This is a genomic window from Nocardioides daphniae, from assembly GCF_004777465.1.
Lineage (GTDB): Bacteria > Actinomycetota > Actinomycetes > Propionibacteriales > Nocardioidaceae > Nocardioides > Nocardioides daphniae.
On record NZ_CP038462.1, the window covers coordinates 1,794,665 to 2,021,651 of the forward strand.

212 protein-coding genes, 1 tRNA gene, 25 pseudogenes and 5 riboswitches (2 of these 243 cut by a window edge) are annotated in these 226,987 nt (G+C 70.3%); of the genes and pseudogenes, 134 read left to right on the plus strand and 104 right to left on the minus strand.

The features are described 5' to 3' along the window. A protein-coding gene (gene moaA, locus E2C04_RS08820; RefSeq protein WP_135832317.1) for a GTP 3',8-cyclase MoaA crosses the window boundary here: on the plus strand, nt 1-949 show its 3' portion. It extends 38 nt beyond the left edge of the window; 949 of the gene's 987 nt are visible here — the last part of the coding sequence; its start codon lies beyond the left edge, outside the window; it ends in the stop codon at nt 947-949. An 18-nt stretch (nt 950-967) separates the two neighbouring features. Here the strand turns inward: moaA and E2C04_RS08825 are convergent, their stop codons facing one another. Together E2C04_RS08825 and E2C04_RS08830 are read right to left on the minus strand one after the other, a co-directional pair. Then, a complete protein-coding gene (locus tag E2C04_RS08825) occupies nt 968-1,180 on the minus strand; it encodes an acetone carboxylase (protein ID WP_135832318.1) in 213 nt (70 codons plus the stop codon). Beyond that, the gene (locus E2C04_RS08830; protein WP_135832319.1) at nt 1,177-1,521 is read right to left on the minus strand and encodes a DUF3099 domain-containing protein; all 345 of its coding nucleotides are present in this window, start codon (nt 1,519-1,521) and stop codon (nt 1,177-1,179) included. Before E2C04_RS08830 ends, E2C04_RS08825 begins: the two co-directional genes overlap by 4 nt. A 72-nt stretch (nt 1,522-1,593) precedes the next feature. Between E2C04_RS08830 and fabG the strand changes: the two are divergent. From fabG to E2C04_RS08845, 3 genes and pseudogenes are all read left to right on the plus strand, one after another. Then, nucleotides 1,594-2,321, plus strand: a pseudogene (fabG, locus tag E2C04_RS08835) (3-oxoacyl-ACP reductase FabG). Between the two features lie 17 nt (nt 2,322-2,338). Beyond that, nucleotides 2,339-3,107 (plus strand): annotated as a pseudogene (gene fabI / locus E2C04_RS08840) (enoyl-ACP reductase FabI). 53 nt (nt 3,108-3,160) lie between these two features. Beyond that, entirely contained in the window at nt 3,161-3,676 is a 516-nt protein-coding gene (locus tag E2C04_RS08845; protein WP_229721614.1) for a SixA phosphatase family protein, read from the plus strand. A gap of 34 nt (nt 3,677-3,710) precedes the next feature. Here the strand turns inward: E2C04_RS08845 and serB are convergent, their stop codons facing one another. Then, nucleotides 3,711-5,717 carry a phosphoserine phosphatase SerB gene (serB, locus tag E2C04_RS22305; RefSeq protein ID WP_338088734.1) on the minus strand — a complete coding sequence of 669 codons (2,007 nt, stop codon included), beginning with the start codon at nt 5,715-5,717 and terminating at the stop codon, nt 3,711-3,713. Nucleotides 5,718-5,768: 51 nt separating this feature from the next. Here serB and E2C04_RS08855 point away from each other — a divergent pair, with 51 nt between their 5' ends. From E2C04_RS08855 to E2C04_RS08870, 4 genes and pseudogenes are all read left to right on the plus strand, one after another. Then, entirely contained in the window at nt 5,769-6,572 is an 804-nt protein-coding gene (locus tag E2C04_RS08855; protein WP_135832320.1) for an ABC transporter ATP-binding protein, read from the plus strand. Between the two features lie 63 nt (nt 6,573-6,635). Further along, nucleotides 6,636-7,097, plus strand: a complete 462-nt coding sequence (locus E2C04_RS08860; protein WP_135832321.1) for an NfeD family protein — start codon at nt 6,636-6,638, stop codon at nt 7,095-7,097. Nucleotides 7,098-7,139: 42 nt separating this feature from the next. Beyond that, nucleotides 7,140-8,272 (plus strand): annotated as a pseudogene (locus E2C04_RS08865) (SPFH domain-containing protein). Next, nucleotides 8,269-9,033, plus strand: coding sequence for a sulfite exporter TauE/SafE family protein (locus E2C04_RS08870; RefSeq protein ID WP_135832322.1), 765 nt, complete (start codon nt 8,269-8,271; stop codon nt 9,031-9,033). The pseudogene E2C04_RS08865 and the gene E2C04_RS08870 overlap by 4 nt, the downstream one beginning before the upstream one ends. A gap of 47 nt (nt 9,034-9,080) precedes the next feature. Here E2C04_RS08870 and E2C04_RS21955 read toward each other — a convergent pair whose 3' ends face one another. Further along, entirely contained in the window at nt 9,081-10,205 is a 1,125-nt protein-coding gene (locus E2C04_RS21955; protein WP_420873074.1) for an alpha/beta hydrolase, read from the minus strand. Nucleotides 10,206-10,251: 46 nt separating this feature from the next. Here E2C04_RS21955 and E2C04_RS08880 point away from each other — a divergent pair, with 46 nt between their 5' ends. From E2C04_RS08880 to E2C04_RS08895, 4 genes and pseudogenes are all read left to right on the plus strand, one after another. After that, a complete protein-coding gene (locus E2C04_RS08880) occupies nt 10,252-11,418 on the plus strand; it encodes an LLM class flavin-dependent oxidoreductase (RefSeq protein ID WP_135832323.1) in 1,167 nt (388 codons plus the stop codon). Further along, nucleotides 11,415-12,026: an FMN reductase gene (locus tag E2C04_RS08885; protein WP_135832324.1), complete on the plus strand. Its 612-nt coding sequence runs from the start codon at nt 11,415-11,417 to the stop codon at nt 12,024-12,026. Before E2C04_RS08880 ends, E2C04_RS08885 begins: the two co-directional genes overlap by 4 nt. Before the next feature lie 76 nt (nt 12,027-12,102). Beyond that, nucleotides 12,103-13,334, plus strand: a pseudogene (cobA, locus tag E2C04_RS08890) (uroporphyrinogen-III C-methyltransferase). 4 nt (nt 13,335-13,338) lie between these two features. Then, the gene (locus tag E2C04_RS08895; RefSeq protein ID WP_135832325.1) at nt 13,339-14,142 is read left to right on the plus strand and encodes a TrmH family RNA methyltransferase; all 804 of its coding nucleotides are present in this window, start codon (nt 13,339-13,341) and stop codon (nt 14,140-14,142) included. 18 nt (nt 14,143-14,160) lie between these two features. On the opposite strand, the pseudogene def reads toward E2C04_RS08895, so the two are convergent. Further along, a pseudogene (def, locus tag E2C04_RS08900) lies at nt 14,161-14,683 on the minus strand (peptide deformylase). A gap of 438 nt (nt 14,684-15,121) precedes the next feature. Between def and E2C04_RS08905 the strand changes: the two are divergent. From E2C04_RS08905 to E2C04_RS20855, 3 genes and pseudogenes are all read left to right on the plus strand, one after another. Continuing rightward, nucleotides 15,122-16,170, plus strand: a pseudogene (locus tag E2C04_RS08905) (acyl-CoA dehydrogenase family protein). A gap of 13 nt (nt 16,171-16,183) precedes the next feature. Next, nucleotides 16,184-16,804 carry an acyl-CoA dehydrogenase family protein gene (locus tag E2C04_RS19675; protein ID WP_238694211.1) on the plus strand — a complete coding sequence of 207 codons (621 nt, stop codon included), beginning with the start codon at nt 16,184-16,186 and terminating at the stop codon, nt 16,802-16,804. Between the two features lie 352 nt (nt 16,805-17,156). Next, entirely contained in the window at nt 17,157-17,411 is a 255-nt protein-coding gene (locus tag E2C04_RS20855; RefSeq protein ID WP_275106580.1) for an acyl-CoA dehydrogenase family protein, read from the plus strand. On the opposite strand, the gene E2C04_RS08915 is transcribed toward E2C04_RS20855, so the two are convergent. Then, complete coding sequence (locus E2C04_RS08915; RefSeq protein ID WP_202977720.1) at nt 17,396-18,547, minus strand: galactokinase; 1,152 nt, start codon at nt 18,545-18,547, stop codon at nt 17,396-17,398. The two genes, E2C04_RS20855 and E2C04_RS08915, sit on opposite strands and share 16 nt — an antisense overlap. 48 nt (nt 18,548-18,595) lie before the next feature. Between E2C04_RS08915 and E2C04_RS08920 the strand changes: the two genes are divergently transcribed. Further along, entirely contained in the window at nt 18,596-19,156 is a 561-nt protein-coding gene (locus E2C04_RS08920; RefSeq protein ID WP_135832326.1) for a nucleosidase, read from the plus strand. Between the two features lie 4 nt (nt 19,157-19,160). Here the strand turns inward: E2C04_RS08920 and E2C04_RS08925 are convergent, their stop codons facing one another. Further along, nucleotides 19,161-19,733 (minus strand): LysR substrate-binding domain-containing protein, encoded by a 573-nt coding sequence (locus E2C04_RS08925; RefSeq protein WP_135832327.1) that lies wholly within the window; start codon nt 19,731-19,733, stop codon nt 19,161-19,163. Nucleotides 19,734-19,826: 93 nt separating this feature from the next. Between E2C04_RS08925 and E2C04_RS08930 the strand changes: the two genes are divergently transcribed. Beyond that, nucleotides 19,827-20,162, plus strand: a complete 336-nt coding sequence (locus E2C04_RS08930) for a hypothetical protein (protein ID WP_135832328.1) — start codon at nt 19,827-19,829, stop codon at nt 20,160-20,162. Between the two features lie 22 nt (nt 20,163-20,184). On the opposite strand, the gene E2C04_RS08935 is transcribed toward E2C04_RS08930, so the two are convergent. The 3 genes from E2C04_RS08935 to E2C04_RS08945 all read right to left on the minus strand — a co-directional run bounded on the left by E2C04_RS08935 (nt 20,185) and on the right by E2C04_RS08945 (nt 21,401). Next, nucleotides 20,185-20,409, minus strand: a complete 225-nt coding sequence (locus E2C04_RS08935; RefSeq protein ID WP_135832329.1) for a PLD nuclease N-terminal domain-containing protein — start codon at nt 20,407-20,409, stop codon at nt 20,185-20,187. A gap of 217 nt (nt 20,410-20,626) precedes the next feature. Then, nucleotides 20,627-21,259: a M24 family metallopeptidase gene (locus E2C04_RS08940; protein ID WP_338088736.1), complete on the minus strand. Its 633-nt coding sequence runs from the start codon at nt 21,257-21,259 to the stop codon at nt 20,627-20,629. A 56-nt stretch (nt 21,260-21,315) separates the two neighbouring features. Further along, a tRNA-Leu gene (locus E2C04_RS08945) sits at nt 21,316-21,401 on the minus strand. A 95-nt stretch (nt 21,402-21,496) separates the two neighbouring features. On the opposite strand from E2C04_RS08945, the gene E2C04_RS08950 reads away from it, so the two are divergent. Continuing rightward, the gene (locus E2C04_RS08950) at nt 21,497-22,831 is read left to right on the plus strand and encodes a M20/M25/M40 family metallo-hydrolase (protein WP_135832330.1); all 1,335 of its coding nucleotides are present in this window, start codon (nt 21,497-21,499) and stop codon (nt 22,829-22,831) included. An 18-nt stretch (nt 22,832-22,849) separates the two neighbouring features. Here the strand turns inward: E2C04_RS08950 and E2C04_RS20860 are convergent, their stop codons facing one another. Beyond that, the gene (locus tag E2C04_RS20860; protein WP_135832331.1) at nt 22,850-23,071 is read right to left on the minus strand and encodes a DUF5703 family protein; all 222 of its coding nucleotides are present in this window, start codon (nt 23,069-23,071) and stop codon (nt 22,850-22,852) included. 2 nt (nt 23,072-23,073) lie between these two features. Beyond that, nucleotides 23,074-24,020, minus strand: a pseudogene (locus tag E2C04_RS08960) (aldo/keto reductase). A gap of 107 nt (nt 24,021-24,127) precedes the next feature. On the opposite strand from E2C04_RS08960, the gene uppP reads away from it, so the two are divergent. Beyond that, the gene (uppP, locus tag E2C04_RS08965; RefSeq protein ID WP_275106480.1) at nt 24,128-24,886 is read left to right on the plus strand and encodes an undecaprenyl-diphosphatase UppP; all 759 of its coding nucleotides are present in this window, start codon (nt 24,128-24,130) and stop codon (nt 24,884-24,886) included. An 80-nt stretch (nt 24,887-24,966) separates the two neighbouring features. Here the strand turns inward: uppP and E2C04_RS08970 are convergent, their stop codons facing one another. Together E2C04_RS08970 and E2C04_RS08975 are read right to left on the minus strand one after the other, a co-directional pair. Beyond that, complete coding sequence (locus E2C04_RS08970) at nt 24,967-25,458, minus strand: CorA family divalent cation transporter (RefSeq protein WP_238694212.1); 492 nt, start codon at nt 25,456-25,458, stop codon at nt 24,967-24,969. Further along, a complete protein-coding gene (locus E2C04_RS08975) occupies nt 25,455-25,796 on the minus strand; it encodes a hypothetical protein (RefSeq protein WP_135832333.1) in 342 nt (113 codons plus the stop codon). The genes E2C04_RS08970 and E2C04_RS08975 overlap by 4 nt, the downstream gene beginning before the upstream one ends. A 136-nt stretch (nt 25,797-25,932) precedes the next feature. On the opposite strand from E2C04_RS08975, the gene E2C04_RS08980 reads away from it, so the two are divergent. The 4 genes from E2C04_RS08980 to mshC all read left to right on the plus strand — a co-directional run bounded on the left by E2C04_RS08980 (nt 25,933) and on the right by mshC (nt 29,241). Further along, complete coding sequence (locus tag E2C04_RS08980; RefSeq protein WP_135832334.1) at nt 25,933-26,646, plus strand: MSMEG_4193 family putative phosphomutase; 714 nt, start codon at nt 25,933-25,935, stop codon at nt 26,644-26,646. A 9-nt stretch (nt 26,647-26,655) separates the two neighbouring features. Beyond that, nucleotides 26,656-27,210: a DUF3090 family protein gene (locus E2C04_RS08985; protein ID WP_135832335.1), complete on the plus strand. Its 555-nt coding sequence runs from the start codon at nt 26,656-26,658 to the stop codon at nt 27,208-27,210. A gap of 283 nt (nt 27,211-27,493) precedes the next feature. Next, the gene (locus tag E2C04_RS08990) at nt 27,494-27,991 is read left to right on the plus strand and encodes an SCO1664 family protein (protein WP_338088737.1); all 498 of its coding nucleotides are present in this window, start codon (nt 27,494-27,496) and stop codon (nt 27,989-27,991) included. Between the two features lie 14 nt (nt 27,992-28,005). After that, complete coding sequence (gene mshC / locus E2C04_RS08995) at nt 28,006-29,241, plus strand: cysteine--1-D-myo-inosityl 2-amino-2-deoxy-alpha-D-glucopyranoside ligase (RefSeq protein ID WP_135832336.1); 1,236 nt, start codon at nt 28,006-28,008, stop codon at nt 29,239-29,241. A 33-nt stretch (nt 29,242-29,274) separates the two neighbouring features. Here mshC and E2C04_RS21960 read toward each other — a convergent pair. After that, a pseudogene (locus E2C04_RS21960) lies at nt 29,275-30,119 on the minus strand (PAC2 family protein). 211 nt (nt 30,120-30,330) lie between these two features. On the opposite strand from E2C04_RS21960, the gene metH reads away from it, so the two are divergent. After that, on the plus strand, nt 30,331-33,999 hold the full coding sequence (metH, locus tag E2C04_RS09005; RefSeq protein WP_202977975.1) for a methionine synthase: 3,669 nt from the start codon (nt 30,331-30,333) through the stop codon (nt 33,997-33,999). Nucleotides 34,000-34,011: 12 nt separating this feature from the next. On the opposite strand, the gene E2C04_RS09010 is transcribed toward metH, so the two are convergent. Further along, on the minus strand, nt 34,012-36,945 hold the full coding sequence (locus tag E2C04_RS09010; protein WP_135832338.1) for a DUF11 domain-containing protein: 2,934 nt from the start codon (nt 36,943-36,945) through the stop codon (nt 34,012-34,014). A gap of 135 nt (nt 36,946-37,080) precedes the next feature. On the opposite strand from E2C04_RS09010, the gene E2C04_RS09015 reads away from it, so the two are divergent. The 30 genes and pseudogenes from E2C04_RS09015 to E2C04_RS09155 all read left to right on the plus strand — a co-directional run bounded on the left by E2C04_RS09015 (nt 37,081) and on the right by E2C04_RS09155 (nt 65,818). Next, a complete protein-coding gene (locus E2C04_RS09015; RefSeq protein WP_135832339.1) occupies nt 37,081-37,644 on the plus strand; it encodes a hypothetical protein in 564 nt (187 codons plus the stop codon). Further along, complete coding sequence (locus tag E2C04_RS09020) at nt 37,644-38,090, plus strand: DUF421 domain-containing protein (protein WP_135832340.1); 447 nt, start codon at nt 37,644-37,646, stop codon at nt 38,088-38,090. Before E2C04_RS09015 ends, E2C04_RS09020 begins: the two co-directional genes overlap by 1 nt. 104 nt (nt 38,091-38,194) lie before the next feature. Continuing rightward, complete coding sequence (locus E2C04_RS09025; protein WP_229721611.1) at nt 38,195-38,890, plus strand: HAD family hydrolase; 696 nt, start codon at nt 38,195-38,197, stop codon at nt 38,888-38,890. A gap of 74 nt (nt 38,891-38,964) precedes the next feature. Then, entirely contained in the window at nt 38,965-39,288 is a 324-nt protein-coding gene (locus E2C04_RS19690) for a zinc metalloprotease (protein ID WP_238694213.1), read from the plus strand. Then, entirely contained in the window at nt 39,285-40,124 is an 840-nt protein-coding gene (locus E2C04_RS09030) for a site-2 protease family protein (protein WP_238694214.1), read from the plus strand. The genes E2C04_RS19690 and E2C04_RS09030 overlap by 4 nt, the downstream gene beginning before the upstream one ends. 10 nt (nt 40,125-40,134) lie before the next feature. Beyond that, entirely contained in the window at nt 40,135-41,097 is a 963-nt protein-coding gene (locus E2C04_RS09035) for a tRNA (adenine-N1)-methyltransferase (protein WP_135832341.1), read from the plus strand. A 115-nt stretch (nt 41,098-41,212) separates the two neighbouring features. After that, a complete protein-coding gene (arc, locus tag E2C04_RS09040; protein ID WP_188422050.1) occupies nt 41,213-42,961 on the plus strand; it encodes a proteasome ATPase in 1,749 nt (582 codons plus the stop codon). 64 nt (nt 42,962-43,025) lie between these two features. Further along, nucleotides 43,026-44,535, plus strand: a pseudogene (gene dop / locus E2C04_RS09045) (depupylase/deamidase Dop). A gap of 19 nt (nt 44,536-44,554) precedes the next feature. Beyond that, nucleotides 44,555-44,752 (plus strand): ubiquitin-like protein Pup, encoded by a 198-nt coding sequence (locus tag E2C04_RS09050; protein ID WP_135832343.1) that lies wholly within the window; start codon nt 44,555-44,557, stop codon nt 44,750-44,752. A gap of 42 nt (nt 44,753-44,794) precedes the next feature. Then, nucleotides 44,795-45,595: a proteasome subunit beta gene (gene prcB, locus E2C04_RS09055; RefSeq protein WP_135833739.1), complete on the plus strand. Its 801-nt coding sequence runs from the start codon at nt 44,795-44,797 to the stop codon at nt 45,593-45,595. A 31-nt stretch (nt 45,596-45,626) separates the two neighbouring features. Continuing rightward, entirely contained in the window at nt 45,627-46,367 is a 741-nt protein-coding gene (gene prcA, locus E2C04_RS09060; protein WP_135832344.1) for a proteasome subunit alpha, read from the plus strand. Between the two features lie 99 nt (nt 46,368-46,466). Then, the gene (pafA, locus tag E2C04_RS09065; RefSeq protein WP_135832345.1) at nt 46,467-47,828 is read left to right on the plus strand and encodes a Pup--protein ligase; all 1,362 of its coding nucleotides are present in this window, start codon (nt 46,467-46,469) and stop codon (nt 47,826-47,828) included. Between the two features lie 76 nt (nt 47,829-47,904). Beyond that, nucleotides 47,905-48,969, plus strand: a complete 1,065-nt coding sequence (locus E2C04_RS18080; RefSeq protein WP_170213501.1) for an FKBP-type peptidyl-prolyl cis-trans isomerase — start codon at nt 47,905-47,907, stop codon at nt 48,967-48,969. Nucleotides 48,970-49,348: 379 nt separating this feature from the next. Beyond that, nucleotides 49,349-49,885: pseudogene (locus E2C04_RS19695) on the plus strand (helix-turn-helix transcriptional regulator); the annotation flags it as partial. A gap of 82 nt (nt 49,886-49,967) precedes the next feature. Continuing rightward, nucleotides 49,968-50,945 (plus strand): helix-turn-helix transcriptional regulator, encoded by a 978-nt coding sequence (locus E2C04_RS09080; protein WP_135832346.1) that lies wholly within the window; start codon nt 49,968-49,970, stop codon nt 50,943-50,945. A gap of 48 nt (nt 50,946-50,993) precedes the next feature. Next, on the plus strand, nt 50,994-51,242 hold the full coding sequence (locus E2C04_RS09085) for a Sec-independent protein translocase subunit TatA (protein WP_229721609.1): 249 nt from the start codon (nt 50,994-50,996) through the stop codon (nt 51,240-51,242). Between the two features lie 8 nt (nt 51,243-51,250). After that, the gene (gene tatC, locus E2C04_RS09090) at nt 51,251-52,090 is read left to right on the plus strand and encodes a twin-arginine translocase subunit TatC (RefSeq protein WP_229721608.1); all 840 of its coding nucleotides are present in this window, start codon (nt 51,251-51,253) and stop codon (nt 52,088-52,090) included. Continuing rightward, entirely contained in the window at nt 52,087-52,527 is a 441-nt protein-coding gene (locus E2C04_RS09095; RefSeq protein ID WP_135832347.1) for a hypothetical protein, read from the plus strand. Before tatC ends, E2C04_RS09095 begins: the two co-directional genes overlap by 4 nt. A 10-nt stretch (nt 52,528-52,537) precedes the next feature. Continuing rightward, nucleotides 52,538-53,419 (plus strand): diacylglycerol kinase, encoded by an 882-nt coding sequence (locus E2C04_RS09100; protein WP_229721607.1) that lies wholly within the window; start codon nt 52,538-52,540, stop codon nt 53,417-53,419. Next, entirely contained in the window at nt 53,416-56,184 is a 2,769-nt protein-coding gene (locus tag E2C04_RS09105; protein ID WP_135832348.1) for a DEAD/DEAH box helicase, read from the plus strand. The genes E2C04_RS09100 and E2C04_RS09105 overlap by 4 nt, the downstream gene beginning before the upstream one ends. A 43-nt stretch (nt 56,185-56,227) precedes the next feature. After that, a complete protein-coding gene (locus E2C04_RS09110) occupies nt 56,228-57,151 on the plus strand; it encodes a 5'-3' exonuclease (protein ID WP_135832349.1) in 924 nt (307 codons plus the stop codon). Nucleotides 57,152-57,234: 83 nt separating this feature from the next. After that, nucleotides 57,235-57,321, plus strand: coding sequence for an AsnC family transcriptional regulator (locus E2C04_RS22310; RefSeq protein ID WP_275106581.1), 87 nt, complete (start codon nt 57,235-57,237; stop codon nt 57,319-57,321). A 59-nt stretch (nt 57,322-57,380) separates the two neighbouring features. Then, a complete protein-coding gene (locus tag E2C04_RS22315) occupies nt 57,381-57,620 on the plus strand; it encodes an Lrp/AsnC ligand binding domain-containing protein (protein WP_275106582.1) in 240 nt (79 codons plus the stop codon). A gap of 1,553 nt (nt 57,621-59,173) precedes the next feature. After that, nucleotides 59,174-60,226, plus strand: a complete 1,053-nt coding sequence (kdd, locus tag E2C04_RS09125) for an L-erythro-3,5-diaminohexanoate dehydrogenase (RefSeq protein ID WP_135832350.1) — start codon at nt 59,174-59,176, stop codon at nt 60,224-60,226. 16 nt (nt 60,227-60,242) lie between these two features. Further along, nucleotides 60,243-61,829: pseudogene (gene kamD, locus E2C04_RS09130) on the plus strand (lysine 5,6-aminomutase subunit alpha); the annotation flags it as partial. After that, nucleotides 61,826-62,563 (plus strand): lysine 5,6-aminomutase subunit beta, encoded by a 738-nt coding sequence (gene kamE / locus E2C04_RS09135; protein WP_135832352.1) that lies wholly within the window; start codon nt 61,826-61,828, stop codon nt 62,561-62,563. The pseudogene kamD and the gene kamE, both read left to right, overlap by 4 nt. Next, nucleotides 62,560-62,958, plus strand: coding sequence for a 3-aminobutyryl-CoA ammonia lyase (gene kal, locus E2C04_RS09140; protein WP_135832353.1), 399 nt, complete (start codon nt 62,560-62,562; stop codon nt 62,956-62,958). Before kamE ends, kal begins: the two co-directional genes overlap by 4 nt. Nucleotides 62,959-63,001: 43 nt before the next feature. Continuing rightward, nucleotides 63,002-64,528, plus strand: coding sequence for an apolipoprotein N-acyltransferase (gene lnt, locus E2C04_RS09145; protein ID WP_135832354.1), 1,527 nt, complete (start codon nt 63,002-63,004; stop codon nt 64,526-64,528). Further along, complete coding sequence (locus E2C04_RS09150; RefSeq protein ID WP_229721606.1) at nt 64,525-65,286, plus strand: polyprenol monophosphomannose synthase; 762 nt, start codon at nt 64,525-64,527, stop codon at nt 65,284-65,286. Before lnt ends, E2C04_RS09150 begins: the two co-directional genes overlap by 4 nt. A gap of 7 nt (nt 65,287-65,293) precedes the next feature. After that, a complete protein-coding gene (locus E2C04_RS09155) occupies nt 65,294-65,818 on the plus strand; it encodes an FxsA family protein (protein WP_135832355.1) in 525 nt (174 codons plus the stop codon). Between the two features lies 1 nt (nt 65,819). On the opposite strand, the gene E2C04_RS09160 is transcribed toward E2C04_RS09155, so the two are convergent. From E2C04_RS09160 to E2C04_RS09175, 5 genes and pseudogenes are all read right to left on the minus strand, one after another. Continuing rightward, the gene (locus tag E2C04_RS09160; RefSeq protein WP_135832356.1) at nt 65,820-66,209 is read right to left on the minus strand and encodes an RNA polymerase-binding protein RbpA; all 390 of its coding nucleotides are present in this window, start codon (nt 66,207-66,209) and stop codon (nt 65,820-65,822) included. A 184-nt stretch (nt 66,210-66,393) separates the two neighbouring features. Further along, nucleotides 66,394-67,251: an MFS transporter gene (locus tag E2C04_RS19700; protein ID WP_238694216.1), complete on the minus strand. Its 858-nt coding sequence runs from the start codon at nt 67,249-67,251 to the stop codon at nt 66,394-66,396. Beyond that, nucleotides 67,191-67,742 carry an MFS transporter gene (locus E2C04_RS19705; protein ID WP_238694217.1) on the minus strand — a complete coding sequence of 184 codons (552 nt, stop codon included), beginning with the start codon at nt 67,740-67,742 and terminating at the stop codon, nt 67,191-67,193. The genes E2C04_RS19700 and E2C04_RS19705 overlap by 61 nt, the downstream gene beginning before the upstream one ends. Next, the gene (locus E2C04_RS09170; RefSeq protein WP_229721605.1) at nt 67,739-68,539 is read right to left on the minus strand and encodes a glycerophosphodiester phosphodiesterase family protein; all 801 of its coding nucleotides are present in this window, start codon (nt 68,537-68,539) and stop codon (nt 67,739-67,741) included. Before E2C04_RS09170 ends, E2C04_RS19705 begins: the two co-directional genes overlap by 4 nt. A gap of 223 nt (nt 68,540-68,762) precedes the next feature. Further along, a pseudogene (locus tag E2C04_RS09175) lies at nt 68,763-70,288 on the minus strand (helix-turn-helix domain-containing protein). A 106-nt stretch (nt 70,289-70,394) separates the two neighbouring features. Here E2C04_RS09175 and E2C04_RS09180 point away from each other — a divergent pair. Next, nucleotides 70,395-71,411, plus strand: a complete 1,017-nt coding sequence (locus E2C04_RS09180) for a zinc-dependent alcohol dehydrogenase family protein (protein WP_135832358.1) — start codon at nt 70,395-70,397, stop codon at nt 71,409-71,411. A 96-nt stretch (nt 71,412-71,507) separates the two neighbouring features. Continuing rightward, nucleotides 71,508-73,865: an ATP-binding cassette domain-containing protein gene (locus E2C04_RS09185; RefSeq protein ID WP_135832359.1), complete on the plus strand. Its 2,358-nt coding sequence runs from the start codon at nt 71,508-71,510 to the stop codon at nt 73,863-73,865. A 32-nt stretch (nt 73,866-73,897) separates the two neighbouring features. Here E2C04_RS09185 and E2C04_RS09190 read toward each other — a convergent pair. The 3 genes and pseudogenes from E2C04_RS09190 to E2C04_RS09195 form a co-directional block, all read right to left on the minus strand. Further along, nucleotides 73,898-74,362, minus strand: a pseudogene (locus tag E2C04_RS09190) (NAD(P)-binding oxidoreductase); the annotation flags it as partial. Between the two features lie 13 nt (nt 74,363-74,375). After that, a complete protein-coding gene (locus E2C04_RS19710; protein WP_229721657.1) occupies nt 74,376-74,519 on the minus strand; it encodes an NAD(P)H-binding protein in 144 nt (47 codons plus the stop codon). Beyond that, the gene (locus E2C04_RS09195; protein WP_135832360.1) at nt 74,516-75,445 is read right to left on the minus strand and encodes an aldo/keto reductase; all 930 of its coding nucleotides are present in this window, start codon (nt 75,443-75,445) and stop codon (nt 74,516-74,518) included. The genes E2C04_RS19710 and E2C04_RS09195 overlap by 4 nt, the downstream gene beginning before the upstream one ends. A gap of 235 nt (nt 75,446-75,680) precedes the next feature. Between E2C04_RS09195 and E2C04_RS09200 the strand changes: the two genes are divergently transcribed. Together E2C04_RS09200 and E2C04_RS09205 are read left to right on the plus strand one after the other, a co-directional pair. Continuing rightward, nucleotides 75,681-77,201 (plus strand): M28 family peptidase, encoded by a 1,521-nt coding sequence (locus tag E2C04_RS09200; RefSeq protein ID WP_202977722.1) that lies wholly within the window; start codon nt 75,681-75,683, stop codon nt 77,199-77,201. A gap of 132 nt (nt 77,202-77,333) precedes the next feature. Beyond that, complete coding sequence (locus E2C04_RS09205) at nt 77,334-77,576, plus strand: hypothetical protein (protein WP_135832361.1); 243 nt, start codon at nt 77,334-77,336, stop codon at nt 77,574-77,576. On the opposite strand, the gene E2C04_RS09210 is transcribed toward E2C04_RS09205, so the two are convergent. The 4 genes from E2C04_RS09210 to E2C04_RS19720 all read right to left on the minus strand — a co-directional run bounded on the left by E2C04_RS09210 (nt 77,486) and on the right by E2C04_RS19720 (nt 80,245). Continuing rightward, nucleotides 77,486-78,400: a hypothetical protein gene (locus tag E2C04_RS09210; RefSeq protein ID WP_135832362.1), complete on the minus strand. Its 915-nt coding sequence runs from the start codon at nt 78,398-78,400 to the stop codon at nt 77,486-77,488. The two genes, E2C04_RS09205 and E2C04_RS09210, sit on opposite strands and share 91 nt — an antisense overlap. Nucleotides 78,401-78,496: 96 nt before the next feature. Then, on the minus strand, nt 78,497-78,961 hold the full coding sequence (locus E2C04_RS09215; RefSeq protein ID WP_135832363.1) for a hypothetical protein: 465 nt from the start codon (nt 78,959-78,961) through the stop codon (nt 78,497-78,499). A 695-nt stretch (nt 78,962-79,656) separates the two neighbouring features. Beyond that, nucleotides 79,657-79,899 carry a helix-turn-helix domain-containing protein gene (locus E2C04_RS19715; RefSeq protein ID WP_238694505.1) on the minus strand — a complete coding sequence of 81 codons (243 nt, stop codon included), beginning with the start codon at nt 79,897-79,899 and terminating at the stop codon, nt 79,657-79,659. Beyond that, nucleotides 79,883-80,245, minus strand: coding sequence for a recombinase family protein (locus tag E2C04_RS19720; RefSeq protein WP_275106481.1), 363 nt, complete (start codon nt 80,243-80,245; stop codon nt 79,883-79,885). Before E2C04_RS19720 ends, E2C04_RS19715 begins: the two co-directional genes overlap by 17 nt. A gap of 191 nt (nt 80,246-80,436) precedes the next feature. Here E2C04_RS19720 and cmtR point away from each other — a divergent pair, with 191 nt between their 5' ends. Together cmtR and E2C04_RS09230 are read left to right on the plus strand one after the other, a co-directional pair. Beyond that, a complete protein-coding gene (gene cmtR, locus E2C04_RS09225) occupies nt 80,437-80,796 on the plus strand; it encodes a Cd(II)/Pb(II)-sensing metalloregulatory transcriptional regulator CmtR (protein ID WP_006590980.1) in 360 nt (119 codons plus the stop codon). Beyond that, nucleotides 80,793-81,393 (plus strand): annotated as a pseudogene (locus E2C04_RS09230) (cadmium resistance transporter). The gene cmtR and the pseudogene E2C04_RS09230 overlap by 4 nt, the downstream one beginning before the upstream one ends. 219 nt (nt 81,394-81,612) lie before the next feature. Here E2C04_RS09230 and E2C04_RS21965 read toward each other — a convergent pair. Together E2C04_RS21965 and merA are read right to left on the minus strand one after the other, a co-directional pair. Next, nucleotides 81,613-81,891, minus strand: a pseudogene (locus E2C04_RS21965) (DUF4913 domain-containing protein); the annotation flags it as partial. A 133-nt stretch (nt 81,892-82,024) separates the two neighbouring features. After that, on the minus strand, nt 82,025-83,449 hold the full coding sequence (gene merA / locus E2C04_RS09240) for a mercury(II) reductase (RefSeq protein WP_135832364.1): 1,425 nt from the start codon (nt 83,447-83,449) through the stop codon (nt 82,025-82,027). Between the two features lie 106 nt (nt 83,450-83,555). Here merA and E2C04_RS09245 point away from each other — a divergent pair, with 106 nt between their 5' ends. The 3 genes from E2C04_RS09245 to E2C04_RS20875 all read left to right on the plus strand — a co-directional run bounded on the left by E2C04_RS09245 (nt 83,556) and on the right by E2C04_RS20875 (nt 84,735). Beyond that, complete coding sequence (locus E2C04_RS09245) at nt 83,556-83,882, plus strand: heavy metal-responsive transcriptional regulator (RefSeq protein WP_477529285.1); 327 nt, start codon at nt 83,556-83,558, stop codon at nt 83,880-83,882. A 278-nt stretch (nt 83,883-84,160) separates the two neighbouring features. Next, nucleotides 84,161-84,406 carry a maltose acetyltransferase domain-containing protein gene (locus tag E2C04_RS21970; RefSeq protein ID WP_135832365.1) on the plus strand — a complete coding sequence of 82 codons (246 nt, stop codon included), beginning with the start codon at nt 84,161-84,163 and terminating at the stop codon, nt 84,404-84,406. Continuing rightward, nucleotides 84,403-84,735 (plus strand): DapH/DapD/GlmU-related protein, encoded by a 333-nt coding sequence (locus E2C04_RS20875; protein WP_275106482.1) that lies wholly within the window; start codon nt 84,403-84,405, stop codon nt 84,733-84,735. The genes E2C04_RS21970 and E2C04_RS20875 overlap by 4 nt, the downstream gene beginning before the upstream one ends. 743 nt (nt 84,736-85,478) lie before the next feature. Here the strand turns inward: E2C04_RS20875 and E2C04_RS18650 are convergent. The 4 genes from E2C04_RS18650 to E2C04_RS09275 form a co-directional block, all read right to left on the minus strand. Continuing rightward, nucleotides 85,479-85,949 (minus strand): hypothetical protein, encoded by a 471-nt coding sequence (locus tag E2C04_RS18650; RefSeq protein WP_202977723.1) that lies wholly within the window; start codon nt 85,947-85,949, stop codon nt 85,479-85,481. A 284-nt stretch (nt 85,950-86,233) separates the two neighbouring features. Then, the gene (locus E2C04_RS09265) at nt 86,234-86,587 is read right to left on the minus strand and encodes a helix-turn-helix domain-containing protein (protein ID WP_135832366.1); all 354 of its coding nucleotides are present in this window, start codon (nt 86,585-86,587) and stop codon (nt 86,234-86,236) included. Further along, nucleotides 86,580-87,710 carry a tyrosine-type recombinase/integrase gene (locus E2C04_RS09270; RefSeq protein WP_202977724.1) on the minus strand — a complete coding sequence of 377 codons (1,131 nt, stop codon included), beginning with the start codon at nt 87,708-87,710 and terminating at the stop codon, nt 86,580-86,582. Before E2C04_RS09270 ends, E2C04_RS09265 begins: the two co-directional genes overlap by 8 nt. Before the next feature lie 234 nt (nt 87,711-87,944). Then, entirely contained in the window at nt 87,945-88,691 is a 747-nt protein-coding gene (locus E2C04_RS09275; RefSeq protein WP_238694218.1) for a GrpB family protein, read from the minus strand. 646 nt (nt 88,692-89,337) lie between these two features. Here E2C04_RS09275 and E2C04_RS09280 point away from each other — a divergent pair. Then, nucleotides 89,338-90,228, plus strand: a complete 891-nt coding sequence (locus E2C04_RS09280) for a phenylalanine 4-monooxygenase (RefSeq protein ID WP_135832367.1) — start codon at nt 89,338-89,340, stop codon at nt 90,226-90,228. A gap of 12 nt (nt 90,229-90,240) precedes the next feature. Here E2C04_RS09280 and leuE read toward each other — a convergent pair whose 3' ends face one another. Further along, nucleotides 90,241-90,918, minus strand: coding sequence for a leucine efflux protein LeuE (leuE, locus tag E2C04_RS09285; protein ID WP_135832368.1), 678 nt, complete (start codon nt 90,916-90,918; stop codon nt 90,241-90,243). Between the two features lie 37 nt (nt 90,919-90,955). On the opposite strand from leuE, the gene E2C04_RS09290 reads away from it, so the two are divergent. Continuing rightward, nucleotides 90,956-91,600, plus strand: coding sequence for a peptidylprolyl isomerase (locus E2C04_RS09290; protein ID WP_229721602.1), 645 nt, complete (start codon nt 90,956-90,958; stop codon nt 91,598-91,600). A gap of 14 nt (nt 91,601-91,614) precedes the next feature. Here E2C04_RS09290 and E2C04_RS09295 read toward each other — a convergent pair whose 3' ends face one another. The 4 genes from E2C04_RS09295 to E2C04_RS09305 are packed head-to-tail and all read right to left on the minus strand — an operon-like array spanning nt 91,615 to nt 95,583. Then, entirely contained in the window at nt 91,615-92,079 is a 465-nt protein-coding gene (locus E2C04_RS09295; RefSeq protein ID WP_135832370.1) for an OsmC family protein, read from the minus strand. A gap of 33 nt (nt 92,080-92,112) precedes the next feature. Beyond that, on the minus strand, nt 92,113-93,423 hold the full coding sequence (locus tag E2C04_RS09300; protein ID WP_238694506.1) for an aminotransferase class V-fold PLP-dependent enzyme: 1,311 nt from the start codon (nt 93,421-93,423) through the stop codon (nt 92,113-92,115). Then, entirely contained in the window at nt 93,330-93,854 is a 525-nt protein-coding gene (locus tag E2C04_RS19735) for an aminotransferase class V-fold PLP-dependent enzyme (RefSeq protein WP_238694219.1), read from the minus strand. Before E2C04_RS19735 ends, E2C04_RS09300 begins: the two co-directional genes overlap by 94 nt. A 10-nt stretch (nt 93,855-93,864) precedes the next feature. Further along, nucleotides 93,865-95,583: a hypothetical protein gene (locus tag E2C04_RS09305; protein WP_135832371.1), complete on the minus strand. Its 1,719-nt coding sequence runs from the start codon at nt 95,581-95,583 to the stop codon at nt 93,865-93,867. Nucleotides 95,584-95,702: 119 nt separating this feature from the next. Between E2C04_RS09305 and pepN the strand changes: the two genes are divergently transcribed. Both pepN and E2C04_RS09315 read left to right on the plus strand, forming a co-directional pair. Beyond that, nucleotides 95,703-98,153, plus strand: coding sequence for an aminopeptidase N (gene pepN / locus E2C04_RS09310; protein ID WP_135832372.1), 2,451 nt, complete (start codon nt 95,703-95,705; stop codon nt 98,151-98,153). After that, nucleotides 98,150-98,986 (plus strand): formate dehydrogenase accessory sulfurtransferase FdhD, encoded by an 837-nt coding sequence (locus tag E2C04_RS09315; protein ID WP_135832373.1) that lies wholly within the window; start codon nt 98,150-98,152, stop codon nt 98,984-98,986. The genes pepN and E2C04_RS09315 overlap by 4 nt, the downstream gene beginning before the upstream one ends. Before the next feature lie 37 nt (nt 98,987-99,023). On the opposite strand, the gene E2C04_RS21975 is transcribed toward E2C04_RS09315, so the two are convergent. The 20 genes from E2C04_RS21975 to E2C04_RS18085 all read right to left on the minus strand — a co-directional run bounded on the left by E2C04_RS21975 (nt 99,024) and on the right by E2C04_RS18085 (nt 115,158). Then, nucleotides 99,024-99,611 (minus strand): hypothetical protein, encoded by a 588-nt coding sequence (locus E2C04_RS21975; RefSeq protein ID WP_420873075.1) that lies wholly within the window; start codon nt 99,609-99,611, stop codon nt 99,024-99,026. Next, entirely contained in the window at nt 99,611-101,965 is a 2,355-nt protein-coding gene (gene gcvP, locus E2C04_RS09320) for an aminomethyl-transferring glycine dehydrogenase (protein ID WP_420873076.1), read from the minus strand. Before gcvP ends, E2C04_RS21975 begins: the two co-directional genes overlap by 1 nt. Before the next feature lie 77 nt (nt 101,966-102,042). After that, nucleotides 102,043-102,138, minus strand: a riboswitch (glycine riboswitch). Nucleotides 102,139-102,201: 63 nt separating this feature from the next. Then, on the minus strand, nt 102,202-102,777 hold the full coding sequence (locus tag E2C04_RS09325) for a MerR family transcriptional regulator (RefSeq protein ID WP_202977977.1): 576 nt from the start codon (nt 102,775-102,777) through the stop codon (nt 102,202-102,204). Nucleotides 102,778-102,975: 198 nt separating this feature from the next. After that, nucleotides 102,976-103,461: a bifunctional nuclease family protein gene (locus E2C04_RS09330; RefSeq protein WP_135832375.1), complete on the minus strand. Its 486-nt coding sequence runs from the start codon at nt 103,459-103,461 to the stop codon at nt 102,976-102,978. Between the two features lie 44 nt (nt 103,462-103,505). Further along, entirely contained in the window at nt 103,506-104,204 is a 699-nt protein-coding gene (gene ftsR / locus E2C04_RS09335; protein ID WP_135832376.1) for a transcriptional regulator FtsR, read from the minus strand. 54 nt (nt 104,205-104,258) lie between these two features. Next, on the minus strand, nt 104,259-104,771 hold the full coding sequence (locus E2C04_RS09340) for an FHA domain-containing protein (RefSeq protein ID WP_135832377.1): 513 nt from the start codon (nt 104,769-104,771) through the stop codon (nt 104,259-104,261). Nucleotides 104,772-104,882: 111 nt separating this feature from the next. Further along, nucleotides 104,883-105,266 (minus strand): glycine cleavage system protein GcvH, encoded by a 384-nt coding sequence (gene gcvH, locus E2C04_RS09345; protein ID WP_135832378.1) that lies wholly within the window; start codon nt 105,264-105,266, stop codon nt 104,883-104,885. Nucleotides 105,267-105,310: 44 nt separating this feature from the next. After that, complete coding sequence (locus tag E2C04_RS09350) at nt 105,311-106,339, minus strand: DUF881 domain-containing protein (RefSeq protein WP_135832379.1); 1,029 nt, start codon at nt 106,337-106,339, stop codon at nt 105,311-105,313. Further along, nucleotides 106,323-106,655 carry a small basic family protein gene (locus E2C04_RS09355; protein ID WP_135832380.1) on the minus strand — a complete coding sequence of 111 codons (333 nt, stop codon included), beginning with the start codon at nt 106,653-106,655 and terminating at the stop codon, nt 106,323-106,325. The genes E2C04_RS09350 and E2C04_RS09355 overlap by 17 nt, the downstream gene beginning before the upstream one ends. A gap of 2 nt (nt 106,656-106,657) precedes the next feature. Continuing rightward, entirely contained in the window at nt 106,658-107,578 is a 921-nt protein-coding gene (locus E2C04_RS09360) for a DUF881 domain-containing protein (protein WP_135832381.1), read from the minus strand. Continuing rightward, nucleotides 107,571-108,185: a cardiolipin synthase ClsA gene (clsA, locus tag E2C04_RS09365; protein ID WP_135832382.1), complete on the minus strand. Its 615-nt coding sequence runs from the start codon at nt 108,183-108,185 to the stop codon at nt 107,571-107,573. The genes E2C04_RS09360 and clsA overlap by 8 nt, the downstream gene beginning before the upstream one ends. Nucleotides 108,186-108,260: 75 nt before the next feature. Continuing rightward, nucleotides 108,261-109,316, minus strand: a complete 1,056-nt coding sequence (locus E2C04_RS09370) for a hemolysin family protein (protein ID WP_135832383.1) — start codon at nt 109,314-109,316, stop codon at nt 108,261-108,263. Between the two features lie 30 nt (nt 109,317-109,346). Further along, the gene (locus tag E2C04_RS09375) at nt 109,347-110,480 is read right to left on the minus strand and encodes a hemolysin family protein (RefSeq protein WP_238694221.1); all 1,134 of its coding nucleotides are present in this window, start codon (nt 110,478-110,480) and stop codon (nt 109,347-109,349) included. 316 nt (nt 110,481-110,796) lie between these two features. Then, complete coding sequence (locus tag E2C04_RS20880) at nt 110,797-111,534, minus strand: acyltransferase (protein WP_275106483.1); 738 nt, start codon at nt 111,532-111,534, stop codon at nt 110,797-110,799. 50 nt (nt 111,535-111,584) lie between these two features. After that, on the minus strand, nt 111,585-112,415 hold the full coding sequence (locus tag E2C04_RS09385) for an oxygenase MpaB family protein (protein WP_202977725.1): 831 nt from the start codon (nt 112,413-112,415) through the stop codon (nt 111,585-111,587). A gap of 244 nt (nt 112,416-112,659) precedes the next feature. Beyond that, on the minus strand, nt 112,660-113,016 hold the full coding sequence (locus E2C04_RS09390; protein ID WP_135832385.1) for a VOC family protein: 357 nt from the start codon (nt 113,014-113,016) through the stop codon (nt 112,660-112,662). Between the two features lie 11 nt (nt 113,017-113,027). Beyond that, the gene (locus tag E2C04_RS09395) at nt 113,028-113,267 is read right to left on the minus strand and encodes a hypothetical protein (RefSeq protein WP_135832386.1); all 240 of its coding nucleotides are present in this window, start codon (nt 113,265-113,267) and stop codon (nt 113,028-113,030) included. A 58-nt stretch (nt 113,268-113,325) separates the two neighbouring features. Continuing rightward, nucleotides 113,326-114,060, minus strand: a complete 735-nt coding sequence (locus E2C04_RS09400; RefSeq protein ID WP_135832387.1) for a FadR/GntR family transcriptional regulator — start codon at nt 114,058-114,060, stop codon at nt 113,326-113,328. Nucleotides 114,061-114,559: 499 nt separating this feature from the next. Next, entirely contained in the window at nt 114,560-115,027 is a 468-nt protein-coding gene (locus tag E2C04_RS09405; RefSeq protein ID WP_158630647.1) for a neocarzinostatin apoprotein domain-containing protein, read from the minus strand. Then, nucleotides 115,024-115,158 (minus strand): flavin reductase family protein, encoded by a 135-nt coding sequence (locus E2C04_RS18085; protein ID WP_170213502.1) that lies wholly within the window; start codon nt 115,156-115,158, stop codon nt 115,024-115,026. Before E2C04_RS18085 ends, E2C04_RS09405 begins: the two co-directional genes overlap by 4 nt. A 181-nt stretch (nt 115,159-115,339) precedes the next feature. Between E2C04_RS18085 and E2C04_RS09410 the strand changes: the two genes are divergently transcribed. After that, the gene (locus E2C04_RS09410) at nt 115,340-115,978 is read left to right on the plus strand and encodes a GntR family transcriptional regulator (protein ID WP_158630648.1); all 639 of its coding nucleotides are present in this window, start codon (nt 115,340-115,342) and stop codon (nt 115,976-115,978) included. 82 nt (nt 115,979-116,060) lie between these two features. Here E2C04_RS09410 and E2C04_RS09415 read toward each other — a convergent pair whose 3' ends face one another. Then, on the minus strand, nt 116,061-116,291 hold the full coding sequence (locus tag E2C04_RS09415) for a hypothetical protein (protein ID WP_135832390.1): 231 nt from the start codon (nt 116,289-116,291) through the stop codon (nt 116,061-116,063). Nucleotides 116,292-116,383: 92 nt separating this feature from the next. After that, complete coding sequence (locus tag E2C04_RS09420; protein WP_135832391.1) at nt 116,384-116,764, minus strand: hypothetical protein; 381 nt, start codon at nt 116,762-116,764, stop codon at nt 116,384-116,386. 20 nt (nt 116,765-116,784) lie between these two features. Between E2C04_RS09420 and E2C04_RS09425 the strand changes: the two genes are divergently transcribed. After that, a complete protein-coding gene (locus tag E2C04_RS09425) occupies nt 116,785-117,072 on the plus strand; it encodes a hypothetical protein (protein ID WP_135832392.1) in 288 nt (95 codons plus the stop codon). A 78-nt stretch (nt 117,073-117,150) separates the two neighbouring features. On the opposite strand, the gene E2C04_RS09430 is transcribed toward E2C04_RS09425, so the two are convergent. From E2C04_RS09430 to E2C04_RS09440, 3 genes are all read right to left on the minus strand, one after another. Then, a complete protein-coding gene (locus E2C04_RS09430; protein ID WP_135832393.1) occupies nt 117,151-117,729 on the minus strand; it encodes a hypothetical protein in 579 nt (192 codons plus the stop codon). A gap of 71 nt (nt 117,730-117,800) precedes the next feature. Further along, complete coding sequence (locus E2C04_RS09435) at nt 117,801-118,379, minus strand: hypothetical protein (protein ID WP_135832394.1); 579 nt, start codon at nt 118,377-118,379, stop codon at nt 117,801-117,803. After that, complete coding sequence (locus tag E2C04_RS09440) at nt 118,379-118,951, minus strand: isochorismatase family protein (RefSeq protein WP_275106583.1); 573 nt, start codon at nt 118,949-118,951, stop codon at nt 118,379-118,381. The genes E2C04_RS09435 and E2C04_RS09440 overlap by 1 nt, the downstream gene beginning before the upstream one ends. Between E2C04_RS09440 and E2C04_RS17725 the strand changes: the two are divergent. From E2C04_RS17725 to E2C04_RS09455, 3 genes and pseudogenes are all read left to right on the plus strand, one after another. Then, a pseudogene (locus E2C04_RS17725) lies at nt 118,928-119,080 on the plus strand (zinc-binding dehydrogenase); the annotation flags it as partial. The gene E2C04_RS09440 and the pseudogene E2C04_RS17725 overlap by 24 nt on opposite strands. An 89-nt stretch (nt 119,081-119,169) precedes the next feature. Further along, nucleotides 119,170-119,913 (plus strand): hypothetical protein, encoded by a 744-nt coding sequence (locus E2C04_RS09450; protein WP_135832396.1) that lies wholly within the window; start codon nt 119,170-119,172, stop codon nt 119,911-119,913. Between the two features lie 21 nt (nt 119,914-119,934). Then, nucleotides 119,935-120,585, plus strand: a complete 651-nt coding sequence (locus E2C04_RS09455; protein WP_135832397.1) for a LysE family transporter — start codon at nt 119,935-119,937, stop codon at nt 120,583-120,585. A 10-nt stretch (nt 120,586-120,595) separates the two neighbouring features. Here E2C04_RS09455 and E2C04_RS09460 read toward each other — a convergent pair whose 3' ends face one another. The 3 genes from E2C04_RS09460 to E2C04_RS19755 are packed head-to-tail and all read right to left on the minus strand — an operon-like array spanning nt 120,596 to nt 122,897. Beyond that, nucleotides 120,596-120,850: a TraR/DksA family transcriptional regulator gene (locus E2C04_RS09460; protein WP_238694222.1), complete on the minus strand. Its 255-nt coding sequence runs from the start codon at nt 120,848-120,850 to the stop codon at nt 120,596-120,598. Nucleotides 120,851-120,870: 20 nt separating this feature from the next. Continuing rightward, on the minus strand, nt 120,871-122,601 hold the full coding sequence (locus tag E2C04_RS09465; protein WP_238694507.1) for an ABC transporter substrate-binding protein: 1,731 nt from the start codon (nt 122,599-122,601) through the stop codon (nt 120,871-120,873). Continuing rightward, on the minus strand, nt 122,490-122,897 hold the full coding sequence (locus E2C04_RS19755) for a hypothetical protein (protein ID WP_238694554.1): 408 nt from the start codon (nt 122,895-122,897) through the stop codon (nt 122,490-122,492). The genes E2C04_RS09465 and E2C04_RS19755 overlap by 112 nt, the downstream gene beginning before the upstream one ends. Before the next feature lie 385 nt (nt 122,898-123,282). On the opposite strand from E2C04_RS19755, the gene E2C04_RS09470 reads away from it, so the two are divergent. After that, on the plus strand, nt 123,283-125,028 hold the full coding sequence (locus tag E2C04_RS09470) for a sensor histidine kinase (protein WP_135832399.1): 1,746 nt from the start codon (nt 123,283-123,285) through the stop codon (nt 125,026-125,028). A gap of 84 nt (nt 125,029-125,112) precedes the next feature. Here the strand turns inward: E2C04_RS09470 and E2C04_RS18655 are convergent, their stop codons facing one another. Continuing rightward, on the minus strand, nt 125,113-125,382 hold the full coding sequence (locus tag E2C04_RS18655; RefSeq protein ID WP_202977728.1) for a ZIP family metal transporter: 270 nt from the start codon (nt 125,380-125,382) through the stop codon (nt 125,113-125,115). 38 nt (nt 125,383-125,420) lie between these two features. Between E2C04_RS18655 and E2C04_RS18660 the strand changes: the two genes are divergently transcribed. From E2C04_RS18660 to E2C04_RS19760, 3 genes and pseudogenes are all read left to right on the plus strand, one after another. Continuing rightward, complete coding sequence (locus E2C04_RS18660; protein WP_202977729.1) at nt 125,421-125,633, plus strand: hypothetical protein; 213 nt, start codon at nt 125,421-125,423, stop codon at nt 125,631-125,633. A gap of 301 nt (nt 125,634-125,934) precedes the next feature. Continuing rightward, nucleotides 125,935-126,311 (plus strand): annotated as a pseudogene (locus E2C04_RS21980) (Gfo/Idh/MocA family protein); the annotation flags it as partial. A 205-nt stretch (nt 126,312-126,516) separates the two neighbouring features. After that, on the plus strand, nt 126,517-126,945 hold the full coding sequence (locus E2C04_RS19760) for a hypothetical protein (protein ID WP_238694223.1): 429 nt from the start codon (nt 126,517-126,519) through the stop codon (nt 126,943-126,945). Here E2C04_RS19760 and E2C04_RS09485 read toward each other — a convergent pair. Further along, complete coding sequence (locus E2C04_RS09485) at nt 126,869-127,531, minus strand: Rid family hydrolase (RefSeq protein WP_135832401.1); 663 nt, start codon at nt 127,529-127,531, stop codon at nt 126,869-126,871. The two genes, E2C04_RS19760 and E2C04_RS09485, sit on opposite strands and share 77 nt — an antisense overlap. A gap of 363 nt (nt 127,532-127,894) precedes the next feature. Between E2C04_RS09485 and E2C04_RS18665 the strand changes: the two genes are divergently transcribed. Then, nucleotides 127,895-128,209: an FAD-dependent oxidoreductase gene (locus E2C04_RS18665; RefSeq protein ID WP_202977730.1), complete on the plus strand. Its 315-nt coding sequence runs from the start codon at nt 127,895-127,897 to the stop codon at nt 128,207-128,209. Between the two features lie 74 nt (nt 128,210-128,283). Continuing rightward, nucleotides 128,284-129,507, plus strand: a complete 1,224-nt coding sequence (locus E2C04_RS09490; RefSeq protein WP_202977731.1) for a flavin monoamine oxidase family protein — start codon at nt 128,284-128,286, stop codon at nt 129,505-129,507. 69 nt (nt 129,508-129,576) lie between these two features. Here E2C04_RS09490 and E2C04_RS09495 read toward each other — a convergent pair whose 3' ends face one another. Both E2C04_RS09495 and E2C04_RS09500 read right to left on the minus strand, forming a co-directional pair. Beyond that, complete coding sequence (locus E2C04_RS09495) at nt 129,577-130,029, minus strand: acyl-CoA thioesterase (protein WP_135832402.1); 453 nt, start codon at nt 130,027-130,029, stop codon at nt 129,577-129,579. After that, on the minus strand, nt 130,026-131,141 hold the full coding sequence (locus E2C04_RS09500; protein ID WP_238694224.1) for an alcohol dehydrogenase catalytic domain-containing protein: 1,116 nt from the start codon (nt 131,139-131,141) through the stop codon (nt 130,026-130,028). The genes E2C04_RS09495 and E2C04_RS09500 overlap by 4 nt, the downstream gene beginning before the upstream one ends. 176 nt (nt 131,142-131,317) lie before the next feature. On the opposite strand from E2C04_RS09500, the gene E2C04_RS21435 reads away from it, so the two are divergent. The 3 genes from E2C04_RS21435 (at nt 131,318) to E2C04_RS09510 (ending at nt 133,603) form a co-directional block, all read left to right on the plus strand. Then, nucleotides 131,318-131,599, plus strand: coding sequence for a hypothetical protein (locus tag E2C04_RS21435; RefSeq protein ID WP_338088738.1), 282 nt, complete (start codon nt 131,318-131,320; stop codon nt 131,597-131,599). Further along, nucleotides 131,506-132,465 carry an acyl-CoA dehydrogenase family protein gene (locus tag E2C04_RS21440; protein ID WP_338088739.1) on the plus strand — a complete coding sequence of 320 codons (960 nt, stop codon included), beginning with the start codon at nt 131,506-131,508 and terminating at the stop codon, nt 132,463-132,465. Before E2C04_RS21435 ends, E2C04_RS21440 begins: the two co-directional genes overlap by 94 nt. A gap of 151 nt (nt 132,466-132,616) precedes the next feature. Continuing rightward, nucleotides 132,617-133,603 carry an acyl-CoA dehydrogenase family protein gene (locus E2C04_RS09510; protein ID WP_202977732.1) on the plus strand — a complete coding sequence of 329 codons (987 nt, stop codon included), beginning with the start codon at nt 132,617-132,619 and terminating at the stop codon, nt 133,601-133,603. Between the two features lie 6 nt (nt 133,604-133,609). On the opposite strand, the gene E2C04_RS09515 is transcribed toward E2C04_RS09510, so the two are convergent. Continuing rightward, nucleotides 133,610-134,371: a PucR family transcriptional regulator gene (locus tag E2C04_RS09515; RefSeq protein ID WP_135832403.1), complete on the minus strand. Its 762-nt coding sequence runs from the start codon at nt 134,369-134,371 to the stop codon at nt 133,610-133,612. Continuing rightward, entirely contained in the window at nt 134,368-134,826 is a 459-nt protein-coding gene (locus E2C04_RS09520) for an RsbRD N-terminal domain-containing protein (protein WP_135832404.1), read from the minus strand. Before E2C04_RS09520 ends, E2C04_RS09515 begins: the two co-directional genes overlap by 4 nt. A gap of 151 nt (nt 134,827-134,977) precedes the next feature. On the opposite strand from E2C04_RS09520, the gene E2C04_RS18670 reads away from it, so the two are divergent. From E2C04_RS18670 to E2C04_RS09530, 3 genes are all read left to right on the plus strand, one after another. Beyond that, nucleotides 134,978-135,295, plus strand: coding sequence for an ATP-binding cassette domain-containing protein (locus tag E2C04_RS18670; RefSeq protein WP_202977733.1), 318 nt, complete (start codon nt 134,978-134,980; stop codon nt 135,293-135,295). Nucleotides 135,296-135,353: 58 nt separating this feature from the next. Beyond that, complete coding sequence (locus E2C04_RS18675) at nt 135,354-135,494, plus strand: hypothetical protein (protein WP_202977734.1); 141 nt, start codon at nt 135,354-135,356, stop codon at nt 135,492-135,494. A gap of 111 nt (nt 135,495-135,605) precedes the next feature. Then, nucleotides 135,606-138,203 carry a SpoIIE family protein phosphatase gene (locus E2C04_RS09530; protein ID WP_135832405.1) on the plus strand — a complete coding sequence of 866 codons (2,598 nt, stop codon included), beginning with the start codon at nt 135,606-135,608 and terminating at the stop codon, nt 138,201-138,203. A gap of 99 nt (nt 138,204-138,302) precedes the next feature. Here E2C04_RS09530 and E2C04_RS09535 read toward each other — a convergent pair whose 3' ends face one another. Beyond that, nucleotides 138,303-138,515 carry a hypothetical protein gene (locus tag E2C04_RS09535; protein WP_135832406.1) on the minus strand — a complete coding sequence of 71 codons (213 nt, stop codon included), beginning with the start codon at nt 138,513-138,515 and terminating at the stop codon, nt 138,303-138,305. A gap of 360 nt (nt 138,516-138,875) precedes the next feature. Next, entirely contained in the window at nt 138,876-139,487 is a 612-nt protein-coding gene (locus E2C04_RS09540) for a histidine phosphatase family protein (RefSeq protein WP_158630650.1), read from the minus strand. 56 nt (nt 139,488-139,543) lie between these two features. Beyond that, nucleotides 139,544-139,654, plus strand: a riboswitch (cobalamin riboswitch). Between the two features lie 301 nt (nt 139,655-139,955). Here E2C04_RS09540 and E2C04_RS20885 point away from each other — a divergent pair. The 7 genes and pseudogenes from E2C04_RS20885 to E2C04_RS09560 all read left to right on the plus strand — a co-directional run. Continuing rightward, nucleotides 139,956-141,722, plus strand: a pseudogene (locus tag E2C04_RS20885) (cobaltochelatase subunit CobN); the annotation flags it as partial. A gap of 134 nt (nt 141,723-141,856) precedes the next feature. Continuing rightward, nucleotides 141,857-142,054, plus strand: a pseudogene (locus tag E2C04_RS20890) (cobaltochelatase subunit CobN); the annotation flags it as partial. A 104-nt stretch (nt 142,055-142,158) separates the two neighbouring features. Beyond that, on the plus strand, nt 142,159-143,298 hold the full coding sequence (locus E2C04_RS20895; protein WP_275106584.1) for a cobaltochelatase subunit CobN: 1,140 nt from the start codon (nt 142,159-142,161) through the stop codon (nt 143,296-143,298). Continuing rightward, nucleotides 143,295-143,774: an SAM-dependent methyltransferase gene (locus tag E2C04_RS20900; protein WP_275106484.1), complete on the plus strand. Its 480-nt coding sequence runs from the start codon at nt 143,295-143,297 to the stop codon at nt 143,772-143,774. Before E2C04_RS20895 ends, E2C04_RS20900 begins: the two co-directional genes overlap by 4 nt. Then, on the plus strand, nt 143,690-144,046 hold the full coding sequence (locus E2C04_RS20905) for an SAM-dependent methyltransferase (protein ID WP_275106485.1): 357 nt from the start codon (nt 143,690-143,692) through the stop codon (nt 144,044-144,046). Before E2C04_RS20900 ends, E2C04_RS20905 begins: the two co-directional genes overlap by 85 nt. Further along, nucleotides 144,043-145,542 carry a cobyric acid synthase gene (locus E2C04_RS09555; protein ID WP_135832408.1) on the plus strand — a complete coding sequence of 500 codons (1,500 nt, stop codon included), beginning with the start codon at nt 144,043-144,045 and terminating at the stop codon, nt 145,540-145,542. Before E2C04_RS20905 ends, E2C04_RS09555 begins: the two co-directional genes overlap by 4 nt. Next, a pseudogene (locus E2C04_RS09560) lies at nt 145,539-146,263 on the plus strand (cobalt-precorrin-6A reductase). The gene E2C04_RS09555 and the pseudogene E2C04_RS09560 overlap by 4 nt, the downstream one beginning before the upstream one ends. 1 nt (nt 146,264) lies before the next feature. Here the strand turns inward: E2C04_RS09560 and E2C04_RS09565 are convergent. Both E2C04_RS09565 and E2C04_RS09570 read right to left on the minus strand, forming a co-directional pair. Next, complete coding sequence (locus E2C04_RS09565; RefSeq protein WP_238694225.1) at nt 146,265-146,984, minus strand: CbtA family protein; 720 nt, start codon at nt 146,982-146,984, stop codon at nt 146,265-146,267. 64 nt (nt 146,985-147,048) lie between these two features. Then, nucleotides 147,049-147,417, minus strand: coding sequence for a CbtB domain-containing protein (locus E2C04_RS09570; protein WP_135832409.1), 369 nt, complete (start codon nt 147,415-147,417; stop codon nt 147,049-147,051). A 184-nt stretch (nt 147,418-147,601) separates the two neighbouring features. Then, nucleotides 147,602-147,789: riboswitch (cobalamin riboswitch) on the plus strand. Nucleotides 147,790-147,813: 24 nt separating this feature from the next. On the opposite strand from E2C04_RS09570, the gene E2C04_RS09575 reads away from it, so the two are divergent. From E2C04_RS09575 to E2C04_RS09595, 5 genes are all read left to right on the plus strand, one after another. Continuing rightward, entirely contained in the window at nt 147,814-148,809 is a 996-nt protein-coding gene (locus E2C04_RS09575) for an ABC transporter substrate-binding protein (protein WP_135832410.1), read from the plus strand. After that, complete coding sequence (locus E2C04_RS09580) at nt 148,806-149,846, plus strand: FecCD family ABC transporter permease (protein WP_135832411.1); 1,041 nt, start codon at nt 148,806-148,808, stop codon at nt 149,844-149,846. Before E2C04_RS09575 ends, E2C04_RS09580 begins: the two co-directional genes overlap by 4 nt. Then, complete coding sequence (locus E2C04_RS09585; RefSeq protein ID WP_135832412.1) at nt 149,843-150,661, plus strand: ABC transporter ATP-binding protein; 819 nt, start codon at nt 149,843-149,845, stop codon at nt 150,659-150,661. The genes E2C04_RS09580 and E2C04_RS09585 overlap by 4 nt, the downstream gene beginning before the upstream one ends. After that, nucleotides 150,658-151,347 (plus strand): (2Fe-2S) ferredoxin domain-containing protein, encoded by a 690-nt coding sequence (locus E2C04_RS09590; RefSeq protein WP_135832413.1) that lies wholly within the window; start codon nt 150,658-150,660, stop codon nt 151,345-151,347. Before E2C04_RS09585 ends, E2C04_RS09590 begins: the two co-directional genes overlap by 4 nt. Nucleotides 151,348-151,506: 159 nt before the next feature. Continuing rightward, nucleotides 151,507-151,809 (plus strand): hypothetical protein, encoded by a 303-nt coding sequence (locus tag E2C04_RS09595; protein WP_135832414.1) that lies wholly within the window; start codon nt 151,507-151,509, stop codon nt 151,807-151,809. Here E2C04_RS09595 and E2C04_RS09600 read toward each other — a convergent pair. From E2C04_RS09600 to E2C04_RS09620, 5 genes and pseudogenes are all read right to left on the minus strand, one after another. Continuing rightward, nucleotides 151,797-152,747: a cobalamin biosynthesis protein gene (locus E2C04_RS09600; protein WP_135832415.1), complete on the minus strand. Its 951-nt coding sequence runs from the start codon at nt 152,745-152,747 to the stop codon at nt 151,797-151,799. The genes E2C04_RS09595 and E2C04_RS09600 overlap by 13 nt on opposite strands. Next, nucleotides 152,744-155,196, minus strand: a pseudogene (locus tag E2C04_RS09605) (cobyrinate a,c-diamide synthase). The gene E2C04_RS09600 and the pseudogene E2C04_RS09605 overlap by 4 nt, the downstream one beginning before the upstream one ends. After that, complete coding sequence (gene cobO / locus E2C04_RS09610; protein WP_135832416.1) at nt 155,190-155,804, minus strand: cob(I)yrinic acid a,c-diamide adenosyltransferase; 615 nt, start codon at nt 155,802-155,804, stop codon at nt 155,190-155,192. Before cobO ends, E2C04_RS09605 begins: the two are co-directional and overlap by 7 nt. Next, entirely contained in the window at nt 155,804-156,604 is an 801-nt protein-coding gene (cobA, locus tag E2C04_RS09615) for a uroporphyrinogen-III C-methyltransferase (RefSeq protein WP_135832417.1), read from the minus strand. The genes cobO and cobA (E2C04_RS09615) overlap by 1 nt, the downstream gene beginning before the upstream one ends. Beyond that, nucleotides 156,604-158,730, minus strand: coding sequence for a VWA domain-containing protein (locus E2C04_RS09620; RefSeq protein WP_229721599.1), 2,127 nt, complete (start codon nt 158,728-158,730; stop codon nt 156,604-156,606). Before E2C04_RS09620 ends, cobA (E2C04_RS09615) begins: the two co-directional genes overlap by 1 nt. Before the next feature lie 36 nt (nt 158,731-158,766). Then, a riboswitch (cobalamin riboswitch) is annotated at nt 158,767-158,918 on the minus strand. Nucleotides 158,919-158,955: 37 nt separating this feature from the next. Here E2C04_RS09620 and cbiE point away from each other — a divergent pair. The 3 genes and pseudogenes from cbiE to E2C04_RS21985 all read left to right on the plus strand — a co-directional run bounded on the left by cbiE (nt 158,956) and on the right by E2C04_RS21985 (nt 161,916). Continuing rightward, complete coding sequence (gene cbiE / locus E2C04_RS09625) at nt 158,956-159,882, plus strand: precorrin-6y C5,15-methyltransferase (decarboxylating) subunit CbiE (protein ID WP_238694226.1); 927 nt, start codon at nt 158,956-158,958, stop codon at nt 159,880-159,882. An 835-nt stretch (nt 159,883-160,717) separates the two neighbouring features. After that, nucleotides 160,718-161,344 (plus strand): annotated as a pseudogene (locus tag E2C04_RS09630) (DUF222 domain-containing protein); the annotation flags it as partial. Nucleotides 161,345-161,424: 80 nt separating this feature from the next. After that, complete coding sequence (locus E2C04_RS21985; RefSeq protein ID WP_371870096.1) at nt 161,425-161,916, plus strand: HNH endonuclease signature motif containing protein; 492 nt, start codon at nt 161,425-161,427, stop codon at nt 161,914-161,916. On the opposite strand, the gene E2C04_RS09640 is transcribed toward E2C04_RS21985, so the two are convergent. The 8 genes and pseudogenes from E2C04_RS09640 to E2C04_RS17735 all read right to left on the minus strand — a co-directional run bounded on the left by E2C04_RS09640 (nt 161,892) and on the right by E2C04_RS17735 (nt 168,334). Next, nucleotides 161,892-162,698, minus strand: coding sequence for a cobalt-precorrin-4/precorrin-4 C(11)-methyltransferase (locus E2C04_RS09640; protein ID WP_135832419.1), 807 nt, complete (start codon nt 162,696-162,698; stop codon nt 161,892-161,894). The two genes, E2C04_RS21985 and E2C04_RS09640, sit on opposite strands and share 25 nt — an antisense overlap. Beyond that, nucleotides 162,695-164,227 carry a precorrin-2 C(20)-methyltransferase gene (locus tag E2C04_RS09645; RefSeq protein ID WP_135832420.1) on the minus strand — a complete coding sequence of 511 codons (1,533 nt, stop codon included), beginning with the start codon at nt 164,225-164,227 and terminating at the stop codon, nt 162,695-162,697. The genes E2C04_RS09640 and E2C04_RS09645 overlap by 4 nt, the downstream gene beginning before the upstream one ends. Continuing rightward, nucleotides 164,224-164,901: a precorrin-8X methylmutase gene (locus E2C04_RS09650; RefSeq protein ID WP_135832421.1), complete on the minus strand. Its 678-nt coding sequence runs from the start codon at nt 164,899-164,901 to the stop codon at nt 164,224-164,226. Before E2C04_RS09650 ends, E2C04_RS09645 begins: the two co-directional genes overlap by 4 nt. Further along, complete coding sequence (locus tag E2C04_RS19775; RefSeq protein ID WP_238694555.1) at nt 164,898-165,293, minus strand: hypothetical protein; 396 nt, start codon at nt 165,291-165,293, stop codon at nt 164,898-164,900. The genes E2C04_RS09650 and E2C04_RS19775 overlap by 4 nt, the downstream gene beginning before the upstream one ends. A gap of 302 nt (nt 165,294-165,595) precedes the next feature. Further along, nucleotides 165,596-165,742, minus strand: a pseudogene (locus tag E2C04_RS21445) (nitrite reductase); the annotation flags it as partial. A 60-nt stretch (nt 165,743-165,802) separates the two neighbouring features. Further along, a riboswitch (cobalamin riboswitch) is annotated at nt 165,803-165,996 on the minus strand. Between the two features lie 722 nt (nt 165,997-166,718). Next, nucleotides 166,719-167,343: pseudogene (locus E2C04_RS09660) on the minus strand (response regulator transcription factor). Next, nucleotides 167,340-167,732, minus strand: a complete 393-nt coding sequence (locus E2C04_RS17730) for a sensor histidine kinase (protein WP_158630651.1) — start codon at nt 167,730-167,732, stop codon at nt 167,340-167,342. Before E2C04_RS17730 ends, E2C04_RS09660 begins: the two are co-directional and overlap by 4 nt. An 80-nt stretch (nt 167,733-167,812) precedes the next feature. Continuing rightward, nucleotides 167,813-168,334: a histidine kinase gene (locus E2C04_RS17735; RefSeq protein ID WP_158630652.1), complete on the minus strand. Its 522-nt coding sequence runs from the start codon at nt 168,332-168,334 to the stop codon at nt 167,813-167,815. A gap of 509 nt (nt 168,335-168,843) precedes the next feature. Here E2C04_RS17735 and E2C04_RS09670 point away from each other — a divergent pair. The 5 genes from E2C04_RS09670 to E2C04_RS09690 all read left to right on the plus strand — a co-directional run bounded on the left by E2C04_RS09670 (nt 168,844) and on the right by E2C04_RS09690 (nt 173,640). Beyond that, entirely contained in the window at nt 168,844-169,914 is a 1,071-nt protein-coding gene (locus tag E2C04_RS09670; protein ID WP_135832422.1) for an FtsX-like permease family protein, read from the plus strand. Then, nucleotides 169,911-170,621, plus strand: coding sequence for an ABC transporter ATP-binding protein (locus E2C04_RS09675; protein WP_135832423.1), 711 nt, complete (start codon nt 169,911-169,913; stop codon nt 170,619-170,621). Before E2C04_RS09670 ends, E2C04_RS09675 begins: the two co-directional genes overlap by 4 nt. Before the next feature lie 352 nt (nt 170,622-170,973). Continuing rightward, on the plus strand, nt 170,974-171,834 hold the full coding sequence (locus E2C04_RS09680; protein WP_135832424.1) for a DUF4192 family protein: 861 nt from the start codon (nt 170,974-170,976) through the stop codon (nt 171,832-171,834). Nucleotides 171,835-171,946: 112 nt separating this feature from the next. Further along, on the plus strand, nt 171,947-172,144 hold the full coding sequence (locus tag E2C04_RS09685; RefSeq protein WP_135832425.1) for a helix-turn-helix domain-containing protein: 198 nt from the start codon (nt 171,947-171,949) through the stop codon (nt 172,142-172,144). Nucleotides 172,145-172,413: 269 nt separating this feature from the next. Beyond that, entirely contained in the window at nt 172,414-173,640 is a 1,227-nt protein-coding gene (locus tag E2C04_RS09690) for a tyrosine-type recombinase/integrase (RefSeq protein ID WP_135832426.1), read from the plus strand. A 131-nt stretch (nt 173,641-173,771) separates the two neighbouring features. Here E2C04_RS09690 and E2C04_RS09695 read toward each other — a convergent pair whose 3' ends face one another. Then, nucleotides 173,772-175,274 (minus strand): hypothetical protein, encoded by a 1,503-nt coding sequence (locus tag E2C04_RS09695; protein ID WP_135832427.1) that lies wholly within the window; start codon nt 175,272-175,274, stop codon nt 173,772-173,774. 709 nt (nt 175,275-175,983) lie between these two features. Between E2C04_RS09695 and E2C04_RS09700 the strand changes: the two genes are divergently transcribed. From E2C04_RS09700 to E2C04_RS09710, 3 genes are all read left to right on the plus strand, one after another. Next, a complete protein-coding gene (locus E2C04_RS09700; RefSeq protein ID WP_135832428.1) occupies nt 175,984-179,328 on the plus strand; it encodes a DEAD/DEAH box helicase in 3,345 nt (1,114 codons plus the stop codon). Beyond that, on the plus strand, nt 179,325-181,331 hold the full coding sequence (locus E2C04_RS09705) for a UvrD-helicase domain-containing protein (RefSeq protein WP_135832429.1): 2,007 nt from the start codon (nt 179,325-179,327) through the stop codon (nt 181,329-181,331). Before E2C04_RS09700 ends, E2C04_RS09705 begins: the two co-directional genes overlap by 4 nt. Before the next feature lie 350 nt (nt 181,332-181,681). Continuing rightward, nucleotides 181,682-181,948: a hypothetical protein gene (locus E2C04_RS09710; protein ID WP_135832430.1), complete on the plus strand. Its 267-nt coding sequence runs from the start codon at nt 181,682-181,684 to the stop codon at nt 181,946-181,948. Between the two features lie 166 nt (nt 181,949-182,114). Here E2C04_RS09710 and E2C04_RS09715 read toward each other — a convergent pair whose 3' ends face one another. Then, complete coding sequence (locus tag E2C04_RS09715) at nt 182,115-183,179, minus strand: tetratricopeptide repeat protein (protein ID WP_158630653.1); 1,065 nt, start codon at nt 183,177-183,179, stop codon at nt 182,115-182,117. A gap of 519 nt (nt 183,180-183,698) precedes the next feature. Further along, a complete protein-coding gene (locus tag E2C04_RS09720) occupies nt 183,699-185,909 on the minus strand; it encodes an NB-ARC domain-containing protein (protein WP_135832432.1) in 2,211 nt (736 codons plus the stop codon). A gap of 421 nt (nt 185,910-186,330) precedes the next feature. On the opposite strand from E2C04_RS09720, the gene E2C04_RS09725 reads away from it, so the two are divergent. From E2C04_RS09725 to E2C04_RS09780, 14 genes and pseudogenes are all read left to right on the plus strand, one after another. Then, on the plus strand, nt 186,331-186,519 hold the full coding sequence (locus E2C04_RS09725; protein ID WP_135832433.1) for a hypothetical protein: 189 nt from the start codon (nt 186,331-186,333) through the stop codon (nt 186,517-186,519). Next, on the plus strand, nt 186,516-187,073 hold the full coding sequence (locus E2C04_RS09730) for a KH domain-containing protein (protein ID WP_135832434.1): 558 nt from the start codon (nt 186,516-186,518) through the stop codon (nt 187,071-187,073). The genes E2C04_RS09725 and E2C04_RS09730 overlap by 4 nt, the downstream gene beginning before the upstream one ends. Nucleotides 187,074-187,107: 34 nt before the next feature. Continuing rightward, nucleotides 187,108-187,422, plus strand: coding sequence for a hypothetical protein (locus E2C04_RS09735; RefSeq protein ID WP_135832435.1), 315 nt, complete (start codon nt 187,108-187,110; stop codon nt 187,420-187,422). Between the two features lie 118 nt (nt 187,423-187,540). After that, nucleotides 187,541-187,864, plus strand: a pseudogene (locus E2C04_RS22320) (nuclease-related domain-containing protein); the annotation flags it as partial. A gap of 1,283 nt (nt 187,865-189,147) precedes the next feature. Beyond that, nucleotides 189,148-189,486 (plus strand): protein kinase domain-containing protein, encoded by a 339-nt coding sequence (locus E2C04_RS21995; RefSeq protein ID WP_420873106.1) that lies wholly within the window; start codon nt 189,148-189,150, stop codon nt 189,484-189,486. 17 nt (nt 189,487-189,503) lie between these two features. Next, the gene (locus E2C04_RS09745; protein WP_135832437.1) at nt 189,504-191,360 is read left to right on the plus strand and encodes a serine/threonine-protein kinase; all 1,857 of its coding nucleotides are present in this window, start codon (nt 189,504-189,506) and stop codon (nt 191,358-191,360) included. A 61-nt stretch (nt 191,361-191,421) separates the two neighbouring features. Beyond that, the gene (locus E2C04_RS09750; RefSeq protein WP_135832438.1) at nt 191,422-191,652 is read left to right on the plus strand and encodes a hypothetical protein; all 231 of its coding nucleotides are present in this window, start codon (nt 191,422-191,424) and stop codon (nt 191,650-191,652) included. Then, nucleotides 191,649-192,125, plus strand: coding sequence for a hypothetical protein (locus tag E2C04_RS18680; protein WP_202977735.1), 477 nt, complete (start codon nt 191,649-191,651; stop codon nt 192,123-192,125). The genes E2C04_RS09750 and E2C04_RS18680 overlap by 4 nt, the downstream gene beginning before the upstream one ends. A gap of 310 nt (nt 192,126-192,435) precedes the next feature. Beyond that, on the plus strand, nt 192,436-195,255 hold the full coding sequence (pglX, locus tag E2C04_RS09755; RefSeq protein WP_202977736.1) for a BREX-2 system adenine-specific DNA-methyltransferase PglX: 2,820 nt from the start codon (nt 192,436-192,438) through the stop codon (nt 195,253-195,255). Between the two features lie 233 nt (nt 195,256-195,488). Next, the gene (locus E2C04_RS09760) at nt 195,489-198,983 is read left to right on the plus strand and encodes a BREX-2 system ATPase PglY family protein (RefSeq protein ID WP_135832439.1); all 3,495 of its coding nucleotides are present in this window, start codon (nt 195,489-195,491) and stop codon (nt 198,981-198,983) included. 34 nt (nt 198,984-199,017) lie between these two features. Next, nucleotides 199,018-201,012, plus strand: coding sequence for a BREX-2 system phosphatase PglZ (pglZ, locus tag E2C04_RS09765; protein WP_135832440.1), 1,995 nt, complete (start codon nt 199,018-199,020; stop codon nt 201,010-201,012). Further along, nucleotides 200,939-201,709 carry a BREX-2 system phosphatase PglZ gene (pglZ, locus tag E2C04_RS20910; RefSeq protein ID WP_158630654.1) on the plus strand — a complete coding sequence of 257 codons (771 nt, stop codon included), beginning with the start codon at nt 200,939-200,941 and terminating at the stop codon, nt 201,707-201,709. Before pglZ (E2C04_RS09765) ends, pglZ (E2C04_RS20910) begins: the two co-directional genes overlap by 74 nt. A gap of 15 nt (nt 201,710-201,724) precedes the next feature. Continuing rightward, nucleotides 201,725-203,041: a BREX system ATP-binding protein BrxD gene (gene brxD, locus E2C04_RS09775; RefSeq protein WP_202977737.1), complete on the plus strand. Its 1,317-nt coding sequence runs from the start codon at nt 201,725-201,727 to the stop codon at nt 203,039-203,041. After that, nucleotides 203,041-205,134: a DEAD/DEAH box helicase gene (locus E2C04_RS09780; protein WP_135832443.1), complete on the plus strand. Its 2,094-nt coding sequence runs from the start codon at nt 203,041-203,043 to the stop codon at nt 205,132-205,134. Before brxD ends, E2C04_RS09780 begins: the two co-directional genes overlap by 1 nt. A 227-nt stretch (nt 205,135-205,361) precedes the next feature. On the opposite strand, the gene E2C04_RS09785 is transcribed toward E2C04_RS09780, so the two are convergent. From E2C04_RS09785 to E2C04_RS09815, 7 genes are all read right to left on the minus strand, one after another. Continuing rightward, complete coding sequence (locus tag E2C04_RS09785) at nt 205,362-205,847, minus strand: hypothetical protein (protein ID WP_135832444.1); 486 nt, start codon at nt 205,845-205,847, stop codon at nt 205,362-205,364. Further along, entirely contained in the window at nt 205,847-206,122 is a 276-nt protein-coding gene (locus E2C04_RS09790; RefSeq protein WP_135832445.1) for a hypothetical protein, read from the minus strand. The genes E2C04_RS09785 and E2C04_RS09790 overlap by 1 nt, the downstream gene beginning before the upstream one ends. Then, nucleotides 206,122-206,865, minus strand: coding sequence for a VWA domain-containing protein (locus tag E2C04_RS09795; RefSeq protein ID WP_158630655.1), 744 nt, complete (start codon nt 206,863-206,865; stop codon nt 206,122-206,124). The genes E2C04_RS09790 and E2C04_RS09795 overlap by 1 nt, the downstream gene beginning before the upstream one ends. Continuing rightward, nucleotides 206,862-207,887: an OmpA family protein gene (locus E2C04_RS09800; protein WP_238694509.1), complete on the minus strand. Its 1,026-nt coding sequence runs from the start codon at nt 207,885-207,887 to the stop codon at nt 206,862-206,864. The genes E2C04_RS09795 and E2C04_RS09800 overlap by 4 nt, the downstream gene beginning before the upstream one ends. A gap of 327 nt (nt 207,888-208,214) precedes the next feature. Then, entirely contained in the window at nt 208,215-208,466 is a 252-nt protein-coding gene (locus E2C04_RS09805; protein ID WP_135832448.1) for a hypothetical protein, read from the minus strand. Continuing rightward, nucleotides 208,463-208,756: a hypothetical protein gene (locus E2C04_RS09810; protein ID WP_135832449.1), complete on the minus strand. Its 294-nt coding sequence runs from the start codon at nt 208,754-208,756 to the stop codon at nt 208,463-208,465. The genes E2C04_RS09805 and E2C04_RS09810 overlap by 4 nt, the downstream gene beginning before the upstream one ends. A 55-nt stretch (nt 208,757-208,811) precedes the next feature. After that, nucleotides 208,812-208,994 (minus strand): hypothetical protein, encoded by a 183-nt coding sequence (locus E2C04_RS09815; RefSeq protein WP_135832450.1) that lies wholly within the window; start codon nt 208,992-208,994, stop codon nt 208,812-208,814. Nucleotides 208,995-210,103: 1,109 nt separating this feature from the next. On the opposite strand from E2C04_RS09815, the gene E2C04_RS09820 reads away from it, so the two are divergent. Continuing rightward, nucleotides 210,104-210,751: a hypothetical protein gene (locus E2C04_RS09820; RefSeq protein ID WP_135832451.1), complete on the plus strand. Its 648-nt coding sequence runs from the start codon at nt 210,104-210,106 to the stop codon at nt 210,749-210,751. Between the two features lie 136 nt (nt 210,752-210,887). Here the strand turns inward: E2C04_RS09820 and E2C04_RS09825 are convergent, their stop codons facing one another. From E2C04_RS09825 to E2C04_RS09840, 4 genes are all read right to left on the minus strand, one after another. Next, on the minus strand, nt 210,888-211,115 hold the full coding sequence (locus E2C04_RS09825) for a hypothetical protein (RefSeq protein WP_135832452.1): 228 nt from the start codon (nt 211,113-211,115) through the stop codon (nt 210,888-210,890). 203 nt (nt 211,116-211,318) lie between these two features. Further along, on the minus strand, nt 211,319-214,912 hold the full coding sequence (gene mobF, locus E2C04_RS09830) for a MobF family relaxase (RefSeq protein WP_135832453.1): 3,594 nt from the start codon (nt 214,910-214,912) through the stop codon (nt 211,319-211,321). Nucleotides 214,913-214,939: 27 nt separating this feature from the next. Beyond that, the gene (locus E2C04_RS09835; RefSeq protein ID WP_135832454.1) at nt 214,940-215,572 is read right to left on the minus strand and encodes a hypothetical protein; all 633 of its coding nucleotides are present in this window, start codon (nt 215,570-215,572) and stop codon (nt 214,940-214,942) included. Beyond that, complete coding sequence (locus E2C04_RS09840; protein WP_158630656.1) at nt 215,569-216,333, minus strand: DnaB-like helicase C-terminal domain-containing protein; 765 nt, start codon at nt 216,331-216,333, stop codon at nt 215,569-215,571. Before E2C04_RS09840 ends, E2C04_RS09835 begins: the two co-directional genes overlap by 4 nt. 562 nt (nt 216,334-216,895) lie before the next feature. Here E2C04_RS09840 and E2C04_RS09845 point away from each other — a divergent pair. From E2C04_RS09845 to E2C04_RS09900, 12 genes are all read left to right on the plus strand, one after another. Beyond that, entirely contained in the window at nt 216,896-217,456 is a 561-nt protein-coding gene (locus E2C04_RS09845; protein ID WP_135832456.1) for a hypothetical protein, read from the plus strand. Further along, entirely contained in the window at nt 217,441-218,277 is an 837-nt protein-coding gene (locus tag E2C04_RS09850) for a hypothetical protein (protein ID WP_238694228.1), read from the plus strand. The genes E2C04_RS09845 and E2C04_RS09850 overlap by 16 nt, the downstream gene beginning before the upstream one ends. Further along, nucleotides 218,274-218,399, plus strand: a complete 126-nt coding sequence (locus E2C04_RS20915) for a hypothetical protein (RefSeq protein WP_275106486.1) — start codon at nt 218,274-218,276, stop codon at nt 218,397-218,399. Before E2C04_RS09850 ends, E2C04_RS20915 begins: the two co-directional genes overlap by 4 nt. Nucleotides 218,400-218,426: 27 nt before the next feature. Beyond that, nucleotides 218,427-219,098 carry an SAF domain-containing protein gene (locus tag E2C04_RS09855; RefSeq protein WP_135832457.1) on the plus strand — a complete coding sequence of 224 codons (672 nt, stop codon included), beginning with the start codon at nt 218,427-218,429 and terminating at the stop codon, nt 219,096-219,098. Next, a complete protein-coding gene (locus E2C04_RS09860; RefSeq protein ID WP_135832458.1) occupies nt 219,098-219,865 on the plus strand; it encodes a CpaE/TadZ family protein in 768 nt (255 codons plus the stop codon). Before E2C04_RS09855 ends, E2C04_RS09860 begins: the two co-directional genes overlap by 1 nt. Before the next feature lie 137 nt (nt 219,866-220,002). Then, nucleotides 220,003-221,337, plus strand: coding sequence for a TadA family conjugal transfer-associated ATPase (locus E2C04_RS09865; RefSeq protein WP_229721596.1), 1,335 nt, complete (start codon nt 220,003-220,005; stop codon nt 221,335-221,337). A gap of 328 nt (nt 221,338-221,665) precedes the next feature. Next, a complete protein-coding gene (locus E2C04_RS19785; RefSeq protein WP_238694510.1) occupies nt 221,666-222,184 on the plus strand; it encodes a type II secretion system F family protein in 519 nt (172 codons plus the stop codon). Beyond that, the gene (locus E2C04_RS09875; protein ID WP_238694229.1) at nt 222,181-223,350 is read left to right on the plus strand and encodes a hypothetical protein; all 1,170 of its coding nucleotides are present in this window, start codon (nt 222,181-222,183) and stop codon (nt 223,348-223,350) included. Before E2C04_RS19785 ends, E2C04_RS09875 begins: the two co-directional genes overlap by 4 nt. Then, nucleotides 223,347-223,685: a TadE family protein gene (locus tag E2C04_RS09885; protein WP_238694230.1), complete on the plus strand. Its 339-nt coding sequence runs from the start codon at nt 223,347-223,349 to the stop codon at nt 223,683-223,685. Before E2C04_RS09875 ends, E2C04_RS09885 begins: the two co-directional genes overlap by 4 nt. After that, a complete protein-coding gene (locus E2C04_RS09890) occupies nt 223,682-224,110 on the plus strand; it encodes a TadE/TadG family type IV pilus assembly protein (protein WP_135832461.1) in 429 nt (142 codons plus the stop codon). Before E2C04_RS09885 ends, E2C04_RS09890 begins: the two co-directional genes overlap by 4 nt. Continuing rightward, on the plus strand, nt 224,107-224,532 hold the full coding sequence (locus E2C04_RS09895; RefSeq protein ID WP_170213503.1) for a TadE/TadG family type IV pilus assembly protein: 426 nt from the start codon (nt 224,107-224,109) through the stop codon (nt 224,530-224,532). Before E2C04_RS09890 ends, E2C04_RS09895 begins: the two co-directional genes overlap by 4 nt. A 38-nt stretch (nt 224,533-224,570) precedes the next feature. Continuing rightward, a protein-coding gene (locus E2C04_RS09900; RefSeq protein ID WP_135832462.1) for a LysM peptidoglycan-binding domain-containing protein crosses the window boundary here: on the plus strand, nt 224,571-226,987 show its 5' portion. It continues 181 nt past the right edge of the window; the window shows 2,417 of its 2,598 coding nt (coding positions 1-2,417); the start codon lies at nt 224,571-224,573; its stop codon lies beyond the right edge, outside the window.

The following is a 226,987-nucleotide window of genomic DNA, read 5'->3' on the forward strand; positions in this document are numbered from 1 at the left end:
CGACCTTCGGGTCTCCCTGACCGACCGCTGCAACCTGCGGTGCACCTACTGCATGCCCGCCGAGGGCCTGGACTGGTTGCCGCCCGAGGAGCAGCTCACCGACGACGAGGTCGTGCGCCTGGTCCGTCTCGGGATCGAACGTCTCGGCATCCGTGAGGTGCGGTTCACAGGCGGCGAGCCGCTGCTGCGCCGCGGCCTGGTCGACATCGTGCAACGGTGCTCTAGGCTGGGCGCCGAGCTGTCGTTGACCACCAATGGACTGGGGCTGCACCGCTCGGCGGACGCGCTGGCCCGGGCCGGCCTCGACCGGGTCAACGTCAGCCTCGACACCGCGGACCCCGAGACCTTCGCACGGATGACGTTGCGTGCCCGTCTCGACGACGTCGTCGCCGGTCTGGCGGCCGCCCACGCCGCCGGGATCCGTCCGGTGAAGGTCAACGCCGTGCTCATGCGCGGCGTCAACGACCACCAGGCGCCTGACCTGCTGGAGTGGTGCCTCGAGCGCGACTACGAGCTGCGCTTCATCGAGCAGATGCCCCTCGACGCCCAGCAGGGCTGGCGACGCAACGAGATGGTGACCGCCGACGAGATCCGGGCGCTCCTCGGTGAGCACCACGTTCTCGCGCCGGCCGTGGAGCCGCGGGGGAGTGCGCCGGCGGAGCTCTACACCGTGGACGGCGGACCGGGCACCGTCGGCGTGATCGCCTCGGTCACCGAGTCGTTCTGCGGCGCGTGCGACCGCGTACGCCTGACCGCCGACGGGCAAGTGCGCAACTGCCTCTTCAGCACCGAGGAGTCGGACCTGCGCAGCGCCATGCGGGCCGGGGCCGACGACGACGACCTGGTGGCGCGCTGGCAGGCGGCCGTGGCCGTCAAGCTGCCGGGCCACGGCATCGACGACCCGACGTTCCTGCAGCCGCCGCGCCCGATGTCCGCCATCGGCGGCTGAGGCGTCGGCCCACGCGGGTCAGGCGCCGGCCTGCTGGTGCGGGGTCACGTCCTTCAGGAAGTTGCGCGCCGCGAGGAACTCGCTCAACGAGCCCCGGTGCTCCTCGCACGCCAGCCAAATCTTGCGGCGGTCGGGCGTGTGGACCTTCGGGTTGTTCCAGGCCAGCGCGTGCTGGGCGGGTGCCGTGCATCCCTTGGCCGAGCAGATGTCCTGGGGGCTGTCGTCACTCACTCGTGGTCCTCGGGTCGTTCGGTGGGGCCCCCGAGGCCGGGAGCCGGCGGCGGCCCCTCGAGCTCGGGGTCGGTGATGACGGGGCGCAGGTCGTGCGCGTCGGAGCGCTGGTCGGTGGCGTTGGCCATCACCACGGCGATGTAGGGGAGCAGCACCGCGCCGGCCATGAAGACCCACCGCAGGACGCCCGGACCGACCAGCACGGCGGCGGCGAAGCAGGCGACGCGGATCGACATCGAGACGAGGTAGCCGCGGACCCGGCCGTCGATCTCCTCGCTGCGGTTCTTCCCGGCGGTGGTGATGCGGATCGCCTCACCGTCCCGGGGCCTTTCGCGCACCATGCAGCCAGCATACGTCGACGCCCGGAGCGCCTCTTTTCGTGTACTCCGGGGTAATGGTTACGGTCAGGACGCGTGACGACTCCCACCCCTTCCCAGAGTGCGCGTTCGGTCCTCGTGACCGGCGGAAACCGTGGCATCGGACGCGCGATTGCCGAGGCGTTCCTCGCCCAGGGCGACCTGGTGGCCGTGACCACCCGTAGCGGAGGCCCCCCGAGGGCGCCCTCGACCTGCGGTGCGACGTGACCGACGCCGCGGCCGTCGACGCGGCGTTCGCCGAGGCCGAGGCCGCCCACGGACCGGTCGAGGTGCTGGTGGCCAACGCCGGCATCACCGCCGACACCCTCCTGCTCCGGATGAGCGAGGACGACTGGAGCTCGGTCATCGACACCAACCTGACCGGCACCTTCCACCTGGCCAAGCGCGCCGCGAAGGGCATGCTCCGTCTGCGCCGAGGACGCATCATCCTGATCTCGTCGGTGGTGGGCCTGCTGGGCTCCGCCGGCCAGGTCAACTACGCGGCGTCCAAGGCCGGGCTCGTGGGCATCGCGCGCTCCCTCGCGCGGGAGCTGGGCAGTCGCAGCATCACCACCAACGTGGTGGCCCCCGGATTCATCGACACCGACATGACGGCCGTGCTCAGCGACGAGCAGAAGGCCGCGATCAAGACCCAGGTCCCCCTGGGCCGCTACGGCGACGTCGCCGAGGTCGCCAACGCGGTGACCTGGCTGGCTTCCCCCGGCGCCGCGTACGTGACCGGCGCCGTGGTGCCGGTCGACGGCGGCCTGGGCATGGGCCACTGAGGCTGAGAGGCAGACACATGGGAATTCTCGAGGGCAAGACGATCCTGGTGGCCGGAGTCACCATGGACACCTCCATCGGCTTCGCGACCGCCAAGGTCGCGCAGCAACAGGGCGCCACCGTCCTGATCTCCAACTTCGGCCGCGCGCTCGGCATCACCCGACGCATCGCCAAGCGGCTCCCCACCGAGCCGCCGGTGCTCGAGCTCGACGTCACCGCCCGACCACCTGGCCGGCCTCGCCGACCACGTGCGGGAGCACGCCGACCACCTCGACGGCGTCGTGCACTCCATCGCCTACGGCAACCCTGAGACCCTCCTCGGCGGGAAGTTCCTCACCGGCCCGTGGGACGACGTCGCCCAGGCCGTCCAGGTCTCGGCCTACTCCCTGAAGTCGCTCGCGGTGGCCTGCCAGCCGCTGATGTCGTCGGGTGGCTCCATCGTCGGCCTCACCTTCGACGCGACCACCGCGTGGCCGGCGTACGACTGGATGGGCGTGGCGAAGGCGGGCCTCGAGTCGACCTCCCGCTACCTCGCCCGCGACCTCGGCCCCGAGGGCATCCGCTGCAACTTGGTCTCGGCCGGTCCGCTCAAGACCCTGGCCGCCAAGGCGATCCCGGGCTTCGAGGACATGGAGTCCACCTGGAAGGACCGCGCTCCGCTCGGGTGGGACGAGTCGGACCACGAGCCGACCGCGCGCGCGGTCGTCGCGCTGCTCTCCGACTTCTTCCCCGCGACCACCGGCGAGATCGTGCACGTGGACGGCGGATACCACGCGATGGGCATGTGATTGCGGGTGGTCTCCCGACCGGACCGCTTGTCGACGGATGGGAGAGTGGAGCCGTGAGCTCCGCACCCCGCCGTCTCGTCGTCATGCGCCACGCCAAGGCTGAGGCCGTCGCTGCCTCCGACCTGGAGCGAGCCCTGACCGAGCGCGGGCGGACCGAGGCGGCCCAGGCGGGCGAGTGGCTCTCCGGGCTCGGGTTCGTGCCCGACCACGCCCTCGTCTCCGCTGCCGTGCGCACGCGCGACACCTGGGCGTGCGTCGCCGAGTCCGCCGGCTGGGACCTCGAGCCCGACGTGGACTCCGGGCTCTACGCGGCCGGCCCCGAGGCCGCCGTCGACCTGCTGCGGCTGGTGCCTGCCGAGGTCACCCACCTGATCGTGGTCGGCCACAACCCCACCGTCAGCCACGTCGCCCAGCTGCTCTCCGACGGGCAGGGGGACGAGGCGGCCGCACGGGCCATGGCGGGGGGCCACCCCACCAGTGCGTGCGCCGTCTTCGACGTCGAGGAGGAGTGGTCCGAGCTCGGGTTCGGCGACGGACGCCTCGTCGCCTTCCACGCGGGCCGAGACTGACCTCGCCCGCCCCGCTTCGGAGACTCCGCGAGCGTCAGGGGAGCGTGGGAGCCGGGGTGAGGAACCCTGACTCCGCGTCCGCCTGCTCGATCTCCTCGCGGGTGATCCCGAGCAGGTAGATGATCGTGTCGAGGTAGGGCACGTTGACGGCCGTGTCGGCTGCGTCGCGCACCACCGGCTTGGCGTTGTAGGCGACACCGAGGCCGGCGGCCGCGAGCATGTCGAGGTCGTTGGCGCCGTCGCCGATGGCAATCACGGACTCCTGCGGGACGCCCAGCTGGGCGGCGAACTCGTGCAGCGCGGCGGCCTTGCCGGCACGGTCGACGACGTCGCCCACGATGCGGCCGGTGAGGACGCCGTCGACGATCTCCAGCTCGTTGGCCCGGGCGAAGTCGATGTCGAGGTCGGCGGCGAGACGGTCGGTGATCTGGCTGAAGCCGCCCGAGACGATCGCGAACCGGTAGCCGAGGCGGCGGAGCGTGCGCACGAGCGTACGAGCGCCGGGGTTGAGCTGCAGGTTGGCGTGGACCTCGTCGAGCGCCGAGGCGGGGAGGCCGGCCAGCAGCGAGACGCGGTGGCGCAGCGACTGCTCGAAGTCGAGCTCGCCGCGCATGGCCATCTCGGTGACTCGGGCCACCTCGTCCTCGACGCCGGCGTGGGCGGCCAGCATCTCGATGACCTCGCCCTGGACGAGGGTGGAGTCGACGTCCATGACGATCAGGCGCATGCCGTGGCGCATCAGGCCGGCGGGTTGCACGGCGATGTCGACGCCCTGCGACGACGCCTCGGCGGCGAGCACCTGGCGCAGCACCACGGGGGAGGCGCCGGAGACGTGGAGGTCGAGCGCGGTCACGGGGTAGCGGGCCATCCGGACGATGCGGTCGATGTTGGCGCCCGAGTCGGCGATCCGGCCCGTGATCGCGGCCAGTGCCGAGGCCTTGAGCGGGGCGCCGATGACGGTGACGTGGCTGCGCCCCTCGGCACGGACCTTGTTGTCGCCCTCGCCGCGCGAGACCTCCAGACGCATCTCCAGGCGCTCGGCCAGGGTCTCGAGGTCGGCGCGCAGCTTCTTCCACCCGCGGGGGCCGGTGACCAGCAGACCGAGGATGAGCTGGCTGCGGAGCACGATCTGCTCGACGTCCAGCACCTCCACGCCGCAGGCCGCGAGTCGGCGCAGGACGCTGGCGGTGACGCCCGGGCGATCCTTGCCGGTGAGGGTGATCAGCAGCGTCTTGTCGTCATCTTCCATGGCAGTGCAGAGGGTACCCGCGCCAAACGGCGTCGCGGCGCACGGATCAGCGATCGGGCGGCCAGACCTCCGGTGAGCAAGCAGCGACCAGCCCGCGCGGGCAGCTCGCCCCAGGTCCCGGAGCGCCTCCGCACGACGGGCGACCTCGAGGGCCGAGACGGCACCCCCGTGGTCCTCCAGCGCGGCCTCGACGACGGCCAGGGCCTGCTCGGCCCGTGCCGCGAGCGACCGGGCCTGGTCCGGTACGCCGGGGGCCGGGCTGACGGCAGGGAGGTGACGCAGGTTCATCGCGCGGTCAGCGGCCTCGGGGCTCCACGACGCCACCTCGAGCGACTCCAGGGCGTCGAGCGTCGCGAGCAGGGTGCTGCGCAGCATCCGGTCGGCCTCGCCGAGGTCGGGCACCTGCCGGCGTCGGGCCTCGTGCAGCGTCCAGGTGACCCCGGAGCCCACCTCGTACGGCACCGCGCCGAGCCCGACCTCGGTGACCACGACGGCCTCGCCGACCTCGGTGGCGGCCGCGTTGAAGTCGCGTGGCCCGCCCAGCCCGAGGGGGTGCCCCTCGACCGGCAGGGCCAAGGAGACCGAGGTGGCGCCGAGGCTGCGCCACAGGGCCAGCAGGGGGACGAGCGAGGTCTCGTCGAGCTGGGGGACCTCGGGGCCGTGGCTGCGGACGGAGTGCACCGACACGCGCTGGGTCAGCGCGTCCAGCAGCTCGTCGGTGCCGGCGCGGCCCCGGAGCCAGGAGGTGCCCCACCACGCGAACTGGGCGGCAAGAGGCATGTGGTCGGTCACTCAGGGAGCGTAGTCCTGCCGCGTGGATGCAGGGTCGATAAGGTACCCGCCATGACGACAGTCCTGGAGTTCGCCGGAGTGACCGTCCGCCGTGGAAGCACCACCCTGCTCGACGACGTGACGTGGACGGTCGACGAGGACGAGCGCTGGGTCGTCCTCGGCCCGAACGGCGCCGGCAAGACGACGCTCCTCCAGGTCGCTGCGGCCCAGATGCACCCGACCGCCGGTGTGGCGGGCATCCTCGACGAGGTGCTCGGCGCCGTCGACGTCTTCGAGCTGCGCACCCGGATCGGGCTCACGAGTGCAGCCTTGGCCGACCGGATCCCGCGTGACGAGCTCGTCGAGAACGTCGTCGTGTCGGCCTCGTACGGCGTAGTCGGACGGTGGCGCGAGGAGTACGAGTCGCTGGACCACGACCGCGCCTCCGGGCTGCTCCACGAGGTGGGTGCCGCCCACCTCGTCGGACGTCCCTTCGGGACCCTGAGCGAAGGCGAGCGCAAGCGCGTCCAGATCGCTCGCGCGCTGATGGCCGACCCCGAGCTGCTGCTGCTCGACGAGCCCGCAGCCGGCCTCGACCTGGGCGGTCGCGAGGACCTCGTCTCCACGCTCTCGTCGATCGCCCTCGACGCCGACTCGCCTGCGACCGTGCTGGTCTCGCACCACGTCGAGGAGATCCCGCCGGGCTTCACCCACGCGCTCATGCTGCGCCAGGGACGGGTCGTGGCCCAGGGGCCGCTGCACCGGGTGGTGACCCAGGAGGCACTCTCGGAGACCTTCGGCATGCCGCTGGTGCTGACCGAGCAGGACGGGCGGTACGCCGCGCGCCGGCGGCCCCCGACGCGGGCGGCGCTCTGACCCGTCGGCCCCCGCCTGTGGGCAGCGGCGCCGACGTGACCGTGACCCGGCTAGGGTTCGGCCATGGACTGGTTCGGTGATCACGTCTGGCAGACGTGGCTGGGAGTGGCGTTCGTGCTGGGCGTGCTCGAGCTCTTCAGCCTCGACCTGATCCTCATCATGCTAGCGATGGGCGCGCTGGTCGGCATGGTCGCCGCACTGCTCGGGGTGCCCGTGGTCCTCCAGGTGATCCTCGCCGCCGTCGCTGCGCTGGCCGCCCTGGCCCTCGCCCGTCCCTCCATCGCTCGCCGCATGCACGGCGGCCCCGAGCTCGCCCTCGGCCACGGCAAGCTGGTCGGGCAGCGCGGCGTCGTGACCCAGCAGGTCACCGCCCTCAACGCCGGTCGCATCAAGCTCGCCGGCGAGATCTGGTCGGCGGTTCCGCTCGACGAGACCGTGACCATCGAGCCCGGCGAGCCGGTCGAGGTCATCGAGATCCGGGGCGCCACGGCCGTGGTCTACCCGATCAGCACGCCCGGCGTCTGACCCCGCCACCGAGACCCCACCCACCCGAAGACAGGAGAGGCCATGCTGCCCTACGTACTGCTCGGACTGGTGCTCGTGTTCGTGATCGTCGTCCTCATGAAGACGGTCCGGATCGTGCCCCAGGCTCGCGCGGGAGTCGTGGAACGGTTCGGCAAGTACAAGCAGACGTTGCCCGCCGGCCTCAACGTGGTCGTGCCGTTCATCGACCGCGTCCGCTACCTGATCGACCTGCGTGAGCAGGTCGTCAGCTTCCCGCCCCAGCCCGTGATCACCGAGGACAACCTGGTGGTCTCGATCGACACCGTCATCTACTTCCAGGTGACCGACCCGGTCGCGGCGACCTACGAGATCGCCAACTACATCCAGGCCGTCGAGCAGCTGACCATGACCACCCTGCGCAACATCGTCGGTGGCATGGACCTCGAGGACACGCTGACCAGCCGCGAGGAAATCAACGGTGGGCTGCGCGGGGTCCTGGACGAGGCCACCGGCAAGTGGGGCATCCGCGTCAACCGCGTGGAGATCAAGGGCATCGACCCGCCGCCGTCGATCAAGGACGCGATGGAGAAGCAGATGCGCGCGGACCGCGACAAGCGTGCCCTCGTGCTCCAGGCCGAGGGTCAGCGTCAATCGGCCATCCTCACCGCGGAGGGCAACAAGCAGTCGGCCATCCTCAACGCCGAGGGTGAGCGCGAGTCGCAGATCCTGCGGGCCCAGGCCGACCGCGAGGCCGCCATCCTGCGTGCCCAGGGTGAGGGCCAGGCCATCCAGACGGTCTTCCAGGCGATCCACGACGGACGCCCGACCAGTCCCTGCTGGCCTACCAGTACCTGCAGATGATGCCGAAGATCGCCGAGGGCGACGCCAACAAGCTCTGGATCGTGCCGTCCGAGATCGGCAAGGCACTCGAGGGTCTCGGTTCGACGATGAGTGAGCTCACCGGCATCCCCCAGGACGCCAGTCCGGTCAAGCGCGTCGACATGGGGCCGAGCGAGCCGCAGCTGCCGCGCAGCAGCGCCGAGTCCGCCCACGCGGCCGCCGCCGACGCGATCGCGGAGGCCAAGGGCCTGGCTCAGCAGCCGCCGGTCGCACCGACCTCGGGGGCGCCCGAGGCCACGAGCAGCCAGGCTCCGGCCGATCCCGTCGACGGGGACGAGGGTCCGCGGCTCCAGTGACCCTGCTCGAAGGCTTCATCATCCTGGTCGCCGGGGTGGCAGCCGGCACCATCAACACCATCGTGGGGTCGGGAACGCTCATCACGTTCCCGACCTTGCTGGCGTTCGGCGTCCCCCCGGTGACCGCCAACGCCTCCAACACCATCGGCCTGGTCCCGGGTGCGATCTCCGGCGCCATCGGCTACCGGCGGGAGCTGGCCGGGCAACGCAGCCGTGTGCTCCGGCTTCTCAGCGCCTCCGCACTCGGCGGACTGCTGGGCGCGGTGCTCCTCCTGGCGCTGCCCGCGGCGGCCTTCGAGGCCGTGGTCCCGGCGCTGATCCTGCTCGGTGTCGTGCTCGTGGTCACGGGACCGCGCATCTCGCGCTGGGTCGCCAAGCGGCACGAGGCCACCGGTGGACTGCCGCACCACGGCGCCTGGTGGGTCTGGCCCGCCATCCTGCTGGCAGGGGTCTACGGCGGCTACTTCGGCGCCGCCCAGGGCGTCCTGCTGATGGCCATCATGGGCATCGGCATCTCCGAGACGCTGCAGCGCCTCAACGGCATCAAGAACATCCTCGGCGCCGTGGTCAACGGGGTCTCGGGGCTCTTCTTCGCCTTCGTCGCCGACATCGACTGGCAGGTGGTCGTGCTGATCGCCCTGGGATCGGTCGTGGGTGGACAGATCGGCGCCGGCGTCGGGCGGCGCCTGCCGGACCTGTGGCTGCGCGGCACCATCGTGGTGGTCGGTCTGACGGCGCTGGTGCTCTTCATCCGCGGCTGAGCGGGTCCGCCCGCCTCCCCGAGGGCCAGAGCGGGCCACGGTGCGGGTCACGGTGCGCCCGCGCGGGTCAGACGTCGGAGACGCGTCCGGCGCCGTCCTCGACGTACGCCCCCAGCCAGCGGTCGAGCTCCTCGTAGACCACCGCGCGCACCGGCGGACGGGACAGGACGACGTCGTGCATGGCGTCGTCCACCACCACGCTCGTGACGTGGCGGCTCACCGAGGGTGCCCAGCGGCGGATCTGCTTGACGTCGAGGACGACGTCGCTGGTGAAGACGTCCTCGCCCATCTCCAGCGGCAGCGTGGTGCGTCCTGAGGCCAGCACCAGGACCGGCATGCGCAGCCCGAGACCACGGTGCAGGCGGGCGTGCCCCTGACGCACGGCGCTCAGCCACCCCGCGTACACGGGCCAGGAGCGCAACGGCTTCCAGTCGAGGTTGAAGTCCCACTCGCCGCCGTGCTCCCGGTGCAGGGAGCGGGCGTAAACCACTGACCGAGCGGGGGATGACGCGGCGCGGCTGACGCTGCGCCACCCGGTTGATCACGCGGGTGCCGACCGAGCGCACCACCCACGGTCCGCGCAGGTCGAACCACGGCGAGTTGAGCACGATCCCGGCCAGGGCCACCGCCTGGTCGCTCGCCCACAGGGGGAGGACCAGGCCGCCTGTCGAGTGGGCGCTCCCGACGACCACGTCGTGACCGTCGCGCTCGGTGATGAGGCGCAACGCGGCGTCAAGCTCGGGGTAGTAGGAACGCAGGTCCTCGACGTAGTTGGGCGTCTGGTGCGGCCGGATCGACCGGCCGTACTTGCGCAGGTCGAGTGCGTAGAAGGTGTAGCCGCGGTCGGTCCACCACTCGGCGTACTCGGTCTGGAAGAAGTAGTCGGCGAAGCCGTGGACGTGCAGCACGGCGCAGTTGGTCTCGCCGTGGGTGGGGCGCTTCACCAGGGTCGCGACCACCTCGCCCTCGTCGTCCGCGTCCAGGTGGATGGTCTCCGACGTGTAGGGAGCCCCGAGGACGTCCTCGACAGCGGGGTCGACTCGCTCATGCATGGCGTCATCCTGCCAGCCGGCGGTGGGCGCCGCCGCACGACCCGGCGACCTTTGGCAGGGTGTCGGAGGAGGCCGGAGGAGAAGGACTGGCCCCACGGGCACCGGGAATACCTGGACCATCGCCACCGTTGGGCCGGATAGTTCGTCTTTCAATTAGGAGTCAGGGATGCAGTTCGGAATCTTCACCGTCGGCGACGTGACGACGGACCCGACCACCGGCCACACGCCGAGCGAGCACGAGCGCATCAAGGCCACCGTCGCCATCGCCCGCAAGGCCGAGGAGGTGGGGCTCGACGTGATGGCCTTCGGCCAGCACCACAACCCGCCCTTCGTCGCGACCTCGCCGACGACCACCATGGCCTACGTCGCCGCCCAGACCGAGCGCCTGCTCCTGTCGACCTCGACGACGCTGATCACCACCACCGACCCGGTGCGCATCGCCGAGGACTACGCCCAGCTGCAGCACCTGGCCGAGGGCCGGGTCGACCTGATGCTGGGACGGGGGAACACAGGACCCGTCTACCCGTGGTTCGGCAAGGACATCCGCGACGGCATCGAGCTGGCCGTGGAGAACTACGCCCTGCTGCACCAGCTGTGGCGCAAGGACGTCGTCAACTGGCAGGGCAAGCACCGCACCCCGCTCCAGGGCTTCACCGCCACGCCCCGCCCGCTCGACGACGTACCGCCCTTCGTCTGGCACGGCTCGATCCGCAGCCCAGAGATCGCCGAGCAGGCGGCCTACTACGGTGACGGCTTCTTCTCCAACCACATCTTCTGGCCCGCCTCCCACACGGCCCAGATGGTCCGCCTCTACCGCCGGCGCTTCGAGCACTACGGCCACGGCAAGGCCCACCAGGCCATCGTCGGCCTCGGCGGGCAGGCCTTCATCTCGAAGAACAGCCAGGACGCCGTGAAGCAGTTCCGTCCGTACTTCGACAACGCGCCCGTCTACGGACACGGCCCGTCGCTCGAGGAGTTCATGGCCGGGACGCCGCTCTCCGTCGGGTCGCCGCAGCAGATCATCGAGAAGACCCTCAGCTTCCGTGAGTACGCCGGCGACTACCAGCGCCAGCTCTGGCTGATGGACCACGCCGGACTGCCGCTCAAGACGGTCCTGGAGCAGCTGGACCTGCTGGGCGAGGAGGTCGTCCCGGTCCTGCGCAAGGAGTTCGCCGCCCTGCGTCCGGCCGACGTCCCCGACGCCCCCACGCACGCGTCGCTGGTCGCCGGGAAGGTTGCCGCGCAGGAAGGCGTTGCAGCACCGTCCACACGCACGCCCGTCGCGGACACCGTCACCGGTCGTTCGCCCGTCGCCCAGGAGAGCCACGCATGAGCACCCGCCTCGTCGTCGTCAGCGCCGGCCTCAGCACGCCGTCGTCCACCCGTTTCCTGGCCGACCTGTTGACCACGCACGCGGTCGAGGCCCTGAGCCACGACGGCGTGCCGCCGCAGGTCGACGTCGTCGAGCTGCGGCCCCTGGCCCGCGCGTTGGCCGACCATTTGGTGACGGGCTTCCCGACCGGTGACCTGGCCACGGCCCTGGAGGCAGTGGGCAGTGCTGACGCCCTCATCGTGGTGACCCCGGTCTTCTCGGCGTCCTACTCCGGTCTCTTCAAGACGTTCTTCGACGTCATGGAGCCGGGCCTGCTCAGCGGCAAGCCGGTGGTGCTGGGCGCCACTGCAGGGACGGCACGCCACTCCCTGGTGCTGGAGCACGCCATGCGGCCGCTCTTCGCCTACCTGCGCGCGGTCCCGGTGCCGACGGCGGTCTTCGCCGCGACGGAGGACTTCGGCTCCGAGGCGGGCAGCTCGCTGGACGCGCGTGCCACACGCGCAGCGGGGGAGCTGGCCGCCCTCCTGGGCGGTGGCCTCCGGGCGACTGCACCGCGCGACGAGTTCGCCGACCCGGTGCCGTTCGCGGAGCTGCTGGGCCGCGTCTGACCGCCTCGGCACGAGGCCGTCCCGCGCGAGCGAGACTGGTGCAGGAGTGGCGGCGCGAGCAGGGAGAATGTCTCCCATGAACGCCGCCGCTCCGTACCCCACCGGCCTGCGCCTGCACGGTCGACGCGTCGTCGTCGTCGGGGGCGGCCACGTCGCCCAGCGGCGCATCCCGGCCCTGATCGACGCCGGCGCCGACGTGCTGGTCGTGGCTCCCGTGGTGACTCCCGCGATCGAGGGCATGGAGCAGGAGATCACCCTCGCCCTGCGCCCCTTCGTCGAGGACGACCTGCAGGACGCCTGGTACTGCATCGCAGCCACCGACGTGCCCGAGGTCAACGCGCAGGTCGCCGCTGCCTGCGAGGCCAGGCGCATCTTCTGCGTCCGCAGCGACGACGCCACCGGCGGCACTGCCTGGACTCCTGCCGTCGGGCGACACGGCTCCGTCACCGTGGCGGTGCTGGGCAACCGCGAGCCCAAGCAGTCCGCAGCGCTGCGCGACGACATCCTGACCGCCCTGCGCGACGGCCAGCTCACCGCCGCCGGCGCGCTGGACCGCACGCCGGGCGTCGTCATCGTGGGTGGCGGTCCGGGCGACCCGGAGCTGGTGACGGTGGCGGCTCGCCACGCGCTGGCGTCGGCCGACGTCGTCGTCGCCGACCGGCTCGCACCCCGCGCCCTGCTCGACGGCCTCGGCCCGCACGTGGAGCTGCTCGACGTCGCCAAGCTCCCGAGGGGTCGCAGTGCCCGCCAGGAGTACATCAACGAGGTGATCGTCGAGAAGGCGCTCGAGGGCAAGCGGGTCGTGCGGTTCAAGGGCGGCGACAACTTCGTCTTCGGCCGCGGCTTCGAGGAGATCCTCGCGTGCCGCGAGGCCGGCGTGCCGGTCACCGTCATCCCGGGCCTGAGCTCGTCGGTGGCGGTGCCGGGGATCGCCCAGATCCCGGTCACGCACCGCGGGGTGGCGCACGAATTCACCGTCGTCTCGGGCCACATCCCCCGGGGCACGACGACTCCCTCGTCGAGTGGCCGGCACTGGCCCGGCTCCGGGGCACGCTGGTGCTCCTGATGGCGGTGGAGAACGCCCCGGCCATCGCCGCCACGCTCGTCGAGCACGGGCGTACGGCCGAGACCGCCGTCGCCGTGATCTGCGACGGCACGATGCCGACCGAGCGGACCGTGCTCTCGACGCTCGGGACGCTGGCCGACGACCTGGTCACCCACTCCGTGCGCCCGCCCGCGATCATCGTGGTCGGCGACGTCGTCGCCGTCGCCCACCCCGACCGCTACCTCGCCCCGACGCAGGGCTGAGCCCGTGGCCACGTACATCGAGATCGAGTCGGCCGACGACCCGCGGCTCCACGACTACCGCAACCTGCGCGACGTACAGCTGCGCCAGAGCCTCGAGGCCGAGCACGGGCTCTTCCTGGCGGAGGGCGAGAAGGTCGTACGACGCGCCGTCGAGGGCGGCTTCGAACCGCGCTCGTTCCTCATGGCCCCGCGCTGGCTCGACGGCCTGCGTGAGGTGCTGGACCGCACCGACGCCCCCTGCTACGTGCTGTCGGAGGAGCTCGCCGAGGAGGTCACCGGCTTCCACGTGCACCGCGGAGCCCTGGCCTCGCTGCACCGCCGGCCCCTGCCCAGCGTCGAGGAGGTCCTGGCCGGGGCGCGCTCGGTCCTGGTCCTGGAGGACGTCGTCGACCACACCAACGTCGGCGCGATCTTCCGGTCGGGCGCGGCCCTCGGCTTCGACGCCGTGCTGCTCTCCCCGCGGTGCGCCGACCCGCTCTACCGCCGGTCGGTGAAGGTGGCGATGGGCAGCGTCTTCTCGGTGCAGTGGACCCGCCTGCCCGACTGGTACGACGCACTGCCGCAGCTCTCCGAGGCGGGCTTCACGACGGTCGCCCTGACGCTCGCCCCTGACGCCACGCCTGTGGAGGAGGCGGTACGCGGCGTCGACCGGCTCGCACTGGTCCTGGGGTCCGAGGGGCCCGGGATCTCGGAGCGGTGGCAGCGGGTGGCCGACAGGCGGGCCATCATTCCGATGGCGGCCGGGATCGACAGCCTCAACGTCGCCGCCGCCTCGGCGGTCGCCTGCTACGTCGCGGCGCGGCGCTGACCCTCGCCCCGGGCTGCGTCAGACGGCCGGCCAGCCCTCGGGGTACTTCTTCGCGACCTTCTCGTGGGCCTTCGTGAGCTTCTTGCGGACCTTGGTGGGCAGACGGTCACCGAAGACGGTGCCGACCGTGTGGTCGGTCTCGTGCTGCAGGCATCGGGCGAGCAGGCCGTCGCCTCGAAGTGCACCGGCTCGCCGTCGAGGCCCTGGCCGTCCACCGCGGCCCAGTCGGGGCGTGCGCACTCGGCGAACGCACCGGGGAAGGAGAGGCAGCCCTCGTCGTCGACGTCGAGGTGGCGCTGGCCGGCCTCGGGGAGGGTGAGGCGCGGGTTGCAGACGACTCCGACCGTGTGCTGCCCGGAGGCGTCGGGACAGTCGAAGACGAAGATGGAGACATCCTCACCGATCTGGCAGCCGGCCAGGCCGACCCTTCGGCCGCGTACATCGTCGCGACCATGTCGGCGGCGAGCTCCTTGAGCGCGTCGTCGAAGACGGTCACCGCCTGCTGGGGCCGGTGCATCACGTCGGTGCCCCAGCGGGTCATCGGGCGGACGGTGCCGCCCTGGGCGACCAGCGGAGGGGGCGACGGACATGGGGAGATCCTAGTCGGCGCAGTCGTGTGACCTGCGTCACTTCGAAGCCTGTGGCGCGGTGTGTAACTCCGAGTTACATTTGCCGCATGTTGTTCACCTCACAGCGCGGTCCGGGCGGCACCCACGGCCTGGCCTCCAACGAAACCAGGGCACCGCTGGGCTACGCGGTCGCGGTGCTGGGCAAGCTCGCCCAGAGCGACATCCTCGACCGGGTCGGGGTGCGCAAGCAGACCGAGCAGCTCGTCTTCAACGCGACCCGCAGCGGGTTCCGCACGGCGGCCGCAGCCGGTCGCGCGTTCGCCCGCCGGGGGAGCAAGAAGCCCGGCGTACGCCCCTCGACCCCCTCGGCACAGGGCGTCTTCGACCTGACTCCCACCGAGGACGAGCAGATGCTCGTCGACGTGGTGCAGGAGTTCGCCCAGGAGGTGCTCCGACCGGCGGCCTCCGTCGCCGACGACGAGTGCGCAGCCCCCGATGTCGCCCTCAAGGCCAGCGTCGAGATCGGGCTGCCGATCCTCGGGATCCCCGAGTCGCTGGGCGGCCTCAGTGAGGAGCGGTCGGCGGTGGCCGGCACCCTTGTCACCGAGGCGCTGTCGCGCGGGGACATGGGTCTGGCTGTGGCCACGCTGGCGCCCGGCGCCGTGGCCACGGCGATCTCGCTGTGGGGCACCGACGAACAGCAGCAGACCTACCTTCCGGCCTTCACGGGCGAGGACGTCGCCGCAGCGGCGTTGGCCTTGGCCGAGCCCAGCGTGCTCTTCGACGCGATGGCCCCGACGACCACGGCCGTGCGTTCCGGCGACGGCTACCGCCTCACCGGCGTGAAGTCCGGCGTCGTACGCGGCGCCGCGGCCGAGCTCTTCGTCGTGGGCGCGCAGCTCGACGGCCGGCCCGCACTCTTCGTGGTGCCCTCCTCGGCCACCGGCATCGAGGTGGAGGCCGACCCGTCGATGGGCGTGCGGGCCGCAGGGCTCACCCGACTCACCCTCACCGACACCCCGGCCGAGCTGCTGGGCGACACCGACGGCACTGCCTACGCAGACTGCGTACGCCTGTCGCGCCTGGCCTGGTGCGCCCTCGCGGTCGGCACCGGGCAGGCGGTCCTCGACTACGTGAGCGACTACGTGAAGACCCGTGAGGCGTTCGGCGAGCCGGTGGCGCACCGGCAGTCGGTCGCGTTCATGGTCGCCGACATCGCGATCGAGCTGCAGGCCATGCGCCTGCTGACCTGGAAGGCGGCGTCGCGCGCGGCGCAGGGCAAGAGTTCGCCCGCGAGGTCGCCCTGGCCCGCAAGCTGTGCGCCGACAAGGGGATGAAGATCGGCCTCGACGGCGTGCAGCTGCTCGGTGGCCACGGCTTCGTCAAGGAGCACCCGGTGGAGCGGTGGTACCGCGACCTGCGGGCCGTCGGCCTGATGGAAGGAGCCGTCCTCGTCTGAGGGCACCACGACCATGATCAACCTCGAGACTCCCCGCAAGCACCGCATGGTCATCGACCAGGCCCACCAGGTCGCGATGAACATGCTCCGCCCGATCTCCCGGAAGTACGACCGTGCCGAGCACGCGTACCCCAAGGAGCTCGACATGCTGGCCGCCATGATCGACGGCCTCTCCGAGTCGGGCACCGCTGAGGGCGCGGGCGCCACCGGGGCCAGCCAGCAGTCGCCCGCCAAGGAGCCGCACGACCCCACCAAGGTGCGCAACGGCGCCAACCTCGCCTCGATCCTCTCGGTCGCGGAGATGTGCTGGGGCGACACCGGCCTCCTTCTCTCGATGCCGCGCCAGGGCCTCGGCAACGCGGCCATCGCAGCCGTGGCCAACGAGGAGCAGAAGGCGCGCTTCAAGAACGTCTGGGCCTCGATGGCCATCACCGAGCCCTCCATGGGCTCCGACTCGGCCGCGCTGACGACCACCGCCGTCAAGGACGGCGACCACTACGTCATCAACGGCGAGAAGATCTTCGTGACCTCGGGCGAACGCTCCGACGCCGTCGTGGTGTGGGCCTCGCTCGACCGCTCGTTGGGTCGTGCCGCGATCAAGTCCTTCGTGGTCGAGAAGGGCACCCCGGGATGAAGGTGGAGCGGCTCGAGCACAAGCTCGGCATCCGTGCCTCCGACACCGCCGTGATCACCTTCACCGACTGCCGGGTGCCGGCGGAGAACTTGCTCGGCAGCCCGGAGATCGACGTCAAGGCCGGCTTCGGCGGCGCCATGGCGACCTTCGACAACACCCGGCCGCTGGTCGCGGCGATGGCGATCGGGTGCGCCCGCGCGGCGCTCGACCTCACCCGCGACCTGCTGGAGCAGGCCGGCGTGGTCGTCGACTACGACCGGCCGGCGATCGTGCAGAGCGCGGCCCGGCCACCTTCCTGGCGCTGGAGGCCGACTGGGAGGGCGCCAAGCTGCTCACCATGCAGGCCGCCTGGATGGCTGACAACCGGAAGCCCAACTCGCTCGAGGCCTCGATGTCGAAGGCGAAGGCGGGGCGGGTCGGGTCAGCGGTCACCCTGGGCTGCGTGGAGCTCGCCGGCACCTTGGGCTACAGCGAGACCGAGCTGCTCGAGAAGTGGTCGCGCGACTCCAAGATCCTCGACATCTTCGAGGGGACAGCAGATCCAGCAGCTCATCGTGGCGCGACGGGTCCTCGGGCTGTCGAGCGCCGAGCTCAAGTGAGGCGCTGAGCCTGCGACAGGTCGACATGCGACGGCCCTGCTGCCCGGTGACGGGTGGCAGGGCCGCCGGCTTCCCCGGGCAGGAAGGAGGGCTCCGGGTGACCGGCAGCACGTGCAGCGGCGCTCACCCGGGCGACGACGCGGTCACGCTGGGTGGTGGGCACCAGGACGACGGCGCACCCACCGAATCCACCTCCCGTCATGCGTGCCCCCAGGGCACCGGCCGTGCGCGCGGCCTCCACCACCGCGTCGAGCTCGACGCAGCTGACCTCGTGGTCGTCGCGCAGGCTCACGTGCGAGGCCGTGAAGAGCGCTCCCACCTCCGTCCAGTCGTGGCGCTCGACGGCGGCGACCACGCGACGTACGCGGTCGTTCTCGCTGTCGACGTGGCGGCGACGGCGGGGCAACGGGTCCCGGGCCGCCACGACCTCGTCGGGGCTCAGCGCCATCGCCGCCTCAGCCTCGGCCCGCCGGCGCGCGAAGGCCCCGTCGTCGTTGGCGTGACGGACGCCGGTGTCGACGACGAGCAGCTCGACACCGTCGCGCTCCGGACTCCAAGGCACGGGCCGTCCCGCCGGGAGGCCACCTCCCGCGAAGTCGAGCAGCAGCGCGTGAGCCGGCCGGGCCAGGAGCGAGACCGTCTGGTCCATGCCGCCGGTCGGGGCGCCCACGTGCACCTGCTCGGCCTCCAGCGCTGCGCGCAGCAGGTCGTCGGGGCTGCGCTCCGTCACCGCCGTGACCACGGCGCAGATCAGCGCGGCCGAGCTCGAGAGACCGGCCCCCACGGGCACCGATGACTCGACGTGCAGGTCGAGCCCGCCCTGCCAGCCGACCGCGCGCAGGGCGCCCACGACGTACGACGCCCACCCCCGCAGCGGGGAACCAGTGAGGTGCGACGTGTCGCCGGACCACTCGAGCGCGTCACCGCTGGTCAGGTGGACCCGGGAGTCGGTGCGTGGGGCAGCCACGACCCACGTCCTGTGCCCGAGAGCCACCGGCAGGCAGAGGCCGCCGAGGTAGTCGGTGTGCTCGCCGACCAGGTTGACCCGCCCCGGGGCGCTCGCCCGCCACGACGGCTCCCGCCCGTGCCGCTCGACGAACGCCCGCACGCTGGCAGGGAGGAGGTCGGGAGCCGGGATCAGCACGCCGTGAGCCTAGGCTGGGCCGGTCGTCCCAGCCACCCCGGAGGCCCCATGCCCACCACCCCCCGCATCCTGGTCGTCTCCGCGACGGAGGCCGAGGCGCGCTACGTGCCCGAGGACCTGCCACTGGTCATCACCGGCATCGGCAAGACGGCCGCGGCGGCGCGCACGGCCCGGGCGCTCGCCGCCTTCGAGGACGTCGACGACCTGGTCGTGGTCAACATCGGCACCGCCGGCGCCCTGCGCGACGACGTGACGGGGCTCCACGTCGTCGGACAGGTGCTCAACCACGAGATCAGTGCCGACGCCCTGGTCGCCCTCGGCTACGACCCGGAGCACCAGTTGCTGCTCGGCGAGGGCGCCAGCGTGCTCGCCTCCGGCGACGTCTTCGTCTCCGACACCGACGTGCGCACCCGGCTGGGCCTAGCGGCCCACCTCGTCGACATGGAGGGCTACGCCGTCGCCTGGACGGCGCGGGAGTTCGGCCGCGAGGCGATCCTGGTCAAGCACGTCTCCGACGCCGCCGACGACAGCGCCTGGGACTGGCCCACCGTCGTCGACCAGAGCGCCCGGGTGCTGGGGCAGTGGCTCGAGGAGTACCTCGCCCGCTGAGTGGTCAGCGCGAGCTGCGCGACGTACGGCCCCGCACGATCCCGACGAACGCCTGGGTGCGGTCGTCGTCGACCTCCTTGCGCCAGGCGAGCGCCATCCGCGTCGTGGGCAGGTCGGTCACCACGACGTGGGTCACGTCCTTGCGGTGGTGGAGCCGGGCCACGGACATCGGCACGACGACCACCGCGGTGCCCGACGCCGCGACCTCGACGGCCTCCTTCACCGACATCGACGGGAAGGGCAGCTGCTCGACGCCGCTGGGCACGCCCTCGGGGACGCCGAGCGCGAACTGCTCGTCGGCCAAGTCGGCTGCGGTGAGCTCCTCGTACGCCGCCGCCGGGTGCTCCTTCGAGACCACCACCACCGGCAGCTCCTCGTAGAGCGGGATGCAGAAGAGGTCGTCGGTCTCCAGGGGGAGCCGCGCGAGGACCAGGTCGGCGCGGCCGTCGAGCAGGACCTGCCGCTGGTCGTCCTCCTCGACGGCGACCAGCTCGAGCGGCTCGCGGAAGCGGTCCCGCCACGCCCGTGCCCACTTGTCGGGGGTGGCGCCGGGCACGAAGGCGAGTCGCATCGTCATGGCGCGAGGCTACCCATCGCGGCTGGCGCGACGCTGCCCGGTGCCGCCGGCGGCGCGGTCGCCGCGCGGGCGTTGCCGGCGCAACTGCAGTCGGTGGCTCCCGCCGGCCTGGGACTGATCGGGTTGCCGCGCTGGTACGGCAAACGGTTCTCCGACGGCGAGCAGGCCTGGCGCGGCGTCAACCTGCTGCGTGACGGCGGCGGTCTGGTCGAGGTCATGCCGATGGAGGTCAGCATCGGCATGTCCTACGCCGACGACCACCCGTGCGTCGCGATCACCTACCCGCCCAGCACCCGCAAGCCCTGGCCGTGGGTGCGCGACGAGGCGCGGAGGCTCGACGACGACACGCTGCTGGGGATGACGTACGTCGACGTGCCCGGCCTGCGTGCCGCGGGCGGTACGCCGTTCCTGCTGCGTCGGGCGGGCTGAGCCAGAACAGCCCAGGAGCGGCTCAGCGCTTCCTGCGTCCCCAGACCAGGAACGCCACCGGCCCGAACGGCTGCACGAAGCAGGCCAGTGCCCACCACAGCTTGCGTCCGCGGACCTGGTCGCCGGGCCGACGGGCCAGCTCGACGAGGGCTGTGGCCGTGAGGGCCATCTCGACGCTGCCCGCCACCAGGACGGCGGTCTGCTGGCCCGAGCTGAGGTCGTTCCACTTCCTCCTGGAGCGTGCCATGGTCGTGTTCCTTCCGGCGCGTCGGCAGGCCACGGACTCTAGTCCCGAGCCGCGCCCGCGAGGACGGGGCTCAGGTCACCCCACGGACGGAAGGGTCATGACCTCGGCACCGTCCTCGGTGATGAGCACGGTGTGCTCCGCGTGGGCCGTGAGGCACCCGGTGCGCTGCGCAGCGTCCACCCGTCGTCGTCGGTGACCAGCTCGTCGGTGTCGGTCATCACCCACGGCTCGAGCGCGAGCAGGAGCCCCGGACGCAGCTGGTAGCCGCGACCCGGCCGACCGATGTTCGGCACGTGCGGGTCCTGGTGCATGGTCGTGCCGACGCCGTGGCCACCGAAGTCGGTGTTGACCGGTAGCCCTCGTCGGTGAGCACGGTCCCGATCGCGTGGGCGAGGTCGCCGATGCGCGCCGTCGGGCCGGCCACCGCGATGGCGGCAGCCAGCGCCCGCTGGGTGACCTCGATGAGCTTCTCCTTCTCGGGCGTCGACCCGGTGCCCACCACGGTGGTGATCGCCGAGTCGGCCACGACGCCGTCGAGCTGCACGGCCAGGTCGAGGGAGAGCAGGTCGCCGTCGGCCAGGACGCGGTCGTGGGGGAGCCCGTGGAGCACCGCGTCGTTGACCGAGGTGCAGACGTAGTGGCCGAACGGGCCACGCCCGAACGAGGGCTCGTAGTCGACGTAGCACGAGACCCCGCCGGCCTGCATGATCATCGACTCGGCGACGGCGTCGAGCTCGAGCAGGTTGACGCCGGGCACCGCACGACGGCGCAGCTCCTGGAGGATGTCCGCCACGAGGGCACCGGCGGCGCGCGCCCGCGGGAAGCGCGGGGCGTTGAGGATCTCGATCATCGCTTCTTCCTCCCATACGCAGAACGGCCCCGGCAAGAGCCAGGGCCGTTCTTCTGTGTCCGAGGGGGGACTTGAACCCCCACGCCCGATAAAGGGCACTAGCACCTCAAGCTAGCGCGTCTGCCTATTCCGCCACCCGGACGAGCAACGAGAGGAACATTAGCAACACCCCTGAGCAATGCGAAAACGGGGGTGGTCCCGCTTTCGCGAACCGCTGCGAGCAGGGAGGATGTGCCCATGTCAGCGTCCCCCAGCACCCCTCAGCACGACGCCCTCCACGACCCCGCGACCGAGGTCGTCGACCTCTGTCGCGACCTGATCCGAATCGACACCTCCAACTACGGCGACGACTCCGGCCCCGGTGAACGACTCGCCGCCGAGCACGTCGCAGCCCTGCTCGACGAGGTCGGGATCGAGAGCCGGATGGTCGAGGACGTCGCAGGCCGCACCTCATTGGTCGCGCGCTGGGGCGGCTCGGAGGGGGAGGGGCTTCTCCTGCACGGCCACCTCGACGTGGTGCCGGCCCAGAAGGAGGACTGGACGCACGACCCGTTCGCCGGCGAGATCGCCGACGGCTACCTGTGGGGCCGCGGTGCCGTCGACATGAAGGACTTCGACGCCATCCTGCTCTCCGTCGTCCGTGCCCGCGCCCGCGCCGGTCGGGTGCCGAGTCGCCCGATCGCGCTCTGCTTCACCGCCGACGAGGAGGCCGGGGGCCACAAGGGCGCCGAGGTGATCGTGCGCGACCACGCCGACCTGGTCGACGACTGCACCGAGGCGATCGGGGAGGTGGGCGGCTTCACCACCACGGTGCGGGGCCAGCGCATCTACCTCATCGAGGCCGCCGAGAAGGGCATGGCCTGGATGCGCCTGCGCAGCCGAGGGACCGCCGGCCACGGATCGATGGTCAACCACGACAACGCCGTCACCGAGCTGGCCGCCGCCGTCGCCCGGGTGGGGGCCCACGAGTGGCCGGTGCGCCTCACGCCTGCCATGGAGGTGCTCCTGGCCGCTGTGGGTGAGATCGCCGGCACCCGGGCGACCCCCGACAACGCCCAGGCCCTGGTCGAGGAGTTCGAGAGCTCCGCCCGGATGCTCGGTGCGGTCATCCGCAACACCGTCAACCCGACGATGTTCGACGCCGGCTACAAGGTCAACGTCATCCCCTCGGAGGCGACCGCCCACCTGGACGGCCGTTTCCTCCCGGGCCACGAGGACGAGTTCTTCGCGACCCTCGACGAGCTGCTCGGGCCGCGGGTGGAGCGCGAGTTCATCAGCCACCAGCAGCCGTGGGAGTCGCCCACCGAGAGCACCCTGATGCGCTCGATCACCAGGTCGATCCTGGCCGAGGACCCGGACGCCGTCGTCGCGCCCTACCTCATGAGCGGCGGCACCGACGCCAAGCACTTCGGCAAGCTCGGGATGACGGCGTACGGCTTCGCGCCGCTGCGCCTGCCCGCGGACCTCGACTTCGGCTCGCTCTTCCACGGCGTCGACGAGCGCGTCCCGGTGGACGCGCTGGAGTTCGGCGCACGCGTCTTCGACCGCTTCCTCGACGAGTCCTGCGGCTGAGGGCGGGCGCAGCGCGGGTCAGAGCAGGAACGTCGGGCGCTGGCGGATGATCTTGCGCCTGAGGACCACCGACCTGCTCCCGTCCGGACGGATCCGGAGCCGGGACAGCTCCCAGCCGCCGTTTCTCCGCCCGCTCGACGAGCAGTCGGCGCACGGCGCTGCGGCTGAAGTCGCGGGGTAGACGACCGTGTCGAACTCCCACTCCACCCCTCGACCGAGGGTGCGCTGCGCGGGAGCCATCGTCACTCCGCCGAGACGTCGTCCAGTGCGGCGGTGATCTCCGGCGGCAGCGTCAGCTCCTCCACCGACAGGGCGGCCGTGAGCTGGGCGGCCGTGCGGGCCCCGATGATCGGCGCGGTGACGCCCACCCGGTCGCGCACCCAGACCAGGGCGACCTGCAGCGGCGTCCACCCCAGGCCCTCGGCGGCCCGGCAGACGGCCTCGGTGATGCCGCGGCCACGCTCGTCGAGGTAGGGGTTCACGAAGCCGGCGAAGTGGTTGGAGGCGCCACGCGAGTCCTGCGGGGTGCCCGAGCGGTACTTGCCCGTCAGCACGCCACGACCGAGCGGCGACCAGGGGAGGATGCCCATGCCCATGGCACGAGCCGCCGGCAGCACCTCCGCCTCGATGCTCCGCTTGAGCAGCGAGTACTCGACCTGGGTGCTCGCCAGCGGCGTACGACCCGGGACGGCGCGCTGCCAGGTCGCGGCCTGGGCGGTCTGCCAGCCGGTGTAGTTGGAGACGCCGACGTACGAGGCGCGACCGCTGGTCACGGCGTGGTCGAGCGCGGCCAGCGTCTCCTCGATGGGCGCCTCGTCGGTCCACACGTGCACCTGCCAGAGGTCCACGTGGTCGACGCGCAGGCGGCGGAGCGACTCGTCGAGGTTGGTGAGCAGGGTGCCGCGCGAGGTGTCGGCCACCCGCTCGTTGCCGCGGCGGCCGACGCCGGCCTTGGTGGCGATGACGACCTCGTCGCGCCGCAGCACGTCGCCGACCAGCGAGCCGATCAGCGCCTCGGGGCGCCGTCGCTGTAGCTGGCAGCCGTGTCGACCAGGGTGCCGCCGGCCTCGTGGAAGGCGACCAGCTGGTCGCGGGCCTCGTGCTCGTCGGTGTCCCGCCCCCAGGTCATGGTGCCGAGGCCGAGACGGGAGACACGAAGGCCGGTACGTCCGACGGTGCGCTGCTGCATGGCGCACAGGTTAGCCAGCGTGACCCACGCCGCCACGCACGGCTCGCCGCAACCATGGCCGGGGAGGCGGCCGGGGAGCGCCCGCCGTGCCCCTAGGCTGTGGCCCCATGTGGGATCTGCTGAAGGCCGTCGTGCTCGGAACGCTGCAAGGGCTGACCGAGTTCCTCCCGATCTCGAGCAGCGCGCACCTGCGCATCTTCCCCGAGTGGTTCGGTTGGGGCGACCCGGGGGCCGCCTTCACCGCGGTCGTCCAGATCGGCACCGAGCTCGCCGTGCTGATCTACTTCCGCAAGGACATCTGGAACATCGGGTCGACCTGGGTCAAGGCGATCTTCAAGCCCGAGCTCCGCGGCACCCACGAGGCCCGGATGGGCTGGTTCATCATCTTCGGGTCGCTCCCGATCGTCGTGCTCGGCATCGCGCTCAAGGACATCATCGAGAGCGAGTTCCGCAACCTGTGGATCGTGGCCGCGATGCTGGTCGTGATGGGTGTCGTCCTGGGCATCGCCGACCGGGTCGGCCGCAACGAGCGCCGCACCGAGCAGATCCAGATGAAGGACGCGATGCTCATGGGCCTGGCCCAGGCGATGGCGCTGGTGCCGGGCGTCTCCCGCTCCGGCGCGACGATCTCGATGGGTCGCTTCCTCGGCCTGGAGCGCGAGGCGGCCACGCGCTTCGCCTTCCTGCTGGCCATCCCGGCCGTCGTCGGCGCCGGCCTCTTCACGCTGCCCGACATCCCCAACGGCGACAACACCTACGGCTGGGGCCCGACCCTGGTCGCCACGGTGGTCTCGTTCGTCGTGGCTACGCCGCCATCGCGTGGCTGCTGCGCTACGTCTCGACGCGCTCCTACACGCCGTTCGTGATCTACCGGATCGCGCTCGGCCTGCTGACGATGGGGCTGCTGACCGCCGGCGTGCTGGCGGCCTGAGCCGGCTCCCGCCCGTCAGAGCCAGTTGGAGCGCTTGAACGCCGCGTACAGCACCGAGACGACGACCACCATGACGCCCAGCGCCAAGGGGTAGCCGAAGGTCCAGGAGAGCTCGGGCATGTGCGTGAAGTTCATCCCGTAGATACCGGCGATCAGCGTCGGCACCACGACCAGGGCAGCCGCCGCCGAGATCTTGCGCATGTCCTCGTTCTGCTGCATCGAGATCCTGGCCACGTGGGCGTCGAAGACGCTGGTCAGCATGGCGTCCAACGAGTCGACCGCCTCGTTGAGCCGGTGCAGCCGCTCGCCCAGCACCCGGAAGGCGGCGTCCTGGTCGGCCTCGGCATGGGCGAAGCGCTCCAGCGGGCCGACCAGCGGGGTGACGGCACGACGTACCTCCGCCACCTCGCGCTTGAGCAGGTAGATCCGCTCCGCGTCCGAGGTGGAGGTGGTCGAGAAGACCGACGCCTCGACCTCCTCCACGTCGACGAAGAGCTCGCTGGTCACCTCCTCGTAGCCGTCGACCACCCAGCGGCAGAGGGCTGCGACGGCGGCACGGCCGGTGTCGCCACCGTCTGGCGGGCGGTGTGCCGGGTGGCGTGGGTCGGCGGGCGGTGCAGCGAGACCACCACGTCACCCCGGATGAAGACGTCGAGCTGCCCGGTCTCCACCGCGTCGGTGGGGTCGTCGTACTGCAGCGTCCGCAGGGTCAAGCGCTGTACGCCCGACTCACCGCTCAGGGCGGGCTGCCGGGCGCCGCTGTGCTCGACCAGTCGTTCGGGGGTGGTGCCGAGCACCCGGGCGGCCTCGACCACGTCGGCCGCGTCGGGGGACTCGATCGCCACCCACCGCGCCGACGAGCCGGAGGCCGTCTCCGGGTCGGCGGGCTGCCGGAGTCGGGACGCTCGTCGTCGGCGTCGGCGTCGTCGAAGGAGTCGTGTCGGATCACGGCGCCACGGTAGCGCCACTAGGCTTCAGCGCATGGCCACAGTGATCCTCGTGCGGCACGGCCGCTCGACCGCCAACTCCACGGGCGTGCTGGCCGGGCGGCTCCCCGGCGTCCTGCTCGACGCCACGGGGGAGGAGCAGGTGCGTCGTGTCGGCGAGCGCCTCTCGGTGGTCCCGTTGGTGCGGGCGGTCAGCAGCCCGCTCGAGCGCTGCGAGCAGACGGCCCGCGCGATCGTGGACGCCCAGACCTCTCCGCCCACCCTCCAGCACGACGAGCGCCTGACCGAGTGCGGCTACGGCGCCTGGCAGGGCCGCTCCCTCAAGGAGCTGGCCGGCGAGGACCTGTGGCGCACCGTGCAGCGTCACCCCTCCTACGCCGTCTTCCCGGAGGGGGAGTCGATCCAGGCCATGGCGGCCCGAGCCGTCGAGGCGATCCGCGCGATCGACGCCGACGTCGAGGCCGAGCACGGCGCCGGTGCCGTCTGGCTGGCGGTCAGTCACGGCGACGTCATCAAGTCGATCCTGGCCGACGCCCACGGCACGCACCTCGACCACTTCCAGCGGATCATCGTCGACCCCGCGTCGGTCAGCATCGTGCGCTTCACCGCCGACCGGCCCTACGTGGTCGCCACCAACACCCACGCCGGCGACCTCTCCTGGCTGCGCCCGGGACAGGGCGAGGAGACCTCGGTCGACGCCGTCCCCGGCGGAGGCGCCGGCCCGTCCACGTCAACCCACCCCGCCTAGGCTGGCCCCATGCCCCTCGTGCACTCCTTCGATCCCCCCGAGCGCTTCGTCACCGGAACCGTGGGCGAGCCCGGACACCGGACGTTCTTCCTCCAGGCGCGTGCGGTCGACAAGGTCGTCACGGTCTCGCTGGAGAAGCAGCAAGTCGCGGTGCTGGTCGAGCGCCTCGACGAGCTGCTCGACGAGCTGATGCGGGTCCCCGGCAACGAGACGGTGATCCCGGCCATCACGCCCTTCGACCTCCAGGACTCGGCCCCGCTGGAGCAGCCGATCGTGGAGGAGTTCCGGGTCGGCACCATGGCGCTGTCGTGGGACCCGGTCGACCAGCGCGTCGTGCTCGAGGCCTTCCCCGTCGACACCGCCGAGCCGTCCGACGAGGAGGACGACAGCGAGCCCGAGGAGCTCCTCCTCGTCCGCATGACCGGAGCCCTGGCCCGCGCCTTCTGCTCCCGCGCCCAGCAGGTGGTCGAGGCCGGACGCCCCGACTGCCCCTTCTGCGGCAACCCGGTCGACCCCGACGGTCACCTGTGCGTGCGCGCCAACGGCTTCAGGCGCCGGCAGTAGTGGAACCGGCGCCCTTCCCCGGCGTCCCCGGCGTGCCGGAGGGGACGCTGACCCTGCACGGCCGGGTCATGCCCGCCTCCAACGCCACCTTCGTCGGTGAGGTCGACGGCGTACGCGTGGTCTACAAGCCGATCAGCGGGGAGCGGCCGTTGTGGGACTTCCCCGACGGCTCCCTGGCCGGGCGCGAGGTCGCCAGTGCGCTGGTCTCCGAGGCGCTGGGGTGGCGGGTCGTCCCGCCGACGGTGCTGCGCGACGGTCCCCACGGGCCGGGGATGGTCCACTGGTGTGCGAGCCCGACCCCGGGCAGGAGGCGGTCGACCTGGTTGAGGCCGACGCCGTGCCCCAGGGCTACTGCCACGTCCTGGACGGGCTCGACGCCCTCGACCAGCCGGTGGCGCTGGTCCACGAACGCTCCGACGCGCTGCGGCGGATGGCCCTCTTCGACGTCGTCACCAACAACTCCGACCGCAAGGGCGGCCACGTCCTGGCGATGGCTGACGGCCACCGCTACGGCGTCGACCACGGACTCACGTTCCACACCGACCCCAAGCTGCGCACCGTGCTGTGGGGATGGGCGGGGGAGCCGGTCCCGGCCGACGACCTGACCCGCATCGCCCGTCTGGCCGACCAGCTGGAGGGCGAGCTCGGCGAGGAGCTGACCTTCCTGGTGACGGTCGACGAGGTCGCTGCAGCGGTCCGTCGGTGCCGCCGACTGGCCGAGGCCGGAGTCATGCCGGTGCCGGACGGACGGTGGCCTGCCATTCCCTGGCCACCCTTCTAGGTAGGCTTCGGGCCATGCGTGCATGGTCTGCCCCGGATGTCCCCGTCCTGCCGGTCCGTGGTCCCGAGGTGAGGATCCACGACACCGCGACCGGGCGACTGGTCACCAGCGTCCCCGAGAGCGGCGCGGCACGCCTCTACGTCTGCGGCATCACGCCCTACGACGCGACCCACATGGGCCACGCAGCCACGTACGTCGCCTTCGACCTGCTCAACCGCGCCTGGCGCAACGCCGGCCACGAGGTCACGTACGTCCAGAACGTCACCGACGTCGATGACCCGCTGCTCGAGCGCGCCGGCAAGGTCAAGGTCGACTGGGTCGAGCTGGCCGAGCGGGAGACCGAGCTCTTCCGCCAGGACATGCGGGCGCTGCGCGTGCTTCCCCCGGCGCACTACGTCGGTGCGGTGGAGTCGATCCCGCTGGTCATCGCCTACATCCAGCGCCTCCAGGAGGCCGGTGCCGTCTACGAGCTCGAGGGCGACCTCTACTTCTCCGTCGCGGCGGACACCTCCTTCGGCGGTGTCTCGCAGTACGACCGCGAGACCATGCTGACGATCTTCGGCGAGCGGGGCGGCGACCCCGAGCGCCCCGGCAAGCGGGACGCGCTCGACTGCGTGCTCTGGCTCGCGGCCCGTGAGGGGGAGCCCTCGTGGGACAGCCCGTGGGGCGCCGGTCGACCCGGCTGGCACGTCGAGTGCACGGCGATCGCCCAGGAGCACCTCGGCGGCGGCTTCGACGTCCAGGGCGGCGGCTCCGACCTGGTCTTCCCGCACCACGAGATGTGCGCGTCGCAGGCGCACGTCGCGCACGGCGAGTTCGCCCGGGCGTACGCCCACGTGGGCATGGTCGCCTACGACGGCGAGAAGATGTCGAAGTCCAAGGGCAACCTGGTCTTCGTCTCCCACCTGCGCAACAGCGACGTCGACCCGATGGCGATCCGCCTGGCCCTGCTGCGCCACCACTACCGCGACGACTGGGAGTGGCAGGACGCCGAGCTGTGGGACGCGGTCGACACCCTCGACCGCTGGCGCAAGGCGCTGTCGCTGGGGGCCGGAGCCGCTGCGGGCCCGGTGGTGGAGTCGGTGCTCGCCGCGCTCTCCGACGACCTCGACGCACCGAGCGCCGTGGCTGCCGTCGAGGCGTGGGTGGACGCCACCCTCGGCACCTCGGGCCTGGCCGACGCCAGTGACGCCGACGCCTCGCGCATCGTGCACCAGGTCCTCGACGCTGCGCTGGGCCTGTCGCTCTGACGCGTCAGGCGCCCGCGGCAGGCCGGGAGTGGCTCACTCCTCGCCGCGGCGCCTGAGGTAGCGCTCGAACTCGGCGGCGATCGCGTCGCCGGACGCCTCGGGAAGGTCCGTCGCGTCACGGGCCTCCTCGAGCTGGCGTACGTAGTCGGCGATGTCGCTGTCCTCCTCGGCCAGCTGCTCGACGCCGCGCTCCCACGCCCTGGCCTCCTCCGGCAGGTCTCCCAACGGCAGCGGCGAACCGAGCAACTCCTCGAGCCGTCCCAGCAGCGCCAGGCTGGCCTTCGGGCACGGGGGCTGCGCCACGTAGTGAGGCACCGCGGCCCAGAGCGACAGTGCCGGGATGTCGAGTCGGGCGCAGGCGTCCTGGATGACGCCCACGATGCCGGTGGGGCCCTCGTACGTCGACACCTCCAGGCCGGCGTGCTCGCCCAGGCTGGCGGCGGAGGCCGTGCCGGTGACCGGGACCGGGCGGTGTGCGGGGTGTCGGCCAGCAGGGCGCCGAGGGTGACGACGAGCTGGGCGCCGAGGTCGTCGCAGGCCGCAAGCAGCTCGGCGGTGAACTGGCGCCAGCGCATGTTGGGCTCGATGCCCTGGACCAGGATGACGTCGCGCTCCAGGTCCGGGGGAGAGGCGACCGCGATCCGGGTGCCGGGCCAGCTCAGGGTGCGGCGACCCCCGTCGTCGGTGCCGACGACGGGGCGGTTCACCTGGAAGTCGTAGTAGTCCTCAGGGTCGACCTGCCCCACCACGGTGGCGTCCCACTCCTCGATGAGGTGCTGGACCACAATCGTGGCCGCCTCGGCGGCGTCGTTCCACCCCTCGAAGGCCGCGATCACGACAGGGTCCACGAGGTCCGTCAAGGCATCGATCTCGATCACCTCCCCAGCCTAGGCGGTGCCCGGGATTTCCCCTGCCAGCGCGGGGAGTGTCACGATTCGGGATGCCTGTCCATCCTCCGGACACGGGTCTACCGTGGCAGGACGGGACCAGCCCCACCCTCTTCGAAGGAGCCACGTGTCCGCTGACATCGCGCCCCACCACCGCCCCGACTGCACCGACGAGCTGGGCGCGCTCCTGCGCGAGCGCATCATGGTGATCGACGGCGCGATGGGCACGGCGATCCAGCGTGACCGCCCGGACGAGGCCGGCTACCGAGGCGAGCGCTTCGCCGACTGGCACATGGACGTCCAGGGCAACAACGACCTGCTGACGTTGACCCGACCCGACATCATCTCCGGGATCCACCGCGAGTACCTGGCCGCGGGCGCGGACCTCATCGAGACCAACACGTTCAACGCCAACGCGATCTCGCTGGGCGACTACGACATGGCGGAGCTGGCCTACGAGCTCAACTGGGCCTCCGCCCGGCTCGCGCGCGAGGCGTGCGACGCGGCCGAGGCAGCCGACCCCACCCGACGCCGCTACGTCGGCGGCGCGCTGGGCCCGACCACCCGCACGGCGTCGATCTCGCCGGACGTCAACGACCCCGGCGCCCGCAACGTCTCCTTCGACGAGCTCGTGGCGGCGTACGACACCGCGGCGCGCGGCCTGCTCGACGGAGGCGCCGACGTGCTGGTGATCGAGACGATCTTCGACACCCTCAACGCCAAGGCCGCGATCTTCGCGGTGGAGACCCTCTTCGAGGAGTGGGGCCGGCGCTGGCCGGTGATCATCTCCGGCACCATCACCGATGCGTCGGGCCGTACGTTGTCGGGCCAGACCACCGAGGCCTTCTGGAACTCGGTGCGCCACGCCAAGCCGTTGCTGGTCGGGCTCAACTGCGCCCTGGGTGCCGCCGAGATGCGTCCCTACGTCGCCGAGCTGAGCCGCATCGCGGACACGTTCGTCTCCGTCTACCCCAACGCCGGCCTGCCCAACGCCTTCGGCGAGTACGACGAGGCTGCCCACCAGACCGCGGCCGTGATCGCGGAGTTCGCCGAGGCCGGCCTGGTCAACATGGTCGGCGGCTGCTGCGGCACCACGCCCGCCCACATCACTGCGATTGCTGCCTCCGTCGAGGGCGTGGCCCCGCGCGAGGTCCCCGAGGTCGGACCGGCCATGCGGCTCTCAGGCCTCGAGCCCTTCAACATCACCGCCGACAGCCTCTTCGTCAACGTGGGGGAGCGGACCAACATCACCGGCTCGGCCCGTTTCCGCACCCTGATCAAGGACGGCGACTACGACACCGCCCTCTCGGTGGCGCTGCAGCAGGTCGAGAACGGCGCGCAGGTCATCGACGTCAACATGGACGAGGGCATGATCGACGGCGTCGCGGCGATGGACCGCTTCGTGAAGCTCATCGCCTCCGAGCCCGACATCAGCAAGGTGCCGCTGATGGTCGACTCCTCCAAGTGGGAGGTCATCGAGGCCGGCCTCAAGTGCGTCCAGGGCAAGGCGATCGTCAACTCGATCTCCATGAAGGAGGGCGAGGAGCAGTTCCGCGCCCAGGCCCGCCTGTGCCGCAAGTACGGCGCCGCCGTCGTGGTCATGGCCTTTGACGAGGACGGCCAGGCCGACAACCTCGCTCGCCGCACCGCGATCTGTGAGCGCGCCTACCGGATCTTGGTCGACGAGGTCGGGTTCCCGCCCGAGGACATCATCTTCGACCCCAACGTCTTCGCCGTCGCCACCGGCATCGAGGAGCACGCGACCTACGGCATCGACTTCATCGAGGCCTGCCGCTGGATCACCGAGAACCTGCCCCACGCACTGATCTCGGGCGGCATCTCCAACGTCTCGTTCTCGTTCCGCGGCAACAACCCGGTGCGCGAGGCGATCCATGCCGTCTTCCTCTTCCACGCCATCAAGGCGGGGCTGCGGATGGGCATCGTCAACGCCGGCGCCCTGGTCGTCTACGACCAGGTCGACGCCGAGCTGCGCGAGCGCATCGAGGACGTCGTGCTCAACCGACGGCCCGACGCCGCCGAGCGCCTGCTCGAGATCGCCGACGCCCACAACCGCAAGGGTGAGGCCGCGGAGGCGGCCGTCGACGAGTGGCGCGACCTGCCGGTGGGCGAGCGCATCACGCACGCCCTGGTCAAGGGGATCGACGCCCACGTCGAGGCTGACACCGAGGAGCTCCGCGCCTTGATCGCGGGACGCGGCGGTCGTCCGATCGAGGTCATCGAGGGCCCGCTGATGGACGGCATGAACGTCGTCGGCGACCTCTTCGGTGCCGGCAAGATGTTCCTGCCCCAGGTCGTGAAGTCGGCCCGGGTGATGAAGAAGGCGGTCGCCTACCTGATCCCGTTCATCGAGGCGGAGAAGGCTGCCGACCCGGCCCTGGCGCAGGCCAAGGACACCAACGGCACCATCGTGATGGCGACGGTGAAGGGCGACGTCCACGACATCGGCAAGAACATCGTCGGCGTCGTGCTCCAGTGCAACAACTACGAGGTCATCGACCTGGGCGTCATGGTCCCGGCCCAGAAGATCCTCGACACGGCCAAGGAGGTCGGCGCCGACATCATCGGTCTCTCGGGCCTGATCACGCCGTCGCTCGACGAGATGGTCAACGTGGCCTCGGAGATGCAGCGCCAGGGCCTGCAGATCCCGCTGCTCGTCGGTGGCGCGACCACCTCGCGCGCCCACACCGCGGTCAAGATCGACCAGCGCTACGACGGCGACGTGGTCTGGGTGAAGGACGCCTCGCGCTCCGTGCCCACGGCCGCCGCACTGTTGAGCGACGCCCAGCGTCCCGCGCTGATGGCCGACGTCCAGGCCGACTTCGACGCGCTGCGGGCCCGCCACGCGACGAAGCACGACCGGCCGATGATCGACCTCGAGGCTGCCCGCGCCAACCGCACGCCGATCGACTGGACCTCGTACGAGGCCCCGGCCCCGGCGCGCCCCGGCGTGCAGCGCCTGGAGGCGTACGACCTCTCCGAGCTGCGCGACTACATCGACTGGCAGCCGTTCTTCAACGCCTGGGAGATGAAGGGCAAGTTCCCCGACATCCTCAACAACCCGACCACGGGTGAGGCGGCGCGCAAGCTGTACGAGGACGCGCAGCACATGCTGGACCGGATCATCGAGGAGAAGTGGCTGACCGCCAACGCGGTCTTCGGCCTCTTCCCGGCCAACGCAGTGGGCGACGACGTCGAGGTCTACGCCGACGACGCGCGTACGTCCGTGCGCACCACGCTCCACCACCTGCGTCAGCAGGGGGAGCACCGCGAGGGTGTCCCCAACCGCTCCCTGGCCGACTACGTCGCGCCGCGCGAGACCGGGATCGCCGACCACGTGGGCGCCTTCGCGGTGACTGCGGGAATCGGCGCGGCGGAGCGTGTCGCCGCTTTCCGTGAGGAGCTCGACGACTACTCCGCGATCCTCCTCGAGTCGCTCGCCGACCGTCTGGCCGAGGCGTTCGCCGAGCGTCTGCACGAGCTGGTCCGCACCGAGCACTGGGGCCATGCGGCCCAGGAGGAGCTCACCAACGACGACCTCATCGCGGAGCGCTACACGGGCATCCGTCCGGCACCGGGCTACCCCGCGTGCCCCGACCACACCGAGAAGGCCCTCCTGTGGGACCTCCTCGACGTGGAGGAGTCGGCAGGCATCCAGCTCACCGAGTCGATGGCGATGTGGCCGGGCGCTGCCGTGTCGGGCTGGTACTTCTCCCACCCGCAGTCGCAGTACTTCGTGGTGGGGCGACTCGGACGGGACCAGGTCGCGGAGTACGCCGAGCGCAAGGGCTGGACCCTGGCCGAGACGGAGCGCTGGCTCTCGCCCAACCTGGGCTACGACCCCGAGGACTGACCCGGGCCCCTGTCACGACAGGGTCCGGGTGAGTACCTTCGTGGCCCGGTTGCCCGACCGGTCATGGGCGACGGCGTTGAGCACCAACGTGCCCGCGCGCAGCCCCTTCAGCTTCACTGCCCACCGCGTTCCCTTGAGCGTGGCAGGCAGGGCCTTGGCACGTGACTCGGCGGCAGCCCGCGTCTTCTGGCGGCTCCACCCCCGGCCGTTGAAGGCGTACCAGTGCTTGCCACGCTTCTGGACCGCGCGCAAGGACACCCCGGCGACGCCTGAGTCGCTGTCGGAGGCCACGCCGTTCACGGTGGCCCAGGCGGCCGGACTCCTGAGGTGGTCGCGGCACTTCTTGCCCTTGCGGGAGCCGCACTTGGGCAGGAGCACGTCCAGCTTCGGCGCCGTTCGGTCCGGTGCCGGAGCAGGGCTGGCCGTCGGGCTCCCGGTCGGCGACGTGCTCGACGTGGGGGACGGACCGGTCGTAGGTGTCGGGCTGGCAGTGGGGGACGGCGTCGGCGACGGACTGACGGTCGGACTGACCGTCGGGCTCGGGGACGGGGAGACCGGGCCGACCGGCAGTCCACTCCACCACGCCGGGCCCAGCCCCGTGGGCGTGGCACGCCCCGTGGCCAGGTCCACGGAGAGCGATGTGCTGAGGTCGTGCAGCAACAGGCTCTTCCCGTCGGGGGACCAGTCCCCGAGCCACCGGTCCTCGTCCATGGGCGCGAGGGCGCGCGGGGAGCCCACGTCATCCACGGAGAAGGCCACCACCGCCCCGTCGGGGGAGTACGGACCTTCCGTGCCGACGCTGAGAGCGACCGTGGCGGAGTCCGGCGCCCAGGCCACCGTGGTGTTGGGTCGCACCGCACCGAAGGACCCGGTGACCAGCAGCTCTGCCTCCCCACGGAAGTCCAGGTCCATGACGGCACCCCCGTAGCTGTACTCGCCGATCGGCTGCTGGACCCACGCCAGGCGAGTGCCGTCAGGGGAGACCTTCAACCCCTTGGCCAGGGAGCCCCTCCACGTGAGCCTGGTCGTGGGGGGCGCAGCAGGACGGTCCAGGCGTCGCTCCGCCAGCCGGAAGACCCGGTCCTGGTCGGTCGCCTCCACGGTGAAGAGCGTGCGCCCATCCGGCGAGACCGCAGCGTCGAGTGGGAAGCCGGTCGTGACGGCGTGCAGCTGCTCGCCGGTGACACGGCTGACGAGGTGCTCGAGATCCCCTCCGGACGTCCTGTGGCGCGACCAGAGGACGATCCCCGCTCCGGGATGGACATCAGTGATCTCGAGGACCTCGTCCGCGTGGCGGGGCTGTCCGACCACCACCGGACGGCCGCCGTCCGGGTCAGAGACCACGACGGGTCCGCCCGCCCGGGTCTGGTGGACGAGACGTCCGACGCTGGGAGTGGTGCGGGGCATGACGACGCGAATCTTGTTGGTCCGGAGGTTGTTGCCCGGGTTCCAGTCGAGCGTGGTCGACGTCGTCCGTGCCACCAGGGAGTGGACCCCGCTCGCCTCGAAGCTCTGGCGCAGGGTCAGGGTCACCGTCTGCCCAGGAGCCAGGCTGGCGATGTGGCAGACCCCGCCCGGACAAGGCTCGCCCTCGACGCTCGCCCCCTCGGCAGGAGCGCCGTCGATCTCCAGGGACAGCTGCACGCCGCGAGCCGTGTCCGGGCCCCGACCGGTCAGGGTGTAGGTGCCGACCCAGGGTGTTCCTGCGGTCGCCGTGCGCTCGGGGAGCTCTAGCGCCACGTCCGAAGCACCCGCGCCCAGCGACGGCACCACCACCGCCTGCCAGGAGTCCGAGCCGTAGTCCATCCACGGGTACTGCCGGGCCACCCGTTCCTCCGTCGCCACCCCGGGTGCCACGCGGACAGCGGTGCCCAGCGAGAGGGTCTGCGAGTCCCGGCGACCGTCGACGAGAAGTTCCGCCTCCTCGTACTGGCGGTAGGGCAGCCACGTGATCCAGCCCGACTCGAGTCGGATCGGGAGGTCCACGGCGCGTGCCTGCCAGACACCGCCGGCCACCCGGTCGAAGATCCTGAGCTTCGTCCCGACCTCCCACCCCCCGTGGTAGCTCGCCGCGACGTGCAGGCCGTCGGGGGAGACCGCGACGTCCGAGTACCCGTCGAAGAAGTCCATCGGGGGTGTGAGCGGCGGCGCCGGCAGGCCAACGGCTCCCTCGCCAGGCCGGAAGAGGACGAGGCTGCGGTTGCTGGGCCCTCCTGCGACCACGGTGCCGCCACCGGCCCACACGCCCTGCACGTGTCCGCCGGCGACTGTGCCGTCGTCGATGCCGAACTGCCCGACGACGCTGCCGTCGGCGATCGCCACCGTCCGCACGAACGTCCGTGTCGTCTCCGCCTCCGTGCCGACGAGCACCTTGCGGCGGACCGTGATGGCTACGCGGTCGGCGTCCACCCAGGAGACGCCCTGGAAGACGTCGAAGAGGCCCGAGGCCTCCCACTCCTCGTTCTGCTGGAGCACACGGACGAAGTGACCCTCCGCGTCGAGGAGCACGAGTGCCTGGCTGAAGGGCGCCGCATGACCGTGCTCGGCCCTCGGAGTTCCCCCCGGGACCACGAGCCCGGTCGGGTCGTCCACCCACGCCACGACATGGAGGCCGTCGGGGGACACCTGGGCACGCTGGATGTCAGGCAGGGGCGCGTCGGCCGCGCTCTCGGCAGAGGTCAGCGCCCTCTGCCGCACCAGCGGCGCGACGTCGGTCCCGTCGAGATCAGCGGTGTAGAAGCCCGCGTGGTGATCGCCCAGGGCGTCGACTGCTGTGCCCCAGGAGACGAAGCGAGTGAGAGTGCCGGGCTCAGGTGGCGTCGGGGTCGCGGCCAGCGCAGGCCCCGGGGCCACCTGGCCCGCGGCGAGTACGGTGAGAGTGCCGACGACCAACGATGTGGCGACGACTGAGACCCAGACTGCGGGACGACGCAACGTGACTGACATGGGAAGGATTCTGGGAGCGCGGCGGAGGCACTGACCCGAGAATGCCGAAAAGGTCATTCGTGTGGTCTGGACCATCATTCCCCCACGTCGCTGGACACGAGCATGGGTCGTCGCCGTGCGGGGTAGGTGCAGGTCATGTCTGCACGTTCCGAGCACGACGAGATACTGCGGCGTTTCCCCACCGTCGAGAGTGTGTCGAGGCGACCCGGCCCGGGCCGGGTCGACCACGTCATGCGGCGCATCGGCATCCTGCTGCTGATGGTTGTGGTCGTGGTCGGCTGCCTGGGCCTGCTCGGGCCCCGCACGGCAACCGCGTCGGGGAGCGGGGCCCCGGGCGAGGCCGCCCTGGAGTACGACGCGGTGACCCGACCGGGCCTCGACTCGGGCTTCACGGTCACCCTCACTCCCGACGACGACACGGACACGGCCGTGCTGGTCGTCGCACACTCCACCCTGGAGCGTCTCGGGATCGAGCTCTACGCCCCCGAGCCGCTTGCCCAGCACAGTGAGGGCGACCAGGTGGTCCTCGAGTTCCCCGCACGCGGCGAGCCGGGGGAGTCCTTCGACGTGCGCTTCTCAGGACGGATCCCGACCACCCAGGCGGCAGGCCGTCACCGCTGGGAGGTGGCGTGGCGCACCGGTGCCGACACCAGCGCCGACGACCTGATCCTTGACGCCACGACCTGGACGGTGCCCTGATGCTCACCGCGCTCGACTCCCTGCTCGTCTTCTTCCTCCTGATGGCCGTGCTCCGGGTCATGGGCAAGCGCGAGCTGTCCCAGATGTCCGCCTTCGACCTCGTCATCCTCTTCGTGATCGGCGACCTCATCGCCGAGGCGGTGGTCTCCGAGGACACCTCGTTCACCGGTGCCCTGATCGCGGTCTCCACCTTCGCCCTGCTGACGATCCTGATGTCGTGGCTGGCCTACCGGTATCCCCGGCTGAAGCCCGCACTCGACGGCACCCCGACCGTGGTCGTGCGAGACGGCCGACCGGACAGGAGCGCGATGAGGCGTGAGCGGGTCAACCTGTACGACCTCAACGAGGCCGCCCGCAACAACGGGATCGCCGACCTCGAGGAGATCGAGTTGGCGCTCCTGGAGCCTGACGGAAAGTTCTCGTTCTTCACTCGGCGCACCACCTGAGCGCCGCCGCTCGCGATGGGGGAGTCCGCGACGTGCCGACCTAGGCTGGTCGTCAGCACCCACGTACTACCTCGGAGGTCGTCCTGAGCAGCCCACTGCCCACCGTGTCAGAAGACCCGACCACGGTCGACGCTCACCCGCTCCCCAAGGCGGTCCTGTGGGACATGGACGGCACCCTGATCGACACCGAGCCCTACTGGATCGCCAGCGAGTACGCCCTGGCCGAGAAGTACGGCGGCACGTGGAGCGACGAGCACGCACTGGCCCTGGTGGGCAACGACCTGCTCGTCTCCGGCCGCTACATCCGTGAGCACATGGGCATCGACCGCACCCCCGAGCAGATCGTCGACGAGCTCCTGGAGCTCATGGTCGCCGCCGTGCGCACCGAGGTGCCGTGGCGCCCCGGCGCCCGGGAGCTGCTCGCCGAGCTGGCGGCATCGGGCGTCCCGTGCGCGCTGGTCACCATGTCGTACCGCTCCCTCGTCGACCCGGTCCTCGAGGCGCTGGGCGACCAGGGGTTCAGCGCCGTCGTGACCGGCGACGTGGTGAGCAGGGGCAAGCCGCACCCGGAGCCCTACCTCAAGGCCGCCGCGGGGCTGGGTGTCGCCCCCGAGGCGTGCGTGGCGATCGAGGACTCCGACACCGGGGCCCGCTCCGCCGCCGCCGCAGGATGCACCGTGCTCTGCGTGCCGAACCACGTACCGGTCCCGCCGGCTCCGGGACGCGTCTTCGCGACCTCGCTGACCGACGTCGACCTCCCGCGGCTCGCGACGCTCCACGCCGAGCGGTCCGAGGCCTGAAGGCTGCGGGCAGAGGGCTGAGGGGCTGCGTACGACCGCGAGCCGCCCCCATGCTGCTCGGGTAGGGTCTGCGCGTGTCTGAACCTGCCCCGTCGTCCCCGCCGCCGAGCGGCCCGTCCCCGCGTCCGCCGGGCACGATCCGCCTCGGATCCATCGCGGGGGCCGACGTCCTGGTCAACGGCTCCTGGTTCGTCATCGCCGCGCTCATCGCCCTGCTGGTCGCCCCCAGGGTCGAGCAGGTCGAGCCGGGTCTCGGCTCCTTGAAGTACGTCGCGGGCTTCGCCTTCGCCGTCCTGCTCTACGCGTCGGTGCTGCTGCACGAGGTCTCGCACGCCTACGTGGCACGTCGATACGGACACCGGGTCTCCTCGATCACCCTGCACTTCCTCGGGGCATGACCGCGGTGGAGGGGGAGGCCCGCAGCGCGAAGCAGGAGTTCTGGATCGCGGTCGTCGGACCGATCACCTCGCTCGCCGTCGGCGGAGCCGCCCTGGCGAGCTGGTTCGTCACCCCCGACGGGCTGCTCAAGGTCGGCGTGGAGGGGCTGGCAGGCGCCAACCTCCTGATCGGTGTCCTGAACCTCGTCCCTGCCCTGCCGCTCGACGGCGGCCGGGTGCTGAAGTCCGCGGTCTGGCAGGTCTCGGGCAATCCGCACCGTGGCTCCCTGGTCGCCGGCTGGTCGGGCCGCGGCCTGGCGGTGCTGGTCCTCGGCTGGCCGTTCTACCAGCAGGCCCTCTTCGGTACGCAGCCCCTCGTCGTCGACTACCTGCTCGCGGTCGTCATGGCCGTCTTCCTCTGGTCGGGGGCCTCGGCGGCGATCCTGCACGCGCGGATCCGTTCCCGCCTGCCCCTGCTGGTCGCCCGCACCCTCGCGCGTCGAGCGGTGACCGTGCGGGAGGACACGCCGCTGGCGCAGGCCGTCGCGACCGCCCAGACGCTGCGCGCCGGCAGCATCGTCACGGTCGACGCGCAGGGGCGACCGGTGGGCCTGGTCAACGAGTCGGCCCTCCTCGCCGTGCCCGACGAGCGTCGTCCGTGGATGCCCACCTCCGGGGTGGCCCGTCCCCTCGAGCCTGGCCTGACGCTGCCCCTCGACATCTCCGGGGAGGAGCTGGTCGCCGCGATCAGTCGCCGGCCGGCGGAGGAGTACCTCCTCGTCGCTCCCGACGGGACGATCCACGGCGTGCTCTCGACCGTCGACGTCGATCGCGCCTTCAACCGACGGGGCAACTAGGCTCCAGCGCATGCCTGATCAGTCCTCCGCCTCCCACGACGTCCCCTCCGAAGCGTGGGCCGGTGTGCACCGCGGCCCCCTGCGCGAGGGGGAGTGGGTGCGCCTGACCGACCAGAAGGGGCGCCGCCACAACTTCGAGCTCGTGGCCGGCAAGCGCTTCTTCTCCAACAAGGGTCACCTCGAGCACGACGAGCTGATCGGTCGCGAGGAGGGCTTCACGGTCACCTCGTCGGCCGGGGGTGAGTACCTCGTCTTCCGCCCGTTGCTCTCGGAGTTCGTCGTCTCCATGCCGCGCGGCGCGGCCGTGATCTACCCGAAGGACGCCGCCCAGATCGTCGCGATGGCCGACATCTTCCCCGGCGCCCGGGTCGTCGAGGCCGGCGCGGGCTCCGGCGCCCTGACCTGCTCGCTGCTGCGCGCGGTCGGACCGCACGGCACCGTCACGAGCTACGAGCGTCGCCCCGAGTTCGCCGAGGTGGCGCAGCGCAACGTGACCCAGTTCTTCGGTGGCGACCACCCGTCGTGGGACCTGCGCCTGGGGGACCTGACCGAGGAGCTCCCGCAGCTCGAGCACCGGGTCGACCGCGTCATCCTCGACATGCTGGCCCCCTGGGAGTGCGTCGACGTCGTCGCCGACGCGTTGCTCCCCGGTGGCATCGTCTGCGTCTACGTCGCCACCACCACCCAGCTCTCGCGGGTCGTGGAGACGCTGCGGGCCCACGGTGGCTTCACCGAGCCGCAGCCGTGGGAGTCGCTGGTCCGCGACTGGCACGTCGAGGGTCTGGCCGTACGTCCGGGGCACAAGATGATCGGCCACACCGCCTTCCTCGTCACCGCCCGCCGGATGGCGCCCGGTGAGCGCCCGCCGATGAAGAAGCGTCGGCCGGCACCGGGTGCGTACGGCCCCGACTACTCGGGCCCGCGGCCCGAGGGCCTCCCGCCGCAGATGCTCGAGGAGCCCCTCGACAGCTGAGCCGTCCTCCACGCCGCCCCGGGTCAACGAGCCAAATCGTGACCCGGGGCGGCGTGCTTCGTCTTCCCTTCCACCGACACATCGGTAAGGTCGCCAACAAGTGGAGGTGATCACGGTGACCTACAGCGACAGGGACGCCAGGGGGCGCAGCCCCGAAGAGCTCGTCAGTCAGGTGCGCGACCTGGAGGCTGAAGTCACAGCCCTGCGTCGCAAGCTCGCCACGGCCCCGGACCGCAGTCGCGGCGTCGAGGAGCGGCTCCAGGAGGCGCAGCGCTCACTCGCGGCGATGACGGGCCAGAACGAACGGCTCGCCTCCACGCTGCGTGAGGCGCGCGACCAGATCACCCGGCTGCGCGACGAGGTGGACCGCCTCGCCCAGCCCCCCACGGGGTTCGGGGTCTTCCTGGCGCGCAACGCCGACGACACGGTCGACGTCTTCACCGCGGGCCGCAAGCTGCGCGTGACCGTCAGCCCGGCGGTCGACGTCGACGACCTGGTCAAGGGCCAGGAGGTCATGCTCAACGAGGCGATGAACGTCGTCGCGGCCTGCGGCTTCGAGAGCGTCGGCGACGTGGTCATGGTCAAGGAGGTGCTCGCCGACGGCGAGCGAGCCCTGGTCATCGGCAACGCCGACGAGGAGCGCGTCGTACGCCTGGCCGCACCGTTGCTGGAGCAGCCGCTGCGTGCCGGCGACTCGCTGCTCACCGACTCACGCTCGGGCTACGCGTACGAGCGCGTGCCCAAGGCCGAGGTGGAGGAGCTCGTGCTCGAGGAGGTGCCCGACATCGCCTACGAGTCGATCGGTGGCCTCGCCAGCCAGATCGACGCGATCCGCGACGCCGTCGAGCTGCCCTACCTGCACCCGGACCTCTTCAAGGACCACAAGCTCAAGCCGCCGAAGGGTGTCCTGCTCTACGGCCCGCCCGGCTGCGGCAAGACCCTGATCGCCAAGGCGGTCGCCAACTCGCTGGCCAAGAAGGTCGCGGCCAAGACGGGCGCCGAGGGCAAGTCGTACTTCCTCAACATCAAGGGCCCCGAGCTCCTGAACAAGTACGTCGGTGAGACCGAGCGCCACATCCGACTGGTCTTCCAGCGCGCCCGGGAGAAGGCGAGCCACGGCACGCCGGTCATCGTCTTCTTCGACGAGATGGACTCGCTCTTCCGCACCCGCGGCTCGGGCGTCTCGTCCGACGTCGAGAACACGATCGTGCCGCAGCTGCTCAGCGAGATCGACGGAGTCGAGACCCTCGAGAACGTCCTGGTCATCGGCGCCTCCAACCGCGAGGACATGATCGACCCGGCCATCCTGCGTCCGGGACGCCTCGACGTGAAGATCAAGATCGAGCGTCCCGACGCCGAGTCTGCCCGCGACATCTTCACCAAGTACCTCACCGCCGACCTGCCGCTGCACGAGCACGACCTGGCGGAGTTCGGCGGTGACCGCGACGCCTGCGTGGCGGGGATGATCCGGGCGGCCGTCGAGCGGATGTACACCGAGACCGACGAGAACCGCTTCCTCGAGGTCACCTACGCCGACGGAGACAAGGAGGTCCTGTACTTCAAGGACTTCAACTCCGGCGCGATGATCCAGAACATCGTCGACCGCGCGAAGAAGATGGCCATCAAGGACCTCCTCGACCACGACCAGCGTGGCATCCGGGTCCAGCACCTGCTGCAGGCCTGCGTCGACGAGTTCAAGGAGAACGAGGACCTGCCCAACACGACCAACCCCGACGACTGGGCCCGGATCTCGGGCAAGAAGGGCGAGCGCATCGTCTTCATCCGCACCTTGGTCACGGGCAAGCAGGGCACCGAGCCGGGCCGGTCGATCGACACGGTCGCCAGCACGGGCCAGTACCTCTGACGCACGGGCGGTGCGCGGCGCGGCTCCGGGGCCGCGCCGCGCAGCCGACCGCTAGGGTCGACGCATGAGCGTCGTCAGGGTGATGGGCACAGAGGTCGAGTACGGCATCTCGGTCCAGGGGCGGCCGGACGCCAACCCGATGCACGCCTCGTCGCAGATCGTCAACGCGTACGCCAGTGCCCAGGCCTCCGCCCGACGCGCGCGCTGGGACTTCGAGGAGGAGTCACCGCTGCGGGACGCCCGCGGCTTCGACCTCTCCCGGCAGGAGGCGGACGCGAGCCAGCTCACCGACGAGGAGGTGGGGCTGGCCAAACGTCATTCTCACCAACGGCGCCCGGCTCTACGTCGACCACGCCCACCCCGAGTACTCCTCGCCCGAGGTCACCACGCCACTCGACGTCGTCCGGTGGGAGCGCGCCGGCGAGCTGGTGATGCACCGGGCCATGGAGTACGCGGCGCGCAGCCAGGGCGGGCCACCGATCCTGCTCTACAAGAACAACACCGACAACAAGGGCGCCTCGTACGGATCGCACGAGAACTACCTCGTGCGTCGTTCCACCCCGTTCGCTTCGATCGTGCGCCACCTGACGCCCTTCTTCGTGAGCCGTCCGGTGGTCTGCGGTGCAGGTCGCGTCGGCGTCGGGCAGAACGGCCGGACCCACGCCTTCCAGATCAGTCAGCGAGCCGACTTCTTCGAGGTCGAGGTGGGTCTGGAGACCACCCTGAAGCGCCCGATCATCAACACCCGTGACGAGCCGCACGCCGACCCCGAGATGTGGCGCCGCCTGCACGTGATCGTCGGCGACGCCACCATGTCCGACGTCTCCACCTACCTGAAGGCCGGGACCACGGCACTGGTGCTGGCCATGGTCGAGGACGGCTTCATCACGGACGACCTCACCGTGCGGCACCCGGTCGAGGCCCTGCACGAGGTCTCCCACGACCCGACGCTCACCCACCTGCTGGAGCTCGCCGACGGACGGCGGATGACGGCCGTCCAGCTGCAGCGGATCTACCTCGACCTGGCCCGGGCCCACGTCGAGCAGGGCGCCGCCGAGGTGCACGTGCAGACGCTCGACGTGCTCGAGCGGTGGGGGAGCGTCCTCGCTCGACGGCTCGAGCGCGACCCCTTCGAGTGCGCCGGCGAGCTCGACTGGGTGGCAAAGCTGCAGCTGCTCGAGCAGTACCGCGAGCGCGACGGCCTCGACTGGTCCGACGCCAAGCTGCACCTGATCGACCTCCAGTACCACGACATCCGGCCCGAGAAGGGGCTCCACCACCGCCTGGTCCGCGCCGGCCGCATGGCGCGCCTCGTCGACGACGCGGCGGTCGAGGCTGCGGTGCACGCGCCGCCGCCGGACACGAGGGCGTACTTCCGGGGTCGCTGCCTGGCGCAGTACGCCGACCACGTCGCCGCCGCCTCGTGGGACTCGGTCATCTTCGACCTGCCAGGCCACGAGTCCCTGCAGCGCATCCCGACGCTGGACCCGCTGCGCGGCACGCGCCAGCACGTGGGCGAGCTGCTCGACACGTGCACCACGGCCACGGAGCTCTTCGACGCGCTCACGAGGTAGTTCTGGATAGGGTGGGGACATGGCCCAGGAGCAGAAGCACCAGCGCAGGTCGTCCCAGGACGAGGAGGCCGTCACCGAGACGGTCGAGACCGACGTCGCGGAGCGCCGCGAGGCGCTGGACGACGACGTCGACGCCATCCTCGACGAGATCGACGAGGTCCTCGAGAACAACGCCGAGGAGTTCGTGAAGTCGTTCATCCAGAAGGGCGGCGAGTGAGTGGGCCACGCTGCTGACTCACCCCGCCTCTCGCCGGCGTTCATGCAGCCCGGTGTCGTCTCCTTCGCCGAGTTCGTCGGCGCCCAGGCGCCCGACCTCCTGCCCGGTCGCCGCACGCTCCCACCCGGCGACGCGGCCGCGCTCGCGCCGCACGCCACCACGATCGTGGCCGCCACCTTCGAGGGCGGCGTCGTCATGGCGGGCGACCGCCGCGCCACGATGGGCAACATCATCGCCCAGCGCGACATCGAGAAGGTGTTCCCCGCCGACGAGTACTCGGTCGTGGGCATCGCCGGCACGGCCGGCCTCGCCGTGGAGATGGTGCGCCTCTTCCAGACCGAGCTCGAGCACTACGAGAAGATCGAGGGCACCACGCTCTCGATGGACGGCAAGTCCAACCGTCTCGCTGCCCTGATCCGCGGCAACCTCGGGATGGCCATGCAGGGCCTGGCCGTGGTGCCGCTCTTCGCCGGCTTCGACCTGGCCGGGCAGCTGGGCCGGATCTTCTCCTACGACGTGACCGGGGGTCGCTACGAGGAGACCGCCTTCCACGCGGTGGGCTCCGGCTCGCTCTTCGCCCGAGGCTCGCTCAAGAAGCTCTACCGCGACGACCTCGGCGAGGCCGGGTGCGTCGCCGCAGTCATCCAGGCGCTGTACGACGCCGCAGACGACGACTCCGCGACCGGCGGCCCCGACCTGGCCCGACGCATCTTCCCGGTGGTCCACGTGGTCACGGCCGACGGTGGCCGTCGGTTGACCGACGCCGAGGTCGCCGAGGTCGCCGACCGCGTGGTCGCCGCCCGGATGGAGCGCCCCGACGGTCCCGTGGCAGGCCTGCTGTGACCGCGTACGACCTGGCTGAGGAGCCCACCCGATGAGCACCCCGTTCTACGTCTCGCCCGAGCAGATGATGAAGGACCGGGCCGACTTCGCCCGCAAGGGCATCGCCCGGGGCCGTTCGGTCGTCGTGGTCCAGTACGCCGACGGCGTGCTGTTCGCCTCGGAGAACCCGTCCAAGGCACTGCACAAGGTCTCCGAGATCTACGACCGCATCGCCTTCGCCGCGGTCGGTCGCTACAACGAGTTCGAGAACCTGCGCATCGCGGGCGTCCGGCTGGCCGACATGCGGGGCTACTCGTACGACCGCCGCGACGTCACCGGTCGCGGGCTCGCCAACGCCTACGCCCAGACCCTGGGTGCCGTCTTCAGCTCCGCGGCCGAGAAGCCGTACGAGGTCGAGCTCTTCGTCGCGGAGATTGGCGACGAGGCCTCCCAGGACCAGGTCTACCGGCTGACCTACGACGGCCAGGTGGCCGACGAGCACGGCTACGCCGTGATGGGTGGTGCGGCCGACGTCGTCGCTGGGCACCTCAAGGAGCACTACCGCCCGGGCGCCTCCCTCGAGGAGACCGTGCGTCTCGCGGTCGCGGCGCTGGGCCACTCCGAGCAGGGCGACCGGACCATCGGCGTCGACGACCTCGAGGTGGCCGTCCTCGACCGCACCCGCAGCCAGGTGCGCAAGTTCCACCGGCTGCGTCCCGAACGCGTGGCGGCGATGCTCGGGGGCGTCCCCACCGAGGCCCCGGCTGACACGGTCCCCCCGGTCGACGCCTGACCGAGCCGCTCACCACGACGCCCCTTGTCGCCGCCACGGCGCGACCAGGGGGCGTCGTGGTGCTGCCCAACGTGTGGTGCGTGGTCCTAGGGTGGGGTCATGGACCGCAGGATCTTGGGCATCGAGAACGAGTACGGCGTCACGTGCACGTTCGAGGGTCAGCGCCGGCTCAGTCCTGACGAGGTGGCCCGCTACCTCTTCCGCAAGGTCGTCGCCTGGGGGCGCAGCAGCAACGTCTTCCTGGCCAACGGCGCCCGCCTCTACCTCGACGTCGGCAGCCACCCGGAGTACGCCACGCCCGAGTGCGACTCCGTCGAGGACCTGGTGGCCCACGACAAGGCGGGGGAGCGGATCCTCGAGGACCTGATGCTCGACGCCCAGTCGCGGCTGGAGGACGAGGGCATCAAGGGAGACATCTACCTCTTCAAGAACAACACCGACTCCGGGGGCAACTCCTACGGGTGCCACGAGAACTACCTGATCTCGCGCCAGGGTGAGTTCTCCGCGGTGGCCGACGTCCTGATCCCCTTCCTGGTGTCGCGGCAGATCATCGTCGGTGCCGGCAAGGTCGTGCAGACGCCGCGTGGCGCGACGTACGCGGTCTCCCAGCGCGCCGAGCACATCTGGGAGGGCGTCTCCAGCGCGACGACGCGCAGCCGGCCGATCATCAACACCCGCGACGAGCCGCACGCCGACGCCGAGCGCTACCGCCGGCTGCACGTGATCGTGGGCGACTCGAACATGAGCGAGACCACCACCATGCTCAAGGTGGCCAGCTGCGAGCTGGTGCTGCGGATGATCGAGGACGGGGTCGTGATGCGCGACCTCACCCTGGAGAACCCGATCCGCGCCATCCGCGAGATGTCCTACGACATGACGGGGCGGCGTACGGTGCGCCTGGCCAACGGCCGCGAGGCGAGCGCCGTCGACATCCAGGCCGAGTACCTCGGCCGGGCCCTCGACTACGTCGACCGCCGCGGCGTGCGCACCCCGACGATCGACCGGGTGCTCGACCTGTGGGAGCGCACCCTCAAGGCCGTCGACTCCGACGACCTCAGCATGGTCGAGCGTGAGATCGACTGGGTGATCAAGTACCGGCTGATCGAGCGCTACCGCGCCACCCACGACCTGCCGCTGGGCCACCCGCGAATCGCCCAGCTCGACCTGGCGTACCACGACATCCGACGCGACCGCGGCCTCTTCCAGCTGCTCCAGAAGCGGGGCGCCGTCGCCCGGGTGACCGACGACGCGACGATCGACGCCGCCAAGAACGTCCCGCCCCAGACCACGCGCGCCAAGCTGCGGGGCGAGTTCATTCGCCGGGCCCAGGAGCAGAACCGCGACTTCACGGTCGACTGGGTGCACCTCAAGCTCAACGACCAGGCGCAGCGCACCGTGCTGTGCAAGGACCCCTTCCGCTCGGAGGACGAGCGCGTCGAGCGGCTCATCGCCGGCATGTGAGGCGCGTCCACGGCCAACTCTCAGGTCGTGCGGCTAGTGTGGCCCCGCGCTGTGAACCCATCGAAAGGCAACACCTGTGTCTCCTCGCCGCACCCTGTCCGCCGCTCTGCTGAGCCTCAGCCTCCTGACCCTCGCCGCGTGCGGGGACGACGAGGCGAAGTCCGGCCAGGGCCTCGACGCCGTCGCCATCGAGGCTGAGCCCGGCAAGGCCCCTGAGGTCGACTTCGAGAAGAAGCTCGACCCGGAGAAGCTCGAGACCGAGGTCCTGGTCGAGGGCGACGGTGACACCACCAAGGTCGGCGACATGATCACCGCCTACATCTGGATCGGCAACGGCTTCGACAAGAAGGAAGTCCTCAACACCTACGAGGCCGGCGAGCCCGAGCAGCTGGAGCTGGTCGACGAGCTCCTGCCGGGCCTCAAGAAGGGCCTGATCGGCCAGAAGGTCGGCTCGGTGGTCGCCATCGCGGCCCCGGCCAAGGACGCCTTCGGCGAGGGCGGTCGCCCCGACATGGGCATCGGTGACGGCGACAGCGTGCTCTTCGTGACCGAGATCGTCTCCAAGCTCACCGAGAAGGAGGCCGCCAAGGCCAAGGCCGAGCAGGAGAAGGCCGCCAAGGAGGCCGAGAAGGCGCAGAAGCAGGCCGAGAAGAAGGCTGCCGCCACCCAGAAGAAGGTCGACCAGGCGAAGAAGAAGGCCCCCAAGGAGGCCAAGGGCAAGAAGGTCAAGCCCGCCGCCTGGGCGCCGAAGGTGACCTACAAGAAGGGTCAGGTCCCGGTCTTCGACTTCTCGGGCAAGCCCGAGCCGACCGGCAAGCTCCAGGTCACCCAGCTGATCCAGGGCAACGGCCCCAAGGTGAAGTCCGGCCAGACCCTCATCGTCCACTACGTGGGCCAGGTCTTCGGGGCCAAGGAGCCCTTCGACTCCTCCTACAGCCGCAACGACGCCGCGACCTTCCCGATCGGCGTGGGCCAGGTCGTCCAGGGCTGGGACAAGTCCCTGGTGGGCCAGAAGGTCGGCAGCCGCGTGATCGTCCAGATCCCGCCGGAGCTGGGCTACGGCGAGAACGGCAACGAGGGCGCCGGCATCAAGGGCACCGACACGATCGTCTTCGCCGTCGACATCCTCGGCGCGGTCTGAGACCACCGACGAGCCACCGGCCGTGTCCGCCCGACGCAGTGAACGCCTGCTCAACCTGCTGATCATGCTGTTGGTGCAGCGTCGCTACGTGCCCAAGGAGCGCATCCGCGAGCTCCTCTACCCCGACCAGGGGGCCGACGCCTTCGACCGCATGTTCGACCGGGACAAGGAGGAGCTGCGGGCGCTCGGCGTCCCGATCGAGGTCGGGTCGCTGTCGGCCTTCCACGAGGACGAGCTGGGCTACCGGATCCGTCCCGACGACCTTGCCCTGCCGGAGATCAGCCTGACGGCCGAGGAGGCCTCGGTGCTGACCCTGGCGGGCAAGGTCTGGCACCACGCCAACCTGGCCGACACGACCGCGGCGGCGCTGCGCAAGCTGATGCCCGCGCTGCCCTCCGAGGAGGCCGAGCCCCCACCGCTGGTCCGGCCGGTGATCGAGGCCGAGGAGCCCAGCTTCGACGACTTCTGGGACGCCATCCAGGACCGACGTACGGTCTCCTTCGCCTACCGCAAGACCGGCCTGCCCGAGCCGACCCAGCGCCACGTCGAGCCCTGGGGTCTCTTCCGGCAGTCCGGACGCTGGTACGTCGTCGGCCGCGACACCGACGTGGGGGAGCAGCGGGTCTTCCGCCTCTCTCGGGTCGTCGGGGCGTGCAAGGTCGGCAAGTCCGTCGACGCCTTCCGGGTGCCCGCCGACCTCGACCTGCGCCAGGTCGTCGAGCGCTTCCAACCGCGCGACGAGACGGCCGAGGCCCAGGTGCTGCTGCGCCCGGGCAGCGGCCACGGGCTGCGCCGGCAGGGGACGGTCGTCGCCACCGACGTGATCGGCCCCGACGGCAGTGACGCCTGGGAGCGGCTGACGGTGCGCGGCAGCGTACGCACGCTCGCCGACGAGGTGCTGAGCGTCGGCCCGCGCGCCTACGTCGAGGCGCCCGACTCCTTGCGTGACGACGTACGCCGTCGCCTCACCGCGCTGGTCGGGACGACGGGGAGCAGCGATGAGCCGCGCTGGCACCGGCGCCCGCGACCAGGTCGCCCGCCTCCTGGCCCTCGTCCCGTTGCTGCACAGCCGCCGGGGGCTCAACCTCGCGGAGGCCGCGACGCTCCTGGGCACCACCCCCGAGCAGGTCCGCAAGGACCTCAAGGTGCTGTGGATGTGCGGACTGCCCGGCGGCCTCACCGACGACCTCATCGACGTCGACATGGAGGCCTTCGAGGAGGAGGGCGCCCAAGGTGTCATCCACGTCGCCAACGCCGACTACCTGTCGCGCCCCGTGCGTCTCTCGGCCACCGAGGCGACCGCGCTCGTCGTCGCGCTGCGCGCCGTCCGGGACTCCTCGCCCGAGGAGACCCGCGCCATCGTCGACACCGTGATCGCCAAGCTCGAGGTCGCGGCGGCCTCGGAGCGCTCGCAGGTGGAGGTCGCCCCGACCCCCGTCGAGGCGTCGCCGGTCCGCGCCGCCATCCAGCAGGCGCTCGACGCCGGCGCCCAGCTCCGCCTCACCTACTGGGTCGCCTCACGCGACGAGGTGGGCGAGCGGGTCGTCGACCCGCTGCGCCTCGCCTCCGTCAACGGCGTCGACTACCTCCAGGCGTGGTGCCACCGGGCGGAGGGCACCCGGATCTTCCGCCTGGACCGGACCGAGCAGGCCGAGGTGCTCGACGCGCCTGTGCTGATGCACCCCAGCGACTCCGAGGAGCCGCTGTCGGTCGCCCTGTTCACCACCTCGCCCGACGCCACCACCGTCACCCTCCGTCTGGCACCGGAGGCGCGCTGGGTCCCGGAGTACTACCCTGTGGACGACGTCCGCCACCTGCCCGACGGCTTCCTCGAGGTCGACCTGAAGGTCGTGGACCTCAGCTGGCTCCACCAGCTGGTCCTGCGCCTCGCGCCCCATGCGACGGTCCTCGGGCCGGCACACGTGGCGGCAACCGTCCAGCGTTCTGCGATGGACACCTTGTCCCTCTACACCTGATCCGGAGCGTACGATCACCGATGACGTTCCCCACACCCAAGGACTGACATGAACCTGTACGTGGTTCCCGCCGTGATGGGCCTCGGCCCGACCGAGCTCATCATCATCGCCCTGGTCATCGTCCTGCTCTTCGGCGCCTCCAAGCTGCCGGAGCTCGCGCGCGGCAGTGGCCGGGCGCTGCGGATCTTCAAGGCCGAGACCAAGGGCCTGAGGGACGGCGACGAGAAGATCTCCGCCGAGCAGGTCGACGACGACGTCATCGACGTGGACTCGCCCCGCCGCGACGACAACGCCTGACCGCGGCGGTGCTGCGCGGATTCCTGGGCCTGCTGAGCAGCAAGCCCCAGCACCCCACCGGTCCCGACGGGCGGATGCCGCTCGGTGACCACCTGAGGGAGCTGCGCGCCCGCTTGCTGCGCGCGGTGCTGGTCTTCATCGCCGTCTTCATCGTCTCGCTGTTCTTCTACGAGGACCTCCTCGAGCTCGTCATGCGGCCCTACAACGACGCCCGCGAGGTGCTCGGCCAGTCCGTCGAGACCAAGGCCTACGTCAAGGGCGCCACTGGCCCGCTGCTGCTCCAGCTCAAGCTCTGCGCAGTCGCCTCGATCGTCATCACGAGCCCGTACTGGCTCTACCAGATCTGGGCCTTCATCGTGCCCGGTCTGCACCGCCACGAGAAGAAGTGGTCGCGCATCTTCGCGGCCGTGGCCGGGCCGCTCTTCCTGGCAGGCGTGGCCATGGGCTACTACGTGCTCCCCAAGGGCCTCGAGGTGCTGATCGGCTTCACGCCGGCGGCCATGGAGAACCTCGTCGAGTTCGGCGAGTACTTCTCGTTCTTCACCCGCATGCTGCTGGTCTTCGGTGTGGCCTTCGAGATCCCGCTCTTCGTGGTCATGCTGAGCCTGGCTGGCATCGTGAGCGGCAAGACCCTGGGGCGCTACCGGCCGTGGATCATCGTCGGCACCTTCATCTTCGCCGCGGTCGCGACCCCCTCCACCGACCCCTTCTCCATGCTGATGCTGGCCCTGCCGATGCTCATGCTCTTCATGGCAGCCGAGATCCTGGCTCGCATCATCGACCGCTTCCGTGGTCGCAGGAAGGCGGCGGCCAACCAGTGGGCTGACGACGAGCTCTCCCCGCTGTGACCTCAGCGCCGCTGCACCTCGTCGAGTCGGACCCCTTCGACCTGCCCGAGTGGCTGGGGGAGCGCGACGTTGTGTGGCGCCCCGAGCGCGGGCTGCGGACCGGGCACCTGGTGCCGGGCCACCTCTTCTCGCCCTCCGGCGTCGAGGTCGTCCCGGTCGCCTGCGACCTGCTCGCCGTCGACGAGGCCTACCCCGTCCCGGTGACGGGGCCCGAGGTCCGCGTGCGCGCCCACCAGGTGTGGAGGCACGGACAGGTGTTGCTCACCACCCACGGCGAGCGCCTCACCCTGGCGGTCCCGGGCACCGAGTTCAGCGCCGACCTTGCGCTGGAGTGCCTCGACCGGCTCGCGCTGGCCGTGGGCGCCTCACCCGACAACTACTCGGCCCTGCTGCGGATCGGGCAGCGCCGCGGACGCGGAAGGCGTTCCACGGGTTAGTGTCCCTCGCGTGAGCGCCCCCATCCGCGAAGTCGCCCTGATCGCCAATCCGTCGTCGGGGCGTGGCCGAGGGGGGCGTGTGCGCACCCAGGTGGCGGCCCGGCTCAGGGCCGGCGGTCTTCGCGTCCGAGACCTCTGGGCCCGCGACCCGGAGCACTTCGTCGAGCTGGCTCGGGCTGCCGTGCGTGACGGCGTCGACGGCCTCGTCGTCTGTGGCGGTGACGGGACCTTCCACCTCGGACTCCAGGCCGTCGCTGGCACCGACACCCCCATCGGCCTCGTCCCGGCGGGCACGGGCAACGACGTGGCCCGCTACTTCGGCGTCCCGCGGCGCGACCCCGACGCCGCCGCCGACCTCGTCGTGGCCGGGCGTACGCGGAGCAGCGACCTCGCTCGCACCGGCGACCGCTGGTTCATGACCGTGCTCGCTGCCGGTTTCGACGCCGTGGTCAACGAGCGCGCCAACCGGATGACCTGGCCCCGTGGGCAGATGCGCTACAACATCGCCACCGTCGCCGAGCTGCGGACCTTCTCGCCGCTGCCCTACGTGCTCGACCTCGACGGCACCACCGTCGAGCTCGACGCGATGCTGGTGGCGGTCGGCAACGGGCCCTCCTTCGGCGGGGGCCTGCGGATCTGTGAGGGCGCTGACCTGCACGACGGGCTCCTCGACGTGGTGGTGATCAAGCCGCTGTCCCGACTCGAGCTGGTGCGCACCTACCCGAAGCTCTTCTCGGGCACCCACGTCACGCACCCGCAGTACGAGCACCACCGGGTCCGCCGCGTCACCGTGGCCGCCCCCGGCGTGGTCGGTTATGCGGACGGGGAGAGACTGGGAGCGCTGCCGTTGACCGTCGAGTGCGTCCCCGACGCTGTGAAGGTGTTCTCATGAGCTCTCCCTCCGAGGCGTACTCCAAGTTCCGTGCCGGGCGCGCCCACCCGGCCGTGGCCGAGTTCGTCGACCTCTACCCCTTCGGGCTCGACGACTTCCAGGTCCGCGCCTGCCGCGAGATCGAGGACGGCCACGGCGTCCTGGTCGCCGCGCCGACCGGGTCCGGCAAGACCGTGGTGGGCGAGTTCGCCGTCCACCTCGCGCTGCGCGAGGGGCGCAAGTGCTTCTACACGACCCCCATCAAGGCGCTGTCGAACCAGAAGTACCACGACCTCGTGGCCCGTCACGGCAGCGAGAACGTCGGCCTGCTGACCGGCGACAACTCGGTGAACGGCGAGGCGCCCATCGTCGTGATGACCACCGAGGTCCTGCGCAACATGCTGTACGCGGGGTCCCGCACGCTGCTGCAGCTCGGCTACGTGGTGATGGACGAGGTGCACTACCTGGCCGACCGTTCCCGTGGTGCCGTGTGGGAGGAGGTCATCATCCACCTGCCCGAGTCGGTGCAGGTCGTCTCCCTCTCGGCCACCGTCTCCAACGCCGAGGAGTTCGGCGAGTGGCTGCAGACCGTGCGCGGATCGACCACGACGATCGTCGAGGAGAAGCGGCCGGTCCCGCTCTTCCAGCACGTGATGCTCGGGCGTCGCATCCTCGACCTGTTCGCGAGCTCCGACGTCGACGCCAGCGCCGGCTTCGTCAAGGAGGGGGCGCCGGTCAACGGTGAGCTCCTGCGGGTCGCCCGTGACGACTTCGCCAGCGCACGCCTGATGCGCGACCGCCGCGCACCCAAGGGCAAGGGGCGCCCCTCGGGCGGACGACAGGTGGGCAACGGCCGGCGCGTCTGGATCCCGAGCCGCGTCGACGTCGTCGACCGGCTGGAGCGGGAGAACCTGCTCCCGGCCATCGTCTTCATCTTCAGCCGCGTGGGCTGCGACGCGGCGGTCTCGCAGCTGCTCCAGGCCAACGTACGTCTCACGTCGCCCGAGGAGCGCGACGCCATCTACGAGATCGCCCAGGAGACCGCGCGCTCCCTGCCGGCCGAGGACCTCTCCGTCCTGGGCTACCACGAGTTCCTGGAGGGGCTCACCCGCGGCGTCGCCGCCCACCACGCCGGGATGCTGCCAGCCTTCAAGCACCTCGTCGAGCAGCTCTTCGTACGAGGCCTGGTCAAGGTCGTCTTCGCGACCGAGACCTTGGCGCTGGGCATCAACATGCCCGCCCGCACGGTCGTCATCGAGAAGCTCTCGAAGTGGAACGGCGAGACGCACGCCGACCTGTCGCCGGGGGAGTACACCCAGCTCACCGGACGCGCCGGACGGCGCGGGCTCGACGTCGAGGGCCACGCAGTCGTCCTGTGGCAGCCGGGCATGAACCCCGCCGAGCTCGCGGGCCTCGCCTCCACCCGCACCTACCCGCTCCGTTCGTCCTTCAGGCCGTCGTACAACATGGCGGTCAACCTCGTGCACCAGTTCGGCCGCGAACGCTCCCGCGAGCTGTTGGAGCTCTCCTTCGCGCAGTTCCAGGCCGACCGTGCCGTCGTCGGCCTCGCGCGCCAGCTGCGCAAGGCCGAGGAGGCGCTCGACGGCTACGCCGAGGCGGCGACCTGCCACGTCGGCGACTTCATGGAGTACGCAGCGTTGCGGCGGGAGATCTCCGACGTCGAGAAGGCAGCCTCCCGGGCGCGCCGTGCGGACCGCAGGGCCGAGGCGATGGCCTCGCTCGCCACCCTGCGCACCGGTGACGTGATCGAGGTGCCGGCCGGCAAGTTCTCGGGGTGGGCGGTCGTGGTCGACCCGGGCCTGGGCAACCCTGACGAGCCGCGCCCCTACGTGCTCACCCTGGACCGCCACGCACGCCGTCTCGCGCCGATGGACTTCCCGGTGCCGGTGGAGGCGCGGACCAGGCTCAAGGTGCCGAGGGCGTTCAACGGCCGCAACCCGGCCAACCGACGTGACCTGGCGATGGCCCTCCAGGCCCGGGTGAAGGGTCTCGAGCGGAGCCGGCCGCGCAAGGGCGGCGGCAGTGACCCGGCGGTGGACGCCCAGCTCGACGAGCTGCGACGTCGGCTCAAGACGCACCCGTGCCACCAGTGCCCCGAGCGGGAGGATCACAGCCGCTGGGCCGAGCGTTGGTTCAAGCTCTCGCGTGACGCCGACACGCTCCGCCGTCGGGTCGAGAACCGCACCAACACCGTCGCCCGCACCTTCGACCGCGTCTGTACGGTCCTGACGGCGCTGCACTACCTCGACGGCGACACCGTCACCGAGCGTGGGCGGCACCTGATGCGGATCCACTCCGAGCTTGACCTGGTGGCTGCGGAGGCCCTGCGCGAGGGCACCTGGGAGAACCTCACACCGGCCGAGCTGGCCGGGGCGCTCTCGGCCCTCGTCTTCGAGGCGCGGCGTGCCGACGAGGGCTCGGCGCCTCGCGAGGCCAACGCGGCGGTCCAGCAGGCGTTGCGCGACACGGTCCGGCTGTGGCGCGAGCTCGACCACCTGGAGAAGGACCACCACCTCGACTTCCTGCGCCAGCCCGACCCTGGGTTCGCCTGGGCGGCCTGGCGCTGGGCCGAGGGTGACGACCTGGACGACATCCTGGACGGGACCGGGCTGTCGGCCGGTGACTTCGTGCGGCTGGTCAAGCAGCTGCTCGACCTGACCGGCCAGATCGCCGAGGCGGCGGTGGGCACGCCGCTGCGGCGCACGGCGCGGGAGACGACCCAGCTGCGCCGCGGGGTGGTCGCGCTCTCCATGGCGGGGGAGTGACGGGCGCCGAAAGGCGTCGGAGGGGTGTGGCAGGCTGACCGCCATGAGCGACCAGCGCCTCCTCCTGCTCGACACCGCGTCGTTGTACTTCCGCGCCTTCTTCGGCGTCCCCGACACGATGAAGGCGCCCGACGGCACGCCGGTCAACGCCGTGCGCGGGCTGATGGACTTCATCACCCGCCTGGTCGAGGAGTACGAGCCCACGCACCTGGTCTGCTGCTGGGACGACGACTGGCGCCCGCAGTGGCGCGTCGACCTCGTGCCGACGTACAAGTCGCACCGCGTCGTCGAGGAGGTGCCGGGGCCGGCCCCCGACGTCGAGGAGGTGCCCGACCCGCTGCAGGTCCAGGTGCCGATCATCCGCGACGTCCTGGCTGCGTACGGGATCGCGGTGCGAGGCGTGCCCGCGATGGAGGCCGACGACGTGATCGGCACGCTGGCCACCGACGCCGGAATGCCCGTCGACATCGTCACCGGTGACCGCGACCTCTTCCAGCTCGTCGACGACCCCGCCGAGGTGCGGGTGCTCTACACGGCGCGCGGGGTGGGCCGCCACGAGCGGGTCGACGAGGAGTGGGTGCGCGCGAAGTACGGCGTCGAGGCCCACCAGTACGCCGCCTTCGCCACGATGCGGGGCGACGCCTCCGACGGCCTCCCGGGCGTGGCAGGCGTGGGGGAGAAGACGGCTGCCGCGCTGCTCGCCCAGTTCGGTTCCCTGGACGCGATCGTGGCGGCCGCCCAGGACGACGCCTCCGCGATGGCGCCCGGGCCCCGGCGCAAGGTGCTGGCCGCCCTCGACTACCTGGCCGTCGCTCCCACCGTCGTCGCGGTCCGTCGCGACCTCGACGTCGACCGCTCCGGGCTGGAGCGGCCGAGGGGCGCTGCCTCCCCGGAGATGGTCGTGGAGCTGGAGGCGGCCTGGGGCCTTGGCTCATCGGTCGAACGGTTGAACGCCGCGCTCTCCTGAGCGCATTACCCTGACCCCGTGAACTCTCCGCAGATCGAAGCCACCGACCGCCAGATCCTTCGTTGCTGGCTGGCGACGGCCGGATGTCTTTCACCGCGCTCGGGAAGGCCACCGGGCTGTCGACCTCGGCGGTGCACCAGCGGGTGAAGCGGCTCGAGCAGCGCGGGTGATCAAGGGCTACGGCGCCACGATCGACCACGAGCAGCTCGGACGTTCACTCACGGCCTTCGTGTCGATCACGCCGTTCGACCCGTCGCAGCCCGACGACACCCCCGAGCGGCTGCGCGACCTCGCCGAGGTCGAGTCGTGCTGGTCGGTGGCGGGCGCCGAGTCCTACATCCTCAAGATCCGGGTGGAGAACCCGTCCGCGCTGGAGGACCTGCTCGCCAGGATCCGGGCCGCCGCCAACGTCGCGACCCGGACCACCGTGGTCCTGACGACCTTCTTCGAGAACCGCCCCGCCGAGTGAGGCACGTGGGTGCCCACGGCACCCACGTGTGGGCTCACGACTGGTTGGCCGACCACCACCGGCGCCCCTCCTCGGGGAGCGTGTGGATCGGGTCGTAGTAGGGGTAGGGACGCGCCAGGGCGTCGTCCCCTCCTCGAGGGCGGTCAGGTAGTTCTTCGTCCAGTACGAGACGCCGCGCTCGGTGTCGTACGAGTGGACCTGGTGCACCCAGCGCTTGCCGACGAACGGCACGTCGCAGACGATGCGCGGTGTGGCGAAGCCCGGCAGGTATCCCATGATCTCGTGCTGCAGCGACTGGGCCTGGGCCACCGAGACCCGCCAGTGCTCGGCGTTGGGGATCATGTCGCACATGTAGAAGTAGTACGGCGTGACGCCGGCGTCGTCGAGCAGGGCGAAGCTCAGGTCGAGCAGGTCGTGGGCAGTGGTGTTCACCCCGTCGAGCAGGACGCCCTGGTTGCGCACGTCGCGCAGCCCCGCGTCGAGCACCGCGCGGGATGCCTTGGCGACCAGGGGGGTGACCTGGTTGGCGTGGTTGGTGTGGGTGTGCAGGGCGAGCTGGACACCGCGTGACTTGGCCACGTCGCAGACCCGCGCGAGCCCGTCGAGCAGGCGGGGCTCCAGCCAGTGCTGGGGCAGGCCGATCAGCGCCTTCGTCGCCAGGCGTACGTCACGGATCGACTCGACGGTCAGGAGCTCCATCAGGAAGGACTCCAGCCGCGGCCACGGCATGTTGGCCACGTCGCCGCCGGAGACCACCACGTCGCGGACCCCGGGGGTGGCGCGCAGGTGGTCGAGCATCGCGGCCAGGCGGTCGACGGGCTTCGCGGTGAACTTCAGCTTCTCCACCGTCGGGGTCGAGGTGCCCACCAGGTCCATGCGGGTGCAGTGGCCGCAGTACTGGGGGCAGGTGGGCAGCAGCTCGGCCAGCACCTTCGTTGGGTAGCGGTGGGTGAGTCCCTCGACCGCCCACATGTCGTGCTCGTGGAGCGAGTCGCGGGTGGCGAGGGGGTGCGACGGCCAGTCGCTGCGCCGGTCGGAGTGCACCGGGATCATGTAGCGACGGACCGGGTCGGCATGGAAGGCCTCGGTCCACGACCCCGCACCGCTCGCCTCCACGGTGGGCACCATCGTGTTGACCATGTGCGGCGGCACGAGCATCGACATCGTCGCGAACTCGCGGCGGTCGCGCTCCAGGTCGTCGTAGAAGCTGTCGGCGACCCGGTCGCCCAGGACCGCCCGCAGCTGGGCGGGATCCTTCACGCAGTGGGCGCGCTGCCACTGCACGTCGGTCCACTCCGCCTCCGTCACCGCGCTCCAGCCGGGGAAGCGACGCCAGTCGGGCTCGACGAGCGCACGCCGGGCGTACGAGTAGGGCTGCGGCGGGCGGTGGGCAACGGGGGCAGTGGTCATCGAAGGGCCTCCTCGACACGCGGGACCGTGCCGTGTTCGTGATTGTGATCCATCTCTCGTTCTGCCAGAGTAGGCGTAGATCCTGCGGCTTGACTATTCATACGCCGCAAGTCTTTTTGTTTGCGAGTAGATCAGGAGAAGCAATGGCGCTGGATCTCGCAGCCGACCCGCTCGGCCTGCACCGCGTCCTCGACGGGGCGCTGCTCCCGCAGGCCGCCCGACGACTGGACCCCCGACCCGAGCTGTGGCCGGACGAGGTCCGGGTCCGGGTCGAGCGGCTCAACCTCGACGCGGCGTCGCTGCACCAGCTGCGGCAGGCCCACGACGACGACCCCGACGCCGTGCGCGCCGCCGTGCGCGAGATCATCGCCAGCCGCGGCAAGATGCAGAACCCGGTGACCGGCTCCGGCGGGATGCTCCTCGGCACGGTGGAGGAGGTCGGTCCTGACTCGCCCCTCGGCCTGGAGGTGGGCGACCGGATCGCCTCCCTGGTCTCCCTGACGCTCACCCCGCTGGTGGTCCACGACGCCCTGGCCCTCTGGGACGGACGGAGCGAGCAGGTGCCCTGCTCGGGCCACGCGATCCTCTTCGGACGCTCGGTGGCAGCCGTCCTGCCCGACGACCTGCCCGAGTCCCTCAGCCTGGCCGTGATGGACGTCTGCGGCGCCCCGGCCCTCGTACGCCGCGTGGTCACCCAGCACCGGACGTCGTACGCGAAGGACCCGGTCGTGCTCGTGCTCGGCGCCGCGGGCAAGTCGGGCTCGCTGTCCGTCGCCGCCGCACGCGAGGCAGGCGCGGGACGCGTCGTCGGCCTCGTGCCCACCCGCCAGGAGGCCCACCAGCTGGAGCAGGCCGACCTCTGCGACGACGTCGTGGTCGCCGACGCCCGTGAACCGCTCGCGGTGCGCGACGCCGTGCGGGAGGCGACCGGAGGGCAGGCCGACGTCACGGTCGTCTGCGTCGACGTGCCCGACTGCGAGGGTGGCGCCATCCTTGCCACCGCCGACGGCGGCACCATCGTCTTCTTCTCCATGGCCACCTCCTTCTCCGCGGCTGCGCTGGGCGCCGAGGGGATGGCCGCCGACGTCACCATGCTGATCGGCAACGGCTTCGTGCCCGGCCACAGCGACTACGCGCTCCACCTCGTCCGTTCCGTCCCGGGAGTGCGCTCCCTCTTCGAGAGGAGGCACCCGTGAACGGCTTGCCCTCGACCCGTCCGCCGTCACCGCCGCCCGCGACCTGGCCGCGGCCGTCGGTCGCCCCGTCGTCGACCTGGCCAGGCGCCACACCACCGTCTCGGTCGAGCGAGCGACGCTGCGCCTGGCCGGTGCGACCGGCGCCGACCCCGACGGCGTCCCCTGGGTCAACCACCTGGTCGACGCCGTGCGCGACGGGCTGGTCACCGACGGCGGCATCGCCCACGGCGCCTGCCTCCCGCTCTTCGACGTCCTGGCCCGGGGAGAGGCCGCCGACCTGGTCGACCTCGCCCAGCGCCTGAGGAGCGGGCAGGCCACCCTGCGGGTGCCCGAGGGAGCCGACCGCATCCGTGCCGCCACCGCAGCGCGCACGGCGGTCGCCCGCGGCCTCCACCAGGTCGACGCCCAGCGTCGCCGCCGCGAGGAGACCGTGCAGGCGGTCGGCGACGCGCCCCGACGTCCGTGGATCTACCTGATCGTCGCCACCGGTGACATCCGCGAGGACGTACGTCAGGCCCAGGCCGCCGCCCGGGCGGGCGCCGACGTGGTCGCGGTGATCCGCAGCACCGGCCAGTCACTGCTCGACTACGTGCCCGAGGGCGCGACGTACGAAGGCTTCGCCGGCACCTACGCGACCCAGGAGAACTTCCGGATCATGCGGGCCGCGCTGGACGAGACCAGCCACGAGCTCGGCCGCTACGTCCGGCTGACCAACTACGCCTCCGGTCTCTGCATGCCCGAGATCGCGGTGCTCGCCGGGCTCGAGCGGCTCGACATGATGCTCAACGACTCGATGTACGGGATCCTCTTCCGCGACATCAACCCGATCCGCACCTTCGTCGACCAGCGCTTCAGCCGCCAGGTGCACGCCCGGGCCGGGATCATCATCAACACCGGCGAGGACAACTACCTCACCACCGCCGACGCGGTCGAGGCAGCGCACACGGTGACGACCAGCCAGCTGCTCAACGAGTACTTCGCCAAGGAGGCGGGGCTCGAGGACTGGCAGCTCGGCCTGGGCCACGCCTTCGAGATCGACCCCGAGGTGCCGGAGAGCTTCCGTCTCGAGCTCGCGCACGCGATGCTGGCCCGCTCGCTCTTCCCGGACGCGCCGCTGAAGTGGATGCCGCCGACCCGGCACATGACCGGCGACGTCTTCCGCGGCCACCTCCTCGACGGCTTCTTCAACCTCGCCGGACTGCTGACCGGGCAGGGCATCCTGCTCGTCGGCATGATGACCGAGGCAGTGGTCACGCCGTGGCTCTCGGACCGCGACCTGGCCCTGCAGAACGTCCGGTACGTGCTGCAGGCCGCGGGCGGCCTGACCGAGGACTTCAACCCGCCGGCCGACGGGTTCATCGCGCGGCGCGCCGGCCTGGTGCTCGACGAGGCGGTCGAGCTGCTCGAGCGCATCCGCCAGCACGACGACGGCCTGCTCGACGCGATCGCCGACGGGACCTTCGGCCTGATGCGGCGTCCCGCCGACCGGGGCCGTGGCCTCGAGGGCGTCGCGGCCAAGTCCGACGACTACTTGAACCCGGCGCAGGAGCTGCTCGACGGCACCAGCGCGACCGAGCAGCGCGAGAAGGAGGCGGTCCGATGATCGTGCGTCCCTACGGAGACAGCACCGGTGACGGGATGGTGCAGGTCTCCTTCACCCTGCCGCTGCCCGCCGGCAAGCGCGCCGAGGGCGCCGCCGCCCAGCTCGCCCAGAAGATGGGCATCCACCCCGCGATGGTGGTGCACGCCCGTCCGATCGGTCCGGACTTCACCTTCTTCGTGGTCTACGGACCGGTGAGCCACCTGGTCGACACCTCGGCTGTCCAGGTGGTCGAGCGGGACTTCCCGTTGCTCACCCCGGCGGAGGTCAACCAGGCCGTGCGCCGCGGCCTGCGCCGCCGCCTGGTCGTGGTCGGCGCCTGCATCGGCACCGACGCCCACACGGTCGGCATCGACGCCATCCTCAACATCAAGGGGCTGGCGGGGGAGAAGGGCCTGGAGTACTACCGAGAGGTCAAGGTCGTGAACCTCGGCGCCCAGGTCGCGGTCGACGAGCTGGTCAGCGCGGCGGTCCGCGAGAAGGCCGACGCGGTCCTGGTCTCCCAGGTCGTCACCCAGCGTGACGCCCACCTGCACAACACCGCCGCGCTGGTCCAGGCCTTCGCCGACCGGCTGGCCCCCGAGCAGCGGCCCCTCCTGGTCGTGGGCGGTCCGCGCTTCGACGAGTCGGCCGCCACCGAGCTCGGCGTCGACCGGGTCTTCGGCCGCGGTACGACGCCGCGCGAGGTCGCCTCGTACCTCGTGCACCGCCTGGTGCCGCAGGAGGTGCTGGCGTGAGCGGCGACGTCGGCCCGCAGCCGGGGCTGGAGGTCCGTCACCGGCGCTACATCCCGTACGCCCACGCGCACTACGCCGGGCACCTCGTCGACGGCGCCTACTCCCTGGGGCTCTTCGGCGACGTGGCGACCGAGATGTGCATCCGCACCGACGGCGACGAGGGGCTCTTCGCCTCCTACGAGGACGTGCAGTTCCTGGCCCCCGTCCGGGCCGGCGACGTCGTCGACGTGAGGTGCGTCCTGGAGTCGGCAGGACGTCGCTCGCGCCGGCTCTCCTTCACCGTCACCGTGGTCGCCCGCGGAGCGCCCACGCCCGAGCGCCCGGGCGCCGCCCGACTGCTCGACGACCCGGTCGTGGCGACCACCGCGGTCGGGACCGTGGTGGTTCCCGGCTGAGCCGCCGACGCGGCCGCGACACCCTTCCCGGTACGTTGGCCCCGTGCTGCTCCGAGTCCTGGTCGCCCTGGGGGCAGGTGCCTGCCTGGCAGCTGCCTCGGAGCCCCTCGGCTGGTCGTGGCTGACCCCGCTGTGCGTGGCGGTGCTCATGGGCGCCGTCTGGCGGGTCGCACCGCGTCGCGCCTGGCTGCCCGGGCTCGCCTTCGGCATCGGCTTCTTCTTCACCCTCCAGTGGTGGATGCGGGCCGTCGGACCTGACGCGTGGCTGGGGCTGTCGGCGCTGGAGGCGGCCTTCTTCGCCCCGCTCGGGGCTGCGCTGGCCCTGGTGCAGAACAGGACCCGGGCGTGGCCGGTGTGGGCGGCGGTGCTGTGGGTCGGGATCGAGACCCTGCGCAGCGGCTGGCCCTTCTCGGGCATGCCCTGGGGGCGGCTGTCCTACGCCGTCGCCGACACCGTCTGGGCCGACGGCCTGCCGTGGTTCAGCTTCACGGGAGTGAGCCTGCTGCTCGCGCTCACCGGGACGACGCTGGCGTGGACGGTGCTCGAGCGGCCTCGCGCCGCGTACGTCGTCCCGGCGGCCCTGGCGCTGCTCGCGGCGACCGTGGCCCCCACCCTGGTGCCCTGGACGCCGCAGGAGCACGACACGGCGACTCTCGCCGTGGTCCAGGGTGACGTGCCGGGGAGCGGGGACGACCTGGTCGCCGTGCACCGCGAGGTCACGGCCAACCACGTCCGGGCCACCGAGCTCCTCGCCCTGGACGTGGAGGCCGGACGCGAACCCCGACCTGACCTGGTGCTGTGGCCGGAGAACTCGACGGCCGTCGACCCCTTCCGCGACGGCGGGACCTTCAGCGGCATCAACCGCGCCGTCGACCGGGTCGGCGTGCCGGTCCTGGTCGGCGCCATGGTCGACGCGGAGAAGGACCACCAGGTCCTCAACCAGGGCATCGTCTGGCAGCCGCAGGTCGGCGCGGGGGACCGCTACACGAAGCAGAACCCCGTCCCTTTCGGCGAGTACATCCCGTGGCGCGACGTCGTCTTCCGCGGCAACCTCGGCAAGCTGCGGCAGATCGGTCGCGACATGCTCAGCGGCACCCGGACCAGCCCGCTGCGGGCCGGTGGCGTCACGGTCGCCGACGCGATCTGCTTCGACGTCGCCTACGACCGTGGCATCCACGACCAGGTCCGCGGCGGAGGCGAGCTGCTCGTCGTGCAGACCAGCAACGCGATGTTCATCCACACCCACCAGATCGCCCAGCAGTACGAGATCACCCGGCTGCGGGCCCTCGAGACGGGTCGCCACGTGGCGGTGGCCGCCACGAACGGGATCTCCGGGGTGATCGACGCACGAGGTCGGCCACTGGCCGAGGCCGAGCCGCGGACCACGACGGTGCTGGTCGAGGAGGTCGGGCTGACGCGGGACCTGACACCGGCGGTGCGGATGGGGGAGTGGCCCGGACGCCTGGTGCTGCTCGGCAGCCTCGTGATTGTGGTCGCTTCGGCGAGACGTGCGTCACGCATGGCCTATATTCGCGGTGGCCAACGTCCCAGTTCCAGGAGTGCAGAGTGAACCAGCCACAGCTGGGTCGAGTCGTCATGGTGATCCCCACCTACAACGAGTCCGCCAACATCGAGTGGATCATCGGTCGCCTCCGGTCCGCCCAGCCCCACGTCGACGTGCTGGTGATGGATGACAACTCGCCCGACGGCACCGGCAAGATCGTCGAGGCGATCGCCGAGCGCGACCCGCAGGTGCAGGTGGTGCACCGCACCGAGAAGGCCGGCCTGGGTGCTGCGTACCGGCACGGGTTCCGGGTCGCCCTCGACCAGGGGTACGACGTCATCGGCGAGATGGACGCCGACGGCTCCCACCAGCCGGAGCAGCTGCAGCGGCTGCTCGACGCCATCGCCGAGGGGGCCGATCTCGTCATCGGGTCGCGCTGGATCCCCGGCGGCTCGATCGTCAACTGGCCGAAGTCGCGCGAGGCGCTGTCGCGCGGCGGCAACCTGTACGTCCGACTCCTGCTGGGCATGCCCGTCAAGGACGCGACGGCCGGCTACCGGCTCTTCCGCCGCGCGACGCTCGAGGCCATCGACATCGACACGGTGACCTCCACCGGATACGTCTTCCAGACCGACATGGCCTACCGGACCCTCCAGCAGGGCCTGACCGTGCGCGAGGTGCCGATCGAGTTCATCGAGCGTGAGCGTGGTGACTCCAAGATGAGCAAGGACGTGGCGTCGGAGTCGCTCAAGCTCATCACCCGGTGGGGCATCGCCGAGCGGGCCGCCCAGCTCAAGCGCCTCGTTGGGGTCCGTGGCGCATGATGGAGGCATGACCTCGGCACGTCGTCGGCTGCCCCGCTGGCTCCTCGTCCTGCTCCTGCTGGGCATGCCCCTGCTCGAGCTCTTCGTCCTGATCCAGGTCGGCCAGGTGATCGGTGCCGCCTGGACGATCGTCCTCCTGATCGTCGCCAGCTTCGTGGGTGGCTGGCTGATCCGCCGCGAGGGAGCGAAGGCGTGGCGCGCGCTGACGGAGTCGCTCCAGGGCGGCCGCATGCCCACCCGTGAGCTGGCCGACGGTGCGCTCATCGTCCTGGCCGGTGCCTTGATGCTGAGCCCCGGCTTCGTGACCGACGCCTTCGCGCTGCTCCTGATCCTGCCCGGCACCCGTCCGCTGGCCCGCCGAGCGCTGACCGCCGCCGTGGCGCGGCGCGTGGTCACGCCGCCCGGGGGAGCGGGCTTCGGGGGAGCGGGCTTCGGCTTCCCCGGTGCCCCTTCGCCCACGCCGGGAAATGCACGACGCCCCGGACCCCCGACCGATGGTCAGGTGATCCGGGGCGAGGTCGTCGACCCGTAGGTCAGGCGCCAGCCTTCACGCGCTTCTTGGCGTTGGCCCGGTGCAGGTGCGCCGGACCGATCTCGCCACCACGCAGCAGCTCGAGGCGCTCCTTGAGGATCTCCTCGAGCTCCTTCTCCGAGCGGCGCTCCAGCAGCATGTCCCAGTGGGTGCGCGCGGGCTTCTCGTTCTTCTCCTCGGGCAGGACGCCCTGGGTGCTGAGGGCCTCGCTGCCGCACTTGGGGCACTCCCACAGGGCCGGGATCTCGGCCTCGTCGGACATGGTCACCTCGAACTCGTGACCGCTCTTGCACTTGTAGCCGACCTGCTGACGAGCAGCGAACTCGATGCCGCGCTCGTCCTCGAAGCTCTGACCACCGAGCCGTGCACCACGCAACGTGCGCTCCGCCATTGAGCCACCTCCAGAATCCGGTTTCGCCCCGTTTGTCTACGCCAGTGAGACGACCAAGTGGGGGGATCGTGACGCCAGTCGAACCACTGACGTCAAACGGTCGTCCACTGTCCAACGCTATCGGTAGGCGCAAGATTCCTTGCAATCGCAACCACACGAGACGGCTGCGCGCCATCCCCAGATTTCAGGAACTGAGGCTGGAGGCGGGGTTCTCCGTGGCCCGGACCTTCGTGAGGAACCCGAGCCCGAGCGCCAGGACCAGCATGATGCCGAGGATGCCCCAGTGCTCGGCCGAGTCCTTGTCGGCGACGCCGGTCACGGCCGCGCCCATCACGATGAAGCCCGACCACGCTGCGGGTGCGAGGAAGCTCACCGCTCGTCCCGTGGTGGCGTACAGACCGAAGATCTCGCCCTCCTTGCCCTCGGGGATGAGCCTGGCCAGGAAGGTCCGGGACGCGGACTGCGCCGGACCGACGAAGATGCACAGGAGCAGACCGAAGACCCAGAAGATCGTGGCGCCGCGGTCGTGCAGGAAGAAGATCACCGTGCCGGCCACGAGCATGCAGCTCAAGGAGCCCACGATCACCTTCTTGGGTCCCCAGCGGTCGTCGAGCGTGCCGAAGGCAATGGTGGCGACGCCGGCCACCACGTTGGCGGCGACGGCGAAGATGATCACGTCACCGGGGGAGAAGCCGAAGGTCCCGGCCGCCAGGACGCCGCCGAAGGTGAAGACGCCCGCGAGACCGTCGCGGAAGACCGCCGACGCGAGCAGGAAGTACGCGGTGTTGCGGTCGGTCTGCCACAGGAGCCGGATCGTCTGGAAGAGCTGGCGGTAGGACTCGACGACGCTCACGACCTCCGTGCGCGGGCGACGCGACGCCTTGTCGTCCCGGATCGTGAGGATCACCGGCAGGCTGAAGACGGTGGTCCACACCGCGCAGAGCAGCATCGTCACCCGGACGTCGAGCCCGTCCTCACCGGTCACGCCGAAGAGACCCACCTCGGGGTCGATGAAGCCGTAGAAGACGATGAGCAGCAGCACGATGCCGCCGATGTAGCCCCCAGTCCCAGCCCGGAGATGCGTCCCACGTTGGCGGGGGTCGAGATCTCGTTGAGCATCGCGTTGTACTGCACTGAGGCGAACTCGAAGAAGATGTTGCCCGCTGCCAGGAGCAGGAGGCCCAGCCACAGGTAGTCGGGCGAGGGCTTGACGAAGAAGAGACCGGTGGAGGCCAGCACCACCAGGGCCGTGTTCACCGACAACCAGAAGGTGCGTCGGCCCGAGTGGTCGGCCCGGCGCCCGGTGATCGGCGCGAAGAGCGCGATCAGCACGCCCGCGCCCGCCAGGGCCCACCCGAGCTTGGCGCTCGCGCCGTCACCGAAGGAGTCGGAGGTGATGTAGACGCTGAACACGAAGGTCGTGATCACGGCGTTGAAGGCAGCCGACCCCCAGTCCCACAACCCCCACGCCACCACCGGCCAACGACCGGTCCTCGTGGCCTGCTGCTGCGTGGTCACCGTCGTCTCACTCATCCGTGCTCCCTCCAGAGTCCCTGGCTGAGCAGGGTCTCCTTGAGTATGTCCGTGCGGTCGGTGATGAGGCCGTCGACACCACGGTCGAGCAGCTCCTTCATCTCCTTGGGGTCGTCGACCGTCCAGACGTGCACGTGGACGCCGGCGGCGTGCGCGCGGCGTACGAGGCCGGGAGTGACGACCTTGAGCCAGCCACGGCGGTGGGGCACCTGGAGCGCCGCGACGTGGCCACGGGTCACCCATCGCGCCAGGCGTCCGCTCGGCAGGAGCCGGAAGGCGGCGACCTCCCACGGGTGGGCGGAGGTCGGCACCCGCCCCCTCGCCGCGGCCCGGAAGGCGTTCATCCGCTCACGGGAGAAGGAGCCCACCAGCACCCGGTCCCAGGCCCGGCACTCGTCGATGACCTGCACCAGCACCTCGGCCGCACCGCGGGCCTTCACGTCCACGTTGAAGCGGGCCTGCGGGAACGCCTCGAGCAGCTCGCGCAACGTCGGGATCCGGCCGTGGCCCCCGATGCGTGCCCGACTGATCTGGGCGTACGTCTGCGAGGAGATCGAGCCGAGCTGGTCGGTGACGCGGTCGAGCACGTCGTCGTGGAAGGCCAGCAGGACCCCGTCACTGGTGACGTGGACGTCGGTCTCCAGGTAGACGTAGCCCAGCGAGAGCGCATGGGCGAAGGCCGCCTCGGTGTTCTCCAACCCCGGGATGTCCGGGTGGAGGGCGCCCCCACGATGGGCGAACGCCAGCACAGGGCGCCCGTCGTCCAGGAAGGCGTAACCCGTGTCTCGACCGATCACGTCGCGAGTATGCCCCATGACGCGGCAGCGGGACCGCGGCGTGCCGCGGTCCCGCTGGGGTCGTTCAGGTTCTGCGTGAGGGTCGCCTCAGATGCCACTGTCCCGATTTCGCGACATCCTGCGGGGGGCTCGCCTCCGGCACACCTCGCTGGCGCTCGGCGTACCTCCGGCACTGTTCTCAGATGTCACTGTCCCGATTCCGCGACATCCTGCGGGGCTCGCCTCAGATGTCGCGGAAGGTCTCGATGTTGGCGCCGAGGTGTTCAACCGGTTGGCGAGGTCCTCGTAGCCGCGGTGGATGACGTACGTCGTGCGCAGCACCGAGGTGCCCTTCGACGCCAGCATCGCCAGCAGGATGACCACCGCGGGGCGCAGGGCCGGCGGGCAGACGATCTCCGCACCCCGGAAGCGGGTCGGCCCCTGCACCATCACGCGGTGCGGGTCGAGCAGCTTCACGTCGGCGCCGAGCTTGTTGAGCTCGAGCAGGTAGATGGCGCGGTTCTCGTAGACCCAGTCGTGCAGCAGGGTCTGCCCCTCCGCCACGGCACCGATGACCGCGAAGAACGGCAGGTTGTCGATGTTGAGGCCCGGGAACGGCATCGGGTGCACCTTGTCGAGCGGCGCCTTCAGGTCGGAGCGCTGGGTGGTCAGGTCGACCAGACGGGTGCGGCCGTTGTTGGCCAGGTACTCCTCGGAGCGGGAGTACTGCAGGCCCATCTCCTCCAGCAGCGCCAGCTCGATCTCGAGGAACTCGATCGGCACGCGCTGGATGGTGATCGACGACTTCGTGACGATCGCCGCGGCGAGCAGCGACATCGCCTCGATCGGGTCCTCGCTGGGGGAGTAGTCGACGTCGACGTCGATCCGCTCGAGACCGGTGACCTTCAGCGTCGTGGTGCCGATGCCCTCGATCTCCACGCCGAGCTTCTCCAAGTAGAAGCACAGGTCCTGGACCATGTAGTTGGAGGAGGCGTTGCGGATCACGGTGGTCCCCGGGTGCAGGGCCGCGGCCATCAGGGCGTTCTCCGTGACCGTGTCGCCGCGCTCGGTCAGCACGATGGGACGCCCCGGCTCGACGGCCCGGTTGACCAGGGCGTGGTAGGCCCCCTCGTTGGCCTTGACCTCGAGGCCGAAGGGCCGCAGGGCCGCCATGTGCGGCTCGACCGTGCGCGTACCGAGCTGGCAACCACCGGCGTACGGCAGGTGGAAGTCGTCCACGCGATGCAGCAGCGGGCCCAGGAACATGATGACCGAACGGGTGCGGCGCGCCGCCTCCTCGTCGATCGCCGACAGGTTGAGCTGGGCCGGCGGCACGATCTCGAGGTCGTTGTCGTCGTTGAGCCAACGGGTCTGCACGCCGAGCGACTCGAGGACCTCGAGCAGGCGGTTGACCTCCTCGATCCGCGCGACCTTGCGCAGCGTCGTACGCCCACGGTTGAGCAGCGAGGCGCAAAGCAGCGCGACACCCGCGTTCTTCGAGGTCTTGACCTCGATCGCGCCCGAGAGGGTGGTGGGGCCCGTGACCCGGAGGTGGGTCGGTCCGCCGCCGACGGAGACGATCTCCGAGTCGAGCGCGGCGCCGAAGCGCGCCAGCATCTCCAGGGAGAGGTTCTGGTGGCCCTTCTCGATGCGGTTGATGGCGCTCTGGCTGGTGCCGAGCGCTTCTGCGAGCTGCTGCTGGGTCATTCCGCGGTGCTTGCGGGCGTCGCGGATGAGGTTGCCGATCCGTCCGAGATAGTCCTGCGTCATGCGTTCCACGGTATCTCAAATATGAGATACGCCAATTCGACGGCGGCCCCCGGCGGGTCCCGTGCCACCCACGGGCCGCTGGGAGGGGCGTGGAAGGATCGACCTCATGCGCGCCACCACCATCCACGGAGTCCGAGACGTCCGCTTCACCGAGGTGCCGGACGCCGCCGTCACCGAGCCCACCGACGCCGTCGTCAAGGTCCTGGCCGGGTGCGTCTGCGGCAGCGACCTGTGGAGCTACCGTGGCGAGAACGACATCAACGTCGGGGCGACCATCGGCCACGAGTGCATCGGAGAGGTCGTCGAGGTCGGTGCCGAGGTGCACGACTTCCGCGTCGGCGACCACGTGGTCGTCCCGTTCTGCCACAGCGACAACACCTGCCCGCACTGCCTGGCCGGCTTCCACTCGGCCTGCGTGCACGGGGGCTTCACCGTCAGCGGCCAGGGGGAGTACGCCCGCGTGACGCACGCCGACGGCAGCCTCGTCCGGGTCGAGGGCGGGATCACCGCCTCCAACCGCGCGGCCCTGCTCACGCTCTCCGACGTCATGCCGACCGGGTGGCACGCGGCCGTCTCGGCCGGCGTACGCCCGGGCTCGACCGTCGTGGTGGTCGGGGACGGAGCCGTCGGCCTCTGCGGCGTCCTGGCCGCCAGCACGATGGGCGCGGAGACCATCATTGCGATGTCGCGCCACGAGTCACGCCAGGCCATCGCCCGCATCTTCGGTGCCACCCACGTCGTCGCCGAGCGCGGCAAGGAGGCGAACGCGGTCGTCAAGGAGATCACCTCCGGCGTCGGCGCCGACGCGGTGCTCGAGTGCGTCGGCACGGACGGCGCGATCCAGACCGCCTTCAGCGTCGCCCGTCCCGGGTCCACCGTCGGCTTCGTCGGGGTGCCCCACGGCGTGGAGCTGCCGGTGCGCCGCATGTTCCAGAAGAACGTCGGTCTGCGCGGCGGGATGGCACCGGTGCGCGCCTACCTGCCCGACCTGCTGCGCCGTGTCGAGGCGGGGGAGATCGACCCGAGCCCGGTCTTCGACCTCACGCTGCCGATGGACCAGGTCTCCGAGGCGTACGCGGCGATGGACGAGCGCCGCGCGACCAAGGTCCTCCTCGAGCCCTGAGACGGGCGACACCGGTCACACCCGGTCACAGGTCTTCGTCGGTGGTCGTCACTAGGGTGTGACCAGTCCCGCCCGCGACGGCAACCAGGAGATGACGTGACCACGCACCCCGCCGACTCCCACGACCTCATCCGCGTGCACGGAGCACGGGAGAACAACCTCCAGGACGTCTCCGTCGACCTCCCGAAGCGCCGACTGACGGTCTTCACCGGCGTCTCCGGCTCCGGCAAGAGCTCACTGGTCTTCAGCACCATCGCAGCGGAGTCGCAGCGGATGATCAACGAGACCTACTCGACCTTCGTCCAGGGGTTCATGCCGACGCTCAACCGTCCCGACGTCGACGTGCTCGAGGGCCTGACCAGCGCGATCGTCGTCGACCAGGAGCGCATGGGCGGTGACCCTCGCTCGACCGTGGGCACGGCCACCGACGCCAACGCCCTGCTGCGCATCCTCTTCAGCCGACTGGGTGACCCGCAGATCGGTTCGTCGCAGGCCTACTCGTTCAACGTGGCCTCGGCCTCCGGGGGAGGGGCGATGAAGACCGAGAAGGGCGGCAGGACGGTCACCGAGCGGCGCTCCTTCTCGATCACCGGGGGCATGTGCCCCAGGTGCGACGGGCGGGGCAGCGTCTCCGACTTCGACCTGACGGCGCTCTACGACGACAACCTGTCGTTGAACGAGGGCGCGCTGAAGATTCCGGGCTACTCGATGGAGGGGTGGTACGGCCGCATCTTCGGCGGGTGCGGCTTCTTCGACGCCGACAAGCCGATCAAGGAGTTCACCGCCGACGAGCTCGAGGCGCTGCTGCACAAGGAGCCGACCAAGATCAAGGTCGACGGCATCAACGTCACCTACGAGGGCCTGGTCCCGAAGATCCAGAAGTCGATGCTGTCGAAGGACCGCGAGTCCATGCAGCCGCACATCCGCGCCTTCGTCGACCGGGCCATCGTCTTCACCACCTGCCCCGACTGCGACGGGATGCGTCTCAACGAGGCGGCCCGCTCCTCACGGATCGACGGGATCAGCATCGGCGACGCCTGCCGCATGCAGATCAGCGACCTGGCGGCCTGGGTCCGCGGCCTCGACGAGCCGTCCGTGGCGCCCCTGCTCAAGACCCTCCAGGAGACCCTGGACTCGTTCGTCTCCATCGGTCTGGGCTACCTCAGCCTGGAGCGCCCTGCGGGCACGCTCTCGGGCGGCGAGGCGCAGCGCGTGAAGATGATCCGACACCTGGGCTCGGCCCTCACCGACGTCACCTACGTCTTCGACGAGCCCACGATCGGCCTGCACCCGCACGACATCCAGCGGATGAACGACCTGCTGCTCCAGCTGCGCGACAAGGGCAACACCGTGCTGGTCGTCGAGCACAAGCCGGAGGCCATCACGATCGCCGACCACGTCGTCGACCTCGGGCCGGGGGCCGGTACGTCCGGCGGCACGATCTGCTTCGAGGGGACGGTCGACGACCTGCACAGCAGCGGCACCCTCACCGGTCGCCACCTCGACGACCGGGCCCAGCTCAAGTCCACGGTGCGCGAGCGCACCGGCGTGCTGGAGGTGCGGGGAGCCAGCGGCCACAACCTGGTCGGCGTCGACGTCGACGTCCCCCTGGGCGTGCTCTGCGTGGTCACCGGCGTCGCCGGCTCGGGCAAGAGCACGCTCATCCACGGGTCCGTCTCGCCCCAGGAGGGCGTGGTCGCCATCGACCAGACGCCCATCAAGGGGTCGCGGCGCAGCAACCCTGCGACGTACACCGGGCTCCTGGAACCGATCCGCAAGGCCTTCGCCAAGGTCAACGGGGTGAAGCCGGCGCTCTTCAGCGCCAACTCGGAGGGGGCGTGCCCGAACTGCAAGGGAGCCGGGGTCACCTACACGGACCTCGCGATCATGCAGAGCGTGGCCTCCCCGTGCGAGGTCTGCGAGGGGCGGCGCTTCGACACCGAGGTCCTGCAGTACACGCTGGGCGGCAAGAACATCGCGGACGTCTTCGACATGCCGGTGGCCGAGGCCGAGGAGTTCTTCGGCGCGGGGGAGGGCAAGGTCGCGGCCGCCCACAAGATCCTGGTCCGTATGGTCGACGTGGGCCTGGGCTACGTGCGCCTGGGTCAGCCGCTGACGACCTTGTCGGGAGGCGAGCGCCAGCGCCTCAAGCTGGCGGCGCAGATGGGGGAGAAGGGCGACGTCTACGTCCTCGACGAGCCCACCACGGGCCTCCACCTGGCCGACGTCGACAACCTGCTGGGCATGCTCGACCGCCTGGTCGACGCAGGCAAGTCTGTGATCGTCATCGAGCACCACCAGGCCGTGATGGCCCACGGCGACTGGATCATCGACCTCGGGCCGGGAGCCGGCCACGACGGTGGTCGGGTCGTGTTCGAGGGCACGCCGGCCCAACTGGTGGCGGACCGGTCGACGCTGACGGGTCAGCACCTGGCCGAGTACGTCGGCGGCTGAGCCCCGGACGGCTGACGGCGCCGTCGTCGCGGCTACTTCTTGCGCTGGCCGATGGCGACGGAGGTGTTCTCGTACGAGGCGTCCTCCACGGCCTTCAGCATGAAGTGCGCGACCGAGGCTCGGGGGATCGAGTAGCCGCCGGACGACGGTCCGTCGAGGTCCTCGACGTAGTCGGTGGTGAGGGGCTTGTCGTTGAGGGCGCGGGGGCGCACGACCGTGACCACGAGACCAGCAGCCCTGAGCCGTTCGATGGCGGCACGGTGGTCGGCCAGCGGCTTGGCGAGCACCTTCATGACGAACTTGCCGAAGAGCCCGGGGATCTTGCCGTCCACCCCCTCCGAGGCGCACCAGAGGATGCGACGCACCCGGGTCGCCTCCATGGCGGCGGCGATGTGACCGCCCATGGTGCGCAGGGAGGTGTCCTTGCCCGGCCCCTGGGTCGACCCGAGGCAGGAGACGACCACGTCATGGCCCGCCACGGCGGCCGTGACTGCCTCCTGGTCGAAGGCGTCACCCCTGGATGATCGAGACGCCCTGCTGGGCGACCTTGCACGGGGTGCGCGCGAAGACGGTGACCGCGTGGCCCGCCGCGACGGCGTCTGCCACGAAGTGCGTCCCGACACCACCGGTGCCACCGAACACGATGATCTTCACTGGATGACCACCGAAGCTTGACGAAGTGACTCGAGCGCGTCGTCGCCCAGGACGAGGGTCGCGGAACGGAGCAGGTCAGGGACCTGCGAGACGGAGCTGGCCGAGGCGACGGGGGCTGCGACGGTCTCCTGTTGCCGCAGCCACGCCAGGGCCACGCTCGCGACGGACGCGTCGTACGCCTGGGCGACCGCGTCGAGGGCGGCGAGCACGCGCGCACCCCGCTCGTCGGCGTAGCGGGCGGCCCCACCGGCACGAGGGCTGTCTCCCCGGGCACCGTCGCGGTACTTCCCGGTGAGGAAGCCGCTGGCGAGCGCGTAGTAGGGGAGGACCGCCAGGTCGTGCTGCACCGCTGCAGCACGCAGTCCGTTGGTCTCGAAGTCACGCTCGACCAGGCTGTAGTGCGGCTGCAGGGCGACAGCCCGATGCAGGCCCTCGGCCTCGGTCACGTCGAACCACTCGGCGATGCGCGCCGGGGAGAAGTTGGAGATCCCCAGGTGACGCACCTTGCCGGCGTTGACCAGGGCCGAGAGGGCCCCGACGATCTCGACCATCGGGGTGTCGTCGTCGAAGTGGGCGTAGTAGAGGTCGATGTGGTCGGTGCCGAGACGCTCCAAGGAGGCGTCGGCGGCCTTGGCGATGTTCGCGGCCGACAGACCCCTGTGCGCGGGGTGCTGGGAGACCTTGGTGGCGACCACGACGTCGTCGCGACGGCGCGTACGCAGCCATGCCCCGATGAGGCGTTCGCTCTCCCCGCCCGTGTGCCCCGGCACCCATGCCGAGTAGGAGTCGGCAGTGTCGACGAAGTTGCCTCCACCGTCGACGAAGGCGTCCAGCACCGCGTGGGCGGTGGCCGCGTCGGTGGTCCATCCGAAGACGTTGCCGCCGAGGTTGAGGGGGAGGACGTCGAGGTCTCCGATGCGGGTCATGCGCACAGGCTCTCACCCAGCCCAACCCTGTCGGCTGCGGCCTCCTGAGCCGGCCCACGCAGCTCAAGGGCTGGACAACAACGTGGTCTGCATCACAAGGTGTCTACTTCAGCACACCGGATCCATTCGGAATCGGTGCATCGTACGAGAGCGCTCGGGGCGCTCGAGCGGAGGTTGAGCAGTGAAACGAAGAGTCCTGCGAGCAGTCGTCGGAGGAGCAGTCAGCGCTCTGGTCGTGACCACCGCACCGGTGGCGCCGGTCGGCGCCCACGGTCCCGGTCACGGACACGGCGGCACGCCCGGCAAGACCCAGGTCACCGGCAAGGCGGTCTACCGCCACCTCGAGGCCTTCCAGAGGATCGCCGACGACAACGGTGGCAACCGCGCCATGGCAACGCCCGGCTACGAGGCTTCGGCGAGGTACATCGAGAAGAACCTCCGCAAGGCGGGCTACTCGCCCACCCGCCAGTACTTCGAGGTCGAGTCCTTCAACGTCGAGACCCTCGAGGTCACGGTGCCCGGCGTCGAGCTCGACCCGATCGCCATGGAGTACTCCACCAGCACCGACGCCGACGGCGTCCAGGCGGAGCTGGTCGCTCCCACCGACCCGCTCGGTTGCACCGAGGCGGCCTGGACCGGCGTCGACGTGACCGACAAGATCGCGGTGGTGAGCCGCGGCTCCTGCCCGTTCTCCCAGAAGGCCATCACCGCGGAGACCGTGGGCGCGGCCGCCATCATCATCTACAACAACGAGGCCGGTCCCCTCAACGGCACGCTGGGTGGCCCCGGCACGGCCTCCGCGCCGTCGGTCGGCGTCTCCCAGGAGGAGGGCGCCGCGCTCGTCGCCGCGATCGAGGGCGGTCCCGTCAACGGCTCCTTCACCCTCCAGGCGTCGCTCGAGACGGTCGAGACCTTCAACGTCATCGCCGAGACGAGGGGGGGAGACCCGAACAACGTGGTCATGGTGGGCGCCCACCTCGACGGCGTGCCGGAGGGTCCCGGCATCAACGACAACGCCTCTGGCTCCGCGACCATCCTCGAGACCGCGTTGCAGCTGGCCAAGTCGAGCAAGGGCAAGAAGAAGGGCCACCCGAACCCGGGCAAGCTCAACAACAAGGTCCGCTTCGCCTGGTGGGGCGCGGAGGAGTCCGGCCTGGTCGGGTCCAACCACTACGTGGCCGACCTGCAGGCGAACAACGCAGCCGAGCTCGACAAGCTGGCTGTCTACCTGAACTTCGACATGGTCGCGTCGCCGAACTACATCATCGGTGTCTACGACGCCAACGAGTCGACGTACGAGGCTCCTGTCGTCGTGCCGCCTGGCTCGGCAGCTGCGGAGAAGGCGTTCACTGACTACTTCGACCGGATCAACCAGCCGTGGGTCGACACCGAGTTCTCGGGTCGCAGCGACTACTCGGCGTTCATCGACGCCGGCGTCCCGTCGACCGGCCTCTTCACCGGCGCCGACGACGTCAAGACGCCTGAGGAGGTCGCTCTCTTCGGCGGCACCGCTGGCATCACGCACGACCCGGATTACCACTCGGCGCTCGACGACATCACCAACGTGAACAAGAAGGCGCTCGACATCAACGCGCGCGCCATCGGCTCGGTCGTCAGCTCGCTGGCCTACAGCACCGAGGCGATCAACGGTGTGAAGCCGCCGACGAAGCACAAGCACGACAAGAGGAAGCACCCCAAGAAGGACAAGGGCAAGAAGGACCGCAAGGGCCCGAAGAACAAGACCAAGCGTCGCTGACGCGGGGCACGCTCCACCCGCAGGACCGCACGCGGCGCCTCGTCCCTCCGGGGGCGGGGCGCCGCGTCACGCTCCACCGGCTGGTGGCGTCATCCGGGCATGGGGTCGGGCGGGAGTGGGTACGCCACCTCCATGACCGACATGAACCAGGACAACGCCCGTACCGAAGCCCTCCAGCGCGTCGTCGAACGCGTCACCTCCTGGCAGGAGACCGCCACCGAGGGCACGATCCACGACGAGCTCGACAAGGGGCTCCGCGAAGCCGGGATCACCCTCACCGAGGCTCAGCGCGACCAGGTCGCCGAGGACATCTCGGAAGGACGCGAGGTCGACGTCGCCTCGTTGGGTGCCTCGGACGAGGGCGGTCCCGCCTGAGGGTCCGCTGACGGTGCCGGGCCCTCCGGCCCGGCACCCGCACCGGACGAGGGCGGTCCCGCCTGAGGGTCCGCTGACGGTGCCGGGCCCTCCGGCCCGGCACCCGCACTCCGTCGGAGCACGCCGGCCACGACCAGCAGCAACGCCCCGACGGCGACCGGGAGCAGGTCGAGCTGCGGCATCTCGTCCGGCACCATCGTCGGCCCAGCCCCCAGCACCACCACGTCGTAGTCGTAGAGGTCCTTGGTGAGGCCCGTCCAGGCCCACAGGGCGAACGGACCGGCCACCAGCAGCCAGCCGATCCCGCGCAGCGGGCGGGCAACGTGCGTGGGGGAGAGGGCTGGGTCTGCGGCGGCCGCCAGGAGCCGGCGCACCAGGAAGAACCCCACGCTGACGAGCGCAAGGCTGAACGACAGGTCGATGGCCGAGAGCAGGGCGTACCGGCTGCCGCCACCCACGCTCGTGAGCGCCACCTCACCCCTCAAGGACGCTGAGGTGGGTCGAACGGAACCGTCCTGCGTGTGGATGCCGGAGCTCGCGGCGTCACCGGAGCTGGCCTCGTCGTGCAGGTAGAAACGGAAGCAGCCCTCGGGCTGGTTGGGCGCGCCCGTGTCGCCCTTCTGGCACACGGGTCCGGATGCGGTCACCGGCAGGGACAGGTCGCTGGTCGCCCGGAGCGGCCCGAGGTCCACGCGGACCGGGTAGGTCGCCTTGCCGGCGTACGCCAGCCCGCCGACGACCAGGACGGCCACGGCTGCGAGGGCAGCGATCCCTGAGAGCGCCAGCGCCAGCCAGCTGGTGAGGCGGAGCACTCGGTGGGTCATGGTCGTACCGTCCTTGTCAGCGCCTGTGGCTCAGGACGAACCATGCAGCACCCCGCCTCCGCTGGCAACCCTGAGCCGGCGCGGCCTGTCGGCGGTTCAGTCGAGGCCGCAGGACTCGCGGGCGAACGCGAAGGCCGCCCTGCGCCCCGCCTCGTCCATGCGCAGCAGCACCTCGCCCGGTACGCCGTCGAGGTGGAAGCGGACGCGGAAGGCGGTGGCGCCTCCACCCTCGACGAAGGCGTGGGGGTCGCAGCGTGCCGGCGTCAGGGGGAGTGGGATGCGTGTGGGCCGACCGTCCGAACGCACCGTCACCCCCGGCTCCCAGACGGCCGGCACCTCGGCCGAGGCGAACAGGTGCGACCCCGCCACGGCGTCGATGCGCAGCACGTGTCCCGGCGCACCGCTGGGACGGACCACGAGAGTCAGGACGCCTCGGGCGCCGGCACCCGGGCGGTCGACGGGGATGGTCGGAGCCCACGCCAGCGTGGCGGCCTCGGCGAGACCCTGCTCGGCACAGCGAAGGGCCACGAACCGGCCCACCACGTCTGTCTCGTCGCTCACCCGTGCCCGAAATATACGATCTGCGGCGCGCACCTGGACCAGCCCGCTTCCCTCAGCCGAGGGATCACCCACCCCGGGAGCATCACAGTCGAGACGAGCAGGTGGCACGAGCGGAAACCCTCGCTCCGAGCCGGCAGGGATCGTACGCAAGCGTGCGCTGTCGACCCGGAGCGGAGCCGGAAGTCGGTGGTCGCGGTAGACGATTGTCCCGGGCAGTCGGTCCCGGCGCGTGTCGTTGGTGATCCAGACCTGCATGCGGCCGAGCGACGCGTCGATCGACGACTGACGCATCTCCGCCGTCAGTCGCCCGGTGGGCGCAGCGGATTCTCCAGGAGGCGCGCTGAGCGACGTTGGCGCCGGAACGTCGTCACTCGAGTCGTCGTCCGCCACGCAGGACGTCGTGGCCAGCAGGACGGACAGCACCGCAGTCAGCAGCGCCGCCCACCGCGCCGCACCCAGGGCTGACAGAGCCATGCCTCATCGGACCAGACGGACCAGAAGAGGCGCAAGCGACCCTTCCAGCCCTCACCACGATCTGGCGAAGCGACATGTGCAAAGGCGACGAGTCATAGCAACCGGCGGTCACGTCCTCCGGACCTAGCAGGCCTGCAAAGATCCGGCCATGGGAGAAGGGGTGGTGGTAACGGTGCTGTCACCAGCCCCAATGCAGGGTTTCCGCTCCTCGAAGGTCGAGCTCAGCTCGCTGTTGAAGCCTGCGCGCGCTTGACCGTGCGGTAGACCGTCGAGCGGGCCACCCCGAACAGCTCACCGAGCTCGGCGGTGGTGTGCTCGCCCGCCTCGTGCAGCTTGACCAGGTGGGCTTCTTGCTTGGGGTTCAGTTTCGGCTTCTTGCCACGCAGTCGACCCTTGGCCTTGGCGACCTTAATGCCCTCCCTCGTCCTTAACCTGATCAGGTCTGCCTCAAATTCGGCGACCATGCCGAGGACGTTGAACAGCAAGCGGCCCACAGGATCGGTCGGGTTCGTGGACAGACCCACCGATGCTCAGCTTGACGTCACGGGCCGTCAGCTCGTCGACGATGTCACGCGCATCAGGCAGGGAGCGGGCCAGCCGGTCGAGCTTGGTCACCACGAGGGTGTCCCCGGCGCGGCACGCAGCCAAGGCCTCACGCAAGCCGGGACGGGCACGGTTCGCTCCGGTCAACCCATGGTCGACGTAGATCCGCTTCAAGCTCACGCCGAGCCCGACCAGCGCCTCCCGTTGGGCGGTGAGGTCTTGCTGGTCGGTTGAGCAGCGCGCGTACCCGATGAGCATTGCGGTCATCGGAAGACTGTAGCGGTTAGCCCCCCATCACCGGGCATTTCAACGGGCGGGTCTAACGGGACGACGACCCTTCGCACGCAGGATGTCTGGGTGTAGTCCGAGGGGTGCCCGTTGGTGGTTCCCCTTACGGGCATGCAATCTGGGCTGACGCCCGTGACCGAGTGTTCAGTGCGCGCTGTATAGTTCAGTCCATGCTGACTATTGCTTCGCGTCTCGACGTGATGAACCGCCTGGGTCGTGCACTGGCCGACCCCACTCGATCCCGGATCATCTTGACCCTGCTCGACCATCCCGCTTACCCGGCGGAACTGGCCCGAGATCTGGACCTGACACGCCCGAACGTGTCCAACCACCTGGCATGCCTGCGCGATTGCGGGATCGTCGTCTCCGAGCCCGAGGGTCGTCGGACACGATATGAGATCGCCGATTCGCACCTGGCGCAGGCGCTGACGGCACTGGTCGATGCCACCCTGGCAGTGGACGAAGACGCCCCGTGCATCGATCCCGCCTGCTCGCTTCCCGGATGCGACGCAGCTGGGGAGGGCGCATGATCCTCACCTCGGTCTTGCAGGCGATGGGCCTGTTCGCAGCGACCAACATCGACGACATCATCGTGCTCTCCCTCTTCTTCGCGCGAGGGGCAGGCCAGCGCGGCACTACCGCCCGCATTCTGGCCGGCCAGTACCTCGGATTCGCCGGCATCCTCGGTGCCGCGGTCCTGGTGACCATCGGTGCCGGAGCATTCCTGCCCTCGGCAGCCATCCCGTACTTCGGTCTCATCCCTCTGGGCCTCGGCCTCTGGGCCGCATGGCAGGCCTGGCGCGGAGACGATGACGACGATGACGACGAGGCCAAGGTTGCCGGCAAGAAGGTCGGCGTGTGGACAGTCGCAGGCGTCACCCTTGCCAACGGCGGCGACAACATCGGCGTCTACACCCCTGTTCCTCAGCGTGGAACCTCTCGCAGTAGTCGCCTACTGCATCGTCTTCCTCGCGCTCGTCGCGGTCCTGGTGGCCCTGGCAAAGTTCGTCGCCACCCGCCCCCCGATCGCCGAAGTGCTCGAACGCTGGGAGCACATCCTCTTCCCCATCGTTCTCATCGGCCTCGGCATCGTGATCCTCGTCAGCGGCGGAGCCTTCGGACTCTGACGTAGCGGCAGCGATCCAAACGGCCCCGACCGGGCGCACCCCTCTCGGTTCAGACCGCGACACCTACCTGCAGCCAGTCCTGCGTGATCGCGGCAACAAGACCGCCACGGAGCGCTGCAAAAACCCCGCCACCAAGCGAACGAAGCCACATAGTAGGGGACGCCATTGGGCGGGCCACTGGAGTTACGCGCCAGTCCGCCCATGCTCGATGGTCATGAGTCAGGGGATTGCAGCGCTGCTCTCCTGAACCGGATCTTGGAACAGGCCGGGGGGCGGGGCATCGTAAGGAAGCGGATCGGCGGCCTTTGCCTCGTAAGTGCTTTTGGCGAATGGTCCCGTGGGGGACATAAGGACTCCGAGGTGGTAGTCGGCGTGGTCGCGTAGCCAGACGCTGATGCCCAGAGCGGGGTCGAGTCGCAGTGATTCCCATGCGCGCCACAGGGCTTCGAGTCGGATGACGGCTTTGGGGTAGCGCCACCAGTCAGCGGCCCAGCGGTGTCGGCGCGTTCGCCTACGCGGCGCCGGAACACGGGGATGATCTGGCCGCGTACGAACTCATCGACGTTGGCGTAATACAGCGTGGGCTCGGTATCGGAAGAATCCGGATGGGGTGGGGCTGTCCGAGTGCGGGTCAGGCGCAGCAGGACAGCTTCGAGACGTCGGTGGTGAAGGCCTTGGCGACGATCCGGATCCCCTCGGCCATGGTCAGGTAGGGCGCCCAAGCGTCGGCGACCTCGGTGATGGTCTTGCCGAGGATGTGCACGCCGGCGGCGGCGAGCTCGCCGGCGTCCTTGGCGACCGCGGTGAGGCCGAGGATCTCGCCGGTGTCGGCGCTGGCGACCATCTTGATGAAACCTCGGGTGTCGCGGTTCACCAGCGCCCGGGGCACGTAGTCCAGCGGCAGGACCCGGCAGTCGCAGCGAATCCCCGCCGCGAGCACCTGGGCCTCGGTCATTCCGACGGCACCGATCGCGGGGGCGGTGAACGTCACCCGCGGCAGCCGGGTATAGTCCACCGACCGGTCGGTGCCGGTGAAGGCGTTCTCGGCGACCAGGGTGCCGTGGTGGGCGGCGACGTAGACGAACTCGGGATGCCCGGTCACGTCGCCGGCCGCCCAGATCCGCGGGTTGGAGGATTGCAGCTGGTCGGTGACCACGATCTCCCCGACCTCGCCGGTCTTCACCTCCACCGCGTCGAGGTTCAGCCCGTCGGTGACCGGCCGGCGGCCGAGTGCGACCAGGACCTGGTCGGCACGGAATTCCTGCTCGCCGCCCGAGACGTCGGCGGTGACGACGACCTGGCCGGTGGCGGCGTCGCGGGTCACGCGGGTCGGGACCGCGCGGCGGGCCACTCGGATGCCCTCGTCGGTGAAGATCTCCTGCAGGGCCTTGGAGACCTCCGGCTCCTCCTTCGACGCCAGCCGGGACCGAACCAGCAGGGTCACCTTCGACCCGAGACGGGCGAACAGCTGCGCCTGCTCCAGAGCCACGTAGCCGCCGCCGAGCACCAGCAGCGACTCCGGGACCTCGGTCATCTCCATCGCCGTGGTCGACGTCAAGTACCCGGCGGCCTCCAGCCCGTCGATCGGCGGGGCCCAGGGGCGGGACCCGGTGGCCACCAGGTAGTGCCTGGCCTCGATGGCCTCAACGGCGCCGTCGGCCGCGGTGACCTTGAGCAGGGGAGCGTCCGGAGTGCCGGCGAACGCGGCGTCTCCGTGGCGGATCTGCCAGCCGTAGGAGTCGGCGACGTCGACGTACTTCTCGCCCCGCAGCGCCTCGACGAGGTCCTGCTTTCCGCCGACCAGCGCAGCCATGTCCACCGGATCCGCGGTGGTGGCGATGCCCGGGAACCGGGTCGACGCGTCCGCGGCGACGTGCCGGGCGTCGGCGGCCGCGATCAGCGCCTTCGACGGCACACAGCCGGTGTTCACACAGGTGCCGCCGAAGGTGCCACGCTCGACCATCACCACAGACTTGCCCAGCGTGGTCGCACGAATGGCCGCGGCGAACGCCCCGCCGCCGGACCCGATGATCGCGAGGTCGTAGCTGGTCTGCATCCCGATTCCTCCCGGAGTGGTTGGGAAAGGCTCTTGATGCAGCGATACTGGACCTTCCAGTGCGGGGGAAGGTCAAGCGAGACCTGCGACACGATGGAGGGCCGGGGTGCGGATCGGGGAGCTCGCCGAGGCTGCGGGCACGACGGCGAAGACGCTGCGGTTCTACGAGGAGCAGGGGCTGCTGCCGCCGGCGGAACGCACAGCGGCCGGCTACCGCGACTACGCCCCCGAAGCTGTCGCGCGGATCGACTTCGTCCACCGCGGCCAAGCCGCCGGATTGACCCTCGCGCAGATCAAGCAGATCCTCGACATCCGCGATCACGGCCAGGCGCCGTGTGAGCACGTCCGGGACCTGCTCGACACGCGCCTCGCGGACATCGAGCAGCAGATCGCCCAGCTCCGCGCTACGGGACACCATCGCCGCGCTCCGTGACGAGGCCTCAGACCCGGAGCCCGAAACCTGCAGTCCCGACCAGGTCTGCCGATACCTATAGCCCTCACCAGCCCGGAGGCGATCCCGCACTATCCACCCTTCTGATCCGGAGGGCCACCAACTGGACGATTGATTCGCTCACCTGCCGCGAATAGCGGCTCTGACCTGTGCAAACGGCTCTCAGGCATTAACTGGCGAAGCGACATGTGCAAAGGCGACGAGTCATAGCAACCGGCGGTCACGTCCTCCGGACCTAGCAGGCCTGCAAAGATCCGGCCATGGGAGAACAGGCGGACCGGTTGGCAAGGGGCGAGTGGTATCTCGACGATGGGGAGCTCCAGCGAAGGCGTCGTGAGTGCTGGATCCAACTCGACTGCTTCAACAGTGCGCGGGCCGAGGACGACGCCACCCGTGCCCAGGTCCTGTTCGAGCTCTTAGGTTCCGTCGGTGAAGGGGTGTTTGTCATGCCCCGGTTCCAGTGCAGCTACGGAGCAACATCTCGATCGGCCAAGACGCCTTCGTGAACGCCAACGCGTTCTTCATGGACGACGCGCTCATCACCGTTGGTGAACACGCGAGGATCGGACCGGGGGCACAACTCATGACGGCACTTCACCCGGTCGATGAGCATCAACGCCGGCGCGAGGGCTGGGAGCGAGCGGCGCCCATCACGATTGGTGGGAACGTGTGGCTCGGCGCGGCAGTCACTGTTGGCCCAGGAGTCACCATCGGCCGGAACTCCGTGGTCGGTGCTGGCAGCGTCGTTCTCAGCGACATTCCCGATCACGTGGTCGCAGTCGGCTCACCCGCGAAGGTCATCCGCACAACCGCGGTCGAGGACGGCTCTCGTTGAGGGCCCCGGCCCCGCAATGCAGATTGCTTCCAGAGTGTCAGGAACGATCGGCGTCGAGCCTGGCTTGGATGTAGGTGGCGTAGTTCGCGGCTGATCCGATGGCGTGCCTTTCGATGGTAGCGGGGGAGTAGCCGAGGACTTCGGCGATGACGGCGGTGGGGCGAGCTTGCTCAGCTCGTGGTGTGCCGAGGCGACCGGCTCGTGCGCCGACGCTGGCTCGGAGTCGACCGGCGATGTAGCCGGCGTCGAGATGCCTGCCGGGGGAGTAGCCGGGGAAGACCCAGTTGCTGTTGGGGTGCGCGGCGGTCTGCTGGTTGTGCGGCTGGACAGCGAGTTGGCGGAACGGCTCGTCGAGCGGTGGGTGTAGCTCGATGTCAGCGGTTCCGCCGAGCCTGATCCTGACGGGATCACCGTGATGTTGACGTCGTCCCAGGTCAGGGCGACGAGTCGCTCGAGTGGCTGTCCGAAGACCAGGAGCAGGATGGCGATGGCCCGGTGTCTGGCGGGCATGTCGGTGTTGTGGACGTGGTCGTCGATGGCCTCGTTCTGGGCTTGGCTGTCGAGCTTGGGGCTCGTGCCGCGGCGGTGGGGCGTGAGCCGAGGTCGGGTCGATCAGTCTGGTCTTGATGGCCCATCCGAGGAATCGGCTGGCGATCCCGCGTGTGGTGGTTCCGCCGGCCTGCCAGGCGTCGAGGTCACCTTGGGTGAGGTCTTCGAGGCGGACTCCACGCGAGCGAGCCAGGTCACGAAGTCGATGGCGACGGTGACGGTCTGCTTGGACCGGAGAAGGTGCCGCGGCTGGTGCCGTCGGCCTCGTTCATCCGGCGCAGGATGTGCCAGCGGATGAAGCGGGTGATGACCTCACGGTCGTCTGGGTGGTTCGAGCCGTTCGATGGCACCGGAGCCCAGTCGCTGAAGCGGTCAAGGTAGAGGTCCTTGCGGGGGAGCGCACCGTGTTCGACTAGGAGCCCGCGTACGTAGTCGCGCGTCCGGGAGGGCGGCAGCGAGTCCAGAAGCTCGTGGGTGACGTTGCGGTGGCCGCGGACCTGCTCGAAGAACGCGCGCACGTGGGGTTGCTTGATCCAGGTCAGACCGCTGTTGGCGCGCTTCATGTTCTTCATCGCTTCCCTGATGGCGACGAGCTCGGGCGCGGTCTGCCCGGTGACCGGGTCGGCCAGCATCGAGTCCACGACGAGGTTCAGCTCGCAGTGCATGCAGCGCCCACCGCGGTAGAGCTCGGCTTCGGCGCCGCAGGCGACACAGTCGATGTTGAGGGTGACACCTGAGCAGGAGCGGCACGTCGGCCTGCCGTCGGTCCGTCCGGGGAGAACACCCTCGTGGCCGCAAGCGCATCGGCCGCGGTGACGCTTGGCGGCCTGGTAGCAGTAGCCACAGATCCGCCCATCTGGCCACCATGCGGAGGTCGGGTGGTGCTCGTTGCAGCGCGCGCACGGATCCGGCCAGGCGGCTGGGTCGCCTGGCTTCCTGGGACGCGCCATCAGTCGTCGGGCTCGTCAGGAACGACGCGGACCCGTCGGGCGATGGGACTGCCGGGCTTGAGGCCGAGGTCCTCGGGCCGCTTGGGAGCGTTGGCCGTGGCAGCGGCGCGCATTTCGACGTAGGGCTCGAAGAGGTCGTTCGGGGTGCAGTCGAAGATGTCACATAGGGCTGCGAAGGTGCGTGCGGGAATCCGGTCGGGAGCCTGGGTGACGAGTCGATGCACCTGGGCGTTGGACAGGTTCACGCCACGCGACTTGAGTAGCGGGATGAGCTCGGTGGTCTTCCAGAGGTTGTGCTCGGCCATCACCTGGCGCAGACGCCAGTGGTAGCCGACGCGTCGTTGCTCAGCCATCGTGACCACCATCCTGGTTGTCGAGTCGTAGGCGCCGGTTGATCATCTGCTGGATCGTCTTCTGTTTGAAGTCCGAGGACACCGATGTGTACAGCGACGTGGTCGAGGCGTGTTGGTGCCCGACCTGCTGCTGGACGAAGAACGGGTCGTAGTCGGCTTCGATCAGGTGCGTCACGTAGGAGTGGCGCAGACAGTGCAGCGTGAGCTCTTGGGGAAGGCCGGCTTGCTCGCGTGCGCGGGCGAAGGCGCGTTCGAAGGTTCGCAGGCTCGCGGCGCCGGCCCGTTCCGAGGGCCAGAGACACCGGGACCGGTCGGCGGTCGGGAAGAGCTCGCGGCCGGCGGGGGAGAGCCAATGCTGGAGAAGGTCGACCACCCAGTCGAACTCCGGTGTGGTGAGCACGGTGCGCCGTCGTGGCCCGGAGCCCCGCATACCCTTGGCCCAGCGCACCTGCACGGCCCCGAAGTTCCGGTACGCCGGGACCTTTGGGTTCGGGCCGAAGTCGACGTACTCCAGCTTGGTCAGTTCGCGCCGCCGGAGCCCGTAGGCGTAGGCGACCTTCAGCGCGGTCGAGTCACGCAGCGCCGGCAGCCACCGCTTGCTGCCCTTGGCGTACTCCGCGTCGACGAAGTCATCGGCGGCGTCGAACAGGCTCTGCATCTCGTGGCGGGTCAGGGCCCGTCGCCCAGTGGGCACGTCGTCGTCTGTGCTGTGACGTGGGCTGTTCCAGTCGAAGACAATCTGCGCCGGGATGTCGTCGAACACTCGGTCGCAGAACGCCACCCAGCCGTACCGGGTATCGCTGACATAACGCGTGAAGGCACGGATGGCAGTGGTGTAGGAACGCAGCGTCGAGACCTTCAGCGGCGGCTCACTGGTGCGTAGGTCGGCGAGGAACTCCTCGAAGTGATGAGCCATCCAGGTCCACGGGTACTCGTTGGCGTGCTCCTGGAATCGCTTCACCATCCGGGACGAGGTCTTGATGTGGGCCGTCGTCAGGCCGCGCGCCAGTTGTTGCGCACGCCAGCCGTCGAGCATCGCTTCGAACACGCGGTCATCAGCCCGCAGCAGCCCGATCGAGTCGTCGAGCAAATAGTCGGGGATCTGTCCAGGAACAAGCTCCACGAGAGCACACCGTACGCGAGAACCTCTCATTAAACGAGAGGAACCGCTGCTGAGCAGCCACGACGCGACGGTCGGGGCGCCCATGGGAACCTGGTCGCGGACGGGGATGGTGGCTGTGACCTGCGGAAACACGTCTCGGCAGCGTGCGACGAGTTCTCGCATCTGTTTGAGCTCGTCGTAGTTGTCACCCGATAACGTACATTATGTCAATACATGTTGGTTTGGGTCCTGCCGTCACGCCTGACGACGGTCCCCCGGGTCGTTGACCTCCCGGATCGCTCGCAGCTCGGCCGGCGTCAGCTCCGACTCGGCCAGCACCTTCTGCAGCACCGCCGTCTTCCCGGCGATGTACGTCTCGATGTCCATGGACGGCGCGTCGGCCAACGCCAGCTTGACTGCTGCGTACTCGTCGCGCAGGTCCGCTCGCCGGCGCAGCACGTCGCGCACGGCCAGGTGGTTGCGCACCGCCAGGCCGCCGGCACGACAGACGTACACGTGCCGGGCCGGCTCGTCATCGGGGGCAAAGAAGGCCTCTCGCCCCTCGACCCCGAGGTCGCCGCGGTGCACGTATCCGTCCGCGACCAACGCAGCAACAGCGCGCTCGATCTCTCCTGCGGCGACGATGACGTCGATGTCCAGGACCGGCTTGGCCACCAGGCCGGCCACCGAGGTCGAGCCGACGTGCTCGATGCGGGCCGAGGCCACTGCGGACAGCGCTGCCTGCAGTGCCGCCTCCACCTGCTTGAACCGAGCTGGCCAGGCGCGGTCGTACGGGACCACCGTGACAGCCGGGCCAGGACCCTCGCCCCTTCCCTGTGGGTCGTCCACGAACGCGCGCACCGCCTCGGCCACCGCCGACGCCGGGGTCGTGAGCACCGGCACGCCGACCTCGACCAGCAGCTCGGCTGCGGGCGCCATGCTCGCCTGGGCCAGCAGGACGACGTCGCTCCGACGCGACAGCTCGGTGGCCGTGCGTGCCACCAGGGCGGCGTACGTCGTCGTGCCCCGCCTCCCACGCGCCCCAGGCGCCCTCAGCCAGGGCGACCTCGATCTCGGGTGGGACTCCCGGGATCGCTGCCGCCTCCTCGTCGAGCAGCATGCGCGTCGGTGCGATCGTCGACTCGACCGCCACGACCACGCCGACTCGGCCGCCCTCGCCGGCGGTCGTCACGGCGCGCCGGGCAGCAGGTCGGTCGACGCGCCACACCTCGGCGCCGCCCGACGGGTCACCGAACGACTCGGCCACGCCGCCGATCGTGGAGCAGGTGCAGACCACCACGGCCGCTCCCCCGGCGCGCAGCTCCCCCAGCCGCGCAGCCACGCGCGCAGCCAGATCGCCCCGATCGACACCGTCGCGGCGAGCATCCTCGAGCAACGACTCGTCGACCACGTGCACCGTCCGCACCCCGGCGTACGGCGTCACCAGGGCGTCGAACGTCGCCACGTGCACCGGGGAGGTGTGCAGGAAGCCGATCGTCAGGGCAGGTCGGTCCACGGCGCCACTCTGTCACCACGAGGCGCCGCGGCAGCCACTCCCCTGCGCCAACGCCGAACAACACAGTCAATCCTGCGAAGTCAAGGCGTCTTGACGCTAGAAGTTCCGTTGAACTTGTCCGACTATGGATAAATGTTCGAAGAAGGTCAGTACTTCGCACCTGTCCACGAGAAGGACGACGGCACCCTCAGCGTGCAGCTGGGCGCCAATCACCCCGGTCTGAACGACCCTGAGTACCGCGCCCGTCGCGACCACCTCGCCACGCTCGCCGCGCGGTGGCAGCCCGGCGACCCGTGCCCGACGGCCGACTACACCGACGCCGAGCACGACGTGTGGCGGGTCGTCAGCGACGTCCTCATGGAGAGCCACCGCACCTACGCCTGCAGCGAGTTCCTGGAGGGCAAGGAGATCCTCGGCCTCCCGACCGACCACATCCCGCAGCTCAGCGAGGTCAGCCAGACGTTGGCTCCCCTGACCGGATTCGGCTACCAACCGGCCGCCGGACTGGTGCCGCTGCGCGCCTTCTACGGCGCGCTGGCCGACCGCCGCTTCTGGTCCACGCAGTACGTCCGCCACCACTCCGTGCCGCTCTACACCCCTGAGCCCGACGTCATCCACGAGGTGATCGGGCACGGCAACACGCTCGCCCACCCCCGCTTCACGGCGCTGTACGAGCTCGCCGGAGCAGCTGCGCGTCGCGTCGAGACCGACGACGCGCTCGAGTTCGTCAGCAAGGTCTTCTGGTTCACGCTCGAGTTCGGCGTGCTGTGGCAGCGCGGCGACCTGCGGGCGTACGGAGCCGGGATCCTCTCCTCCCCCGGTGAGATCCAGGAGTTCCGCGACGTGACCATCCGTCCGCTCGACCTCGTCTCCATGGGCACGGCCAACTACGACATCACTGCCTACCAGGACGTGCTCTACGCCGCGGAGTCGTTCACCCACGTCGAGGACGTGGTGGGCCACTTCTGGGCGACCTGCACCGACGAGTCCATCGCCCGGATGGCCCACATGGCCGTCCGCTGACGGCTCGGACGATCAGCCGGCGGTGGCGGCGGAGAGCTTGAGCGCGAACCCGAGGAAGACCACGCCCGCGGCGGAGGTGACCCCGGCGGTGATCGCCTGCCGGCGGCGGAAGACGTCGGCCAGACGCACGCCGCCGATGATCAGCGCGCTCAGGTAGATCACGCTCGCGAGCGTCGCGAAGGCGCCCAGCACCAGGAAGGAGATCCACGGGCGGGCGTACGTCGGGTCGACGAACTGCACGAAGAACGAGACGAAGAAGAGGATCGCCTTCGGGTTGAGGAGGCTGACCACCAGCGCTCGCCGGTAGGCCACGCCGCTGGTCACCGCCACGCCGCCCGAGGCCTGCTCGACCTCCTCGACGAGCTCGACCGTGGCACGTCCGCGGTGGCGTCGCCAGGCCAGGAACCCACCGCGGATGAGCCCGATGCCCATCCAGCTCAGGTAACCGGCCCCGGCGTACTTGACGACCGAGAAGAGCAGGTCGTGGCTCTGCAGCAGCGAGGCGACACCGGCCGCCGCGCACGTCATCAGGACGGCGTCGCCGGTCCAGACCCCCGCCGCCGCGCCGTACGCCGGACGCGCACCCGAGCGAGCAGCCACCGAGAGGACGTACAACGAGTTCGGCCCCGGCAGCAGGATGATGACGACGAGGCCCACGAGGTAGGTGGGGAGGTCGACGACACCGAGCATGGACGGATTCTCACACGGACTCCCCTACCATCGCCCCATGATTTCCCTCCCCCGTGCGGCTCGAGTGGCCGTCGTCACCCTCGCCGTCGCTGCGCTCACCTCCGGATGCTCCGACGACGAGCCGTCAGCCAGCGGGACGTGTGACTACCCGTCAGCCCAGGCCGCAGCGGTGGAGGTCGATCCCCCGGACGAGAAGCCAGACCTGGCTGACTCCCTCACCGCCACGCTGACCTTCGACCAGGGGCCGGTGACGATCGAGCTGACGCCCGAGCGCACGCCCTGCACCGTCAACAGCTTCGTCACGCTCGCCAAGCAGGGCTACTTCGACGGCACCGAGTGCCACCGCCTGACGACGGAGGGCATCTTCGTGCTCCAGTGCGGAGACCCCACCGCCACGGGGACGGGTGGGCCGGGCTGGACGATCCCGGACGAGGTCGACGGCTCCGAGACCTACCCGGCCGGCACGGTCGCGATGGCGAAGACGCAGGCGCCCGACAGCGGTGGTTCGCAGTTCTTCCTCGTGTACGAAGCCACCCCGCTCCCGCCCGACTACACCGTCTTCGGGCAGATGGACGCCGACAGCGTGGCCGTCGTCGCCGGGATCGCCGACGAGGGGTCCGAGCCGGCAGGAGACGGCGCACCGAAGGAGAAGGCCGTCATCTCCGCGGTCGAGGTCGAGTGACCTGACCGGCCGCCTCAGGCCTGGCGGAACTCCACCGGCTCGCCGATCTGGACCGTGCGGCTGACCGAGCAGAGACGGTCCCGACTCTGCTCCATCGAGCGCTGCACCACCGAGCGCGCGGCGTCGCCGGCCTCGCCCTCGGGGAACTCCAGGTCGAAGGTCAGCCGGAGGTTGGTCATGTGGTTGCCCTGCTCGTCGCGCACCTTGTCGCCCTCGCTGAGCACCTCGAACTTGATCGCCGGGGCGCGCTTGGCGGTGATGAGGTCGACGTCGATGGCGCTGCACCCTGCGATGGCCGCCAGCAGCAGCTCGACGGGCGAGAAGTCCGGGTCGTCGCCACCCGTGCCGAAGTAGGTCTCGCCGCCGCGACCGTTGGTCGCCTTGAAGCGGTTGTGCCCGATCTTGCTCACCTGCACCGCGCGGTGGTTCTCCGCAGGGATGGCCGGGGTCGGGACGTCGAGGCGGGGCGCGTCAGTCATGGGCAGATCATAGTGACCGCTGCTGGGGCCGCGTCACCGCGCTGGCTGCGGGCGTACGCCGTCGGCCGGCAGGTCGAACCAGCGCAGGTGCTCGAAGTCGTCGGAGACGTCGGCCGGGTGTGCGTCGAGGTCCGGACCCTCGCTGGCCGCGAGGAGCGCCGCCGCGTCGGCGAGGTGCTGGGCCAGGAGCTCCACTCCCCCGCGCGCGGCAGCCGTCGGGAAGGTCGGCGTCGGACCGTCGTACGAGATTGCGTGCAGGCTCAGGGGCGGCTCACCCGGGCCGCGCCGGTGCTGCCACCGCCCGGTCGCCGGGTCGAAGAGGTAGTCGCCCAACAGCTTCCAGCCGTCCCGCGCCACCATCCGCACGGCCTCGACGATGTAGTCGGCCACCTCGTCGGAGAGGAAGTAGTTGAGGTTGACCCTCACCCACCCGGGCTTGATGCCTTCGCACCCACCGCTGATCTCCCGCTCGAACTCCAGCGACCGTTCCAGGTCGATGCCGAGCAGCCGGTGGCCGTAGGGTCCGGCGCACGAGCACCCGCCGCGGGCCTGGATGCCGAACAGGTCGTTGAGCAGCGCCACCGCGAAGTTGTGGTGCAGGTAGCGCCCCGACGGGGAACGGAGCGCGAAGGAGACGATGGAGAGCCGCTCTGCCTGCAGGTTGCCGAGGATCTCGATCGCCGGTTCCTGCTGCCACGCAGCCACCGCACGCGCGAGGAGACGTTCCTCGGCCGCCCGTATCACCGGCACCCCCACCGCCGCCTTCAGCTGGAAGACCAGGCCTGCACGGATCGCCTCGATGATCGCCGGGGTGCCGCCCTCCTCCCGGTGCTCAGGGTCGGCGAGGTAGCGGTGGGCGTCGGTGTTGACGTACGACACCGTCCCGCCGCCCGGCACGTCGGGCACCCGGTTGGCGAAGAGCTCGCGGCGCGCCACCAGCACCCCCGGCGTCGAGGGACCACCGATGAACTTGTGCGGGCTCAGGAAGACGGCGTCCTTGTGGGAGCCGGGCCGTGCCGGGTCCCCGTTCATCTCGATCTCGACGTAGGGGCCGGCCGCCGCGAAGTCCCAGAAGCTCAGTGCACCGTGCTCGTGCAGCACCTCGGCGATGCCGTAGGTGTCCGAGACGATGCCGGTCACGTTGGACGCGGCCGAGAAGGAGCCGATCTTGAGCGGACGCTCGTCGTACGCCTCCAGCTCGGTGCGCAGGACCGCGAGGTCGATGCGGCCGTCGGCGTCCTCCGGGATGGTCACGACGTCGGCCAGCGACTCGCGCCACGGCAGCTCGTTGGAGTGGTGCTCGTAGGGGCCGATGAAGACGACCGGGCGCTCATGGGCGGGCACGTGCTGCGAGAAGTGGAACCGGTCCTCGAGCACCGAGGGATGCGGAGTCCCAGGACCCCGATCAGCTTGGCGATGGCCGCGGTGCTGCCCGAGCCCGTGAAGAGGACGACGGTCTCCTCGTCGCCTCCGACGCTGGCGCGGATGATCGCGCGTGCCTCCTCCCGCAGCCGCGTGGTCTGCAGGCCGGTGCCCGACGACTCGGTGTGGGTGTTGGCGTAGGAGGCCAGGACCTCGTCGCGGATGAAGTCCTCGATGAAGGTGAGGGCCCGGCCGGACGCGGTGTAGTCGGCGTAGGTGACCCGGCGCTGGCCGTAGGGGGTCGACATCACGTGGTCCTCCCCGATGACCGCGTCACGCACGGCCCGGAGGAGCGCACCGGCCCCGGACTCCGTGGGGAGTCCGGGGCCGGTGGCGGAGTGCTGGGGCGTCATGCCCCCATCATCACTTGATGATCACGCGAATGCGCTTCTGACCCGTCACGACGTTGCTCGTGTGGCCGGCGACGGCCTGCGCCGGTGCGGCCTTGCCCTCCGGGGCGTTGCCGAGCTGCGCGACGACCTGGTCATTGCGGACCTTCGTGGCGACGTACGTCTTGAGCCCCGGCAGCGACCCCCAGCCGCCCTGGCCGGCGTGGTCGTAGCCACCCCGCACCCACAGCGGCGCCTTCTTGCCCTTGAGCTTCTTCGGCACGGTCAGCGTCATGGTGCGGTAGACCGGGGTGCCCTTGCCCGAGAGCGCTGCACGCAGGGTGACCTTGCTGCCGGCCTTGAGGGTGAGGTCGCCGGTGATGTTGACCCACTTGCCCTTCACCTTGCGGTGCACCTCGGAGACCTTCAGGCGCTTCGCGTCGGTGACGATCTTCGAGTCGGACGTGACCGAGTCGACCGTCACGCCGTCGAGCTCGCTGAGCGACCAGACGAGGTCGGGCAGCTCCCCGACGCCCTCGCTGGTGACGTCGTAGGAACCCAGGTAGCGGTCGGTGTGCTTCAGCTCGTAGGCCTTGCCCTTCGCGTCCTTGCCCTTGATCGACCAGGAGACGAGCGCGTTGCCCTTCGTCATCCCGTCGACGGCGCGGTCGTTGACGGTGGCGAGGTGGTACCACGCGACCTCGCCGGTGAAGAGCGGGACGGTGACCGTCGACGTACCGGCGAAGCTGCGCGAGCCGAAGACGCTCCGGGCGCTGATCACGGTGCCCTTGGGTGCGGCGCCGAACGCGCCGGAGATCCCGGCGTAGCGGTCGTCGGTGATGCTGCCGACGGGGGCGCCCAGGTTGGCGACCTTGAAGGCGGCACCGACCGGGTCGGGCTGCACGTAGACGGCCGACGCCGGGTGGAGCGCCGCGGTGGTGGCCCCGAGGTAGGCGAGCGGGTGGCCGAAGCCGACGACCTCGCCGTCGCAGACCGAGGTGGCCGTGCCGACGCCGGCGTAGTTGACGGTGCCGTAGGAGACCGAGGCCCCGAGGTTGCCGCCGGCCACGATGGTCTCGGCGCCGACCGCGGCACCCGAGCTGGCTCCGGCCAACGGCGTACGCAGGTACTCGCGCCTGGCGACCTTGTCGATGCGTGCGGGGTTGATGCCGCTGACCGCCATCGGCACGGAGAGCCGCTTGAAGCCGCGGGCCGCCTGCGCCTGGGTGACTCCGGCCGAACGGGCCACGGCCCGGGCGTCGGCCCGGTCGAGAGTGACGGTGCTGCGGGAGGCGGCGCCGAGGTAGTCGTCCATCTTCTCGAAGGGCGTCACGCCGGCGATCTGGCTGGGGCCGTAGGAGAGGCCGTAGGCGACAGCGCCGATCAGGCGGCCGTCGGCGGCGTAGACCGGCGAGCCGGACATGCCCTGCCAGATCGACTTGACGCGGTCGATGTCGGGCGAGGTCAGGTCGACCATCACCATGTCGAGACCGGGCGCGATGCCGTCCTCGACGACGCCCAGCACCTCGCCGGTGAACCCGGCGGGGGTGGTGCCCTTGGCGACGGTGAGCCCCGTGACGGCGTCACCGGACTCGAGCTCGGCGACGGGGAACGGGGTGGCGCAGTCACCGCCAGGCGGTGCGGAGCTCGCCGTGTGGCTGCTGGCCAGCACCACGGCGGCTGTGCTCAGCAGCAGGCCAGCGCCCGCCGCGAGGGACGTGATGGAACGTGTCGGTCGGTTCACGTGGCTCATCTCTCTTCTTCCAAGGACAGCGCGCCGAATCGCGCTTGCACAACCTAGGACGTCCAGAGGGCCCGTGGAGGTTGCCACCGCACCTGTCTTGGTGTTTTGAGTACGAATACTCTGAATGGGTGAGCAGCCCTTACCAGAGTCTCCAGCGCACGGAAGCGACCGAACGACGCACCTTGCTGGACGTCCAGCACTACGACGTCTCCCTCGACCTGACCGGCGACACCACCTTCGCGTCGACCACCGTCATCGACGTCTCAAGCCGCGGTGGATCGACCTTCCTCGACCTGAAGCCGACCGCCGTCGAGGCCGTCCGCCTCGACGGCCGGGACCTGGACCTCGACCTCCTCGACCGTGGGCGCTTCCCCCTCGACCTGCCAGAGGGCACCCACCGCCTCGAGGTGGTCGCGACGATGCCCTTCCGCAACGACGGCGAGGGGCTGCACCTCCACGTCGACCCCGCCGACGGGCGCCGCTACGTCTACGGGATGTCCTTCATGGACGCCGCCCCGACCATCTTCGCCTGCTTCGACCAGCCCGACCTGAAGGCGCCCTACACCTTCCACGTGCGCGCGCCGCAGGACTGGACCGTGATCGGCAACGCCCCGGGCGAGCAGGTCGAGCCCGGCGTCTGGGAGCTCGCCACCACGCCCCCGCTCTCCACCTACTTCGTGACGCTCGTGGCCGGGCCCTACCACCTCATCCACGACGAGCACGACGGGATCCCGCTCGGGCTCAGCGCCCGCCAGTCCCTGGCCGGCGCGCTCGAGGCCGACGCCAAGGAGCTCCTGACGGTCACCAAGGCGTGCTTCGACGAGTTCCACCGGCTCTTCGGCATCCGCTATCCCTTCGGCAACTACCACCAGGCCTTCGTGCCGGAGTTCAACGCCGGCGCCATGGAGAACCCGGGCTGCGTGACCTTCCGGGACCCGCTCGTCTTCTCGAGCCGGGTGACCCGGGGCGTACGCATCCAGCGCGCGACCACGGTCGCCCACGAGATGGCCCACCAGTGGTTCGGCAACATCGTCACCCCGCAGTGGTGGGACGACCTCTGGCTCAACGAGTCCTTCGCCGAGTACATGGGCAACCGGGTCACCGCCGACGTCACCGAGTTCTCCGACGCCTGGACCCACAACGCCTACCTGCGACGCCAGTGGGGACTCAACGCCGACCAGCGCCCCAGCACCCACCCGGTCGCGGGCAACGGCGCCGTCGACGCCACCGCCGCCCTGCAGGACTTCGACGGCATCTCCTACGCCAAGGGCTCCAGCATCCTCAAGCAGCTCAACGCGCGGATGGGCGACGACGTCTTCTTTGCCGGAGCCGTCGACCACTTCGACCGGCACCGCTACGGCAACGCCACGATGCACGACCTCTTCGACTCGTGGACCCGCGCGGGCGCCGAGGGCCTGGAGGAGTTCACCGGAGCGTGGCTGCGCACCGCAGGCCCCGACACCCTGGCGTGGGACCGCTCCGCGGGGGCACTGCTGCGAACGCCGCCGGCCGACCACCCGGCCGACCGCACGCACGCCTTCCGGGTCGCCGTGGCCCGCGACGACGCGTGGGAGGTCACCCCCGTCACCGTCAGCGACGACACGACGCCGTTCGCGCCGGAAGCCGACGCCGTCCTGCTCGACCCGTACGAGGACACCTGGGCCGCCGCCACGCTGGACGACGCGTCGGTCGAGGCACTCCTCACCGCTCTGCCCACCAGCGACGACGCCGCCCTGCGAGCAGGTGCCTGGAACAGCGTGCGCACCACCTTCGCCCTCGGACGGCTGCACCCCGACCGGGTCGTCGCCCTCGCCGAGCGCACCCTGCCGACCGAGACCAACGAGGACGCGCTCGCGAGCGTGATGCCGTGGATCCTGCGCACCGTGGTCGGCCTCTCCCCCGCGCCGCAGGAAGCCACCCGCGCGCTCCACGCGGCGGCCAGCCGCCGGGTGGAGACCGCGCCGGCGGGCACGACCCTGCAGCTGGCCGGCTTCCAGTCGGCTGCGGCCACCTGCACCGACCCCGAGCGACTGCGCGCCTGGCTCGGCGGCGACGTCCCAGCCGGGATCGAGCTCGACCTCGACCTGCGCTGGGCCCTGCACGTGCGCCTGGCGGTGCTCGGGGCCACGACGAAGGAGGAGCTCGACGCCGCCCTGGCCGATGAGCCCACCGCCCGTTCCCGGGTCGAGCACGCCCGCGCCGTGGCCTCGCTCCCGCAGGCATGGGCGAAGGAGTGGGCGTGGGAGCGCTTCACCGGGGCGGCCGACGTGCCCAACTACGAGCTCGAGGCAGCCGGCCTCGGGATGTGGCGCTCCGGCCAGGAGGAGCTCACCGAGCCCTACGTGGAGCGCTTCTTCGAGGCGCTCCCCGCCCTGCCCGAGGTCCACTCCGGCTGGGTGCTCGGCACCGCGATCCGCTCGTTCTTCCCGTTCACCTCCTGCACCCGCGCCACCGTCGACCGCGCGCACGCGCTGGCCGGTGAGGAGCTCGACCCCACGGTGCGCCGCAACCTGGTCGACCACACCTTCGACCTCGAGTGCCGCCTCGCCACCCGGTCGCTCGTCGAGGGCTCGGCGTGAGCGAGCTCCCCCGGCGCCCCGGTCCCACGACCAGGGTCCAGGTGACCGAGCACCTCACGGAGCAGCACGCCTCGCGCACCCGCGAGGACCGCGTCATCACCGAGGAGCCGCTGGAGATCCGCCTGCGCTGGCCCGGCGAGCCCGGCACGCGCGTGTGGACCACCATGCGCACCCCGGGCCACGACTTCGAGCTGGCCGCCGGGTGGGCGCTGCACGAGGGGTGGCTCACCCCGGGCGGCCTGGAGACCGTCGCCTACTGCACCGACGTCGCACTCCCCCGCGAGCAGGAGTTCAACGTCGTGACGGTCGCCCTGGCCACCGTGCCGGCCAGGACCCCCACCGCGCTGCCGCACCACCACGCCTCCGGCTCGTCGGCGTGCGGTGTCTGCGGGAGCTCGACGATCGACGAGGTGCTGGTGGCACCCCGTGGCCCCCGGTGGCCCGGTGAGCTGCCGGACGAGCACGTCGTACGCACGCTGCCCGCCGCGCTGCGTGACCACCAGCGCCACTTCGACCGCACCGGCGGCGTGCACGCCGCCGGGCTCTTCACCGCCGGCGGCACCGCGCTCGTGGTCCGTGAGGACGTCGGACGCCACAACGCGGTCGACAAGGTGGCCGGGGCTCGGCTGCTGGCCGGAGCCCCGCCCGGCGCCGCGGCCCTGGTCGTGAGCGGGCGCGCAGGCTTCGAGCTGGTGCAGAAGGCCGTCGCGCACGGCAGCGGGTGCCTGGTCGCCGTCGGTGCCCCCACCAGCCTCGCCGTCGACCTCGCCCGGCGCAGCGGCCTGGCGCTCTACGGCTTCACCGGGCCCGAGCGCACCGTCCGGTACGCCTGAGGCCCGACTCCTCCCGCAGGAGGGGCCGGGCCCCGGGTCACCGCGTACGACGGTCGGTCACTCCGCGAAGGCCTCCGGCGAGGGGCGAGGGCAGAGCAGACCAGGTTGCGGTCGCCGTAGGCCTGGTCGATGCGGCCCACCGGTGGCCAGTACTTGTCGGGGTCGATGCCGGCCGGGAAGACGCCCTCCTCGCGGGAGTACGGGCGGTCCCAGTCGCCCACCAGCACGCGCGAGGTGTGCGGTGCACCGCGCAGCGGCGACTCCTCGGGGTCCACTCCCCTGCTGCCACGCGGTCGATCTCGCCCTTGACCGCGATCATCGCGTCGATGAAGCGCTCCACCTCGGCCAGGTCCTCGGACTCGGTCGGCTCCACCATCAACGTGCCGGCGACCGGGAACGACATGGTCGGGGCGTGGAAGCCGTAGTCGACCAGGCGCTTGGCGACGTCGTCGACGGTCACCCCGGTCTCCTTGGTGATCTCGCGCAGGTCGAGGATGCACTCGTGGGCAACCAGGCCCGAGTGGCCGCGGTAGAGCACCGGAAAGTGCTCCTCCAGCCGGGACGCGATGTAGTTGGCCGACAGCACGGCGTGGGAGGTGGCGGTGGTGAGGCCCTGGGCGCCCATCATCCGCACGTAGGCCCACGAGATCGGCAGGATGCCCGCCGAGCCGTAGGGCGCGGCGCTGATCGGGCCGACGCCCTCCCTTTCTCCACCTCCGGGTGGTCGGCGTGCGACGGCAGGAAGGGCGCGAGGTGCTCGCGCACCGCCACCGGGCCGACGCCGGGCCCACCGCCGCCGTGCGGGATGCAGAAGGTCTTGTGCAGGTTGAGGTGCGACACGTCGCCGCCGAACTCACCCGGCTTGGCGTAGCCGAGCAGCGCGTTGAGGTTGGCGCCGTCGACGTAGACCTGGCCGCCGTGGTCGTGCACCACCTGGCACAGCTCGGTGATTCCCTCCTCGAAGGCACCGTGGGTGGACGGGTAGGTGACCATGATGGCCGCCAGGTCCTGGGAGTGGGCCACGCACTGGGCGCGGAGGTCGTCGAGGTCGACGGAGCCGTCGTCGCTGGCCTTGACCACGACGACCCGCATGCCGGCCATCACGGCCGAGGCGGCGTTGGTGCCGTGCGCCGACGACGGGATCAGGCAGACGTCGCGGACCGGCTCACCCTCCGCACGCCGCGACGCGTGGTAGCCGCGGATCGCCAGCAGCCCGGCCAGCTCGCCCTGCGAGCCGGCGTTGGGCTGGATCGACACGCGGTCGTAGCCGGTCACGGCAGCCAGCCAACCCTCGAGGTCGTTGACCAGACGCCGGTAGCCGATCGCGTCCTCCGCGGGGGCGAAGGGGTGCAGGTCGGCGAAGCCGGGCAGGCTGATCGGCTCCATCTCGCTGGTCGCGTTGAGCTTCATGGTGCACGAGCCGAGCGGGATCATGCCGCGGTCGAGGGCGTAGTCGCGGGCCGAGAGACGGCGCAGGTAGCGCAGCATCTGCGTCTCGCTGTGGTGGGTGGAGAAGACCTCGTGGGTGAGGAAGGGCGTCGTACGCCGCAGGGCCTCGGGCAGGGAGACCTCCGTCGCGGCGTCGAGGCGCTCGAGGTCGGCGGCCTCCAGGCCGAAGGCACGCAGCACGCTGTGCACCGTGGAGCCGCTGGTGGTCTCCGACGTCGAGAGGCCGACCCGGTCCTCGTCCACGAGCCGCAGGTGCAGGCCGAGCGCCCGCCCTTGGGCCACCACGTCGGCGGCCTTGCCGGGCACCCGCACCGAGAGGGTGTCGAAGAAGTCGGCGTGCGCGACCTCGAGGCCCCCGGCACGCAGCGCAGTCGCGATCGCTGCGGCGTAGCGGTGCGTACGCTGCGCGATTGCGCGCAGGCCCTCGGGGCCGTGGTACACCGCGTACATCGAGGCGACGACGGCGAGCAGCACCTGGGCGGTGCAGATGTTCGAGGTGGCCTTGTCGCGGCGGATGTGCTGCTCGCGGGTCTGCAGGGTCAGGCGGTAAGCGGGACGCCCCTCGGAGTCGACCGAGACGCCGACGAGGCGGCCGGGCAGGTGGCGCTCGAGACCCTTGGCCACCGACATGAAGCCGGCGTGCGGGCCACCGTAGAAGAGCGGGACGCCGAAGCGCTGCGAGGAGCCGACCACCACGTCGGCGCCCAGCTCACCGGGCGCCTCGAGCAGGGTCAGGGCCAGCAGGTCGGCCGCCACGACCCCAAGGGCGTTGCGCTCGTGGGCGGCCGCGATCAGCGGGGCCGGGTCGACGATGCGTCCCGAGGCACCCGGGTACTGAACGAGGACGCCGCACAGCTCACCCTCGGGGAGACCCTCGGTGAGGTCGGCGACCACGACCTCGATGCCCATCGCCTCGGCACGCGTGCGCACGACGTCGATCGTCTGCGGCAGGGCGTCGGCGTCGACCACGAAGGGGCCCGACGCCTTGCGGTTGGCGCGACGCACCAGCGTCATCGCCTCCGCGGCTGCCGTGCCCTCGTCGAGCAGCGAGGCGTTGGCGGTGGGCAGGCCGGTGAGGTCACCGATCATGGTCTGGAAGTTGAGGAGCGCCTCGAGGCGGCCCTGCGAGATCTCGGGCTGGTAGGGCGTGTACGCGGTGTACCAGGCCGGGTCCTCCAGGACGTTGCGCCGGACCACGGGCGGGGTGATGGTCCCGTGGTAACCGAGGCCGATCAGCGACTCGGCCGGGCGGTTGCTCGCGGCCAGGGCACGCAGCTCGGCGGTGGCCGCGGCCTCGCTCAGGGCCGACGGCAGGTCGAGGGAGTCGGCCGTCCGGATGCCGCCGGGGACGGCCGCGTCCATCAACGCGTCGAGGGAGTCGAAGCCGAGGTGGGAGACCATGTGCGCCACGTCGTCGGGGCGCAGCCCCAGGTGGCGCTCCGAGAAGGGCAACGCACCGTCGAGGGCGACGAGCCCCGGGTCGGCCGACTGCGCCTCAGCGGTGGACGGGGTGGAAGGCTGATCGGACACGGGGAGTCCTTCGGGGTCGGGCGATCGAGGTCGCCTCCCCCTCTGTCACGCCGCATGCACGTCGCTTCCAGAGTTGCCTGCTCCACGCGGTCCTGGGTGCCTGAGAGGTTCCGGGGAGGAATTGCCCCTTCGGCGCTGACGACGGATTCGCCAGGCTCTCCCGCATGGGATGTGACAGCGCCCCCGAATCTAGCATTCGGGGGCGCTGGCGTGGTGCTGGTGTCCGGGTGGTGCGGTCAGCCGATCTTGCGGGCCGCGCGGCGCGCGGCCAGCTCGTCACCGGCGACGGGTGCGTCGGACTCGGCCGCGGTGCGCTCGCTGGGCAGCTCGGCGAGCGTCCCCTCGATCTCGCGCCACACCCCGCCGATGGCGATGCCGAAGACTCCCTGACCGCCCTGGAGCAGGTCGATGACCTCGTCGTTGCTGGTGCACTCGTAGACCGAGGCGCCGTCACTCATCAGGGTCACGCGAGTGATGTCCTCGGTGCCGCGCTCGCGCAGGTGCTGCACGGCGGTTCGGATCTGCTGCAGCGAGATGCCTGCATCCAGGAGCCGCTTCACGACCTTCAGGAGAAGGATGTCGCGGAAGGAGTACAGACGCTGCGAGCCGGATCCGGTGGCGCCACGGACGGTGGGTTCCACCAGTCCGGTCCGCGCCCAGTAGTCGAGTTGCCGGTACGTGATGCCGGCGGCGTTGCAGGCCGTGGGCCCGCGGTAGCCGGTGTCACTGGGCAACGGGGACACGTCGTCGGAGAAGAGCAGTCCTTGCTCCTCTGCGACTTCGGTGGCATGCGCAGCTGATGCTGCGTCCACCTTGTCCTTCTCGTTCTCGTTCACGCCCACAGGGGACCCTCCGTCGTCTACTCCGTTGAGCGTAACCCGTTCGGGGAAGGAAGAGGGACCTGTCGAGGACAGAATCACATCTGGAGAGTTACAACGGAGACAGTTCAAGGTAAGGCGCGGACCGGAGGTGGTCAACGCACCGACCCGGCGTGTCGCAAACCCTCAACCTCAAGGGGAGGGTGAGCCCCCGGGCTCCTCGAAGTCCTCGGGCGTCACCTGGTCCAGGAACTCGCGGAACTTCTCGACCTCGTCGTCCTGCTCGTCCGGCGCACTGATGCCGGCCTCGGCCATCACGTCGGGCGAGGCGACGATGCGGGTGCCGGTACGCAGCGCGAGCGCGATGGAGTCCGACGGACGGGCGCTGACCTCGACACCGGAGGCGAAGACGAGCGTCGCGAAGAAGACGCCCTCCTTCACGTCGACGATCCTGACCTCGTCGAGGTGCTGCCCGGTGGCCACCAGGACGTCCTTCAGGAGGTCGTGGGTCAAGGGGCGCGGCGGCACGACGCCCTGCTGCGCGAAGGCGATGGCCGTGGCCTCGCCCGCGCCGATCCAGATCGGGAGGTAACGGTCGCCCGCGGTCTCCCGGAGCAGCACGACGGGCTGGTTGGAGGGGGCCTCCACCCGTACGCCGATCACGTCCAACTCATGCACACCGAAACCCTACTCCCCTGCCCTGACGAGCGGGACCAGCGAGGTCAGGACTGCTGGAGGCGCGTCTTGACGAGCGTCGCGTGCAGCCGCACCGACAGTGCCGCGATCTGGTGCATGGTGTCGTCGGCCCGGGCGCTGGCCGACGCGTCACGCCCCCGCTTCAGGGGCTCCACGACCATCTCGACCAGGCCGGCCTCACGGTCGGCGGCGCTGCGGTAGGCGCGGAGGTGACGGGGCTCGAGGCCGAAGTCGGCCATCTCCTTGGCGGTCTGCACGATCACCAGGGCGTCGGTGTCGTAGTGACCGGTGCCGGGGCGCGGCTGGACCAGCCCGAACTGCTCCAGCTGGTTCAGCAGCTCGTCGCTGACCTCGGCGATCTTCATCAGCTCACGTCGGGACAGGCGTAGGTCGGAGCGTCGCGCGAACGACTCCGGCGAGGGGGTGCCGTCGCTGCTGAGAGCCACCTTGGGCACCGTCGGCACGACCGACTCGATGGGAGGCGGCTCCAGGCCCCGGTCGATCGCCTCGAGGTGCTGACCGATGACCTTCAGCGGCAGGTAGTGGTCGCGCTGCATCCGCAGCACGTAGCGCAGCCGGTCGACGTCGGCGTCGGAGAACTTGCGGTAGCCCGCGGGCGTGCGCTCAGGAGCGATCAGCCCTTTCTCCTCCAGGAACCGGATCTTGGGGATCGTCACGTCCGGGAAGTCCGGACGCAGCACGTCAAGGACCTGCCCGATGTTCATCCGCCCCTGGGGGCGGCACCGGACTGGGCCGAGGATGCGGTCACCACGGCGTCGTCAGCTCGCGTGGCCGGGGAAGAACACGAGTCGGTACTTGCCGATCTGGACCTCGTCACCGTCGGTGAGCGAGACGGCGTCGATCCGGTCACGGTTGACGTAGGTGCCGTTGAGGCTGCCGACGTCGGTGACGTCGAAGCTCGACCCGTTGCGGCGGAACTCGGCGTGACGACGCGACACGGTCACGTCGTCGAGGAAGATCGAGGAGTCGGGGTGACGTCCGACGGTCACCAGCTCGGTGTCGAGCAGGAAGCGCGAGCCGGCACCGGGGCCGCGCTGGACGACGAGGAGGGCCGAGCCCTCGGGCAGTCCGTCCACGGCGGCCGCGTCGACCGGGCTGAGGTCCCGGTCGGAGGTCTCCACCCGCTCCACGACAGGGCTGATCGTCGTGGTGGTCTCGGCACCCGCGTCGCCCGAGGGCGCGTCCTGGGCACCGGCGATCCGCGTCCCGCACTGGGCACAGAACCGGGCGTCGTCCGGGTTGTTCTTCCCGCAGGCCGTGCAGAACGGCATGTGTCCTCCGCTTCGACGATGTCAGCGTCCGCCTCGAGAAACCCTCAAGGTCGGACTGAGGCTCAAGGTTGCTATGAAACTACCAGTCGGGGCAACCGCCACGAGGCTGGATCAGGAAAGACCAGCCTGGTAGGCGGCGGCGTCCAGGAGGGTGTCCACCACGCCGGCGTCGGCGGGGACGACCTCGAAGAGCCAGCCACCTGCGTACGGGTCGTTGTTGACCAGCTCGGGAGTCGCGTCGAGCGCCTCGTTGACGGCCACGACCTCGCCGGAGACCGGCGCGTAGATGTCGCTGACCGACTTGGTCGACTCGAGCTCGCCGCAGGACTCGCCGGCAGTGATCGTGTCGCCCACCTCGGGGAGCTGCACGTAGACGATGTCGCCCAGCGCGTCCTGGGCGAAGTCGGTGATGCCGACCCTGACGGCGCCGTCGGTCTCGCCCGGGCTCCGCACCCACTCGTGCTCAGCGGTGTACTTCAGGTCCTCCGGGTACATCACGGCTCCTTCGTCGAGGTGGCTGCGGGTCGTTGCCGACGAGGCTACTGCCCCTCAGCCGGCGTAGCGAACTCCGCCCTGGGCAACGACCGGATGCTCTCCACGTCGACCGAGTCCAGCTCCTCGATGGAGACGTCGGCACTCTCGTCACCCCGCAGCGTCGCGATCGGCCCGCTCGGGAAGGTGAGGCCGGTGTGCAGGGTGTGCGGCTCGCCGATCACCTCGATCACGTAGGGCGAGCGCAGCGGCTCCCCGTCGAGGTGGATGACGCCGTCGACGTCGGAGAACGAGCTCGAAACGACCAGGCGGACCCGGCCGTCGAACTCGATGGCCTCAGCGCCGGCCGTGCGCAGCTCCTGGATCGTGTCGAGGAGGGAGTCGATGCTGATGCGTCCCGCCTCCTCGGTGATGGTGATCCGCAGGCCGGGGCCGGTGACGGGGACCAGACCGGCCAGCATGTTGAGCGTCTTGAGCCGCGCCTCGGCCTGCTCGACGGCTGCTTGGCGCGCGCTGGTGTCGACTTGGAGCTCACGGCGGTCCTGCTCCAGACGGGCGATCTCCTTGCGGGTGCGGTCGGAGGTGCCGGCGACGCCGTTGAAGATCTCGATGAGCTCTTCCTCCCGTCGACCCTGGTAGGAGTCATCGAGCTGGGTGCTGCGGACCTGGGTGACCGCCGCGAAGCCGAGCGCAGCGAGCAGAGCGCCCACCACGATCTGCGACCGGCCGGGCTTGACGAACACCTGCCGCAGGCGGGCGCGCACAGCGGGCCGTCCGACGAGGGCGGGCTCGTCCTGGTCGCCGTGCTTGGACGGCTCTGAGGGCCCTGGGGCGTCTGACTCCTCGGGCTGCGACGTCGACTCGGCGCGGCCCTCGGAGCCCGTCGGCTCGTCGACGTCCGTCTCGGACTGCGTCTCGTCCTGCGTCTGGTCCTGCGTCTCGGACTCGTGGTCGACCGCGCCGTCCTCCGGCGCCTCATCCGCGGCAGCGTCGACCGTCGCGGACGTGCCCTCCTCCACCTCGACCTCGTCGGGCTCGGGGCTGGCAGGACGCGTCGGCTCAGGCGTGGAAGACATGGCGGCGAATCGCAGCGGCGTTGGAGAAGATGCGGATGCCCAGCACGACGGTGACACCGGTCGAGAGCTGGCTGCCGACGCCGAGCTGGTCACCGAGGAAGACGATGAGGGCAGCCAGGACGACGTTGCTCATGAAGGAGACGACGAAGACCTTGTCGTCGAAGATCCCGTCCAGGTGGGCGCGGAAGGCGCCCAGCACGGCGTCCAGCGCCGCGACCACGGCGATGGGGAGGTAGGGCTCGAGACCGGTGGGGATGTCCGGTTGCAGCAGCAGCCCGGCGAGCACGCCGAGCAGCAGTCCGATCGCGGCGATCACTGCTACTCGCTCTCCTTCCGGTCGTCGACGTCGTTGCTGCTCCCCTGCGTGGCCGACCGCATGGGGCGGACCCGCGCAGCCGGGAGCTCGAGGTTGTCATCATCCTGCACGTCCAGGGCAAATCCCAACGAACGCGCCACGGAGTAGAACAAGGATCCGTTGGCGCTGGCGAGCAGCTGCGCCGGCATCCGGTCGGGGTCGCCGATCGCCTCGACGACGTACGGCGGGTTGAGCGGGCGGACGTTGACGTGGATGGCGCTGCCGGAGTTCTGGATGGACGACAGGGCGGTCAGGCGCTGGCCGTTGATGGCTATCGCCTCGGCTCCCGCAGCCCACAGGCCGTCGACGAGGACCAGGAGGTCGTCGTCCTGGACGATCTGGGAGGGGGACGGGTTCGGGGCGTCGTCGACGGTGACCCGCAGCCCGGGCCCGCGGACGGCCAGGTAGCCGGTGCGGGCTCCCAGCCGGCTCACCCGCGCCGTGAGCTGCTCCTCGCGCGCACGCAGCTCGCGCAGGTCGGCCTCGCTCCTCGCGTTGGCGTCGAGGAGCTGTCCGGCCTGGTCCTTCAGCGCGCGCACCGAGGCCTGCTCCTGCTGGATGCGCTCGGCCAGGCTCGCCCTGCCCAGCGCCTCGACGTCCGCGTTGCGCGAGGTCTGCATGGCCGCCACCGCGACCAGCACGCCGAAGACGGCCACGGCCACGGCGGTGACGACCTTCGACTGGCGCGAGGGCGGAGGCACCTTCACGCCACTCTCACGGCTGTGCCGGCGCTTGCGCTCGGCCACGGCCTGGTAGCCCTCGTCCATCGACTCGCGGGTGAGCAGGGTCAGCAGGGTCAGCAGCGGCATCGTCACGTGCTGCGGCAGTGGCCTGCCGGTCGGCGCGTCGGGGCGCTCCGGGCCAGGTGTCGGCGTCTCAGCCACGGACCCGACCTCCCCTCGTACGCGGCACGGGCGCCGTCTGCTGGAGCAGGACCCGCACCTGCCAGGCGTAGAGCACGCCGGCCCACCAGTAGAGACCGATCCCCCAGCAGGCGAAGGCCCAGCCGAAGATGTTGGCGAGCGTGGAGAGGGTCCCGTCCCCGCCGCCGAGCAGGAGCAGCGGGAAGGCGTACAGGAGGTTGAAGGTCGCCGCCTTGCCCAGGAAGTGCACCGGGAGCGAGCTGTAGCCGCGGGTGCGGAGCAGTGGCACCAGGCCCCAGAGCAGCAGGTCGCGCAGTGGCAGCAGGACGGCCACCCACCACGGGATGAACTCGCGCCACGCCAGACCCACCACGACGGCGAAGATGTATAGGCGGTCGGCGACCGGGTCGAGCAGCGCCCCCAGACGGGACCTCTGGTCGAGGGTCCTGGCGAGGTAGCCGTCCAGCCAGTCGGTGACGCCGGAGACCATGAGGAGCACGAACGCCCAGGTGACCTGCCGCTCGACCACGACGAGCCACAGGAAGAGCGGGACTCCCAGCAGACGCAGGAAGCTCAGGACGTTGGGGAGGGTGAGGACGCGCGAGTCCCCGGCGCGGACGTCAGCCACGGTCGTCCATGCTCCCTCCCGGCGCGCTCCGCGGCCCTGTCGTGGTTCGGCGCCCGCCAGCCTACCCAGCAGACCTCAGGACGACGGGGTGTCCTCGTGGTGAGCCGCGTCCCGGATCTCGCCGACCAGCTCCTCGAGCAGGTCCTCCAGGGTGACCAGCCCGAGCGTGCTCCCGTCCTCCCCCACGACGCGGCCCATGTGCGCTCCCCGCCGCTGCAGGGCCTCCAGCGCCGAGTGGAGCGCGTCGTCGAGACGGACGCTGGCGAAGGGGCGGGTCCACTTGTCGTCGATCGGGCGCTCGCGACGCGGCTCGTCGACCTCCAGGACGTCCTTGATGTGCAGGTAGCCGACCAGGTCGCCGGAGTCGGCCCGGACCGGGAAGCGCGAGTAGCCGGTGGCGGCGCAAACGGCTTCGACCTCGGCTCCCGAGGCCCCGCGGGGCACCGTGGTGAGGGTGTCGGTGGGCATCAGCACAGCGGCGACGGTGCGCTCGGTGAAGCCCAGGGCGCCGGAGAGACGGTCGTACTCCCCTGCCTCGAGCATCCCTTCGCCGCGCGACTCCTCGACCAGGGCAGCGACCTCCTCGCGGGTGAACGTGGAGTTGACCTCGTCCTTCGGCTCGATCCCGAGCGCCCGGATGACCACGTTCGCACAGGCGTTGATGAAGAGGATGATCGGCTTGAGCACCGTCACGAGGACCATCATTGCGGGTCCGAGCAGCAGGGCCGCCCGCTCCGGACCGGCGATCGCGATGTTCTTCGGCACCATCTCCCCCAGCACCACGTGGAGGTAGACGACCAGGGTCAGGGCCACCACGAACGAGATCGGGTGGACCGCTCCGTGCGGCACGTGGGCCAGCTCCAGCACGGGCTCGAGGAGGTGGGCCACCGCCGGCTCCCCCACGGCACCGAGGCCCAGGGAGCAGACGGTGATCCCGAACTGGGCCCCGGCCATCACGACGGAGACCTGCTCCATCGCCCGCAACGTGGAGCGCGCCATCGCCGAGCCGGCCGCGGCGCGCGGCTCGATCTGCGAGCGTCGGGCGGAGATCAGTGCGAACTCCGCGCCGACGAAGAAGGCGTTCAACGCCAGCAGCACGACGGCCAGCACGACGGCGGCGAGGTCACCCATCGACGTCACCGCCCTCGGCGGCCGCCGGGGTCACGGCCTCCACCCGGAGCCGGTCGATGCGCCGCCCGTCCAGGCGCTCCACGGTGAGGGCCACCGTCTCGTACGACGTCTCCCCTCCCGGTCGGCACTCGGCACCTGGACCTCGACCCGGTCACCGACCGCGGCGAGCCGCCCCAGGGCCTTGACCACGAGACCGGCCACGGTGTCGTAGTGCTCGTGCTCGGGCAGCGCCCACCCGGTGGCATCCTCCACCTCGTCGGGGCGCAGCAGGCCCGAGACCGACCACGAGCCGTCACGTCGCCGACGCGTCCGGTCGCCCAGACGGTCGTGCTCGTCGGAGATGTCGCCGACGATCTCCTCCACGACGTCCTCGAGCGTGACGATGCCGGCGTGGCCGCCGTACTCGTCGAGGACGACGGCGAGCTGGAATCCGTCCTGGCGCAGCAGCGCCAGTAGCGGGTCGAGGCGCAACGAGTCCGGGACCACGATGGGCCGGACCATGATGTGGCGGACACGGGTGGTCGCCCGTTCGTGCAGCGGCAGCGCGACGGCGTGCTTGACGTGCACCGTGCCGGCGATCGCGCCGGACTGGTCGAGGACCGGGAAGCGGGAGTGGCCCGTCTGCCGGGCCAGCTCGATCACCGCCTCGGCACGGTCGGTGTCGGTGAGGCTGTGCGTGCGGACCCGCGGGGTCATGATCTCGCCGGCCGTGCGGGTCCCGAACTCGACCGAGCGGCCCATGAGCTCGGCCGTCTCGGCGTCGAGCGTGCCCTCGACCGCCGAGCGCTGGACCAGGGAGGCGAGCTCACCGCTGCTCCGCGCGGAGCGCAGCTCCTCCTGGGGCTCGATGCCCAGGCGCCGCACGATCGCGTTCGCGGAGTTGTTGAGACCGCGGATGGGCAAGGCCATCGCGCGGGTGAAGCCGCGTTGGAAGCCCTGGGTGGCTCGCGCCGTGCCCAGGGGCACCGAGAGGGCCACGTTCTTGGGGACGAGCTCGCCGATCAGCATCGTGCCGAAGGTGGAGAGCGCGAGTCCGATGCCGACCGCAGTGGGGCTGATCGCGCCCTCGGGCAACCCGAGCCGCTCCAGCGGGGTGTCCACGAGCGAGGCGATCGCCGGCTCGGCCAGGAAGCCGATCGCCAGGTTGGTGATCGTGATCCCCACCTGCGCCCCGAGAGCTGGGTCGAGAGGCTGCGCAGGGCCTGCTGCACGCCGAGGGCTGCGGAGTCACCGCCGTCGGCGGCCCGCTCCACGGCGTTGCGGTCGACCGTGACGAACGAGAACTCCGCCGCCACGAAGAGGCCGCAGGCCAGCATCAACAGCAGGGACAGGCCGAGCAGGAGCCACGGTGTCACGGGCCCTCCCCGCCGTCGAGGCAGGCAGCACCGCAAGGCAACCGACTCAGCGAGCTGGGTTGGTGACCGTCCATGCGGGGTGTTGCTCCTCGAGGTCCGGGGACGCGGTCAGGCGATCCTACGCCTCACGACGCGGCCGGTTCGGGCTCGCCCAGCTGGCGCCCCTCTGCCACCAGGAAGAGGCCCAGTGCCCGGGCCACCTCGTCGGTCGAGACGGCGGGCAGCACGTCGCCGGGCCGCGTGGTCGAGACCCAGCCGATGCCGGGCTCGAGGCGACGTACGACGCGGGCCGGGACGCCGACGACCACGCTGTGGTCGGGCACGACTCCCCTGACGACCGAGCCGGCGCCCACCACGACGTTGCGGCCGATGCGGCTGCCCGGCAGGATCACCGCACCGCGCCCGATCCACGAGCCGTCACCGATCTCCACCGGGTCGTGCTTGCCGAACTGGAGGCCGATCGGCGTGTGCGGGTCCTGGTACCCGTGGTTGGCGTCGGAGATGTAGACGTCCTGGCCGAACCAGACGTCGTCGCCGATCACGATCGACTCGTGGGCGGTGATGGTGGCCCGCGCTCCCACCACGCAGCGCTCCCCGATGACCAAGCCGCGCTCGGGGGCACTCGCGTCGTCGGGTCCGTAGCCGACGCCGAGCGAGCACTGGCGCCCGATCATCGTGCCGGCGCCGACGTGCATCGACCTGGTCCCGAAGAGCGACATCGGCGGAAAGGCGATGCAGCTGCCGGGGGCCAACGTCCCGAACTCGTCGCCCAGGGCGGTGCCGGGGGCGATTGCGCCGGCGCGTTCGACCCAGCCGTGCACCCGGTGCAGGGCGTCGGCGATCAGGCGGTGACGTCGTTTCACGAGGCGTGACCCTACCTGCGGGTAGCCCTCCCGTGGGCCACAACGCCGGGTCAGTTGACCGGCAGCTCGATCGTGGTGCCACCGGCGGCGATCACCTTGCGCTCGGTGGCGGCGATGATCCGGAAGAGTCGGGTGTTGCGCCCGAGGCGCACGTGGTCGGGGACGACGCGCTGACTCGCCCGCGCCGCGGCGGTGAGGGCGCGGTGACCGGCGGCGTGCGCCGGGCTCCACGACAGCCCGAAGGCGTCGCGTACGCGGGGTGGGAGGAGGCCGACCACCACCAGGTTGGTGCCACGCGTGCCGATGCGCAGACGCCCGGGCACGGGCATGTCGTGCGCGATCGCCCTCCCCACGGCGCGAGCCTCCTCGGTGACGTGGAAGTCAGGGCCCGAGAGGTGGGCCTCCATCCATGCGTCGAAGGCGTCTGCCGTCACGGGTGCGACCTCACGCGGCATGCCGAAGAGCTCACCGAAGCGCACCCAGTCCTGCCAGAGCTCCTCGCGCTCGTCCACGGTCAGCGGACGCACCAGGGCCTCGAAGCAGGCGTGTGACGAGTCCGCGAGCACCGCCATCGTCCAGAGCATCAGCTGCGGGTCGAAGGCGTCGTACGGCGTCCCGGCAGGGAAGCGCCCCTCGTCACGAGGCAGTACCCCCTGGACGCGGGTGTGCATCCGGCGGACCCCGGTGAGCACCCGGTCGGCCTCCTCACGGTCACCGAAGAAGATCGACTCGAACGCCTCGGCCGTCGCGGAGAGCCGCGCGAACGGTCGCTCCTTCGCCTTGGTCGAGGAGCTGGTCCCGACGTAGGGCACCGGCGAGGTCGCACCGATGATCAGCGCCCGCTGCCCGTACGTCTGCCCCACGGCCCGCTGCAGCTGCACCCGGTGAAGCATCGAGTCGGGTGGAAAGTACCCCGGTGCCCCCACTGCCCCTCCTGCGTCCGCTGGCTCCTGACCACCCTAGCGAGCCGACACGTGGTGCCCCACGGTTCATGCGATGGCTCGCGAGTTCCGCCGGCAGGGCTACGGCGTCGTCGTCTGCGGCCGCAGCGAGGAGGCGGTCCAGGGCGCGGTCGCGGCCCTCGGCACCGAGGGCGTGTCGGACGGGCCACCGACGTCACCGACGTCAGCCAGCTGCAGGCTCTGTGGGACCTCGCCGCCGACGAGTTCGGCGCGGCACGAGCCCCAGGGCAGCCGGCACGTCGGCGACGGCCCACACGAGGGACTCGACGCCGGGCGCACCGTGAGGTCGCTCCCCCGGCGTCGGCGACCCGAAGGCCAAGAGCTCGATGAAAGCGGTCTCGGTGCGCAGCAGCGCCACCTCGGCCGACGTGCCGCTCAGGGCGAGTGACTCGTCGGCCGGCCCGGTGCCCACAGGCCAGCTGAAGCCTCCGTGGTCGTGCGCCCCGAGGGCATGGATGAAGAAGTCGCGGGCCACGGCCACGTCGCGCACGCTGACGCCGACGTGGTTGACCGCGCGCACGCGGCCGGGGATCACGGCATCGGCAGGTCGATGGTCTGGCACTTCTGGCAGGTCTTGCGGGTGGGCGTCTGGGTGTTGTTGCCCGGGGAGCGCCACACGTGACCCTTGAGGCGGCACGAGAGCGGCAGGCCGGTGGCCACGCCGGTCTTCGGGGCGGGGGCGCCGCCGATGAGGCCAGCGCGCCTGGCCACCAGCGCGGCCACTCCGGCAGCACCGAGCACGGCCAGGACGAGGCGGACGGTCTTGTTCATCAAAGGTCACCTGGAGAGGTGGGGGGACAGGTCCCGGGTCGAGCCGGGGAGCCAGGGGTCAGGCGCCGCGCTCGCGACGCTCGCGGTCGATCTGCTCGTAGGTGGGCCGGATGTCGCCCAGGTGGGCGCGCTGGGCCTCCTCAGCGCCGGCCACGTCGCCGGCACGCACGCGGTCGAGGATGTCGCGGTGGTCGTGGTCGACCTGCGCCCAGAACGAGTCGGGGGCGTTGCGACGGATGAAGCGCTCGTAGACGACGCCGAAGATCGGCGCCGCGACCGCCTCCAGCACGGGGTTGCCGGTCGCGCGCAGCAGGCTCAGGTGGAAGTCGCGGTTGGCGGTGAACATCGCGTCGAGGTCGGTGAGGTCGGGGTCGAACATCGTCGCCTCGAGCGCCTCGAGGTCGCCGTCGGCGTGCCGGGCAGCGGCCAGGCCGGCAGCTGGCACCTCGAGCATGAAGCGCACCTCGATCAACGACTCCACCGAGAGCGAGTCGGCCGAGGTCAGCAGGGCCAGGCTCGACTGCACCAGGCCGGCGATGTCGCCGGGCTGCGGGGCCGCGACGAAGGAGCCGCCGGCCACACCCCGGCGGGTGACGAGCAGCCGCTCGGTGGTCAGGGCACGCAGGGCCTCGCGCACGGTGCTCCGGGAGACGCCGTACAGCTCGCAGAGCTCAGCCTCGGCAGGCAGCCGGTCGCCGGAACGGAGCTCGCCCGAGAGGATCTGGCTGCGCAGGGCGTCGGCCAGCACCTGGTACGCAGGCCCCTTCTCGGCAGCACCGCCTTCACGTCGCATAGGGGGCACCCTAGCCTCCCGACCGGGTCGCGAGAGGCGGTGCGGACCACACGGGCGACGGCCTCATCGCGCACCGCCGGCCACGCGCAGCAGCTCGGCCACCACCAGGTCGGGTGCGACGAGCGGCGCGTCGTGCCCCGTGGGGAGGAGCCGGTAGGCGATCCCCCGGACGTCGCAACGGGCCCGGGTGACGGTGAGGGGTAGCCCTGCGGGGTGCCGGTGCAGAAGTAGAAGTGCTGCCCGACGGAGTCGGGCACTGCAGGCACGGGGTCCAACGACGGCCCCACCGGGGTCGGGGTCAGTTGCGGCGCGATCCAGGTGGCGAGCTCCTCCGAGAGCCAGGCGTCCGGTGCCGGAGGCCGCGGGGGCACCGTGGCCTCGCGCGCAGGCAGCTGCGTCAGGCCCGGACCGAGGTCGACGGCCCGCTCGCCTGGTCGCCAGTGCTGCCCGAGCAGCAGGGCGCCGGCACCCAGGGTGCGCAGCAGCGCGCCCGGGGCCATCAGGCGACCCCGTTGCCGCGACGCGGCATGAACCACAGCGTGGCACCGCCGAGGAGGAAGAGGAGGAGGCCGAAGAAGAGGATGGCCGCCAGCTCCTCGCCGGGGCCGGTCTGCGGGAGCTCGCCCCCGGCGGCGGGCGCGGCGTCGCCGGTGGTGACCGTGGGGGCAGCGGCCACCTCGCCGAAGGAGATGTCGCTGTAGAACGAGTTGGCGGTCACCGTGGCTGCGTCCTCCGCACCCGGGAGGGGCTGCGGGCCGATGACGCACTTCTGCTTGGTGCAGTCGAAGGTGTTGAACTTCTCCTTCACCACGATCTGCGTGGTCGGGATCTTGCCCGAGGCGTCGGCGTCGACGAACGTGGCGCCGCCCGCCGTGTTGCAGTCGGCCGGCCCCTTCATGCCGTCGACGCACTGGCCGATGGCGATGCTCTTGAGGCCGGGCTTGAAGCCGCTGCCCGAGATGGTCACCTGCTGACCGTCCTTGAGAACGAACTGGCCGTCATGCCCTTGCGGACGCCGTCGGCGTCGAGGGTGGTCACGATCGTGACCCCACTGGGCCACTGCGCCATCACGTCCCGGAACGTAGCGGGATCAACCATGGGCACCTCGTCCCCCAAGGAAGAATATACGATATCTAGCCTCGTGCGAACACGCATTTGCAACAAACGCCCACAGGACCGTCCCGGCTATATGATGTAAAGGACCGCGATTCCCTGGAGAGGCCGCCCCATGACTGCACGTACGGACACCCGAGTGCGCTCCATCAGTCACCGCTCACTGGTGGACCGAGTCACCGAAGAGCTGCAGCGTGCGATCCTGAACGGCGACATCGCCCCGGGATCCACCATCTCGATCGTGGAGCTCTGCAAGGAGTTCGACGTCAGCCACATCCCCGTGCGCGAGGCCCTGCGGCGCCTGGAGAGCGAGGGCGTGGTGAGCCTGCGCCCGGGTCGCTCCGCCGTGGTGGCGAGCCTCAGCGCCGACGACCTCAGCAACATTTACAGCCTGCGCAAGCTCATCGAGGCCGACCTGGTCGTCAAGGCCACCCCGCGCCTGGACGCCGCCACCCTCGAGCGTGCCGACGCGGCGATGAAGGAATACGCCACCATCGAGCGCGAGGCCTCCCGCCTGGCTGCCGCCCACCACGCCTTCCACGCCGCCTTCCTGGACGACGTGCTGGGCACGGCCGACCGACGGGTGCTGGAGCTCCTGTGGACCTCGTCGGACCGCTACCTCCACCTGCTGCTGAGCGACCTGGACAAGGGGCCGGAGAAGACGCAGGCCCGCATCGACGAGCACCAGGAGCTGCTCGAACTGGCTCGCGCCGGGCGTACCGAGGAGCTGCGTGACGCGTGGGTCGCGCACCTCGACAGCTCCGAGCAGGCACTGCTCCAGGCACTCGCCGCCCGGGACAAGTGACGGGTCTCCCCCGCACCCGAGGCCACCGGGCACGACGATGGGCCGGCACCCGTGACGGGTGCCGGCCCTTCGTGCGTCGACGTCAGACCCGGACGATGCTCTCGGCCAGGCCCCACGGGCGACCGTCGACGAGGTCGGTGCCCTTGGAGACGAAGCGGTTGACCGCGCACTCCGGGCGCAGGACCACACTGGTGAGGCCGGCCTCGGCCAGGACCGGTTCGGGGCGGCTGATCGCCCCGTCGAAGGGGCGCTCCCAGCCGTCGCCCCACAGGGTGAAGTTGTGCGAGAGCGGCACCAGGACGCCGCCCGCCACCCCAGGCGTACGAGGTCCTGCCGTGACCAGGTTGAGCCGGTTCTCCGCCGCGCCCTCGAGGAGCAGCGGGTCGAGGTCGAACGCCCCGAGCTCTACGGCCCGATCGCAGAGGGGCCCCGCGGTCGCCGTGCCCCGGCCGGCGCCGCCGAGGTCACGGCTGCCTCCGTCTCCCCGCGGCTGGGGAGGACGCCACCGCGGTGCTCGCCCAGGCGATCGCCGCCGGTACGCAGCTCGTCGTGCTCCCCGAGCTGGCGTCGCGCGGCGGGGGTGGGCACGGCCGACGAGTCGCCGACCCTGACCGTGGACTTCATCGTGTCGGCGCTGGCAGGCACCGAGTCCGTGGTGGTCACCTCGGTGGTCGAGGGCGACGCCCACGTCGGCGTGGTGATCTCGGCCGACGGGGTCGTGCTGCGCCAGAAGCAGCCGCACTCCAGCGCACGCCACGCCGAGTGGGCCACCGACCTGGGCGACACCGTCGAGCTGCTCGGCCGCCATGCCCAACATGACCTCGGCCAACGCCGACGCGCTGCCGGCGAACGGCCGCCGCCTGGGCTTCGCGGTCCTGACCTTCCTGGTCACCCTGGGCGGCTCGGTCGGACCGCTGCTGATCGGCATCGCCGCCGACATCGTCGGCCTCCAGTACGCCATGTTCATGCTGCTGCCGCCGCTCTTCCTGTGCATCTGGGTCGCGCTGCGCATCAGGAACACCTACGACGACGCCGCCGCCAAGGCGCTCGCCATCGGCGGCGGTGCAGCGATGGACGCGCTGGTCACCCACTGACGCTGCTGCACGGCGTACGAAGGGCTCCACCCGAGCGGGGTGGAGCCCTTCGTCGTCCCTGCTCGACGCGGCAGCAGGTCAGTCGAGGAAGCGGACGAGCGCGGGTCCCTCGACCTGGGGCGGCAGGCCACGGCGCGGGACCACGGCGTACTGCTGCGACTGCAGCCAGACGACCTCGACGTCCTGGTCGAACCCGTCCTCCGGGACCTCGGGCACCAGCTCGAGGCGGCCCGCCAGGCCGTCCACGGGCTCTCGTACGACACCCTCGCCCAGCGTGCGCGTCGAGACGGTGCCCGCCTCGAGCGAGTCGCCGTCGACCCATCCGCCGCCGGAGCCGGTGTAGAAGACCACAGCCCTGGTGCCCGGCTCGCTGGCGGTCGCAGAGCGCAGCACCCGCGGGGTCACCACCAGCACCTCACCCACGCCGACCCGCTGGCCACTCATCGTCAGGCCACCGCTCAACGGGACGAGCTCCTCACCCGCCGGCTGCGTTCCCGTCGCGGGGCGGTTCCACCCGTCGGGGAAGGTCAACAGCACGGTCCGGGTGCCGCGCTGCAGGTCGACGTGCAGCGGATACATCCGGGCGGGCAGGTCGGCGCCGGCGATCGACGCCTCCAGCCACTCGTGATGGTCACTGGCCAGGTCGACGATGCTCATGGAGTTCTCCTGCTCGGTCCGTGGTGGCGGCTGTCATTCTCGCCGACCCGTGGGGCGGCGCGAGCGCGAGGTCAGTCGAGGAAGCGCACCAGGGCGCGGTTCGCGCCGGCGGGCACGGCCTCCCCCGCGGGCACCACGGCGTACGCCTGCGACTCGAACCAGACCACCTCGACGTCCTGGTCGAGGACGGCGCCGGCAACGTCGTCGCGCAGCTCCACCCGGCCGTGCAGCCCCTCGACGGGCTCGCGGACGAAGCCGGGCTCCAGCGCCGTCAGCGTGCTGGAGCCCGTGACGAGCTCCTCGCCGTCGACCCAGCCACCCCCGGCGCCGGTGAACATGACGACGGCGCGGGTGCCGTCCTCGGTCCAGGTGTCGGCCCGCAGGGCGCGCGGGGTGATCACGAGGTAGTGGCCGGGCACGGCTCGCTTCCCGGCGACGTGGAGCGCGCCGCTGAGGGTGACCATCTCCTCGCCGGCGGGCTGGGTGCCCACGGCGTCACGTCGCCACCCGTCGGGGAAGTCCACCAGGACGGTACGGACCCCGCGCCCCTCGTCGACGTGGAGCATCGACATGCGGGCCTCGAGGTCGGCGCCCGCGATGGCGGCCTCGAACCAGGAGAGGGTCTCGGAGCTCAGGTCGACGAGGGTCATCAGTTCTCCTTCTCGCCGGGCCGGGCACCCAGGGCAGAGAAGCGCGTGAGCACCTCGGCCTCGGTGACGACGTCGGCGTACGTGGCGTTGAGGTCGAAGAGGTTCTGCTCGTGCGTGGCGGGCTCGCGGTCGCCGCTCGCGTCGGCGACGACCTGGGGACGGAAGCCGTGCTGGAGGGCGTCGAGCGCGGTGGCCCGCACGCAGCCACTGGTCGAGAAACCCAGGAGGTACGGGGTGTCGATGCCCATCGAGCGCAACGTGGAGGCGAGCGAGGTGCCGAAGAAGCTCGACGCGTACTGCTTGGCCACGACAACCTCGCCGGGCACCGGCGCGGGGCCGGCCTCAGGGAAGTCCGCGAGCGGGTTGCCCACCTCGAAGACCTTGAGCGAGGGCACCTTCTTGGCGAAGAAGCCGGCGTCGGCCAACCCGGGCTGGAGCACGACCTGCGTGAAGAGCACCGGTACGCCGGCCGTGCGCGCCGCGTCGACCACGCGGGCCGCGCTGGCGCGAGCGGACTCAAAACGGCCACCCTTGTCGGAGAGCGGCGACTCGGGGCCGAGGTGGGCGCGCAGCTGGCGTCGGGCGAGCTGGTGATGCCCGAGGACCGCACCATCGGCCTCGAGCACGCGGGCGCGGCCTTCGCGGCGATGATGAGCGGCGCCAACGTCGGCAAGGTCGTCGTCGAGGTCGCCGTCCGCTGACCTCCCGGGCCGGGTCTGTGACCCGGCTCCCTTTGCAGATCTTTGCGAAGCGGTCCCGAGGTTGGGTCCGGCTCACTAGCATCGGTGCCATGGGGCTGATCGAGGAGCGCGTGGTTGACCTGCGCTCGGCGACCCGTCCGTGGCACGAGGCGCTGGAGGGTCCGGAGGTCCCCGAGCCGCACAGCTCGCTGGCCTCCGACGACGTCGCCTGCCCGCCGCTGCCGTGCAGCCGTATCGCCTGGCACAGCCTGCTCGGGGCCGTCGCGGCCTTCGACCGCGTGCTCGACGCCCTCGAGTCACCCGACGCCGACGGGGCCACGGTCCTGGGCGACCTGCGTACGGCCCTCGTGCACGCCTCGCACGCCGTGGTCGTGCTGGCACTCCCCCGCCGCGAGCGCACCGACTTCGCCATGCGGATCGCCTGGTCGGCCCTCGACGGAGCACCGGACGACCCGGGCGTCGCCGCCCTGGTTGCCTTCCCGATCCCCCTCGCCGCCCGCGAGATCTCGCGCCTGCTCGCTGCGCGCAGCTTCAAGGCGTCGCCGCGGTGGACCGACCGCGCGTCGGTCCGCGTGGCGGGCGACCACGTGGCCGCCCGCGTACCCGACCGGGCGCTCTTCGAGGACGTCGTCCGCTTCGTCTGGGCCGCCGACTCGGGAGCCGGAATCCTGCGCGACGACTTGGTGACCAGCGCGGAGAGCGTGCGGGTCGTGGTCGACCGTGCGGTCACCCTGTGGCGTACGCGGCGCCTCGCGCCCCCGCAGGCAGCCGCACCGGCGACGACGGACGAGACCCCGTTCGGCACCCCGACGTTGCTGGCCGCCGGTTCCTGAACCCCTGACGCCCCGGCCTCCATGGCCGAGACTGTCCTCGTGCTCGACCAGATCCTCGTCCCGGCCGCCGCCGGCGTCGCCGCCGGACTCGGCGTGGCCATGCCGCTCGGGGCGGTGGCGGCGCTGCTCCTGCGCGAGGGGCTGGCCAACGGGTTCCGTGTCGCCGCCGCGGGAGCCAGCGGAGTCGCGACCGTCGACCTCGTCTACTGCCTCGTGGCCTCGCTCGCGGGCGTCGCGGTCGCGCCCCTGGTCGCCGACCACCAGGGCGTCTTCCTGGTGGTCTCGGGGGTGGTCGTGCTGGCGCTCGGCGTGCACCAACTCGCGGTGGCGGTGCGGCGGCGTACGTCGCCGGCGACGACCGTCGAGCGCACCTCCCCTGCCGCTGCGTACGCGAAGTTCGTCGGCCTCACCGCGGTCAACCCGATGACGCTGGTCTACTTCGTCGCCCTGGCGGGCGCCGTCAGCTCGCGGTCGACGACGTGGGTCGGACCGTTCGTCTTCGTCGTCGCCGTGGGGTTGTCGTCGTGGGCCTGGCAGCTACTCCTGGCCGCCGTCGGGGCGTTCGCGGGGCGCTCCCTCGGCCCCCGTGCTGCCGAGACGGTCGGAGTCTTCGCGTCGGCCGTGGTCATCGCGCTGGGCTGCGCGATCGTCGCAAGCGGGCTGGCGGCCTGACGCCTGGGGTTCAGCGGGCTGCCGGGCAGGTGACGCAGGTCCGCGCGAGCGGGCGCGCCTCGAGGCGGGCGGCCGGGATCGGCCCGCCGCAGCGCTCACAGACTCCGTAGGTGCCCGCGTCAACACGGGCCAACGCCTCGTCGACCTCCTCGAGCTGACGACGAGCCTGCGTGGCCAGCGCTGCGACCTGCGAGCGCTCGAACGCGATCGTCGCACCCTCGGGGTCGTGCTCGTCGTCGGCGTTCGTGTCCAGCGAGGCAGCCACGATCGCGTCGTGGTCGCGAGTCAGCCCGGCAAGGCGGTGCAGCACACGTTCCCGTTCCTGCTCGAGCCTGGTCCGTCCCTCGTCCATGCGCCCATCGTGCCCGGTCGGTCAACGGTCGCTGGCATGGCTCGGCCCCGCAGCGGGTACGAGGCCACGCACGCCGCAAGGCCGGCCACGGCCGGTCTGCCCAGAGGAAAGGTGGATCGATGACGCACCACGACAAGCCCCAGGAGCACGACGACCTCGCAGCCCACCAGCAGGGGGCAGGCTCGGTGAGCGAGCCGGAGGCCAACCCGACGCCGCCGGGTGCGGACCCGTCGACGACCCCGGGCGTCGACGACACGCCGCAAACGGCTCCGGACCAGGAACGGGAGCACACCACCCCGGACGAGTGACGGATGGGCGGCCGGACGCTGGGCCCGGCCGCTCGCCGGTCCGTCAGCAGCTCCACTCCACTGCGAGATGCTCGCAGTGATCGGCCACCCGTGGCCGTGCGGTTCGATGTGCGGCTCACCCAGGTCGAGGCAGTCGTCGACGAAGTAGGTGTGCTCCAGGTTGACCAGCCATGCCCACGCAGCGTCGGCCGAGGCCGTGAAGCCGTTGCCCTGGGCGTCGAGCTGGGCGGCCTTCCACTCCTCGTTCGCCCTGTCGGGATCAGTGGCGGCCAGCGCTGCGTCGAGGTGACGGTCGACGGGCTTGCTGGAGTAGTAGCCGGCGTTGAGCAGGTCGGTGCCGGCCAGGTCGGACTTGTAGAGCGAGTACATCTCGTAGGGGTCGTGCGAACCCCAGCCGAAGAGCACAGAGTCGGTGTGCAGGCGCTGGTAGATCTCGTCCCAGCTGACTCCCTCGGTGGTGATCTTGATGCCCGCGGGCTTCACCTGGTCGACGACGCTCAGGGCGAGTCCCTGCCGCAGGGAGTCGCCTGCGGGGTAGAGCAGCGTGAAGGCCGCGTCGAGTCCGCCCTTCTCCACGACGCCGTCCCCGTCCGTGTCGGCCCAGCCAGCGTCGGCCAGCAGCTGCTCGGCCCTGTCGACGTCGGCGTCCTCGATCGCGGAGTCAGGGTTGAACCACGGCGAGTTGTCCACGGGGCCGCTCGCCGGGGAGCCGAAGCCCTCGAGCACGCCGTCGACGAGTGCCTGCCGGTCGACCGCGTAGTTCACGGCCTGCCGGATCGCCCTGTCGGCGGTGACGTCGTTGCCGATCGGCAGCCCCGCAGGCGACTTCCTGCCCTCCTTCGGGACCGTCACGAAGTGCAGACCGCGGTTGTCGATCGAGGTGATCGCCTCGAGCCGCATGCCGGGGATCTCCTGGGTCGCCAAGGAGGCGGGAAGCCCGGCCAGGTGGACCTCGCCGGTGCGGGCGGCCGCCAGCGAGGCGTCCTCGTCGGTGAAGACGAAGACGATCCGCTCGAAGGGCGACTTCTCGCCGTAGTAGTCGTCGTTGCGCGCGACCACGAGCTGCTCCCCCTTGGCCCAGTCGACCAAGGTGAACGGGCCCGAGCCGACCGGCTTCTGCGCGTAGTCCTTGCCGTGGGCGTGCTCCGGCACGATGCCCAGGCTGACGAGGCGGTTGACGAAGGTCGACTGCGGCTTCACCAGCGTGAGCTCGACGGTGTCGTCGTCGACGGCCTTGGCCGACCTCAGCGACGTGACGTCGGTGAGTCCACCCTCCTTCGCCGCCGTGGTGAAGGTGTAGGCCACGTCCTCGGCCGTGACCGGTTCGCCGTCGGTGAACTCCGCGTCGTCGCGGATGTCGACCGTCCAGACGAGGCGTCGTCGCTGACCGAGTAGTCGGTCGCCAGGTCCGTGCCGATCGACAGGTCGGCGTTGCGCTTCAGGAGCGTCGACTGGAAGAGCGGCGACCCGTAGCGCCCCCAGCCGAGCGTCGGGTCGTACCCCTCCTCGGACTCCCCGCCGATGGCCAGCCGCAGCTCGGTCGGAGCGGCAGTGCTGCGGCTGTCGTCGGTGGCGCAACCCGAGGCGATCAGGACAACCGCGAGCGCGGCGGCCGGCAGGCGCAGGGTGCGACGGAGGGCAAGGCGGGACATGGGCGCTCCTTGTTGCGAAGTGTTTGCAATAGAACGCTACCGCACCCCATGCACTCAGCGTAATTGCCGCTACAGATTGCGTCAGAAAACCCCCATCAGCACAACGGTCCGAGTGATGCTTGCGGACCGGCGGGTCGACGTACGACGCTGAGCTCGGGGCTGCGGGCACGTGGCTCCTGTGCCGCCACGAGGCGTTGCTGCGCCGCAAGCTGGACGAAGGCGCAGAGGGCCGAGGTCGTCCCGCTCGACGAAGTCGGTGAGGTCTGTCACCCAGGCGTGGTGAATCGCTCGATCACCCTCGACGGGACCGGCCCGGGTGCGACCATCGACCAGCGGCACGTCGACGTGTTGCCTCGACGTGACATCTCGGAAGTGGACGAAAGACGTGAGCAACACCCAGGCCAACGTGAGGTCATCACGCTCGCTCGCCATCATCCTCGGTGCCCTGCTGGTGCTGGCTCTCGTGGCGGTGCCCCTGGTGGTCCTGCCGGCTGGAGGGCAGGCCGGGATCTCCCCTGGCTCCCTGGGGGTCATGACGGCGCTGGTGGCGGCCGCCCTCGCCGCGCGCACGGCACTGCTCAGGCGCGGGGCGATGCGTTTCTCCTGGAGCATGCTCGGTCTCTACCTGGGCATCTACGCCGTGGGGGACGCGCTCTACTCCGGACTCCTCGGCGGGAGCCCCCAGCCGAGCCTGGCCGACATCGTCTACCTGATCGCCTTCGTGCCCGCTGGCCTCGGGCTGCTGTGCTACCCGATCCTCGAGCTCTCGCGCGGAATGTGGCGCCCGCTGCTGATCGACGCCGCGCTGCTCGTCGCCTCCGTCGCCCTCGTCGTCCACACGCTCGTGCTGCGCCACGTGCACGGGGCCGGTCTCGAGCTCGTCACCGTCACCATCCTCAGCATCTATCCGCTGATCTCCACCTGGTGCGCGGCACTGATGGTGCTGGTGCTGGCCCGTAGCCGCGGCGGGCAACGGCCTGACGCCACGCTGATGGGCCTGGCGTACGTCGTCTACGCCTGGGGCGACAACGGGTACGCCTTCCTCTCGGTCAGCGGTGCCGACCTGGCAGGCACCTGGGTGGACGCCTGCTACACGCTGGCGCCCCTCCTCCTGGCGGCTGCCGCGGCGGTCGCCGCTGCCACCCCGACGCCTCGGCGAGAGCTGCGGCGCCACCTGTCAGGTTCGTTCACCCCCGTGCTGGCCGACCTCTTCGGCCTCGGCGCACTCGCGCTCGCCGCCGTGGTCGGGCCGCGCGACGTGGTCTCCGCGGCGCTGGGACTCCTCACGGTCGTCATCCTCAGCGTCCGTCAGGTCGCCCTGACGAGCGCCTCGTGGAAGCTGCGCGGCGCCCTCGAACGGCGGATCGACGAGCGCACCCAGGAGCTGAGGGAGCTCACGGCGCACTACGAACGCCTCGACGCCCGCAAACGGGAGTTCATCACTGCCACCAGCCACGAGCTGCGCACGCCGTTGGCGGCGATCCGCGGCGGGCTGGAGATGCTCCAGGACGGGGACGCCGGCGAGCTGAACCCGACGGCGCAACGCATCGTCACCATCGCCAGCCGCGGCAGCGAGCGACTCTCCCGACTCGTCGACGACATCATCGACCTGGAGAAGCTGGACAGCGGAGCCTTCGCCCACGACCCCAGCGTCCAGCCAGTCGAACGTCTGGTCACCGAGGCGGTGCAGACGCTGGCGCCCCTCGCCGCCCAGCACGCGGTGGAGCTGCGCATCGACCTGGCGGAGGCCTCCGTGGTGTGCGAGCCCGACCCGATCGTGCAGGTGCTCGTCAACCTCCTGGGCAACGCGTTGAAGTTCTCCGACGGTGGCACCCAGGTGGTCGTGCGTGCACGACGTCAGGCCGAGGAGGTCGTGGTCTCGGTGCGCGACCAGGGTCGCGGGATCCCGTCCGACCAGCTGGAGACCATCTTCAGACGGTTCCACCAGATCGAGAAGGACGACAGCCGCGAGAAGGGCGGCGCGGGCCTGGGTCTCTCCATCTCGCAGCTCATCGTGCACCAGCACGGCGGCCGCATGTGGGCCGAGAGCGACGGCGACGGCGCGACCTTCTGGTTCACCCTGCCGGCCGCCGACTCACCCACCCCAGCCACCGCCCGCCCGCGCGGATGACCCTCTCCGCCTGAGCCGACCGACCGCGCACGACCTGTCCGGCTCGTGGTCGTACGCGGGCCGTGCGCGTGGCAGGCACCTGCTTCAGGCGCGCCCGATCGAGAAGGCCAGGATGAAGCCGACCGTGGCGATCAGCCCCGCGTAGAGATGGGTGCGCTCGAAGGCCTCGGGGATCATCGTGTCGGCCACCATGGCCAGGATGGCACCGGCGGCCAGGGCAGTGATCACGGCGACGACCTCCGGAGCCGCGCCGTCGAGCAGCAGCGCACCGAGCAGCCCGGCCACCCCACTCGCGGCGGCGATCGAGCCCCACACCCCGAAGACGTAGCGCGCGCTGCGGCCACTGCGCTTCATGCCGGCCGCACTCGAGAGCCCCTCCGGAAGGTTTAGAGATGAAGATCGCGGCGAGCACGGGCACGCCCACGCCGTTGCCGCCCAGCAGCGACAGCCCCAGCACCACCGACTCCGGGACGCCGTCGAGGAGGGCCCCGATCGCGATCGCGGCCCCCGACCCCTGGCGCTCCGATTCCGACGGCTGCTGGTCCTGCGAGCGCTTGCGGTGGGCCGCCCCACGGCGCGACAACGCCACGTTGGCCAGCACGTAGATTACGGCCCCACGAGGAACCCCGCGACGGTTCGCGGCCAGTCACCCCGGTCGTCTCCGCCTCGTCGATGAGGTCGAAGGACAACGCCGAGATCAGCACGCCGGCACCGAAGGCCATCACGGAGGCCACGACGCGCTGCGGGACGTGCACGAACCATGCGACGAGTGCCCCCAGGACCAGCGCCCACCTGCGACCAGCCCCCACGCCCCGGCCTGCAACCAGATCGGCACCAGCGCCCTCCCCTCCTGACGACGTCACCTCGACGCTAGTCGCCCGCGGTCCCCGGAACTAGGCTCTGGCGATGGCTGACACCCCTACGTCCCCCGACTCGATCCCCCGCCTGCGTGTCGGCGTGGTCGGCACCGCCCACTGGGCCCGTGAGGTGCACGCCGCAGGTGCGGTGGCGGCCCAGCACGCCGACCTGGTCTCCGTGTGGGGCAGGACGCCGGAGCGCGCGCAGTCACTGGCGCAGCGGTACGACGTGGAGGCAGCCGCCTCGTTCGAGGAGCTGCTCGACCGGGTCGACGTGGTCACCTTCGCGTGCCGCCGCAGGTGCAGCCGGACCTGGCTGCGATGGCCGCCCGGGCTGGCCGCCACCTGCTGCTGGACAAGCCGGTCGCGACGTCGTTGCGCGCGACCGACGAGCTGGCCGCAGCGGTGCGGGAGGGCGGCGTACAGGCGTCCGTCTTCTTCACCGACGCTTCGTCCCCGATTTCGAGAAGGCTCTCCAGGCCGCTGCCACGCAGGAGTGGAGCGGCGCCCGGGTCAGGTGGCTCGCCGACGTCGCCGCCGCCGACTCGCCCTATCGCGACTCGGTGTGGCGCGCGGAGCCGCTGGCGGCCCTGTGGGACCTCGCACCCCACGTGCTGGCCCATCTCGTCCGGTGCTCGGCGCGGTGGAGTCGGTGACGGCCGAGCGCTCCGGGCACGGGGTCGAGCTGCGTACGCAGCACAGGAGGGGCGCGCAGGCCGACATCGCGGTCTCCCTGCACTCGCCCGACTACGTCGAGGAGTTCCGGCTGCTGCGCGGCGACGGCAGCGAGCTCGTCCTCGACGCTTCTCCCGTCGACGCCGTCGAGCCCTTCGCCCGCGCCCTGGACAACCTCGTACGCCGGGCACACGGTCTGGACGAGCCGTGCCCGGCGCCGCTCGAGGTGGGCGTCGAGGTCACCCGGGTGCTGGCGGAGGCCGAGGCGTCGCTCTGCCGCAGCGGCCCCCGCAGCGCGGAGTGGCGAACTACTTCCTCTTCGGCTTCTGCTTCGACTTCTCGGGATAGACCGCGTCGACCTCGACCTCGACCAGCCAGCCGTTGACGGGGAGGTTCTCGATCTCGAGGGCGAAGCGGGAGGGCCGCGCGGGGTTCACGACCATGGGCGCGCCCTGCACGCTCCCCATCGGCACCGTCATCGTGGCGCCCGTCCTGAGGTTGGTGTTGGCGAAGAACTGGCGGTAGGCGCGGTTCCAGCCCGCGAAGTCCATCTTCTCCTCGCCCGCCGGGTTCTGCAGGAAGACCCGCATCGAGACCACGTCGTCGTACGAGAGCCCCGCGGCGGCGAGGTTCTCGCCGATGCGCATGAGGGTGTTGATGCCCTGGGCCTCGGTGATCGTCACACCGGCCGGCAGCACACCGCCGGGGAAGACGTCGGTGGGGATGTAGCGCTGCTCGGGTGTGGCACCCGCGGTGTTCATCGCGGATGGCCCGAGACCCGAGGACTTGTACCAGGCGACCTCCTTCCCGAAGGCCACGCCGTCGGCGATGCTCGGGGTGTCGCCGGTGACGAAGGAGAACGCCTCCTTCGGGTCCGGGCGGAACAGCTTGTCGTGCGCCCAGACAGTGCTGGGCACGGCCAGTGCGGCCGTGGCCACGACAGCGGTCACGATGGTGCGTGCAGTCTTCATCCTTGCCTCCGAGACAGTGCGGGCCCCCGCGTTCGAGGGCGGCCGAGGGGTCGGCCATGGGGCTGGACGCTAGGCAGAGGGTCACGTGGACGTAACACCGACGTGTCACCCACGAATCTTCAACGAACTTTTGTTTCGGCTGGCTACCTGCGAGCACAGGCGCCGCGACTTCATTGCATTAAGAGGTGAAGCCCCACCTGTCCCACGCTGGATCTACTCAATTTTTGTGACTCGCTCGAAACGCGCGAGGCCCATCCGCGTCACACGGCGTCCCTACGTTCATGCCGGGCGCTGACCTCGGCCTCCGGTACGGGTTCCGGAAGTACGGCCGCGTGTCAGGTCCGTTTGACGAGAGGACCTCCCATGGTCGAAGAAGAAGTCTTGTCCGGCGTCTCGCGGCGCAGCCTCCTCCAGGCGGTCGGAGCGGGCTCGAGTGCGGGAGTGATGTTCGCGGCGATGGGAGCCGTGGGTCTCGCCCCCACGGCGGCCGCCCAGCCGCCCAGCAAGGCCTGGACTCCTCCGGGCCGCAGTGACTTCGCGCTGTCCGGACGATCGTCCAAGAAGGTCGTCGTCGTGGGCGGAGGTCCGGCCGGCCTCGCCACGGCGTACGAGCTGCGCAAGGCCGGCTACCGCGTCACGGTCCTCGAGGCCCGCCACCGCGGGGCGGCCGCACCCTGACGATCCGCGACGGTGACTCCGAGACCGACACCGACGGCATCAAGCAGACCGCGCGCTTCGACCGCGACGTCTACATGAACGCCGGCGCCGGGCGCATCGCCCAGTGGATGGTGACGATGGACTACATGCGCGAGCTCGGCGTGCCGTACGAGGTGTTCACCAACGCCAACGCGGACGCGTACCTCTACAACGAGAAGAGCGGCGCCACCCCCGGCAACCCCATCCGCTACCGCACGGCGAAGGCGGACGTCTTCGGCTACACCTCCGAGCTCCTCAACTACGCGACCGACCAGGGCGCGCTCGACCAGAAGCTCACCACCGAGGACAAGGAGAACCTCCGCGACTTCCTGCGGTCGTTCGGCTCCCTGCAGTCGAACGGCACGTACGCCGGGGGCAACAACCGGGGCTTCTCCGAGTACCCGACGGCCTGGAACGCCCACGGGACGCCGCTGCCGGGCCCGGGGACCGCCTCCCAGGTGCTCGCCAGCAAGGTCGGGTTGTACTTCTCGTTCGAGAACAACTGGGAACAGGCGATGCTGATGTTCCAGCCGGTCGGCGGCATGGACACGACCTACAGCTACTTCGTGAAGGCGATCGGCCAGCAGAACGTGCTGCTCAACTCCCCCGTCACGGGCGTGGAGAACACGCACCGGGGCGTCAAGGTCACCTACCAGCCCAAGCGCGGCCACACCCGGCAGATCGAGGCCGACTTCGCGGTGGTCACGGCGCCCGCCGGCCTGATGCGCCGCTGGGACACCAACTGGGGCTCGGAGATCGACTCGGCGCTGGGAGAGTTCTCGGTCGGCTCCCCCGCCGGCAAGATCGGGCTCCAGTACAAGTCGCGCTGGTGGGAGGACGACCACCGGATCTACGGCGGCATCACCGAGACCGACATGGACCTGGCGCACGTCTGGCACCCCTCGTACGGCTACGGCGGGCGCAAGGGGCTCATGGTCGGCTACTACAACACCGGTGCCAACGCGCGGGCGTACGCCGACCTCTCACCACGCCAGCGCGAGGCGCGGGCCGTGGCGCAGGGCGTGAAGATCTTCGGGCCGAAGTACCGCACCGAGCTGGAGTCGTCCTTCTCGATCGCCTGGCACAAGGTGCCCTACATCGAGGGCGCGTGGGCCTACCCGAAGACCACGTCGCCGCTCTTCAAGAAGCTGCAGCAGGGCACCGGCAACGTCTACTTCGCCGGTGACTGGATGTCGGAGATCTCCGCCTGGCAGCACGGTGCCTTCTGGGCCGCTCGGTACGCGGTGCAGGCGCTGCACGCGCGAGTGATGAGCGCCTGACCCCTCCTTCGTGCGGTGTCGTGGCGATCGCTCGCCACGGCACCGCACGATGCTGTGCGGGCCCGCGGCTCAGAGCTTCCGCAACGTGACGACGGGGACGTCGGCGCGGGCACTCTCGGCGACCCCGGCGATCCGAGCAGGCACGCGGGTGACCCCCGAGCCGTCGCGGGCGACGTACACGTGGACCCAGTGCCCGAGCGCTGCTCGCCGTCCGTCGACGAAGGCGGCAAGGGCGTAGGTGATGCTGCTGCGCCCGACCTCCCTGACCGCGAGCCCGATGGTGACCTCGTCGCCCAGGCCCACCTCGTTCTCGTACGAGCAGGCGGACTCGCCCACCACGCCGATGGCGTCGGCAGAGACCGGCTCGACGCCGGCCTCGGCCTGCAGCCACGTGTTGATCGCGGTGTCGAACCAGCCGTAGTAGACGATGTTGTTCACGTGGCCGTACATGTCGACGTCGGACCAGCGCACCTGCTGGCCGACCTGTACGGGGTAGTCGTCGACGGTGGGAGGCGTGCTCATCGTGCGTCCGCCTTCATGGTGATCAGCTGGCGCAGCTCGCTTCCCTCGGCCAGGCGCTCCATCGCCTCGTTGATCCGGGAGAGTGGGAGCGACGAGCTGATCAGCTGCTCGACGGGCAACCGGCCCCGCGCCACAGGTCGACGAAGATCGGGACGTCCCTGGCGGGCACCGACGACCCCAGGTAGCTGCCGACGATGGTGCGGCCCCTCGGCCACCAGGGCGAGGGGCGAGACGGTCGCGGTGTCGTCGGGGGCGGGAAGGCCCACCGTGACGGTGGTGCCGCCGGCGGCGGTGCATGCGACGGCGAGCTCGAAGGCGCTGGCGCGGCCCACGGCCTCGACGACCCGGTCTGCCTTCAGGGTGGCGGCGGCCTCGTCGGGGTCGAGGGCGCGGCTGGCCCCGAGCCGGAGTGCCTGGTCGCGCTTGGCCCGGGAGGTGTCCACGCCGACGACCTCGACGTCGTCGAGGGCGAGCGCCGTGACCAGCGCCGCCATGCCGACGCCGCCGAGGCCCACGACGGCCAGGGTCGACCCGGGGGCAGGTCGCGCGGCGTTGACCACCGCTCCCCCGCCGGTCAGCACCGCACATCCCAGGAGGGCGGCGACCTCGGCGGGGACGTCGTCGCCTACAGGCACCACGGAGCGTCGGTCGACCACCGCGTGAGTGGCGAACCCCGAGACCCCCAGGTGGTGGTGCACCGGGCCTTCGGCGTCGGACAGGCGCCCGCCACCGGCGAGCATCTCGCCGGCACCGTTGGCGGCGGATCCCGGCACGCACGGGGCGACACCGTCACTCGCGCACCCGCCGCACGCGCCGCACCGTGGCAGGAAGGTGAGGACCAGGCGCTGCCCCACGGCTATGTCGTCGACGCCCGAGCCGACCTCGAGCACCCGTCCTGCCGCCTCGTGGCCGAGCAGCATGGGGGTCGGGCGGCTCCGGGACCCGTCCACGACCGACAGGTCGGAGTGGCAGACGCTCGCCACCTCGATCTCGACGAGGAGCTCGGTCTCACGAGGCCCGTCGAGCTCCAGGGGCACGACGTCGAGCGGGGTGGAGACCTCGTACGGTCGGGGTGCCCCCACCGTACGCAGCACGGCTCCTGTGATCTGCATGCGAACCTCCCAGTCGGGCCGGCGCACGGCGGCCAGCGCCAACGTATGCAGCCGGGCGGGCGTCCACAAGGGCCAGACGCCGTCGGAGCGATCAACTCCGTTTGTGCGCTGCGCCCCTGTACGTGGACGACGGTCGCGCGCATGATGAACGCTCACGAGGAGAGAGGGGCGTCGGGATGCGGCTTTCGCTGTCCGCCGAGGACCAGGCCTTCCGCCAGGAGATGGCCGAGCTGTTCACCAGCGTGGTGCCGGCCGAGGTCCGCCGGACCGTCCTGGAGGGTGGCGAGATCACCGAGCAGATGTTCCGCACCAGCCAGCGGGCGCTCAACGACGCCGGCATTGCGGTGCCGCACTGGCCGCAGCAGTGGGGTGGGCGGGGTGGACGGAGCTGCAGCGCCACCTCTGGCACGAGGAGATGCAGCGCGCAGGCGTCCCCACCCCCCTGCCGTTCAACGTGAGCATGATCGGCCCGGTGCTCATCCAGTTCGCCTCGCAGGAGATGAAGGAGCGCTTCCTGCCCGCCACCGCCAGCCTCGACATCTGGTGGTCCCAGGGATTCTCGGAGCCCGACGCCGGTTCCGACCTGGCCGGCCTGCGGACGAGCGCCGTGCGCGACGGTGACGACTGGATCGTCAACGGTCAGAAGACCTGGACGACGCTGGGCCAGTACGGCGACTGGATCTTCACCCTCGTGCGCACCGACCCTGCGGTGAAGAAGCAGGCGGGCATCTCGATGCTGCTGATCGACATGACGTCGCCAGGCGTGGAGGTCCGGCCCATCCAGCTCATCGATGGCGGCCACGAGGTCAACGAGGTGTGGTTCACCGACGTACGTGTGCCCGGCGAGAACCTCGTGGGCGAGGTCAACCAGGGCTGGACGATGGCGAAGTTTCTGCTCGGCAACGAGCGGGTCGGCGTCGCCCCGGTCGCGATGGTGAAGCGGATGCTCGGCCGGGCCAAGGAGGTCGCCGCCGACCAGCTCGACGACCCCGTGGTCCGAGCCCGGGTGGCCGAGCTGGAGAACGAGCTGCTGGCACTCGAGCTCACCACCCTGCGCGTGGTCGCCCACTCCGACGGAGGAGAGCCGCACCCCGCCAGCTCGGTGCTCAAGCTGCGCGGCACCGAGCTCCAGCAGGCGGTCAGCGAGCTGGTCGTCGACCTCGCCGGGCCTGCCTCCCTGGTGCCTCCCGACTCGGAGAGCGACCTGCCGCTGTGGGCCCGGCGCTCGGCCCCGGTCTACCTCAACTACCGCAAGGCCTCGATCTACGGCGGCTCCAACGAGATCCAGCGCCAGATCATCGCCGGCACCATCCTCGGACTGTAGGGACTGACATGGACTTCACGCTCGACGACGAACAGATCGCCCTGCGCGCGGCCGCTCCTGCTCGCGCCGCTACGGCGACTTCGAGGAACGGCGCCGCAGCGTCAGCAGCGACCTCGGGCACGACCCGACGCTGTGGAAGGCGCTCGCCGAGATGGGTGCACTCGGGCTGCCCTTCTCCGAGGAGGACGGCGGGATGGGCGCTGGCCCCGTCGAGGTCGGCCTCGTGGCGCAGGAGGTCGGCCGCGTCCTGGCGCCCGAGCCCTACCTGGCCGCAGTCGTCCTGGCGGGCGGCGTGGTGGCCTCCCTGGGCACGGACGCACAGCGCGCCGAGGTGCTGGGCGAGCTCTCGTCCGGGAACCTGCACCTCGCCCTCGCGCACGCCGAGCCCGGAAGGCGGTGGAGCGACACCGCCAGCTCCGTGACCGCGACCCTCGTCGGTGACGAGTGGAGGATCAGCGGCGTCAAGGAACCAGTCCTCCACGGCGACGCCGGCACGCTCGTCGTCACCGCCGCGCTGCCCGAGGGTGGCACCGGCGCGTTCCTGGTCGCCGGCGAGTCCGCGACCACGACCACCGCCACGGCGTACGACGGCACCCGCGTGAGCCGCGTCGTCCTGGACGGCGCCCGCGGGGTCCCGCTCGGGGAGGCGGGCGCCGACGCCACGGAGGGGATCGCCGTCGCGCTCGACCGGGCCCGGATCACCGCCTGCCATGAGGCCCTCGGCGCCATGGAGGCTGCTCTGGCGGCGACCACCGGCTACCTCCGAAGCCGCAAGCAGTTCGGCGTACCGCTGAGCACCTTCCAGGCGCTCACCTTCCGCGCCGCCGACATGTACGTCGCCGTCGAGCTCAGCACCAGCATGGTGTGGTGGGCGACGATGGTCGCCGCCGAGCGCGACGCGACCGCGACCAGGGAGGCGGCTGCGCGGGCCGCCCTCCAGGTCAGTCGGGCCGGTCGTCTGGTCGGGCAGGAGGCGATCCAGCTGCACGGCGGCATCGGTATGACCGCGGAGTACCTGGTCGGCAACCTCAAGGCCCACCTCACCGCGCTCGACCACCTGCTGGGTGACGGGTCGCACCACCTGCGCTCGCTCGCGCAGGGAGTGGCCGCGTACGACGCCCTGGACCCGCTGGCCTGACCGGGGTCAGCGGGCGCGCGCCATGAGGGCCAGCCCCAGCAGGAGCTTGTCCCGCGGGTTGCCGAGGGAACGGCCGGTGAGCTGCTCGATCTGCTTGAGCCGGTAGATCACCGTGTTGCGGTGGCAGTAGAGCTCGCTCGCCGCGTGCGTGGGAGAGCCGTCGTGACGCAGCAGGGCGTCCAGGGTCTCCAGCAGCACCTCCGCCTGGGCGGGCGGCTGGGCCAGCACCGGCCCGAGCGCCTCGGCCACCAGCCGCGGGGCCACCAGCGGGTTGCCGGCGATGAGCACCTCCGGGAGCCGTTCCGAGACCGCCACCACCCGGCGGGCACCTCGCGGCACGGTCTCTGCTGCGCGGCACGCGAGCTGGAAGGCGGTCGCGAAGCCGGCGATCCCGTCGGCCGAGAGCGCCACCCCCATCCGCCCCGCCCCCGGTGGCGTGAACACCCCGACCAAGGTGTCCTCGTCGGGCAGCTGCCCCGACAGGAGCCCGTAGTGCACGCCGGAGCGCACGTGCCAGCGAGCGACGATCCCGAGCCGGTCGAGCCGGTCGTCGGCGGTGGCCAGCTCGTCCCCCACGTCGGGGCGGTCGTGGATCAGCGCGACGCAGGCCACCGCGTCGTCGGCCCCGATGCCCAGGGCTGCGTACACCTCGTCGGCGAAGGCGGGGTCCGCGCCGCGCCCCTCGACCAGCCCGTCGAGCAGTCCCTGCTCCCGCTGGAGGTCCTGGCGCTGCATGCGGGAGGTCTCACGGCGGTAGGCCTCGATCACGACGGTTTCTGCACGTCCAGCGTGGTCCACACGCTGCGCGCCGCGAGCAGCAGCACCTGGTCGTCGACATGGATCGCCGGGTCGACGGTCACCCGCCCGACCAACGCCTCCCAGAGGATCCGTGCCCCGAGCATGTAGGCGTTGAGCACCAGCTCCAGCGGCACGTCCTGCCGTGCGCGGCGTCGCCCCGTCTCGCGCCAGAGCTCGACGGCGTTGCCGGTCCCTTCACCGCGCTCCTGGCCCTGCCCCGAGAGGATCCGCAGACCGCGGCGGATGTGCTCGCGGGTGCTGGTGCGCACGTCGGCACGGAACTCCGGACCGATGCGCTCCCACAGGTCGTGGTCGCGTTCGAAGAGCGACAGGGTGATGGTGTCGGCGATCGAGTCGGACTGGTCGAGCAGCAGCGCCCACGCACTCCGCAGGGCGTCCTCGACGTCGACCTCGCTGGTGGTCATGCGGTCAGGTTCGCACTCGGAGCACAACTCTGACCATCCCCCCACGCGGCCTTGGGGCCCCGGGACCAAGCACTTCTGGGCGCCGAGACCAATGACCCCGATGTGCCAGCCAACCAGGGTGGTACAGGTCACACCGCACGAGGAGGGCACCGTGGGGCACGCAACCGCACCAACGGCACAGGTCGAGGCCTCCGCCATGTTCGCGCTCGAGCACGTCACCGTCACCTTCGGCGGACTCGTGGCGCTCACCGACGCCTCCCTGTCGGTCGCGCCCCACAGCGTCCACGGCGTCATCGGACCCAACGGCGCCGGCAAGACGACACTCTTCAACGTCGCGTGCGGCTTCGTACGCCCCGACGAGGGCCGGGACGCGCTGCACGGGCGCCACCTCCCCCGGCTGCGCCCCCACGACCTGCCCCGCCTCGGGATCGCCCGCACCCTCCAGGGCTCGGCCTGTTCGACGGGATGACCGTGCTGGACCCGCCCCCTTCCGCTACGGCGCCGACAACCACCTGGGCATCTCGGGCATGCGCCTGGTCGAGCTCAAGGGCAGAGGTTCCGAACCGCTCACCCCGGTGCTGGTCACCGACATCGGCGACGCGGAGATCACCGAGGACTCCTCCGGCCAGGACGGCGATGCACCGCCGGCGAGCGGAGTGCCGGAGTGAGGTCAGCGGTCGCGGCGGTACGGCGAACGAGCAACTCCCTCCTGGCCCCCGTGCCATACTGAGGGCCGAGGGTGGAGCACGGCGCCCTACCCTCAAGTTGACGGAGTGTTCTTGAACATCGATGAGCCGCTCCGCACCGCACCGCGCTCGGCCCTCAGCGGCACCCACGGTGACGACCCGGAGTTCATGCGATCCGCCCACGCCCGCCTGGTGACGGGACAGATCGACGACACCACGCGTCTGGACCGGCTGACCGAGCTGACCGCTCGGTTGCTGGGCGCGAGCACCTCCCAGGTGTCGATCATCTCGGAGGTCCAGATGGTGGTGGGTGCCTCGGGCCCCGCGGCCCCCGCGAAGCTCGAGGCGTCCCCCGCGGAGGACTCGATGTGCACGGTCACCGTCAACCACGGGTCGCCGCTGGCGGTCCACGACGCCGCCCGGGACGACCGCGTCGCGGGTCTGCCTCCGGTGACGAGTGGTGCGGTCCGCACCTACGCCGGGGTGCCGCTCCGCGTCGGTGGTCACGTGGTCGGTGCCCTGTGTGCGTACGACAGCGTCGTCCGCACGTGGACCGAGGATGACGTCGCGCTCCTGGAGCTGCTCGGCGAGGCGGTGACCGCCGAGCTGCAGCTGGCGGCCGTCGAGGCCAGCTACAGCGAGGACCGGCAGATCTGGAGCGTCGCCGTCGAGGCCGCTGGCGTGGGGGCGTACGACTGGAACCTGCACACCGGCGAGCTGAGCTGGGACGACCGGACGTTGGAGCTCTTCGGGGTGGAGCGCAACCACTTCGACGGCCGGATCGAGACCTTCAGCTCCTTGGTGCATCCCGACGACCGCGACCGGGTCACGCAGGCTTGGCAGAACACGATCGAGCAGTGCGGCGTGCTCGACGTGGAGTACCGCGTGGTGCCGCCCGAGGGTCCGACGCGGTGGGTCCTGGCCCGAGGCGAGGCCTACCCCGGTCTCTCCGGGCGGGCCGAGCGACTCGTCGGAGCCGTCCTGGACACCACCCAGGTCCAGGAGGGCGAGGCGCGCATCGCGCGCGTGCTCGAGGCCATGCCGAGTGCGTTCTTCAGCCTCGACCGCGAGTGGCGGTTCACCTACGCGAACGCCCGTGCTCAGCAGCTCCTGGCCGGTGTCTCGGGGGACCTCAGCGGCCACGTGCTGTGGGAGCTCTTCCCGCAGGCCGTCGGCAGCGACTTCGAGGTGCACTACCGGCACGCGGTCGAGTCCGGCGAGCCCGTGTCGTTCGAGGCGTACTACCCGCCGCCCCTCAACGCCTGGTACGAGGTGCGCGCCTGGCCGAGCCCGGAGGGACTCTCGGTCTACTTCCTCGAGATCACCGACCGCCGCCTCGCCCAGGAGGAGCTTGCCCGCAGCGCAGAGCGCGGGTCCCTGCTCGCCGAGGTCACCTCGTCACTCACCTCGACCTTCGACACCTACCAGGCGGTCGGGCGGCTGGCCCAGCTCCTGGTGCCCCGACTGGGCGAGTGGTGCATCGTGACGCTGGTCGACCACAACGAGCCCTTCACCCAGCGCGACTGGCGGCGCCACCTGCGTGACATCGGGTTGTGGCACGCCGACGAGTCGCGCCGGCACACGCTGCAGCGGTACGTCGACCTGCGGGTCTCGGCGCTCTCCGACGACTCCTACCTGGCCCGCGCGCTCTCGGGCGAGCGGTCCGTCCTGGTGGCCGACCGCGCCCACGAGCAGGTCACTGCGACGTTGCAGCCGGGCGAGGCACGCGACCGGTACCTCGAGCTGGAGGCGGAGAACGTCGCGTTCCTGCCGGTCCGGGGCCGGGGCCGCACGGTCGGCGCACTCACCGTCGGTCGCCGCCGCGGCATGCCGGCGTTCACCCCCGACGAGCTCAACACGCTGGTGGACATCTCCGCCCGCGCCGGGCTCGCGTTGGACAACGCCCGGGCGTACGCCGAGCAGCGCGACCTCGCCGAGGGCCTGCAGCGCAGCCTGCTCACCCCGCCACCGGACCCGGCGCACCTGCAGGTGGCAGTGCGCTACGAGCCGGCCGCCGAGGTCGCGCAGGTGGGCGGCGACTGGTACGACTCCTTCCTCCAGACCGACGGCTCGGTGGTGGTCGTGATCGGCGACGTCGTGGGCCACGACACCGTGGCCGCCGCGGCCATGGGCCAGCTGCGCGCCCTGCTGCGCGGCATCGCCGTCACCACGGGCGAGGGCCCGGCCGCTGTGCTGGGCAGGGTCGACTCCGCCATGCCGACGCTGCAGATCGACACCACGGCCACCGCAGTGGTCGCGCAGGTCGAGCAGACCTCGCAGGAGGTCGAGGCGGGGACGGTACGGCTGCGCTGGTCGAACGCCGGCCACCCGCCGCCCATCGTCGCGGTGCGGCAGACCGACGGCAGCGTGGTCACCGAGGTGCTCGAGGGTGACGGGCCCGACCTCCTCCTGGGCATCGACCTCGGCGTCGAGCGCGCCGAGGTGGTCACCCACGTGCCCCTGGGCGCGACGGTGCTGCTCTACTCCGACGGCCTCGTCGAGCGTCGTGGCCAGAGCCTGGACGACGGCATCGAGCGCCTGCGCGCCACCCTCGCGGACCTGGTGGCCGAGGGCTGCGACCTCGACACCCTGGGCGACCAGCTGCTGGCCCGCCTGCTTCCCGATCGGCCCGAGGACGACGTCGCCCTCGTCGCCCTGCGGCTGCGTCAGCCGGTGGCGTCGTCCGACTGAGCCAGGTGCCGACCACGTCGTGCAGGCGTTGCTCGCGCGGCTGATGCGCGCCTGAGCTGACTCATGCCGGGGATGACCTCGGACCTCCAAGCAGGTGGGCTAGCACGACATCTTGGTCCGCGTGTCGAGCAACGCCCGACGCACGTCGCGGTAGGCACCCTCGTGCCCGGCCAGCACCGTCCCCGCCACGCTCGACGCGGTCGAGGCAGCAGCATCCATCTGCGCCCTGGCACGTTCCCAGTTCTGGCGAAGCTGATCGGTGAGCCCGTCGAGACGCTCGTTGCCCCCCATCGTCGCCAGGTGCACCTGCACCTCCAAGGTCCTCGATCCGACCCTTCCACTGGTCGAGTCGCGCCTGCACCAACTCCTCCCGCAGCGCGGCCTGAGCCTCTTGCAGCTTCGTGAGCTGCTCCTCCAGGTGCACGATCCTGTCGTCCGTCGTCATGTGCAACTCATGGCTCTGGGAGGGCACTCGACGAGCCACGCGGCGATGCGCTACCAACAGGCTGCCTCGGACCGGCCGGCCGAACTGGCCCGGCGGAGGGCCGAAGCGCGAGGCTGGAGGCCAGAGCCAGGCACAGCAGCTGGGCGACGACCGGCGCCGCGGGTGCGGCTGTCCCGAGGACGTCCTCGGTTCCTCCCCGTGTGGGGGCAGAGTCCCGCAAGAGGCAGCTACTCCACCCGCGTCACGCCATGCTCGACCAGGAAGACGGCCCCGTTGGGGACCTCCAACCAGTCCCCCGTCTTCTGCGGGTCCCGAAGCACGTCGGCTGCATGACGGATGGCGTCACCGTGGGTGACGAGCACGACGGGGATACCCCGTGCGGCGTCCGCCCGTGCCTCCGAGAGCACGGCGGCCATCCGGCTGCGGACCTGCGCGGGACTCTCACCCCCGCCGACAGGCAGATGGAGATCTGACCAGTCGTGTTCCTCGGCCGCGCGCCAGGTCTCCTCGTAGCTGAGACCTTCCAGGGAACCCAGCGCCATCTCGCGCAGACGCGGGTCCTCGAGCACGGGAACCCCCAACCGCCGTCCGACGACCTCAGCCGTCTCCAGCGCCCGGGTCAGGTCGCTGCTCGTGATCCGCACGGATGTGAGCACGCGGTGACCGAGTACCTGTCCCACCCGATCAGCGGCAGCTGCTGCCTGCTCACGGCCGGCGGCGGTGAGACGGGGGTGGCGCGTCTGCCCTTGTGTCCTCCGAGCAACGTTCCACTCCGACTCGCCATGGCGTACGAGGAGGACGGGAGCAGGCACGGTCGACCATTGTGCCCGGCGCTCCACCTGGCACGTCCACGGCCCGACCGCGGACCGGGTCCCGGCCGAGCCGCTCGTTCCCGTACGCTCGGACAACCCACGGTGCAGGAACCCGGTGAGATTCCGGGGCGGTTCCGCCACTGTGATCCTCCATTGGAGGACAGCCAGACACTGGCCGTGGGTGATCCGACCGCTACACGGGGCGAGAACCCCGGAGGAGGAACCCGGCACATGACCGCGTCCGCACACATCAGCCTGCTCTCGACGTCCGACACGGACCTGCTCTCGGCTCGCGCGAGCGGTGCCAGCTACGCCGTGGCCAACCCGGCCCGGAGCACGGGCGGTGAGCTCGATGCCGTCGTGGAGGGCGCCGACCTGGTCGTCGTCCGTCAGCTCGGCTCGCCCCATGACTTGTGGCAAGGACTCGTCGACCTGCGCCGTGCCGGCACGCCTCTGGTCATCCTGGGTGGCGAGCAGCAGCCGAGCGCCGAGCTGATGGAGCTCAGCACCGTGCCGATCGGCGTGGCGGCCGAGGCCCATCGCTACCTGGCCGAGGGTGGCCCGGTGAACCTGGCGCAGCTGCACGCCTTCCTCTCCGACACGGTGCTGCTCACCGGTGAGGGCTTCGACCCGCCGGTCGAGGTGCCGTCATGGGGATTCGCAGCTCGTGAGAAGACACTCGACAACACGCTCCCCCAGGTCGGCGTCCTCTACTACCGGGCGCACGAGACCAGCGGGAACACCGCCTTCGCGCACGCCTTGGCCGACGCGGTCGACGCGACCGGTCTTGCCGTGGGCGTGCCGATCTTTGCCGGATCGCTGCGCAGCGCGCCCGACGAGCTCTTCGCGGCCCTCGGGGGGCTCGACGCCCTGGTGGTCACCGTCCTGGCCGCGGGCGGCAGCGTCCCTGCCTCGGTGAGCGCCGGCGGTGACGACGAGAGCTGGGACGTGGAGCGGATCGCCGCCCTCGACATCCCGGTGCTGCAGGGCCTCTGCCTGACCAGCAGCCGTGAGGAGTGGGAGGCGAACGACGACGGCGTGACCCCGCTTGACTCCGCAAACCAGATCGCGATCCCGGAGTTCGACGGCCGGATCATCACCGCCCCGTTCTCGTTCAAGGAGATCGACGAGGACGGGCTGCCGCGCTACGTCGCCGACCACGAACGGTGCCGCCGGGTGGCCGCCATCGCGGTGAACCACGCGCGACTGCGCCACGTGCCGAACGCCGAGAAGAAGGTCGCACTCGTGCTGTCGGCGTACCCCACGAAGCACGCAAGGATCGGCAACGCCGTCGGCCTCGACACCCCCGTCTCCACCGTGCGGCTGCTGCGGCGGCTGCGCGACGCCGGGTACGACCTCGGCGCCCCCGGCGACATCCCGGGCCTGGACCTGGAGGACGACACCCAGGCGGGTGACGCCCTCATCCACGCGATGATCGCCGCCGGAGGCCAGGACGAGGAGTGGCTGACCTCGGGCCAGCTCACCGATGCCCACGTCCGCATCCCGAGCGAGCAGTACCGCCGCTGGACCTCCCACCTTCCCGCTCCGCTGCAGGACGCGATGACCGAGGCGTGGGGCGAGGCACCGGGTTCGCTCTTCGTCAACGACGCGGAGGAGATCGTGCTCGCGACGTGGGTCGCCGGCAACGTGGTCATCATGATCCAGCCGCCGCGCGGCTTCGGTGAGAACCCCGTCGCGATCTACCACGACCCCGACCTGGCCCCGACCCACCACTACATGGCGGCATACCGCTGGCTGGAGGAGCTGCCGGCCAACGGCGGGTTTGGCGCCCACGCCGTGGTGCACGTCGGCAAGCACGGTTCGCTGGAGTGGCTGCCCGGAAAGAACGCGGCTCTCTCGGCTGAGTGCGGGACCGACGCGGTCCTGGGCAACCTGCCGCTGTTCTACCCGTTCCTCGTCAACGACCCGGGCGAAGGCGCCCAGGCCAAGCGGCGGGCGCACGCCACCATCGTCGACCACCTCATTCCACCGATGGCCCGGGCAGAGACCTACGGCGACATCGCGCGCCTGGAGCAGCTGCTCGACGAGTACGGGAACATCGCCGCGATGGACCCGGCCAAGCTGCCGGCGATCCGGGGCGAGATCTGGCAGCTGATGAAGGCGGCCGAGATGCATCGCGACCTGGGGCTGGAGGAGCGCCCCGACGACGAGGAGTTCGACGACTTCCTGCTCCACGTGGACGGTTGGCTCTGCGAGATCAAGGACGTCCAGATCCGCGACGGGCTGCACGTCCTGGGGCAGGCCCCCACCGGCGAGGCGATGGTCAACCTCGTCCTCGCCGTGCTGCGCGCCACCCAGGTGTGGGCGGTGTCGGCAGCGCGGTCCCCGGGCTCCGCTCAGCCCTGGGGCTGTCCGAGGGCGCGTCCACCACCGAGGTGGACGCCTTCGAGGCCGAAGCGCGCCGACTGGTCCAGGCACTGGCCGACGCGGGGTGGGACCCCGCCGTGGTCACCGACCTCCACGAGGATCCCCAGGTGCGAGCCGCACTCGCCTTCGCCGCCACCGAGGTCGTCCCGCGTCTGGCCAGCACCACCGACGAGATGGACGTGCTGCTGCACGCGCTCGACGGTGGCTACGTCCCGGCCGGGCCATCAGGCTCTCCGCTGCGAGGACTGGTGAACGTGCTCCCGACCGACGCAACTTCTACACCGTCGACCCCAGAGCGATCCCCTCGCGTCTGGCCTGGGAGACCGGTCAGGCGATGGCGGAGTCCCTCGTGCGGCGTTACCTCGACGAGACCGGCGAGTACCCGAGCTCGGTGGGCCTGTCGGTCTGGGGCACCAGCGCGATGCGGACCTCCGGGGACGACGTCGCCGAGGTGCTGGCGTTGCTCGGCGTACGACCCTCGTGGGACGAGATGTCGCGTCGTGTGAACGACCTCCAGGTGATCGACCTGGCCGAGCTCGGTCGCCCGCGGATCGACGTCACGGTGCGGATCTCCGGGTTCTTCCGCGACGCGTTCCCGCACGTGGTCGCCATGCTGGACGACGCGGTCCGCCTGGTCGCCGACCTCGACGAACCGGTCGAGCAGAACTTCGTCCGCGCCCACGCCCGGGCCGACCTCGCCGAGCACGGCGACGCCCGCCGCGCCACCACCCGCATCTTCGGGTCCAAGCCCGGGTCGTACGGCGCCGGCATCCTGCAGGTCGTCGAGTCGGGCACCTGGCGCGACGACAACGACCTGGCCGAGGTGTACACGGCGTGGGGTGGTTTCGCGTACGGCCGCGGTCTCGACGGCGCTCCGGCAGCCGACGACATGCGGACCGCGTACCGCAGGATCAAGGTGGCCGCCAAGAACGTCGACAGCACCGAGCACGACATCGCCGACTCCGACGACTACTTCCAGTACCACGGCGGCATGGTGGCGACCGTCCGCGCGCTGACCGGAGCCGACCCCAAGGCGTACGTCGGCGACTCCACGTCGCCCGACGCGGTCCGTACCCGCTCCCTGCAGGAGGAGACCAACCGGGTCTTCCGGGCCCGGGTGGTCAACCCGCGCTGGATCGCCGCAATGCAGCGACACGGCTACAAGGGAGCGTTCGAGCTCGCAGCCACCGTCGACTACCTCTTCGGCTTCGACGCCACGGCAGGCGTGGTGCACGACTGGATGTACGAGTCGCTCGCCAGCTCGTACGTCCTGGACGAGACCAACCAGGCTTTCCTGCGCACGTCGAACCCGTGGGCTCTGCGCGGCATCGTTGAGCGCTTGCACGAGGCGGCCGAGCGTGGTCTCTGGGCGGAGCCCGAGCCGGAGACCTTGGCGCAACTGCAGAAGGTCTACCTCGAGGTCGAAGGAGACCTGGAGGACGACGCGTGAGACCCCACGTCCACGTCGTCGGCTTCGGCACCGGACCGCAGCACCTGACCCGCGAGGCGGTACGTGCCCTGCAGGACAGTGACTACGTGCTGGCTGTGCGCAAGCACGACGATGACGACCTGTTGCGGGTCCGCCGCGCGATCTGCGCGGAGATCGGCCTCGAGCTGGTCGAGGTCCGCGACCCCGAGCGCGACCGGGACGACCCGAGCGACTACCCGGGCGCAGTGCGCGACTGGCACGCCCAGCGGGTGCAGGTCTTCGCCGACGTTGTTGCCGAGCGGGGTGGCCGGGCGGCCTTCCTGGTCTGGGGAGACCCGTCCCTGTACGACTCGACGCTGCGGGTGGTCGGGGCATGGCCGCCGATCCGCGTCTTGCCGGTCTCGGCTGGGACGTGGTCCCTGGCATCAGCGCCCCGCAGCTGCTGGCAGCCCGGCACCGGATCGTGCTGCACCCGGTCGGTGTTCCCGTCCACGTGACCACCGCTCGCCGGCTGCGAGCCGCAGTCGATGCCGGGCAGCGCAACATCGTGGTGATGCTCGGCTCGGAGCCGAGCCTCGACCTGCTAGATCAGCTGCCGTCGTGGTCGATCTGGTGGGGCGCCAACCTCGGTTCCGTCGGGGAGCAGCTCCACGCCGGGCCGGTTCGCGAGGTGCTGCCGCGCATCCGCGAGGCACGAGCCCGGGCCCGGGCGGTCGCCGGCTGGGTGATGGACGTCTACCTGCTCAGGGCTCCCGAGGACGATGCATGAGTGGGCTGCTAGTGGCGGGTACGACCTCGGACGCCGGCAAGTCGGTGGTCACCACCGGGCTCTGCCGCGCCTTCGCCCGCCGGGGGGTCGCGGTGGCTCCGTACAAGGCGCAGAACATGTCGAACAACTCCATGGTCTGCATCGACGGTGACGGACGCACCGCCGAGATCGGTCGCGCCCAGTGGGTGCAGGCGCTGGCCGCGCAGGTGACGCCGGAACCAGCCATGAATCCGGTGCTGCTCAAGCCCGGATCGGACCGGCGCAGCCACGTCGTGGTGATGGGTCACCCGGCCGGGGAGGTCTCGGCGACCGATTTCGCCACCGGCCGTCGCCACCTCGCCGCGGCCGCCCACGCCGCGTACGACGACCTGGCCTCGCGCTTCGAGGTGGTCGTCGCCGAGGGCGCCGGTAGCCCCGCCGAGATCAACCTGCGCAGCAGCGACTACGTCAACATGGGGCTGGCCCGCCACGCCGAGCTGCCCGTGGTTGTGGTTGGCGACATCGACCGCGGGGGCCTGTTCGCCTCGATGTTCGGCACCCTGGCGCTGCTGGAGCCGGCCGACCAGGCGCTGGTCGCCGGGTTCGTGGTCAACAAGTTCCGCGGCGACCTGGGGCTGCTCCGCCCTGGACTCGAGCAGCTCGAGCACCTCACTGGACGACCCGTGACCGGCGTCCTGCCGTGGCACCCCGACCTGTGGTTGGACTCCGAGGACGCGCTCGACCTCGAAGGTCGTCGCAGCCAGGACGGTGCCCGGGTGCGGGTCGCGGTCGTACGGCTCCCCCGCATCAGCAACTTCACCGACGTCGACGCTCTCGGGCTCGAGCCGGACCTCGACGTCGTCTTCTCCTCCGACCCTCGCGACCTGGCCGACGCCGACCTCGTCGTGCTTCCGGGGACCCGCGCCACGCTCGCCGACCTGGCCTGGCTCCGCTCACGCGGGCTGGACGTCGCGATCACGCAGCACGTGGCCGCGGGCCGGCCGCTGCTGGGTATCTGCGGCGGGTTCCAGATGCTGGGCCGCGAGATCCGCGACCCCGACGGTGTCGAGGGTGCGCCGGGCGCCCGGGCCGACGGGCTGGGCCTTCTGCCGGTCACCACCACCTTCGCGTCGAAGAAGGTCCTACGACTGCCCAGCGGAGAAGCCCTGGGGGCGACCAGCACCGGGTACGAGATCCACCACGGTCGGATCACACTCGACGCCGACGCGGAGGAGTTCCTCGGCGGCGCTCGTTCCGGCCAGGTGTTCGGAACGATGTGGCACGGGAGCCTCGAGGGCGACGCGTTCCGAGCCGCCTTCCTCTCCGAGGCCACGGGTCTGTCCTCCTCCAGCGTCAGCTTCCCGGCGGCCCGGGAGCGCCGGATGGAGCTCCTGGCCGACCTCGTCGAGGAACACCTGGACGTCGACGCGCTGCTGTCGCTCGCGCGCCATGGCGCACCGTCGTCGCTGCCGCTGCTCAGCGTTCCCCTGCTCACCGCACCGGAAGGTGACCGATGAAGGTACTGCTGCTCGGAGGGACCGCCGAGGCGCGCGACCTGGCGCGGCTCCTGGTGGAGGCCCGAGTCGACGTCACCTCGTCCCTGGCCGGCCGCGTGGCCCGTCCCCGCCTTCCCGTCGGGCCGGTCCGCATCGGGGCTTCGGCGGGGTCGCCGGGCTCCGTGCCGCGCTCGTCGAGTACGACCTCGTCGTGGACGCCACCCATCCCTTCGCCCGGGGCATGAGCGCCAACGCGGCCGAGGCCTGCACGGCCGAGCAGGTGCCGCTGCTGCGCTTCGAACGGCCCGGCTGGGAGCGCGACCCGGCGTGGCGCTACGTCCGTACCCACGACGGCGCCGCGGCCGTGGCTGCCGAGCTGGGTGAGCGCCCGTTCCTCACCGTGGGCCGTCAGGAGCTGGCGCGCTTCGTCCCGGCGCTCGGCCACCTGACCGTGCTGGCGCGGGTCGTCGACGTCCCGGAGATCGAGCTCCCGGCTGGCTGGCAGCTGGTCACCAGCCGCGGCCCGTACACGCTGAAGGGGGATCTCGCTCTGATGCGCGACCACGGGACCGACGTACTCGTGACGAAGGACTCAGGGGGCACCTACACCTGGCCCAAGATGCAGGCGGCGGCACGGCTGGACGTCCCGGTCGTGGTCGTGGAACGACCAGAGCCGGACCCCCGCACACACGTCGTGCACGCGGTGGGCCCGGCGCTGGAGTGGGTGCTGTCGCACCGCTGAGTCAGGCGGTGCGCTCCTGGGTGGTGCTGATGCGCCCGAGCAACCAGGTGAGGGCGACGCCCAACGACCCCCAGAGGGTGGCGAGGGTGAGGAGCGAGGAGACCCGGAACTCCCACAGCACGTCGGCCGGGAAGTCGCCCAGCTCGTTGACGCCGGGCATGGCAAGGGCGGCGACGGCCACCACCACGACGTACGACACTCCCGCGACGACGACGCCCGTCCAGGAGCCGCGCGAGGCTGCGAGACGGCGTCCGAGGGCGACGACCGCGACCATGGCCACGACCGACACGAGGGCGAAGGCGAAGTAGTAGGCGGTTCGCTCACCGATGGTGTCCCCGCTGCCCACCGCCGGAGGGGCGGCTGGGTACTTCAGGAAGGGGATCAGGGCGTAGGACACGAAGCCCAGTGCCGTGACCAGGGCCGTCGACCCGACCACCGTCAGCCGACCGAGGCGGCCGGCGACCGCTGCGGCGATCAGCGCGATGATGCCGCCCAGCGCGACGCCCACTGCCACGGTTGCGGTGGCCAGGCCCCAGGTCTTTTGTGTGGTGCGGGTGATTCCGCCCTCCTCCTCATCGTCAGCGTGGGTGTGGCTGTGGCCCTCCTCGGCCTCAGCGTGGCTGTGGTCCTCGGCGGCGGGTTCGGCGGGAGCCTCCGCCGCGGCGGCCTCCTCGAGGCCGATCGCGGTGTCGATCGGCGGTTCGCCGACGGTGAAGGCCACCGCGAAGGTCAGGAGTCCGCGATGAGCCCGGCCAGGAGGCCGCGGACCAGGAAAGTACGTGCGTTCACTTGTGGATCCAGTTTCTGTGGTCGTCGAGATCACCGCGCAGGCAGCGCGGCGTGACCGAGCACCCGTCGAGGGATCGGTGGAAGGGCCGCCCGAGGGCGGCGCTGCTCAGGTGAGCTGCTGAGCCGGCGGGCTCAGTGGCAGGGTAGCCGAGCAGGTGACGACCGTCGTGGACCCACTCGTGGATCACGGTGCCGGCGGGGATGGAGACAGCGCCCTGGTCGGCGCTGACGAAGAAGATGACCAGCAGGCCCAGCAGTCCGACAAAGAACGCCCACGGCGCGAGCTCGCGCAGGTCGACGGTCGGAATCTCGACGGTGGGAATGGCCGGAGCGCCGGGGAACGGCGCGGCATGGGTGTGCGACATGAGTCCTCCTCAGGGTTCTGCGCCCTGGTGGTGTGGGATGGACGAGTGCCTGGGTCTGACTCCACCGCCCGAGGACGGTGACACAGCAGCGCGACTGTGCCGGATTCACACCGGCTTCCATGGCATTCGCAAGACTCATCGTACGCCCTGCGCCGACGGCTGTACGGCCGTGCACCACCGGCTGGTACGGTGCGCGTGCCGTGGTGCACGGGAAGCCGGTGGAAGACCGGCGCGGCCCTCGCCACTGTGAGCGCGGAGCTCCGCGACCTCACCGACACTCCGGTGTCGGGACCACTGGGCACATGCCTGGGAAGGTCGGTCGCAGGGTGTCGATGCGCGAGCCAGGAGACCGGCCACGGCGCGTTCACATCCACGAGGTCCTTGGAGAACAGATCCATGATCAACCGTACCCTCATGCCCGTGGCGTCCCTCGCCGGGGCCGCCCTGCTCCTCGCCGGCTGCGCCGGTGCGCCGGAGAGGAAGTCAGAAGCCGCCGGGGCCGACGGGAGCGTTCCCGTCGAGCTCACCAACTGCGACCACGACGTCGTCGTGCCCTCCGCCCCCAAGCGGGTCGTCACCCTCAACCAGGGCGCCACCGAGGTGGTCCTCGCGCTCGGGCTGGGCGACCGCCTCGCCGGCACCGCCTACCTTGACGACACCGTCTCGGACCGCTGGTCCGAGGAGTACGAGCAGGTGCCGGTGCTCGCCGACGAGTACCCCACCCACGAGGCTGTCCTCGAGGCAGAGCCTGATCTCGTCTACGCCTCGTACGCCTCTGCGTTCGACGAGGGCGTGGCCGGTGACCGGACCGCCCTGGCCGACTCGGGCACGGCGTCCTACCTGTCCCCCTTCGGGTGTCCCGAGGAGGACCAGCGTCCGACCCCGACGTTCGACGCCGTCTGGCAGGAGCTGGACGACGTCGCCGCCTTGCTCGGCGATCCGGCCAGCTCGCGGAAGGTAGTGGCCGACCAGCAGGAGACCCTCGACGCCGTCGAGGAGGCAGCGGTCGGCAAGGGCCTCACCGCCCTCTGGTACGACTCAGGCGACAAGACCCCGCTGGTCGGCGGCGGCCAGAGCGGACCACAGCTGATCCTTGACGCGGTCGGCGCGCGGAACATGTTCGCCGACATCCAGCGCGGCTGGGGTGAGGCCAGCTGGGAGGACGTCCTCGAGGTCGACCCCGACGTCATCGTCCTGGCCGACGCCAGCTGGTCCTCGGCGGCGGAGAAGCGTGCATACCTGGAGAAGGACCCGGTGTTGAGCGAGCTCACCGCGGTGCAGGAGGGCGCGTTCGTGACCGTGGCCTACTCCGAGGCCACGCCCGGAGTGCGGATGGTGGACGGCGCGGTCTCCGTCGCCGAGCAGTTGGCCGCCCTCCGGCTCGAGAAATGAACCCGGCCCGCCCGGCGGGCCGGACCCTCCTCGTCGTCGCGTTCGCCGTGCTGGCCCTCGTGGCCAGCGCGGCCGTCGCCCTGGCCCTCGGCTCAGTGGACGTCCCGCTGAGCCGGGTGCTGGCCGTGCTCGTACGACGCCTCGGCGGGGGAGGCGACGTGACCGTCTTGGAGGACCAGCTCGTCTGGCAGCTGCGGCTTCCCCGGGTGCTGGGGGCCGTCGCCGTCGGTGCCGTCCTCGCCCTGTGCGGGGCCGTCCTGCAGGCGCTGACCCGCAACGACCTCGCCGACCCCTTTCTCCTCGGCGTCTCCAGCGGGGCGACCGTCGGTGCTGTGACCGTCATGGTGCTCGGCATCGGTGTCGGAGGGCTGGTGGCCAGCACAGCTGTGTCGGCCGCGGCCTTCACGGGCTCGCTGGCCGCGCTCGCCGTCGTCCTGCTGATTGCGGCCGCGGGCGGCCGCGGACTGAGCCCGCACCGCACTGTGCTCGCCGGGGTCGCGGTGGCGTACCTGTGCAGCGCCTACACCTCCGTCGTGGTGATCATGCACGGCGAGGGCGACGCAGCCCGCCGGGTGCTGAGCTGGACGCTCGGTTCGCTTGCCGGCGTGCGGTGGGAGAGCTCGCTGGTGCTGCTGGGCGCGGCGGCTCTGGGACTCGTCTGGTTCTGCGCCTACGCCGAGCGCCTGGACGCCTTCACCTTCGGTGAGGTGTCGGCGCTCTCACTGGGGGTGCCGGTCACCTCGACACGCTGGCTGCTCATGGTGGGCACGGCGTTGGTGACCGCGACCACCGTTGCCTACGTCGGGGTGATCGGCTTCGTCGGCCTGGTGGTCCCCCACCTGGTCCGCCCCGTGGTGGGGCACCGCCACGCGGCCGTCCTGCCCGCCTCGGCGTGGGGCGGGGCGGTCCTGCTGGTCTGGGCCGACACCGCCGCACGGTCACTGGTGGAGCGCCAGGAGGTGCCGATCGGCGCCCTCACCGCCTTGTTGGGCGTACCCGTCCTGATCTGGCTGATGGCAAGGAGGCCACGGACATGACCCACCGCGAACGCTGCGTGCACGGCGCCACCCCTGACCTGGTGGCCGACGGAGTCACCGTCCGGCTGGGCGACCGCGCGCTCCTCGACGACGTCCACGTGCACGCACGGGGTGGGAGGGTGACCGGCCTGCTGGGCCCCAACGGGTCCGGGAAGACGACCCTGCTGCACGTGCTGGCCGGCATACGCAAGCCCAACCGGGGTACCGTCCTGGTCGGAGACGTCGCCGTACGTTCGCTCTCGCACCGCCGCCGCGCCCGGACCATCGCCCTCGTCGAGCAGCACGCCGCCACGACCACCGACCTCACCGTGCGGCAGGTGGTCGCACTGGGCCGGCTCCCCCACCGGAGGATGCTCGCAGGTCCGGGCAGCGACGCGGGGGCCGCAGTGGTGGACGACGTCCTGGACCTCGTCGGGCTCACCGACCTTGCAGATCGTGGTTGGACCACGTTGTCCGGCGGTGAGCGACAGCGCGCCCACCTGGCACGCACCCTGGCCCAGCAGCCCGAGGTGCTGCTGTTGGACGAGCCGACCAACCACCTGGACCTCGGGCAGCAGCTGCGCTTCCTGGCGTTGGCTCGGGAGCTCGGCCTCACCACCGTTGCCGCCCTGCACGACCTCGAGCTCGCCACCGCGTTCTGCGACGACGTGGTCGTCCTCGACGCGGGCCGCGTCCGGGGTCATGGACCCGTGGGCGCGACACTTACCGCCCCGCTGCTGCGGGAGGTCTACCGGGTCGAGGCCTCCCTCGACCCCCACCCCCGCCTGGACCGGGACCACCTGGTCTGGGACGGCCACGTCGAGGAGACCGCATGACCGTCCACGTCCTCGTCGGCACCTCCCCCGCCGACGCCGCACGCCGCTCCGAGCTCGCCACACTGGCGGACGAAGTCGGCGCAAAGCTCGCCTTCCTGCAGATGGCTGTGCCCTCGTTGGGTGACGTCCTCGACTCGCTCGCGCGAGGGGGTGAACGGCGCCTGGTGCTCGTCGGGGTCTCGGGAGGTCAGGGCGGCCCAGGCGTCTCCTGGTTGCGTCGCATCGCCTCCGAGTGGTGGCGCTCGTACGGCGAGGACGCTCCCGAGCTCTGCACGGCACCGGCCTACCTGACGGACCGGTCCGAGTGGAACGCGCTGGTGGACCTGGCCCGCCCCATCACGCACGGCGGCCCCGGGCTCACCTCGGCGGCGTGGGAGGACGTCCCCGGCCACCGTCACCAGGTCTTCGTCTGCCGTGGCCCCCGGTGCACTGCTGCGGGTGCCGAGGGGGCCTGGAAGGGACTCGTGCTCGGTCTGATGGGCGCGGGCCTCGGCGACGACGACGTCCTGGTGACGCAGACGGGCTGCCAGTTCCCGTGCAACCAGGCGCCCGTGGTCACCGTCCAGCCCGACGACGTCTGGTACGGCCAGGTCGACAAGGCGGCCGCCGGCGAGATCGTCACCGGCCACCTGGTGGCCGGTTCCCCGGTGGAACGGGTACGGCTGCCGCGGACGCGCCGCGACTGAGCGTGCGACGTTCGTCGGTTCTCCTGCCAGGACCGCGCCGCCGACCTAGGCTTTCGGCGGCCGACGACGAGGAGGAGACGTGCCGGCTCTCTTGACCTGCCCCTCTGCCGTGGCGACGTCCGCGCCGGATCGTCCGGGTGCCTGTCCTGCCACCTGTCGATGGCCGACGTCGCGAAGCACCAACCGCGTTCGAGCACCTCCAGGGTTGCTCGTGCGGTCGGCGTACGGCTGGCAGGTGTGCTGCTGTACGCCGCGGCCGTGGCGTGGACGGCGCTGCAGATGCGTGACGCCCTGGTCTTCGTCGTCCCGGCCGCCGTGCTCGGGGGCGGTCTGCTGCACGTGTGGAAGGGCAGGCCGGGGTGGGGACTCGTCGTCTTCACCGTGGTCGTGGTGGCGCTGCCGCTGGTGATGACGCCGGCGCTGGGTGCGGGGTTCTGGACCAACCTGCGTCAAGGCTTCTGACGCCGCAGCAGTGCAACGAGAGCGGCTCCGAAGGCGGCCACCACCCCCACCCGTCGCGCCAAAGCGGTGGAGCGGGGAACGTCAACGGCGGTGGGAACAGGTCCGTCCCCCATCGTCGGCCGGTGCTCCACGCGATCTCCGTACCGGTTGGTGCCTCCCAGCGTGATCCCGAGGGCACCGGCGAATGCCGACTCGACCACGCCGCCGTTGGGGCTGGGATGCCCGGCCGCGTCGCGTCTCCACACGGCCCAGGCGCGACCGGAACGTGACGGTTCGGCGACCAGCACCGCGAGACCGGCCAAGCGCGAACCTGGCAGGTTGAGGACGTCGTCCAGCCTCGCGGATGCCCAGCCGAACCGGTTGAACCGGGCGTTGCGGTACCCCACCATCGCGTCCAGCGTGTTGGACGCCCGGTGCGCCAGGAGCCCGGGGACGCCTGCGACGGCCCCCCACACCAGCGGTGCGGTCACCGCGTCGGAGGTGTTCTCGGCGACCGACTCGACCACTGCCCGGGCGATCTCCTCGGGCGAGAGGGCGCTCGTGTCGCGCCCCACGAGGTAGGTCAGGCGGTGCCGCGCGCCGTCCAGGTCGTCACGGGCGAGGAAGTCGTGGACCGCCAGCGCCTCCCGTTCGAGGCTGCGGCCACCCAACACCGTCCAGGTGGCCACGGCCGTGACCGCCGCGTGCAGGACGGGCCGACGTCGGGCGCACCGTTCGAGACCGATCCCCAGCGCGGCGCATCCCCCCACGAGCACTGTCGTGTACGCAACGCCCCGTGGGCGCGAGTCGGCGTGCAGGCGTCGTTCGAGACCGCCGGCAACCGTGCCGAAGGTGGCGACCGGGTGGCCCCGGCGCGGGTCGCCGAGGAACCGGTCGGCCGCGAACCCGAGGAGGAGTCCCGCTGCCCGGGAGAAGGCCAGCGCTGACGATCCGCTCATGCGCCGAGCGCGGCCGCGGCGTCCGCACGCACGTCGTCGAGCGCGCGCAGCAGGTCGGCCGTCGTCTCCGGCGGGCGGACCGCGATCCTGGCCCACTCGCCGTCCAGCCCCGGGAACGTGTCTGCGCGGCGCACGGCGACGCCGCGGACGCGCAGCGCCTCCCGCGTACCAACGCCGAGCCTGGCCAGCACGAAGGAGGTCTGCGACGCGACGACCTCGACCCCCCGCTGCTGCAGGGCGGCGACCAGCTCCGTACGCCACGAGTTGATGCGCCCGGCACGGAGCGCCCCCTCCTGGGCCGCTTCGCTCGAGGTGCAGGCGCGTGCGGCGGCGATGGCCGGGGCCGACACCGACCACGGCACCTGCTTGGCCGCCAGCCCTGCCACGGCGCGGTCGTTGCCGAGCACGTAGCCGGCCCGGATCCCGGGATCGACCAGTGCTTGGTGAGGCTGCGCACCACCAGGAGACCGCGGCGGCGGTCGCCGGCGAGCGACTGCTCCTGGCCGACGACGGCGTCCATGAAAGCTTCGTCGACGACCACGACGCGTTTGGGCCGGCGAAGCTTGAGGATCTCCTCGGCGGGGTGGAGGACACCCGTCGGGTTCGTCGGGTTGCCCAGCATGACCAGGTCGGCGTCCTCGGGCACCGCCGAGGCGTCGAGGCGGTAGCCGTCCTCGGCGCGGCAGTGCACGACGGTGACTTGGCGGCCGGCTCGCTCGAGCGCCGCGTGCGGCTCGGTGAACTGCGGGTGCACCACCACCACGTGGCGCCACGGCTTCCACCGTGCGATGAGCTCGAACGCCTCCGCTGCTCCCGCCGTCACGAGCACCTCGTCGGGGCGCCGGTGGTGCAGGTCGGCTATCGCCTCGCGTGCGGGGGCCACGTCGGGGTAGGTGGTTGAGTGCTCCACGCCCTCGCGCAGTGCTGTCTCCAGCCACGCCGGCCGCGGCTCGGGGTGGACGTTCACGGCGAAGTCGGCCAGGCCGCGTCCGGTCTCGACGTCCCCGTGGTGCAGGAGGGGGTCGGTGACGGCAGCATCCGGCACCGGCAGGGCGACCACCGTCCGGTGCGGCGCCGGAGCCGCGACCGGGGTCGCCCGCGCCGCCGCCTCGGCCAGACGCTGGGCCATCACAGGGTGCCCGGCCCAGTGGGTGTGCAGGTACGAGGCGTGCAGGGTGGGGGTGGCGACGCCGATCAGCTCGCCGTCGACCTCCCAGGCCGGCGGCCATCCGCGTGCGGGTGCGGTCAGCGCCGTGCGGTGGAACTCGTGGCCGTGGACCCGCTCCCCGGCTCGGGTGAGCAGGTTGTCACCAGCCGCGACCGCCGCGGGGTAGCGGAGGGTCAGGCGCTTCGTCATGGCTGCGCCGGTGCCGATGACCCCGGCCATCGCGGAGCCGTCCAGCTCGTCGAGGAGGTAGAGCAGGCCAGCGCACTCGGCCACGGTGGGGAGTCCGGCGCGGACGACGTCGCGCACCTGCTCGAGCAGGGCCCGGTTGCGGGCCAGCTGCTGGACGTGCACCTCAGGGAACCCACCGCCCAGCAGGAGCGCCTGGGTTCCCTCGGGCAGGGTTCGGTCACGCAGCGGGTCGAACGCAACGACACGGCAGCCCGCGGCGCGCAGCAGTTCCTCGGTCTCGGCGTACGCGAAGGTGAAGGCGCGCCCTCCGGCGACGGCGACCACGGGCGCCGGGCCCTGCACCGGACGTACCTGGCGGTGCGGGTCCCAGGCCTCGCCCGTGAGGTCGGGGGCCTGCCGGGCGACCTCGAGCACCGCATCGAGGTCGACGTGTCGGGCGACCTGCTCACCGAGCCGCGCCACGACGTCGGCCGACTCATGTCGCTCCCCCGCCGGCACCAGTCCGAGGTGCCGCGAGGGCGAGGAGATGGCGTCGTCGCGGGGAACGACGCCGAGCACCGGGAGGCGCAGGCTCCGCTCGACCTCGGCCACGTTGCGGGCCGAACCGGCCCGGTTGAGGATCACACCGACGACGTCCACCTCGGGGTCGTACGCAGCCATCCCTGCCACCACGGCGCCGACGGAGCGCGACATCCGGGCGATGTCCACGACCAGCACGACCGGCGTACGAGTGAGGGTGGCGACGTGCGCGGTGGAGGCGAACCCGTCGGTGCCGATGCGTCCGTCATGGAGACCCATGACGCCTTCGATCACCGCGACATCGGCACCCCGGGCGCCGTGCAGCAGCAGCGGCGCGATCCGCTCCTCCCCCACCAGGTGGGGGTCGAGGTTGCGGCCCGGGCGGCCGGTGGCCAGGGCGTGGTAGCCGGGGTCGATGTAGTCGGGTCCGACCTTGTGGCCCGACACCTCCAGCCCCCGCGCGCGCAGCGCAGCCATGAGCCCGGTGGAGACGGTGGTCTTCCCCTGCCCGGTCGAGGGCGCCGCGAGGACGACCCGGGGCAGGACCGTGGTGGCCGGCGCGGGGGTCACCACTCGATGCCTCGCTGGCCCTTCTGGCCGGCGTCCATGGGGTGCTTGACCTTGCCCATCTCGGTGACGAGGTCGGCCACCTCGATCAGCTCCGGGGCGGCGCGGCGGCCGGTGATGACGACGTGCTGCTTGCCGGGGCGGTCGCGCAGGGTGGTGACGACGTCCTCGGGGTCGACCCAGCCCCACGCGATCGGGTAGGTGAACTCGTCGAGGACATACAGGTCGTGGGTCTCGGCGGCGAGGCGGCGCTTGATCTCCTGCCAGCCTTCGGCGGCGGCCCGCGCGTGGTCCTCGGCGTCGCCCTGCTTCTTGGTCCACGACCAGCCGGCGCCCATCTTGTGCCACTCCACCGGGCCACCCTCGCCGGTCTCCTCGTGGAGGCGGCCGAGACGTTCGAGGACGGTCTGCTCGCCGATGCGCCACTTGGCGGACTTCACGAACTGGAAGACACCGATGTTCCAGCCCTGGTTCCACGCCCTGATGGAGAGCCCGAAGGCGGCGGTGGACTTTCCCTTGCCGTCGCCGGTGTGGACCATCAGCAGCGGGCGGTTGCGGCGCTGACGAGTGGTGAGACCGTCGTCGGGGACGGTGAGCGGCTGACCCTGGGGCATCAGATGACCTCTTCGAGAGTGTGGGAGACGACGTCTGCGGTCGCAGCGGACACGGCCGACAGGGCGGCGAACGACGCCACCTCGCCGATGACGGTGATGGCGGGTGGAGCGAGGTGCGCGGCGCGGGCGGCGATCTCGATGACCGGTGCGTGCACCACCCGCTGGTCGGGGTGGCCCCCGCGGGCGATCACCGCTGCCGGGGTCGTGGGGTCCAGCCCATTCTCGACGAGCGTGGCGGTGATGTCGGGCAGCGTGGCGACGCCCATGAGCACCACCAGCGTCGTCCCGGACCTGGCGAGCGCCGCGTAGTCGAGCGTGGACGCAGGGTGGCCGGGTGGCACGTGGCCCGAGATCACGCTGAAGCCCTGGACGAGCCCGCGGTGCGTCACCGGGATGCCCCCGAGCGCGGGAACCGCCACCGAGGAAGTGACGCCCGGTACGACGCGCACCGGCACGTCCGCCTCGGTGCAGGCCAGGAGCTCCTCCATTCCGCGTCCGAAGACGAAGCCGTCGCCTCCCTTGAGACGTACGACGCGACGCCCGGCCCGCGCGTGCTCGACCAGGAGCTCGTTGATCCGTTCCTGGGGGGTGAAGGCCCCGCGGGGAAGCTTCGCGACGTCGACGACAAGTGCGTCCGGGCTGGCCCAGGCGAGCGCCTCCGCGGGGGCGAGGTGGTCGACCAGGAGGACGTCGGCCTGCTCCACGGCAGCTCTACCGGCCACCGTCATCAAACCGGGGTCTCCCGGGCCGCCTCCGACGAGGGCGACAGTGCCCGGCAGCAGGGGCGCCAGGGAGCCCATCAGGCCACCCGCCCGTTCACGACGTCGACCAGCCCGGTGGCGCTGACCTGCGCCATGGGCAGGTGCTCTGCACGCAGGTGGGCGGCAAGGGTGCGTGCCAGGCCCAGGCGCAGCGGGCCGTCCTCGCAGTCGACGACGACGCTGGGCACCCGCAGGGCCGCGAGGTGCTCGGCAGCCATCCGCGAGCGCTCGACCGCATCCACCCCGGCCGTGGCGCGACCGTCGGTCACCATCACCAGCAACGGGCGCAACCGAGCGTCGCGGAGGCGCTCGCGTCGCAGCAACGCGGCGGAGGTGAGCAACCCCTCGGCCAACGGCGTACGACCTCCCGCAGGCAGGTCGTCGAGCAGCGCGGCGGCCACCTCCACCGAGCCGGTCGGCGGCAGCGACAGGTCCGCATCAGTTCCGCGGAAGCTGATCATCGCCACCTTGTCGCGTCGGCGGTACGCGTCGGTGAGCAGCGAGAGGATCGCGGTCTTCACCTGGGTCATCCGGCGACGAGCCGCCATCGACCCGGAGGCGTCCACGCAGAACAGCAGCAGGTTGGCCTCGCGCCCCTCACGCACGGCCGTGCGCAGGTCGCTGACCTGGAAGGCGAAGCGGCCACGGTCCACGGCCGGCCGACCGCCTGCGTGCCGCTCGGCGGCAGCACGCAGGGTCTCCACGAGGTGCAACGACCCGGATCCCCCACGCCCCGGCACGGCGCCGACGCGACGGCCGCTGGCGCCCAGCGCGCGGCTGCGCCGTCCCGGCGTGCCCTCTCCGATCCCGTCGACGGTGAAGAGGCGGGGACGGAAGGCGGCCTCGGCCTTCACCGTGGTCGTGCGGTCACCCGCGGGTTGCGGCGGTGCGGGCGGCCGCGGTGCCGTGGGTGTCTCACCAGACTCCGCGTCGCTGGCCGCTGGGTCGGTGCTCTCGCCACCGTCGGTGTCATGCGCGTCCGCCGTGGCAGGGTCGCGCTCCGTGCGCTGCGATTCGCCCTCGGCCTCGCCGGCGGTATCGGTCGCGGAGGGCGACTGCTCGCCCTGGGGCTCGTTCTGGGATTCGTCCCCGTCGGTGTGGCCCTCCGGATCCGGCGGCTCGGGGAGCTCGTCGTCCCCCAGGAGTCGGTCGAGCAGGTCCTCGTCGAGCCCGGGTGCGTCGAACGGGTTGCGCCGGCGGCGGTGCGGGAGGGCAAGCAGGGCCGCTGCCCGGATGTCGCCCCGGGTGACGAACCGGCGGCCGGCCCACGCGGCGTGGGCCACGGCCGTACGCGCGGTCACGATGTCGGCGCGGAGGCCGTCGACCTCGAATGCCGCGCAGATCTCGGCGATCTTGAGCATCGCCGCCTCTCCCAGTGCGACCTCGGCAAGTCGGGTGCGGGCGTCGGCGATGCGTTGGGTCAGCGCTTCCTGGCTGGCGGCGTACGCGGCGACGAAGCCGGCGGGGTCGTGGTCGAAGGCGAGGCGACGGCGTACGACCTCGACCCGCAGCGCGGGGTCCCGGGGCGCGGCCACCTCGACGGTGAGCCCGAAGCGGTCGAGCAGCTGGGGGCGCAGCTCGCCCTCCTCGGGGTTCATGGTGCCGATCAGCACGAAGCGCGCGCCGTGGCCGAGCGAGACGCCGTCGCGCTCGACGGTGACCTGGCCCGTGGCGGCGGCGTCGAGCAGCAGGTCGACCAGGTGGTCGTGCAGCAGGTTCACCTCGTCGACGTACAGGACTCCGCGGTGGGCGCGCGCCAGCAGGCCGGGCTCGAACTCGACGGCTCCGGCGGTGAGCGCCTTCTCGAGGTTGAGGGAGCCGAGCACCCGGTCCTCGGTGGCGCCGACGGGCAGCTCGACGAGGCGGACCGGGCGGCTGACCACGCCGCTCGTGCCGTACGCGGCGTCGGGTGACGTGGCCGCGGGGTCGTGCGGGTCGGCCGAGAACCGGTCGTGCTCGTGCACGTCGATCCAGGGCAGCACGTCCGCGAGACCGCGGACGGTGGTCGACTTGGCCGTCCCCTTCTCGCCCCGCACCAGGACACCGCCGATGTCGGGGCTGATGGAGGTGAGGACGAGGGCGAGGCCCATGTCGTCGAGACCGGAGGCGGTCGTCGGGTCGTACGCGCAGCCGACGACGGCAGAAAATGGGTACTTCAGTGGCACGTTGAGGCTCCCGCTCGTAGGCCATGGATGGCTGTCCGCGAGGCCGGTCTTCGGACTTGTCGAGTCACTCCTGACGGAGTGCTCGGCTCACCGCAGCGGGCCTGTGCCGGATTCTCACCGGCTTCCCAGATTCTCCCCGTTGTCCGTCCCCACCGTTTCCGATGGCTGGGGCGCAGGGGCACCTCACGTGTGGTGCTGACGATAGCCTCCCGTCACGTGGATGACATGACGGGCCCTCTCGGTGGACACCTCGTGACGGTCGTCGGGGTGGGTGCCGACGGCGTCCTAGCCGCCGGCTGCGAGGCGCTCGTGCGCGAGGCCGACGTGCTGATGGGCGGGCGCCGTCACCTCGACCTGGTGCCGGAGGTCGAGGGTCAGGAGCGACGTCCGTGGCCGACGCCGCTGGCCCCCTCGTTGCCGGGCCTGCTGGAGGAGCTGCGTGGCCGTCGGGTGGTGGCGTTGGCGTCGGGCGACCCGATGGTCTCGGGCATCGGTACGACGCTCGTCCGGGCCCTGGGCACCGAGGCCGTACGGGTGGTGCCCGCGGTCTCGTCCGTGGCGCTGGCCCGGGCGCGTATGCGCTGGTCAGACGAGGAATCGGTGGTCGTGACGCTGGTCGGTCGGCATGAGGCGCGGGTGCTCCGGGAGGTGGCTCCCGGACGCCGGATCCTGGCCCTGACGTCGGGGTCGGAGACTCCCGCCATCGTCGGTGAGCTGTTGAGCGAGACGGGCCACCCGGACGCCGTGATCACCCTGCTCGGAGACCTCGGGAGCGCGGCGGAGTCGCGGTCCGTGAAGACCGCGCAGGAGTGGGCTCAGGTGGCTGCCGCGGACGTTCCGTCGCTGCACGTCCTGGCGATCGAGTTCCCCGAGGATGCTGGGACGAGGCGCGCGTCGTGGGTCGCCGGTCTGCCGGACGACGCCTTCGAGAACGACGGTCAACTCACCAAGCGCGACCTGCGCGCGTCGGCACTGGCCCGCCTCTCCCCGCCCCCGGACAGCACCTCTGGGACGTGGGTGCCGGGGCTGGCTCCGTGGGCATCGAGTGGATGCGCGCCCACCCCAGCTGCCGTACGACCGCGGTGGAGGCCGATCCTGAGCGCGCCGCCCGGGTGTCCCGCAACGCGGTACGCCTCGGTGTGCCCGACCTGAGGGTCGTCGAGGGACGAGCGCCCGATGCATTGGCGGGGTTGGACGCTCCCGACGCGATCTTCATCGGCGGTGGCGCGACGCGCCGGCGTGCTAGCCGCCTGCCTCGCCGCTCTCCGGCCCGGTGGACGTCTCGTGGTGCACGGGGTGACGTTGGAGACCGAGTCACTGATTGCGGAGGCGTATCGAACCCACGGGGGCGAGCTGACTCGCCTGGCGGTCGAGAGCACACACCCCGTCGGGACCTTCACCGGGTGGACGCCGTTGCGCACCGTGACGCAGTGGAGCCTGTACGTCTGAGTCGATGCGCGGTGCAACACTCCACCCACTATGGGTCACCTCAGACTGTCACCAGTCGGTGCAGCAGCCCCTCCCTTCGGTCTTTCACCGAGAAACGGCCACGCTCGTTGATAGACCTTGTCGCTGTCGACATCGACGGGCAGCAGGTGGGTGTCCTTTCGCCGACCCAAACCGCGAACTTCATGCCGCTCGTGCGGAGAGCCGAAGCCGAAGGCAGGCAGGTCTATTGCCGAGCCTCCTTGCGAGGCAACACGTTGAAGGCCGATGTGGCGCTCCACGCCCGGAAAGCGCACGAGCTCGATGAGACGGAGTTGCAGGAGCTCTTCGCGACTCGCTTGAACTGAAGCAGGTGGCATTAAGAGCCTGACCTCGGGTTTCAGACGTCTGGACGTGCCTGCGTAGCGCGTCACACCCCCGCGTATGCCCGCTGCGTTCGACACATACCAACGCGCAACCTAGTACCTCCGTGGTCCCCCTCGCGCCAGAGCACCATCACCACGTGCCGCTCAAGTCCGTGGCGGACGTCAACCCGACCTTCATGCCCACCGATGAAAAGGGGTCAACGCTGCTGACGCTGCTTGCCATCGAGTCACAGGTGACGGAGCTCCGACTCCGGGTCATGGCTGCTGCGGAAGACCTGGCCGAGCGCGAAGGGTTCCACACCTCCGCCGGATGGTTGGCCCACCACGGGCGCGTGCGCCGCAGCGACGCGGCGGCTGATTTGGGTCTCGCCCAAACCTTGGCCAGGGAGCTGCCGGTGCTGGCGGCCGCGCTGCGGGAGGCGCGCGTCAACGTGGCGCAGGCGCGGGTGATCGGGCACGCCGTGAGTGAACTGCCGCGCCGGATCGGTGAGGACTTGATCGCCCGCGCCGAGGCCGAGCTGGTGCGGCTCGCGGAGCAGCACGACCCCAAGGAGCTGACGGTCCTCGGTCGCAGGATCCTCGAGGTCGTCGACCCGGAACGGTTCGAGGACGAGGAGCGTCGCAAGCTCGAAGCCGCGGAGAAGCGGGCCCAGGAGAAGCAGCGGCTACGCCTGCGCGCTATCGGGGACGGGACCACTCGGATCAACGGCGTCGTGCCCGACGCGGTGGCAGCGCGACTCGCCACCTACCTGCACGCCTTCACCAACCCCCGCCGGTCGGACGGTGCTGTCCGCAAGACCAGCGATGAGCAGTCCAACGTCGAGAAGAACGGCGTCGGGCACGCGTCAACCACCCGCGGCGCCTCGCCGAGGCGTTCGGCCAGCTGCTCGAGACACTCGACCCGAGGCGACTCCCGATCCATGGCGGCGACGCCACCCACCTCACCGTCACCCTCTCGTTCGAGGCCCTCAAGACCGGGCTCGGGACGGCGACCCTCGACAACGGCGTCCCCGGCGACGGGTGCAACCGCATCTCCGCGAGCGAGGCCCGCCGTCTCGCCTGCAACGCCGAGCTGATCCCCGCGGTCCTCGGCAAGTACTCCGAGGTCCTCGACGTCGGCCGTGCCTCCCGGCTCTTCACCAAGGCGCAGCGGCGGGCACTGCTGCTGCGCGACACCACCTGCCGGGCCGAGGGCTGCTCGATTCCCGGCACCTGGGCCGAGGCGCACCACCTGGTGCCGTGGTCCCACGGCGGAGAGACCAATGTCGACAACGCCGTTCTCCTCTGCAGCAGGCACCATCACCGGGCGCACGACGCCGCGTACGACATGACTCGCCTCACCAATGGCGACTACCGATTCGCCAGGCGGACCTGAGCCACCAGGCCGCTACTCCTCCAGCCGCTTCCCCAACCGATCACGGGGGGGCTGTACAGGTACGACTCCCCGCCCGCGCGCGTTCCCGACGCGGCCAGCGCGCGCCCCACCAGCACGACGGCCGCCTGGCGCAGGCCTGCCTCCTCCACCGCCTCAGCGATCGAGTCCACCGTCCCCCGCAGCACCAGCTCCTCCGGCTGACTTGCCCGGTGCACGACCACCACAGGGCAGTCACCACCGACGACCGGTTCCAGCTCGGCCATCAGCGCACGCGTCCTGGTGATCGCCAGGTGCAGCACCACGGTGGCACCGGTGGCAGCGAAGTCGGTCAACGACTCCCCCGCGCCCATCGCGGTCGACCTGGCCTGCGTACGCGTGAGCACCACCGACTGCGCCACCAGCGGGACCGTGAGCTCGCTGCCAACCCGCGCCGCCGCCGCGGCGTACGCGGGCACGCCGGGCGTCACCGACCACGTCACGTCGGCGGCATCGAGCCGCTTCGTCTGCTCGTGCAATGCCGAGTACAACGACGGGTCGCCCGAGGTCAGGCGTACGACGTCCAGGCCAGCGCGCGAGCCGTCGACGAGGTGCGCCGTGATCTGGTCGAGGTCCAGGTCCTGGGTGTCGACGAGCGTGGCGCGCGGGCCGCAGTGCGAGAGCACCTCGGGGTCGAGGTACGTCCCCGGGTAGAGCACGACGTCGGCCGACGCCAACAGGCGCGTCGCCCGCACCGTCAGCAGGTCGGCGGAGCCAGGCCCGGCGCCCACGAAGTGCACGGTCATCGCACGAACCTCGGCGTCCACACCCCAGCCGGCGAGACCCGCGTCGACGAGGCCCCCACGATCAGCAGGCACTTCATGTCGATGGTGCTCGGGTCCAGCTCGCCCAGCGTGGTCACGTGCAGCGCCTCCTCCGCGCGTCCGACGTCGCGGCCCACGACCACCACCGTCTCGGGGCTCTTGTGCTCCAACAGCACCCGGCGTGCGGTGGCGACCTGCTCGGTTCGGCTGCGCGAGGCCGGGTTGTAGACGGCCAGTACGAGGTCGGCCTCGGCCACGGCGCGCAACCGCTTCTCCACGATCTCCCACGGCTTCAGCCGGTCCGAGAGGCTCATCACGGCGAAGTCGGCTCCCACCGGAGCGCCCGCCCGCGCGGCCACGGCCTGCACGGCGCTCACTCCGGGAAGCACGCGGACGGAGACGCCTGAGTACGCCGGGTCCTCCGCGGCCTCGAAGACGGCCGAAGCCATCCCGAACACGCCCGCGTCGCCGCCGGAGACGACGGCGACCTTCTCGCCGCGCCGCGCCAGGTCGAGCGCGAAGGCTGCCCGGTCGACCTCGACCGTGTTGCCCGACGCGTGCCGGGTGAGTCCCGGTCGCTGCGGCACCCGGTTGACGTACGGGGCGTAGCCCACGACGTGGTCGACTTGCGCCAGCGCCTCGGCAACCTCGGGGGTGAGCCAGCCGTCCGGCCCCGGGCCCAGGCCCACGACCAGCACCTCCGCCGGGACGCCTGCCGCCTCGAGCCACGTGTCCGCCGCCACCGGCTCAGCGCACTCGCGTGAGCGCCGCCCGTTCAGGCTGTCCCCGGTGACCACGATGAGCGAGAAGTACGGCACGGTCGACTCGTCGACTTCGACCGCCGGCACCCACCGTTCCTCGGGCATCGACGCCCGCTCGACGTACAGCGCGTGGTCGAGGCGTCCCGCTGCGGCGAGCGCGCGGCGTACGGCAGGGAACGTGCGGCCGAGCTTCATGATGATCGCGCCGTCGGTGTCGGCCAGGCGCCGCGCGAGCTCGGGCTCGGGCAACGTGCCCGGGAGCACAGTGAGCACGTCGGTCTGCCGCACCAGCGGGCTCGCGGTGGCTGCGGTGGCGGCCAGGAACGCCGGGACACCAGGCACGATCTCGGTCGGAAACCGGTCGGCCAGGCGGTCGTGCATGTACATGTACGAGCCGTAGAAGAGCGGGTCGCCCTCGGAGAGCAGCACCACGTCACGCCCGGCCGCGAGGTGTGCGGCCAGGCGCTCCGCGGACTGCTCGTAGAACTCCGCCAGCACGCCGGCGTACCCACCCGGGTGGTCGGTCGTCCCGGTGGTGACCGGGTAGGTGAGCTCCTCCTCCACCACCCCGGCAGGAAACAGCTCAGCGGCGATGCGTCGTGCGTTCGATTGCTTGCCACGTGCTGCGTGGTAGGCGACGACGTCCGCCGAAGCGATCAGTCGGGCGGCCTTGCGGGTGATCAGCTCGGGGTCGCCCGGGCCAACGCCAACCCCGGCGAAATGGCCTGTGGTGACGACGGTGATGCTCATTCCTGCTCCTGGGCGAGTGCGTTGAGCGCCGACGAGGTCATCGCGGATCCGCCGCGCCGGCCCCGTACGGTGACGAACGGGATGTCGATGCCGTGGTCGGCGTGGAGGTCCTCCAACGCCTGCTTGGACTCGGCTGCACCGATGAAGCCGACCGGGCAGCCCACGATGGCGGCCGGCCGCGGAGCACCGTCGACCAGCATCTCCAGCAGGTGGAACAGGGCGGTGGGTGCGTTGCCGATGGCGACGACCGCTCCTTCGAGGTACGGCTCCCACAGCGACACCGCCGCGGCCGTGCGTGTGGTCCCCCACGCCTCCGCCAGCCCCGGCACGACCGGCTCGTTGAGCGTGCACACCACCTGGTTGTCAGCCGGCAGCCTGCTGCGCGTCACGCCCTTGACCACCATGGTCGCGTCGCACAGCAGCGGCGCACCCGACTCCAGGGCGGCCCGGGCCGCTGGGACGAGCTCCGGGTGGACCACAAGGTCGTCGACCAGGTCGACCTGACCGCTGCCGTGGATCATCCGTACGGCAACCTTCTCGGCGCTCGCCGGTACGCCCGACAGGTCGGCCTCACGCCGGATGGTCGCGAAGGAGTCGAGGTAGATCGCCGGGCCACGGTCGACGTACGGGTAGTGCCGCTGCGGCCGTCGGGGCTGGAAGGTGGAACTGGTCACGCTGTCTCCTCGGGGATGAGAACGCCACGCCACGGGGTGACGACGAGATGGGATGCGTCGGCGCAGAGCCGCTCGACGGCTGGACGGTCAAGGCCCTCCTCGGGCACGGGTACGTGACGGCCACCGGGGACCGAGCCGTACGGCAGGCGCGCACGCGCGGTCGGCAGGAGCGACGACGGACGCTGCGGCAGCTCGAGCGGCTCGGCCAGCTCACGGACGTGCCACGCAGCGCTCTTCCCGTGCCCGCGTACGGCGAGGAAGCGACGGGCGAGTCCGGCGAGGTAGCGGTGCGCCGATCGCAGCGGTACCACCGGCCCCCAGGCGTCCCCGACCCGTACCTGCCCACGTACGGCGTCCAGTGCGACCAGCCCGAGGTCGCAGCTGCGCTCCACGAGGTCGCCGCGCCCGTCGTCCAGGACGAAGAGAAGCGCCCCGGCAGCGCAGCCAGGTCAGGAGCGTCCGTCAGGGCGCCGTCCAGGGCCGCGGTGACGCTTCGCAGGTCGGCGCGTCCGTGGGCCAGCCCGGTCTGCGGGGACACGAGGATGTTGCGCGCGAGGTCGTGCGCGAGGCTCGGCAGCAGACCGGTGGACACGAGGGCCTCGAGCGCTTCACTCGTGAGGTGCGTGGTCCCAGCGGCGGCGGGCAGGCCCCGCACCTGCAGGTTCGCGCGCGTGGTCACGTACACGCGCCCGTCCCCGTGGCGCTCGGCCGTCGTGAGCAGTGCCAGGAGTTGGCGTGAGGTGACGTGTCCACCGGGCAGCCGCAGCCGCACCAGCAGGCCGTCGTCCGCAGGCCACGGGCGCAGCGCGCCGGGGCAGCGGTCGGGTCGGGACCGGTTCACCGAGAGTCTCCAGATTCGAGTCCGGGGTCCGTACGCGGGGACCCACCCATGACCCGACGACGGATGTCGTCAGGGCCAGCAGGTCTTCGGACTCGGATCAACCGGGAGCGGACGCCTTCCCAGGATCCGAGGATCCCAGTGGCTGCCGTTGCCGGCGTGTCCGTCCCGTCCCCTCACCGCTGCGCGTCAGTTCCGGAATTGCACCGGATTCCCTGACTCCACGTGGGAGTACGACTGGCTGGCGCGACCATACCGTGCCTGAGGACAGACCTTGCGGCAGGCCCACATCCGACCGCAAGCACGCCCGTTTCTGCGCGGATCCCGCGAGCATCCTGCTGCTGTGACGCCGCCGGCCGCGGGGAGCACACGCCCACCACGAAAACCTGTGAGAACCCGGGACTGACGCGAAGCGGTATGCCGAACGGCCGATGCAACGAGCCCCGCACCACCGGTCTCGCAAGGCGCCTCGTTCCGAACAATCCCAAGCCCAATGACTGGCCCTCACAGCATCAGTTGAAAGCCAGGACGAGCCACGCGCAGACGCTCGAGACCCACCCGAGGATTCGCGCCGTGGATAACGGCTGAGGGCAGCAGGTGGTCACGCGCGAACCTCTGCAGGTTTTGGGCTTGGGCGGTGACGCTGCCGCGCAGCGAGATTGGGGTCTGCTGAACGATCAGGGGACCCGGGGAAACCCAAAGCGCAGTGCACATCGCGCCGGCCACTACGAATCTATGAGTGCCTTCAGCACATCTGCCCCCACCGTCAACGGCAACTCGGGCGTTGGGCCAGCGTCGCAATCCGTAGCACGGCACGCAGATGCGTCATGTATGCAACAGAGCGGTTCGTCAATAATGTCCGCTTTCCTAGGCGGGCTACTCGGCCGGGCCCTCAATTCGCCGCAGGTCCGCGGCCACCTCGAACGGAAGGTGGATTCCGGTCGCAATGCGTAAGCGTCATTGCGCTCGGGTTAGGCGGTCACAGGCGGCTGATGATCCCCCGGCGGCGCGCCTCCGCCACCGCTCCTGTACGGGAGCTGACGCCCAGCTTGGGGTAGATATGTGCCAGGTGGGACTTGACGGTTGCCTCGCTCAAGTGGAGGTGGCGAGCGATGTCTGTGTTGCTGTGTCCGGACGCGACCAGCGCGAGGACTTCGAGTTCGCGTGCGCTCAGCGCCGAGGGGGCTGCTGCATACGTGCGAACAGACGAGTGGCGATCGACGGTGCGAGTGCGGTTTCTCCCGCGGCGGCGGCCCGGATCGCGGCGGTGATGTCCTCGGGGGCGGCATCCTTGAGGAGGTACCCAGCCGCACCGGCCTCGATCGCCTCGATGATGTCGGCATCAGTGTCGAAGTTGGTTAGGACCAGCACGGCAGGCGGGTCCGGCTGCGCGCGAATCTTGCGGGTGGCACGAGCCCCCTCGAACGAGCGGTTGAACTGTCCATGAGCACCACGTCGGGCCGCTCGCAAGCGACCTTCGACAGGGCCTCGGCGGTCGTGCCGATCGCGGCGACGACCTCGATCGTGGGGTCGGTGTCAAAGAGCGCGGTCAGGCCGGCCCGCATCATCGGGTGGTCGTCAACGACCAGGACGCGCACGGTCACCGGGTCCCCCCGTGATCGAAGCGATGCTCCTGCGCGAGGCCCTTATCCAGGCCCTTGCCGGGGTGGACCGTGAAGCTAGCCGCGACGCTGGTTCCTTGTCCCCTCCCTGACTCGACCACGAGCCGGCCCCCAAGGGCGACGGCTCGGTCCTGCATGGCGACGAGGCCGAACGACTGCTGGTCGGTGCGGGAGGAACGGCTCAGGGCGGCCAAGTCGAACCCGACTCCGTCGTCGACCACGTCGAGGATCACCTCGTCGTCGAGCCGGCTCAGGGTCACGTCGACCCGCGCGGCGCGGGCATGCTGGACGACGTTGGCAACCGCGCTCTGCGCGATTCGCAGTAGCGCGGTCTCCACCGGGGTGGGGAGGTCGCCGACGTAGCCGCTCACGTCGACCCGCGTGCGCAGGCCGGACGTCTGCTGGGTCGTGGCGCCGAGTCGCTGAAGCGCATCGGCAATGCCACCGACCCTTAACGAGGGCGGTGCGAGGGCGTGGATGAAGTTACGCGTCTCGGCCAGAGCCCCCCGGCGGCCACGCGGGCCTGTTCGACCCGTTCGCGGCCCTTGTCTGTGTCGGTTCCCTCGCGTTGTGCCACATGGAGCAACATGACGATGCTCGATAACGACTGGGACACGGTGTCGTGGATCTCTCGCGCGAGCCGCTCCCGCTCTGCCACGACGCCGGCTTCGCGTTCGACCGCGGCGAGCTGATCGCGCGTGTGCGTGAGCTCGTCGATCAGAGCCTGGCGGCGGGTGACGTCCCGAGTTAAGGCATCGTAGCCAAGTCCGATGACGACAGCCACACCGGCACCGAGGGCCGGGCCGACGACACCCGCGGCGTCGAAGCCGCGGTGGATCCCGAACGCAATGACCGCGACAACCGCGGCAAGGATGACAGCCGCCACTCCGCGGGTGGTGCCTAGCAGGTGCATGTAGATGAAGAACAGCGCGAAGACCAGGTAGGTGGCGTCGGCACTCAGGGTGAGCAGCACCAGCCACTCGAGCGTGAGAGCAGTAGTCCACCACCAGCCACGACGGCCGCGCGGCAATGCCCGGCTGGCCACACACCGACGACGTACGTGACGACAAACAGTGCGGCCAGACCCAGCACGGCGGCTGTCCCCCCGGTCCCCGGCCACGTCCCGTCTGATGCATTAAGGACCAGCACCCCGACGAGGGCGAGCACAAGGACGTGCAGAGACGCCGACAACCACACCGACGTTGCGCGCAGGCTGCCAACACCCGGCGCCGTCGCTCCCGCGCTCGTACTGACGTTCGGGCCGTCATACCGGCTCACTGACACATCACGTGATCAGTCTAAGAACCAAAGCGAACCGAGTCTTCATACGAAAGGTGTACCGGAAGGTCGGCAGTTTGATGCCCGGAAACCGTCCCAGCTCACGATGGCAAGAGTCGTGAAACCCGGGACCGTTGCTGACGAGCAGGAAACTGCCGCGACCAAATCCCGTTCATCAACCGCCCGCCCGTCGAGAGGACTCGCATGTTCGTCGCCTGGCGCGACCTGAAGGTAGCGAAGGGACGGTTCGCGCTCATCGCAACCGTCGTCACACTCATCACTGTCCTGGTGACCTTCCTCGCCGGCCTGACCGGAGGGCTGGCCAACCAGAACATCGCCGCACTCACCTCCCTCGACGTTGACCGCATCGTGTTCGCGACGCACGAGGGCGAGCAACCGAGCTTCGCCGACTCGGTCGTGACCGAGGCGCAGGCTGATGCCTGGGCCAGCCAGGCCGGTGTCGCGGCGGTCGAGCCGCTTGGGATCAGCACCGCCAGGCTGTCAGCCGGTGACCGGCAGGAGGCGGTGACGCTGTTCGGCGGCGGCCCCGGCACCGGGACCGTCGACGCACCGCAGCCCGGTCAACTGCTGCTGAACACCACCACAGCCGACGCGCTGGGCGTGGCGCAGGGGCAGCAGGTCGAGATCGCCGACCGCACATTCGTCGTGAGAACGACCACCGACGACGATCTCTGGTACTCGCATATGCCGGTCGTGTACGCCGACCTCGACGACTGGCGTGCGCTTGTCACCCAGCCGGGGAACCGAACGCCGTTCGCAACCGTCCTCGGCGTCTCGGGCACCGATGTCGACTACGCGGCCGCCGACATTGCCGCCGACACCACCTCCATGGGCGTGTTGTCTTCCTTGACAGCTCTCAAGTCGTTCAAGTCCGAAATCGGTTCACTGCTCCTCATGGTCGGCATGCTCTTCGGCATCTCGGCCCTTGTTGTCGGCGCCTTCTTCACCGTGTGGAGCATCCAGCGTCAACCTGACGTCGCGGTACTTAAGGCGCTCGGGGCGACGAACCGCATGCTCACCCTCGACGCCCTCGGCCAGGCCGCCGTCGTGCTCCTGCTCGGAGTCAGCGCCGGCATCGCGACGACGTCGCTACTGGGTCTCGCCGCCAGGAACGTGCTGCCGTTCGTGCTCAACCCACTCACCACCGTGGTGCCCGGATTCATCATGACCGCACTCGGGCTAGCGGGCGCCGCGCTTGCGACCCGCTCCATCACCACCACCGACCCCCTCACTGCACTAGGGAGCAACAGATGATCGACCTCGACAACATCACCCTGACCTATCCCGACGGCACCTCCCGCATCACTGCGGTCGACGACGTCAGCCTACGCGTGGCCGCCGGCACCGTTGTTGGTCTCACGGGCCCGTCCGGGTCCGGCAAGTCCAGCCTCCTCGCGGTCGCCTCCACCCTCATCCGCCCCGACCGCGGCACCGTCACCATCGACGGCATCGACGCAACGAACCTGGATCTGTCCGAACGAGCCGAGCTGCGGCGCACCAAGGTCGGCTTGGTGTTCCAGCAGTCCAACCTGCTCGGTTCTCTGACCGCCTACGAACAGCTGCTCGTCATGAACGAGCTCACCGCCCAGCACGCCCGTCGAGCCGCGCGAGCCGCCACCCGCGAGCGAGCCCGTCACCTCCTCGACACCGTCGGGCTCGCTGCGGATGCCGAGAAGCGACCCGCGCAGCTCTCCGGTGGCGAGCGCCAGCGTGTCAATATCGCTCGCGCGCTCATGCACGAGCCCGCCGTCCTGATCGTCGACGAGCCCACCAGCGCGCTAGACCAGGAACGCGGTGGCCAGATCGTCGACCTCCTGCTCCGACTCACTGCCCAGCACTCAACCGCCACCTTGCTCGTCACCCACGACCGGCGAATCCTGCCGCGCCTCACCAAGACCCACGTCATGGTCGATGGCCACCTCACCGCGGAAGGGTCGATGGCGGACCAGATGCGAGGTTAGATGACAGCTGGGTCGGTCAGCCTCAGTGCCTGACTGAGGCATGGCGGGCTCGAACTCCACAGGACACTACGACGGGCGGCGTTCGCCACCTCGTCGCCGAACTCCTAGGCCTAAGGACAGAGGCTAGACACAACCCAAGAACCCATTGTCACCCTTGCAGTCTCCGTCTCAGCGACTGATTGCAGCTCAGAAGACTCTCGGTCCCGGCAGACCGCCAGATGCCTGCGGCTCAACCCCATTGCTGCCCACCTTTAAGGTCCTGCAGATGGTCCGCCTCGCCGACTGTGGTCCATGACACAGGCCATGTCTGAGACGGGACCGAGCTACTCACCCGTAGGCCGCTCAATTGTGCATGGAGTCCTGGCGAGCAACCGGGGGGCGCACGGCGAAGAACTATCGCCACCGGCTCTGCCAAACGCCCAGCGGGATTCTCTTCCTCCCCCATGGGGCTCCTGGCTGGGCAGGACTCCGCCTTGCACCAGCTCCTTCGGATCTGGGTGCGCGGCCTACCGAGTGCGCTTCGGCGAGGCGGGGTCCGCTCCAGCTCCTCGTCGACATCAGTCAGTGGCCCGCGAAGACGCGCTCACTCCACCGAGCAGAAGGAGACCTACCGGTACGCGAGTTCCAGCGTGACGGGAACCCCCTCACCGATCCTGACACCGCACGACTTCTCACCGCGCTTGAGAATCTGGCGGTCCGCGACGAGCTCTGGCACGACATGAGCAGAAACAACGCGCCCTCCCACGTCGCGCTGTGGCGCGACCTCACCCGCCGCGCGCCCGAAGACGCGAAAGCAGCACCCGCCACCATGCTGGCCTTCGCGAGCTGGCTAAACGGCCACGGAGCGCTCGCGTGGTGTGCCCTCGACCTGGTCCCCCACCACCAGCACTACAGCGCCGCCGAACTCGTCACCACCCTCGTACTGAACGGCGTCCATCCGCGGGCTTGGGAAGCCGTCAAGGCCGCCGTCACCGCGGACCGCGCTCAACATGTCGGCCCGCCCGCCGCACCCTGCGCCGCCCGCCCGGCCCAGCAGCCCCCAAACGATCTGAGGACCACGATGCACAACGGACATCGCCACCATCACCGGATGCGAAGCCGGATCGAACTTCTGCTCACCAGGGTCCTCAGCCCGCTGCCCATACGCCGCGCGCAACGACCCCAGATCTACGTCGTCCCCAACATTCACGTCGCGATGGACCGAAAGAACTGACTCTTCTGAGGGCGCGGGCCCCGGTCCCGCTGTCACACCTAGCCCGAAGAGGACGCGACAGGCCACGAAGGAGTCCGCGATCAGCGTCCGCCCACCTCAGAGGAGCACAGCGATGAGCCAGAACAAGAACCTGCCGACCTACCTCAGTCTCGACGAGGCAGCGGAAATGCTGTCGGTCTCCGTAAAGACCCTTCGACGCCGGATCAGCGAGGGCTCACTGCCCGGCTACCGATGCGGGCGACGTCACATCCGGGTCCGTCTGGACGAGCTGGAGAACACCATCCGACGCATCCCGAGCTCCGATTCCTGACCGATCCATTGGACACGTATGGGACACGAGGCCTGAAATGAAAACCGCCTCCAACCCGCGTTTTCGCAGGTCAGAGGCGGTTTTGCATGCGGTGGGCGATACTGGGTTCGAAGCAGAAAACAGCAACTCCTCTTGCACGCCAATACACCAGCAAATTATGGTTCTGACCTGCGGTTTTAGTGAGACGGCGGGTTGGACAGAAGTGGACATCAAGGACCACGAAACGCCTCCTGAGGACTACGTAGGGACTACGAAACGGGGCGTAGAAGATGGTTGAGCGGCGACAGTTCGGGCAGATCATGAGGCTGCCGAGTGGCCGATACCAGGCACGCTACGCCGACCCCAAGGGTCGGGTCACCGAGGCCGGCAAGCGCTTGCGCCACAACGCGCCCCACACGTTCACCACCAAGGGAGACGCCGAGGCCTGGCTGGTGGACGAGCGCCGACTGCTGTCGGCTGGCACGTGGTCTCCCCCGGCCGTGCGCCTCATGAACTCGTCCGCCAAGCCCGTCACGCTAGGTGACTACGCGCAAGGGTGGTTGGCTGCGCGCAAGGTCAAGGGCCAACCGCTCGCCGACCGAACCCGCGACCACTATCAGGACCTGCTGGATCGCTTCATCCTGCCGACGTTCGGCGAGGTGCCCCTTACAGACATCTCCCCCGCCGCTGTGGCCCATTGGTACGACACCGCGGCCGCCGACCGTCCGACCTACCAGGCGCACGCCTACTCCCTGTTGCGCGCGATCATGCGTACGGCGGCGGACCCCACGAAGAACAACGGCACTCCCTTGATCCCCTACAACCCCTGCGGGATCTCTGGCGGCGGCTCAGCCGGGGGCAAGCGCAAGATCAAGCCCGCTACGGTGGACGAGATCCTCACGATCGTCCAGAACATGCCCACCAAGCACCGCCTCATGGTGATTCTCGCCGACAGCTGCGCCCTCCGCTTTGGCGAGCTCAGCGAACTTCGCCGCATGGACGTCGACACGAAGAACGCTGTCATCCACATACGCCGCAGCGTCGTCCGCTCGAAGTCAGCGGGCGTCGTCGCCAAGGCGCCGAAGAGCGAAGCCGGGATCCGCGACGTGCCTATCCCGCCCGACATCCTTGACCTCGTGATCGAGCACAGGAGGCAGCATGCGGCTCCAGGACTCCAAGGGCTGATGTTCCCCGGCGCCAACGGGAGCCACCTCGCGCCCAGCGCGTTCTACGGCAAGGTCTCCAAGAAGCGTCGCGGCAAACCCGACACCAGAGGATGGGGCTGGTACGAGGCCCGTCGCCTCGCCGGCCGCGAAGATCTCCGCTTCCACGACCTTCGCCACGGCGCGCTCACGGAGGCCGCCCGCCACGGCGCCACGCTCGCCGAACTCATGGCGCTCGGCGGCCACTCCACCAGCTACGCCGCCATGCGTTACCAGCAGGCCGCATCGGACCGACTCGCCGAGCTGGCGCGAAAGCGGGCCGAGGCGCGCGGTTGGAGGGCAGATACGCACTAAGTCCCGTGCAGGCACGGGCTTGGCCCGTTCCTACGAGATCCACCCTCAAGTCTGTACGTACGCCACGTCTCCTATCCACGCCGCGTTCCACGGAATTGTCAGAGCAACGGTCGACGGCACTCTTCAGGAAGTCAGAACCCCAGGAGTTTGCCGAACCCCGAGAAGATGGCATCGAACGACCTGGCGATCGGGTTCCTGGGCCCGTCGGCGCTGGACTTCTGCCAGAAGAGCGGGGCGTGACCGGTGAACTCGTCGTCGACGAGCGGCGTCTTGCCTCGCAGGTAGGGCCAGAACACCTCGGTGCGATTGACGCCCACGGTCAGGCGCGAGTCGAAACCCATCACGAGGTTCTGCTCCATCCTCGTGGCGCGGCCGCGGGGGTCCGTCGCCACGACGTCACCGACGCCCTGGACGATCAGGCTGCCGGTGCCCGCGAACATGACGTAGCGCACCTGCCACGTGGCGAACGACTGGATGCCCCACCGCCAGCGCGTCTGTAGGTCCGGCGTGCCGATGACGCCCACGACGTGCTTCGGATGCATCACCAGACCCGGATGGTCCTGGAAGTCGAGGCGCATCAGGTAGGCGTCGGGGGCGTCGGGCGACGCCAGGGTCGCCGACGTGACGCCGTCGTCGCCGGTGATCCGGCTCAGGAAGTAGAGACCGGCCGCGAAGCTGATGAACGGCGCGGACGGGTCGTAGAGGATCCGACTGCGTATCTTGCCCTGCACGGGCCGCACGTACTCCGACCGCGCGGACAACACCTCCCCCGCGGACAGCTCGATCGGAAGGGTCCGCTGGGCAGCCGAGGTACGGACCTCGGCTGTCGCGCTCTCGGACCCGGCCGCCAGCCGGATCGGCGTGTGCACCCGGCTCACCACCGGCATCAGCACGAAGTAGCTGAAGATGCGTAGGGCTGCCGGCAGGAAGAGGACGAGCAGCGCGATGGCAACCAACCACTTCCACGACTGGGCCCACTGGTTGACGACCCATCCCACGCCGGACGACTGGCCCTGTTCCAAGCTCTCCTGCTCGGCCTTCCTCTGGGCCAGCTCCGCCTCGCCGTTGTCAATCTCCCGCTCGACGCTGGACTGCTCGCCGCCCACGCCGAGTCGATCCAGCTTCTGCTTAGGGCTCAGTTCAGGGTCAGCGAGGATGGCGGCGTCGTCCTCCGCCTGGCCGAGGGTTCCCTCCAAGGTGTCGAGCGCCTGGTCGGCCTTCTCGACCGCGGCCTCGGCGGCCTTGCACTTGCTGCCGGGTGTCAGAAAGTCGATGACCTCCTGCTTGAAGTTGCAAAGGTCCTGCTGGTCGTCCCGCAGACGGTCGATATCCGCCTTCTTCGCGGCGACTGCACGACGTCCCTCCGCGATCTCGGCGTCGATCCTGGTCTCCAGCGACGCGACCGCCTCGCGCCGGCCCGCCTCTGCGGTGCGCCGCAGTCGCTCAAGGTTGTCCTCGAGGGCTGCCCTCTCCTCGCTCACCTGCTCCAGCCGATCGCGGTCCGCCACGGCTTCCCGCACCGTGGGCACCAGGACCTGGACGAGCAGGTAGCCGAGGAACAGGGACACCACCAGCGCCCCGAGCAGACCCAGCTTCCTCAGGGCGAAACCTAGAAAGGCGGACACCAGGCGCACGAGCGCGATCCTAGTTCCGTATCACGGCCAGCCGTGGCCGGTTTCGACCACACGTACGCATTAGACGTGGGGGTCATCGGGAAGACACCGACGATCCCGAGCGCAAACGCGGGCAGCTGCGTCCGGCTGCGCTTGTGAGGCCAAAGTGGCCTTTGACCTGCAGCGACGTCGCGTTTGGCAGTTGATGGCGTAGGCGTGCAGTTGTGGGCCGTTGCGAATCAATTCGAGCCCAATCCGAGCAATGGGCCCGTCGGTCGCAACCGACGCAGCTTCCCCGCAGACGCTGTCGGTCGTTGACTGAACCGCCCCGGCGTGTCCGGAGACTCTGGGGTGCCCCGGGAACGATGGAGACCGGAGGATGGATTCTCAGGCCACGGTTGATGGTGCCTGTGCTTCAAACGGTACTTGGGGAGAGCATTCCGAGTGCGGAGGGGACTGCTGCACGGCCAGGTAACGTCTTCGAGCCCCCAATGGTGGTCTTGCGGGCCTCTCGTGGCGGATCCCACGCAGCCAGGCGCTCGGCAAGTTCACAAGTTCAAGGGCCGGGAAGCCGACGCGGTGATCGTCCCACCGGTTTGCTCGAACTCGGCTGAAACGGTGAAGACGGGCCGCGGTGACCACTATGGTCGGCGAGATGACAAGGCCGCCGTACTCGCCCTGGAAAACGTCGTGCCCCAACGCGGCATCACGAGCCACCGCCGAGTAGCGCATGGCCATTCCCGACGCCTTGGTGGTCAGCTCGACCCACGGCTATCACCCTGTCACCACCGAGCTGGAGGATGTCCTCCGCGCCGGCGCCTTCCAGCAGCTCCTGGTCCTCGGCCCGGGCGTGAACGACGTCGTCGACCTGGTCAACGAGACCAGAATCGTGGCATCTCCTCCGGTTCAGCTTCCTCAGGGGATCTACTGGTTCTCCGGGATCGAGCCCTCAGTCGTTCTGTCCGTCACGAGTGGGACATCCCCTGGGCCCAGCGTCGCCGCGCCCTCAGACGAAGTCCTCAATGGCTCCCCCCTCGACAATGCGCTCGGATGGGTCGATGCCATTTGGGATGACGCCGCGCCCGTGTCGAAGCCTCGCTTCGCTGTCGGGGAAGACGTCCTGGTCGACAGCACCGGCCAGGACGGTGTGATTCGTCCTGGCCGCCGATACGTCAGCGGGAGCTGGCTCTACAACGTGTTCGCCGGCGGGCAGACAGTACGGCGAACCGAGGACTCGCTCTCGCAACGCCCCACGGTTGACGACGCATCGACGTGGGTCGCCGGGCAGCCTGTTCCGCCGAAACGGTTCGCCGCGACGCTGACGCGCGCCAAGTTGGAGGGCCACTTCACCGACACCATGTTCTCGTTCCGAGCGACGAGGACGCTGTTTCGCCCGTACCAGTTCAAGCCGGTCCAGAAGCTGTTGGACACCGGCTCGCTCCGGCTGCTGATCGCCGATGAGGTCGGTCTCGGCAAGACGATCGAAGCAGGCTTGGTGTGGACTGAGATGGAGGCCCGGCGCCAGGCGGACCGAGTCTTGATTGTCTGCCCGAGCTCGCTGGTGGAGAAGTGGAAGCGAGAGATGGAGGATCGCTTCGGCTTCCTTCTCGTCGAGCTCGACAACCCTGGCCTCGCCGACCTGCTGGAGCGTCTTGAGACCGACCGTCTCCCCCGGCGCGTGGCCTACATCAGCAGCATCGAGCGTCTCCGCGTGTGGGACGGGATCGAGCGCGCCACCGAGCTCGGCCTGCAGTTCGACCTGTCCATCATCGACGAGGCGCACGCCTTCCGGAACTCTGACACGAAGAGCTACGAGCTCGGCGAGCAGCTCCAGGACTGGTCCGATGCTCTGGTCATGCTGTCCGCGACGCCGGTCAATTTGCGCAACCGCGACCTCTTCAACCTGCTGTCCCTGCTCGTGCCCGGTGAGTTCGAGGACGTGGAGTCCCTCGAGCGGCGCATCGCCCCCAACGCGGTGCTCAACAGGCTCACGAAGTCGCTGACCGATCCCACGGTGACCAACGCAGAGAGGCGATCGTGGCTTGCCGAGCTGGAAAAGGACGTCTTTGGCTCGATCCTCACGATGCGTCCCGATTTTCAGGTCCTGCGCCAGACCCTCGCCCCAGACCGGCTCGACGCGGCCGGCGCAGTGACCGTCAAACGACTGTGCGCGGAGCTCCACGGCCTGTCGGCGCAGGTCACCCGTTCACGCAAGATCGACGTCCAGGAGGAGAAGCCGCTCCGGGAGCCGCATCGCATCGACGTGGCGTTCGATGCCACAGAGGTGAAGTTTTACGAGGCGTACTTCCAGTGGTGCGTGGATAGGGCAGCACTCAGCGGTACGCCCCTCAACTTCTCTATGCAGATGCCCCTGCGCCTCGCAGGAAGCTGCCTACCTGAGGCTGCCCGCTACGTCCTGGAGTGGGGTCACTCTGACGACATCGAGTCCGAGGAAGCAGACGTACCGGCCACCAAGAGGTCTGACCTTGCGCCGGGCCCGGAGCTCACCAAGGCTGCACGAGCGCTCACGTCCGACACCAAGTACAAGCAGTTGGTCACCGCTGTCACCGACCTCATGGCCCAGAACAAGCAGGCCATCCTCTTCACCTTCTCCCGACGGACACTGCGCTATCTGGAGGACCGGCTCGGGCGGGACTTCCGGGTCGGCGTGCTCCACGGTGGCGTGCCCAAACACCGTCGCGAACGCATCATGACCAACTTCCGGCGCGGAGAGTTCGACCTGCTCCTCGCCAGCAAGGTGGCCAGCGAGGGTCTCGACTTCGAGTTCTGCTCGGCGGTCATCAACTACGACCTGCCCTGGAATCCCATGGAGGTGGAGCAGCGCATCGGACGTATCGACCGTATCGGCCAGGTCGAGAAGAAGATCGGTGTGCTCAACTTCCACACCCCCGGAACGATCGAGACCGACATCATCGAGCGGGTGATGGAGCGGATCGAGGTCTTCGAGCACTCGATCGGAGAGCTTGAGCCGATTCTTGAGTCCGAGTGGCGCAATGTCGAGAAGCTCTTGTTCGACTTCACGCTCAGCCCAGACCAGCGTCGCCTGCGGACGGAGCAGGCCATCCAGGCGATCGAGATGCAGGCGAAGGATCGTGAGTTCATCGAGTCGGCCGCCCCGATGCTGGTGAGCAGCGATGGCGCGGAGATCGACGGGCTGGAGCGCGACCTGCTGGCCAGCGGTCGGTACGTGGGCCAGGCGGAACTGGCGCTTCTGGTCGAGGACTGGGCAGAGACGTACGGCGGAAGCGCACGCCGGGACGGCTCGATCCTTCGGCTGCGTGGCAACGAGGAGCTCGCCGATCACGTTCAGACGTTGGTGAGGACTGGCGAACGCAGCACCATCGAGGTCCAGGAACTCGGAGCCCAGTTGCGTTCGGAGCACGACATCGTCGTCTCGCTCGACCAGGAGTACTCCAGGACCTCGGATGTGCCGCTCCTGACCGCGACGCATCCGCTGACCCGGGCAGCGGTTGGGACGCCTGGTCACCGTCACGGCCGGTTCACGCTGCTGCGCATGACGTCGTCGTCTGCCGGGGTCCGCCCGGGGAATTACCTGGCACTCCTCGCCGTGGTGCATTGGAACGGCGTCCGTCCGATCCATGAGGTGTGGTCGTCCGCTATCGACCTGACGAACCTTTCGGAGGCCGGTGATGCACTGGGCGCGGCCATCATGAAGGAGCTGGCCACGGCGTCATACCAAGCAGGGCCGCTTCGAGACCATCCGCATCTTCTCGAGGCTGTCGACCTGGCAACGATGAACCTGGAGGCCCGGGTGGCGACACGACGCAACGACCTGGCGCAGGAGAATGCCGCGTTCATCGCGACCCGCCGCGCCTCCTTCACCGAGGTGCACGAGCGCCGCATGCGCGCAATCCGCGCTCGGCTCCAGACCCACATCGATCGCGGTCAAGCGAAGATGCTTCCGCTCGCCGAGGGCAAGCTCCGTAAGGAGCAGGCCCGATACGAAGCCCAGATCGCGGGCCTCGAGTCGGCTGCCGCGCCGTCCCTGACCACCGACGACCTGGCTGTCTGCGTCGTGGAGGTCGCCGGATGACGCCCCACCCGGAACTTCCTTACGAGCAGGCCAAGAACAAGGAGTACCTCGACAAGCTTGAGAGGAGGCTCCAGCGCAACCCGCTCACCGACGTTGCCCGCAACGTCCTGTGGATCGACGCTGTCAACCACCAGATCAAGGCCAACGGCTACCACCACCCGCTCCTCGGGCGCGTGGGGTGCGACACCGACGACGAAGAACTGCGGGACTTCTACATCGGTTCACGATTCCTGCCGGAGTTGGGCGTGCCGGTCTACAGCTGGGCCGCACCGATCGCACGACTCTTCTTCCAGCCCGATGCCGACGGCTCCGAGGACGTCGTCGTCCGACGCACCTTTGCCCACAGGTTTACCGACATCAGCGACCTCGACGACGAGTGGGTTCGAGAAGGCGTTGACTCCCCTTTCATCAGCAAGGAGTTGAACGTCCCGGCTCCAGCGCCGACCTCGACCAGGCGACGTCGCGCGGCTTCTCCCGCTCCTGCGTCCCATCAGCCTTCGCCGAGCACATCGACGGGCGGGGAGGGAACGCGCTCCGACGCGCCTGCGGCCCCTGACACGTCCACGGTTCGGATTCGGAAGGCCCTGGACATCAGGGAAGGGATGCGCGCCGAGGAGGCCGTCCTCAAGCGCCTCACCGCTCCACGCCAGGACAAGCTTCAGTCCGTTCTCGCTCTCCTGCAGCCCGACCAGCACGCCCTGGTCTCATGGCCGGTCGACGACAGCCTGGTGGTTCAGGGGCATCCTGGCACTGGCAAGACAGTGGTGGCCGCCTACCGTGCCGCCTACCTCGTCAATCCCGTGCTCTACGAGGACGAAGGCGCGCTGGCCGCACGCGCCAGCAAGCCTCTGAAGGTGCTGGTCGTCGGCCCCACCGCGGGATATGTCAGCCACGTGGACGGACTCATCCAGCCACTCGCGGCATTCGACCAGGTGCGCGTCACCCATCTGCACGACCTGATGGCCGAGACGACGGGTCTGAAGGGACCGTGGCCGGGCGCCATCGGGGGTGAACACAACGATGTCGACGCCCAGGCCCGCATGTTTGCCGAGCGCGCCGCCCGGATCCACGAACAGAACCACCGATGGCGCGAGGGAAACGGCGCCAGGCGGGAAAACATCAAGACGGTCTACGAGCTGATCCGGCGCAACGGAACGCCGGAACGCCGTTTGGTCGAGGACGCTGACCAGGTCGCGTGGATGGCGAACCTTCCGGCGTTCGAGCAAGCGTTCAAGCGACGCTATCTGCCGTTGATGGCACAGTGCCGTCTTGCCTACAACCCGATCCCCGACGGCATGCGCTACGACCACATCATCGTCGACGAGGCACAGGATGTGTCTCCCATCGAGTGGAACGTGCTGGACCAGTACCTGCGACGCGACGGTCATTGGACACTGGTCGGCGACATGAACCAGCGCCGCTCCGACGTCACATACGGATCGTGGCACGAGATCGCCGACCACCTCGCCCTGGCCGCCGACGGCGAGTTTCGGCCGCAGGTGATGACACGCGGCTACCGTTCGACCGGCGCGGTTCTGCGCTTCGCCGACCGCCTCCTGCCTGCCAAGCAGCGCGGCAACCAGACCGTGCAGGCTGACGGCGAGCCGGTGAAGGTCGATCACGTCACGCGCCCTGAGATGTTGTGGGTGTCTGCTCTGCAAGTCGCCCACCAGCTTGCGACCAAGTACGCCGACGGCTCCACCGCAATCATCACCGTCAATCCCGGCGAGATGATGGGTGAGCTGGGCCGCGGCGGTTGGCGACGCAAGGGCTCCGGGTTCCATATCTGGCAGAAGGGCGAGCTGACAGTTCGACTCTACGCGCCGGAAGACGCCCGCGGCCTCGAGTTCGACGCCGTCGTGGTCGTCGAGCCGGGTGCGTTTCCGGAGAATCTCGGCCGCACAGGGCAGCTGTACACGAGCCTCACCCGCGCCAACCGAGAACTCGCGGTGATCTGGCACCGCAACATGCCCGACGCGCTACGGCGCGCTGCTCGATCCTGAAAGGGCGGCACCCCTTGGCGGGGTGGCTCAAGGCCTTCGTTCCAGCGCCTCTTTTCGCAGTACGACGTGCTTCCGGAATCCAGCACCTGCTTCGCCATCGACTCCCAGGCAGGCGGGTCGACGCCCCTGCTGTCGTCGCTCCGCATCAGCACGCCACGATCTCCTGTCGCCCCGGGCTCGTCGTACGGCCGATATCCGTGCGCGATGTACCAAGCTTCTTTTGGCTGCCCAGTCGGCTGCGCACTTGAGGTCGTTCATCATGCCGAGGTGTCCCAGATCAACCTCATCGCCCGAGGGGGCTAGCTCCACTTCACCGGGGTCATCGACCTCTACTCCCGCCGCGTCGTCGGGTGGCGATGGGCACCAGCCCGACGCCGACCTGGTCATCGACGCCCTCGTCATGGCGTTCGAGCGACGCCGACCCGACCAGCGCGTCATCGACCACGCCGACCCGAGGATCGGCCTACACCTCGTTGGCCTTCGGCCAACGACTCGAGACCCTCGGGATCACCGCTTCCTTCGGGTCGACGGGCGACGGCTACGACAGTGCCGCGGTCGAGTCGACCTGGGCCACACTCAAGCGCCAACTGGCATGGATCCACCGCCGACAGACCTAGCCCTTACGCGGCCTGCTCAGATCGGCGATTTCGACGATATCGAGGCTTCTACAACACCAACCGCATCAAGCAGCGGCGCGGATACCGTTCCCCTGAGAAAGGACTCGGATCCCGAAACTCAACGCGTGTGCAGACCCACCGCCTACCTTTGCGGCCGGAACAGCGATCATCCTGCCCCGCCTTCACGTGCTTCCCTGATCTCGTCTGCTCGAGCGCGGAACACCTCACTCTCGGGATCACCCTTCGCCTCCAGCTCGGCGGCCAGAAAGCTCAGGAACTCCACGAAGGCGTCATCCTCACTTCCCGGGTCTGCGGCGAGCAGGTGGTCGTAGATGCCGACGACTCGGCGGTAGCAGACCCAGGAACTTTCATCGTCGTCGAGCGCGTCTGCCAGGACTATCAAGGCGCTGATGAGGACGCGTCGAAGTCCGTTCTCAGCAGGATGACGCTCGACGGCCGTGTCAAGGACGGACACGGCACGCTCTGCGGGTACGACCGCCTCGGCCCTTTTGCCAGACATGCAGTGCGCCGCAGCAAGCTTGGACAACGTCTCCCCCAGGCGTTCTGCGACCTGGAAGTCCAGTGGATGTTGGTCATGCTCCACCGCGTACAGGTCAAGCAGGCGAGTGGACACTTCGACGGCTTCGTGCCACTCCTTCAGACTCAGGTGGGCGTTCCGCAGCAGCGTGAGATCCAACCATGCGCGAGAGCGGGACGGGCCCCCGTCGGCACCAGCTTCGGCCAGCACCTGCTTGATCCGCAGAGCTCGCGTCAGGTGTTCAACTGCGTCACGCAGATCCCCGGACTGCACTAGGCATAGGCCCAGAGCGGAATGGCACTCCGCCACGTCCCGCTCCTGGTCCCACTGATCAGGCTGGGGATGCGCCTCAAGGTGGTCGAGAAGTGAGCGGTAGAGCGAAGCAGCGTCACTCCACCTGCTGCTGGACATTGCTTTCAGGGCGATCTTCCGGAGCTCCAGCCGGTTCACTTCCACGATGGTTGACGTCCAGTCGGCGTCCATCAACTCACGAACCGCCAATGGCAGCTCGAGAGGCTCGCCGCTCGCGTACCCGCTGGCCGCAGCCCCCCGACTCTGGATGTCATCATCGGACAACGTCGACCACGCAGCATCCTGACGCCCCCGGTGGAGCTGCACACTGCCGAGGAGCACACGCTCGCGTGTCAGGTCCGGTTCGCCGAGTGCGGCCTGCAGACAGCTCTCCGCGTCCATCCACTCTTGTTCACGGATGTGCAGCCCCCGAGCGCGACCAGCCACCCACGCACAGTTTGCTTGAACGAACTCACTCCCTCGAGATTCGCCGCCGCCTTCCGGTAGCACTCCTTGGCCTCCGATCTCCGACCGAGGTCGTTGAGGAGCTGAGCCCTCGCCGCCATAGCGTGGCGACGAGAAAGAGTGAGCGTTCATCGCCAGGGACAGGGTTAAGGATCGGGGTCTCGAGTTCTTTCGCTGCAGCTGCTGCAAGGTCAACTCGCGTGTCTGACGAGCCGCTCGCTGCATACAGTGACGCGAGAGCAGAGACCCATGAGGAATCAGGATCGGGCGACTCCCGGATGAGGCCTTCGTACAACCGCACCGCTTCGTCGCGCCCGGCCCGAGCTTCCTCCCATTGGCCAAGCCTCTCCTGCCCCTCGGCCAATCGACATACGAGCGTGGCGCGAAGCGACCGGTCCACGTCCACGTCCATATCTGCGAGCAGGGCTTGCAGCACGGCCACGGCCTCCCGCCGCATCAAGGCAGGCGTCTCGAGCCCACATGCCGCCATGACGTCCTCGCCGACGTTGGCCCGCTCAAGCTCGTCACTCTGCTCCAACCACAGCTCGGCCCAGCGTGCTCCTCCCACCGCCCCACCTGCGAGGAGCGCCGGCGCGATGTCACGTACTCGCTGGAACATGAGCGCCACCGTGGGCAACGCAGGCCGGTCCACGAACGCCCTGAGCGCGTGAGCAGTACATGTGCCTGCGCGTGAGGTCCGCAGACAGAGGCGAGGGCGTCGACGTTGGCCAGGAGGACTCCGACCTCCGGCTCAGTGACGGTGAGTCGCTTCACCCATTCGAGGCACAGAAGCTCGACCAGCTCCGCAACCACGGCCTCGGCGACGTGCTCCCGGACCGCACGGGACGCGAGCTGGTGCATGCGCAGACGGCCATCTGACCACGATCCTTGGAGCTCGACCACGTGGTGGTCGATCAGTCGTTGAACCACCTTCGGCATTCCGTGGCGCCGCTCGAGCGTGTTGCCTCCCGCGACCCAGCCAGCCACCGCATCTGTGTCCCACAGCCACGTGGGGTGTCCATCAGCGGCTTGCACCGCTGCCACGAGCGCAGCACGCTCCGCCAGCCCATCGGGAAGGCCTTGGCTCGCCTTCGCGAGTGCCATCCTCCAGGTCGCCGCGATCAACCGGGGGTAGCCACCATGGTCCAGCTCGTCTGCCACCTGGTCCAACGGGGCCTCTGACGCAAACTCCCTGAGCCACTCCTCAATGGTCAGGGCGTTCGTGGAGATCGTGCCGGCCGCGATGGCCAGCCCCAGGGGATGGTTGCCGACCGCCTGCGCCACGGCATCCAGCTCCGCATCTGTCGCCGCAGCGAAGGCCGATCGTCCCGTGCGTCCGGCGTGGACGTTGTTCCGGAGGAACTCACGGGCTTCGTCAGGCTGGAACTGTGCGGCCTCGAAGACCTGGCCGTTGCGGCGCATGCGCGGCGACCGGCTGGTCGTGGTGACCAGCGTCCGGCCGCAGGGGTTCGTCCCTGTCGGAAGAAGATTCGCAGCGATGAGCGCGTCAGCCTCCGCGTTGTCGAGGACGACCAGCCACCTCCATGGACTCGTCGCAAGGGTGTCCAGGACCGCGCGGGACTCCTGGTCGGGAGATCGTGACCCTCCTGCAGTGGGCATCAGGCCACGGGCGCGGAGGGCCTCACCGACTTTGCCCAGGGCGTCGTGCACTGCGGCGACGTCAGCGGACTCCACCCAGACGAGCAGGGTTTCCCCCTGCCGGGTTCGGAGGGCGTCTTCCATGATCTTGCGTGCGGTGTAGGACTTGCCCAAGCCCGGGCCACCCGTCAGCCACACGCGCCGCTCGCCACTGGTCGCCCAGTGGTGCCCGATCTCGAAGTCGACGAAGCGGCTCTGGTACCCAGGCCCGACGTCCGGCAGCGGCCCGATGTAGATCGGCGCGTCGCCAGTCACGTCGTCAGTGTCTTTCCCCCGCCACGACGGCGGGTTGACGAGGGTCTCCGACCGAGCGTCCGGCTCGTCCCAGGTCCATGTGAGGGAGCGAAGCCTCTCGTCGTCCTCGGTGACGGAGGCAGACACCGGCCCGTCCAACGCCGTGGTGCGGCCGGCGAGGATGCGCTGGGCGACGAGCACGACCAGTCGAGCTCCCTGCTTGCGGAACCCTTGACCCGCCGACTTGCCTGAGCACTTCCGGTTGGCACGCGCCGTCCACCGCATCGTGGCGAAGTCGGCTGTGCTGCCGGGGACGGGAATGTCTCTTGCGACCAGGCGACCGCCACCGACATGTGGCCTGATCGGGAGGAGTGACCGAGCTTCACTGGCTTCGATGTTCCAGTAGATCTGCCCCAGGAGAAGGACGGCCTCCTCGCTCAGGGGACGCGACTTGTTGAGCATCTTCCTGGCGGACTGGTCGGCAGCGACCTGGGTGAGTGCGAGGTAGAGACCCTCGCGGAGCAGGTCAGCGGTGATGCGTGTGGTGTACCCCATAAGACACGTCAATAGGTCGTCGAGACCCCCCGGAAGCCCCAGACGAACCACCGGGTCGTCGTCGACGGTGCCGTTCTCGCTGAGGCCATGCCCCTTCGCCATGGAGTCCAGGAATGCAGCGAGCACCACCACGGCGTCTGCTGTGGCGGGCGCCTCTCCCAGCACCTCCCTCAGCCCGTGGTCGAGGTCCGCGGTGATCTCCAGCTCAAAGGTGGACACGGACCAGATGATGCCAGCGAACAGGGCTGGGCACGGTAGGCATTGAAGAAGTTGATGCCTCCTGTGCCTGGCCGAAGTGTCTGTCTCACCGAATCACTCAGCAGCTCAGGAGACAGCCATGCAGACCCCCCAAGCCCACTTCATCGCCTAATTCGCGGCTCGCCGCCCTGGTCGACATCGAGAACCTCCTAATCCAGGACGACCCGCTGAGCAGCCGCGAGGCCGGGACTCTCCTCACCATCGTGCGGGGACACCTCGGAGCCGTCCCCACCACACCCGCACCGCGACGGGTCCGAGCATCCTGCGGCGACATGCGGCGGCGCTGAGCAGCTTCGGAGGCGGCCTCACCCTGGTCGAGAGTTCGCCGGACGCGGCGGACATCGCCCTGATCGAGGCCGGGCGTGTACTCGCCGAGGCAGGCGTGACCGACCTGGTCGTCGTCAGCGGCGACCACGCGTTCGTCGAGCTCGCCGAGGTCGCTCGTGTGCACGTCCTCGCGCAACCCGGCAAGCTGAGCCGTCGCCTACGGCTGGCCGCGACCAGCGTCACGCTCCTCCCTGACCACCGCGTCGCTGCAGCACAGGCGCTGACCGAGAGGGCAGGAGCATGAGCTCCGCAGTGTTGGACCCGATCATGTTCGGTGCCGCGGTCTTCATCGTCGTGGCGGTCCTCGTGGCCGTCACCCGCAAGCGACCACAGTCCACGCATCTCGTCGGCCTCCCTGCCGACCTACGCCGCCGTTACTCCCGGCACATCAGGCAGCGCATGGTCGAGCGAGGCGTCAGCAGGGACGAGGTCGAGGCCACGCTCGCGACCCCGGACCGGATGGAGCACGACCTCGCCCAGGCGAGCATGCGGTTCGAGAAAGACTTCCATGAGCGCATCCTCAAGGTGTGGGTGGTGCGTGAGCCCCACGCGGCGTGGCCGCCCACGGCCGAAGTCGTCCTGAAGACGACCGCATGGGTGCACACCACCAGGTTCGAGGTGCCGTCGGAGTGTGTCGGCAGGCTGATCGGACGTCAGGGCGCCACGATCCGAAGCATCCGTGAGTCCACCGGTGCCCGGGTCTGGATCGACGACAACGTCGTGCACCTGAGCGCCGACAACCGCCGCCCCTTCGAACAGGCCAAGCACCGTATCCATGAGCTCATCCGGAGCGCATGAACCCCTGGCCAGCGCCGGCAACTACCATCCCCCAATGGACACTCCTCTCTTCGGCGACGACGTGCCCTCGAGTCCCCCCACCAGCAACCCCGCCCCGGCCCAAATCGCGGACTGGCAGGTCGACCTGCTCCGCAACGCGTTGGACGCCCGCGGCCTCACCGACCAGCAGGCCCGAAAGAGCCTCATCGAGCAGCACGCCGGTCGCCCTCTTGCCTCCCTTCGGCATCTCACCTCCGAGGAGGCGCTGCGGGTGATCAGCTCGCTCGGGCGCGACGCTGGCAGGACGCAGCGCAGCGAGGGTTCCCTCTGGGACGAGCGTGAGGACGACACCTGGATCGACCGGCTCTGAGCCGATTCACCGTCGAACCACCCACACCACCCGTCCCATCTGGATAGGGTTGGCGCACGCCCAGGACCAGCAGAGGAACAACCCACCGATGAAGCCAGATTCTCCGAACTGGATCCTCATGGGCGAGCCGGCCTCACCGGCGGAGCAGGCCGCGCTCGACGCGTTCCGTGAGCTGTTGCCCGAGGACGGTCTCACCCGCGCCTGGGTCAACCTCACCTTCCTCGACCTCGACGGCCGCGCCGCGGAGGTCGACGTCCTCCTCCTCACGAAGCGCGGCTTCTTCGTGGTCGAGCTCAAGGGCTGGCACGGTACGGTCGCGGGCAACCAGCAGAGCTGGCACCAGATCACGCCGGGGGGGCAGGTCCGCCACTACTCCAACCCGTTGAAGCTGACGATCAGCAAGGCGAAGCGGCTCAAGAGCCTGTTGCAGCAGGTGAACCCCAACGCTCCTGTCCCCTATCTAGGGGCGCTGGTGGTGATGCACGGCCACGGGTCCTCGATCGAGCTCGACGGCCTGGGGCGTACGAACGTGCTCGCGCTGGACGGCTACCAGCTGACGGGCGGGTTGCCGACGCTGGGCGCCTTCCTGGCCAGCCAGCCGGACAACCCGCACCACATCGTCGACCGTCCGACCGCCACCGCTGCCCGCAAGGCGTGCGACATGGCGGGGTTCACCGCGACGCCGCGTCAGCGCAGGATTGGGCAGTACGTCCTCGACGACGGCGACCCCGTGGCCGTCGGGCAGGACTGGCAGGACTTCGTGGTCAGCCACCCGGTGATGGACACCAAGCGCCGGTTGCGGCTCTTCGACCTGCCGCCGCAGTCGTCTCCGGACGAGCGTGAGCGGATCGAGGCGAGCGCCCGGCGCGAGCTGCGTCTGACCGAACCGTTGCACCACGACGGAGTGGACCGTCCGCTCGACTACCTGGTCACCGACTCGGGTCCGGCGTTGCTCTTCGACGACTGGCCGGGCGCACAGCCCCTCGACCAGTTCCTGGCGTCGCGCGGCGACTCCCTCGACTTCGACACCCGCATCGCGCTGATCCGCCAGATCGGCGAGGTGTTGCGGTACACCCACAACCGGCACCTGGCCCACCGGGCGCTGGCACCCAACCGGGTGTGGGTGCGCGAGGAGGACTCCCGTGGTCCCCGCATCCGGATCCGTGACTGGTACACGGGTCAGCGCGAGGCCAGCACCCGCACCAAGGTGACGGCCCTGTCAGCCGGCCTGACCGACGTACGTGGCGCGGTCGACCAGGACGACTGGATCTATCTGGCCCGTGAGGCGCTGCACGGCGCCGAGGAGCTGCCCAGCATCCCGCTCGACGTCTACGGCCTCGGTGCCCTGGCCTTCCTGATCCTCACCGGTGAGCCGCCCGCGACCACCCTGGCTGACCTGCAGGCGCGCTTCACCCGCGACGACGGCCTCGACCCGAGCTCCCTCACCCCGGAGATCCCGGACCAGTACGCCGATGTCGTACGCCGCGCCACGGCGTTCGCGGAGCCCGAGCGCACCGCGTCGGTCGACCAGTTCCTCACCGAGCTGGACGCTGCAGCGCGCGCGGTCCGTCCGGCCGAGCGCGACCCGCAGCCGGTCGCGGACCCCCTCGATGCCCAGAGCGGTTCGGTCATCGCCGACCGCTTCGACGTGCTGGAGCGGCGCGGGAGGGCTCGACGGGGACGGCGCTGCTGGCGGTCGACTACGACAGTGACGACACCCGTCCGATCATCCTCAAGGTGGCGCGCAACGACGCCGCCGGGGAACGGCTCGCGGTCGAGGCCGAGGTGCTGGAGCAGCTCGACCACCCGCGGGTGGTGCGGCTCATCGGTGGCCCGATCCGGATCGACGGGCGCACGGCGCTGCTCCTCTCCGACGCCGGCAAGGAGACGTTGGCAACCCGGATCGCCACAGAGGGCCGGGCGACCATCGAGCAGCTCGAAGGCTACGGCCGTGACCTGCTCGAGGCTGTGGCCCACCTCGACGAGCAGGGGCTCTTCCACCGCGACATCAAGCCCGCCAACCTGGCGATCTCGCCCGACCCGGCACCCGCAAGCCGCGGCTGACGCTCTTCGACCTGTCGTTGGCGCGTGAGCCGCTGGACAACACCACCTCGGGCACGCCCGGCTACCTGGACCCCTACTTGTCGCAGCGCCGTCAGTACGACCGGGCCGCGGAACTCTGGTCGGTGGCGGCAACTCTCTTCGAGATGGCGACGGGCAACCCATTGTGGTGGCCCGAGGGAACCAACGGTCCGTTGACGCCCGACGAGGCGCCGGTGGTGATGTCCACCAGCTTCGAGGACGCGGTGGCCGAGCCACTCACCGACTTCTTCCGCCGGGCGCTGGCCCCGAAGGCGCCCGAGCGTTACGCGGGCGTCGCGGAGATGGCGCAGGCCTGGGCGGCGGTCTTCGCCGATCTGGATGCCGGCACCGACGGCGCCGGGGGCGACGACGAAGCGGCAGCTGCCGCCTCGCTCGCCACGCCGCTCAACAGTGCGGGACTGAGCGCCCGGGCACTGTCGGGCGTGCTGCGGCTCGACGTGTTGACGGTCGGCGACCTGCTCGGCGTGCCGCCTCACCGGATCAACGCCGTGCGTGGCCTGGGTGAGCACTACCGCAAGGAGATCCAGAGGCGGATCCGCGAGTGGCGTGAGCGTCTCAGCGCACCCTCGAGCGTCGAGGTCGTCCCGGGCCGCGGCGTCGAGGGTGTGGTGCGGGTGCTGTTGCAGGTGCCGTCGAGCTCGAAGTCCGACCAGACCCCGCTGCGAGCCCTCGTCGGGCTGGACCACGAGCCCGGTCCCACGCCGCTGTGGCCGACCGTCGCCCAGGCCGCGGAGCACGCCGGGGTCAGCCAGGATGCGATGACCTCGGCGCTCAACCGAGCCGCGAAACGGTGGGCCAAGCTCGACTCCGTGGCCCAGGTCCGCGCAGACCTGGTCGCCCTGCTCGCCGGCGACGGTCGTGTGATGACGCTGACTGAGCTGGCGGTGGCGCTGGCCGGGCGGCTCGGCTCCCAGCTGGAAGGCACGGCGCGCCGTGACCACTCCGTAGCGCTGATCCGCGCCGCCCTCGAGGTCGAGGAACGGGAGGACGAGCCCCGGCTGACCATCCGACGCCCCTCCCCCGGCGCGACCCCGTTGGTGGCGCTGACCGAGTCGGCCCAGACGGACCCCACCGCCCCAACCGGCGAGCGCGCGCACCTGTCGGCCGACGCGCTCACGGAGATCGCCGTGGCCCTGGGGCGGCGCGCCGACGACCTGGTCGCCGACGGGGTCGTGCCCGCGGCCCGGGCCCGCGCCGACCTGCGCTCCCTCCTGCCCCCCGCCCAGGACCGACTGGTCGAGCTGAGCGACGAGCGTCTGGTGCGGCTCGCCGCGGCGACCTCCACCACGGCGGCAGTCTCTGGCTTCGGCGAGCTCTACCCGCGCAGCCTGCCGGTCGCCGACGCGATCGACCATGCACTGCGCGGCCGACCGGGGCGAGTCATCTCGGAGATGTGGGTGCGCCGCCGCGTCTTTTCTCGCTTCCCCGACCTGGCGGCGACGATCCGAGCCACCCCGAGCTCGACCCGCTGGTGCTGCAGGCCCTGCCGGGCATGGCCTGGAACGGCACCGAGTACGCCGCCCGCGACACCACCGACGTCTCCCAGTCGGTCACCGGTTACGCGACCAGCGTGGCTTCCACCTCCGCCGTCGAAGTGGACCGCACATTGCGTACGTCCCTGCGGACGCACGCTCCCGTCGCCCTGGCCGTGGCGCCGCACCGCTACCTCCAGGCGATCGACAGGCTGGCGTCCCTCTACGACGTCGAGGTCGTGGACGTCTCGCTCATGGTGGTGGAGACCAGTCGGGCGTTGGCGGCCGATCAGGAGGTGCCGTGGGAGGTCGTGCTGGAGGCCGACGCCGCGGAGCACGACTCCTTCGACTGGGAGCAACTGACCTCCTTGGTGCGTGAGGCGCTCGAGCCCGGTGGACCGAGGCGATCGCCACTCAGCGGCCAGTGCTGGTAGTGAATGCCGGCCCGTTGGCGCGCTACGGCATGCGCGACCACCTCTCCGACCTGCTCGACGTCGGCACCCCGCGCCCGGCCGCCCGCTGGCTGCTGGTAGCCCGCGACGGTTCCATGGCCGTGCCCCACCTCGAAGGACAGCCGGTGCCGCTCGGCCCTTCCGGTGTCCTCGACCTGCCCTCCCATCTCGACCTGGCCTCACCCACAGGAGTCACTGCGTGATCACCTCTTCCGCCCTGCTCGCCGACCTCAAGGGACAGCTCAAGCTGCTCCAGGCCGACCTGCGCGAGCGTGCCGACGACGCGGATGACCCGTGGGGCGCCCGGCTGCGGGAGCAGCACCGCACCGCGCTGGAGCGGGGCCGCACCGGTCACGCGTGGGTGACGTGGCGCGACAACGAGGTCGACCAGGCAGCCGTGGCCTGGATCGTCGCCTCGACCTTCATCCGGTTCTGCGAGGACAACGACCTGCTGGCGGGTGCCCGCGACGGGCAGGGGCGCCTGGTGCCCCAGCCGTGGATCGCCGGCCCCGGGGTGCTGTTGTCCCGTGCCATCGAACACGAGACCGCTTACTTCACCGCCCACCCCTCGGCCAACCGTCGGGACTGGTTGCAGCAGGCCTTCTCGGTGCTGGCCAGCCAACCGCCGGCCGGTCGCTGGTGGACCCGGACCACTCCCCCGTCTGGACGGCCCTGATCAGCGCCGAGGCCGCGGACCGGCTGGTCACCTTCTGGCGCACCACTGACACTGCCGGCGAGCTGGTGCACGACTTCACCGACCCCGACCTCGGCACCCGCTTCCTGGGTGACCTCTACCAGGAGCTGTCGGAGCACGCGAAGAAGACGTACGCCCTGCTGCAGACCCCGGACTTCGTCGAGGAGTTCATCCTCGACCTCACCCTGACCCCCGCGGTGGAGGAGTTCGGGCTGAAGGGCCTAAAGCTGATCGACCCGACCTGCGGGTCGGGCCACTTCCTGCTCGGCGCCTTCGCCAGGCTCAACCAGCAATGGGCCGACGAGGCGCCCGCCCTCGACGTGCGCGACCGCGTGCAGCGGGCCATGGCTTCGATCCACGGCGTGGACATCAACCCTTCGCCGTCGCCATCGCCCGGTTCCGGCTCACAGTCGCCGGCCTGCAGGCCATCGGCGCCCGCTCCCTCGTCGAGGCGCCGCAGTTCGCCTACCGGCTGGCCGTTGGTGACGCCCTGCTCGGCACCCACGAGAAGCAGCTCGAGATCAGTCTCGGGATCGACGACGAGGACGACTCGGTCTACGAGTACGACTCCGAGGATCTGTCCGCCTACCAGGGCATACTCAAGCCCGGCAGGTACCACGTGGTGGTGGGCAACCCGCCTTACATCACGGTCAAGGACAAGGTCCTAAAGGACTTGTATCGGACCATCTACCCGTCCTGCTCAGGATTGTGGGTTCTCTCCGTCCCCTTCATGGAACTGTTCTTCAAACTGCTCCTCAAGGCCGACGGACGCCAGTCCGCTGGGTACAGCGGTCAGATCACCGCCAACTCCTTCATGAAGCGTGAGTTCGGCAAGAAGCCGATCGAGACTCTGCTGTCGGGCCACGACCTCGGCAACCCAGTGGATCTCACCCATGTCGTCGACACCTCCGGTGCCTACATTCCTGGTCACGGCACCCCCACCGTGATCCTGGTCGGACGCCGCCGGCGGCCGCAGACTGAGCACGTCCGGGCGGTTCTTGGCGTGCGCGGAGAACCGGGACAGCCAGCCGACCCTGCTCATGGACTGGTGTGGGCGGAGATTCGAACTCATCTGGACTCCCCTGGTCACGAGGGCAAGTACATCAGCGTTCGAGACGTAGCGCGTGCGGACTTTCAGTCACACCCTTGGTCGCTGTCAGGTGGCCAGGCCACCGCGCTGGTAGGACTTCTGGAGCACGGTTGCTCCCGCTTCGACGCGCGAATTGTGCGCATCGGCTTCATGGCCATGAGTCATGCGGACGAACAGTTCACCCGTCCCCGCCACATGCGCTCGAGTCAGCGAGTTGTCGAGGCGCACTACCCGGACCTGGCTGCGGGCGAAAACGTGCGCGATTACGCAGTCAGTACTTCAACCATGACGTGGTTTCCGTACGAAGACCAGGAACTGCTGGATACCACCCTGACAGAGGCCCTAATGGATCTCTGGCCTTGGCGTAACGATCTCGCTGAGCGAGCACTCTTCGGCGGCGCGACATACCGAAGCGAAGGCAGGCCCTGGTATGCCTGGCATCAGGTACCCAAGGACGTGGGAGCCCATGCGTGGTCCATCACCTTCGCCTTCGTCGCAACCCACAACCACTTCGTACTCGACCGCGGCGGCAAAGTCTTCAAGCAGTCCGCGCCGGTAATCAAACTGCCGGAGTCCGCAACGGAGCAGGACCACCTGGACCTGCTGGGCGTACTGAACTCGTCCACGGCGTGCTTCTGGTTGAAGCAGGTGAGTCACAACAAGGGCAACGGCGGCATCGGCGGCGGTATCGGCGATGAGGACTGGGAACCGCGATATGAGTTCACCGGCACCAAACTCCAGGAGTTCCCGCTTCCCGACACGCTGCCCAGCGCCCGGGGACGCCGCCTGGATGAACTGGCGACCACGCTCAGCGCCACCAGCCCCAGCGCACTGCTGGATCGGGCCAGCGACGACGTCGCCGCATTGATTGCTCGGGGCCAAGTCGCGTGGCACTCCACCCGCGCCCGAATGGTCTTCGAGCAGGAAGAACTTGACTGGGAGGTCTACCGGCTCTACGGATTGATCGACGACGACCTGACCTACTCCGGGTCATGGACCGAGGACGAGCGGCACCTGGCGTTGGGTGAACGGGCCTTCGAGACCGCCCTGGCACGCAAGGTCGCCGAGGGCGCCGAGGAGACGGCGTGGTTCGAGCGCCACAGTTCCACGCCACGTACCGAACTACCGGAGCACTGGCCAGCCGACTACCGCGAGCTGGTGCAGCGTCGCCTCGACCTGATCGCCTCCGACAAGGCGATCGGACTGCTGGAACGACCCGAGTTCAAGCGCCGTTGGGCGACCCCCGGCTGGCACGCGCTGCTGAAGGACGCGCTCCGCGACGCGATCCTGGACCGTCTGGAGCAGCGCGACCTGTGGTTCGACCCCTCTGGTGCGCCGTTGACCCGTTCGATCGGTGAGTTGGCCGACGCGGTCAGGCACGACGCGTTCCTCACCCAGTGCGCCCAACTCCTGGCCGGCACGGACGTTGTCGACCTGACCGCGGTGCTGGGCGACCTGCTCAAGGAGGAGCCGGTGCCGCACCTGGCGGCGCTGCGCTACAAGGAGCCCGGCATCGAGAAGTACCGGGCGTGGCAGGAGGTGTGGGAGCTGCAGCGACGCGAGGACGCCGGTGAGCAGGTCACCATCCCGGTGCCGCCCAAGTACAAGCCCACCGACTTCCGCGCAGGCGGCTACTGGAAGGCCCGCGGCAAGCTGGATGTGCCCAAGGAACGGTTCATCAGCTATCCCGGCGTGCGTCGCACCGGCGACTCGACCCCCGTCATCGGGTGGGCCGGATGGGACCACGCCGAGCAGGCGCAGGCGTTGGCGCGGGAGTTCGGCCAGCTGCAGGCGATGGGCGCGGAGACCGACGAGCTCGTGCCGCTGCTCGCCGGGTTGCGCGAGCTGCAGCCATGGCTGGACCAGTGGCACAGCGACATCGACCCCCGCTTCGGCCAGAGCCCCGCAGCGGTGATCCGCAGCATGAGCGAGAGTTGGGCCCAGCAGCTCGGCGTCACGCCCGCCGAGCTCGACGCCTGGCGACCGCCGGCCCCCACCCGGGGTCGACGCCGCGCCACCTGACACCCAGCCCTTCCTGACCAGCGCACCCACCTCCGTACGAGATCCGTGGAGAACCCCGTGACCGCACCCGACCCGCAGCTCCTGCTCGCCGACGCCATCCACGTGCCCGAGCAGGTGCACGCCGACGACTTCGTGCTCCAGCTGCACCGTGGCGTCGACGCCGCGACCCGCACCTGGAGGACTACGTCGTCACGCCGGCGATCGCGACGTCCTTCGACCAGGCGCTGGGTCTGGTGCAGTCCGCGCTGGCCCAGGGGTCGTCGAAGGGCACCTTCATCCACGGCTCGTTCGGTGCCGGTAAGTCGCACTTCATGGCGGTGATGCACCTGCTGCTCACTGGCAACGTCGAGGCGCGTGCCCTGCCCGGCCTCCAGGCGTCGGTGGCCAAGTATGCGCCCGTGCTGGAGAAGAACCTGCTGGCCGTCGACTACCACCTCCTCGGCAAGAAGTCGTTCGAGGAGGCGCTCTACACCGGCTACCAGCAGACCGTGAGCCGGCTGCACCCCGAGGCTCCGCTGCCGGTGCTGCACAAGTCCGACGGCATCCTCGACGACGCCGCGTCGCTGCGCGCCCGGATGGGCGACGAGTCGTTCTTCGCCGGCCTCGGCGGCGCGGAGACCGGCGCCGGCAAGTGGGGCAAGCGAGCCGCCGGTTGGAGCGCCGAGACCTACGACGCCGCCGCGGCCAAGCCGGCCGAGCACCCCGACCGGGAGCGGCTCGTCCGCGCGCTCGTGGCGGCCTACTACAAGGCGTCGGTCGCCACCCGGGAATGGTTGGAGATCTCCCAGGGGCTGCGCGCGATGGCCCAGCACGCCAAGGACCTCGGCTACGACGGAGTCGTGCTCTTCCTCGACGAGTTGGTGCTCTGGCTGGGTCAGCACCTCGGCGACATGGCCTTCATCCAGGCCGAGACCTCCAAGGTCGCCAAACTGGTCGAGTCCGAGATGGGCGTGCTGCCCGTGCCGCTCATCTCCTTCGTCGCCCGCCAGCGTGAGCTCAAGGACTTCCTCGGCGGCAGCGGCGTCGGCGCCGAACAGGTCGCGCTGGGCCAGTCGTTCCAGTGGTGGGAGGACCGCTTCGACAAGCTCACCCTGCAGGCCACCGACCTGCCCGAGATCGTCCACAAGCGACTCCTGCAGCCCACCAGTGACCTGGGCCGGGTCTCGCTGCAAGCCGCCATCAGCCGGGTCAAGGGCAACCCCGTGGCGTGGCGCTACCTGCTCGACGACGAGGCCGGCTCCGGAGAGGTCGACTTCACCAAGGTCTACCCCTTCTCCCCCGCCCTGGTCGACGCGATGGTCGCGCTCTCCTCCCTCATGCAGCGCGAGCGCACCGCGCTCAAGCTGATGAGCGAGCTGCTCGCCGCCGGCCGCGACGAGCTGACCGTCAGCGACGTGATCCCCGTCGGTGATCTCTTCGACGTCGTCGTGCTGGGCGATGCCAAGCCGCTGACCGACGCGATGAAGCGCCACTTCCAGCACGCCGAGACGTTCTACCGGCGCAAGATGCGGCCCTACCTGCTCAACAAGCACTCCCTGACCGAGGAGACGGCGGCCGCGCTGCCGCGGACAGCGCCGTTCCGCACCGAGGACCGGCTCGCCAAGACCCTCCTCATCGCCGAGCTGGTGCCGGAGGCGACCTCGCTGAAGAACCTCACCGCGGCCAAGCTGGCCGCCCTCAACTTCGGCACCGTCGTCTCCTTCGTGCCCGGCCAGGAGCACCAGCAGGTGCTCGCGTGGGTGCGCGAATGGACCAGCGAGTTCGGCGAGGTCACCATCGGCGCCGGTGCCGACCCGCTGATCAGCATCCAGCTCTCCGGGGTCGACTACGACTCCGTGCTCGAGCACGTCCGCAACGAGGACAGCACCGCCAACCGACGCAAGCTCCTGCGCGACCTGCTCATCGAGGAGCTCGGCGTCACGGTGCAGGGCGGGCTGATGGCCGAGTTCCAGCACCACCACGTCTGGCGCGGCTCCCGACGCACCGCCGACCTGGTGTTCGGCAACATCCGCGACGTCCACAGCGTCAGCGACCAGGCCCTCACCGCCGAGGGCGGACGGTGGCGCGTCGTCATCGACTACCCCTTCGACGACTCCCCCGAGCACGGCCCCAACGACGACGTGGTCCGCATGTCCGAGACCCGCGACCGCCTCGAGAGCACCACCGTGGCGTGGATCCCGCACTACCTCTCCACCCAGCGGATGGACGACCTCGGCAAGCTCGTGCTGCTCGAATACCTGATGACCGGCGACCGGTTCGCCCAGAACTCCGAGCACCTGCCGATGGCCGACCGTGAACCGGCCCGCATGCAACTCGACAACCAGCGCAAGAACCTGCGCGAGCAGCTGCGCGGCGCGCTGCGCCAGGCATACGCCGTGCAGACCGGCACCGACGACAACCTCGGCGCTCGCGTCGACGCCGGTGACTCGTTCGTGACGTTGGTGCCCGGCTTCCGGCCCCGCACCCCGCAGGCCACCAGCCTCAAGGGCGGTCTCGACGAGGTGCTCGCCCAGGCGCTGGACCAGCAGTATCCCGACCACCCGCGGTTCGAGCCCGGTGAGCGGGAGGTCACCCGCACCCAGCTGGGTCACACCCTCGACCTCGTCCGCAAGGCCATCGACGCCGGTGGCCGACTCGACGGCATCGAACGCGGCAAGGCCACCGTCGCCCGGCCCATCGTGGCGGCGCTCGGACTGGGTGAGCTGCGGGAGAACGTGCTCGCGGTCAAGAAGGAGAACTTCCGCTGGTGGACCCAGTTCACCCAGTGGGCTGCGGGAGCCGGCGGCTCCCCCGACGTCGCGACCCTGCGCAGCCACCTCGCCGGGCACGGCATGACCACCGAGGTCGAGAACCTGCTCATCCTCACCTGGGCCGCCCTCGACGACCGCCAGTGGCGCCGCCATCAGGCCCCCGCCGCCACCCCCGAGGTGGGATCCGTCGCCAACGACCTGGTGCTGGTGCCTGCAGTGCTGCCCGACGCGGAGCTGTGGGACCTCGCGCTCGGGCGCGCCGGGAAGGTCTTCGGCGTCCCCCGTGAGCACGTGCTCAGCGCCGCCGCCGTCGGTCGTCTCGGCAGCGCGGTCCGCCAGAAGGCCATCGACTGGCGCACCGCCGCCTCCGACCTGGTGGGCGAGCTGGAGAAGCACGCAGGCGTGCTGGGCCTCGACCCGGCCGCGGTCGACGGACGGCTAGCCACCGCCCGACGCGGACGCGACCTCGTCGAGGCGCTCGCCAGCCGCAGCGACGCAGGCGTCGTGGTCGAGACCCTCGGTGGGTTCGACCTGCCCAAGGAGCCCCAGGCGCTCGCCAAGTCGCTGAGCTCGGCGCACACCGTGGTCGCCTCGCTGCGGGGGGCCGCGTGGGACCTGCTCAGCCAGGTCGACGCCTTCGACACCGACGGGTCGGTCGCCGCGGCGCTGCACGCCGCAGCGCGCGCGGAGGAGCTGCACAACCCGCTCGCACCGGCGCTGCACAAGGCCCGCACCGAGATCGTGGCGCGCCTGCCCAAGGGGCCGACTCCCTCGCCGCCGGGGCCGACCCCGCCCGGTCCTACCCCGCCCGTCCCCCCGCGCCCGGGGCCGACGCCGCCACCGGCGTCGCACCCGGACGACGTCGTCCTCGAGATCAGCGACGACGCCTCGCTCGACGACGTCGCCGCCCGGCTCCGAGCCGACTTCGCCAAGAAGCAGCCGGGCAAGACCTTCCGGGTGCGATGGGGCTGGGAGTGAGCGTGCCGGAGATGCCAGTGCCGGAGAAGACAGAGTGAGCGCCACCCTCAAGGGCGCCACCGCGCCGGTCGAGCCGGGCTACGTCCGCCAGCGTGCCACGGCCCTCGTGCGCCACCACGACCCCCACGCCCGCGTGCTGGTCCTGCACGCCGTGCCGCAGTGGTCGGGCGAGCCCTCCTTCACCGTTGAAGGGGCCACGGTGCACGTGCGCGCCTGTGCGTCGCAGCTCGCGGTGCTCGACGCGTACGCCCAGCTCCCCGAGAGCTACCTCGTCGTCCTGACCGACCGGACCGCCCAGGACCTGGGCGACGCCGTTCTGCTGCGGGCCTGGCGACGGCGCGTCGAGATGCCCGACCTGTGGCAGGCGGTGCCGGCGCTCTTCGGCGCGACCGGCTGCTCGCGTGAGCTCCACCGTGTCGGCACCTGGGCGCCAGCCGCCCTGCTCAGCCACGTGCCGCCCGACGGTTGGCCGCCCGCCCGTGGCGTCGAGGTCACCCCCGACCACGCCCTGGGCAACCTGCTCACCCACCTGCTCGGCCGCTCCCTACCGGAGACTCCCGATGCCTCCCTGGTGCTGACGACGCTCGACACCCCGGCCGCCCGCAGCCGGTGGCGGAACGTCGACCCCACCCTCCGGGCCGAGCTCACCGACTGGGCCGAGAACCGCCTCGGCGTCGACGTCGGCTTCGGGCTGCGCGCCGGAGCCGACCCCAGCCCCGTCACTCCGCTGGCGGTCGGACTGGCCATCGACACGCTGTGGGATCGACACGCCAGCGGTCAGGCACGCGGCCCCGCCATGGGTCGCCTGCTCGAGCGTCACCTGGGTGGGCGCCAGCTCTCCGTCGAGGCCGCCCAGCGCATCGGCGCCTCGTGTGCTGCCGTCGTACGCCAGCAGCTCGCCGTCAATGCCGCGCACGCCGCCGACGCCCGCCGCACCCTCGCCCAGGCCGAAGCCGTACTGGCCGACCTCGGCTGGCCGGAAGGCGCCGAGCACTCCGACCTGCTGCCCGCCGGACTCACGGCACGCCTGCGTGCCCTGGGTGAAGTCCTGGGGCAGGGGTCCGAGGCCGCGGAGGCGGCGCTCAGCCAGGTCAACCAGCATGTGCTGGCGCACCAGGAGACACCCGCCTTGGTCGCGGCCCGGATGGCCGTGCGGCTCGCCCGCTGGCTGGAGACCACCGAGCCCGCCTGCCCCACGCTCAGCCACTCGTTGAGCCGGCAGGTGCGCGACGGTGCGTGGGTCGACCGTGCGGTCAACGCCGTGTGGAACGGCTCCGACGATGGGGTCCTCTCCCAGCAGTACGCCACCCTGCTGGCCCAGGTCGCCGCCCGTCGCCAGACCCGGGACCGGGTCGCCGCCGAGCAGCTCGCCGTGCATGCCGCCGCGCCGCATCCGGTCGAGGGCAGTGTGCCGGTCGAACGTGTCCTGGCCGAGGTGGTTCAGCCCTGGCGCTGCGGCGACGGCGTCCTGCTGGTCGTGCTCGACGGCATGAGCACCGCCGTGGCCTCCGAGATCGCCGAGAGCGCCGGCGAGCTGGGCCTGGCCGAGTGGGTGCCGGTCTCCGGCACCCGCATGAGCGCACTCGCGGCGCTGCCCTCGCTGACCGAGATCTCGCGTGCGTCACTGCTGTCGGGTGAGCTCACCACCGGTCACGGCCCGGCGGAGAAGGTCGGCTTCGCGAAGAAGTTCCCCGGCGCCCCGCTCTTCCACAAGGACGACCTGCGGGCCGGTGCCGGCGCCCAGCTGCCCGACCCGGTTGCGGACGCCATCGACGACACCGCCGGGAAGCCCGTCGTCGGCGTCGTCCTCAACACCATCGACGACACCCTGCACAAGCAGGACGTCAGCGCCATGCAGTGGACCCTCGACCGCCTCGCCCCGCTCCGGCCGCTCCTCTCCGCGCGCGCGCGCGGCGGGACGTACGGTCGTGCTCACCGCCGACCACGGTCACGTCGTGGAGCACGCCACCGAGGCCCGGCCCGGCACTGCCTCGCGGTGGCGTACGCCCGACAGCGGCCCCGTGGGTGACGGTGAGGTCCTGGTGCGGGGCCCGCGCGTGCTCAGCGAAGGCGGCGAAGCGGTGCTGCTGTGGCGTCCCGACGTGCACTACGGCCGTCGGCACCCCGGCTACCACGGCGGTGCCAGCCTGGCCGAGGTCACCGTGCCCGTCATCGTGCTGCAGCGGGCCTTCACCAGCAGCGGCGAGCAGCCCACCGGACCGAAGGGCTGGGTGGCCGCACCGCCCCAGGCACCCGAGTGGTGGAACGAGCCCGTGCGTGCCGTCGAGGCGACGGCCCCGTCCGTGACGCCGAAGGCTGTCACCAGGAATCGCGCCACGCCGGCACCCGACGCCAGCCAGGACGCCCTCTTCGACGTCGCCCCGCTCGACGCCGAACCCCAGGCCCCCACCGCCACCGAGCGGGACGTCGTCGACGCCGTGCTCGCCACCACCGTCTACCGCAACCAGGCGGCCCGCGCGGGACGGCGACGTCCCGCGGACACCGTGGTGGCAGCCGTGCTGCGTGCCCTCGTCGCGCGCGGCAACCGGGCACACCGCGACACCATCGCCGCTGAGGCCGGGATCGCCGCCCACGCCGTGGAACCGACCCTGGCGGCCATCAAGCGCATCGTCAACGTCGACGGCTACGCCGTGCTCGAGGATGACGCTGACCGGGTGAGCGTGAAGCTCGACGTCGCGCTGCTGCGCGACCAGTTCGGGATCTGACTGGAAGGTGAGTCAGTGCAGATCAGCCCACGGCGACGTCAGGAGATCGTCGACGCGCTACGCCGCGGCACGGTGCCACAGCAGGGGCTCGACGTCATGGCGGTCGGGCTCGACCGTTTCGAGACGGCCATCGACGACGAGCTGCGCTCCGTCGGCAACGGCGGCGCACAGTTCAAGGCGGTGCGCGGCGAGTACGGCTCCGGCAAGACGTTCTTCTCCCGCTGGCTGACCGAACGGGCCAAGACCGCCGGCTTCGCCACCGCCGAGGTGCAGATCTCCGAGTCGGAGACACCGCTGCACAAGCTCGAGACCGTCTACCGCCGCATCGTCGACTCGATGTCGGCGCCGTCCTTCCGCGACGTCATCGACGGCTGGTTCTTCGTGCTCGACGGCGATGCTCGCGAGGCCGGCGCCGACGACGTCTCCGAGGCCACCGAGCAGCTCCTCGAGCAGCGCCTCTCCGCCGTCAGCGCCCAGGCGCCTGCGTTCGCCCAGGTGCTGCGGGCCTACCGGCGTGCCATCGCCGAGGGCGACCGGGGGCACGCCGACGCGCTGCTCGCCTGGCTCGGCGGCCAGCCGCACGTCTCCGCCGCCGTCCGGCGCTCCGCCGGGGTGCGAGGCGACATCGACCACTTCCAGGCGTTCGGGTTCCTGCAAGGCCTGCTGACCGTCCTCCGCGACTCCGACTACCAGGGGCTCGTGCTAGTGCTCGACGAGGTCGAGACGCTCCAGCGAGTGCGCTCCGACATCCGGGAGCGGTCCCTCAACGCCTTGCGGCAGCTCATGGACGAGGTCGACGGTGGCCGTTTCCCCGGTCTCTACCTGCTGATGACGGGCACACCGGCCTTCTACGACGGCCCGCAGGGAGTGCAGCGCCTGGCTCCGTTGGCTCAGCGGCTGCACACCGACTTCGGCGACCCGCGCTTCGACAACCCCCGGGCCGTACAGATCCGGTTGCACGGCTTCGACTCCAGCAACCTCGTGGAGCTCGGCACTCGGGTACGCGACATCTACGCCCAGGGGGCGTCGGACCCAGTGAGGATCACGTCGGTCGTCGACGACGACTACGTCTCGCTGCTGGCCTCTGCCGTTACCGGTGACCTCGGCGGTCGCACCGGGGTGGCGCCGCGCCTCTTCCTCAAGAAGTTGGTCGCCGACGTGCTCGACCGGGTCGACCAGTTCGCCGACTTCGACCCGCGTCGTGACTACGCGCTGACCGTCACCGACCTCGAGCTGACGCCGGCAGAGCGGCAGGCGGCGGCGCTCGGGCGGCGGCCCGAGCCGGTGAGCAGGGCCGACGAGATCGACCTCGACATCGATCCGGAGTCCTGATGGCCTCCAAGGCTACGACGCTGAACCCGGCGATCGAGTTCCACGTCGTCAACGACCTGGGGTGGCCGCGACTCCGGCCGCTGCAGGAGGCAGCGATCGAGCCCGTTCGCTCCGGGGCGGACTGCATCCTCATCGCCCCGACCGCGGGCGGGAAGACCGAAGCCGCCACCTTCCCGATCCTCTCCTCGATGGTCGAGGAGGACTGGCGCGGCCTGACCGTGCTCTACGTGACTCCCCTGCGTGCCCTCCTGAACAACTCGCACCCCCGCATCGAGAAGTACGGCGCCTGGCTCGGGCGTACGGTCGGGCTCTGGCACGGCGACGTCGGCGACGGCCCACGCCGCGGCATCCTCGCCGAACCGCCGGACATCTTGTTGACCACGCCCGAGTCGCTCGAGGCGATGCTGGTCTCACGGCGGGTGGACCACGACCGGTTCTTCGGCAACCTGCGCACCATCGTCATCGACGAGTTGCACTCGTTTGCCGCCTCCGACCGCGGCTGGCACCTGCTGGGGATCCTCGCGCGGCTGGAGCGGGTCGCCGGCCGGGACATCCAGCGCGTCGGTCTCTCCGCCACGGTCGGCAACCCCGAGGAGATCGGACGCTGGTTGCAGGGTGACCCGGGTCGTGAGTTGCGGGTCGTCACCGAGGAAGGGGCCGCCGGCGCTGCCGAGCCCGACGTCACGCTCGACTTCGTGGGCTCGGAGGCCAACGCCGCCAAGGTGATCGCCGCGTTGCACCGGGGCGAGAAGCGTCTGGTCTTCTGCGAGTCGCGGCGCAAGAGCGAACACATCGCCCGGGCCCTGCGCGACATGGGCGTGGAGACCTTCGTGTCGCACTCCTCCCTCTCCGCGGACGAGCGACGACGCAGCGAACAAGCCTTCGCCGAGGCGCAGAACACCGTCATCGTCGCCACCTCGACGCTCGAGTTGGGCATCGACATCGGCGACCTCGACCGGGTGATCCAGGTCGACGCGCCGCGCACCGTGGCGTCGTTCCTCCAACGGCTGGGGCGCACGGGACGGCGGCCGGGTACGGTGCGCAACACCCTCTTCCTCGCCACCGACAGCGGGGCCTTCCTGGAGGCGGCGGGGCTGTTGCTGCTGTGGCGACGCGGCTATGTGGAGCCGGTGCTGCCGCCACCACACCCTCAGCATCTCGTCGCGCAGCAGCTGTTGGCGCTGGCGCTCCAGGAGGGTGCTTTCGATGCGACCGCCTGGCACGCGTGGTGGGGTGGGGAGGCGGCCGCGAGTGGCCTGATGAGCGGGGCCGAGGACGTACTGGCTCATCTGCGGGCCGAAGGGTTCCTCGTCGAGGACTCCGGGTCGCTGATGATCGGCCCTGCCACGGAGAAGGCCTTCGGTCGCCGGCACTTCATGGACCTGCTGTCCTCGTTCGCTGCCGAGCGGGAGTTGAGGGTGGTGGCCGGCACCACGGAGATCGGGTTCATTTCGCCGTTGGCGCTCCCCCGGCCCGACGACAAGGGCGAGGAGAAGGCCATCCTCATGAACGGCCGCGCCTGGCACGTCGAGAACGTCGACTGGCAACGATTCGTCGTGCACGTCAGTCAGGTCTCCCAGAAGGCCGACGTCCGGTGGCAGAGCGGCGCCGTCGCGCTGTCCTTCGAGTTGATGCGCGCCCAGCGTGATGTGCTGCTCGGCGAAACCCCGGACGTACCGCTCACGCAGCGCGCCCAGCAGCGGCTCGACTCGGTGCGCGAGCGCCGCGGACACGAGGTGTCTGACTCGGGGCTGGTCGTCGAGCGCGCAGGACCCGACGTCCACCTGTGGACGTGGGCCGGGCTCAAGGCCAACGAGACCCTGCGCGCAGCACTGGGCGGCCCCGAGGGGCACTCCTACAACGACGTCATGGTGATTCGCGGGCTCGATGACGCGGGCGCCATCAACCGTGTGGACGTTTCTGACGCGGTGCCTGACATTCCGGAAGCGATGGCCGAGGAACTGAAGTTTGCTGCGGCCCTGCCGCGTGAGGAAGCGGTGCGGGTGCTGGCAGAGAGGTTCACAGACGGGATGGGAGCTGGACGCATCACCGAGCAGCCGCTGGTGTACCGCCAGCACGGAAGCGAGTCCTGAGGGGCGCCTCCCCGTCTCCCGCTGCCCCCGGGAAGCACCACTGGTAACGGGCTCATTCATAGGCCCACTTGCGTCGGTGGCAATCCCTAGACTCCGCGCAGGGGACCAGGCGAAGGGCCACGTCCGAGAAGCGCCAAGGGTGCATACGCGTTGGGAGATCCAGCTTGTCAGCACGACGGAGCCGACGACGCTTTCGCCGCCACCTCAGGGAGCCGTGTTCCAGCGCTTCATCGCCGGAACGCGAGTCGACCTAGGACGGCCAGGAATCCGAGATAGAGCAAGGTTCGGACCGGCTCGGTAACGATCTGCGCGGCGAAGTCACCCACGCTCTCGAGCGTGGCGAGCGCCAGTGCTGGCATGATGCCGTCGAGGGTTCGGTTGTACCACAGGTAGAGCGCGAAGAACTGGGCGAAGGGCCATAACAGGAAGGCTGCGAGAGCGAGCCTGACGATGGACATGCGGCGGGTGCGATCGTGGAACCGGTCGCGTCCCCCTCCTCTCCTGGCGATGTGGCAATGGCTGTCTTTGACCCGGGCCGTGGTGGTCCCGGGGCCGTTGTCGAACTCGACGGTGAGCCACCGGCCCGACCGGTCTGTGACGACGCCACGGGAGCCGGCGGGTAAGCCGCCTCCGGTGAGGTCGTCGAGCAGGCCGGTCGAGATTTTGGTGGTGGCGCTAACCCAGTCACCAGGCTGGGCGGGTCGGCCCCACATCAGGACAGCCGGATTCGGATCTTGGGCCGGTATGGCTCGGGCGGCCTTCGCTCGCCGGAACGCACCTTCTGATCGTTCTCGGCGTCAACGTGGTCGTTGCCCTCATCCCTCATCCGCTGTTTGTTGTTCTCGTCGGCGTCGGAGAGGTTTTCAACCTGCTGTTGCTGCTGGTTCTGGCGGGACTCCTCGGGTGTGCTTGGCGCCAGCAGTTGGTTGACGCCCACGGCTAGTCCGACGACGGTGGCGCCGATGAGTGCAGTCTCCTTGAAGCTCATCAGCGTGCCTCCAGCCTCTGGCCGGTGGCGTGGGCGAAGGCCTCGCCGACCGCGAGCGCGGTCTGGTCGACCGATCCCGCATCGGCGTTGATCTCGAGTTCCCAGCCGAAGGCGTCTCGCCAGTCACCTTCGACCCCGGTAGGGGTGATGACAGACATCGTCGTCGCCCCCAAGCCGTGGACCAGATCGCCGATAGCGTCCGGGTCGGCGTCACCGATCATCGTGTCGGTGACGGCGACCAGGCTGACCGACGCCTTGGTGGCCTCGGTCCCGTCGGTGAGGAGCCTGAGTGCGGGCTGGATGTCGGTTCCGCCGCCAGGCGCGGTGGGCGCGTAGGCGGGTGGCCGGTTGGCAAGGTCGGCGACGCGGGTGGTCGGCATCTTGACTGCGGCGTCGCTGGCGAAGGAGACCACCGTGACCAGGTCGTCGGGACGCAGATTCTCCGGCGCCCACTCGGTCAGCTGGTCGAGCACCTGGCGACGTACCTGGTCGTAGTCGGTGAAGCTGCCCGACTCGTCGAGCAGGATCGCCACCGAAACCGGAGCGGGACTGCGTGGACCCACCAGACGGGACTGGACGAGGGACTCGGGATCCTCGTCCCGGGTGAACCACCATAGGCCGCCCATGAGCGCGAGGACGAGGAGGGCGGCCAACCACCAGGGGATGCGGGCCCGTCCGGGTAGGGGGGCGAGCTCACGGAGCCCGCCCACCTGCGGCTGGTTGAACGCGATGGGCTTGGTCATCGAGAACATGGCGCCCCCTCGATGATCAGCTCGACTCGCCGCTCGGCTGCGGCGATCTCGGGGATCTGCAACCCGGTGGACGGGTCGATGTCCTCGGCGAGCGGCTCGGTGTCTCCAACTCCACGGCTGCTGACGCGGGCCTTCTCGATACCTGCGGCGACGATGCGGTCGCGGACCGCCTGGACGCGCGCTTTGGACAGTGCGAGCAGTTCGGCTGCGGTGTAGGCGCCCGAACTGGCGGCGTGTCCGACAATCCGCAGCGTCGTCTCAGCATTGGCATCCAGCAGGGCAAGGGGCTGGTTGAGAACCTCGTCGACGTCACCACGCAGTTCAGCCGACCCGCCGTCGAAGAGGAGCTCGTCGGGCAGCGTGAAGCTGCAAGTGGTCGCTGTCGTGACTGCGTCGACTGCCGGGAAAGGAGGGACTGGGTCCTTGGGTAGCCCGGTGGCGGTCCTGACCGGGTTGACCGGGTCCAGCTCGATGGACTTGCAGCCCGACGCGTTCCACCCCCGACACAGCCCCCGAGTGAAGTCACGCACCCACTCCCGGCTGGCGCTCAGCAACGGGGTGGCGGCGTTGGCCATCCCGCTGACCTTCCAGACATTCCGGTGGAGATCGACCGGAGCGTCCGCCGCAGCCGTCTCGGCAGCCTGGTCGGCCGGCTCGGCGAGCACGGCCTTGGAGAGGGCCAGTTGGCCGCTGGTGGACATCATGTCGGAGACGGTCCACACCGTCGCCCCCGGCTCGGCGATCTCGGCCGCGACGGTCATCGCCCGGTGCAGGTCGGTGCCCGGCGCGGTGGGAACCAGTCCGTTGAGGTAGACGGACTGGACGCAGGCGGGTATGACCTCGGCGAGCTTCGCCACCGACGGCCGGTCCCGCTCACCAGTCGTGCTCAGGGCGACGTCCTTGGCCAGGATCCGGGGCGCGACAGCCTCGCCGTCTACGGCGATGACGCTCAGAGTGCCGTCGTCCAGACTCGCGGTCTTCAGGTCCTCGGCCAGTGCCGCTGGGAAGGGCATATCGGCCACCGACGCGGTCGAGTCCCAGAGCACGATGATCTGGGCGCCCGGAGCGTCGGTTCGGGAGAAGACGTCCTTGCAGGCTCGACCGCTTCGTAGGACAGTTCACTGCCCGTCGTAGTGGCGTCTGTCGTTGTGGCTCCAGACGATTCAGTGCGGCCGCATGCGGTGACGCCGACCAGCACAAGGAGGAGTCCGCAGAGGGCGGGGACCAGGCGTGAGAGCCGCCGGGTCATCGGGGGGTTGGTCCGGTCGGTGGTTGCTCCGGTGCCGGTGTCGTTGCCGCGGTGGCGGCTGGTGTGGGTGGTGTTCATGGCCTCTTCCATGTCAGGCCGCCGGTTCGGTGGTGGCGGCGGTGTTCTCGACCGCGGGGGTGACGCGGTGGAAATCGGTGGCGTGCTGGTGAGAACCAGCGGCGTGCTCGGAGACCTGCTGGGCCTGCGTTTCCTCGAGGGGGTAGGGCTGGTAGGCATCAGGGGCCTTGCGCAGGTCTCGCCAGTCGGCGGCGAGCGGCGCACGGTCAGGCACCGAGCCCAGGTCGTTGAAGATGTTGATCGCGTGGGCGACGGTGTTGCTCACCACGGGCAGGCCTGGCAGGTAGGGGTTGGTGGTGGTGCCAGACAGGTCCAGCGACAGTTCGTCGCGCTCGACCCACCTCTGGCGCCGGACAGGGTCTTGGTGAAGTTGGTCAGGTCCACACGGCCGGTAGTCAGCGAGGCGTCGACGATCTCGGCGAGGGCTCGGCGGCCGACATCCTTGAGGATGTCGGTGAGCTTGAGGATGTCCCGGAGAGCCCTGCGGTAGGCAGCCCTCTCGCGCTTCAGCAGCCTTTGATCGCGGCGGATGTGGCGGTGCTCGGCAATGCGCATCTGAAACGACCAGCGCGCGGACTTGGGGCGTGCGCCAGCGACGGAGAGGCGGCGATCACCTCGAAAGCGGTGACCACGACTGGAGCAGCGTGATGAACCAGACCACGCTGGAGTTGATCTCATCGGCGGAACCGAAGACCGCGGTGGTGTCCTGCTCGAAACGGGCGGCAGCGATGGTGTGGAGGAAGTGAATGAACCACACCAGCACCGCGCCGCCGATGACGATCTTGACGACCATGCGGGCCGGCCTGATGTCGTTCCAGGTCCGAGCGACCTCGGGTGCTCCTTGTTGAGCACCGGGCCCGACCACAGCAGTGTGCCCAGAGACTTGCCGACGAGATGGGCAGCGGCCAGCAGGACGGCTGTGGTGGCGAGGGCGGCCGCCAGTGCGACTACGACGTCAGGGTTGGTGACATCGAGAATGCCGACACTTGTGGGGACATCGAAGACCTGCCGCAGGGTCGTGTAGACAAAGCCCGGGTCGTTGGCTGCCATCGCTACCGCGACGATGTAGTTACCGATGGCAGGCAGCCAGGCGGTCAGGTAGCCGGTCGCAGCCGACCGAAGGTCGTGAATCTCGGCTTCTTTGACACGTGTGCGCGTGCGCGTCCGGGTCAGGACCTGCCGCACGCGTGCCTCGTAGTCGGCGCGGCGCTGCCGGCGCTTGGCGGCCTTGGGTGCGACGCTCGGCGCGACGCGCGGTTCGAGTGGCGCGCTGGACGGCGCTGGCCTCACTGCGAATCGCGATGGCGGCCGCGGGTGCACCCAGGGTGCGGAGCGTCTCACTATCGGAGTTCGTCCGGTGCGCCTCACGTTCGAGATCTGCCGCGTAGGTGGTGCGTGCTGCGGCGGTGACTGTGATTCCGCCGGTGCCGCGCTTGGAGAGTAAGCGCTTGATCCACGCAATCGGATTATGCTTCGTGGGCGCTGCTGTGTTGGTCATGGCCTCGTCCTTCTTCAGGTTGTGCAGCTGGGAGAGGGGTCCGTTTGGGCAGGCAGACAGCACCAGTCCTCGCCGGCGAGGGGTAGTGAGGGCGACAGGGCCTGCTGACGTTCGAGCGAGCCGCTCTGGTTGGACCTCACGCGGCTGGTCGGGACGATCGGCTTTCGTTGAGTCATCAGGCTCGGGGCTGAGACGAAAGAGTCAAGCGCTCTCATGACTCCTCCTGACACTGAAGGTGATGCCGCGGTAACCCACAACACACATTTTGGATTACGTGAACCGTGCCAGCATGGGGCGCATGCGTCAATCCCCAAAAGCAATATTTGCGTTCTGGGATGCGGTACTCTCGTCGCATGGTGCGAGTCCAGAAACCAGGCCCTAGCCGTCGACTTGAGCGGCAGGAGGTGCTCGCCGCCGGCGTCCAGGCTGTGTCGCAGCAAGTACGCCGCCCGCGGGCGATGAGTGACGTGCTTGGGGGGGTAAAGCTGCGTGACATCGTGGACGCAGCCTCCCGGTACTACGAGCACAAACACGGGCGCGTCGCTGATCCTCCGTTGACCCCCTCGTCCATTTACCGCGACTGGGAGGACAAGGACGACTACCTGCGGGATGTGTTCCGCGCCATGTTCACCAATCCAGAAGGGCTCGCGACCAAGGCACTCGAGGATGCCGACTCGGACTGGGAGTCAGGACTCCGCGCTTGGGTGGCATCTGACATGAAGCAGATTGCGGACACGGGACCCGGGTACTTTCTTGCCTTCCCCGCGACTGAGGATGGAATGGTGCGAGACGTTCTGGCGAATGTCTATGCAGACTTCGACGACTTCGTGGTGCCACGGCTACGCGACTTTCTACGAACTCACAACATGCGCATCACCCTCCCGCCCACGGACGTAGACCCCGATGGATGCCGACGGCTAGCGGGAATGCTCACGGCGTTGACAGAGGGTTGGTACCTGCGCACGCTCGCTCAACCCGAGCTTCAAGCTGATGAGCCTTGGCTCGATCAAGCCGTGGCTACGGTCCGTGGACTCACAGCCACGAGTGATTGACGCGAACCCCATCGCGTCCCTCCCAGACGCCCGAAACAATGGCACCCGTTTCTTTGGCCACGCTCGGAATGGTGAGACGCCTTTAGGCTCTTGACTACGGCTCGCCCGTGGGCGGGTTGCCAGGACTTGACCCCTGTCAGCTCGGTCCACGCGCGAGAAGGACCAGGACCACCACAAGTGCGCGCACGGCAAGCGCGCCGAACTTGATCGCGTTCCACACGAAGAGCAGCAAGAGCAGGTACAGGTACTCGGGACCGCCGTCATCGATGAACACTTGGCACAGGGATGCCGCGAACAGGTATCCCGGGACTGCGAGGAGCGCGACGGGGATCCCCACTTGATGCCGGTTGGGGTCCGCATCCATGCGGCGACGCGATTGGTCGGGGCGTAGTACTCGAGGTACGCGTGGAGGACCGCCGCGAGACGGAGGCACAGGTAGACGATCATTGCGACTCTCCTTGATTGGGGGGCACCTCGAACCTCTCGCGTGAGCACGACATGGGGCGGCTGAGAGGGCCAAGCCTGTGGAGAAACCACCCCCGATTCGCGCAGCGCGGCCAGAGCTGCTCAGATATGGGTGATCTCTCCTCGGAGGTGACCGGCTCCAAGACGACCGGAGTCTCCTGCAGCGATTACCCCGGCACGGTGTGCAGCGCGTCTGGCCCGGACCGCGTCAGCGTGCTGGCGGTCGCTCACTCCCCCGTCGCCCACTGGCACCTCGTGGTCGACGTTCCAGAGGTCTCGGTAGGCCGCGACGGTCCTGACTTCCTGCAGCCAGGCGTGACGTTGTCGCGGATCAGCTGGAGGAGCTCCGCAGCGGCGCAACCACGGCTCCTTCTGTGCGACAGCGGTCTCTGAAAGCGAGGTGGCGCGGTCCTCCATGAGGTCCTCGCGTTCCTTGAGGGCGCGACTCATGTCGTCGGGCATCGGCCCTTCCGCAGCGACCACGAGACCTGCGATGAGCCGACCTCGACGCTTCCTATCCTGAGCCCGCGTGCGTGTGTGTCGCAGGCGACTGATCAGAACGGCTCCGATGTCGTCCGCGTCGTCGAGCCTGCGCTGAGTGATGACCTTGCGCAGCGTTCCTGGGAGGTCCTGCCCGCTCGCTTCGGCACGCCGAAGTTCTGCGGCGAGGGGCCCGAAGGAGGTGGAAGCGATGACGCCCTCGACCTGGTCGGTGCTGAGGCCGGCGGTGAGGAGCTCGGTGATCCAGCGGTCGCGTTGGGCTTCTGCGGCGATGGTGAGGTACTCGGCCACGATCTGGTCGAAGCCGGACCAGCGTTCATGCTCCTGGGTGAGTGTCTGGTGGGCAGACAACTCCACACCCGAGTGCCGAAGGACACCGAAAAGCACGGTCGCGGCCGTGGCGTCACCCAGTTTCGGGCTGACGTGGGAGTCATCGGGCTCGTCGAGGGCCACGTACACGCTGTTGGAGTCACGACCCCGGGTCATGGTGACGTACAGGTTCTCTCGCGTGGTCGAACTCGTGACAACGACGTGCGCGGTGTCGACGGTCAGCCCCTGGGCACGGTGGGCGGTGACGGCGTACCCGAGGTCGACGTGCTCGGTGACGTAGTCGGCAGGCAGCACCACGGATGCCGCGGTTCTTCTACCGAGGCGTTGCGCGACGAGGCTGCCGTCAGCACGGACGTCCGTGACTCGCCAGCGGTCACCGTTCTTCACCCAGCCACCGCGCCCCACGCCCAACTGGCGCTGGTTTCGGCGGGTGATGATCAGGTCACCGCCCGAGGCGCGGGTTCCGTCGTGGAGTTCGACCTCGCGGGTGGGCAGGGTCTCGCCGTCGTGGAGTCGTTCCGCACGGGCTCGTTCGTTGAGTTCGACCATGGCGTCGGTGGAGTCGGTGACGAGCACGCTGCTGAGACCGTTGGCGAGGTCGTTGCGCCAGGCAAGGTAGGCGGCGTCGAGCATGTCGGCGTGGGCGCCGTCCTTGATGCGGTCGTTGCGGGCGTAGGCGCTGATCGCCTTCGTGCGTCCGTGGCGAAGGTCGAGGGAGGCGTCCTTCTCCCAGTCGTGGGTGAAGCGGTGGACTTCGGCGAGTTCGGGAGTGTCGTCGCGGGCTTCGGCCAGGAGGGGGAACGCACCACCTGCGTCGATGGACTGCAGTTGCGCCCAGTCCCCCACCAACAGCACCTTGGCGCCCACCTCGGCCGCCAGCCCGGTCAGCCGGTCGAGCGTGAGTGTGCCGGCGAGCGTGGCCTCGTCGACGATGACGAGTTGTCCCCTCCTGAACGCGACTCGCCCGTGGTCGTGCTCGTGCAGCCACTTAGCGGTGTTGTCGCAGGCGACGCCGAGGTCCTGGGCGAGGACATCCGCCGCGGCCGCGGACGGGGCCAGTCCGACGACGCTGCCGCGTCCGTGCACCTTCGTCCATGCCTGGTGGAGAGCACGCATGGTGGTGGTCTTGCCCGCCCCGGCCGGGCCGATCAGCAGGTCGACCTGACGCCCGGAGACCGCGATGCTGGCCAGTGTCGCGGTCTGCTCGTTGCCGAGCCGATGCCCCGGGACCTCGCTGCGAGCGACGGACTCGATGACATCGAGGGCGACCACGGGCGCATCCCGGTGCTCACCCCGGGCGAGCAGCCGGTCCTCGGCCGCGAGGATCAACTTGGACGTGAACATGACGGAATGTCGAGGTCGGAGCAGGCTGGTGCCGTCGCTGCGACGGAACACCCCCGGGCTGTACGCCAACTCCGGCGGGGTGAGGGCGATGGAGATCTCCTCGGCCCGGGTGACTATCGCAGCGACCGCCTCATCCCGATCAGCAGGCGTGGCGAAGCGCCACTGCATTGTCTGCCGTGACGCCTCGGCCCACAGGTTCCAGTGCTTCCACGTGGAGCGCTTCGTGCTCACCGTCCCGACCGTGGCGTGGGCGACCTCGGTGACCATCGCGGGCGTGATGTCGTCGGCGTGCAGCAGGCCCCGGGCGAGCCGGGGGCCCTCGTCGTGGCTGCCGCGGGCGAGTAGTCCATCGGCCCATCGTGTGGCATCGGTTCCGAGCAGCCGGGTGGCGCGGGTACGCCAGTCGTGGGTGAGGTCGGCGAGGGACCGGACGGTCTTTTCCGGGCGTGTGGTGAGGGTGGCGGTCGCCCGCAGCTTGATCACGGTCGCTGCGTCGGGCGTACGCCCGTGGTCGCGTTCGAACTGAGCGACGAGCCGGTCCTTCTCCAGCTCGATCGCCCGCGCCCGGTTGGAGAACTCCCCCACCAACTCCTCCCCCACACCAGCGAGCTCGAACGCCGGGTTGCGGTTGCCGCCCCGCTCACGCAGCTCCCACTCGAGCCCGAACGAGCGCTGCAAGAGGTCGGCCAGTACCGCGTTGTAGTGCTCCGACATCGCCACCACGGAGGCGAAGAGCGGTCGGCTGTCCAGGGAGCGCCACCGGCCGTCGAACACGGTGCGGACCTTGCTGGAGACCACGACATGGGTGTGCAGTTGCGGGTCCCCAGCGCGCGAGTCCCAGTGGTCGTACGCAGTGGCTGCGACACCTGCCACGGCGTGGTGTGCCGTCGCTCCGTCGCGGGCGTTCGCTCCAGCACGGGTCACCGCGACGTCGCGCTCCAGCAAGGACACGACCTCCGCGACCGCTCGGTGGTGGGCGTCGACGATGAGGGCCTGGGTGGCGGCGTCCGCGACGCCCCACAGCACCGAGACGGACTTCGGGACGCTGAACGTGAAGTCGAACCCGGCCGTCGCGGTCTTGGTGCCCTTGGCCAGCTCATCGGCTTCGATCTCGTCGACGACCTGGGCGCGTTCCTCCTCACCGAGGTGCGGGTTGAGGCTGGCCGTACGTTCGTCCACCCGTTGCTGGTGGCTGGCGAACTGTTGGAACGCGGAGCCGAGCTGTTTCCCGGTGACGGGATCGCGTCCCGCGCCGATGAGAAGCATCAACTGCCGCTCGGTGACGGTGTCCCCGACCGCGAGCGCACCCTGACCGAGCTCCGCCACGCCAGAGCCCATCCAGACCCCGGGCGGTGTCCCAGCCTGGGCGTAGTAACGCGTCAACGGCGTCGAGAGGCTGCGGTTGCCGTCGCCACAGGCGACGCTGCGGAGCAGATACTTGTAGCCCTCCCCCGCGGACATCTTCCGCATCGACACCGTCACCGGCGGCACCTCCTCGTAGTGGAGGTGCGCGGACGTCACCCGACGGCGCTAGGGATTGCTCCGCCTTCAGACGGATCTGCGGTATCTCCACACCGCGTGGTCGAGGTCTCTCGCGTCGACGCCCAAGCGCCCAGCGACTCCCTTGAGGAGGGCTCCGGCTTCGTGCGCGGTGCGGACGTGGGGCAGCTGGTCCTGGACGAACCGCATCACCCACGTGTCCGGCTTGACGTCTTCGTAGCCCAGAAGCATCCGCAGATACGCCCATGTCACGGGGCCGCAGCCTTTCACCGACCGGTAGGCACGCTCGGCTGCTTCGAGTTTCTCTCCGAAGTCCTTTGCGCTGAGCACGCCAGCGTCGGCCAGGGCAGTTGCGGCGTCGAGGGCGACACGAGCTTTGGTGCGTCCAGCGAGCCGCCCCTTGTTGGTGACTTGGACGAGGTCCGCCTCAGAGGTGCTCTTGAGCACTGCAAGGTCGTCGGCTTGTGACCGGTAGAAGCGCCAACGCTGCACGACCCCATACACGCCGGTGCCCGTAGTCCGATTTCCATAACGTGCGCGCACCGAGAAGATCGCGTCGATGAGTGCTGCATCGACCTCTCCGGGCCATCCCCCAGGCCAAGCGTCCGGCCTATCCCCGATGGTGTCGTTAACGTAGGTGGACAATCTGTCGAGGTCTGCGCCGGCAAGCGTTTCCGTCACGAGTGTGCCTCTCGGAATCGAGCCCACTGGGGCTGGTGATGGAGCAGCACGCTACGACTGAAACCCCACCTGTTGTACAAGATTCGGAGATCGACTTCCCCTGGCCTCGACTTCGCTTCCGGGACCCCTGGCGTTGACAGTTCGAGGATCACGTCGGCGGCTCTAGCCCATCCCGGATCCAAATTGCTGCCGTTTCCGGTGTCACCGAACAGGAGGTGCCGAGGGAGCGACACCAGCACGAACTGCCCCGCGTCCCGGCACGCTTCTACCGCAAATGGCCCCATGCCAGAAACCCGGTCAGCGTCGTCGACCACGACCGCAGTCGGCACGCCACCGCGGGCCTTGAACGGATGCACTTCAGGGACGTACGTGTCCTCACCGGACGCGTACACGGCGAGCGCCAGATCGCTCACTCGCTGGCGTGCCTCCTCGTACCGTGCGCGGTCTCCATCGGGCACACACCGCTTCGCCTGACTGTCGAATGAGGCACCCTGGACGGCCATCAACCATGCCGCCACACGCTGGGGATCGTCCGAAGGTGTTACGAGATGGACCCACTGGTCCGAGGCACTCGCCAAACGGCATGCAAGTTGCACCGTCAAGGTTGTTCGCCCATGTCCCGGCGCCCCAGTGATCACCCAGACGCGTCCGGCGACCATCCCGCCGGTCACGCCATCCAGAGTGGGGAAGCCGCTATCTGCCGCAAGCACGGCAGGCGTCGCGTCCTCATAGGCGGTCAGCAACTCGGAGGTCTCAAGCATGCCCTGAATCTCGCTCGGTCCGCCGACAGTTCTCCTCGCCTCTCGCCCTACCTCGAGGAAAAGGGCGTGGCACGCACCTGCCCCAAACCTGCGAGCTTCCGTCGCTCCGTGGCGAAGAGGTGATCTGCAACGCCAGACGCGTCGGGCCTCGCCGATCAGTGCTCGCCGGGGCCGGCGACGCAACCAGCGTCCCCGGCACCCGCGCTTCGCATGAGTTGACGACATCGCCCCGCCGCGATGAGGGCGGGTCTATCCACAGCCCGAGCCACGGAGCCCACCTCACGGTGCCAGACGTGTGGACGCTGGAAAGGCAGCTCGCCCGTGGTGAGGGAAAAGGCGCGCACCTGGTGGGTGGAAGCGACATCGGACGAGGAGAAGGCGGCGATGAAACGTGAGTGACGGTTGCGAACTCGGTCTCGACTCTGGGTCAATGGGACCGGACGGTGTTCACGGCAGGATCGGGTGGCGTCGTCCACCTCGTCCGCGGGCGACCGCGGCTGACGTCAGGAACTCGGGCATGACGACATTTCGAGGGGTACGTGCATTCGCGGCAGCAGCAATCTTGCTGGTCGCCCTGACGTCGTGTTCCGACGACGCCGACGAGCCGGAAGCAGCCCCGCCACCGACACCCACCTCACAGTCCCCCACGACCACCCCGTCGGATCGGCCCTCAACCTCTCCCAGCGAGAAGGCGGCCGGGGACGCGGAGGCCCTGGTGCGGCGGTACTACACCACGCTCGACCTCTTGAGGCGGGACGCGAACCGACCGCTCGGAGAGCTGAAGTCGGTGGCTTCCAGCACGGAGGCTCTCGTCATGCGCAACCTGATCTCTGGCGAGCGCGAGAAGGGGCATCGTGCGGTGGGCAACGTGGAACTCGTCCAGGTGAACGTTGAGTCCGTCAGCCTCGATCGCCCAGCGACAGCCCTCGTGGACGTGTGCTGGGACGCGACGGATGCAGATGTGGTCGACAGCAACGGCACGTCCATCGTCAGCCCGGACCGCAAGGACGTGGGATGGACGCGACTCACCGTTACCAACACGAAGTGGGACAAGGATCCATCCGGCGGATGGCGCGTCTCTGGCGGCCGCGACCTGGAGAAGGCACCATGCGCAAGCTCCTGAGCACACTCGCGATCCTGACCTCGCTCGTGGCCGCCGGGCTCGTAGCCCTCGTGTCTCCGGCCCTGGCCGACACCGAGTGCGCGCGTACCGACTCACGCACAGGGGTGTGCATTCTCTGGGTCGAGGTGCCCGGCACCCCTGGCGACTCTGGCAACACCTCCGGAGACGGCCCCAAGGACACCGGATCGGGGGCCGCTTGCTACTGGGACGGGCGGAAGCAGAACATTTTCAAGCCCCCGCCAGGACCGGTGCCGTGCAGCACCGAGTACGGCTACTGGTCCAACGACTACAACTGCTACATCCAGTTGCTGGAGCCTCAGCCGCCCGCGGAGGACCCTCTCTGGGAGGGGCACGAACCCGGCGACGGGGCGGTCTACCACTGCTACCAGCCGCAGAGCGACCTGGTGCACATCTTTTGGTCGGCTGACCAACCACCCAATTCCGGTGCTGGGCCAACACCTCGCGAGGTAGCGCTGATCGCCGTCGACGACATGCAGCTGACTGCGATCCGGATCGGCATCGCGCCTGAGGCGATCCAGGGCAGCATCGGGCTGGTCGGGATGCCGGTGTGGATGTGGGCCTCGAGTCCCGATGGCAGCACGTGGGGTCCGCAGACGGCCTCGGCCAGTGCGGGCGGCATCACCATCACGGCGACGGCGCGGGTCCACAAGGTCACCTGGAACATGGGCGACGGCACCACGGTGATCTGCAGTGCCCCGGGACGCCGTACCGACCGTCCTACGGGATGCGCACCTCACCCGACTGCGGTCACACGTACACGAAGTCCAGCGCGTCAGAGCCCGACCACAAGTTCACCGTGACTGCGACCTCGGACTGGGTCGTGGAGTGGGAAGGGGCCGGGCAGTCCGGCACCATCCGGCTCAACGGGCTCGTCCGTGAAGCGCGGGTCGCGGTCGGTGAAGCGCAGGTGCTCGTGCAGTAGTCACCGACCCGCGGAAAGGCGGCGAGGATGAGCAACACAGCCACTCGAACCGAGATGGTGAACGACCCGGAGTCGACTCGCTCGAACCCGCTCGTGCCTCCACCGAAGTTGCGTCGCCGTCCGGCGCTCGTCGTTGCGGCCGCCGTCGCGATCCTCTTGGGAGCGTTGCTGGGCGGGTGGGCGTGGACCGCGACGACCAACACAGAGGAGTTGCTGGTTGCGCGCACGACCATCGAACGCGGTGCCGTCATCGAGGCCGACGATCTGGCGCGTGTGCAGGTCAATGCCGACCCAGCCCTCTCCCCCGTGCCCGCATCGCTCTTCGACGAGATCGTCGGTCAGCGAGCGGCGTACGACATCGCCGCCGGTGTGCTGCTCACCCCGCAGACCTACACCCGCAGCCTTATCCCGGACGCCGGCAGTTCGATCGTCGGCGTGGCCCTCACACCAGCACAAGCACCTGGACTCGCATTGAGTCCCGGCGACCGGGTCCGGGTCGTGGTGACACCAGCGCTGGGCGATACACCGCCCACCGGAGGCGAATCGTTCAGCGAAGCCACCGTGGCCGGCGTGCACGTCTCGCAGGAGACCGGACAAACTGTGGTCGATGTACTGGTGCCCCACGCCGAGGCCGCGTTGGTCGCTGCTCGAGCAGCGACCGGCAACGTGGCGCTGGTCCTGGACTCGCGGGAGCGTTGATGGCTGTCATCGCCCTCACCTCGGCTTCCGGCTCGCCCGGGGTGACGACCTCAGCCCTCGGGATGGCGTTGCTGTGGCCACGGCCGGTGCTCTTCGTGGAGGCCGACCCCACCGGTGGCTCCGGGTTGTTGGCGGGGTACTTCCGCGGCACCCGGGAGTACACCTCCGGGCTCGTGGAGCTTGCGTTGACGGCCAGCAGCATCCATGACGGCCTCGCCGAGGTGGCTGAACCCATCGAGGGAACGACGGTGTCGTTCGTCGCCGGGACGAGGTCGCACACCCAGTCGCCCGCGCTGCGGGACCTCTGGGCTCCCCTCGCCGACGAGCTCACCGCGTTGGAGGTGAACGGGCAGGACGTGATCGTCGACGCGGGTCGCCTGGGGCTGGTGGGATCTCCCGAACCGTTGCTCGCCCGTGCGGACCTGGTGCTGCTGGTGACGCGTACGACGCTCCCCGCGCTGTCGGCGGTCCGGTCGTGGGCCGAGGCGCTGCGCAGCGGGTGGCTGGAGACTCGTCACAGCGGGGTGCTGGTGATCGGTGAGGGGCAGCCCTACAGCGTCCGCGAGGTCGCCCGGGTGCTCAACTCGCCCGTGGTCGCTGCGCTGCCGCACGATCCGACGTCGGCGGCGGTGTTCTCCCGGGGCGCCACACCTCCGAAGAGGTTCGAGACGTGGCTACTCGCCCGTGGTCTGCACGCGGCGATCGCAGCCATCGACTCAACGCTGACGACCCACCGTGCCGACCTGGTGGAAGGAGTCGGGCCGTGACCAGCGACCAGATCGAAGACGCACCGACCAACCCCATGACGCTGCCACTCTTCGTCCAGTCCGTGCCCCCGGGCGTACCACGGGCGAGTGCGCCGCCACGAGCAGCGGAGGCGAGACTCGGATCGAATTACTCGCCCGTGGGCGAGCTGGACTGGTCACTCGTGGCCGCCATGCGAGCCCAGGCCTCCGAGCAGCTGAGTCAAGCTGTCGCGGCGGATCGGCTGCGGCTCGACAAGTCCGCGCAGGAGGAGCTGGGCCGTTCGATCGTGCTTGACCTGGTCGACGCTGCGGTCGCTGACCGGGTCGACGCCGGCGAGACGGCGTGGTCGCCGGCCTACCAGACGGCGATGGCCCGGGCGGTGTTCGACTCCCTGTTCCGTCTGGGGCGGTTGCAGCCACTCGTCGACAACGACCACGTGGAGAACATCATCATCACTGGCCACGACACCGTGATGCTCGAACTAATCGACGGCTCCTTGGTCAAAGGACCAGCCGTGGCGGACTCCGACGACGAGCTGATCGACTTCCTGGTCTTCCTTGCCTCGCGCTCCGAGGTGAACGCCCGTGGCTTCTCGGAGGCCCAACCCAGGTTGCACCTGAGGCTCGACGGCGGCTCGCGACTGGCGGCAGCCGCCTGGGTCACTCCGCGCCCCTCGGTGGTGATCCGGCGTCACCGGCTGATGGAGGTCACGCTCGACGACCTCGTGGCCCGCCAGATGCTGACGCCACTCGTGGCATCGTTCCTGCGGGCCGCCGTGGCCGCACGCAAGAGCATCGTCGTCTCCGGGGCCCAAGGTGCCGGCAAGACCACGCTCGTCCGTGCGCTGTGCGCCGAGATCGACCCCTGGGAGGCAATCGGGACCTTCGAGACCGAGTACGAGCTGCACCTGCACGAGCTCGCTCGCCACAAGATCGTGCACCCGTGGGAGGCACGCCCCGGGTCAGGTGAGCGGGGTCCGGACGGTCGGATGGCGGGCGAGTTCACCCTCGACGATGCCCTGGTCGACTCGTTCCGGTTCAACCTGTCACGTCAGATCGTCGGGGAGGTCCGAGGCCGGGAGATCTGGGCCATGATCAAGGCGATGGAGTCCGGTACCGGTTCCATCTCCACCACGCACGCCTCCGACGCCGTCGCTGCCGTCCGCAAGCTGGTGACCTGCGCGATGGAGGCGGGCCCGCACGTCACCCACGAGTTGGCCACCAGCAAGCTGGCCGCCACCATCGACCTGATCGTGCAGCTGGACCTCCACACTTCCACTCGCGACGGTGTCTGTGAGCGACGCCGACGCGTCGCCGAGATCATCGCCCTCGAACCCGGGGAACAGCAGACCGGCTACGCCACCACCCACGTCTTCGCGCCCGACGGCGACGGCACCGCGGCCCCGGCCGTGCTGCCTGACACCTACCGGGACCTCGCTCGCCACGGCTTCGACCTCCCCGGCTATCTGATGCAGCAGGAGGTCCGGTCGTGACCGCCCTGATCCCTGCGCTGGCTGGTGCGCTGGTCGTGGCCGGTGTCATCGGCCTGGTCGTGGGGTTGCGTCCCACTCCGGTCACGGAGGTACGCCCGTCCACCCGCAGAAATCTGCGGCTGCGTTCGCTGGACCGGCGGATACGTCTCACGCTGGCCGTGAGCCTGGGGACTGGTCTGCTTGCCTGGTTGGTGACCGGGTGGTGGCTGGCGGTGGTGGCGGTGCCGGTCACCGTCGTGGGTCTCCCCGGTTGCTCTCCGCGGGTTCAGCGCCCGCACGGATCGCGCGGCTCGAAGCACTGGAGGAGTGGACCCGGTCGTTGTCCGGGGTGCTGACGGTCGGGGTCGGCCTTGAGCAGGCCCTGGTTGCCACCTTGCGCTCGACCCCGAGCGCCATCAACCCCGAGGTCACGCGGCTAGTGGCGCGGTTGCGGGCTCGATGGGTCACCGAGGACGCGCTGCGTGCGTTCGCCGAAGAACTCGACGACTCCACCGGGGACCTGATTGCCGCCAACCTGATCCTCGCGGCGCGACGCCGTGGCGCAGGGCTGGCGGCAGTGCTGGAGGGGTTGGCCGAGTCGGTCGCAGCCGACGTCCGCGCCCGACGACAGGTGGAGGCCGACCGCGCCAAGCCTCGGGCCACCGCTCGCTGGGTCACGCTGATCAGTGCCGCCGTGCTCGTAGTGCTGGCCCTGTCGGGCACCTACGTGGAGCCCTACCGCAGCCCGCTCGGCCAGGTCGTCCTCGTGTCCCTACTGTCCGCGTACGTGGCGACGCTGGTCTGGATGAAGCGGATGGCCATCGGCCGGGAGCTGCCCCGGTTCCTCGACGCCCGGAGCACGTCGTGACCACCGGACTGCAGATCGCGATGGCCGCGGGGGCGCTGCTGTCCCTCGGTCTGGTGCTGCTGGTGGCGCGGTTGACGCCTGCGGAGCCGGACCTTGCCGACGCGCTCGGACGCCTGACCCCCACACGGGCACGCGCGGGCGCCGCCCCCGCCGGCAACGCGGTCGGAGGCAAGGAGCGGCTCGGGGTGTGGGCCATGAAGACCCTGCCGGCCGGGATGTGGGTGCGGACCCCGACCCGCGAGCTCGCCCTGTTGCGGGTCCCGCTGGCCCGGCTCTACGGCGACAAACTGATGTTCGCCTCCCTCGGGCTGCTCATCCCACCGCTGCTGGCGTGGTTCTTCGCGATCATCGGGCTCGGTTTCCCCCTCACGATCCCGGCCGCAGCCTCGCTGGGACTGGCGGTGGTGATGTTCTTCATCCCGAACTACAACGCCATCGACGACGCACGCCGGGCCCGCCTCGAGTTCGCCCGCGCGTTGGGCGCCTACATCGACCTGGTCGCCCTGGAGCGCAACAGCGGTTCGGGCACCCGTCAGGCGATGGAAGCCGCCGCCGAGGTGGGTGACTCGTGGGTCTTCACGCGCCTGTCGGAGGAACTCACCCGGTCCCGCTGGTCGGGTCTGCCGCCGTGGGACGCGCTGCACACCCTCGCCGACGAGCTGGGGTTGCCCGAGCTCGACGACTTCGCCGACATCATGCGCCTGTCCGGCGAAGAAGGCGCCTCGATCTACACCAACCTGCGGGCTCGTTCAGCAGCGCTGCGCACCGCAATGCTCAACGACGAGATCGCCGAGGCCAACGCGATCGGTGAGCGCATGTCGATCCCGGCTCTCTGCTGGGCGTGGTCTTCATGGCGCTGCTGGTCGCGCCGTCGCTGCTGCGGATGTTCACGAACACCTGATGAGAGACGAACCGGAAGGACACGTCATGGAACGACTGATCGGGGCACTGGTTGCCCTTCACCTCACCATTCGGGCTCGTACGCGGCAACGCAGCGACCAGGGTTCGGTGACCATCGAGCACGTCCTGTGGGCGGTGGCCGTGATCGCCATCGTGGGCGTGGTCGTCGCGGCGGTGATGACCTATGTCGAGACCCAAGCCGGCAACATCGGCTGACCGTCCGCGGCGGCGCACCGAACGCGGCTCGGTCTCGATCGAGCTCGTGATCCTGCTGCCCGCACTCTTCGCCGTGATGTTCCTGGGGATGCAGGCGGCACTGTTCCACCACGCACGCACCGTCGCCATCGCCGCTGCCCAGGAAGGCGCCCGCACCGCGGCTGCCGAGCACGGCACCGAAGCCGCGGGCGTCGCCGCCGCGGCGGCGTTCGTCGAGGACGCCGGGGGCGACGAGGTACTCACCCATGCCACCAACCGCGCCGAGCGCAACACCACCACGGTCACCGTGGTCGTACGCGGCCGCTCGTTGAGCGTGATCCCCGGCTGGGCGCCCGTGGTGCGCCAGAGCGCATCGGCACCCGTGGAGAGGTTGACCACGCCATGACCAGGCCGCGGGACGAACGAGGGTCCGCCGCCATCGAAGCAGCGGTCGGCGTGCCCGCCTTCGTGCTCTTCGTCGGCCTCATCGTCTTCGGCGGTCGCACCGCCACCACGCACCAGGCGGTAGAGACCGCATCCGCGGACGCCGCCCGCGCCGCGTCCCTGGAACGCACCAGTGCCGCCGCCCGCGCCAGCGCCACCTCGGCCGCCGCCACCAGCCTCGCCAACCAAGACATCCAATGCCTCGACGTCGACGTCACGGTGGACACCACCCAGTTCGCCCGCGCCGTCGGGGAGACCGCACGCGTCTCCGTCACCGTGCGCTGCCGGCTCGATCTCGCCGACCTGTCCGTACCGGGGGTTCCCGGGTCGCGCCTCATCGCAGCCACCACCGCCAGCCCGATCGACACGTGGAGGGAACGCGGATGACTCAACGCAAGCGCGACGAGGACGGGTCCATCTCCCTCTGGATGGCCACCGCCAGCTTCGTGATGATCGTGCTCGTCGGTCTCGCCGTCGACCTCGGCGGCCAGGTCCACGCCAAGCAACGCGCACTGAACGTCGCCGCCGAAGCCGCCCGCACCGGAGGTCAACAGGTGCAGCCCGCACCGGCCATCGCGGGCCAGCACGTACGCATCGACACCGCCCCCGCGCGTACCGCAGCGCAGCAGTACCTCGCGGCTGCAGACGTCACCGGAACCGTCACCATCGTCGGCGGCGACACCGTCCGGGTGGCGGTCACCGACACCTACGCCCCCAAGTTCCTGGGACTCATGGGCATCGGCACCCTGACCGTCACGGCCGACGCTTCCGCCCGCATCGTCCGCAGCATCGGAGGGACCGAACAGTGACCAGGACCTCACACCGCCTCACCGGACTCGCTGCCACCTTGGTGATCCTCCTGCTCGCGGCCGGCACCCCAGCGCTTCTGGTCGCCCTCGACGCCGCACCGTGGCGCCAGGGCTGGAGCGAGATCACCACCCTGTTGACGAACCCCGACGACGGCCGACTCGCGCTGCTCGTCGTCGCGTGCGCGGCGTGGATCGCGTGGGCAGTCATGGCCTGGCTCTTCGCGGTCGAGATCATCGCCACGCTGCGCGGCGCCCCTACCCTCAGGTTGCCGGGGCTGGGTGTCCCCCAGGAGTACGTCGGTCAGCTCGTCGCAGCCGCGGCCCTGCTGTTCACCGTGGGGCCGGCCATTGCGCCAAGCTTCGCCGCCACACCGGTCCACGCGACCCCCGACGTGGGCACCCCCGCGGCCACGCTCCCCGCCGGCGACGTCGCGACGGCGGCGGACGCAGATTCGGCGTTGCCCACGGCCGCTGAGCCGGTGCCGGCGCAGGACACTGTCGCCTACACGGTCCGGCGCGGCGACAGCCTCTGGAAGATCGCCGAAGAGCACTTGGGCGATGGCCTGCGGTACCGCGAGATCGTCTACTTGAACAAGGACGTCCTGCACGGGGAACCAGACTTCATCGACCCCGGGTTGGTGCTCCGCCTTCCTCGCAGCGTCGACGACGATCCTGGAGCCGTAGACACCGACGACACGTACGTTGTCGAGCCGGGCGACACGTTGTGGGAGGTCGCAGAAGCCGAGCTCGGCGACGGTGCCCGTTTCGTCGAGATCTTCGAGGCATCCACCCACACCGTGCAGCCCGACGGTGAGCAGTTGAGTGACCCGAGCCTGATCCATCCGGGTTGGGAGCTCACCGTCCCAAGCCAGAACGGGCATTCGCCCGTGGTCGAACCACCGGTGGAGAGCAAGTCGCCCGTGGTGAAGCCACCCGTCGAGGACAACTCGCCAGTGGTCGAACCACCGGTGGAGAGCAAGTCGCCCGTGGTCGACAAGGACGGCTCCGACCAGAGCTGGCTCCTGCCCGGGCTGGTGGGCGCTGGCGCCCTACTCGCGGGCGGGGCCTTCGCGGCGGTGCGCGCGCACCGGCGTACGCAGTTGAGGCACCGGCGACCTGGCTTCACCATCGCTCCCCCGCCTGAGCACCTGCGGCGCGTGGAGAAGACCATCACCGTCTCCGGCGCCGCCACCGCAGACGTCATCGACCAGCTCGACCGGCTCCTGCGCCACCTGGCCGCCTGCACCGCCGAGGCGCCACCGGTCGCGGCCATCGAACTCGCCTCAGACACCGTCACGCTGCATCTCGCCGACCCGTGCGAACTGCCCGCCCCGTGGTCCGGCGACACCGTCAGGTGGTCGGCGCCACTGATCCCATCGCCACCCGACGAAGACGTGATTCCCCCCTATCCCCTGTTAGCCAGCGTGGGCCAGTCCGACGACGGCCACCTCTGGCTCCTGAACCTCGAACAGGCGGCTTCGGTGGCGCTGGTGGGTGACTGCGAACGGGCGACTGCGCTCGCACGACATCTCGCCGCAGAACTCGCGCTGAGTCCGTGGTCCACCCTTGTCAGCGTCGAGGTCCTCGGGCTTGCCCGCGAACTGGCTGATCTCGACGAACTCCGACTGCGTCATCACGGCGACGACCCCGACTTTCTAGGCGACTTGCTCGCCGACCTGACCGAGGCTCAGGCGACAGGAACAGGCGACCCCGAGCCCTACGTACTGCTCCTCGCGCCGGAAGAGCGTGACCCGCGAATCCGCGACCTGACTGACCTCGTCCTCGGTCAGAACTCACGTTCGGGGCTCGCCGTAGTCCAGGTCGGGGCGGGCGAAGCCACCGACGTGATCCTCGACCTGACCGGCGACGGCCGTCTCCGGGTGCCCTCGCTCAACCTGGATCTAGCCGCAGCCGGACTCACAGCGGACGAGGCCGCAGCGTGCGCCTCCTTGGTCAACCTCACCCGAGACATCACACCTACCCCGGTGCCCCGGGCCGAACCCTCAGCGCCGCTGGGTGCTCTGGCCGACCAGGCCGGCGCACTCATCGAGGACGTGACCGACCCACGACCACCCGGTGAGGCCGGTCCCACCTCATTGCTCCCCGAAGAAGCGCAACGATACGAAGCCGTCGCGGCCACCACTGCGGCCGACATCGAACAGCTGGCCCCGCGAGTCCCCGAGGAAACCCGCCGCAAGGTGCTGGAGACTGACCCACAACTCGACGAGGACCTCGCCGCGTGGCTCGATCCACACAGCCCATTGCCCAAACTCCACCTGCTCGGCCCCGTCACGTTCGCGGCACCGGCCGAGGCGCCCCACTCCGTGCAGGAGCGCAGGGCCTACTACACCGAGCTCATCGCCTTTCTCGCCCTCCATCCCAGCGGGGTGTCTTCCCGCCAGATTTGTGAGGCCTTCGGCGTTAGCGCCTCGCGAGCGCGCACAGACGTGGGTCA

Excerpts from the sequence above, each read along its gene's own strand:
- E2C04_RS09555 (WP_135832408.1), top strand. The coding sequence starts at position 144,043 with ATGAGTGGGCTGCTAGTGGCGGGTACGACCTCGGACGCCGGCAAGTCG.
- E2C04_RS09640 (WP_135832419.1), bottom strand. The coding sequence starts at position 162,698 with ATGACCGTGCACTTCGTGGGCGCCGGGCCTGGCTCCGCCGACCTGCTG.
- E2C04_RS19755 (WP_238694554.1), bottom strand. The coding sequence starts at position 122,897 with ATGTCCCGCCTTGCCCTCCGTCGCACCCTGCGCCTGCCGGCCGCCGCG.
- E2C04_RS21435 (WP_338088738.1), top strand. The coding sequence starts at position 131,318 with ATGCGGCTTTCGCTGTCCGCCGAGGACCAGGCCTTCCGCCAGGAGATG.
- E2C04_RS09015 (WP_135832339.1), top strand. The coding sequence starts at position 37,081 with ATGTCTGCACGTTCCGAGCACGACGAGATACTGCGGCGTTTCCCCACC.
- E2C04_RS18655 (WP_202977728.1), bottom strand. The coding sequence starts at position 125,382 with ATGAAGCGCAGTGGCCGCAGCGCGCGCTACGTCTTCGGGGTGTGGGGC.
- mshC (WP_135832336.1), top strand. The coding sequence starts at position 28,006 with ATGCGTGCATGGTCTGCCCCGGATGTCCCCGTCCTGCCGGTCCGTGGT.
- E2C04_RS09080 (WP_135832346.1), top strand. The coding sequence starts at position 49,968 with ATGAGCCGCGCTGGCACCGGCGCCCGCGACCAGGTCGCCCGCCTCCTG.
- kdd (WP_135832350.1), top strand. The coding sequence starts at position 59,174 with ATGGCGCTGGATCTCGCAGCCGACCCGCTCGGCCTGCACCGCGTCCTC.
- E2C04_RS21955 (WP_420873074.1), bottom strand. The coding sequence starts at position 10,205 with ATGGTCCAGGTATTCCCGGTGCCCGTGGGGCCAGTCCTTCTCCTCCGG.
- E2C04_RS19735 (WP_238694219.1), bottom strand. The coding sequence starts at position 93,854 with ATGACGCCCCAGCACTCCGCCACCGGCCCCGGACTCCCCACGGAGTCC.
- E2C04_RS08980 (WP_135832334.1), top strand. The coding sequence starts at position 25,933 with ATGGCCACAGTGATCCTCGTGCGGCACGGCCGCTCGACCGCCAACTCC.
- E2C04_RS09670 (WP_135832422.1), top strand. The coding sequence starts at position 168,844 with ATGTTCGTCGCCTGGCGCGACCTGAAGGTAGCGAAGGGACGGTTCGCG.
- E2C04_RS20860 (WP_135832331.1), bottom strand. The coding sequence starts at position 23,071 with ATGGCTCCCGCGCAGCGCACCCTCGGTCGAGGGGTGGAGTGGGAGTTC.
- E2C04_RS09715 (WP_158630653.1), bottom strand. The coding sequence starts at position 183,179 with ATGGACGCGGAGAGCTGTCTGCAGGCCGCACTCGGCGAACCGGACCTG.
- E2C04_RS08860 (WP_135832321.1), top strand. The coding sequence starts at position 6,636 with ATGGACTGGTTCGGTGATCACGTCTGGCAGACGTGGCTGGGAGTGGCG.
- E2C04_RS09435 (WP_135832394.1), bottom strand. The coding sequence starts at position 118,379 with ATGACCCTCGTCGACCTGAGCTCCGAGACCCTCTCCTGGTTCGAGGCC.
- pafA (WP_135832345.1), top strand. The coding sequence starts at position 46,467 with ATGGACCGCAGGATCTTGGGCATCGAGAACGAGTACGGCGTCACGTGC.
- E2C04_RS18660 (WP_202977729.1), top strand. The coding sequence starts at position 125,421 with ATGAAGATCGCGGCGAGCACGGGCACGCCCACGCCGTTGCCGCCCAGC.
- cobO (WP_135832416.1), bottom strand. The coding sequence starts at position 155,804 with ATGCCCCAGGGTCAGCCGCTCACCGTCCCCGACGACGGTCTCACCACT.
- E2C04_RS09340 (WP_135832377.1), bottom strand. The coding sequence starts at position 104,771 with ATGCCGTTCTGCACGGCCTGCGGGAAGAACAACCCGGACGACGCCCGG.
- E2C04_RS09590 (WP_135832413.1), top strand. The coding sequence starts at position 150,658 with ATGACCGTCCACGTCCTCGTCGGCACCTCCCCCGCCGACGCCGCACGC.
- E2C04_RS09450 (WP_135832396.1), top strand. The coding sequence starts at position 119,170 with ATGGGGCTGATCGAGGAGCGCGTGGTTGACCTGCGCTCGGCGACCCGT.
- E2C04_RS20855 (WP_275106580.1), top strand. The coding sequence starts at position 17,157 with ATGGCTGACAACCGGAAGCCCAACTCGCTCGAGGCCTCGATGTCGAAG.
- cbiE (WP_238694226.1), top strand. The coding sequence starts at position 158,956 with ATGACGGGCCCTCTCGGTGGACACCTCGTGACGGTCGTCGGGGTGGGT.
- E2C04_RS09425 (WP_135832392.1), top strand. The coding sequence starts at position 116,785 with ATGCCCAACATGACCTCGGCCAACGCCGACGCGCTGCCGGCGAACGGC.
- E2C04_RS08920 (WP_135832326.1), top strand. The coding sequence starts at position 18,596 with ATGCCCACCACCCCCCGCATCCTGGTCGTCTCCGCGACGGAGGCCGAG.
- E2C04_RS09815 (WP_135832450.1), bottom strand. The coding sequence starts at position 208,994 with ATGGTCGTCAAGATCGTCATCGGCGGCGCGGTGCTGGTGTGGTTCATT.
- E2C04_RS09110 (WP_135832349.1), top strand. The coding sequence starts at position 56,228 with ATGAGCGACCAGCGCCTCCTCCTGCTCGACACCGCGTCGTTGTACTTC.
- E2C04_RS19720 (WP_275106481.1), bottom strand. The coding sequence starts at position 80,245 with ATGACCGCAATGCTCATCGGGTACGCGCGCTGCTCAACCGACCAGCAA.
- E2C04_RS09430 (WP_135832393.1), bottom strand. The coding sequence starts at position 117,729 with ATGAGCATCGTCGACCTGGCCAGTGACCATCACGAGTGGCTGGAGGCG.
- ftsR (WP_135832376.1), bottom strand. The coding sequence starts at position 104,204 with ATGAACATCGGGCAGGTCCTTGACGTGCTGCGTCCGGACTTCCCGGAC.
- E2C04_RS09295 (WP_135832370.1), bottom strand. The coding sequence starts at position 92,079 with ATGACTGACGCGCCCCGCCTCGACGTCCCGACCCCGGCCATCCCTGCG.
- E2C04_RS09520 (WP_135832404.1), bottom strand. The coding sequence starts at position 134,826 with ATGACCACCAGCGAGGTCGACGTCGAGGACGCCCTGCGGAGTGCGTGG.
- cobA (WP_135832417.1), bottom strand. The coding sequence starts at position 156,604 with ATGGGCTCCCTGGCGCCCCTGCTGCCGGGCACTGTCGCCCTCGTCGGA.
- E2C04_RS09205 (WP_135832361.1), top strand. The coding sequence starts at position 77,334 with ATGACCGACATGAACCAGGACAACGCCCGTACCGAAGCCCTCCAGCGC.
- E2C04_RS09265 (WP_135832366.1), bottom strand. The coding sequence starts at position 86,587 with ATGGCTGAGCAACGACGCGTCGGCTACCACTGGCGTCTGCGCCAGGTG.
- E2C04_RS18085 (WP_170213502.1), bottom strand. The coding sequence starts at position 115,158 with ATGGTTGATCCCGCTACGTTCCGGGACGTGATGGCGCAGTGGCCCAGT.
- E2C04_RS09580 (WP_135832411.1), top strand. The coding sequence starts at position 148,806 with ATGAACCCGGCCCGCCCGGCGGGCCGGACCCTCCTCGTCGTCGCGTTC.
- E2C04_RS21970 (WP_135832365.1), top strand. The coding sequence starts at position 84,161 with ATGGGAGAACAGGCGGACCGGTTGGCAAGGGGCGAGTGGTATCTCGAC.
- E2C04_RS09700 (WP_135832428.1), top strand. The coding sequence starts at position 175,984 with ATGGCCATTCCCGACGCCTTGGTGGTCAGCTCGACCCACGGCTATCAC.
- E2C04_RS09195 (WP_135832360.1), bottom strand. The coding sequence starts at position 75,445 with ATGACCCGCATCGGAGACCTCGACGTCCTCCCCCTCAACCTCGGCGGC.
- E2C04_RS08950 (WP_135832330.1), top strand. The coding sequence starts at position 21,497 with ATGTCAGCGTCCCCCAGCACCCCTCAGCACGACGCCCTCCACGACCCC.
- E2C04_RS08830 (WP_135832319.1), bottom strand. The coding sequence starts at position 1,521 with ATGGTGCGCGAAAGGCCCCGGGACGGTGAGGCGATCCGCATCACCACC.
- E2C04_RS09085 (WP_229721609.1), top strand. The coding sequence starts at position 50,994 with ATGAACCTGTACGTGGTTCCCGCCGTGATGGGCCTCGGCCCGACCGAG.
- E2C04_RS09790 (WP_135832445.1), bottom strand. The coding sequence starts at position 206,122 with ATGAGCTTCAAGGAGACTGCACTCATCGGCGCCACCGTCGTCGGACTA.
- leuE (WP_135832368.1), bottom strand. The coding sequence starts at position 90,918 with ATGCTCGGTGTCGTCGACCTCCCCACCTACCTCGTGGGCCTCGTCGTC.
- gcvH (WP_135832378.1), bottom strand. The coding sequence starts at position 105,266 with ATGTACCCGGAGGACCTGAAGTACACCGCTGAGCACGAGTGGGTGCGG.
- E2C04_RS09020 (WP_135832340.1), top strand. The coding sequence starts at position 37,644 with ATGCTCACCGCGCTCGACTCCCTGCTCGTCTTCTTCCTCCTGATGGCC.
- E2C04_RS09050 (WP_135832343.1), top strand. The coding sequence starts at position 44,555 with ATGGCCCAGGAGCAGAAGCACCAGCGCAGGTCGTCCCAGGACGAGGAG.
- E2C04_RS09840 (WP_158630656.1), bottom strand. The coding sequence starts at position 216,333 with ATGCTTGAGACCTCCGAGTTGCTGACCGCCTATGAGGACGCGACGCCT.
- E2C04_RS09500 (WP_238694224.1), bottom strand. The coding sequence starts at position 131,141 with ATGCAGATCACAGGAGCCGTGCTGCGTACGGTGGGGGCACCCCGACCG.
- E2C04_RS09895 (WP_170213503.1), top strand. The coding sequence starts at position 224,107 with ATGACTCAACGCAAGCGCGACGAGGACGGGTCCATCTCCCTCTGGATG.
- E2C04_RS08985 (WP_135832335.1), top strand. The coding sequence starts at position 26,656 with ATGCCCCTCGTGCACTCCTTCGATCCCCCCGAGCGCTTCGTCACCGGA.
- E2C04_RS08940 (WP_338088736.1), bottom strand. The coding sequence starts at position 21,259 with ATGATCGAGATCCTCAACGCCCCGCGCTTCCCGCGGGCGCGCGCCGCC.
- E2C04_RS09160 (WP_135832356.1), bottom strand. The coding sequence starts at position 66,209 with ATGGCGGAGCGCACGTTGCGTGGTGCACGGCTCGGTGGTCAGAGCTTC.
- E2C04_RS09495 (WP_135832402.1), bottom strand. The coding sequence starts at position 130,029 with ATGAGCACGCCTCCCACCGTCGACGACTACCCCGTACAGGTCGGCCAG.
- E2C04_RS08925 (WP_135832327.1), bottom strand. The coding sequence starts at position 19,733 with ATGACGATGCGACTCGCCTTCGTGCCCGGCGCCACCCCCGACAAGTGG.
- E2C04_RS09685 (WP_135832425.1), top strand. The coding sequence starts at position 171,947 with ATGAGCCAGAACAAGAACCTGCCGACCTACCTCAGTCTCGACGAGGCA.
- metH (WP_202977975.1), top strand. The coding sequence starts at position 30,331 with ATGGTGATCGACGGCGCGATGGGCACGGCGATCCAGCGTGACCGCCCG.
- E2C04_RS09785 (WP_135832444.1), bottom strand. The coding sequence starts at position 205,847 with ATGTGGGGCCGACCCGCCCAGCCTGGTGACTGGGTTAGCGCCACCACC.
- E2C04_RS09735 (WP_135832435.1), top strand. The coding sequence starts at position 187,108 with ATGGACACTCCTCTCTTCGGCGACGACGTGCCCTCGAGTCCCCCCACC.
- E2C04_RS09575 (WP_135832410.1), top strand. The coding sequence starts at position 147,814 with ATGATCAACCGTACCCTCATGCCCGTGGCGTCCCTCGCCGGGGCCGCC.
- merA (WP_135832364.1), bottom strand. The coding sequence starts at position 83,449 with ATGCAGACCAGCTACGACCTCGCGATCATCGGGTCCGGCGGCGGGGCG.
- E2C04_RS09800 (WP_238694509.1), bottom strand. The coding sequence starts at position 207,887 with ATGCCCTTCCCAGCGGCACTGGCCGAGGACCTGAAGACCGCGAGTCTG.
- E2C04_RS09860 (WP_135832458.1), top strand. The coding sequence starts at position 219,098 with ATGGCTGTCATCGCCCTCACCTCGGCTTCCGGCTCGCCCGGGGTGACG.
- E2C04_RS09395 (WP_135832386.1), bottom strand. The coding sequence starts at position 113,267 with ATGAACAAGACCGTCCGCCTCGTCCTGGCCGTGCTCGGTGCTGCCGGA.
- prcA (WP_135832344.1), top strand. The coding sequence starts at position 45,627 with ATGAGCACCCCGTTCTACGTCTCGCCCGAGCAGATGATGAAGGACCGG.
- E2C04_RS09855 (WP_135832457.1), top strand. The coding sequence starts at position 218,427 with ATGAGCAACACAGCCACTCGAACCGAGATGGTGAACGACCCGGAGTCG.
- uppP (WP_275106480.1), top strand. The coding sequence starts at position 24,128 with ATGTGGGATCTGCTGAAGGCCGTCGTGCTCGGAACGCTGCAAGGGCTG.
- E2C04_RS09595 (WP_135832414.1), top strand. The coding sequence starts at position 151,507 with ATGGCCGACGTCGCGAAGCACCAACCGCGTTCGAGCACCTCCAGGGTT.
- E2C04_RS09810 (WP_135832449.1), bottom strand. The coding sequence starts at position 208,756 with ATGCGCATTGCCGAGCACCGCCACATCCGCCGCGATCAAAGGCTGCTG.
- E2C04_RS09675 (WP_135832423.1), top strand. The coding sequence starts at position 169,911 with ATGATCGACCTCGACAACATCACCCTGACCTATCCCGACGGCACCTCC.
- E2C04_RS09035 (WP_135832341.1), top strand. The coding sequence starts at position 40,135 with ATGCCTGATCAGTCCTCCGCCTCCCACGACGTCCCCTCCGAAGCGTGG.
- E2C04_RS22310 (WP_275106581.1), top strand. The coding sequence starts at position 57,235 with ATGTCTTTCACCGCGCTCGGGAAGGCCACCGGGCTGTCGACCTCGGCG.
- E2C04_RS09585 (WP_135832412.1), top strand. The coding sequence starts at position 149,843 with ATGACCCACCGCGAACGCTGCGTGCACGGCGCCACCCCTGACCTGGTG.
- E2C04_RS09010 (WP_135832338.1), bottom strand. The coding sequence starts at position 36,945 with ATGTCAGTCACGTTGCGTCGTCCCGCAGTCTGGGTCTCAGTCGTCGCC.
- E2C04_RS09455 (WP_135832397.1), top strand. The coding sequence starts at position 119,935 with ATGGCCGAGACTGTCCTCGTGCTCGACCAGATCCTCGTCCCGGCCGCC.
- E2C04_RS09030 (WP_238694214.1), top strand. The coding sequence starts at position 39,285 with ATGACCGCGGTGGAGGGGGAGGCCCGCAGCGCGAAGCAGGAGTTCTGG.
- E2C04_RS09155 (WP_135832355.1), top strand. The coding sequence starts at position 65,294 with ATGACCTCGGCACGTCGTCGGCTGCCCCGCTGGCTCCTCGTCCTGCTC.
- E2C04_RS19705 (WP_238694217.1), bottom strand. The coding sequence starts at position 67,742 with ATGAGTGAGACGACGGTGACCACGCAGCAGCAGGCCACGAGGACCGGT.
- E2C04_RS09825 (WP_135832452.1), bottom strand. The coding sequence starts at position 211,115 with ATGGATGCGGACCCCAACCGGCATCAAGTGGGGATCCCCGTCGCGCTC.
- E2C04_RS09370 (WP_135832383.1), bottom strand. The coding sequence starts at position 109,316 with ATGGGTGACCTCGCCGCCGTCGTGCTGGCCGTCGTGCTGCTGGCGTTG.
- E2C04_RS09780 (WP_135832443.1), top strand. The coding sequence starts at position 203,041 with ATGGCCTCCAAGGCTACGACGCTGAACCCGGCGATCGAGTTCCACGTC.
- E2C04_RS08935 (WP_135832329.1), bottom strand. The coding sequence starts at position 20,409 with ATGGCACGCTCCAGGAGGAAGTGGAACGACCTCAGCTCGGGCCAGCAG.
- E2C04_RS08885 (WP_135832324.1), top strand. The coding sequence starts at position 11,415 with ATGAGCACCCGCCTCGTCGTCGTCAGCGCCGGCCTCAGCACGCCGTCG.
- E2C04_RS09280 (WP_135832367.1), top strand. The coding sequence starts at position 89,338 with ATGTTCGAAGAAGGTCAGTACTTCGCACCTGTCCACGAGAAGGACGAC.
- E2C04_RS09485 (WP_135832401.1), bottom strand. The coding sequence starts at position 127,531 with ATGAAGACTGCACGCACCATCGTGACCGCTGTCGTGGCCACGGCCGCA.
- cmtR (WP_006590980.1), top strand. The coding sequence starts at position 80,437 with ATGCTGACTATTGCTTCGCGTCTCGACGTGATGAACCGCCTGGGTCGT.
- E2C04_RS09400 (WP_135832387.1), bottom strand. The coding sequence starts at position 114,060 with ATGCGACGTGAAGGCGGTGCTGCCGAGAAGGGGCCTGCGTACCAGGTG.
- E2C04_RS09305 (WP_135832371.1), bottom strand. The coding sequence starts at position 95,583 with ATGAGCCACGTGAACCGACCGACACGTTCCATCACGTCCCTCGCGGCG.
- E2C04_RS09510 (WP_202977732.1), top strand. The coding sequence starts at position 132,617 with ATGGGTGCACTCGGGCTGCCCTTCTCCGAGGAGGACGGCGGGATGGGC.
- E2C04_RS18665 (WP_202977730.1), top strand. The coding sequence starts at position 127,895 with ATGGTCGAAGAAGAAGTCTTGTCCGGCGTCTCGCGGCGCAGCCTCCTC.
- E2C04_RS09490 (WP_202977731.1), top strand. The coding sequence starts at position 128,284 with ATGAACGCCGGCGCCGGGCGCATCGCCCAGTGGATGGTGACGATGGAC.
- E2C04_RS18675 (WP_202977734.1), top strand. The coding sequence starts at position 135,354 with ATGCGCCTGGTCGAGCTCAAGGGCAGAGGTTCCGAACCGCTCACCCCG.
- E2C04_RS09690 (WP_135832426.1), top strand. The coding sequence starts at position 172,414 with ATGGTTGAGCGGCGACAGTTCGGGCAGATCATGAGGCTGCCGAGTGGC.
- E2C04_RS09210 (WP_135832362.1), bottom strand. The coding sequence starts at position 78,400 with ATGACCCACCGAGTGCTCCGCCTCACCAGCTGGCTGGCGCTGGCGCTC.
- E2C04_RS09795 (WP_158630655.1), bottom strand. The coding sequence starts at position 206,865 with ATGACCAAGCCCATCGCGTTCAACCAGCCGCAGGTGGGCGGGCTCCGT.
- E2C04_RS09290 (WP_229721602.1), top strand. The coding sequence starts at position 90,956 with ATGATTTCCCTCCCCCGTGCGGCTCGAGTGGCCGTCGTCACCCTCGCC.
- E2C04_RS09350 (WP_135832379.1), bottom strand. The coding sequence starts at position 106,339 with ATGTCTTCCACGCCTGAGCCGACGCGTCCTGCCAGCCCCGAGCCCGAC.
- E2C04_RS08880 (WP_135832323.1), top strand. The coding sequence starts at position 10,252 with ATGCAGTTCGGAATCTTCACCGTCGGCGACGTGACGACGGACCCGACC.
- E2C04_RS19715 (WP_238694505.1), bottom strand. The coding sequence starts at position 79,899 with ATGGTCGCCGAATTTGAGGCAGACCTGATCAGGTTAAGGACGAGGGAG.
- E2C04_RS09105 (WP_135832348.1), top strand. The coding sequence starts at position 53,416 with ATGAGCTCTCCCTCCGAGGCGTACTCCAAGTTCCGTGCCGGGCGCGCC.
- prcB (WP_135833739.1), top strand. The coding sequence starts at position 44,795 with ATGCAGCCCGGTGTCGTCTCCTTCGCCGAGTTCGTCGGCGCCCAGGCG.
- E2C04_RS09600 (WP_135832415.1), bottom strand. The coding sequence starts at position 152,747 with ATGAGCGGATCGTCAGCGCTGGCCTTCTCCCGGGCAGCGGGACTCCTC.
- E2C04_RS09570 (WP_135832409.1), bottom strand. The coding sequence starts at position 147,417 with ATGTCGCACACCCATGCCGCGCCGTTCCCCGGCGCTCCGGCCATTCCC.
- E2C04_RS18650 (WP_202977723.1), bottom strand. The coding sequence starts at position 85,949 with ATGCACTGCGAGCTGAACCTCGTCGTGGACTCGATGCTGGCCGACCCG.
- E2C04_RS09680 (WP_135832424.1), top strand. The coding sequence starts at position 170,974 with ATGGAGTCCTGGCGAGCAACCGGGGGGCGCACGGCGAAGAACTATCGC.
- E2C04_RS09730 (WP_135832434.1), top strand. The coding sequence starts at position 186,516 with ATGAGCTCCGCAGTGTTGGACCCGATCATGTTCGGTGCCGCGGTCTTC.
- E2C04_RS09705 (WP_135832429.1), top strand. The coding sequence starts at position 179,325 with ATGACGCCCCACCCGGAACTTCCTTACGAGCAGGCCAAGAACAAGGAG.
- E2C04_RS09850 (WP_238694228.1), top strand. The coding sequence starts at position 217,441 with ATGCGCAAGCTCCTGAGCACACTCGCGATCCTGACCTCGCTCGTGGCC.
- E2C04_RS21975 (WP_420873075.1), bottom strand. The coding sequence starts at position 99,611 with ATGGGCGCCCAGGGCCTCACCACCGCCACCTCCCACGCCGTGCTGTCG.
- E2C04_RS09180 (WP_135832358.1), top strand. The coding sequence starts at position 70,395 with ATGCGCGCCACCACCATCCACGGAGTCCGAGACGTCCGCTTCACCGAG.
- kamE (WP_135832352.1), top strand. The coding sequence starts at position 61,826 with ATGATCGTGCGTCCCTACGGAGACAGCACCGGTGACGGGATGGTGCAG.
- E2C04_RS09890 (WP_135832461.1), top strand. The coding sequence starts at position 223,682 with ATGACCAGGCCGCGGGACGAACGAGGGTCCGCCGCCATCGAAGCAGCG.
- E2C04_RS09645 (WP_135832420.1), bottom strand. The coding sequence starts at position 164,227 with ATGAGCATCACCGTCGTCACCACAGGCCATTTCGCCGGGGTTGGCGTT.
- E2C04_RS08855 (WP_135832320.1), top strand. The coding sequence starts at position 5,769 with ATGACGACAGTCCTGGAGTTCGCCGGAGTGACCGTCCGCCGTGGAAGC.
- pglX (WP_202977736.1), top strand. The coding sequence starts at position 192,436 with ATGGGCCGACGAGGCGCCCGCCCTCGACGTGCGCGACCGCGTGCAGCG.
- E2C04_RS19675 (WP_238694211.1), top strand. The coding sequence starts at position 16,184 with ATGATCAACCTCGAGACTCCCCGCAAGCACCGCATGGTCATCGACCAG.